We start from the raw sequence: 209,923 nt of genomic DNA on the forward strand, positions 1-209,923 counted from the left end.
ATAATGTATTATGAAAATGAATTAGCGGCGCTGAAAAAATCTAAAAGATATAGAAGCAGAGAGGTCTATAAAGATAATATCTTAGATTTTGCCTCAAACGATTATCTTGGACTTGCTCACAATAAAGAGCTACATGAGGCTACATGTAAAACTCTTTCCGCCATGCCGCTTCACAGTTCAAAAGCCTCTCTTTTAGTAAACGGATATCATCAGATTCATAAAGATTTTGAAGAGGCTTTATGTGAAGCAAACGGCTTTGAAGAGGGAATTATTTTAGGAAGCGGATTTAATGCAAATATCGCTTTGATAGAATCACTTGTTAGAAGAGGCGATGAGCTTTTTATGGATGAAAAATATCATGCATCAGGTGTTTTGGCAGCAAGATTAAATAATATGAAGGTTGAGTTTTTTTCTCACAACAATATGGCTGAGTTGGAAGATTTGTTAAAATCTTCAGATGCAAAACGTAAAATTGTTGCAGTTGAAGGTATCTACTCAATGGACGGTGATTTGGTAGATGGTGCCGTTTTTGAAATCTGCGATAGATATGATGCTATTTTAATAGTTGATGAGGCGCACAGCAGCGGAGTCATCGGCAATAAGCTGATGGGTGTATTTGATTATTACAACATTGATATAAAACCAAACTACATTAAAATGGGAACTCTTGGGAAGGCTTATGGTAGTTTTGGAGCATTTATACTCTCATCTTCACATATTGCAGAGTATTTGATTAATCGTGCTAAGCCTATTATTTATGCAACCTCACTCTCTCTTTACGATACTCTTTTGGCACACAATTCGCTAAAATACATACTTAAAAACAGGGAAGTTTTAAAAAGAGAGATAGAGTTAAGACAGCAGATAGTTTATGAAGAGCTAGGCATTAAGATTGAGGGTTTAATAGCGCCTATTGTAATTGGCGATAACGTAAAAGTTATAGAGATTCGCGATGAGCTGAAAAATCTCGGGTATGCAGTAGGCGGAATAAGAGAGCCTACTGTCGATAAAGCGATTATACGTTTGATAGCTAGACTTGCTCAGAGTTGCGATAAGTTAAGAGAGTTGTGCATAAATTTAGCTAGAATAAAAAAATGAATGTATCAAAACTGCATATAACAATCGGTAATAGAAGTTTGGTTGATATTGCATTTGCTATCTCATCTTCTTTGGCACTTGTAGGGCAAAGCGGAAGCGGAAAGAGTTTAACTATAAAAGCTTTGCTTGGAATGTTGCCTGATGAGATGGAATTGGAGCTAGAGCATGATAGCAGTTTTAGGCTTATAGCGGGAGAGAGTCTCGCTTTTGTTCCTCAAAACCCTTTTACTGCTCTCTCACCGCTAACAAAGATAAAGAAGCAGTTTTTTATTTCGCAGTCAAAGGTACAAAAACTTTTTGCTCAAGTAGGGCTTGATGATGGGCTGATGGAGAGGTTTCCTCCTGAACTCTCCGGCGGACAACTTCAAAGAGTAGTAATTGCAATGGCACTAAGTAATGAGCCTAAGCTTATTTTGCTTGATGAACCGACAACCGCGCTTGACCCAGAAACTAGGGTTATGATTTTAAATCTTTTAAAATCTCTTCAAGATGAGTTTGGTTTTAAAATGTTATTCGTGACACATGATATGAATTCTGCTAAAATTTTATGCGAAGATATATGTGTTATAAAAGATGGTAGAGTTGTAGAGAGCGGAAAAATGGAAGATATACTGAAAAAACCATCAGCTCAATATACGAAAATATTAATTGATGCAAATTTTGCAAATAGGAAATTTAGAATATGAAAATAGTAAAAAATATTTTTTTTACTCTTGTTTTGTTTGGTTTTTTAACCCCGTTTTTAATATTGGGCTACTTTTTACTCGGACAAAGTTATGATATTGAGGAATTAATTGAGTATAACCCTCAAGTTACAACAAGAATTTATGATAAAAACGGTGAAAAAATTGCAAATATTTTTGAAGAAGAGCATAGATACTATGCCACGTTTAATGAAATTCCACCTAGAGCCATTGAAGCACTTTTAGCGATAGAGGATACTACATTTTTTGAGCACCCTGGAATAAATATGGATGCTATTTTTAGAGCGATAGTAAAAGATATTCAAGCAGGAAAGTTGGTTGAGGGGGCTAGTACCATCACTCAGCAACTTGTAAAAAACAGACTCTTAAGCAGAGAAAAAAAGCTATCAAGAAAAGTTAAAGAGCTTATATATTCGCTTAAAGTCGAGAGGTATTTAACAAAAGAGCAGATACTTGAGCGCTACTTAAACGAGATTTATCTAGGGCATGGATATTATGGAATTAAAACGGCGGCTGATGGATATTTTCATAAACAACTATCAGAGCTAACTCTAAAAGAGATTGCTATACTCGTAGGTTTGCCAAAGGCTCCTAGTACTTACGCTCCGACAAAAAACTATGAGATATCAATGGGCAGAGCAAACCGTGTAATCTCAAGAATGTATGCTCTTGGCTGGATTGACGAGCAGACTCACAACAGCTCTTTGCTAGAAAAACCAAAAGTCTTTGATGATACTCTAACACAAAACAACGCCCCTTTTATAGTAGATGAAGTTGCAAGAAGAGTCGCCGATTTGGGTATAAGCGATATGAAGAGCGGCGGATATGAGATATATACTACTATAGATATGAGACTGCAAGAAGCGGCAAAAGATTCGCTTAAAAAAGCTTATGACATGTCGGTTGAGAGAGCTGCCAATTATAGAGATGCTAATACGACTCTTTTAAACGGGGCTCTTGTATCTTTGGATTCAAAAACAGGAGATATTTTAGCACTTGTCGGCAGTGTTGACTATAAAAAGAGTTCATACAACAGAGCTACTCAAGGTCGCCGTCAGCCGGGTTCTGCGTTTAAGCCTTTTATATATCAAGTTGCAATAGATTTAGGCTATTCCGGAGCAACCGAACTAGTAGATATGGCTAGAACATATACATACGAAAAAGACGGTGAAGAGCAAAAGTGGCAACCAAAAAACTATGAAGAGGATTATGAGGGATTAATGACTCTTAGAGAGGCGCTTGTTCACTCTAGAAATTTAGCTACTATAAATCTAGTCAGTGATATCGGACTAACACAGATTTTAAAAGAGTTTAAAAAATTCGGTATAGAGAATTTGCCGCCCAATCTCTCTCTTGCACTTGGGACAATCTCTCTCTCACCGCTTCAGTTAGCAAAATACTATACCTCTTTTGCAAACTCCGGAGTTCAAGTCGAGCCTAATCTTATAAGGTATATAGATAAAAAAGCGACTACGGTTTATGAGAAAAAAGAGCAGACGCGCTATATTACAAAAGATACGCAAGCCTATATTATGACAGCTATACTCAAAGACGTAGTAGAGAGAGGAACAGGAAAACAAGCAAAAGTAAAAGGGATAGAATTAGCCGGAAAAACCGGAACGACAAATAATAATATCGACGGCTGGTTTGCAGGATATTCACCTACTATAGAGACTGTTGTATGGTTTGGAAACGATGATAACTCCCCGATGCATAAATTAGAGACAGGCGGAAGAGTCGCGGCACCTGCTTTTTCAATGTATTATGAGAATGTATTAAGACTTTATCCACAGATTCAAAGAACATTTGAAGCTCCTGCAGGCATTATGGAGGTTGTTATAAACGGTAAAAAAGAGTATTTTAGCGATATTTCAAAACCGCCTCGCGCGGAGACGGAAATTAACGCTCAGGAGAAGCTTCTCTTCTAGCTCTTAATATTTGTCACGCACGATATTATGGCAACGAAAACATGCATGTTCTATGTATGTATAGGCTCTTTGAGACTCTTCTCTACGAACAATACCAGATTGGTTATGCTTGTTTTCAATAGCGTCTAAAATAATACCTACGTTGTAGCTTATAATCTGTGCACTCATAACAGCCTCATTTGCTTTATGCTGTTTATCTTTTGGCAGCATTGCCGAGAACTTCTCTTTTGTGCCTAGCAAATCTTGTGCATGTTCTGCAAAACGTTTTATAGACGTTCTCACACCCTCTTGGTCACTAGCTATAAATGCTCTTTGAACTTCGCTAAGTTCTGCATTAAGAAGAAGCATATTAGACTTTAAGTCGTATGCATTTAGAGACGTAAACAGTAGCGTTACTAAACCAGTTGCTATAATTTTTCTTGACATAATCAAATCCTTAATTTTATTATGATTTATTGTAGCATAATGTTTTTTGATTTTATTAGATATTGCTCAATTATCGGTTTATTTATACCAAAGAAAATAGATAGTAGAATAGATTGTATTCTAGGGAGATTATTTATGAGACAGATGGTTTTAACGGCATTTATATTTGCTACATGTTTAATTGCTGATGAAGCATATGACATTATAAAAAGGCTTGATGAAAATTTTAGAGGTAAAGATATCTACATGTTAATAAACATGAAGATAGTCTCTATGGGTCATGAAAGAGTTATGAAGATGCAGAGTTATTCCAAAGGGAGCAATAAAAGTTTCGTAAAAATAACTTACCCTCCAAAAGATGAGGGGATAACTTTTTTGAGTCTTGATAGGGAGATGTGGCAGTATGTTCCTAAAATTGAGAGAATCATTAAAATACCGCCCTCTATGATGCTTCAAAAATGGATGGGAAGCGATATAACCAATGATGACATGGTCAAGCAAAGTTCGATTGTGGAAGACTATACTCCAAAAATACTAAATAGAGACGGTAGTATAGTTACTATTGAACTAACGCCAAAAGAGAACGCTCCGGTAGTGTGGGGGAAAATCGTCACAAATATAGATACTGATACTTATACTTCAAACAAGGACGTTTTTTATGATGAAGAAGGAAAGGAGATTAGGTTTTTTATATACGATAAAGTGATGAAAATCGGCGATTATTATATACCTACATACTGGAGGGTTCAATCGTCAAATAAAAAAGATGAGTTTAGCGAGATTGTTTTGCAAGAGGTTAAGTACGATACGAAAATTTCTGATGAGTATTTTAGTAAAAGTGCATTAACAAGATTTTCAAGATAGCGAAAAATGTTTTCTCTTGCTCTTAAAAATATCCTCTTTTATAAAAACCGCTCTATAGCGACAATCGTACTTACTTTCATATCCGCTATGTTATTTGTAGCTTATGTCTCTTTGATGGACGGTTCTCATAAATCAATGCTTGAAAATTCACTCAAAATCTATACGGGTGCTATTGAAATATATAAAAAAGGGTACCGAGACATAGGCGGTAATGAGTATCTTATAGACGATGTAGAAGAAATTTCAAAAAAACTTTTAAAAATAGATGGCATAGAGATTTTTAGCGCAAGATATGAGACTTACGGACTGCTTTCAAACAAGGAGCAGTCTGCGGCTTCTATGGTTGGAGGAGTTGAACCTGATAAGGAGAGAGTTTTAAGTTCTCTTAGTTTGGCTCTAATAGAGGGAGAATTTTTAAAAGAAAATTCAAAAAACAGTATCTATATGGGTGTAGAACTTGCAAAGAAATTAAAACTACATGTAGGCGATGAGGTTGCGTTTATAGGCAGTGCAAGTGACAACTCGTTTGCGGCAGATATTTTTAAGGTTTGCGGAATATTTAAAACAGGTTTATTTGAGTTTGACTCTACTGCTTCTTTTGTCTCAAAAAACTATTTTGATAAGCTTATGAACTCTAAAAACAGAGCCTCTTATATAACTATAAAGGTAAAAAATTTAGATGATGTACAAAAGGTAAATAGTGAAATAATTAAGGTTTTAAATAGAGATGACTTGGAGTCTCTTACATGGAAAACTCTTATGGATACTATGGTTGAAGCTATGGAAGTAGATAGCATCTTTGGATATATCTCTTTATCTCTGTTTTTGGTAGTAATATTTTTTGTCGTAATGATTTACGGATTTGTCAATGTAAGTTCACGAATAAAAGAGTTTGGTATTTTAAGGTGTATCGGCTTGTCAAAATCAAAGATATTTTTGCTTCTTTTTTATGAAATATCTATGTTATCGACACTAGCAATTATAATAGTTGCTCCAATTGCTAGTTATATTTGCTACCATTACTCTATAAACCCGATTATAATAGATGGAATTGCCGACATGTATAAAGATTATGGAATCGTCTCAGATGAGATACCTTTTGATTTTAACATGTTTACAATACTTAGAAATCTAGCAGTAATATATCTACTTAATTTTTTAAGTATTTTTTATCCCTACATGTATATCAACTCGTTTAAACCGATAGAGGCATCAAAGCATGTTTAGCGTTATCTTTAAACTTGCATGGAAAAACTCTTTTTTAAGGGCTTCTCGCACACTTCTTGTCATAGTTATGATAGCCGTTAGTATGAGTATGATGCTTGGCATAAGCGGTATATATGATGGAATGATAGAGAATATGGCGGATAAAAATCAAAGAAGTGATAGCGGAGACATAAGCATCTATGCAAAAGAGTACAGAAGCCAAAAAGATATAAAATATAGAATAAATAGAGCCAAAGAGATAAGAGAAGAGATAAAAAATATAGACGGTGTCGAATCGACGGTATTAAGAGTAAAAGCTGAGGGTCTGCTCTCAACCGCTGAGAAATCATCTTTTGCTTCGATAATCGGCATAGATTTAAAAGATGAGCAGATATTTGGAAAATTTAGCGAATTTTTAAAAGACGGAGAGATTGATTTTAAAAACAGAGGTGCGCTTATAGGCATAGAGAGTGCAAAAAAGTTAAAAGTACGCATAGGCTCAAAAGTAGTATTTTCAACCCAAGATGTTAACAAGGAGATAAATTCTATTGCTCTTCGCATAAGAGGTATAATTCAAACAACAAATATAAATCTTGATAAAGGTGCAATTTTTGTTAATATTCAAGATGCTTCTAAATTTTTATCTCTTTTTGAAGGAGAAGCTATGCAAATCGCAGTTATGACAGAGGATAATGCAGTTTTTGAGAAGATAAAAAACAGATATCCCTACCTTGATGTAAAAAGTTTTTTAGAGCTAAATCCTATGATAAAACAGATGCAGGACATGACGCTTATTTTCAACTCTATAACTTTTTTTATAGTAATGGGGGTTGTTTTTGTCGGAATATTCGGTGTCATGTATGTGTCTATTCTTGATAGGATTCGCGAGTTCGGGATAGTGTTAGCGTTGGGTATGAACTATAAATATATAAGAGCGCAGATAATTTTAGAGTCTCTTGTAGTCGGTTTTTTAGGCTATCTTTTAGGTGCCGTTTTTGGGGCGGTAATATTGATTTACCTAAGAGATTACGGAGTTGATTTTAGCTCTTTTTCAGATGCGCTTGAGATGTGGGGGTATGAGGCAATAATATATGCAACTATAAAAGTTTCATATTTTACTGCTACTTTTATCGCAATAATAACTGCATCGCTTTTAAGCGTATTAATTCCTCTAAAAAAGATAAAAAAACTCCATCCAATAGATGTTATAAAGGCTGATGTATGATAAAACTCCAACATGTAAATAAATATTTTTATAAAAATGAAGCAAGAGAGATTCATGCGCTTTGCGATATTAATCTAACTATAGAAGATGGCGAATTTACGCTATTTAGCGGAGCTTCAGGGTGTGGCAAAACAACGCTTTTAAATGTTATAGGTGCACTTGACACCATAGATAGCGGTAAAATATTTTTTGATGAAAAGGAGATAAGTTTACTCAGTGAAGATGCACGAACAACTTTAAGGCTTAATGAGATTGGTTTTGTATTCCAAGCATATAACTTGATTCCAGTTCTTAGTGTTGAAGAGAATATCGGTTTTGTCATGAAGCTTCGCGGATTTAGCGATAAAGAGATAAAAAAAAGAGTTTTAGAAATCTCCGCTATGCTTGAGATAGATGATAAACTAAAATCTCTTCCAAACGCACTAAGCGGAGGACAACAGCAAAGAGTTGCAGTCGCACGTGCAGTTGCCGCAAAGCCGAAAATCATTTTAGCGGATGAGCCTACCGCAAATCTTGACTCTAAAAACTCGCAAAAACTCATGAATATGATGAGAGAGCTTAACGAAAAAGAGGGTGTAAGCATACTATTTGCTTCACATGATGAACTGATTTTAAACAGTGTAAGGCGTGTTGTAAAACTAAACGACGGAGTGATAGTAGATGATTAAAAAGCTACTACTATTTTTATTTCTGTTCTTACATGTAGTTTATGCTGATTTTGAGTATAAAGTTAATAATACGAATATAACTGTTGCACAAGAATCATACATGTATAACTATAACAGATTAAGACTCTATGGTAATTATAACGAGGGCGGTTACTTCGGTACTATAATAGCAGACGGTATTAACTATTTTGGAGATAATTATATAGGCTCAGATGAATTTAACTCTTTAAAATTGATACACTCAGATACTGCATTTAAAACACAAAGCAGTTTTGAAAACTATGCAAACGGCTCTATAAATGCAAAGATATATAGACTTTACGGAGGTTATGGGGATGCTAAAAATAGAGTCATAATCGGTCTGCAAAATATAAATATGGGAGTAGGACATATATGGTCGCCTGTGAATCTTTTTAACCCTAAAAATAGTTTTGCACTAGAGAGTGATGAGGTTTTTGGCGTTGCGGCTCTCTCATATACCAGATATCTGGATGCAACTTCAAGCATAACGGTTGTAGCTGCACAAAAAGAAGATGAGACTATAAAGTGCGGTGCAAGATATAAACTCCTTACAAGATTTGGAGATATTGCCTTAGATGTTATTGCCTCGGATAATATTAACATGTTAGGGTATGAGATGGAGTCAAATTTGGCAGATACCGGAGTCGTACTTAGAAGTGAGATTGCCTATATAAAAAATAGCATTAAAACTCAACTCGGCACTGATGATATAGAGTATTTTCAGGCAATTTTCGGAGGAGAGTACGGTTTTGAAAACGGTTTAAATATAACGATAGAAGCTCTTTACAGTTCTGAGAAATTTCTATATAAAGATATACTGTTAAATTTTAAAAGAGACATCTTATCAAGTATGACCTATTCTAACAAATATTTAGGAACTATGCTAAGTTACAGTTTTAATATTTTTTTAGACGCTTCGCTCTTGTATGTAGAGAGCTTCAATGGAAAAGATTCACGCTTTATAGCACCTGCAATTACATATACGTTAAATGATTATAACTCTTTTATACTTGGTGCACAGATACAAAGCAAAGATAATGAGAACGAGTTTGGAATGAGTGGAGATAGATACTACGTAAAGTGGAGTTTGTCGTTTTGATTTTATAGAGCCAAAGGGTATTTACTTCCTTTGGCGGATAAATTAATGAAATGCTCTGTTTAATGCGCAAAAAAGCGCTTTAACCGAGGCGGTTGCTATGTCGTTATCTGCACCTACTCCAAAGCAAGAGAGTGTCTCTTTGGTCTGAATTTCAATATAAGCTATAGCTTTTGCAGAACTTTGATGACCGCAAGAGTGTTCATAGTATGAGTTGATTGTAAAATCATTTTTATAATCTTTCATTAAAGCATTTTTACATGCATCAACAGGACCATTACCTTCTCCTTCTGCAATAACATTTTTGCCGTTACAGTTGTATGTCAAAGTACATTTTGATATGCCTTTTACGGAAGTTACGGTAAAGTCGCTTAAAGATATATGCTCCTTTATATCAAGATAATTATCTTTAAAAATTTCTAGTATTTCATTTGCACTTAGCTCTTCGCCTTTTTTATCGCTTACTTCCTGAACAAGTTTTCCGACTTCAGGATGCATTGCTTTTGGAAGCTGATAACCGAAATTTTTCTCCAATATATAAGCAACTCCGCCTTTGCCTGATTGTGAATTTATACGTATGATACTCTCATAACTTCTGCCGACATCCTCTGGGTCTATCGGCAAGTACGGAACTTCCCAAAATGTATCCCCGCTTGATTTTCTATAAGCAAGACCTTTGTTTATAGCGTCTTGATGAGAACCTGAAAATGCCGTATAAACCAATTCTCCTACGTAAGGGTGTCTTACATGTGTCTCTATTTCGGTACATTTTTCTACAATATCCAAAACTTCATTCACATTGCTAAAATCAAGTTTAGAATCAATCCCCTGAGTCGTCATATTAAGAGCAAGAGTTATAATGTCAACATTTCCTGTTCTCTCACCGTTACACAAAAGTGTTCCTTCAACTCTATCAGCACCTGCTAAAAGCGCCAACTCAGTTGCAGCTACGCTTGTTCCTCTATCGTTATGAGTATGCGTAGATATTATTACGTTTTCTCTGTTATGCAAATGTTCGCTCATCCACTCAATCTGGTCTGCATATACGTTAGGAGTAGCTACTTCTACCGTCGCAGGCAAGTTAATGATAACTTTTCTATCACTGCTTATTCCCCATCGAGCAGTTACGGCGTTACATATACGAGCCGCAAACTCTAACTCTGTTCCTGTAAAACTCTCAGGAGAGTACTCTAAGAAAATTTTACCATCAAAATCTTTTTCATATTTTTTGACTAAGTCAATACCTTCTTCGGCAAGTTGTATAATCTCTTCTTGAGTTTTGCCAAAAACAATTTTACGTTGTGCAACGGAAGTAGAATTGTAAAGATGTACGGTTGCTTTTTTTACGCCTTGTAATGCTTCAAAAGTTTTAGCAATTAAGTGCTCCCTTGCTTGAACTAACACTTGTATAGTTACATCATCTGGAATAAGTTTATCGTTAACCAAACGGCGTAAAAAATCAAATTCTACTTTTGATGCGGAAGGGAAACCAACCTCTATTTCTTTAAATCCGAGTTTTAATAAGAGTGCAAAAAGTTCAAGTTTTTTATTCATATCCATCGGGTTTATAAGTGCTTGATTACCGTCACGTAAATCAACACTGCACCACGCAGGAGACGATGTAATAGTTTTAGCAGGCCATTTTCTATTTGGCAAATCTATTTGCGGATATGGGCGATATTTGCCCTCTTGGATTTTGTTCATCAAAATACCTTTTAACTTGAATTTTAATAACGCACTCTTATATACGGTTATTATTTTGAAATTATAGCAAATTTGTGATTAGTTGATTGTTTGAAAAGTTGGATAATCCCGCAAAAAAGCGGGATTTAATTTTTTAGCAAGAGTAAGTTGTTTTAAACTCGTAAGCAGTCGGACGACTCTCATCCGGCCAGATTTGTCTCTCAAACATATAATGTTGGTAATCATCAATAAATGTTTTTGTAAATACCGGGCTTAAAAATGAGTGATTAGCTATAAGAGCTTCAGTTGCTTCACGTAAAGTATGAGGCATTTGAGGAATGCCTTTTTCACGAATCTCATCAAGGCTTAATTCAAATAAATCTTCATCCATAGGTCCAACAGGAACAGTTTTATTTTTAATACCGTCAAGCCCAGCCATCATCATTGCTGAAAATGCTAAGTATGGGCAAGAAGTTGAATCCGGGAATCTCATCTCGATACGAGTAGCTTTTTCGCCTGCACCGTATGGGATACGACAAGATGCTGAACGATTTTGCATAGAATAAGTTAATATACTTGGAGCTTCAAATCCAGGAATAAGTCTTTTGTATGAGTTAGTCGAAGGATTAGTAAGTGCCGCAACCGCTTTAGCATGTTTAAATATACCGCCGGCATAGTGAAGAGCCATTTCAGAAAGATTAGCATAATTTCCCTCTTCATAGAAAAGGTTTTTACCGTTTTTCCATAGTGATTGGTGAACGTGCATACCGTTTCCGTTATCTCCAAAAAGAGGTTTTGGCATAAATGTTGCAGTTTTACCGTTTAAGTGAGCAACCATTTTGATTACATATTTTAGTTTTTGAACATTGTCTGCTGCACCTACGATATCAGAGAAAACTATACCGATTTCACCTTGACCTTGAGCAACTTCATGGTGACCAAGAACTACTTCTAAGCCGACTTGCTCTAAAACTTGCATCATTTCAGCTCTTAAATCAACTTGCGTATCAATCGGCGATACTGGGAAATAACCACCTTTAACACCACCGCGGTGACCTGTATTATAACCGTCTGCATAGTGAGTATTTGAGTTCCACTCACCCTCTTCAGTATCGATTCTATAACCTGCTTCATTCATATTATCGATGATTCTTACGTCGTCAAAAATAAAAAATTCATTTTCAGGTCCAAAGTATGCTGCGTCTGCTATACCTACAGATTCTGCATGTTTAAGTGTTGCTTTGGCAATAGAACGAGGACATTTTTCGTACATTTGACCTTTATAAATATCATATACATCACAAAAAATAATTATAGTAGGGTCTGCAGTAAATGGATCTAAAAACGCTGTAGGAATGTCTGCTTTTAAAAGCATATCAGACTTGTTAATTGGCTGCCATTTCTCAATAGATGAACCGTCAAACGGGAAACCGTTTGTTAAATTTCCTTCATTTACAGCACTTGCTCTATATGTAACGTGGTGCCATGTACCTTTTAAATCAGTAAATCTTAAATCAACAAACTGAACATCGTTCTCTTCGCAAAAAGCAAAATATTCTTCTATGTTGTTTACAAATTTTCCCATAATCATATCTCCTGTATTTTATTAATACGTAGTATACCTTATTAATTTATGAAACAAAAATCTTAAGTGATTAAATTTTAATCAGTTTTAATATTTGTGTAAAAAAAAGTTTTTTAATAAAAATATTAATTAAAAAGCCTAATCTCTCCGCCTTGTCTAGCATACATCATAAGGTTCGCAATATTTACGCTTCTATCACACGATCTCTCAAGTTTTCTTAAACTTGCCAACACCCGCACATATTCTATTGACAGCTCTTTTTCGTCTATTATTTTGTTTAATATCTCTTTTTCAAGGATAGAAAATAAATCGTCATTCATACTCTCTTCGACAAGCACTTTTCTATAATTATCCTCATAATTGCAATCATCACTTTGTTTAAAGCACTCTAAAATATATTTTAGAGCATTGATACTACTTTTATGCAAAAGAACAATGCTCGGTTTTAAAGCGTTAAGATCACAATCGCTAGTAACATGTTCACGCATACTGCGAGCATATTTTTTGACACCCTCTCCAATGCGTATAAGCTCATTAGTCATTTTCAGATATGCAACTAAAAAACGAAGCTCCTTAGCTTCGGGTCCATAAAGAGCAAAAGTTTTGATTATTTCATTGTCAATATCATCGCCCTTCATGCCGATATGCTCAAGAATAGTTCCAACCTCTTTGAATTTAGCTAAATCCGCACTTTGGTACGCTTCTAAGCACAACTCATTTGCAGCTGTAATATTTTCTAAAAGAGTAGATATTTTCTCTTTGATATTATCGATTTTTATATCATATTTTGTTAGCATTTTAATCCTTTGTTATCAACCGAATTTTCCGGTAATGTACTCTTCGGTTAGTCTCTCTTTTGGTGTTACAAATAACTCTTCGGTTCGACCTAGCTCTACGAGCTCTCCTAGATACATAAACCCCGTATAATCGCTAACACGCGCCGCTTGTTGCATATTGTGCGTAACTATAATAATAGAAACTCTCTCTCTAAGCTCCACAATTAACTCTTCAATCCCTGCCGTAGAAATCGGGTCAAGCGCGGAAGTAGGCTCATCAAAAAGCAGAACTTCAGGCTCAACTGCTACTGCTCTTGCAATACATAATCTCTGCTGTTGACCGCCGGAGAGTCCGCTTGCATCATGTTTTAGTCTATCTTTAACCTCATTCCATATTGCAGCATCTTTAAGTGCTTTTTCTACTCTGCCACTAAGTTCTGTTTTGTTTTTTATCCCCTGAAGTCTCATACCGTAAGCAACATTGTCAAAAATACTCATAGGGAAAGCCGTAGGTTTTTGAAAAATCATTCCTATTTGGATTCTTAGTTTTATTAAATCCTCTTTAGGGATTAAAATATTTCTATCTTTAAAGAGAATCTCTCCGTTGTATTTATTACCGGGATATAAGTCGTGCATACGGTTAAAACTTCTTAAAAGTGTTGTTTTGCCGCACCCTGATGGTCCAATTAAAGCGGTAATATTATGCCTTGCTATAGGCATTGTCAGTTTTTTTATGCTAGGTGCATCTGCACCTGCATATGTAAATTCAAAATTTTTAACTTCAAGTGCTTTTTGCTCATTTATTTCAACAATAGTTGCCATTATTTGCCTTTTTTCTTTAATAAAAATAGTCGTCCTAATATGTTTAGAGTTAAAATAAACATACTAAGTATAAACGCTGCAGCCCATCCGAGTTTTTGCCAATCTTCATAAGGGCTAGTTGCATAATTGTAAATTGTAACAGTGAGTGAAGCCATGGGTTCACTCATATTAGTATTTAAAAAGTTATTATTAAAAGACGTAAAAAGAAGCGGTGCGGTCTCTCCTGCAACACGTGCTACGCCTAGTAAAATACCTGTTAATATTCCCGCTTTTGCACCTCTGTAAACGACTTGTATAATAACTTTATATTTTGGAGCGCCAAGTGCAAACGCTGCTTCACGCAGAGTTGAAGGTACAAGCTGTAACATATCATCAGTCGTCCTTAAAATTATAGGAATCATAATAATAGTAAGAGCAATTGAACCTGCCCAGCCGCTAAAATGACCCATAGGTGCAACAACAATCGCATAGACAAATGCCCCTATAACTATACTAGGGGCACTCATCATTATGTCTGATATATCTCGAATTATTTCCGCAAGTTTAGATTTTTGTCCATATTCGCTAAGATAAGTACCTGCTAAAATACCAAATGGAACACCAAAGAGTGTTGCATAAGAGACAATTATCAGCTGACCTATAAGAGCATGTTTTAAACCACCGTTAATATTGCCGGGAGGAGCACCCTCTTGCATAAATATCGTTGCACTAATGGCATCAAGCCCATTTGCCACTAAAACGCTAAGTATCCACAGCAGAAAACATATCCCTATTATTGCTGATAGAGTAGATAAGACCATAACAATATTATTAATTAAAATTCTTTTTTGAGTGTGAGTCATTATGCAATCCTTTTTCTTCTAAGGAAGTAGAATTTTGCGATAGAGATAATAGAAAAGCTAATAACAAGCAGTAAAAGAGATAGTTCAAACAAAGATGAATAGTAAAGCGTGCTATCGGCTTCTGCAAACTCATTTGCAAGAGTTACGGGAATAGAAGTTGCGGGCTGTGTTAAATCTGCTGAAATTTTATGCACATTACCCATTACAAAAGTGACCGCCATTGTCTCGCCGATAGCGCGACCTAGTGCTAAAATGAATGAGCCGATGATTCCGGCTTTTGCGTAAGGGATAATAATATCTTTAACGACATCCCATTTAGTTCCACCAAGGGCATAAGCTGACTCTTTTAAGATGTCAGGCGTCGTGTTCATAGCATCACGGGTAACTGCCGCCATAAAAGGAAGTATCATGATTGATAGAACGATTCCCGCCGTAAGCATACTGATACCGATGCCGCCGAATATATCGCGGATAATAGGAACAAAGTAAAAAAGTCCCCACATACCGTAAATAACAGAAGGAATAGCAGCCAAAAGTTCTATTGATATGCCTGCGGGTGTTTTTAGTTTTACATGTGCTATTTCACTTAAAAAAATAGCAATACCTATGGAGACGGGAACAGCCATAATCATAGCTAGGAAAGTTGAAATGACTGAACCGTATATAGCCGGAAATGCACCGAATTTCTCTAAATTCGGTGCCCATTTTGTATCTACTATAAAACTAAAGCCGAATGCTTTTATTGATTCAAGCGAGTGCTCAAAAAGTACAACAAATATCCAAGCGACAAGCAAAAGCACCACAAGGGCAATAATTTTTGTTGAGTGGGCAAAAACTTTATCAATAAAATTGTTCAACTTAATATACCTTTTTAGAAAGTTGGGAATTTTATATTCTTTTGGTTACATGATGGTTACAGATATTCTGTATTGAAGATTTTATGAAGAAATATACATATATACTTATATACTTAGCTTATTTGGAGTGGTATTATGGAAGAAAAAAGAAGAGAAAAAGAAGATAGAAGAAAAGAGGACAAGGACAGAAGAAAGAAGGATAAAGAGGGGAAGGTAAGAGTTTGGATAAAAGAGGAAACTATTGCTTATGAAGAGGAGCTTAAAAAATTGCAAGTTGAGCTTTTAAAGTTTCAAAATCACGTTAAAGAGGCAGGTCTTAAAGTTTTGATAATCTTTGAAGGACGTGATGCCGCCGGTAAAGGTGGAACCATTAAGAGAATAACCGAACATCTAAATCCAAGGGGGGCAAGGATTGTTGCGCTTGCAAAGCCTAGTAATCAAGAGTTAACGCAATGGTATTTTCAAAGATATGTACAGCATCTTCCAGCAGCAGGGGAGATAGTGCTTTTTGACAGAAGCTGGTATAACAGAGCAATGGTTGAGCCGGTCATGGGATTTTGCACACAGAGACAGCACCATAAGTTTTTAAAAGATGCTCCAGCTTTTGAAAAAATGATAGCAGAAGAAGATATAAAGATTTTTAAATTTTATTTTTCCGTATCTAAAAAAGAGCAGGCAAAAAGATTTCAAGAGAGAGAAAATGACCCTCTAAAACAGTATAAGCTATCTCCCGTAGATAAAGAGTCGCAGAGACTATGGGATGAATATACATTGGCCAAGTTTATGATGCTTAGTGCTACACATGCAGAGGTGGCACCATGGACGATTGTCAAAAGTGATGACAAGAAAAAAGCTAGATTAAATGCAATAAAACATATTTTAAATTTTGTGGATTATCCGGATAAAATCAAAGACAGCGAGATAATCGTCGATAAAAATATTATCGTATATGGAAGAGATGAAGCAATAGCGATGGAAAAACAATTTAAATTTTCCATAAAGTAAAATCTTTTTGTAATCGCAGCGTAACATTACAGTTTTATACTTTCGTATCTCAAACACAAAAAGGTACGAAAATGTTAAAAAAATTAGCTTTAGCTGCACTTGTTACGGCAGCTTCAATAAGTACGTCATTTGCATCTGACAAAATAAACGGTGCGGGTGCAACTTTCCCTGCCCCGTTATATTATGATTGGGCTTTTAGCTACAAAAAAGATACAAAAAATCTTGTGAACTATCAGTCAATCGGCTCAGGCGGTGGAATCAAGCAAATTGCTAAAAGAACCGTGGATTTCGGTGCATCTGATGAAGCTCTTGATACAAAAAATCTTGCTAAAGATAATCTATATCAATTCCCTGCTGTAATCGGTTCTATCGTGGTTGCATTTAACGTAGAGGGCATAGCTGATGAGACGCTAAAACTTAAAAATGAAGTAGTTGCGGATATATTTGCAGGAAAAATTACAATGTGGAATGACCCTGCTATCGTTGCAGACAACCAAGGTCTTAAACTTCCAAACCAAAAAATCACTGTAGTTCACCGTTCAGACGGAAGCGGAACAACGTTTAACTTTACATACTACCTAGCGCATGTTTCTAAAAACTGGAAAGAGAATTTTGGAACGGGCAAGGCGGTTGACTGGGCTGTAGGTATCGGCGGAAAAGGTAATGAAGGTGTGACAAGTATGATTAAGCAGACCCCTTTCTCAATAGGTTATATCGAAAACGCATATAAAGAGAAAAACAACCTAAGTGCGGCTGTTTTAACTACTGCAAACGGAAAATGGGTAAAAGCAATAGAAGAGAATTTTAAAGCTGCTGCAAAATACGCTACATGGACAAAAGATAAACATTTCCACTCTGTTTTGGCACTTCAAGAGGGTGATACATCTTATCCTATAGTAGCTGCTACATTCATTCTTCTTCCTAGAGAAGGCGGCGAAATGAACAAAAAAGTAATAGATTTTTTTGATTATGCGTTTAAAAACGGTGATGAGTCTGCTAAAAAGTTAGGCTATATTCCTCTTCCCGAAGAGACTAAAAACATGATTAGAGAATATTGGGCAACTAATATTAAATAGTCACTGCATCTCATTTATTTATCTCCTAAAGGCTCTTGTTACTACTATTGCAAGAGCCTCTCCTATTAAAAAATATTCATAGAAAACAGATTCATTACAAGCAAACTTTATATCTTACATGTAGAGATTAAAAATAAAAAAAAAAGCATTTTAAAAAGTAAATGAATGGATAACTTTGTAATCTTTATGTAACCTAAGCATTTTATAATTCTCCTACAAAAAAACAAGGGAATAAAAATGAAAAAAATCGTTTTATCGACTATAGCTGCTTTAGCGGTTAGCGCGACTAGCTTGAGTGCTGCACAGCAGTTTTACGTAGATGACAAAGGTCAAGTATTTACTACATCTGCTGCAGATCGTATTGCTATAAAAAGTGATGAGACTTCAGTTTTCTCAAAAAGCTCAAAGTTAGAGTTTAGCGGTACTCACTATTTAGGTTTTGTTAATAAAGATATGAAAAGCGGAGATACGACTAATAATTTTGAAATGCGCAGAAACTATGTTCAAGTAAAAGCATATGTTATGGATGACCCTAAAAGTTATCTACGTGTAACGTTAGACGCAACATACTCAAATTCAACGGCTAACGGTGAAGGGCATGCTAATGCTTATGTGAAATACGCTTATTTATACTTAAACAACATTTTACCTTATACGGGTGTTGAATTCGGTATGGCTCACCGTCCTTGGATTGATTATGAGGAGCATCAAGGTTGGTGGATGCGTTCTATCTCTAAAGTATTCGTAGAAGCAGATGAAGCGGCACACCTTACTAACTCGGCAGACTTGGGTGTTAACTTTAAAACAAAAACTCCTTATTTTACATCAGAAGTAGGTATCTTTAACGGTGAAGGTTACCACGGTACTAACGATAGTAGCGGTGCAAATGATGAAGAGTTAGGAGACGGTGTATCTGCTGAGTGGAGATTTACTGCTGCTTTACTTGGAAATGGCGATAAAAAGAGAAAACCATTAAAAGATACATATTTTGATGCATCATTCTTTGGTCAATACAATATGGACAACTCTCATAATGCTTCCTCATTAGGCAAATCTGAGGATTATAAATTTTATGGTCTGCATACTGTTTATAACATGCCTTCTTTCTTAATTGCTGCTCAGTATGTGACTTCTGATAACGATTTGGCAAATGATAGCAACTGGAATGGACAAGGTTATTCGGTAAACGGTACATATCGTTTTGGCGAAAAGAAAGAGTTTTCTGCTTTTGCTCGTTATGATGAGTGGGAAAATGAAAACACAACGACAGGTGTAATTTCTTCAACTGAAAAAAATGCTATCTATGGTGTTGCATGGCAACAAAATAAAAACTTTAAATGGTTGCTCTCAGGTCAATCGTATAACATTCAAGAAAGCAATTCTAAAGATTGGGATTCTGTAATGCTTACTGCAGAGGTTCATTGGTAGGATTTAAATCTTCACAACTATTTTTCTCTTTTCTCTCCTTCATGGATATAAAGTCATTACGGCTTTATATCTCTATTTTTACATGTAAATAGCTCTTTTACCTCATTTATAAAGTGGTACTTACTTAGAATTAATACAATATAAACATCATTTTAGATAAAATATCAAAATTTTATGCATTACTTAATCGGAGCAATTTATGAACAGTGCCAAATATATTTGGATGAATGGGGAGTTTAAAGCGTGGAATGATGCTCAAACTCATGTTTTATCTCACACGCTACACTATGGAAACGGTGTTATAGAAGGAACTAAAGCGTATAAAACAGCTAAAGGTTACGCTATTTTTCGACTAAACGACCATACAAAAAGATTGAAAGAGTCTGCAAAAATGACTCTTATGGATATTCCTTACAGCGTCGAAGAGATGAATCAAGCTCAAATAGAACTCTTAAGAAGAAATGAGTTCCAAGGCGACAATGTCTATATTCGCCCGTTTGCTTTTTTAGGATACGGTGTTATGGGTGTTTACCATAAAAATGCTCCGGTAGAGACCGTAATGGCAGCATGGGAGTGGGGTGCTTATCTTGGAGAAGAGGGTATGCAAAAAGGTATAAAATTAAAAATTGTATCTATGACAAGACCTGCAAACACGTCAAACATGGGTAAAGCAAAAGCTACTGCAAACTACTTGAATTCTCAAATGGCAAAATATGAAGCGATTGATTGCGGATATGAAGAAGCTCTTTTACTTGACGATCAGGGTTATGTAGCAGAAGCAAGTGGAGCTAGTTTCTTCATGGTAAAAAACGGTGTTCTTATAACTCCTCCAAATGATAACTCTTTAGAGTCTATTACTCAAAAAACAGTAATAGAAGTAGCTCAAAATATGGGTATAAAAGTTGAACGTCGCCGTATTTCAAGAGAAGATGTTTATGTGGCAGACGAAGCATTTTTAACAGGAACTGCTGCAGAAATTACGCCTGTACGTATAATAGATGCTAGAGAGATAGGGTGTGGAGCTCGTGGCGAGATGACAGAGAAGTTACAAAGTACATATTTTGATATAGTATTTGGACGTAACAAAGAGTATGAGCACTATTTAACATATATATAAACAAGGAATAAAAAAATGAATGACAGGATTACAATGGCATCTGATATGAACGATTATTTTAACAAAAAAAAGAGTGAAGAGAGCAGTTTTACAAAAAAATCTTCCGGCGGTGGCGGCGGTGGAAACACTCCTCAAATGCCAAAGATAGATTTTAATTTTGGTGGAGGAAAAGCAGGATTCGTCTATTTTTTAGTAGCAGTGATAGTTCTTTTAATTTTAGCAAAACCTTTTACGATTATTGAAGAGGGAGAGCGAGGAATTTTAAGCACAAATGGTAAATATCAAGATCAAGCTCTTCTTCCCGGACTTCATTTTATTTTGCCTGTAATTCAAAAAGTTTATGTTGTTGACACAAAGGTGCGTATTATTAACTATGCATCCAGTATTGAAGCAGGAACTGGTAGTATAACATCAGGCATTGGGGTAAAACCTGCTATTACTGTTCTTGATAAGCGTGGTTTACCGGTTTCGATAGAACTAACTGTTCAGTATAGACTAAATGCACAGTATGCTGCACAAACTATTTCAAACTGGGGTTTTAGCTGGGAAGATAAAATTATAAATCCTGTTGTAAGGGATGTTGTTCGTAACGTTGTCGGTAAATATGATGCAGAGTCGCTTCCACAACAAAGAAATGTTATAGCTGATGAGATTGATAAAGGTGTGAGAGATAGTGTAACAAGTCTTCAAAATTCTCCTGCAGACCTTCAATCTGTTCAACTTCGTGAGATAGGTTTGCCTCTAAAAGTAAAAGAGCAGATAGAGCGTGTTCAAGTTGCAAAACAAGAGGTTCAAAAAGCTGAACAAGATGTACAACGTGCAAAACAAGAAGCTCTTAAGCGTGCAGCTGAAGCAGAAGGTGTTGCTCAAAAAGCTAGAATTGAGGCACAGGGTATTGCTGATGCCATTACGATTGATGCAGATGCAAAATCAAAAGCAAACTATTTGATTTCAAAATCATTAACTACTCAATTGCTTCAGCTAGAACAGATTCAAGTTCAAGGAAAGTTTAACGATGCTCTTCGCGAAAACAAAGATGCTAAAATTTTCTTAACGCCTGGCGGTTCAACCCCAAATATCTGGGTTGATATGAAGGATGCTAAACAGAGAACTTCAACGACCGAATAAGTATAGATATGCAAGAAATAATTAATAAAATAGACTGGCAAAAAATAGATCTTTTGCCGGTTATTGTTCAAGATATTCAAAATAACGAAATTTTAATGATGGCTTACATGGATAAGCAGGCTTTAGAACTATCACTCTCCACTAAAATTGCTCACTATTTCTCAAGAAGCAAGCAACGTATATGGAAAAAGGGAGAGAGCAGCGGACATATTCAAAAGATAGACTCTTTTTATATTGACTGCGATAACGATACCCTTCTTATCAAGGTAGTGCAAGAAGGAGTAGCTTGTCATACCGGTCGCCGCTCTTGCTTTTTCACTGAACTTCAAAGCGGTAAAATTAACTTTGAAGTTGAAATAAGCACTCAAGCACATTATGGTGTAATAGATACTCTTTATCATACTATCCAAGATAGAAAAACAGCAGACCCTCAAACTTCATGGACGGCAAAGCTTTTAAGCAAAGGTGATAATACGATTTTAAAAAAGGTCGTAGAAGAAGCAGGAGAATTTAGTTTTGCATATAAAGATAATGATGAGAAAGAGATAGTATATGAAGCTGCAGATTTAACATACCATGTATTAGTAGCACTTGCCGCAAAGAATATATCTCCAGATAGAGTCAAGCAAGAGCTGGCTCGCAGATTTAATATAAGCGGGATTGCAGAAAAAAACTCAAGAGACGGCTAAAACAATTATGGAAATAGTAACCGAATTTATAAAAGAACTTATAATTTACGACTACATGTTATTTGGCGGTGTGTTGGTTGTTTTTCTTCTGTTTATGATTTTAGGAATAGTTTTTAGGCATAAAACAGTATTAGCACTCTCTCTTATACTTTTTTCATTTATATTTTTAATTGTCGGTTCAATATTTGGATATATTGAGATGCATAAATTTTTGTTTAAAAATACAACTGCAATTACCAGCCAAAAAAAATTAACTTTTACCAAAGCAGTTGTTATTGAAGGAACTATAAAAAATATATCCAAAAGAGATTTCCAAAGTTGTAAAATAACTGCTAAAGTTTATAAGTTAACTCCTAATGAATTTAAAAATTATGTATTAAAACTTAAACCTATTAATAAAATGTCGATTATTGAGAGTGATATTCTTAAAGATGAAGAACGAGAGATAAAGATAATAGTAGAACCCTTTGTCTATGTGGGAGATTATAATATAACTTTGGGAGCTGATTGCAGATGATTACCTTGTTTAATTACTGGCACTATATAGTTTTATCTATTTTATTAGTTGGATTAGCGGGTGGTTTGCTGGTTGCATTTAAGCAAGAGGATAAAAAACTTAAATCACAAATGATAGTAGTTTTTTTAATAATATTTTTGCTTATGAGTGTTTTTAGCATGTTTATGGTTGATAAATATACCAAAGAGGTAAAACTTTATAAACTAGAAAACAGAAGAATGCTAGATTTAGAGAAGATTATGTACAGCGGTGTAGTGAAAAATGAGGGAAATCATGAAATAGGCGAGGTTACCTTTGAAATTAAGTTAGTTAATAAGAATCTTGGTACCGCTGATATGAAAGCAGGCTCATTTTTCTCTCCGAGTGGCATTTTAAATTTTTTCACAGGCGGTTTTGGATTTGACAGACTGAGTAAGCCACAACAAATAACATATGAGTTTGTAGTAGCAAAAAATCTAAAACCCGGGCAGTCACAGGATTTTAGAGTATATTTCGACTATCCTCCCTACTTTAGAAGTGTTTCAGACTTCGCGAAAGTATATGCTCATTAATATTTAAGACCTAAAGGTTTTAACGCACTATTGATTTTTTTTATTTGACTGTTTTTATCTTTACACCACTGAGGAGATAATAGTGAATTGTCGTCAATTCCTGCCGTAACTCTTTGAACCGATACGTTTGAGGGCTTCATTTTTATAGACTCTATTAACACATCAAGATATTCGCTCTCAGATATCGGTATAAAAATTCCCTTAGTAAAATCATTTGCCAGAGCAGTTTTCTTTACTACATACAGCGGATGGTATTTTACAGAGTCAATCCCCCAACTATAAGCTACTTTAGCAGTATGGAGCATCATATCTCTGTTTTCATCGGGCAGACCGAATATTAAATGTCCACAAACATTTAAACCTTTTGCTTTGGCTTTTAAAATCCACTCTTTTACGTTTTTGCTGTCATGTCCGCGGTTAATTTTTTGAAGAGTTTCGTCATATATTGATTGAATTCCAAACTCTATCCATATCTCTTTTTCTTTGTTTAGCGTCGCAAGATATTCAAGTGTCTCTTCCGTTATACTATCCGAGCGTGTTCCTATGCTAAGCCCTATTACGTTTTCAAATGAGAGTGCTTTATCATAAAGAGCCTTAAGTGTAGAAAACGGCGCATAAGTATTTGTAAAGGATTGAAAATAAACCAAAAATTTTTGTGCGCCGTATTCTACATGTTGTCTTTTGCTAATAGCTTCAAACTGCATCTCGAGCTGTTTTAGTTGTTTGTCGAGGTAAGGGTTTTCTTGGGAAGTTAGATTTAAATGAAACCCTTTTAGTTCTTTTGTTTCGCCGGTGCTTGCACTAAAAGAGTCATTTTCACAAAAAGTACATCCACCTTTGGCAATTGTCCCATCAATATTTGGACATGTAAATCCAGAGATATTAATGCCGACTTTATAAACTTTGCAACCAAACTTATCTTTTAAGTAGTTGCCAAAGGTGTAGATTTGTTTCATTAAACTATATATTTTCCTGTAAAGCAAGCAGTACAGTAGTTTTCTTCTTTTGTATTTACGCTTCTAAGAAGAGATGCTTCATCCAGATAAGCTAACGAGTCTGCTTCAATAAATTTGCATATATCGTCTTGAGACATATTAGCAGCAATAAGTTTATCTTTGTTAGGCGTATCAACACCGTAAAAACATGGATCTGTAGTAGGAGGGCTTGAGACTCTCATGTGAACTTCGCTAGCTCCGGCTTCTTTTAGCATTCTAACTATTCTTTTTGAAGTCGTACCGCGAACAATTGAGTCATCCACTACAATTACTCTTTTGCCTTTTATTATATCAATCATCGGCGAGAGTTTCATCTTAACTTTTAAATCTCTCATCTCTTGGGTAGGTTCAATGAAGGTTCGTCCTATATAGTGATTTCTCATAATTCCCATCTCATAAGGAATCCCACTCTCTTGAGCATATCCTATAGCAGCAGGAACACCGCCATCAGGAACCGGAATTACCATGTCTGCTTCAACAGGTTTTATACGTGCTAGTTCTATACCCATATTTTTTCTAGTTTGATAAACCGACTGACCAAATACTTTTGAATCAGGTCTGGCAAAGTAAACATACTCAAATATACAGTGTTTTGGAGTCGGCTCAAAAACTTTTATACTCTCAGGTTCTTTGTTCTCATCAAAAATCAAAAGTTCACCGGGCTCAACATCTCTTATAAACTCTGCTCCGACAAGATCAAACGCACATGTTTCACTTGCAACTATATAACCTCCGTTTGGCAGTTTTCCTAAACTTAAAGGGCGAAAACCGTGGCGGTCTCGCATTGCAAACATCTTTGTTCTGCTTAAAAAGACAAGTGAAAAAGCACCCTCAATTCTCTGTACAGCATCTATAATTCTATCAAGCAGTTTTCTCTGTTCACTTTTTGCAATAAGATGGATAAGATTTTCGGTATCCATAAAAGTTTGAAATATGGCACCTTTATCAATAAGCTTGTTACGAATCTCTTCTGCATTTGTAAGATTTCCGTTGTGAACAATAGCCATCTCGCCCAAATCATACCTTGCAAATACAGGCTGAGCATCTAAAATAGAATCATCCCCCGCAGTTGAGTAGCGAGTATGACCTATTGCACTTGAACCACTTAGAGTTTCAAGTTTTTTCTCATCAAAAACACGCATAACCAAACCGCGCTTTTTAATAGTATGGAGTTTTTTCCCATCAGAAGAACTTATTCCGGCAGCTTCCTGACCGCGATGTTGAAGTGCATGCAGTGAAAAATAAGCCAGTTTAGAAGCCTCTTTATTACCGTAGATTCCTACAACCGCACATTTTTCATTAACATCTTCTAACACATTTTTCTCCTCGAGCGTACTGACATAAAATAATTATGGAATTATACTAAAACCAAAGTAAATTATAGTTGATTTAAATCTCTAAGCAATCACTAATAGAGTATAGTCCGGCTTCTTTGTCTGCTAACCACGATGCAGCTCTTATTGCACCTTTACTAAAAGTATTTCTAGAAGTTGCCGTATGATTTAACTCAATAAACTCTCCGTCGTTATAAAAACCTACCGTATGACGACCAACAATGTCTCCGCCGCGAAGCGCCATTACCGCAATTTCATCTTTGGTTCTCTCTCCGATATTGCCGTCTCTTCCGCTTATGCGAACCTTATCAAGGCTAAGTCCTCGACCATGAGCTGCCGATTCCCCAAGAGTAAGAGCCGTCCCACTAGGAGCATCTTTTTTATGTTTGTGATGCATCTCTACAATCTCTATATCAAACCCTTCAAGAGCTGCTGATGCTTGATATACAATCTTGTTCAATAGAGCTACTCCCAAAGACATGTTTGTGGCATAAAGAATCGGCATATTTTCACTTGCCTGTTTAAGAAGATTTAGCTGATGAGTATTTAGCCCTGTTGTGCCAATTACCAGTGGTTTTGGAGTTTTTATTGCCGCTTCAAGTAGTAATTCGCAAGCCTCAGGAAGTGAAAAATCTATAACTATATCACAAGCATTTAAAAATGATTTCATACTAGTGCTTACTAAAACTGAAGGGTCTATTGAGAAATTAAGAGAGTCTCTGACAAATACCGAACTAAGGCTTATGTTATCAGTCTCTTTTAAATCATCAATAATAAGTTTTCCAACTCTTCCGTTTGCACCAAATACACCAACTTTAACCATCTAACTATCCTTTAAGAGTTTAATTTTTCATCTACGTATGTTATTGCTTCAAGAGCGGCAACTGCACCGTCACCTGCTGCACTTACTACCTGCTTTGGAGCTGATAAACGCATATCGCCTGCCGCATAAAGCCCTTTTAAAGAGGTTTTCATTTTTATATCAACTATAACCTCTCCATTCTTATTGACATCACATAAAAAGCTTCCGTCTTCTTGAATAAGAGTTTGATTGTTTACATCGTTTCCGACAAAAACAAAAACACCAAGTACTTTTATATCGCGAATCTCTCCGTTGCCGGTTTTTACATGTAAACCTGTTACACCCATATTATCGCCATAAACTTCTTCTGGAGTAGAATTTAAAACAAGCTCAATATTTTGGGTGTTTTTGATTCTTTTTACAGTATTTGGAGCTGAGCGAAAAGTATCTCTTCTATGTACTAAATATACTTTTGAACATATTTTAGCTAAGTACAGAGCTTCTTCTAAAGCAGTATCTCCGCCTCCAATGACGGCAACTTCTTTTCCTTTATAGAAAAAACCGTCACATGTAGCACATGTGCTTACACCTTTTCCAAATAATTCGTCTTCTCCGGCAAATCCTGCTCGTCTGGGTGATGAGCCGGTACAAATTATGACGCTGTGAGCCTGTGAAACTGAACCGTCTTCTTTATGAATTTTAAAAATATTACCATCTTTGCTTACGCGTTTTACTTCTACCATCTCATGTTTTAAGCCAAATTTTTGGCATTGAGCAGGCCATGGCATCATCAAATCCATACCGGAAATTTCTCCGCTGACACCCGGATAATTTTCTATTTCACTACTCAAAGTTATCTGACCGCCTGGCATACCTTTTTCAAACATAACCACATTTTCCAAACCGCCTCGAGTTGTATATAAACCTGCAGTCAGCCCGGCAGGTCCACCGCCTATAATTGCGCAATCTAAAATCATAAGATACCTTTTATTGCAAATCTTTTATTTTATTTGATAACTCATTTAAATTATCTAGTTTTCGTATCATACTATCTTGTTTATAAATCTGCTCTTTTGTTTTCTTTATAAAAAAAATAGATGGGATTTCATAGATGTTGAATCTTTGAATAAAACCTAACGATGTTTTTGTGCCGGATCTTAAAAAGGTTGTGTATTTACTATTTTCATGCACTTCATTATAGTAATCTATTGCAAGGATTGGATAATTGAGGTTTGTCTCAGCAATAAGCTTGGCGCTTTTTTTATCTTTAGAACTATAAAATATTACTATGTATTTGTCTTCAAATGGAGTAAAAATATCTTTTTTCTCATAAAAGATAAACTCTTTAAAATCAATAAACTTATACTCTGAAAACTTGTAGTTGAAGTAGGCAAAGGCAGCAGCTATCATAGCTGCACCAAAGAATGATGCTAGCAATGTAGATAAAGAAAAGAGGCTTCTGCCTCTCCCAGACACTACACTACTCTTTAAATTATTACGCTAAAAGAGCGTTTATTTTCTCTGCTAAAGCAGCTTTGGATTGCGCTCCAACAACTTGATCAACCATTTTACCGTCTTTAAAAAACATGATTGTTGGGATAGAACGAATACCGAATTTAACAGCAATATCTTGCTCTTCATCAGTATTCACTTTACAGATTTTAGCTTTGCCTTCGTAATCATCAGCCAACTCTTCGATTACTGGAGCAATCATACGACAAGGTCCACACCAAGGTGCCCAAAAATCTACTAACGATACACCTTCTTTTAAAGTTGCTTCAAAATCTGAACTAGTTAATTCTATATATTTGCCCATTATTATTTCCTTATTTATTTTAAGTTGAAACATTATACAAGTCTAACTCTTTAAAATTGCTTTATGATCTATTTATTAAAATTTTATAAACTCTCTTTTCCTTTTACGGTAAAAAACACATTCGTTATATCCTGCATCTTTTGCCATTTTAACTGCTTCGTCGTTAAAGATTCCTACTTGCTCCGGTTTATGTGCATCAGATGCAAAAGTTATAGGAATATCAAGTTTTTTTGCCTCTTTTAAAAGCGATAAAGATGGATAAGCTTCTCCTATCGGCTTTCTAAATCCTGCAACGTTTATCTCAATTGACATGTCGGCTTTTTTTATTGCCACAAGAGCATTTTTTGCTATTTGATTGATGTCTGATTTTGGCATAAACTTAAAAATTTTGATTAAGTCTAAGTGTCCTACGATATCGAATAATTCTGTTTTTGCCATCTCTTCAATTGCACTGAAATATTTCTGCCAAATCACATCTATGTTCTCATTTTCATATCTGCCGATAAATTCAGGATTGTCAAATCCCCACTCATTAATAAAGTGAACAGAACCTATTAGATAGTCCACATCTGCATTTAAAACTCTATTATCCATGTGGTTTTTTAGATAATCTACTTCATAGCCTAAAAGTATTTCTATCTTATTTTTATATCTTTCTTTAGCTATCAAAACAGCGTCTTCATAGTTTTTCATCTGTTCAAAATCAATACGATATTTTTTATCGAAATTCATTGGCGCATGTTCTGAAAAACCAAAATATTTTGTACCGCACTCTATGGCTTTTTCAACGTATTCAAAGATTTCGCCTTCTGCATGATTACAAAGTTTTGTGTGATTATGTAAGTCTATTATCATCTTTTTGATTCTCATATTTATATATTTTTATGATATTATAGTGCTAATAATTAAATTTAGCTAATTTTGCAAGTATGGAGAATTGTTTATGACTCAAGAAGAACTTGATGCCTTAATGAGTGGAGATATTGAAGACCTAGAATCTTTAAGTGATGATATCAGTCATGATTCAAAGGATGATGCTGATATTGAAGAAGAGTTTGAAGAAGAACCCAAAGAGTTAAAAAATAGTTCTGATAAACCCGCTGGTTACTCAAAAGAGACTGCGCATCACTGGCCTCTTCCTGCAACAAATGAAAATAAGATGGTTCATCAGCTTGATGACGTTACAAAAGAGAGTGAAGAAAAAGCAAGTGAAATATTTGATTTAATAGAAAATGTTTCAAATGAATTAATGGAAAAAGAAGAAAATCTAAACAGTGTTATAGAAGTATTAGAGAGCAATATTAAACTATTTACTACATTGAGTGAAAAATTTCCTGATGTTGAAGCTTTCTCAACTCAATTGGAAAAAAATACAGCTGCATTAGATGAGGCTACTCAATCATTAGAAACATTGCAATCAAGCGGTGAATCGATAATGAGCGTTATGGATATAATGCAGTATCAAGATATCCATCGTCAAAAAATAGAGAGAGTTATAAACGTTATGCGCGCACTTTCTAACTATATGAATTCTCTTTTCGAGGGTAGAATAGATGATGATAAAAGGGTCTCTTCCGCTCAGCATATCCTAGGGGATACCCATAACGACACGGCGTCAAATGAAGATATAGAAGCTCTTTTGGCGCAGTTTGGAAACTGATGCAAAAAGTTGAATTATTATCTCCAGCGGGAACATTGGAGAAACTAAAAATTGCGATTGATTTTGGTGCTGACGCAGTTTATGGCGGAGTAAGTCACTTCTCTCTTCGTATTCGCTCAGGCAAAGAGTTTAGTTTTGAAGAGTTTGAAGAGGGAATCGCGTACGCACATGCAAGAGGTAAAAAGGTTTATGCGACGATAAACGGGTTTCCTTTTAACTCGCAACTTAGCCTTTTAAAAAAGCATATTATAAAAATGGCGGAATTAAAACCGGATGCTTTTATTGTTGCGACTCCAGGTGTTTTAAAGCTTTGCCATGAGCTTGTTCCTAATATGCCGCTTCATCTCTCAACACAAGCCAATGTAATGAATGTTCTTGATGCAAAAGTCTATTATGATATGGGAGCTACTCGAATAATCACGGCTAGAGAGATATCTCTTCGTGATTTGGTAGAGATAAAAAAAGAGCTTCCTGATTTGGAGTTAGAGGTTTTTGTTCACGGTTCTATGTGTTTTGCATATAGTGGGCGATGTCTTATCTCTACTCTTCAAAGCGGACGTGTACCAAACCGCGGAAGCTGTGCTAACGACTGCAGATTTCCTTATGAAATGTATGCGGCAAATCCTGAAACGGGAACACTTTTTAAGCTTGAGGAAGATGAGGGTGTCGGTACCTACATTATGAACTCAAAAGATTTGAATCTTGCTTCACATGTAAAAGAGATTTTAGATAGCGGTGCCGTGGATTCTATTAAAGTAGAAGGTCGTACAAAAACTGCTTATTATGCGGCTGTTACCGCAAAAGCATACAGAATGGCAATTGATGATTACTATAACGGAATAAACGATGTAGAAAAATATCAATATGAGCTTAACTCTCTTCAAAATCGCGGTTATACGGATGCCTATTTAATCTCAAGACCGTTTGAAAAACATGACACACAAAGCCTTGACTTTACAATGCAACTTGGTACTCATCAAGTTAGCGGAGTAGTAAATGAAGAGGGAACACACTTTTTATGTAAATATAAAACCTTGCCTTATGATGAGCTTGAAATTGTAGCTCCTCTTGATTCGAAGATAGATACAGTTGATAATGAGATAGGTACTACTTATGAGAGAGATGGAAAAGTTTATATGAAGTTAAAACAGCTCTTGGCTGAGAATAAAAAAGTATGGGATGAAGTTCACAGTGGAAATACAAACCCTATAACACTTCCTGTAAAATTTCCTCCATATACATTTTTGAGAATTCCATCGCATGAAGATATGGGGACATATCCAAAAGTTTAACTTATTTAAAAACAGCTATGATATAATCTGTCATCAAAAATAAGGAAAGTAGCTAAATGAAATTTGTTTCAATTGTAATAGGAAGTAAAAGCGATTATGAGATTATGAAGTCTTGTTCAGATACGCTTGAGGCTTTCGGTGTTAAGTATGAGATGATTATATCTTCTGCTCACCGTTCACCGGAGAGAACTAAAGATTATATAATCAAAGCAGAAAAAAAAGGCGCCAAGGTTTTCATTGCAGCTGCAGGAATGGCAGCGCATTTAGCCGGTGTGCTATCTTCAAAGACAATTAAACCGATTATCGGTGTTCCTATGAGCGCATCTGCTCTTAGCGGCATTGACGCACTTTTATCTACTGTTCAAATGCCTGCCGGAATGCCTGTTGCTACTGTAGCCATAGGTAAAGCAGGAGCAATAAATTCTGCTTATTTGGCTATGCAAATTTTAGCACTTGATAATGAAGAACTTGAGATAAAACTAAAAGAAGACCGCATAGCAAAAGCTAAAAAAGTAGAGATGGATTCTATGGAGATCGAAACTATTATATCTTAAATAGTTTATAGCAAAAAGGGGCTTTAAATGAAGTGGATGAGTGACGAAGAGTATATGGAACTTACGGGGCTAGATATATCGGCTATTGATGATTTGGCACATAGAGGCAAACTTACAATAAAAGTAGAAGGCGGAGTCAGATATATAGACCCTTCTAAAGGCTCCGGAGAAGTTGTTCCCGTTCAGCTTAGAGAACTCTCAGCTAGAAATACAAAAGAGATGTTGGTACAGCCTCAATTTGTTGAAAAAACAATAGGCACTATAATAAATCTTCATGAAAAAGTCCTTGATGCAAAAGATGAGACTCTTGCCGCAGTCAGAGTTGAAAATGAGTTTTTAAGAGAAGCTCTGGCTTCATTGCAAGAACTTTACGATGAAGATAGAAAAACAATACACACCCTTCAAGAGCAGTTAAAACTTTCACAACAAGAGGTTGAGTTTATGAGAAGAAAATATAAACTTATGTGGAACAAAGCTATTGAAGAGCATACTACATGATAGCCTATAATGAGCAAAGCTCATTATAACGGTAGGGACTAAAGTCCCTACAACCCCCTAAAGCTACAAAAACAAGTTTTTGAGAAATAAAAGGTTTATAAAGTATGACTATTGATGAGGCTTGTGTAGGCTGTATAATAAATCAAAGTGCTAAAGTGGCAAATGCCATACATGCATCAGAGTCGCTTTCAAATGAGCTTATATCTACCGTCACGGATATGAGTAAATTTTTCTCTTTTAATGATGCTCCTCCTGAAATTGCCTCTTATGTTTATGAAAAAATGGCACAAATTGCAGGTAAAGTTGACCTTTACGATGAGGTTAAAGAACATTCTACAAAAAAAGCCCTCTCCTTTATACCTCTGTTAAAAGAAAAACTATCATCTTCAAATAATAAACTCTTAAGCGCAGTTAAAATAGCAGTTGCCGGAAATGTAATAGATTTGGCGGCCGAAGTTGAATTTGATTTGCAAGAGGAACTTGAAAAAATATTTGACACCGATTTTGCATATAATGATTTTGATTTGCTTGAAAAACAGCTAAACAATGCTAAATCAGTTTTGATTATGGGCGATAACGTCGGAGAGCATATATTTGACTACATGTTAATTGAATATTTAAAAGAGTTGTATCCACATGTCAAATATTCGTACATGGTTAGAGGAAATCCAATCATAAATGATGTGACTATCAAAGAAGCAAAAGAAGCAGGGTTTGATAAAATTTGCGAAATAGTTGACAGCGGCGTAAATACTCCGGGTTTTGTTTATGGCAGAGCAAATTCTTACTCAAGAGAACTTTTTGACAGCACAGACTTGGTTATAAGCAAGGGTATGGGAAATTACGAATGTATGAGTCCTTCTCATAGGAAAAATATCTGCTTTTTACTAAAGGTAAAGTGCAATGTTGTGGCAAACTCACTTGGCAAAGAGGTCGGGGACATAGTGTGCAAAATGGCATAATCTTTTAATAAATCTAACTTTTAACTCAGCTTGGTATAATTACGCAATAATAAAATTAAGGTACATTAATGATAACTTTTAGCGAAATGCTACTTAAATTACAGGAATTTTGGATGAAGCAGGGTTGTAATATCGTTCAGCCTTATGATATTCCTGCAGGTGCGGGAACTTTTCATCCTGCTACATTTCTTCGCTCACTTGATTCTACTCCGTGGTCTGTTGCCTATGTCGCACCTTCACGCCGTCCGACAGACGGAAGATACGGAGAAAATCCAAACAGACTTGGAAGTTACTATCAGTTTCAGGCACTTATAAAACCATCACCTGACAATATTCAAGAGCTTTACTTAAAATCTCTAGAGTATCTCGGTCTTGATGTTTCACAACATGATATTCGTTTTGTTGAAGACAATTGGGAATCCCCGACACTAGGTGCTTGGGGACTTGGTTGGGAAGTTTGGCTTAACGGTATGGAAGTTACGCAGTTTACTTACTTTCAACAAGTAGGCGGTATAGAGTGCAGTCCCGTTGCAGTTGAGATAACTTACGGAACAGAGAGACTTGCTATGTATTTGCAAGGTGTTGATACGGTTTTTGACATTATCTGGGGCGAAAACGAGCATGGAAAAACCTACTATCGCGATGTTCATAAAGAGGGCGAAATAGAGTTTAGCAAATACAACTTTGAGGTTGCAGACACTGACATGTTATTTGCTGATTTTAACGCAAAAAGCAGTGAATGTCTTCGTACTCTTGAAGCTGGACTTCCTCTTCCTGCGTATGATTTGTGTATGGCGGCTGCAAATACTTTTAATGTGCTCGATGCCAGAAAAGCGATTTCACAAACAGAGAGACAAAACTACATATTAAAAATTCGTGAACTATCAAAAGGATGCGCAGAGCTTTATAAAGCGCAAGAAGAAGATAGAAATAATAGGGTAAAGGCGTAAAATATGGCAATTTGTCATACTTTTAAATAGAATTTATTTTTCAAGTTACTATTTTTCAAATTTTATTTGGAGAGTAACATGAAAATACCAAATTTATTCACATATAACTACAAAGATGATTCAAATATGAATATGCAAATTTCGCAATTATCACAGATTAAGACCATCGAACTCTTCGCAGGGGTAGGTGGATTTAGACTTGGTTTAGAAAAAGCTAATTCAAAAAATAAGTTTTACTCGATAGTATGGAGTAATCAATGGGAACCATCTACAAAAACTCAGCATGCATCAGATGTTTACTGTGCTAGATTTGGATATGAAAATCACTCTAATGAAGATATATCAACAGTAAAAGTCTCTGATATTCCTAATCATGATTTATTGGTCGGTGGATTTCCCTGTCAAGACTATTCAGTGGCTAGCACTCTTAAAAATTCCCATGGAATCGTCGGAAAAAAAGGGGTTCTTTGGTGGGAAATTTATAGAATATTGGAAGAAAAAAAAGAGAATGCCCCAAAATATTTAATGCTAGAAAATGTTGATAGACTTTTAAAATCACCCGCTTCTCAAAGAGGTAGAGATTTTGCGATTATTTTATCTTCACTCAATGCACTTGGCTATGGTGTTGAGTGGAGAGTCATCAATGCGAGTGAATATGGAATGCCGCAAAGAAGAAGAAGAATTTTTATACTTGCATACAAAAATAGCACAAATTTTTTTAATACCCTCAAATCAGATACACCCTCAAATATATTAAATAAATCAGGGCTCTTTTCCAAAGCATTTCCAATACAAGAGGTAGAAAATAAAATTTTTTCATCTAAACTGAGTGATGATTTAGTTGATATTACAAACAATTTTAACAAAAAAACTCCAAAGCAAAATGCTTTTTTTGAAGCAGGCTACATGATAAATGGAGTCTATTATACATCAAAATATGAGCCGAACTACAGTGGAAAAACTTCAGTATTAGGTCATTTTTTAGAAGATGAAAAAGATGTGCCAAAAGAGTTTTATATTAGTGATGAAGAACTTGAAAAATGGAAATACCATAAAGGTTCAAAATCAATTGAAAGAGTAAATAAAGCGACAGGTCACAAATATAATTACAGTGAGGGAAGTATGGGCTTTCCCGATTGTTTAAGCAAGCCTTCACGAACAATTATTACAGGAGAAGGTGGAGCGAGTGCTTCAAGATTTAAACATGTAGTACATGTAAATGGAAAACATAGAAGATTAACCCCTATAGAACTTGAGCGGTTAAATATGTTTCCGGATAATCATACGGCAGGAGTAAGTGATAGCAAAAGAGCTTTTTTAATGGGAAATGCTTTAGTAGTTGGAATTGTTGAGAGACTAGGGAAAATATTAATAAAAGAAATTGGAGAATAAATTGAAATATAAAATAAGATCTTATAGATATGGTGAATTAATTTTAGTAAATGAACCAAAATATAAAGATAAATGGGAAGAATTATTACTTGCAATTTCGTCAATTAAAGATAGTGAAATAATAGAGGCGCATGAATCAAATAAAAGAGTACCAAAAGGTTTGTCTATAGCTTTAAATAAAGTTTTAAAAGAAAAACTAACTTCAATAGGATGGATAGCAGAATCTAAAATATTTAATGATAATGAATATTCTAATAAATCATGGAGATTAGATTTTGCAAATGAAAGTATGTCTATAGAAGTTGCTTTTAATCATGGCGAGGCAATTGCATGGAACCTTGTTAAACCTACAATAGCAAGTGAATTAAATCATGTTGTAAAAGAAATACAAACTGATATCGCGATTGTAATTTGTGCTACAAAAGATTTAAAAACTAAAGGTGGATTTGATGGAGCTACTGGGGAGTTTGAAAAATTTGAAAGATATTTAGATCCATTAAGAGGATTATTAACAATTCCAATGGTAATTATAGGATTAGAAGCACCTGAAACATTTATAATAGAACATGAAACTGAAGGTAAAAATAAAAGAGGTATTGTCAAAAGAATATGACTGAAACCATTATAGGACAAATCGACAAAATACTCTTTGAGGACGAGGCATTTTTTATAGCCGTACTAAAAACAGGTGAGAAGGTTAGCGGTTTATATCACGAGAGCGAAGTAAAGCATATAAAAGGCTCTGCCGTAACGCTTAAAGGTGTTTGGGAAGAGCATAAAAAGTACGGTAAAACTTTCAAATTTGACTCCATCAAAGTAAATCAAAATCAACTATTTTTCTTTTTAAACAAAATTGTAAAAGGTTTTACAAAACAGCTATCGGCAGAGCTTATTGAGCATTTTGGCAGTGAAAAACTCATTGATATTTTAGACAACGACATTGAGAGACTTTTGGAGTTTAACGGTATAAAAGAAAAACGCTTAAAAAAGATTCAAGCTTCTTGGAAGAGGTTTCGTTCCATGAGAAAACTCGGCGAATTTTTAGCTCCTTATGATGTTTCTCAAGCACTTCTTACGACAATCGCAACTGCCATGAAAGATGTGGATGAGCCTTGTGCAAAAATAAATAACAATCCATATATCCTTACTTCCATAAACAGCATTGGGTTTAAAAGAGCAGATGAACTTGCGCTTAAAATGGGTGTTGCGAAAGAGGATGACAACCGTATAAGTTCTGCTATGGATTATGTTCTGCTTAACTACTGCGAAGCGCAGGGAAACAGCTGTGTAGCAAAAGAGATACTCTTTGCAGGGTTAAATGAACTTCTTGGATTTAGTGACAAATATTACCTTTATGAAGCCGCTCTTATAGAGAGGGTGGGCGAGGGAAGTATAGTTGTCATGAAAAATGAAAGGGTGTCTCCATCTCGTCTTTATGATTCTGAAAAGTTCTTATATGATGATTTTAAAGTAAGAGCAAAAAAAGATAGCGGGGGATTTGTTAAAAACTTAGATGAGTTTTTAGACTCCCATGAACTCAAACTTGGAGAGCAGCAAAAAGAGGCGGTTGCAAAGATAAATGACGGTGCTTCTTTGCTTTTTTTAGTCGGTTATGCGGGAACAGGAAAAAGTACGACTTCAAAAGCAATTCTTGATTTATTAAATACGAAGTACGACAAAAAAGAGATTATTACATGTGCTCTCAGTGGTATAGCATCACAGCGCATTGCAGATACGACAGGTTATGAGAGCGGAACTATTCAGTCTCTTTTGGTTAAGTTTGAAGATAGAGATGAGTTTCCATACTCCGTTGTACTCATAGATGAAGCTTCCATGATAAACTCATCTTTGTTTGCAAGGCTTATTAGAAAAGTAGGTAAAAATGCAATAGTCGTAGTCGCAGGAGACGATGCACAACTCCCGCCAATCGGTGCAGGAAACGTGTTAAGCGATGCTCTTGCTTTAGAATTGGCTCCTATCGTAAAACTAACAAAAATTTACAGACAGAGCGAAGATAAAGCCATAACCATCATAGCAAACGATATAAGAACGGGCATCGTGCCTGATTATAAAAGAGAGTATGATGATTTTGAGTTTATAGATGTAAGCATGACAAACTACTATGCGCTGAAAAATCAGCTCTCCCAAAGCCAACTACATGATATGCGTGAAGAAAATTCAAATCATATTATCAGCGAAATTGTGCATAAAGTTATAGAGTCGATTGAAAAAGCAAGGTACAGGCTAAACAACAAGCAGATAAAAGAGTATCTCAACTATTTTCAAGTTATTACACCAATGAAAGGCGGGACTCTAGGCTCAAACAATCTAAATAGTGTTTTGCAGGAGTATTTCAATCCAAATCCCAAAAAGTGCGTAAAAAAAGGTGGGGCCGAGTTTAGACTTATGGATAAAGTCGTTCATACAAAAAACGAAAATATGACTTCATGGAGCGGCGAAGGTTTTAAAACGAGCGAAGACTCTTCTCAAAGACGAATTTTTAACGGAATGAGCGGACTATTATTTAAGATTGAAGAGGATGATGAGCAGGTATTTGTTTTTTATCCAAACGAAGATGTCGTGGTAGTTTACGATTATGAAGAGGTAAAGTCTTATCTTATGTTATCTTATGCTTTGACAATACACAAAGTTCAAGGTATGGAGTATGATATAGTGGTGATTCCTATGACATTTTCACACTACATTATGCACAATACAAAGCTTATCTATACAGCCGTTACAAGAGCAAAACATAAATGCATTATCATAGGCGAGAGCGGGGCATTTGAGAGTGCATGTAAAAAGCTTGAAATAACGCGCAGGGATACGGTATTATTGGAGTTATAATACAATATAAAATTGTTAAAGATTATTAAAGCAATCAGTAGATAGTATTGATAAATATTATTTTTATCAAAGCTCAATAAAAGGCTGTTCTATGTCGAAAAATAGAAGATGGAGAAAGGATGACTTAGATACGATAGATGTTGCAATGGCTATTTTAAGCCCGATAGGTTCAATACTTTTGTTTAACAAAGAGTTTGAAAAAACTTTTAATAGTGTTCCGGATATAAGTGAGAAAAACTGGTTTGATTTATCATTGTTGTCTGATAAAAAAGAGAGTACAGTAAATTTGTTTAAGCGCGCCATGTCGGCAGAGGCTAGCGCGATAGAAGATCTTCAAAAAATGCGTATAACCCAAAAGTATGCAGAAAATTTTGTGACTTGGGAAATTTTCGTACTTCAAAATAGTGAAAATATCGTAGAAGGTGCTTTATGCGTAGGCATAAACAGTACAAAGCAGATAGAGACTCAAAATAGTTTAAAATCTGAAAGTGAAGAACAACGTGCGCTCAACTCCATTTTACATGTAAGCTTAGAAAACATCTCCCTAAAAGAGCAGTTGGAGAGAGCACTCGATATACTTCTTTCTTTGTCATGGCTTACTATAAGAAGCACCGGCGGTGTATTTTTGGTTGATAAAAAAAGTGATACGCTTTTATTAACCGTAGAACACGGACTTAATCCTGCACTTTTGACTTTATGTGCCAAAGTGCCGTTTGGTCGCTGTTTATGTGGACGTGCTGCCGAAACAAAAGAGATTCAGTATGCCGCATGTCTGGATAAGCGCCATGAGATTAGATATGATGGTATTCAACCGCATGGACACTACAACATACCTATAGTCTCACAAAACAAGGTATTGGGAGTTATAGTTTTATATTTAACTCACGGACATGAAAAAGATGAGAGAGAAATTATGTTTCTTGGCAGTGTCGCAAGCACGTTTGCTCTTTTAATAGAACGAAAACAATTGGAAGAGACTCTTTTGCTATCTGCAGCAGTTTTTGAAAATACTACCGAAGGCGTCATAATTACCGATACCGATGAAAAAATCATTTCTACAAACAAAGCGGTTTTCGATATTACCGGTTATAAAAATGATGAAATTATTCAAAAACCTATTTCGATTCTTAAATCAGAGCGACATGATGAGGATTTTTACCTTGAGATACAAAAAACAGTTGCCAAAACAGGCAGTTGGCAGGGCGAGGTTTGGAACAGACGAAAAAACAAAGAGATATATCCTCAGTGGCTAAATATAAGTGTCGTAAAAGATGCAAAAGGAGATGTATCTAACTATGCTTGGGTGTTTTCGGATATAAGTGCTATTAAAGAGTCTCAGCAAAAACTTGACCATCTTGCCCATCATGATCCTCTTACGGGTCTGCCGAATCGATTACTATTGGATGCTCGTATGACCCAGTCACTCTCAAGAGCACGCCGCAATAAAAATAAGATAGCCGTTATGTTTTTAGACCTTGACCATTTTAAAAACGTAAATGATACATTAGGACATCCAGTAGGAGATTTGCTTCTTCAGGAGGTATCAAGCCGTTTACTAAGCTGTGTCAGAGAAGAGGACACGGTATGTCGTCAGGGCGGAGATGAATTTATAGTTATACTTGAAGAGTTGCATGATTCACACTTTGCAAGTGACGTTGCACAAAAGATAATTCTCTCCTTAGCAGAAAAATATTATCTTCAAGGACATGAGGTTTTTGTTACATGTAGTATAGGAATAAGCCTTTTTCCTGATGATAGTGAAGATATGACTACGCTCTTTAAGAATGCCGACAGTGCACTTTACCGTGCTAAAGAACAAGGGCGCAATACATATCAGTACTATACCGATGAGCTGACTAATAATGCAATGCAGAGAATGCATATGGAAAATGGACTAAGAAATGCGATAGGGCGAAATGAGTTGATTTTATATTATCAACCTCAAGTCGATCTCTACAGCGGTAAAATTGTCGGTGTTGAAGCACTTGTTCGTTGGCAGCATCCAAAAGAGGGTTTGCTTCAGGCAGATGAGTTTATCCCTCTTGCTGAAGAGACAGGACTTATTGTCCGTATAGGAGAATGGGTTCTTCGCACTGCATGTAAATGTCTTAAATCATGGATTGATAAGGGACTCCCTAAATTAAAGATGTCCGTAAATATATCGGCAGTTGAGTTTAATCAAAAAAACTTTTCAGAAACGGTAGCAAAAATACTCACTGAAATCGGGTTGCTAGGAGAGTATTTAGAGCTTGAGCTGACAGAGAGAATAGTTATGAGAGATGCACAAAGTTCTATAAATATAATGAGAGAACTTAAAAAAATCGGTGTATCATTTTCTATAGATGATTTTGGAACAGGCTACTCATCTCTTAGTTATCTTAAACGCTTTCCTATAGATAAAATAAAAATTGACAAATCTTTTATCAGTAATATAACTACCGACTCGGAAGATGCCGCTATTTCGCAAGCCGTTATTTCAATGTCTCATAGTATGCACCTAAAAACCGTTGCAGAAGGGGTAGAAACCCTTGAGCAGCAGGAGTTTCTACGCTCACGACAATGTGACGAGATTCAAGGGTACTATTTTAGTTATCCTCTGCCGGATAGTAAAATGCAGGAGCTTTTAGATAACGGAAGCAAGATAGATATAGGTAAGTTGCAAAAAAAAGAGAAAGTTCTTTTAATAGTCGAGGATAATAAAAATATAAGTAATAAACTTGAACATATATTGCAAGTTGACGGATACAAGATGCTTCACGCATCAGGCTCACGCGAAGCTCTTGATATAATGGCAACAAGCAATGTTCACATTATTATAGTAGATCAAGATTTGTCGGAAGTGGAAGGGGTTGAGCTTTTAAGAAAAGTTAGAAAGCTCTATACAAATACTATACGCATACTGCTGACTTCGTATGATAATCCTAAAATTATCGCAAGAGCCGTTAATGAGAGTGCCGTACATAAAATTATCTCTAAATCATTGTCAAATGATGAGCAGATGTTAAAAGATATCAGGGCAGCTTTTATTTATGCTAATGGTTTAGCATAGTAATTTAAATATTTAAAAAAGGAGTTTAACATGTCGATAGGAAACAGACTTAAAGTTGTTATCTGCGGTAAAAGCGGATTGGTCGGTTCTAAATTAGAGGATTTTTTTAAATCAAATCATAATGATATCATAGGCTTAAAAGTGCGGCATGACACAGATATAGAAGATATCGCAAAAGAGCTGGAGAAGTGTGACATCTTAATAAACTTAAGCGGTACGACAATCTTGGCTAGGTGGAGCAGTGAGTACAAAAAAAATTTATATACAAGCCGTATAGATACGACAAAAAAACTAATAGATGCGATTTCTTTATGTAAAGATAAGCCAAAATTGCTTTTAAGTGCCTCAGCCGTGGGTATTTATGACTCAGTTCATTCTCATGATGATAAATCTCAAAATTATGCGGATGATTTTTTATCTCATCTTTGCAGAGATTGGGAAGAAGAGGCAAAAAAAGCAGAGAACTTTAAAGTCAGATCGGTTCAGATGAGGTTTGGTGTAATATATGCCAAAGAGGGCGGAGCTATGGATAAAATTTTGCCCCCTTTTAAAATGGGAGTAGGCGGGAAGTTAGGAAGTGGAAAACAGATAGTTTCATGGATACATATAGACGATTTGGTAAGGGCAATAGAGTTTATTGTAAAAAATCCTGAAATTACAGGTTCAGTAAACTTTACATCCCCAAATCCTCTCTCAAATGAGAATCAGACAAAAATTTTAGGTAAAATTCTAAATCGTCCTACATTTTTTAGTGTTCCTGTTTTTGTATTGAAACTAATATTTGGAGAAGGCTCTGTTGTCATGCTTGATTCAAAAGAGGTCTATCCTACAAAACTGCTTGAGCATGGATTTGTATTTAATTATGAAAAATTCGAGGATGCCATAAAAGATATAGTTGGAAAATGATGTTTAAAAAGTATATGTTCAAACAAGAAAATATTGACGCCATAGATATTGCTTTTGCAATCTTAGACAATTTTGGAAAAGTACGGCTTTTAAATAAGCAGTGCAGAGATGTTATGAATGATAAGAGCGATGTGTTAATAGGTAGAGATTGGTTTGAACTTTTCTCTTTTAATGAAAAACTAGAAGATGTTAAAAGGTTATTCAATCGTTTTTTATCAGGCGATTTGGATGCCCTTTTGCTATTGCAAGATATTGAGACAAAATCTTTAAAAAATAATTTGATAAGTTGGAAATTCTCTTTAATAAGAGATGAAAACAATACTATAGAGTATCTTCTTTGCCTTGGGATAGACATCACGACACAAAAACATATACAAGAGAGTCTGTATCTTGAGAGTGAAGAGCAAAGCGCACTAAACTCCATTTTAACCTTAAGCCTCGAAGATATCTCTTTAGATAAGCAGCTAGAGAATGTGCTAAAGATACTGCTTGGTTTGTCATGGCTTCCTATTGCTTCAAAAGGCGGCATATTTTTATCTGATAACAAAGCCAAAACATTGCTTCTTAAAGCACAGGTAGGGTTAGATGAAGAGATACAGAGTGCTTGTGCAGAAATTCCTTTTGGTTACTGTTTATGCGGTCGTGCGGCTCTTAGCGGCGAAGTTCAGTATGCATGCTGTTTAGATAAACGACATGATGTTAGATTTGAAGGGATGGAGGCTCATGGGCATTATAATATACCGATTCTATCCAAAAATGGTGTTTTAGGAGTTATAGTAATATATTTAAAACACGGTCATGTTCAAAAAGACAAAGAGATAAGGTTTTTAAAGAGTGTGGCAAATACTTTATCAGGACTTATCGAACATCATAGAATTAAAGAGGAGTTATATAACAGTCGTGAAAAACTTTCAGATGTGCAGAAGCTTGCAAATCTCGGCGGAATAGAGTGGGATATAGAAAGTAATGAGATATTGTTCTCTAATGAGGCAAAGTTGATTTTAGGCATAAGCAGTGAAGCTAAAAATCCGACTTTTGAAGATTTTTTAAATAATATACATGTAAATGATAAAAATAGAGTTAAAGATGAGGTAGAAAAGGCTCTTAAAAATAAAAAACCATTTAATGTAGATTACACTATTTTAAAGCCAAACGGATTTAAACAAGTGATTCGCAGTTATGCAAAACCGATAATTGATGATATCGGAAAAGTTATCCGATTAAGCGGAACAATTCAAGACATAACAGAGAGTAAACATATGCAAGACATGCTATCTCAGTCTGCAACTATATTTGAAAATACGAGCGAAGCCGTTATTATTACCGACGCTAGCGGAGAGATTATTTCAATAAACAGAGCATTTACGGATATAACAGGTTACGCTTTGGATGAGTTAATCGGTAAAAAAGTGTCAATATTAAAATCCAAAAAAAATGGTGCAAAGTTATATGAAGAGATACTCAATAAGATAGATACAGTAGGAAATTGGCACGGCGAAATATGGAGTAAGCGAAAAAACAAAGATGAGTATCAGGAGTGGTTAAACGTAAGTATCGTAAAAAATGCGGATGGAGAGATTCTCAATTATGTAGGAATTTTCTCAGATATCACTGCTGCTAAGGAATCACAAGAAAAGCTAGATTATATCGCCCATTATGATTCTCTGACAGGTTTGCCGAACAGACTTCTTTTAAATGCGAGAGTTGAACAATCACTTGCAAAGGCGCGCAGAAACAATACTCTTCGCGCACTGCTCTTTTTTGATTTGGACTACTTTAAAAACGTAAATAATACCTTTGGACATCCAACAGGTGATTTACTCCTTATTGAAGTCTCCAACAGGCTAAAGAGCTGTGTGCGGGAAGAGGATACCGTAAGTCGTCTTGGAGGCGATGAATTTGTTATTTTGATAGAAGATATGGAAAATCTAGATATCGCGGGAAATATTGCGCATAAAGTTATTAAAAAACTCTCCGAAAAATATGTTATAGAAGGGCATGAGATTTTTATTACATGTAGTGTTGGAATAAGTATATTTCCAAACGACGGCAATGACGTAAATACACTATTTAAAAATGCAGATATTGCTCTTTATCGTGCAAAAACAAGAGGGCGAAATACTTACGAATACTACAAAAAAGAGCTCTCGATTCGTGTAATTGAGCGTATGATAATGGAGAACAACCTCAGATATGCTCTTGAGCGAAATGAGCTTAGTCTATATTATCAACCGCAAGTTGATTCATATAGTGGGCAGATTATAGGTATGGAAGCTCTGCTTCGTTGGTTTCATCCCAAAATCGGATTTATACAGCCTGATGTTTTTATTCCTCTTGCCGAAGAGACGGGACTTATTATACCTATCGGGGACTGGGTATTAAAAACGGCATGCTCGACTCTCAAATCATGGATAGATAAAGGGTTACCGGCAATAAGAGTGGCAGTAAATCTATCGTCACGTCAGTTTAACCAGCCAAATCTTGTGCAAATTATTACGGATATACTTAGAGAAACAGCCCTTGATTCTCGATTTTTAGAGATTGAACTAACAGAGAGAATAGTTATGGAAGATGTAAAAAAATCTATAAAGATGATATCGGAGCTTAAAAAACTTAATCTTGAATTTTCAATAGATGATTTTGGAACAGGCTACTCATCTCTTAGCTATCTTAAGAAATTTCCTATTAACCGCATAAAAATCGATAAATCGTTTGTTGATAATATAGTAAATAACTCAGAAGATGCCGCAATTTCTCAAGCAATAATATCAATGTCGCATAGTATGAATTTAAAAACTATCGCCGAAGGGGTAGAAACTGCCGAACAATTTGAGTTTTTGCGTTTAAGAGAGTGCGATGAGATACAAGGATACTATTTTAGCCGTCCGCTGCCTGAGGCGGATATGCAAAAGTTGTTAGAAGGTGGTACAAAAGTGTATAGCCATCTTATCGCAGACAAAGTGGATAATCAGCTTTTAATTATCAGTAACGATGAGAATGCAGTGGAATTAATTATAAATACTTTAGATAGTGATGATTATAATATTTTTGTCGCTTCAACTTATGAAAAAGCTATGAATTTATTGGCGCTTAAACATATTGAGGTAGTGATTTGCGATCAAAAAATGTATAAAAATGAAGGCATAGAACTTTTTGCTAAAGTATATAAGTCCTACCCGAATATTATGCGCATTTTGCTTATTGATACTCATGATGAAAATGCTATGATTAAAGCAGTTAACAAAAGTTCTGTTTATAAAATTATCTCTAAAGAGTTTATCGAGAGAAAGCTCAATGAGTATGTTAAAAGTGCATTTTTATCTAAAAGAAACGACATGTTAAAGAGCAAATAAAGTTCAAAGTTGTAAAATATTTTAGCTAAAAAAAGGAGTTGTTTGTAATGTTGGACTCTATTTTACTTAGAATTGCAAAAAGTGCAATAGTCGAGAAGTTTGATGCATCGTATTTGTTTGATAAAAAAAGGTTGATTGAAGAGTATCCGTTTTTAAAACAACAAGGTGCGGCTTTTGTAACTTTAAAGTATGATAATAATTTACGTGGATGTATAGGTTCTATAGTCGCTCATCAAACGCTCTACGATGATATTTTTCACAATGCCGTCTCTGCTGCATTTCATGACCCTAGGTTTAGGCCGCTACATGTAGAAGAACTCTCTCATCTTAATCTTGAAGTTTCTGTTTTAAGCGAGCCTGAAATTTTAGAGTATGGGGATTTTGATGATTTATGCAATAAAGTACGTCCAAAAATAGACGGACTTATTTTAAAATATGGCTCTTATCAAGGAACTTTTTTGCCGCAGGTTTGGGAGCAGTTGCAAACACCGAAACTCTTTTTGGAGCATTTGAGTATAAAAGCAGGAGCAAATCCATCTATATATGAAGAGCATCCGAGCATTTACAGATATAGAGTTGATGCCATTGAAGAAAACTTTGACGAAATAGAGCCGATATAACTATTAAAGATAATTAAGGAGTCGCATTATGACAAGGAAGATGAGTGTAGCGGGTACTTTTTACCCTGCAAGAGCTGTTGAACTTGAGAGATATTTTGAACATTTTAACGCTGCTTATGATGAAGATAGAGAAATTCCGGCGATAAAAAGCAGACTTGTGATTGTTCCTCATGCAGGGTATATTTACTCAGGATATACGGCAAATATTGCATATAGAGTTTTACAAAACAGCGGGGTTAAAACTTTTGTAGTTATCGGTCCTTCTCACAGAGTAGCATATACGGGAGTTAGTCTTTGCGATTTTAGTGCCTATGATACACCTTTTGGGGAGATAAAACCTGCAAGCGAACTTGTTGAAAAACTAAAAAGCAAGTTTTCGTTTGTAAGTCTAACTCAAGCACATGCAGAACACAGTACGGAAGTTCAGTTCCCTTTTTTAAAACATTACATAGAGGGTGTAAGTTTGGTCGAACTTATTTACAGTTATGCAGATGCAAAATATATATCTAAAATTATAAATTACCTTTTAGAACAAGATGATATAGGCGTTATTATAAGCAGCGATTTGAGTCACTTTCACACTCTTGAAGAAGCAAACAGAATCGATAATATCTGTGTAAAAGCAATAGAGAAACTTGATATTGATATACTTTACGGCGGATGTGAAGCTTGCGGCAATATAGGCATAGAAGCGGCAATTTTAAGTGCAAAAAAATTAGGTCTTTCTTCACATGTACTTGATTATAGAACAAGTGCGGATGCGAGCAACGACACAACCAGGGTAGTAGGTTACGTAAGCGCATGTTTTTATGAGTAGCAATATATTTCAAAATATTCCAAAGCACTTAGAAGAGGAGTTTTTTGAAGAGCTAATCTCAAAAAACGGCGTAAAAATAGAGAGAATTGTCTCTTTTGGACACACTACAAAAGAGTTTGAGTGGTACGACCAAAGCAGTGATGAGTGGGTAATACTCCTTAGAGGAGAAGCTATTTTATCTTTTGAAGATGAAGTTGACGTAAGACTCTTTAGCGGAGATTATATCAATATTCCCGCGCATAAAAAACATAGAGTATCGTGGACAAAAGAGGATAGCGAGACTATTTGGTTGGCTGTACACTATAAATAGTGTACAATTCCGAATCAATTTTAAAAAGGTCTGTTTTATTGAAATATTTTAAATTCTCTTTTATTTTTACGTTCATAGCTTTGCTTATTGCAGGATGGTGGGGCTATAAAACGGGAGGTTATGTAAATGCTTTAAATCTAATATTTATAGCTATTATTCTTGGGCTTATGGAAGTCTCCCTCTCTTTTGATAATGCCGTTGTAAACGCTTCTATTTTAAAAACATGGGATGAGTATTGGAAAAGGCTTTTTTTGACGGTGGGAATTATTGTCGCCGTTTTTGGAATGAGGCTTCTTTTTCCTCTTGTAATAGTTGCTCAAACGGCTGATTTAGGACTTTTGGAAGTTTGGAACTTAGCACTTGACAATCCTGCCGAATATTCAAGCAACCTCGTTGCTCATCATGCTGAAATATCTGCTTTTGGCGGTATGTTTTTACTGCTTGTTTTTCTTAACTTTATGCTTGATGAAAATAAAGATATCCATTGGTTTGAAGTCGTTGAGCAGAAGCTTGGGTTATTAGGAAAAATTGAGTCTATCTCCATTTTTATCTCTCTTATTACTTTAATGATATTTGTCTCTTTTATAGAACAAGATAGTAAATTAGTCGTACTTACGGCAGGACTTTGGGGAATTATTATATATGTAGGCGTCGATATAATAGGCGTTATATTGGAAAAAGAGGAGAGCGACCCTGTGGTTGCTGATACGATTAAAAAAGGAAGTATAGGCGGGTTTTTATATCTAGAAGTTTTGGATGCTTCTTTCTCTTTTGACGGTGTAATCGGTGCTTTTGCAATAACTAAAGATATCGTAGTTATTATGATTGGGCTTGGAATCGGAGCTATGTTTGTCAGGTCTTTGACTATATATCTGGTTGAAAAAGGCACTCTTGATGAGTATATTTATTTAGAACACGGCGCTCACTACGCAATAGGAATTTTGGCTTTAATTATGCTTTTAGGTATGAAGTTTCATATACCTGAGATTTTTACGGGACTTATAGGAATAGCTTTTATAGCGCTGTCGATATGGTCATCTGTAAAAAAAAGAGTAGAGTTATCTTAAACGAAACTCTATTTTTTAAGCTTGAAACCAAGCCGTATCCTAAAATATGATATAATTGCGCTCGAAAAAAATAAAGGAAATTTTAATGACCCAAAGCGACCCGGCCTCGCGTAGTTTTACCCCTGTTCCAGTAGGAATCTTTCTATGACTCTACTGATTATTTATCTCTCAGTCGCTATCTTAATATCGTTTCTTTGCTCCATTTTAGAAGCAGTTTTGCTCTCAAGTACCAACTCCTACATAGAGAGTTTGTCTAAAAATCACAATGAAAACTTAGTTAATAAACTAAAAGATTTAAAATTAAATATCGATAAACCGATATCTTCTATCCTCACGGTTAATACATTTGCACATACTATGGGAGCTGCGGGTGTCGGTGCGCAAGCTCAAATTCTTTTTGGGCAAGAGTGGCAAGCTCTTGTTGCTTTTGTTGTAACACTTGTAATTTTATATCTTTCAGAGATTATTCCTAAAACTATCGGTGCACTTTATTGGAAAAAGCTATTAGTTCCATCGGCATACGTAATTTCGTTCTTAGTAACAATAAGCACCCCTTTTACATGGGTATCATCTTTTTTAACTAACTATATTTCAAGAAACAAAAAGCATCAAAGTAATTTTTCGCGTGATGAGATTATGGCTGTTGTAGCAATGGGCGAAAAAGAGGGAGCTATTCTTAGCAAAGAGAGTGACCTTATAGAAAATCTTCTAAAACTAAAAAATATCAAAGCAAAAGATATTATGACGCCAAGAAGCGTAGTTTTTGCTCTTCCGGCATCTACAACCGTAGAAGAAGCTATAGAAGACGACCGTATGTATATATATTCACGAATTCCTATCTTTAGAGATACGCTTGACGATATCGTCGGTATGGTTTTTAATCAAAAAATTCTTGAAGAGAGCAATGAAGATCATGATAGTCTAAAACTAGAAAATATTTCGCATGAAGTTCATATGGTTTCTGAAAATCTTCCCGTTCCGACATTGATAGACCAGTTTGTAAAACGTAAAACACATCTTTTTATAGTTTATGACAGTTACGGACAAACAGTCGGCGTAGTTACTCTTGAAGATGCGATTGAGACACTTTTAGGGGTTGAGATTGTGGATGAGATGGATGAAATCGAAGATATGCAGCTTTTTGCAAAAGACAGAAGCAAACAGTTTCAAGACCGCATGAAAATAGAGAGAAAAAAACTTGAAAAAGCTAAAATACAGTAGTATAAAATCTGTAAAAAATTGAGGTAAGTATGGTTAAAGTCGGTGCAATTCAGATGAGTATGAGCGAGGATAAACTTTCAAATATAAATAAAGCCGAAGAGTTGGTTAGAGAAGCTTCAAAAAACGGCGCTCAAATCATACTTTTACCTGAGTTGTTTGAGGGTCTGTATTTTTGCAAAGATATGAATGAAAAATATTTTTCATGGGCATCACCAAGAGAAGGAAACCCTCTTATAGAACGTTTTGCAGCTTTGGCAAAAGAGTTACATGTAGTAATGCTTATAAGTTATTTTGAAAAGAGCGACGAGGGTTATTTTAACTCTTTGGTAGTTGCAGACGCAGATGGTCGAATAATGGATAATTATCGTAAAACGCATATCCCCGACGGTCCGGGATATGAAGAGAAATTCTATTTTAAGCCCGGAAATAGCGGTTTTAAAGTTTATGATACCGCTTATGCAAAAATAGGTGTGGGTATATGCTGGGATCAGTGGTTTTGTGAAACGGCAAGAGCTTTGACTCTTATGGGTGCAGAGATTATTTTTTACCCGACCGCAATCGGAAGTGAGCCTGAAATTCATCTCGACTCAAAAGAGCACTGGCAAAGAGTTCAAATGGGACATGCCGCTACAAACACAGTTCCCGTCGTAGTTGCAAACCGTATCGGAGAAGAAAAAGGCGATATATGTACTCTTAATTTTTACGGTTCATCTTTTATAACGGACTACACTGGAGCAAAAATCGCCGAAGCATCCAGAGATAAAGAGGAGATAATTTACGCCTCTTTTGATATAGAAGATAACCAAAAACAGCGTCACTACTGGGGACTTATAAGAGATAGACAACCTAAAGCATACTCAAAAATATGCGAGTTGTTTTAATTTACTCTAAATAATTATGTTTTTAGATTGCCGCGCTTCTAACGAAGCTCGTAATGACTGCCATTGTGAGAAGTTTGCGACGAAGCAATCCATGCTTAATCATAACACTCAATTAGGTTGGAACTATTTTTGCTTTAATTTGCAAAATAATCCAATAAAGGTCAGAGTAGATGGAGATTGTACTACGCAATAATCTTATTCTTATTACAACCGACTTTGATACGTTAAATACGCAGTGGATGCGGAGTTTTTTAAATAATCATTCAAGAGGTATGCTGTTTCTTTCAAAAGCAGTATTGGTTTTTAGAAATGAGACTCTAAAAGAAGCCAGAGAAGAGTTCATAAAAGAGTTAAGTCAATATCATGCGGCTAGACACGATTTTTCCCATGAATTTTTCTTACGTTCTATGTTGAAATTTGGAAATCAGCCAATTAGAGTAGAGTTGAATAAATCGGAAGAACCTCAGGTTGTAGAAGTAAATTTATATGCCTACGACAGCGATACAGTGCTAATAACGCTTGATTATCCTAACTCATGGGTTATGAGTTATCTTCGCTCACAATTGGAAGTATATGTTGAAAAAGGTACGGATATTTCACTTGTAATCGATGTTTCAGACTATAAGGCGAAAGAGAGATTGGAAAAGGCTTTAAACAAACGACATGTTTTGCATTACCAAATCAACTACAACTACAATAACCGTTTCATAAGCAAACTCTATAGTGATTTTGCAAATTTTAGTTTTGGAAATTTATGCAAAGATGAAGAGGATGAGCAAAAAAATCATTTTTACGCCATCTTGCAGTGTCCTATAGGAGCGAGTCAAGACGTGCTAAGAAACAGTTATAAGAGACTTGCAAAAGCTTATCATCCGGATAAGATTTTAAAAGAAGCTCCTCATATGATAAAACACTACACACAAAAATTTCAGCTCTTGCAAGAGGCTTACTCGGCACTTCGCGTTATTTAAAAAGATTTTCTATAAGCTCGTCTCTTTTTGTATTTTTTACAAGTGAACTAAAATCATCGCAAGAGTAAAGCGCTAGCCTTTTACCTTGATTTTCTTCTAACTCTTTAGAAAACCCCCTTTTTGAAAACAGAACTGCTTGAGTTGGTTCAATATCTAGTTTTTTGCACTTATCCAAAAGCTTGTGCCATTCGCTTTTATTTACTTTGTGGTTTGTCCATTTGCACTCTGCGGCATATACTTTTTCATTTTGTGTGATAGTTAATATGTCTATCTCGACGTTTGCATCCCAATAACTGCCCGAACTTAAAATTTGTGCATCTCTAAGATTATAATTTAACAAAACTTCCGATAGCTCTTCAAAAACCAAGCTGGTGTAACTATTTCGCCTAGTTTCAAAATCCTTTAAAAAGTTTTCATACTTTTGCTGTTCTATCTCTTTTGCGTGAGGTGCTATAAAGTAGAACCAAAATCTTATAAACGGATGTGTAAAAAGAACTTTGTGAGATATTCGATGTCTTGCTACTTCTCTTTTTAGTTTGCCTGAAGGATTAAGAGAGCGAGCCGGTTCTTCACGTGAGAACTCTATCTGGATTAGACCTTTTTCCTGTAAGAAATTCAAGGCACTGCCGCCGTTTGCGTTATTAAGTCCTGCTCTGTTAAAGGCGGAAAATATTTTCCTGTCGCCTATCGCCAAAGCGCGCAGAAGTCGCAAACATCCTTTGTCGGCGAGAGTTAAATCTTCTATTTTTTTTCTAAGTTTTGCATAATCGTTAAGCACTAACTCTTTTATTAAAATAGTTATATCTTTGCTAGTATCTATCTCCCAACCCAGACCGCCAAAAATTGAGAAATACTCAATCTGCTTTTCCATATCATCGGGAAAATTTCTTAAATAAAAGGAACGAAATTGTTCTAAGAGTCTGTTTTTTAACATGTACTTATTCTATCATAATTCACTTCCCCATTTCAACATATCTATGCCGTATTTTTCTCTAATACTTTGTGAATGTTGTGTCAGTTTGTGCATTTTTTGCTCTTCGGCAAATCCTATAAGCGACAACTCTTTTTTTGACTCTCTGGTAAAACTTGAACAGTTTATGCTAATTCTTATTACATGTAGTCTTTTGTACGTGTCGGCTTCATTAAAGAGCGACAGACATAATGAGTCAAACTTCTTCTCCGTGAATATTTCGCAAAGGCTTATATTTTTATGAGATTTTTGATTCATTTCATAAGCGATTCCTAGATGAAAAACTGTAGGAATTACCTGAAGTTTCATTATGGCAAAACTTAGATGTCGTGCTAGAACATGTACTCTTCTTCTTAATTCGCTGCGTTCATATAGCGGGTCAAATGTTCGTGAAATGCCGATAGATTTTCTTACATGTTTTGTTTGTATCTCATCATCACTCTCTGCGCTTACCCTTGCATACAGCTCTTTCGCATAAGGCCCCCAAGACTCAACCGTGCCACGTCTATTTTTTAAATCTCCGAGCGTGTGGATTTGAGCAAGGCGGAGTTTTTCTTTCATGCTTTTGCCGATTCCCGCAAACTCTCCTACGGGAATATTATCTATGAAACTATCCGTCTCATGAGCATAAACTACTTTACAGCCAAACGGTTTTGCATAAGTGGTTGCAAGTTTTGCAATGTAGCGAGTTTTTGCCGCGCCTATTGAGACGGGAAGCAATATGCTCTTTTTTATCTCATGACGCAAATCATCTATGAAACGAGGCACGTCTTCGTCTTCTATCCAACCCTCTAAATCTCCGTAAAATTCATCAATGCTTGCCTGTTCTATAAGAGGAATTTTAGTTTGTAAAAACTCATGAAGTTCATGCGAGAGCTTTTGGTAAAGCGACATGTTGGGTGCTTTTACAATCAGGTTTGGGCATAAACCAAGAGCCTCTTTTATGCTCATGGCAGTTTTTACGCCGTAACGCCTTGCCTCATAAGAAGAAGTTGTCAGTATGCCTCGCACTCGCCCGTCTTCGTCTCTAAAAGCATCTATATCATCTTTTTCTTCATACGCTTTGTAAAAAGTAGGAACGAACGAACCGGAGTTTTCAAAGTTTACCGTCTGCTTTTTATCTTCTTTTGAAAAAATCTTTGTATCGCTCCGTCCGCCTATGGCAACAGGTTTTCCTTCTAAAAAAGGCTCTTTAATCCTAGCGGCACTTACAAAAAAGCAGTCTATATCTATGTGTATTTTCATAAGTGCAATTGTAGGTAAATTTATACATGTAGGTTTAAAATATGGCAGATTGCAAAGAAATATGGCAAATTATTTGCTTTTTATTTTTGAAAATTTTTTGTGTTACAACTCAAAATAGACAATGTTATAAAGTATGCTCAAAAAGGTAATTTTGTCGTATATGATTTGTATGTTTTTAAAATAAACTGGCATTTTTTAAAAAAATAAGTAGTACAATTTGCGTCCAATTTTTAAGAATGGATACAATATTAACATTTTTCACTTATCACAAAAATAAAAAAAGAGATTTATGAAACTAACTTGGATTGATAGGTTACAACTATTTCATACTGTAATTTTTTGGAGTATTATAGTAGTTGGAATGCTGAAAATTAGTCATGTACTCATCTTAGAATGGGGAACATTGGTACAACTTTGGATTTTAAATATATTTGTTTATATATTTTTATCAATAGCGAATTATTTAAGACTTAATATAGTTTTCATATATGTGTACCTATTTTATATGAGTTTGTATGTTGTGATGATATATTATTCATTCCAAAAACAGTGTTAGCGTTTGATTTTTATTTATATAAGACTTCTTGCATAACCCATTATAGTAACCATAAAGCCCTCTCAGAGTTTATAAACGCACAGATGCTTTATCTTTGTTAGCCATTTTATCCTCAAGGCATCTCTTTTAGGCATATTCTAAATAAAACTAAAAATGTCAACCAATTATAAAATATATGCTATAATCTCTTCAATCAATTGAAAAGAGGATGACATGTCAACTACTCTATCACTAGAAAAACTCTATGAATTTTCAAACCTTTATTTCTCGCTTCCAACACCTGCTTTTAAAAGATACCTTTATAACCAAATAGATTTTTCATCAAAAATGATAGGGATTTTGGGACAAAGGGGAGTCGGAAAAACTACACTTATAAGACAACTGGCTCAGAGTTATGATTTGCCCTCTTCTAAGATTCTTTATATCAGTGCCGACAATATAGTAGATAGTTTAACCGACATAGCAAAAGAGTTCAGTGTTTACGGTGGAAAATTACTTATCATCGATGAGATACACAAAGCTGATAATTTTGCTCATGAACTTAAAACCATCTATGATTTTTTGGATATAAAAGTGATATTTTCAGGCTCATCGGCACTTGAGATAGAAAATTCCAAAGTAGATTTAAGCAGAAGAGTTCTTTTTTATGAGTTGCACTCTTTGTCTTTTAGAGAGTTTTTAGCTATCAAGTTTGGTATAGAACTGCCGACATTCTCGCTTGCCGATATATTGCAAAGTCATCAAGATATAGCTGTTAAAATTACAAAAGAGTTTAAGCCGCTTGAATATTTTGCTCTTTACAAAGAGTTTGGTACTTATCCGTTTTTTACAGAGGGTGAAAAGGGGTATAAACTAAGACTTAATGAGATAATCAACATAATTCTCGATAGCGAAGTAGCCGCTATTTACAATGTGGACAGCGATAAGATAAACACCATCAGAAAACTTTTGCATCTCCTTTGCAGCAGTGTTCCAATCGAACTTAATATTCAAAATATAGCACAAAGTGCAGGAGTAAGCAGAAATACTCTTTACTCTTATTTGTACTATTTGCAAAAAGCAAATCTTATTGAAATCATAGGCGGAAATTTTGCAAACAAAAAACTTCTCAATAAACCGGATAAGATATATCTTGAAAATATAAATCTTTATAATATTTTGTGTTCAAACCAAAATATCGGAAGCTTAAGAGAGAGTTTTTTTGTGTCACAACTCAAAATAAATCATGCTATAAAATATGCCCAAAAAGGCGATTTTATCGTAGATGATTTGTATGTTTTTGAGATAGGCGGTAAAAACAAAAGCTTCGAGCAAATCAAAGATATTACAAATAGTTTTGTAGTAGCTGATGATATCGAGATAGGATTTAAAAATAAAATCCCGCTTTGGCTGTTTGGGTTTGTTTATTAGCAGATTTGTAATTTTATGTCGGTACAATTCTATTATGAAATATATATTATTGACGGCTCTTCTTTTTTTTAGTGCATGCAGCGTTAAAAACTATGAGCAGACGCAAACAAAAATCATCACTATAAAATCTCCTAAGATTAAATATTCGGATGCGGGATATCTTAGAAACAGCGGCAAAATATTGGAACTAGAACTATTTATTGCAGGAAAAAGCATAGAAAAAATCACAGTAAATCATCTGATTTGTACCAGTGAGGGATGCATGAGCAAAAGTGGTTTTAACAAAGATTATCTACATGTATCGTATCCTGATGATACTATGCAAAATATGCTTCTCTCACATGTTATTTATGACGGAAAAAATCTTACCAAAACGGCAGACGGATTTGAACAACATGTAAAAAATGAAGACGTAGATATAGTTTATAAAGTAGATGCACGCTCGGTCTATTTTAAAGATAGAAAAAACGGCATTATTTTTAAGATAAAGGACACGGATGAGTAAATTTGTAGGAGCACATGTAAGCGCAAGCGGCGGCGTTTTCAATGCGGTAGAAAATGCACAAAAGATAGGCGCAAAAGCATTTGCTCTTTTTACCAAAAACCAAAGACAGTGGAATGCAAAAGAGTTGGACGGCGAAACGATAGATAAGTTTAAAAAGGCTTTGCAAGAGAGCGGTATCTTGCCTCGACATGTACTTCCGCATGACTCATATCTCATAAACCTCGGACATCCTGAAGATGAGGGCAGAGAAAAGTCACTTAACGCCTTCATTGACGAAGTGCAAAGATGTGAGCTTTTGGGACTTGACAGACTTAACTTTCATCCGGGAAGCCATCTAAAGAAGATTAGCGAAGATGAGTGTTTGGCTAAAATATCCGAGTCTATGAATATAACGCTTGAAAAGACAAAAGGCGTGAGCTTGGTTATTGAAAACACGGCAGGGCAAGGGAGCAATCTTGGCTGGAGATTTGAACACTTAGCTCAAATCATAGATAAAGTTGAAGACAAAAGCCGTGTCGGAGTCTGTATAGATACATGTCATATGTTTAGCGCAGGGTATGATATAAGAACAAAAGAGGCTTACGATAGGTCGTGGAGCGAGTTTGAAAAAGTAGTCGGTTTTAAATATCTGATGGGAATGCATATCAACGACTCAAAGGCAAAATTCGGCTCACATGTGGACAGACACAACTCTTTGGGCAAGGGCGAAATCGGTCTTGATGCGTTTAAGTTTATTATGAACGATGAGAGAATGAATGATATTCCGCTAATTCTTGAGACAATTGATGAGAGTATCTGGGCAGAAGAGATAGCACTTTTATACTCTTTTGCAAATTAAGCAAGTTTTGTATAAAATCAACGCCTAACTAAAAAAGGTGTTGGCAGTATAGTTTAAATTTTAAGGAATTATTTGGAAACGTTAATAGATTTTTTAGAGGCAAAAGATGTAGAGAAATCTCTGATTTTTGCTCAACTAAAATGCAGTAAAACGGAAGCGTTGTTGTTACAGGCTTTGGCAAAAAGATATATGAAGGGCGAAGACGATGTTTTGATACTCGACCTTTTGCAAGAGATTTACGGCGATGAAAAGTATGAGTGGATAAAGCATTTAAAAGAGGTAAAACTTCTTTTAGAGCTTGGATGGCTTCATCAGCAGAGTTTTACTCCTATGAAAATTTCCGAAGTCACACCCTTAGAGCTTCTAAACAGCGCTATTGGTTTATCTCCTTCACTTTTAAAAATACTTCAAGACGGTGCTATTGAGAGTGAACTGCCCGATATCAAGCCATATTCAGACCATTTAGAGTATCTGCAAGACCAGTTTCTTCGTATTGATCTTTATCAAAAGATGAGTGCTATCCGTCAAAACGTTCATGAACACTCACTCGGAATTGACAGAACACAAAGTAAGCTCAAGCTCTTGGAAAAAAGGATAGAAGACAGAGTAGAGCAGACTTCAGGAAAACTTGTTCTTGATAAATTTTTTAAGCAAAAAAAGATGGATTCAAAGGAGCAGGTAATTTTTCTAGCACTTCTTCGTGAAGAGTATAGCGCTACCGATGCATCACTGCGTGAGATGAACACTTTGATAGAGCTGATATCTCTTGATGAGTATGAACGCATAAAAAACCGTTCGCTTTTAGAAGACGGCTCTCATCTTATAAATGACGGAATAATAGATTATGAAGAGATGTTAAATCCTTTCGGCGGTATTTCAAGAGCTTTTTATATTGTGGATGAGGTTCTTCAAAGCATAATTCATCCGCAAAAAAATAAAAAAGTCCGTCGCATAAAACTAAATACTCTAATTGACGAGCAGGATATTTTTGAGCTAATCGACCCTGAGACATCGCTTGAAGACGTAGTTTTGGCAAACGAGACGCAAGAGACTCTGAAAAATCTTATGAGACAGCTTGATAAAGAGGTTATAAGCAGACTTGTAGAGTGGGGCATAAAAGACAAAAAAAGCGGTATTGACGCAAGAATCATCTTTTACGGTGCGGCAGGAACCGGTAAAACCATGACTGCATACTCTCTTGCAAAATCATTAAAACGTCAGGTTTTAGCGTTTGACTGTTCAAAGATATTATCCATGTATGTAGGCGAGAGCGAGAAAAATGTTCGTAAAATCTTTGATACTTTTTATGAATTGTGCGAAAAAACAAAAACTGAGCCTATTCTTTTGCTAAATGAAGCAGACCAGTTTTTGGGAGCGCGCTCAAGCGGAGCAAACAGCGGGGCGGATCAGATGCATAACCAGATGCAAAATATCTTTTTAGAGCAGATTGAGAAGTTCAAGGGTGTTTTAATAGCTACGACAAATCTGCTTGAAAACATCGACAAAGCATTTTCAAGACGATTTAACTACAAAATAGAGTTTAAAAAACCAAATAAAGAACAGAGACTCTCTTTATGGAAAAAGATGCTTCCGCTAGATGCTCCTTATGCTAAAAAATTTGACGTAAATCTTTTAGCAGATTATAGTTTAACGGGCGGACAGATAAATCTAATCATAAAAAATACTGCTTACAAAGTCGCGGTGAGGGAAGAACCGCTCTTTTCTTTGGAAGATTTTGAACAGGAAATCAAAAAAGAGAAAGATGCAAGTTTTGATAGCGAAAAATCTATGGGGTTTTTAAATAAATAATTTTTTGTAATAAAACCGTAACCTCGTAGTAACATCTTTGTAACATATATCGTGCAAAATTTCGGCATAAAATATGTTACAAGGAAACAGAGTTATGTCAGTTAGCGTAGAGAAATATTTCACCCACAACTATCCTACTTTTGAAAAATTGCCTAGTCTTGCCCGCCTTGGGATAATCTCTCTTTTTAAAAAACTTTTTCACGAAGATGAGGTAAATGATGTTTTGGCAAAAAACAGACACCTTGACGCATTTGACTTTATAGAATTTGTTCTTGAGTATTTTAATATTGATATAACTATATGCAAAAATCAGCTCTCAAGGATTCCATCATACGGCAGAGTTGTAATAATAGCAAACCATCCTCTTGGAGCATTAGACTCTCTCGCACTTTTACATGTAATAAAAGATGTCAGAAAAGATATAAAAATAGTTGCGTCAAATTTTTTGAGTGAGTTTAAAAATTTGGACGAGATACTTATACCTATTGAAAATATCAAAGGCAAAATGCAAAGAAACTCTATAGAGAGTATATACAAAGCACTGGAAAATGAACAGGTAGTTATCATATTTCCATCCGGCGAAGTAAGCCGTGCAAGACCAAACGGTATAAAAGATACGAAATGGAAAAAAGGGTTTTTAAAAATAGCCCAAAATACAAAATCGCCGATACTGCCTATCTATATTGACGCTAAAAACTCAAAAACATTTTATCTGCTTTCGATGATAAACAAATCTTTGGCAACCGCAACTATTCCGCATGAGATGTTTAAATACTATAATAAAAACATAGCATTTACAATAGGTAAATGTATCCCTTTTGAGAGTTATCATATTACGGGTATAGCAATTTCTGACAGAGTGAAGCTATTTCGTAAACATTTTTATAAAATTGCCAAAAAGGAAAAAGGTATTTTTAAAACCGATAACGGGATTGCATTGGCAGAAAATAGACAGGAGCTAAAAAAAGAGCTACAAAATGCAAAATCTATAGGTGAAACGATAGACGGCAAAAAGATATATCTATATGCAAACGCACAAGAGAATGTTCTTATAAAAGAGATAGGAAGACTTAGAGAGATTAGTTTTCGTCAAGTAAAAGAGGGTAGTCAAAAGAGTAGAGATATAGATGATTTTGACTTCTGTTATGAGCATATTATTCTTTGGGACGATAAAGATTTGGAGATAGTCGGCTCTTATCGTATAGTAAAAGCCAGTGAGATGGTAGATGCATTCGGTGTTGAGGGGTTATATACGTCAACTCTTTTTGAGTACAAAGAGGAGTTTAATAAATATCTATCTAACTCTATTGAACTAGGACGCAGTTTTATCCAACCCAAATATTGGAATTCAAGAGCACTTGATTATCTATGGCAGGGAATAGGAGCTTATCTCAAATCAAATTATGATATTAGATACTTGTTCGGTTGTGTCAGTATCTCGAACTCATACAGTGATGATGCTATTGCCTTGCTCGTGTTTTTTTACATGAACTATTTCGGCGCAAAAGTAAAAAGTGTAGAGCACCGTGAAAGCTATGTTTTATCCGAGCCAAACAAGAAAAAGTGTAATGAATTATTTTTTAAAGACAGTTATGAAAAAGATATTTTGATTTTAAAACATGAACTTAAACTTATGGGTTATTCTATTCCAACACTTTATAAACTCTATAGCGAGCTTTGTGATGAGGGCGGAGTCGAATTTATGGATTTTGGAAGAGATAGAGATTTTGAAAACTGTATTGATGGTTTTTTAGTAATCGACGCGGATAAATTAAAGCCTCTAAAAAGAAAACGCTATTTATAAAAATTGTGTTACATATTAGAATAATAAGATTCTAATATACTAAAATATGTTTCTATAATACACACTAACTTTGATACATAAAAAAAATGTGTAGTATTTAGTAACAATTGCTCCCCTAAATATTGCCTTAATCTTTTATTTAATACTCTTTTTGATACAATCCTCACAACTGTTTTTTCTAAAAAGGTATAAAAACATTTAAACGTTATGGTTTATGTTTTTATGCGTTTGAGAACAACAATAATTAAAAAGGTAGGTTATATGGAGCATATAGTGACTTCAAATCCGTATTTTGGGGTATTTGTACTTTTTCTTATAACGTTTGGTGCGTTTACGATTACGACTATTGTCGCTCGTTTGGCAAGTCGTGCGTTAGCAGCTAAAAACAGTGAAAAAATAAAATTGTCAGTTTATGAGTGTGGACCTGAGGTTACGAAACAGCCAAACAGAATCTCTCCTCAGTTTTATCTATTTGCACTGCTTTTTTTACTTTTTGACGTAGAGATAGTTTTTATGTTCCCTTGGGCAGTTGATTTTAAACTACTTGGATGGTTTGGTTTTGCCGAGATGTTAATGTTTATACTTCTCTTAACAATCGGTTTTGTATATGCATGGAAAAAAGGAGCGCTTGAATGGCACAACATAAAATAAATTATACGCAAAACGGCGGTTTGCCGGTTGCACTTACAAGTATTGATAAAATCGTAAACTGGGGTCGTTCAAACTCGCTTTGGGCGCTTACTTACGGACTTGCATGCTGTGGTATCGAGATGATGGCATCGGGTGCTTCAAGATACGATTTTGACCGTTTCGGGACAATCTTTAGAGCTTCTCCTCGTCAGGCTGATGTTATGATAGTTGCGGGAACTTTGACTAAAAAACATGCTGAGTTTATCAAAAGACTTTATGATCAAATGACAGAGCCTAAATGGGTTATCTCTATGGGTTCATGTGCAAATACGGGCGGTATGTTCAATACTTACGCAACTGTTCAGGGAGTTGATAGAATTATTCCTGTTGATTTATATCTTCCGGGTTGTGCTCCTCGTCCTGAAACTCTTCAATACGGTGTAATGCTATTACAAAAGAAGATTCGCGCAAATCAGGCTTCAAGAGCGCAAAAAGCTAAAAGGTTGATGTAATGAGAGCTTATAAACCTAAAGACAATGTACAAGCAAAGCCGTACTATACGGATAGATTTTATGTATCTCCGCAAGTACCTAAATATGAAGTCTCAAGCGATGAAGTTTTTGCTCATGATTTAGAAGCTATTAAAGCGAAATTTGAAGTGCTTGATGCATATATTCAAGTCGGGCAGATGGTTGTTTTTATAAATCCAAAAGACAATTATAAAGTATTGGAACTTTTAAGAGATGAGTGCGAATATACACAGCTCTCAGAGATGAGTGCTATTGACTGGCTGGCGGGTAGAGGCGGTTTTGAAGTATTTTATCAGATGCTTAGTATGAACAAACGCAAACGTCTTCGCATAAAAATGTTCATCAAGAAAGGCGAAGCCGTAAACTCCGTAGAAAAGCTATTCCGTAGTGCAGACTGGTCAGAGCGTGAGATGTTTGATATGTTTGGAATAGAAGCAAACGGACATCCGTTTATGAAAAGAATCCTTATGCCGTACGATTGGCAAGGACATCCTCTTTTAAAAACTTACCCGCTTCAAGGTGATGAGTTTGCCGCATGGTATGAGGTTGATAAAATTTACGGAAAAGAAGCACGTGATATTATCGGACCTGAACTTCGCGATACTGCTAAAGTTGACAGATATGACAGTGAGAGATTTGTGCGTTTAGGGCATGAAGTGCCTAAAGGTACTAAGATTACCGGTAACGAGCCTAAAAATGAGCAAAACTATCAAGAAGAGGGCGGTGTTTTCATGATTAAAAAATTCGATAAAAAAGATTCGGTCGTTATTGACGATCCTCAAAGATAGGTGGAAATAATAATATGCAAGTAAAAAATAGATTAAACCCGTTTTTTGAGAATATCACTTTTGACAGAGAAGACAATGAGATGATTCTAAACTTCGGTCCTCAGCACCCTTCTGCTCACGGACAGTTGCGTTTAATGCTTCATCTTCAACAAGAGATGATAGTAAAAGCTCATCCTGATATCGGATATCTTCACCGCGGTATGGAGAAGATGGCTGAAAACATGATTTATAATGAGTTTATGCCTACAACCGACCGTATGGACTATATTGCATCATCTGCAAACAATTACGGATTTGCATTGGCGGTTGAAAAACTTATCGGTCTTGAAGTGCCTCGCCGTGCAAAAGTAATCCGTATGATGCTTTTAGAAATTAATCGTATCATGTCGCATCTTTTTTGGTTGGCTACAACGGCGCTTGATATCGGTGCGATGACTGTTTTTCTTTTCGCATTTCGCGAGAGAGAGTATCTTATGGATATTATTGAAGGGTATTGCGGAGCTAGACTTACACATGCAGCAATACGTATAGGCGGTGTTCCGTTGGATATTCAAGATAGTTTTATAACTCAATTAAGAGTATTTTTGGACAAACTTCCTCAAAATATTAAAGATTACGAAGACCTTCTTGATACAAACCGTATCTGGCTTATGAGAATGGAAGAGGTCGGAACTATTTCAAAAGAGATGGCACTTTCATGGGGTTGTTCAGGACCGATGCTTAGAGCTAGCGGTGTTGCTTGGGATATCCGCAAAGAAGAGCCGTACGAGCTTTACGATGAAGTAGAGTTTAAAGTACCTTACTCTGACAAGGGCGATAACTTTGCAAGATACCGTATGTACATGGAGGAGATGAGAGAGTCTGCTAAGATTCTTCGTCAAGTTATAAAGATGTATCAGCAGTGTGTAAAAGACGGACAAACCGAGTTAATGGCTCATGCACCGAAATATGTATCAGCTCCAAAGCTTGATATCATGACTCAAAACTACTCTTTGATGCAGCACTTCGTTCTGGTTACTCAAGGTATGAGACCGCCTGTAGGCGAGGTTTACGTAGCAACCGAATCACCTAAAGGAGAACTTGGTTTTTATATCAACTCTCAAGGCGGGCCATACCCTTACAGACTAAAACTTCGTGCACCGTCGTTTTGGCATACGGGAATTTTAACAGACCTTTTACCGGGACACTATATTCCGGATGTTGTTTCTATAATCGGTACTACTAACATTGTATTTGGAGAGGTTGACCGCTAATGAAAAGATATGATTTAAGACATTTAAAAGATGGTTTTGAACCTAGAATGAAAGAGATTCTTGGAACTCACAAAAAAGGTGAAGTTGCAATCTTTTTATTTGAAATTGGGGATTTTACGCCTATTCAAAAATCGGCAGATTTAGTAAAAGAGTGTGGGTACGAGTTACTTAACTCCTTAAAGTTTAACGAAGTCGATTGGACTATCGTGACAAAAAAATAGGTAGGATTTGAATTTTGAGTAAAGTATATTTTTCTACTTGGAACGGCGAGTTTGTTAACAATGTCAACACGCCGCAAGAGGAGTGGAAAGAATCGGCTTATAATCTACCTGCACAGTATGACAGCCACCGAGAATCAAAAGCTTTTATAGGTTGGGACGGTGTCGCACTTTTTGATAAGGACGTGGATGTTATCCGTTTAGCGATGGAGTATGCAGCGCAATATCAGGAGTACTCTGAAGCATGTGGAAGATGTGCACCTGGAAGATGGGGCGGACGGATTTTATATGATCAGTTGGACAAGATTGCACGCGGTGAAGGCAGTATGGCTGATTTGAATCATTTAAGGGAAATTGGCAAAAGTATGCAAATCACTTCAAAATGTGAGATTGGAAAAACAGTTCCAAATCCTATTATTGACTTGATGACGCACTTTGAAGATGTTTTTATGGAGTGCATAAATGAACAAAAACCATCTAAACATTACCATGAACAAATCGGATATATCGCAAAAATAACTTCACCGTGCAGCGACGCTTGTCCTTCACATGTAGATATTCCCGGTTATATCGAAGGCGTAAGAGACCTTAGAATGGATGACTCTCTTATGGCTACGCGTCAAACTATGCCTTTAGCTCATGTTTGCGGTCGTGTTTGTCCACATCCTTGCGAAGAGGCTTGCAGAAGAACAAATCTTGACGAGCCGATTTCTATTATGTCACTTAAACGTCTTGGTGCTGATTGGGAGAGCGATCATGGTTACGACTTTTTTCATCCGATGGAGAAAAAACCTTCTAACGGTAAAAAAGTAGCAATCATAGGGGCAGGTCCTGCAGGGCTAACTACTGCTTATTATTTGGCTGCTGAGGGCATTGCTTGTGATGTTTACGAAGAACTTCCTGTTCTTGGCGGAGAGGTTGCCGTGGGTGTGCCTGAATACAGAATGCCTATCGGTAAGTACAACAAAGATATAGAGTGTGTCAGAGATATGGGTGTTAATTTTATAGTTAACCGAAAAATTAATGCAGACGATATGCGTCGTTTTGAGAACGAGTATGATGCTACTATGGTTGCAACTGGTACAAGAATCTCTAAAAAAGTCTATTGTGAGAATGAGAGAGCCGATATTAAAGGTTACTGGAGTGCGATAGATTTTCTTGATAAAGTAAATCTTTACGAAAAGTACGGATATAAAATCTCAAAAGAGGATCAGGAGAAAAATCTTTTAACTACTGATTTTGTTGATTTGACCGGTAAAACGGTTGTTTGCGTAGGCGGGGGATTTACATCTATGGACGTCGTGCGTTGTGCGATTCGTGCAAATGCTAAAAAAGTTTACATGATATACCGAAGGGATGAAAAAACAATTATCAAAAACACGACTTATGAAGAGTATCATGAAGCCGTTGAGGAAGGTGTCGAGTTTTTATTCCACTCTGCAGTGGCCGAGATGAGAGATGAAGACAATATTTTAAAATCGCTTCTTGTAGATAAATTTGAGCTTGTTCCAGATCCAAACGGCGGTCGTGCAGAACTTGTCAAAGTTGAGGGTGCTTCATACGAAATTGAAGCTGATTATCTTATTCCTGCAGTTTCGCAATCGGCTGATTTGAAACTTTTGCCTTCTGAATGGGAGATAGCAATGACGTCATGGGGTACGATTAAAACAAACGGCAAAGATTACATGACGTCTCGCAAAGGTATTTTTGCATCAGGGGATTGTGAATACGGTCCTATGACAATTGTTAATGCAGTAGGTCAAGCAAAACGTGCCTCTTCGGTAATGAGCAGATATGTTCATTCTGGCGAGATTACATTGAGTGATGATGAGATTATGGAAGACCATCTTAAAAAACTTCGTGTTTATGATAAAAAAGGCAAAGTTACTGGATGGCTATCTGGCGTGCCTCGTCAACACTCCACGGTACTTGATGTTGAAGATAGAAAATACAACAACAAAGAGGTCAATCTAGGTTTTACTCAAGAAGAGGCTATAAGTGAAGCAGAGCGTTGTATGCGTTGTTACTATATCGCAATGGTTCAGGCGTAGAGGATGAGAGATATGAATAAATTGACTAATTTTAAAATTAACGGTATCTCGGTAACTGCACAAAAGGGCGAAACAATTTTAACTGTTGCCCGCAAGAATGGAATCTATATTCCTACTATGTGTTATATATCTAAAACTTCTCCATGTGCATCATGTCGTATGTGTGTTGTTGAAGCAAGCGGAATGGATGGTTTTATTCTTAGCTGTAATACGCCTCCTGTTGAGGGTGTAGAGATTACGACAAACACACCTGCGCTTGAAAATGAGCGAACAAATATTATGAAGCTTTATGATGTAAATCATCCTCTTGAGTGTGGTGTTTGTGACAAATCAGGAGAGTGTGACCTGCAAAATAAAACTTTGGAGTTTAACGTTAGTCGTCAAAACTTCTCGGCTCGCGATCAGCACCGTCCTATCAAACATTGGGGACTTGTAGATTATGAGCCTTCATTATGTATTATGTGCGAAAAGTGTGTACATGTATGTAATGAAGTTATCGGAGATGATGCTATTGAGGTAAAATTCGGCGGATACAGCTCGACGATTATCCCAAAAAATTCAGACACGCTTGATTGTACTTTTTGCGGAGAGTGTATAGCCGTTTGTCCGGTAGGCGCACTTACAAGCAGCGGTTTTAAATACAGAGCAAATGCATGGGAGCTTGAGCGTGTTCCTGCTACATGTGCACACTGTTCGGCAGGCTGTGCGCTTGAGTATGAAACAAGACACAGTGCTATTAACGGAGCTGATGAGATATATAGAGTTAAGAACAACTTTGAGTTTACTTCACTTTGTGGAGCTGGACGATTCGGATTTGATTTTGATAATAGAACTTCAATGGATGAAAGTTCGTTTCATAAAGCTATTGATGCGCTAAAAAATGCAAAAGCTATTAGATTTTCTTCGATAATTACCAATGAAGAGGCTCATATATTAGAGCTTTTAAAAAATAAACTTGGAATAAAACTATTCAATGAAGATGCAAGAAAATTCGCTGAATTTATGAACTCTTACAGTTCTGTGAGTGGAAAATTACACCATAGTGGCTCACTTGATGCTATCAAGCAATCAGATGCGGTAATAGTAATCGGAAGCAGAATAGCAACGGATAATCCAGCTGTTAGATATGCACTTACAACGGCTTCAAAGCATAACGGTGCAAAAGTAGTTTATGCACATCCTCTAGAAGATGTTTTAGTACAAAATGTAGTTACGCAAATGATGAAATATGAAGTGGGAACTGAAGAGGGTGTTATGGCTCTTTTGGCTCACACTATATTAAGTCAAGCAGATTTAAGCGAGAATGAGAGAGCATTTTTTGATGAGCTTGACCTTGGATACTTATGCGCAGAGACAAACATAGGCGAAGAGGAGTTTGATTTTATGATGAAATCTTTCTCAAGAGCAAAAAAAAGAGTTCTTATAATAGGTAATGATTTAATTGCACATGAACGCTCAGGCAACATCGCAAAATTGGCAGCTTTGATAGAAAAATATAGTGATTTTTCTTTGGTTGTTGTTCCACGCGAAGTAAATACGCTTGGCGTATCTCTAATCAACACGCTTGATAAGGATGAAGATATCATTGATGTGGTCGGTTATAATGCAAAAGGCAATTTTGTAATATCTTCGTTAGAATTTGCTAATTTGCCAGTAGCATCATTTAATGAACAAGAGGGAACTGTTGTAAACATAGACAACAGAGTACTTCCTACAAATGTCGCACTTAGTTTTGAGGGATACACACTAAATGATATAGCAGCGGCATTTGGCATAGATAAAGAAAATACGGTTGATTATACAAGAGAATTAACTAAAAAAGCAGGATTTAAAGGTATAAATTTTGACGATTTAGAGAATTTTCTATCGCCTTTGGGAGAAGATAACCGCGGTTATATTCTTGACGAAGTTACATGTAGTGCAGATGGCGAGCTTGAAGAACTTGATGATATGCCTGAATTTAACGGCACTATTATTTATAATTCTGATCCTGTTCTTCAGTTTAACAGCTATACGGCAAAAGCCGCGCAGCTTCCTAAAGATAACTTCCTAAGAGGTTCTGCACAATTTGGCGTAGCTGCTAGAATTAGTGATGGAGATATTGTCGATGTCAGCTTTAAAGACAAGAAAATAAGAAGAGAGTTTAAGTTAGATAGTGAGCTAAAAGGAACTATAGCACTGAATCCTACATTTGACATAGGTGTTGATGGCAGCAGATATAGATTTGAAAAATCCAAAATAGAGAGAGTAGTAAATGAGTAAAATTACTATAAATATTGATGGAAAAGAGATACAAACGCAAGAGGGCGAGTACATACTTAACGCCGCTCGTGCAAACGATATCTTTATACCCGCAATTTGTTATTTGACAAGATGTAGTCCGACACTTGCTTGTCGTTTATGTCTTGTTGAGGCAGACGGTAAGCAGGTTTATGCATGTAATGCCAAAGCGAAAGAGGGTATGAGTATTGCGACCTCAAGTGAAAATATTGCTAAAGAACGCCGTGCTATTATGGAGGTTTACGATGTAAATCATCCTCTTCAATGCGGTGTTTGCGATCAATCAGGCGAATGTGAACTGCAAAACTATACTTTAGAGATGGGTGTCGATTCTCAAAGCTATTCTGTTAAAGACGTAAACAGAAAAGATAAAGATTGGGGACATATTCACTACAACCCGGGTCTTTGTATAGTTTGTGAGAGATGTGTAACTACATGTAAAGATATGATAGGCGATAACGCTCTAAAAACTGTAGCACGCGGCGCAGATGCACTTGAAGCAGAGTTTAAAGAGAGTATGCCAAAAGATGCTTATGCTATGTGGAACAAGTTAAATAAATCTCTTATAGGACTTAGTAGCGGCGAAGAGATGCTTGATTGTACTTCATGCGGCGAGTGTGCGGCAGTTTGCCCTGTAGGTGCGCTTGTTGACACTCATTTTATCTATACTTCAAATGCTTGGGAGCTTAAACAGATTCCTGCAACATGTGGACACTGTAGTGCTGGGTGTCAAATATCTTATGACGTAAAACATACAAATATAGACAATACCGATGAGAAAATTTACCGCGTTATGAATGAGTGGAACTATGTTTCTCTTTGTGGTGCGGGAAGATACGGATTTGACTATCAAAACGAAGTCAAAACAAAAGACGAGAGAGCATTTAAAAATGCAATAGAAGCATTTAAAAAAGCCGATACAATAGAATTCACTTCTACGATTACAAACGAAGAGGCATTTGTGCTTCAGTCGCTTAAAGAAAAACATGGATACAAGCTTGTAAACAAAGAAGCAAAAGCATTCCAAACTTTCTTAAATAACTACAGTGAAATAAGCGGAACTAAACTTTATGGTTATGACCTTGAAGCAACACACAATGCGAACTTTGTTGTCTCGGTCGGAGCGGCATTAAAGAGCGATAATCCTAATGCAAGATATGCACTTAATAACTCTATGACGGTAAATAAGGGAGCAGGACTTTATTTTCATCCTCTAAAAGACCCCGTTATTGAAGGACTAGGGAAAAGTATTATGACCGTGTATCATGCACCGCTTCAAGAAGAGGCCGCTTTATATCTGATTCTTGATTTGTTTGCAGATAAAGAGAAGCTGCCTAGCGATATCGTAAACTATTTAGCTTCTTTTCATTCTACAAAAACTATAACGGTTGAAGAGATAATCAAAGAAGAGATTACCGAAATAGTTAAAGTTATGAAGAAAAACGAAGAGAGCGGCGAAGAGGAAGAAGTAGAAGAAGAGAAGAAAAAAATGGTTCCTAAAAAAATCTCAAAAGAAGTTGAAGTTGATGACAACCGCCTTTTAGAGATACTCGGAGCTGATGATAAGTTTATGGAAAATTTAGAGAAAAATCTTGCTAAAAAAGACAGTTTTGCACTCATAGCAGGAGCTGATTTATATACTCATCCAAGCTCAAAAAATCTTGCTCGTCTTTTAGCTCTAATTGAAAAATACAGCGCATTTGAAATTACGATGATACCTACACTTACAAACTCACTAGGTGTGGCACTTATTTGTGAACTTGATGAGATATGCGGAGAGTACACTATCGGATATAACACTAAAGGTGATTTCACTCTATCGGCTTTAGGCAACGGTGATTTGGATATGCCTGCTATTAATCAGCAAGAGGGAACATTGACAAGCATAAACAAAAGAGTCAATCCTACAAATGCTGCAATCGGTTATAAAGGCTACGAGCTGAACGATATAGCAAACGAACTTGGAATGAAAGCCGAACATGTAATAGAGTACACCTCTAAATTGCCTCTTGACAAAGGATTTAAGGCTAAAAATTTTGATGATTTGCCAAATCATTACGATAACGACGGCACTGAACATCGTGGTTATCTTCTTGATAATGTTTCCGTTAAAACTAACGGCGATGAGAGCGTAGAGACGTTTGGCGATAAAAAATTAGAGGGAACTATTATATACATGGCAAATCCGGTAAGACAGTTTACTCCTTTTACAAACAAAGCTACCAATCTTGATGAGGTAAGCGGTGTTTATATGAGTGAAGAATTTTTGAGTAAATCTGATTTAAAAGAGGGGGAGAGCGTGAGAGTTAAAAGCGATAACGGCGAACTAATTGCAAATATCGTAAGCGATAATAAAATTAGCGGAGATATTATAGTTCTGCCGACATTTGATTCTAAAATAAATTCAGAGGCACTGTTTAGCTCATACCGCTTTGCAACAGCTTCGATTGAAAGGGTGTAGTATATGGAGATGGCATATTTAATTGAGACGGTTATAAAAATCGTTGTAGTTTTACTTATATTCTCAGCACTTGCTGGAATCGGAACATATTTTGAGAGAAAAGTTCTTGCTTTTATGCAGCGACGTCTTGGACCTGTAAACGTTGGTCCTTTTGGGTTACTGCAAGTTGCGGCTGACGGTATCAAACTCTTTACAAAAGAGGATATTGTTCCAACAAACGTAGTAGGAGCAGTATTTAAGATAGCTCCGGTAATTACTGCTGCTACTGCATTTATGGCGGCGGCTGCTATTCCGTTTTTACCGTCGTTTACGCTCTTTGGATACGAAGTACATCCGATAGTTGCCGACATAAATATCGGTATTTTATATATACTTGGAATCATGGGAGTTGGACTTTACGGTCCTCTTCTTGGCGGTATGGCTTCTGCAAACAAATTTTCATTGATTTCTGCTGCAAGGGGTGCGGCTGTATTTATCTCATACGAGGTTATTACGGGACTATCAATTTTAGCACCTATTATGATGGTAGGTTCACTTTCGCTTATAGACTTTAACGAGTATCAAGCAGGTGGATTTAGTGATTGGATAGTATGGTCTCAGCCTGTTGCGTTTATACTTTTTTGGATAGCTGCTTTTGCTGAGACTGGGCGTACGCCGTTTCACCTTATAGCAAATGACCATGAGATTATTGATGGATTTGGAACAGAGTATTCAGGTATGAGATGGGGACTCTTCTTTATCGGCGAATATGCAAACATGTTCTTTATCTCTTTTGTAATATCTTTGATTTTCCTAGGCGGATACGGAGACGGAAGTCTGTTAGGCGCACTTGGACTTCTTGGTAAAGTTGCATTTTTCTTCTTCTTCTTTTTGTGGACAAGAGCGGCTTGGCCCGATGTTAGACCTGACCAATTAATGTGGTTATGTTGGAAAGTTTTAATGCCGATAGCAGTTTTAAATATTTTAATTACTGCTATAGTAATGATGTAAGGGGTGAGTATGCATAATGAACATATTGACAAACATTTTAACGACAGAAATGTAACCGAGATGAGTAGTGACTACTATTTAGTCGGTATTGAAGATTATCCGAGTGATAATTGGGGCAGATTTAAGAGAATTCTAAAAAGAAGTTTTAGAGGCGAGCTTTTTGTAGGTCTTTGGGTTGTTCTTCGCGAGATGATAAGATTTGACATTCATACCGTCAGATATCCTGAAGAGAAGATGCCTATAGGTCCTCGTTACCGAGCGATTCATCAAATGAAAAGACTTTGGGAGTCTGATACGGAGAGATGTATCGGATGTGGTCTTTGCGAGAAGATTTGTATCTCTAATTGTATTAGAATCGATACGAAACTTGATGAGAACTCTCGTAAAGAGGTATCTGAGTATAGCATTAATTTAGGTCGCTGTATCTTTTGCGGTTACTGTGCAGAAGTTTGTCCGGAACTTGCGATTACGCATGGCGGAGAGTATGAGAATGCAAGTGATCAAAGGGAACATTTTACGATGTATCAAGATATGTTGACACCGCTTGATAAAATGAGAGCCGGAACTCAAGTTGAGTTTGAAGGTTTTGGTTCTATTACACCACATGAAGATGAGCGTGTTAAAAAAACACCTCTAGCATATTAAGGAGTTTGATTATGTTTGAAGCGATTGCTTTTTATCTGTTTGCTTTTTTGACGATAGCAATGTTTTACATAGCCGTAACAACGTCACAAGCGTTGTATGCGCTAAGTTCGTTAGCGGCAGGAATGATTTTTATATCAGCATTTTTCTTTATACTCGGTGCTGACTTTTTAGGTGCGATTCAAATCGTTGTCTATTCCGGTGCCGTAATGGCTCTTTATGCTTTTGGTATGATGTTTTTTGATACGACAAGAGATGTAAAAGAGAAGCAAGGCAACAAAGCGATAATAATCGGTTTAAGCGTTATAAGTGCCGCTTTAGTTGTTTTGATTGTTGCTGCGCCGATAGTTGGAAACAATATAGAAGCTCTATACCCTATAACTGAAGGTGCAGGAAATACTCAAGAGGTGGGTATGGTTCTCTTTACTAAGTATCTTGTTCCTTTTGAAGTTGCGGCAGTTATGCTTCTTGTGGCTATGATTGCAGGAATTGTACTAGCTGGAAAGAAGATGGATTTATCGCTTACTCTTATGAATGAGGCAGAAATTATGCTTATGAAAGAAGAAGATAAAAAGGTGCTCTCATGATGGAAATCGGATTAAATCACTACCTCGTACTCTCAACAATTCTTTTTGCTATAGGATTAGTAGGTGTAATGAGAAGAAAAAATCTTCTTATGCTGTTTTTTGCAACTGAGATACTATTAAATGCTGTAAATATTTCGTTTGCCGCTATTTCACACTATTATGGTGACTTAACCGGACAGATGTTTGTATTTTTCGTAATTGCTATTGCTGCATCTGAAGTTGCGGTAGGACTTGGTTTATTGATTGTTTGGCATAAAAAACATAACAATATCGACCTTGATAACATGTCAACGATGAGAGGATAAAAGATGGAACTGTTTTTATATACCGCACTTTTCTCACCGCTTGTGGGTTCTTTATTTGCAGCACTGTTTGGTGCATCTCCAAAGACAAAAATAGCAGGTGTAGTTCCTAGTATAATGCTAGGAGTTTCACTTTTGAGCAGTACTATACTTCTTGTACTTGTTTTAACTACCGGGCATACTATACATGTAGAGATGATGACATGGATGGCAACCGGAAATTTATATATACCGTTTGGGTTTGTGGTTGATCAGGTAAGTGTTACTATGATGATGGTAGTAACTTTGGTTTCAACTGTTGTACATGTATATGCAATCGGCTATATGGACCATGACAAAGGGTTTAACAGATTTTTCTCTTACCTTTCCGCTTTCGTTTTTTCGATGATGATTCTTGTTATGAGCGATAACTTTGCAGGTCTTTTTATCGGTTGGGAAGGCGTAGGACTATGTTCATGGCTTCTAATCGGATTTTGGTATCATAAAGAGAGCGCTAGCTGGGCGGCTAACGAAGCATTTATAATGAATCGTATTGCTGACCTTGGAATGTTAATCGGTATCTTTTTAATCTATTGGAATACGGGAACGCTTCAGTATGACGGCGCATTCGCTGCAATGGCGAATTTAGATGCATCTACTCTTACATGGATAGGTATCTTCTTGTTTGTAGGCGCTATGGGTAAATCGGCACAATTTCCGCTTCACACGTGGCTTGCAGACGCTATGGAAGGTCCTACACCGGTTTCTGCTCTTATCCATGCTGCAACGATGGTAACGGCAGGTGTTTATCTTGTAGTTCGCGCAAATGAGTTATATGCTTTAATTCCTCATATTGGTCTATTTATAGCATCACTCGGTGCATTCGTTGCGATATTTGCGGCATCAATGGCACTTGTTAATCGTGATATAAAACGTGTAATCGCTTACTCGACTCTTTCACAGCTAGGCTACATGTTTGTTGCGGCAGGACTTGGTGCTTACTGGGTTGCACTTTTTCACCTTATGGCACATGCGTTTTTTAAAGCACTTCTTTTCTTGGGCGCAGGAAACGTTATGCATGCTATGGATAGTGAACTTGACCCGTTTAAAATGGGAGGTCTTGGTAAGAAGATGAAAGGCACTATGATTATGATGACGCTTGCATCGGTAGCATTAGCGGGTATCTATCCGTTTGCCGGATTCTTCTCAAAAGATTTGATTTTAGAGGTCGGGTTTGTTGAACATCACTATATTATCTATACTGTATTGCTATTTACTGCAGGTTTAACGGCATTCTATTCATTTAGAATCGTGGCGCTTATATTTCACGGCGAAGAGAGATATAAACTCTTTGGTTTTCACCCTCATGAGGCATATAAATTTATGCTTGTTGCAATGAGTCCTCTTTTGGTTTTAGCAATTATTGCAGGGTCGTTTAAAATGACATATTTTGATATGGTAACGTACGTATTGCCTGCTACAGAATATCATGTTCACAACCATTTGGTTTACTGGATTATGACTATCGGGACACAGCTTTTTGTAATTCTTTCAATTTTTTATGCATATAAAAAATATACGAGCAGAGATGTAAAAGTACCTGATGGAACGTCTGCAATGGAGAATAGTTTTAAGTATAAACTTTTAATAAACCAATATTATATTCCATATTTTTATGAAGAGTATCTGGTAAAACCGTATAGAGAGCTCTCAGAAATATTTTGGACAAAAATTGACCAAAAAATTGTCGATGCAACTGTTGATGGAATTGCAAATGTATTTTATCAAACGGGAGAGAAAACAAGAGTTATGCAAAGCGGTAATCTATCGACTATGCTTAAATGGATGGTAGCAGGAACTGTTGCCTTGTTATCGTTAGCCGTAGTTTTCGGACTTGCAGCTAGACATTCTGGAGAAATTAAAATATTTCTTTCAGGTTTAGGAGTTTAATAGATGCTAGATCATATCTTATCGATTTTAATTTTCTTCCCGGCATTGGCTGCAATGCTTGGATTTGTAGTTCACAAAGATAGTATGCGCGCTTACGGTACTGCAGTAGCTACAATAGAGTTCGCACTCTCTTTATGGCTTTGGTTCGTATTTGATGCGAATGTGTCGGGAATGCAGTTTATGGAGCAAATCGCTCTTGTTCCGACGTTTGGAATTAACTACATAGTAGGGGTTGACGGTATTTCACTCTTTATTATCATTTTGGCGGCATTTTTTACTATGATAGGTATTGCATCATTAGGTGAAACAAAAGATGTAAAAAATATGATTATCACGCTTCTGTTTTTACAGATGACGATGGTAGGCGTATTTGCTGCACTTGATGCTATGGTGTTTTATCTGTTTTGGGAACTCTCTCTTGTTCCTATGCTATATATTATCGGTGCATGGGGTGGGCCGCTTAGAATTTATGCTTCTGTCAAGTTCTTCCTATACACGTTTGCAGGTTCGCTTGTAATGCTTGTAGGTATGCTTTTTATGGCATATTTTTACTATCAGGCAACAGGAGAGTGGAGTTTTGCCATACTTGATTGGTATCGTTTGATTCTTCCGGAGTCATTCCAAATATGGCTGTTTGTGGCATTTTTCTTTGGTTTTGCCATCAAAGTTCCTATGTTTCCGTTTCATACATGGTTGCCGTATGCCCATGGACAAGCACCGACTATCGGTTCTGTAATACTAGCGGCAATTTTACTAAAAATGGGTACGTATGCGTTTATCCGTTTTTCGCTTCCGTTATTTCCGGATGCATCGGTTTACTTTATGTATCCGATTGCTATTTTAGCGATTATTATGATTATCTATACTGCAATGGTAGCGTATGCGCAAAAAGATATTAAGCAGGTTGTTGCATACTCATCAGTGTCACATATGGGTGTAATTATTCTTGGTACGTTTGCACTTAATGTTGAAGGAATTTCAGGTTCAATCTTTTTAATGATAGCTCACGGTGTAGTTTCAGGTGCTCTGTTCTTGCTTGTAGGCGTAATATATGACAGAAGACATACTAAATATATGAGCGAATTCGGCGGTTTGGCTTCTGTTATGCCTAGATATGCGACAATTTTCGGGTTAATGCTAATGGCTTCGGTAGGACTTCCTCTTACTATTAACTTCGTAGGGGAGTTTTTAAGTCTATTAGGTTTTTATAAACAATCACACATCTTGACTCTTTTGGCAGGAACAGCAATTATAGTAGGTGCTATTTACATGTTAGCAGCTTATAAAAAGATGTTTTTTGGAGTGGTTACAAAAGAGGAGAACAAAAATCTTCCTGATGTAAACAAAAGAGAGCTTATAGCACTTATACCATTGGCAATTATAACAGTCTGGCTCGGAATATATCCAAAACCTGTTTTAGGACCTATCAATACTAGTGTTGAGTCTGTTGTAGGACTTATGCATGAAAAAGCTATAACAAAAGAGGCAAAATCTAGAATTCCTAGCATTGGTAAAGATATAAAAATAAGTAGAAATTCAGTAGAGGAGGCACACTAATGTTATCAGCTGTAAATGTTTCAATTGAGTCGTTAAACTTAATGACTCTAGTGCCAATGTTAATTCCAATTGTCGGTGCATTATTAATAATAGTAATAGAACTAATTAAAAGCTCTCAAGATAAATCTTTATATGTAATGCTAAGTCTGCTTATCTTGGGGATAGATTTCGCCTTTTTATTAGAGTCTGCAGGTATATTTGAGAAAAACGGAACCGTAATGGGTGTCTTTGACGTTATGTTAATTGACGGCTTAGCAATATTGTCACAATTTATAATTGTCGGTGCATCAATGCTTTTCATTCCTCTTGCTCTTACTCATAAAAGATTTCATGAGTTCTCATACCCTGAGTTCTTTGCTCTATTTTTATTTATGATATCAGGGTTTCAGTTTATGGTGGCAACGGACAACCTGATATTGGTATTCGTGGGACTAGAGACGGCATCTCTTGCGCTATATACGCTTATTGCTATGCACAACCGTGACAAATCATTTGAAGCTGCGGTAAAATACTTTACTATGGGGGCATTAGCGGCAGGATTTTTCAGTTTCGGTTCAATGATATTTTATGCGCTTACGGGTTCTGTAGAGATAAACCAGATTGCTGAAGTTCTCTCTGCAAACGGATATGCAGATATCGGCTTTGTACTTATAGGAGTTACGTTTTTACTTGCCTCTTTTGGTTTTAAACTCTCGATGGTTCCTTTTCATACATGGACTCCTGACGTTTACGAAGGCTCATCAGCTGCGTTAGCAGGTTACATGTCAATTGTTCCAAAAATTGCAGCATTTATCGTGGCTATGAGATTCTTTGAGTTTTTGATTCACAGCGGCGTTGTTTGGCTTGAGGTTATTTTATATATCGGCGTAGTTGTTACTATGACGATGGCAAACGTCTGGGCGCTTGTTCAAACCGATGTTAAAAGAATGCTTGCATATAGTTCAATCTCTCATGCAGGTTTTGTAATGGCTGCTATTTTAATAGGTACTACACAGTCAAACAGTGCTTTGTTTTTATACTGGATTTTGTTTAGTTTTACAAACTTAGGTTCATTCTCTATGCTTTGGATAAGCAGACAAAAAAATCTTCCTGCGCATCAGCAGTCTGACCATAGTTACGATAAGTTTGCGGGAATGGTAAAAACTTCTCCGGTGGCGGCGTCTATTATGGCTCTGTTTATGTTAAGTCTAGCAGGTCTTCCTCCTTTTGCTCTCTTTTGGGGTAAGATGTATATGATAAGTTCTGCAATAACAGGCGGATATACAGTTCTGGCACTTATCATGGCTCTTAACTCTGCTATTGCCGGATACTACTACTTAAAACTTATAGTATATATGTTTATGAAAGAGCCTGTTGTTGAAAACAACGGACATGTGTATGTAGCAAATGCTACACTTCCTTTAAAAACTATTATCGGTATCGCCGCAATAGGAACTATATTTGCTTTTGTAGCAGTAAATGGGTTACTAGAGTTAATTACGGCATTTGTATATAACAGCGGATATTGATATTTTATATTAAGGAGCAGAGAATTTGTTAAAAACGATACTCTTAGCTCTTCTTGCAATAAATATTTTTGCCCTTGAAATCTCTTTTCAAGGCGCAAAAGAGAACCATCAACCATACTCTACACTTCATATAAAAGATGATAACAAGTTTTTATGTCAAGAGATAAAAAATGATTTTGACGTAACAGTTAAAATTGTTTGCGCATTTTCACATTCTCCTTCACAAAAGATATCAAAATTGCAAAATAGCTTTTTTGAAGTAGATACCGAAATAAAGAATAAAACATTTTTTTTAGTAATAAAACCGTATCAAAAAATGAAACTATTTCCGATGGTATTTGATTTAACAAAAGAGGACACTGTTTTTGATTCAAATGTTGAATTATCAAATCACTGGATGATTATAGGTTACATAGAAGATATTCCATATATTGAAAAAAGTGTTGACTCAGGAGTGGCGATTAATTTTCCATACACATCAAAAATGGAAAAATTGCCGTATGTCGGAAGTTTAGATATAAGTGGAAATCCGGTACATGTAAAAAGAGTAGGAGATGTAACAGAATATATAAAAATCAAAAAGTACTACGAAGAAAAAAATTATGAATTTTGCTTAGAATTAATTAATGATGTTATGAAAGAGTATCCAGATTCGCTCTTTAGAGCAGAGCTGCTTTTTTATAAAATCAGAGTCTATTCTAAGATGCAAGAGAATGAGAAAGTTATTGAAGTTTCTAAAGACTACCTAAAAGATTACTCTTCGGATGAAAATGTTCCGGAAGTTCTCTCTTTAATTGCAAAAGCGTACAATAAAGCAGGTTTCAACAGTGATGCAGATTACTTTTTTGACAGGCTCTTTAGTGAGCATCCTGATTCAGTGTATGCAAAATGGGGATATATCTACATGGCTGAAGCACTTGAATCATCAGGGAACTTAAGTAAGGCAAAATCTTTGTACGAAAAAGCAATACAAGAGACCGACAACGTTGATGTAGCCATTGAAGCCGGATTTAGGCTAGCGCAAATTTACATGTCAAATGCAAATGTTAAGGCAGCAGCAGAATATATAGAAAAAGTCGTAAAAGCAAAACCTGCTTATTTTTCAGAGGAAAATTTAGAAAAATCCATGGATTTAATGTATGAATTTATAGATGCTTCAGATTATCTCTCAGGTGTTGCGATAGCAAAAGCTATTTTTGAAAAAATGGATCCAAATGATGACAGATATGAGAGATTTACTAAAGATATAGGTATTTGGTTAAGTAAAACAAATGAAAAAAAAGATGCACTTACAGCTTTAAACAAATATCTTGAGCTTTTCAATGACGGCACATATTCGCAAGAGGTACAAGTTGCAAAAGATGCTCTTTTCTTTGATGTTAACGATGAAAACGCAACTTCTAAATTAGTATCTTACGATAAGCTGATTGGAGAGTATAAAGAGGATAGTATAGGGAAAAAAGCTACATATGAAAAAGCTAAACTCTTAATAGAACAAGGTAAATTTACCGAGGCTCTTGATATGGAAGCAAAGCTTCTTAGTCTTGACAAAGAGGAGTACAAGGATATACCTAAATTGATTAGTGATGCTGCAATCGGGAAAATGAAACAGGCACTAGAGGCAAAAGAGTGCAACAGCGTACTTGTAATTTCTTCACAATATAAAATAGAGCTCTCAAGCGAATGGGATGACGGAGTTTATACATGTGCTATGAAAGGTGCAGATTTTGTATTGGCTAAGAAAATGGCTGATAGAAATCTAAAATCTAAAGATATAAATGAGAGAAAGAAGTGGCTTAACAGATACATAAAAGTTGATTTTGCCACAGGAAATTACAGTAATGTAATAGAAGCATCAAAAGAGCTTATATCGTTGATAGAAAATGATAAAGATTCAGAGTATAAGGATGTTTATAGATATCTTTTTGATACTTATCGCAGGTTGGAAGATACTAATAAGATGATTGAGTCAATAGCAGTTATACAAAAAGTATATGAAGAAAACTATGCGGATATAGATAGATATGTCGCGGTTATGGCAGTAGGTAGTGATAAAAAAGATAACAATCTGGTGATTGAGTACGGACAGAAGGTAATGGACATACAGATAGCTTCCAATTCGCATGCTCAAAGCCCTTTTGTCGAATTTGCACTCTATCAGGCATACAGCGATAAAGAGAATTATAACAGAGCATTTGAGGTTATAAAATCTCTGGACAAGTTAGAGTTAAATAAAAACGACGGGGCAAGACAAAAGTATCTATTAGGAACAGTTCTTGATAAACTTTGGCGAAACGATGATGCTAAAAAAGCGTATCAAGAAGCTATAGATATTGATAAAGATTCTGCTTGGGCCGGCTTGGCAAAGAGTGCAAAAGGATTGTAAAAGAAAACAAAATATTCTATTAAATATATTTTAAAAGTATATGTTGTAAGTTCTGATTTAAAGATTGCTTCGCTTCGCTCGCAATGACTGCTAAAGATGTTATTGCGATGCGTGGAGTGACGATGCAATCTAGGTTATGCAAGAAGTATAATATCCTCCAGTTCTTCAAGAGGTGCGCTGATTACTTCTTCAAACTGTGTGCGGTTAAATGTCTGCTGTCTTTTAGCCAGTTGTGCAGTGTGAGTAGAGATATTTTCAAGCATCTCATCTTTTGAGACTTTAGCGTCAAGATACTCTAAAACTTCAACTATACCGATAGAGTTCATTGAATGAGGAAGTCTGGTATATTTTCTCTCTAAGTCACACACTTCATCTATAAGTCCACTCTCAAACATTTTTGCAGTTCTTGTTTTAATTCTCTGTCTTAAGATATTTCTATCAACTTCAATATTATAAATGGCAAGATTTTCAATAACAGGTTTTGGCGGATTTGCTTTGAACCACTCACTTGGCGTAATTTTTGAAGCTTCATAAATAAGAAGTGCTTTTTCGATTCTGTATCTGTCGTTTGGCGAGATATGTTGCATATACTCTTTGTCTATATCGCATAAGAGCTCATAACAACTTTGCAGATTTTTTAATTTTTTTTCTACATGTAAAGATATCTCTTTTGTTATTCTTGGAATTTCTGAGAGACCTTGCAGAAGTGATTTAAGATAAAAAGAGGTTCCGCCGACTATGATGAGGTTTTTTTTATCTCTTTTACATGTAGATACGAGTTCTTTATAAAGATTTATAAAAATATCTACACTGAAGTACTCATCAGGGTTTAGAAGGTCTATCCCGAAATGTTTTACTTCACTAAGTTCCTCTTTGGACGGTTTTGCAGATACGATGTCAATCTCTTTATATATGCTAAGTGAATCTATTGATAGTATATAGGCATCAATTTTTTTTGCAACTTTTATCGCCAAATCACTTTTTCCTGATGCAGTAGGACCGATAATCGCTAGTTGTTTCATCTTTTTTTTCGCCTTTATTAAAGTCAAATTATAACCTATCGTTAATAAAGCGTTAATATAAAATTTAAATAGCGTTAATAAGAGGATTTTATAATTTTAAAATAAAATACAAAGGAGTTCATTATGAACAAGAGAATTATATTAAGTTTAGGTTTAGCGGCGCTATTGTCATCATCTGTGTTTGCAGATAATATGAGTTGTGATAAAGGTAATAAAGAGTTTGGGAAATGCGGTAAAGGAGTGATGAAACACAATAATCATGAGGGCGATCGTTTTATGCCTCTTGTTATGAAACTTAACTTAAGTGACGAGCAGAGAAAAAAGATAGACGAAATCATGCAAGAAAATATGAAAAATATGTCCAATATGCCTAATATGTCAGATGCTTTTAGTGACAAAGACTTTGATAAAAAGCTTTTTGTAAAACTTCAAAAAGAGAAAAATGAGAAAAAAACAGAGCGCAAAGCACAAATGATAGAGAGCATTTATGCTATTTTAACACCTACTCAAAAACAGGAGTTTAAAAAGATAGTTGATGAAAAAGCAGCCGCAAAAAAAGAGTTCTTTAAAGGCTCTAAAAATCAATAAGGAAGTTAATATAAATAGTGATAAAATTAAGGCTTATATATAGTCTTTTGGAATATGTTAATGATAAAAATTGCAATGATTGAAGATGATACTGAGTTAGCGGATGTTCTGACTCAGTATCTTGCAAAATACAACATAGAGATTACTAACTATGAAGATCCGTATTTAGCACTTAGTGCCATATCTTTAAATAGTTACGATTTGATTATTTTAGATTTGACTCTTCCTGGAATGGACGGGTTGGAAGTCTGTAAAAAACTACTTTTAAAACATAATATACCCATAATTATCTCAAGTGCAAGAAGCGATATAACTGATAAAGTGATAGCTTTGGAACTAGGAGCCGATGATTATCTTCCAAAACCTTATGACCCAAGAGAGCTTGAAGTTCGCATCAAAACAATTCTTCGCAGATGCTCAAAAGAGCTTGAACTTTTAAAACCGGAAATAAAAAAAGAGATTTTTTCCTTAGATGAGAAAAAACAAGAAATCATGCAAGACGGCAAATCCATAAGGCTTACCGCAGCAGAGTATGAGATACTCTCTTTGATGATAAAACGAAGAGGTTTTGTAGTATCAAGATATGATATTTTGCAAAATTGCACTTTTTTGAATGATAATGAAGAGAGCGGCTCTTTGGCGGTTATCATAAACAGAATTAGAGCAAAGATAGAACAAAATCCTAAAAATCCTAAATATCTTTTAACGATAAGAGGTTTGGGTTATAAGTTGGCAGAGTGAAAAAGTACTCAATCATCTTTACAATAAATATAATCTTTCTAATCTCTTTTCTTCTTATAAGTGCGAGTTTTGCCGCATTTTATAATTTTAATAACCAAAAAGATAGACATTTTAACTATAAAAGAGATATAGAAATTTCAAAGATTTTTATGCATCAGTATAGAGCCGGCGGCATTAGCGATGAGCTTGTAGAATATATTAAAAGTTTAGATTTTTCTATTATTTTAGATAAAAATGAGATTACAAATATAGCCGATAGCAAAAGTGCAAAAATCAAAGAGTTAAAATCAAGAGGGATGTTTAGACTTTGGCACATAGAACTGAATGATAAATTGTACATGTTGATACAAACTCCAAATGAGAGAGTGATACTAAGAACCGATAATATCTCAAATAATAAGAGTACCATCCTTATTGTTTATATCGTAACGCTTCTGATTTTTCTTTTTTTATATCTCTCTATTATAAATAAACTAAAGCCGCTAAGTGTTTTAAAAGAGAGTGTTAAGAATTTCGGCAATGAAGATTTTGATTTAGACTGTTTTACCTCAAACAATGACGAAATTTCAGAGCTTGCAAATGAATTTCATGAATCTGCAAAAAAATTAAAAAAAGTAAAAGAGTCAAGAAATATTTTTATCAGAAATATTATGCATGAGTTAAAAACGCCTATTGCAAAGGGGAAGTTTTTAATGCAGCTTCCACAGACAAGTCAAAATGTTGAGATTATGCAAAAAGTTTTTTATAGATTGGAGTCTTTGATAAACGAGTTTGCAGCTATAGAGGAGCTGATTTCGACTAAAAAAGAGTTACATGTAAAAGAGTATTTTTTAGAAGATATTATAGATAATGCAATTGATATTTTAATGTGCAGTGATGATGAGGTTATAAAGGATATTGATAATATTAAAATAGAGGCAGATTTTAATCTTTTTTCAATAGCTGTTAAAAACTTGCTAGATAATGGTATAAAATACGCTAAAAATAAAAAAGTAATAGTTAAAACAGATGTCAATAAACTTATATTTGAAAATTCAGGTTCCAAACTTATCTATCCGTTAGAGAGCTATTTTGAGCCTTTTTTTAGAGGTGAAGACACAAAACAAAATCAAAGTTTTGGGCTTGGGCTCTACATTGTAAAACATATATTGGATGCGCATAATATGAGCCTGAAATATGAGCATGAAAACGGTATAAACAGATTTATAATTGCCTCTTGAAAAATTTCATTATATTTTTATTACGGAATTTTAAATCAACTTTGGGTAGAATTAAACAAAAAGTATTTAAGGTCAAATTTGAAACGATATATAGACAAGATTAGAGATTTTAATGAGTTGGTTATGTTTGAACACTCTATCTTTTCGCTACCTTTTATTTTTATCGCAATGATTGTCGCGGCAGATGGCTGGTTTGGTTTTGTTCTGCTTATATTTGGAGTATTAGCCGCAATCAGTGCAAGAAATTTTGCAATGGGGCTAAACAGATTTGCGGATAGAGATATAGATGCGTTAAATCCCAGAACTGCGTCAAGACCGAATGTTGATGGAAGATTGGACGCTTTTAGCATCTTGATTTTTACGTTAGTCAATGCATTCGTATTTATAGCCGTTGCATATATGATAAATCCGCTTGCATTTAAGCTTAGTTTTCCTATACTGCTTGTTCTTGGAAGCTACTCCTATTTTAAAAGATTTTCCTCTTTAGCACATGTTGTTTTGGGTATATCGTTAGGACTAGCGCCTATTGCCGGAGTTGTTGCCGTAAGCGGCGAGATTACTCCTTGGTCAGTTTTACTTAGTTTAGGCGTTATTTTTTGGGTTGCAGGTTTTGACTTGCTTTATTCTTTGCAGGATATGGCTTTTGACAAAGAGAGAGGTCTGCACTCTATTCCCTCAAAATACGGCTCAGATGCAACCCTTGCTATTTCTGCTTTTTTTCACATGTTAACTATACTTTTTTGGGTTATGTTCGTTTGGGTTGCAGGTCTTGGAGAGTTTGCTTATATGGCCGTACTCTTAGGCGCCTTTATGCTTGGTTACGAGCATTATATTGTTAGAAAAGATTTCACGAAAATAGACCGCGCTTTTTTTACGGTAAACGGCTATCTAGGTATTATTTTTTTTATTTTAATTATATTGGATAAGGTAATGGCATGAGTGTAAGATTGGTAAATGCACCTATAAATATAGTTTTTAGTAGAGTCGATACCGATGAAGAGGCCTATTTAAGAGAGTACCAGCAGTTAAGCGAGAGTGATGACGATCCGATAAACCAATGGTTAAAACTAGCTCGTGCAAAGGGCGAAACAACAGATACCGACCCCGTTTTGCTAAACCTTATCGTAGAGCTGCATAAAAAAATAGATTCGCTTGAGATGTTTTTAAAAAATGAGAAGCCAAAGAGACTCTCTTTGACTAATGAAGTTGCTATAGAATCAATAGGATTTGAGCACTTTAAATTGGCAGATGATATTTTAGAAGATGGCGCAGAGTACTACGGAAGAGTCGAGATGCCTGTTCATCCAAAGAGAGATGTAGCGATATTTTTTATTGCGCTTGATAAGTCTTTGGCTAAAATCACTAAGATGCATGAGCGTGACGAGCGGGAGTGGGGAGCTTATCTGACCGCAAGAGAGAGAGTTCTTATCCGCGAAGCAAAAGAGAGTAAAAAATGAATCTCGAAACCATAAGCGTAGAGTATTTAGTAGTTGCAATGGCGGCAATGCTGCTTTACTTAATATACTATGTTTTTACAAGAGATTCGCAATACACCAGAAACATACACTCCGTAGCTACGGTTGCAGAGGAGTTAAACAGAGAGATTTTTTATCTAAAGAAAAAACTTGAAGATACTCAAGTAAATATCAAAAAAAATAGTTCACGAATGAGTGATGATGAAATTTACCAAGAGGTCGAGAGAACGGTATATGACATGGTTAAACCGATTTCGATAGGGTTAAAGAGATTAGAAGAGAGCATCCAAAACATAGACGAACATATGGAAGCAAGGATGGCTTCATTAGAGAGCGGCGTAAAGCAGATATCTATTCCGACATCGATTCACGGAAACGACGATGAAAAAATAATTTCGCTCTATAAACAGGGAATTACATTAGAGACTATCTCAAGAGAGCTCCATATATCAAAAGCAGAAGTTGAGTTTGTGTTGAAAATCAACAAGATAAAGTAGCCCATAATATGACAGACAGAACACTCTTTACACTTGTATCGGTACTTATCGGAATAGGTATTTTTTTAAGCTATACCCTCTCTGTATATGCTACTTTACTCTTTGGAGTAAACGAGTTTCATTTTGCAATCAGACAAGTAATTTTTGGATTTTTAAGCATATTTATTATTTGGTTGTTGGCTCAGGGAGATCCTGATAAACATTTAACTCCAATAGGGTTTACACTATTTATAGGTTCTACTATTTTAATGGTAGCTATGCCGTTTTTGCCGGAGTTTTTGGTTTCGGCTGTAGGCGGAGCAAAAAGATGGATAAAGATTTTTGGTTTTTCTATCGCTCCTGTTGAGTTTTTTAAAATAGGATTTGTATATTTTTTGGCTTGGAGTTTTTCTAGGAGATTGGGGCATCATGACGGAATGGGAGTAAAAGATGAGTATATCAGATTTGCCCCTTACGGTATAGTTTTTGTGGGAGCAATGTTTATTATAGCATTTGTTCAAAATGACTTAGGGCAAGTCGTAGTTTTGGGGCTTACTTTGCTTTTTATGCTTATGTTTGCCGGAAGCAGTTTTAGATTTTTCTTGACTTTGTTAGTTGGAACATTTATGTTTTTTATATTTTTTATTTTTACTGCAGAACATAGAATAATACGTATAAAATCATGGTGGGCATTGGCGCAGAACAGTGTTTTAGAGATATTTCCTGAGTCTATTGCCTCGCAGCTTAGAGTTCCGACAGAGGTTGAACCATATCAGATTGGACATTCACTAAATGCCATTCATAACGGCGGCTTACTCGGTACAGGACTTGCTAACGGAACTTTCAAGCTAGGTTTTTTAAGCGAGGTTCATACAGACTTTGTTTTAGCAGGACTTGCCGAGGAGTTTGGATTTGTAGGAGTTTTGGTTGTTGTCGTAATATTTATGTGGATGCTTCAGAGGATTTTTAAAGTCGCAAATCGTTCCGAAGATTCAAGTATATATCTCTTTAGTATCGGAATAGGACTTTTACTTGCTTTTGCCTTTTTGGTAAATGCTTACGGAATAAGCGGTATTACACCTATTAAAGGAATCTCGGTTCCGTTTTTAAGTTATGGCGGATCTGCAGTTTTAGCCGCTTCAATAGGAATCGGCATGGTTTTAATGGGGTCTAAAAAGGCGAAGATGCGTGAAGATGATATATGGAGAGACGCGTGAAACTTTGCATAACTGGTGGCGGAACAGGCGGACATCTAATGATTGCAGAATCTTTAGTTGAAGCGGCTGTTAATGATGGGCACGAAGTTATTTTTATAGGTTCGCAAAGCGGGCAAGACAGAAAATATTTTGAGTTTCATAGTTTTTTTAGTCATGTATATTTTTTAGATACCACAGGAGTCGTAAATCAAAAAGGCTTTGGCAAAGTAAAAGCACTTTGGCGGATAATAAAAGCATTTTTTATATCAAGAACGATATTAAAACAGCACAACATTCAAGCAACTTACAGCGTTGGCGGCTTTTCGGCAGCTCCTGCTTCTTTTGCCTCTTTAAGTAGATTTGTACCACTTTTTATACATGAACAAAATGCAATCGAGGGAAGATTAAACTCGCTTTTAAAGCCCTTTGCTTCAAGATTTATATCGGCTTATGATAAAAATTCGCCTATAAAAGGTTATCCGGTTAGAGATGAGTTTTTTAAAAACGCAAGAGTGAGAGACAAAATTAAAACAGTTATCTTTTTAGGCGGTTCTCAAGGAGCAAAAGCTATAAACGATTTGGCACTTAGTGTAGCAAAAGAGCTTAAAGAGTTAGGTATAAAAATAGTTCATCAAGCAGGCGAGAGAGATTTTCTTAGAGTAAAAAAGGAGTATGAGAACTTACATGTAGAGGCGGAAGTTTACGGTTTTACAAAAGATATATCGACTCTAATGGCAAGTGCAGATTTGGCAGTTAGTCGCTCGGGTGCAAGTACTTTGTGGGAATTATGTGCAAACGGCTTGCCTGCGCTGTTTATACCGTTTCCGTATGCAGCTTCAGACCATCAATACTATAATGCTAGATTTATTGTAGATAATAATTTAGGATGGTGTGAACGTGAAGAAGCTGATTTGAAATCAATACTAATTTCGATTTTAAATCAAAATCTTGAGGTAAAAAGCAGAGCGCTTTTAGAGTATGCAGGTAAAGATGTGGCAAAAGAGATGATTCAAGATGTGGTAAAAACGCTAAATGCTTAGAGAGTTTGCTACGTCGTTAGTTGATTTAATTTTTGATTGGGGTTATATCGGCATCTTTTTACTAATGAGTATCGAGAGCTCTTTTATACCGTTTCCTAGTGAAATAGTACTTATTCCGGCGGGTTATCTTGCTCATAAAGGCGAGATGAGTATAGGCATGATAATGTTAAGCGGAGTCGGCGGCTCAATGGCAGGAGCATATATAAACTACTATTTGGCATTGATGCTTGGGAGAAAAATTCTTCGCAAGTATGGAAGATATTTTTTTATAAACGAAAATGCAATAGATAAAATGGATAATTACTTTGCCAAACATGGGCATATTTCAACATTTATAGGAAGGTTGGTGCCGGGGATTCGCCAACTTATCTCTATTCCTGCCGGACTTAGCCGCATGAATTTAGTGCTTTTTTCCACCTATACTGCGCTTGGAGCTTCTATATGGGCATTTATATTAGTTATGTTAGGTTATTTTATAGGCGAAAATCAAGAGTTGATTGATGCTTACTTAAAGCAAATAACTATATTTATCTTAGCTGCTTTAGTTTTACTGGCTATATGTTATGCTTACTTTCAAAAAAGAAAAGGCTAAGAAATTGAATAGTAATTTCGGATATATGTTTGAAACAGGTTTTTTTGGCACACGTGCTCCTTTTTTTATGGATTTGGTAACTCTTATTGTTTCACTTTTACCTTTTTTGGTGGCAGTCGCAATCTATTTTGCAAAAGATAAAAGATATAAAATACATGCGTATCTTCAGATAGCTATATTTGCTTTTTCTGTCATCGTACTTTTTTACTTTGAGTATGGAGTAAGAGTTATCGGAGGTTTTGATACGTTTATGCAAAACAGCGGAGTTTCTCATAACTATGCTTTTATAGTTTTAATTTTTCACATAGTTATTTCCGTTATTACACTTATAATATGGTCAACTGCTATATTTGCGGCAAAAAAGCTTATAATGCTAAAAAGACACAAAAATATGGGTCTAATAACATTTACGGGAGTCTCGCTTACCTCTTTAACGGGTATTTGGGTTTATTTTTTGATGTTTATTTTTTAAATATATTGGAGTTTTAGATGAAATATACACTTGGTTTTAGAATTTGGCATTGGCTTAGTGCTATAGTTATTTTGGGTCTGCTTGGAACCGTGTTTTTGAGAAAAACATTTCTTAGTTATAGAACAAACTCTGAAATTATAATGACAAAGCTTACCGATATGGGCGCAGATATATTTAAAGAAGATGCCGTAATAATTGCAAAAGCAATTCGTAATATTATGTGGGAGTGGCATCTGATACTTGGTTACGCACTTGCATTTTTGGTTCTTTATAGAGTCGTACTCTTTTTTATAGATAGAAGTAAAAGAGATGCATTTAGCTCGCTAACACTTCATAAAAAGGGCGTAAAAATATCTTATTATATAGTATATGCAACGATTTTTTTTATAACAATAAGCGGATTTGTCGTATATCTTCATGAATATTTAGAGCTTTCTCAAGAGACAACTAAACAGATAAAAAGTTTGCATGAACTTTCATATAATGTTTTTTTAGTTTTTGTTCCTCTTCATATATTAGGGGTATTTATCGCAGATGCAAAAGATGAACACGGAATAGTTTCAACAATGATTAACGGAAAAACAAAAGATAATTTTTAAAATCAAGGAATATACATGTTAAAAATAGATAACAAAGCACCGGAATTTTGTCTTCCAAATCAGGATGATGTAGAGATATGCATGAGAGACTTAAAGGGCAAATGGATAGTTTTATACTTTTACCCAAAAGACAATACTCCGGGATGTACTACTGAGGCATGTGATTTTAGTGATGCACTGCCTGAGTTTAATGATTTAAATGCGATTGTTCTGGGAGTTAGTGCCGACAGTACTGAAAAACACCGTAATTTTATAGAAAAAAAAGATTTATCTATAACACTGCTTAGCGATGAAGAGAAGTCAATGCTTCAAGATTATGGAGTGTGGCAGTTAAAGAAAAATTATGGCAAAGAGTATATGGGGATAGTCCGCACTACTTTTGTTATAAACCCTGAAGGAACTATAAAAGCTATATGGGGAAAAGTAAAAGTTAAAGACCATGCAAAAGAAGTCAAAGAGAAATTAGAAGAGCTTCAAGCTTAAATTAAATGTTTTTTAGGTAAAATTCGCCGATTTTCTTTGCCTAAATGTCAAAGAAATATTAACAGGTATGTGTCAAAAAATCAGTGCAACCTCTTTTTTAAGGGATAATTGTTCGACATTGCCAAAGCTAACTGATAAAATTCCGGCTAATAACAGCCCTTAAGGATACCCTATGGTAACTATGAAAGACCTATTAGAGTGCGGTGTACACTTCGGACACCAAACACGTCGTTGGAACCCGAAAATGAAAAAATATATCTTCGGTGTTCGTAAAAATATCTATATTATAGATTTGCAAAAAACTCTTCGCTATTTCCGTAACACTTACCAAATAGTTGTTGATGCGGCAGCTGAAGGTAAAACAGTTCTTTTTATTGGAACTAAAAAACAGGCTCGTTCTTCTGTAAGAGATGCGGCAATCGCATGTGGAATGCCTTACGTTGACAACAGATGGTTAGGCGGTATGCTTACAAACTTCCCTACTATTCAAAAATCTATTCGTAAACTTGACGTAATTACTGAAATGCAAGAAAACGGTCAAATTGATCTTTTAACTAAAAAAGAAGCTTTAATGCTTACTCGTCAAAAAGAGAAACTTGAAGTTTATTTCGGCGGTATCCGTGATATGAAAAAACTTCCTGACATGCTTTTCATAGTAGATGCTGTTAAAGAGCACATTGCTGTTTTAGAAGCTCGTTGTTTAGGTATTCCGGTTGTTGCTCCACTTGACACTAACTGTGACCCTGACCTTATCACTTATCCGATTCCGGGGAATGATGATGCTATTCGTTCTATTCAACTTTTCTGCCGTGAAATGACGGAAGCTATTAATGAAGGTAAAGCATTAAGAAGCGGCGGTCGTGATGAAGTTGCAAAAGAAGATACGGCACAAGAGCCTGCTTCTAATGATATGGAAGCTTTCGAAGTAGAAGATTTCGAAACAGAGGAAGTATAATTATGTCAGTTACAGCAGCAATGGTAAAAGATTTGCGTGCGGCGACTGACGCACCGATGATGGATTGTAAAAAAGCTCTTGTAGAGAGTAACGGAGATATGGAAAAAGCTGCGGCTTGGCTAAAAGAGAGAGGCATCGCACAATCAGCTAAAAAAGCTGACCGTATCGCGGCTGAAGGTCTTGTAGGCTTTAAAATTGCAGATGATTTCTCTAAAGCTACGGTAGTTGAGATTAACTCTGAAACTGACTTTGTTGCTCAAAATGAAGGTTTTAAAAATTTAGTTTTAAAAACTACGGAAGAGATTTATGCTACTTCTCCGGCTGATGTTGATAGCTTAAAAGCAACGTCGTTTGGCTCATATTTTGCAGAATCTGTTGCAAAAATCGGTGAAAAAATTGATATTCGCCGCTTTGCTACATTAGATGCTAGCGATGAGACTGTTGCGTTAAACGGTTATATTCACTCTAACAACCGTATAGCTGTAATTATTTTAGCAAAATGCGATAGTAAGAAAACTGCCGAGGGCATGGTACCTATGCTTAAAAATGTTGCTATGCATGCATCTGCTATGAAACCGACAACACTATCTTTTAAAGATTTTGATTCTGAATTTGTACAGGCTGAGACAATCGGTAGAATAGAGACTATTAAAAAAGACAACGAAGAGCTTGCTCGTCTTAAAAAACCTCTTAAAAATGTACCTCTATATATCTCTATGAGTCAATTAACTGATTCTGTTTTAGCTAAAGCTGAAGCTGATATCAAAGAAGCATTAAAAGCTCAAGGTAAACCGGAACAAATTTGGGATAAAATTATTCCTGGTTCTTTAGCTCGTTTTATTGATGATAATACTACTTTAGATAAAGAGCTTGCATTATTAGACCAAACTTACGTTTTGGATGATAAATTGACTGTTGCGCAGGCTGTTGAAGCTGCTGCAAAAGAGCTTGGCGGAACTGCTGAGATTGTAGATTTTGTTCGTCTTGAAGTAGGTGAAGGAATCGAGAAAAAAGCTGACGACTTCGCTGCAGAAGTTGCTGCACAAATGGGCTAAGGATTTTTCCTTACCCTATTTAAAAAAACTCCTCATTAAAAAAATCAAATAATTTACAATACTTAACTTAATAAAAATAAAATGCTATAATTTTTCAAAATAAAGCAAAGGTCGGTTTTGAAAAAAAATAAGATTATTGTTATTGGCGGTGGTTATGCAGGTTTACGCAGTGTCGAGAGATTGTCAAAAAACCCTCAAAACGAAATTCTACTTTTTGATAAAAATCCATACCATTTTATGCAGACCGATGTTTACGATCTTATAGCAAATGAGGAAGATTTTGCACAGGTAAGTGTTGATCTTTTTACATTTTGCAGCGGTTTTGATAATAACGTAACTTTTTTAAAACAAAAAGTTAGCAACGTTGATTTTACACACAAGAAAGTAATTACTACGGTTCAAAGATATAGTTATGATTATTTAATAATAGCTGTCGGTGCACGTACAAAATTAATTGCTGACGTTAAGGGGTTAAGTACATATGCTCACGGCATTAAATCACTTAGTCATGCCATGTATTTTAAACAAAAATTTGAGATGTCTCTATTTAATAGAGTTCAAGAGAGCGGAGCTAGTTGTTCAGCTTTAAATATAGTTATTGCCGGTGCGGGGCTTAGCGGAGTAGAAATTGCGGCACAAATGGCATCATATTCACGTGAGTTTTACAATAATAATAATTTTATATGCAGAAAGTTAAATATAGTACTTATAAATTCTGGCAAACATGTTTTGGAGGGGCTTGATAAAGTACTTGTCGATAAAACAGATAAAAGATTACGAGAGCTTGGAATAGTTATAAAGAGCCAAAGAAAAGTAGTAGAAGTAACTGCAAATAGCGTTAAATTAAGTTGCGGCGAGATAATGGATATGGATTTTATGATATATGCAGGCGGAATAGAGCCTAGTTCATTGATAAATAATCTCTTGATGGAAAAAAATCAAAAGGGTTATATAGTTTCAAATGAATATCTACAGGTAAAAGGCTATGATGAAGTATTTGCAATAGGTGATTGCACTACTATATATAATAAAGATAAAGTAGTCGCTCCCACAGCGGATACTGCAGAACAGATGGCGGAGATTTGTTCAAAAAATATAAGAAATCTAATTAACAACCAACCTTTAATCAAACATAAAATAAAGTCACGTGGCATTTTGATAGCACTAGGAAGAGGGTATGCAGTCTCTAAGATTTTCGGTATATATTTAGACGGTTATTTTGCATATATTATGAAAAAACTTGTTGAGAGAGTTTATGCAAGAAAGTTAGATATTCGCTCTCGCAAAGGGTGTAAAAAGATATTTTGCAATTAAATTAGCTATAATCCTTTTATGAATTTATTATCTGCAAAAAATTTATCACATCGTTTTGATTATGAGCTATTTTCCGATATATCGCTGGATTTAGAAGAGGGAGAGTCAATCTCTATTATCGGTATAAGCGGGAGCGGAAAATCTACTCTGCTTAATATCCTATCAACCCTTTTAAAGCCTGATGAGGGAAGTGTAAGCATATTCGGCGAAGATGTAGCCGATATGAGTAAAAAAAGATTGTCTCAAATAAAAAGAGACGAGCTTGGCCTTGTTTTTCAGTCTCACTATCTTTTTAAAGGTTTTAGCGGAATTGAAAATCTTGAGGTGGCTGCAATTCTTTCAAATCAGAACATAGACAAAGAACTCCTAAAGAGATTAAAAATTGATGAAGCAATAAATCAAAAAGTAACGGAACTCTCGGGAGGACAGCAGCAAAGGGTTTCGATTGCAAGAGTTTTAACAAAAAAACCTCGCATACTTTTTGTGGATGAGCCAACAGGCAATTTAGATAAATTTACAGCAAATGAGGTTATGGACATCTTTTTTGAGTATATACAAAAAAATAGTGCAGGTATGATATTAGTAACTCATGATGAGGAGCTAGCACACAAATGCAACAAAGTTTATAAACTTGTAAATAAAGAATTAAAGATAATCAAGTGATATTTTTTATTACATGTAAAACTTTTCTGCCTAGCAAGATGTAGCAATGGGTTGGCCTCAGGTTTTTAGTGATGCTTATGTAGTAGGTTTTATCCTTTTGTTTTTTAGATTCGGCGCACTTTTTATGGCTGTGCCTATATTTTCACATAACAGCATACCCATATCATTAAAAGCCTCTATGGCATTTTTTTTCTCAATAGTATTTTACTCCTCAATGCCCCCTTTGCAGATACCGATCACGATGCCAAGCATAGTTCTCGCAATTTTAAGTGAACTTCTTTTTGGCTTAGCAATAGGAACAATTCTTCAAATCGCTTTTAATGTCATAACATTCGCAGGCGGGCAGATATCATTTATGATGGGTTTTTCTATGGCAAGTGCGATTGATCCTCAATCAGGGATTTCGATGCCCATAATCTCTCAGTTTTTATCTCTCATGGCACTTATGATTCTCTTCTCAATTGATATGCATCACTGGATGTTGCTTTTTATAGACGGCTCTTTGCAGAAGATACCGCTTGGCGGGTTTATTATGAGTGAAAATCTATTTAACTATATTATAAAAGCTACGTCAAATATGTTTATGGTCGGCTTTATGATAGCTTTTCCTATAACCGCACTATCATGGCTAGCAGACGTTATTTTTGGAATGTTAATGAAAACGATGCCTCAATTCAATCTTCTTGTTATCGGTTTTCCTATTAAAATAGCAGTTTCGTTTGTTGTGTTAATTGCGACATTTAGTGCAACAATGTTAATACTTAAGGGACAAATGCAAGAAGCATTCAACTTTTTAGAGATGTTTTTTTAGGTTTTTTTGATACAATAATGCCAAAAGAGCCTCCAAAGGGAAAGTCCAGAATGAAAATATTGCTTTTAAACAATAATCCGGTTGTTAACAAGTTAGTAACCCTAAGTGCGCAGAAGACATCAAACGATTTAACTGCAGTAGAAAGTCTTGATGCAGTGGAGTCCAAAAATTATGATCTTTTAATTATTGATGATGCTCTATATGACGAAGGGGTTATGCAAGAGCTAAAGGATAAAACAGGATTTAATAAATCTCTGTATATATGTTCAAAAGATGCTAAGGTTGTTGATAGTTTCACTAAAATTATAAAAAAACCTTTTTTGCCTACGGACTTGGTTGAGTTGTTTATATCTTTTGGAAAAGGGGCCAATATAAATTCAAGCAATATTGATAAAATAGATGTATTTAATGATGAGAATGATGAAGATGATAATTTTGTGAATATTGATGATTTTAGCGAACTTGACAACATAATAGATGATGCACTTGAGTCCGAAGATAAAGCAGAGCTAAATGATATAGATTTAAATGAGATGCATGATAAAGATATGGATTTAGAAGATATTGACGAGCTTGATGAGTTAGATGAACTTGATGAAGATTTATTGTTAGATGAAGATAAAGATGACGGTGTTCTTGATAAGGATGAACTCAATGAAGTAAAAAATCTTTTAGATGAAACTGATGCCGACGATGAAATATTGGAAGATGAGACCCTAGAGGATGATGATAGTTTAGAATTTGATGATTTAGAACTTGAAACTGCTGATAGAGATAGCAAATTTGATGAGTTAGATGAAGATTTAGGCTTGGAAGATGATTTAGAGCTAGAAGATGAATCAAGTGAAAAACAACATGTAGAAGCAGAACAAAAAGATGAGAAAATAGCCGATGATTTTGATGATTTAGAACTTGACTTAAGTGAAGAGGATGATGAAAAGCTTGATGAAAAGAGTGACACCCTAGATGAAGATTTGGGATTTGAAGATGATGAAGATGATTTAGAATTAGAAGATAAATCAGATGAGAAAACAGCCGATGATTTTGATGATTTAGAATTTGACTTAAATGAAGAGGATGATGAAAAGCTTGATGAAAAGAGTGACACCCTAGATGAAGATTTGGGATTTGAAGATGATGAAGATGATTTAGAACTAGAAGATAAATCAGATGAGAAAACAGTCGATGATTTTGATGATTTTGAACTAGATTCTGATAAAGCTGATAATGAGCTTGAGGATTTGGAATCTCAGATTCAAAGTGCAGTAGAAGAGTTAAGTGATGAAGATTTACAAAGTGAAATAGATGGGGATATACTATTGGATATTGGTTCTTTAACAAGCAGGGATTTAAAACTGGCAATTGGTGAAAAAGTCAATGAGAAAGAAGTTGATGAAGTACAAAAAAATGAAGATGATTTTGGCTTAGAGGAAGATTTTGAAGAAGCAAGTAGTACATTAAATTTTGAAGAAGAAAAGAGTGCATTAAACAGTAGTGAGAACAAAGGGGTTGAAGCTCTGAAAAAACTCTTAAAAGCTCTTGCAAATGAAGATGTTGCTGCTTCATTAAAAGGTATGAAAATAAATATCAATATAACTTTAGGTGATGAGTAGTGAATAACAAATCAGGTGCGATATTGGTTCTTTCTGGCCCTAGCGGAGCAGGAAAAAGCTCTTTGCTTAAGGAGATAATTAATGACATAGGAGAGTGTTATTTTTCTATTTCAACCACAACTCGTCCGATACGAGATGGTGAGTTGGACGGCGTTGACTATCATTTTGTAAACGAAGAAGTATTTAAAAAAGATATTGAAGAAGATAATTTTTTAGAGTACGCATTTGTACACGGAAACTATTACGGAACATCAATAAAGCCTGTAAAAGAGGCACTGCATGCAGGTAAGCTAGTTCTCTTTGATATAGATGTGCAGGGAAATACATATGTAACCAGCAGACTTGGAGATATCACTACATCGGTATTTATATCTCCACCGACACTTTCAGAACTTAAAAAACGTCTAGAAGCTCGCTCAACGGATTCAAAAGAGGTAATTGAGCGTCGTATTCATATGGCAAAAAGAGAGATACAAAGAATTAGTGAATATGATTTTCTTATCGTTAATGATAATCTACAAGAAGCAGCAGACACATTAAAGGTTATAGCAAATGCGGCTAGAGTTAAAATTCCTAGTAACGAGATAAATGATTTTGTTCAAAGATGGGAAGATATAGAAGATATATAAAATAGCTCTATTAAATATAGGATATGATAAGAGAAGTTACAGCAAACTTGGCTATAATTTCTGACTTAATTTACATAAGGAGTAGATATGGGAATGCCAAGTGGACAAGAATTATTAGTAATATTAGCAATAGTGGTTTTATTATTTGGAGCTAAAAAGATACCTGAATTAGCGAAAGGCATCGGCAAGGGAATCAAAAATTTTAAAGCTGAGATGAAAAACGAAGATAATGATGAAGATATAAAAACTGCTCAGAGTGATACTACAAAAAAAGTAGAATCTAGCGAAACTACGGCATCGTCAGAAACTCCAAAAACTACAACACAAGCGTAACTTTTGAAACAACGAGTATCGGCGCTTTTGCGCGAAAAGTTTGGTCGTGAAGTTGTTTTAGAAAAGCCTCGTGACCGCTCATTCGGTCACTTTGCTACACCGATAGCCTTTTCATTGGCAAAGGAGCTTAGAGAGTCTCCTATGAAAATTGCCGAGGAATTGGCATCCTCATTTAACGAATCCGAAATATTTAGCAGTGTTGAGTCGCTAAAAGGTTATCTCAATTTTCGTTTAAGTGAAAATTTTTTAAATGAGTATGCAACTTGGGCACTTGAAAATCAAAATGATTTTGCAAAACAAGAAAAAAAAGAGAAAATTCTTTTAGAGTTTGTTAGCGCAAATCCGACAGGTCCTCTTCATATAGGTCATGCCAGAGGCGCAGTTTACGGTGATACTCTTTACAGACTTGCACTTCATTTAGGTTATGATATAACAGCAGAGTATTATGTTAACGATGCGGGAAATCAGATAGATTTACTGGGTCTTTCTATTCAACTATACGGACGTGAAAATATACTTAAAGAGAGTGTTGAATATCCGCAGAGCTATTATCGCGGTGACTATTTAGAGCCGCTTGCGAATGAAGCTGTTTTAAAGTTCGGCAAAGAGATACTAAGTGATGAATCTCGTCAAAAAGAGCTTGCTATCTGGGCTAAAGACGGTGTTATGGAGATTATCAAAAAAGATTTAGGCGATACGAATATTTTTTTTGATACTTTTGTTTATGAGTCCTCTTTATACGATGACTGGGATAGAGTTATGCTAAAAATGGGCGATGGTATCTATAAAAAAGAAGAGAAGTTATTCATTGCTTCATTACTCAAAGGCGATGATGCGGACAGAGTAGTAGTCCGTGAAGATGGGCGCCCTACATATCTTGCCGGAGATATCGTTTATCATAACCAAAAATTTGAACGAGGCTATGACCACTATATAAATATCTGGGGAGCCGACCATCACGGATATATCGCAAGAGTAAAAGCTGCCGTAGAATTTTTGGGTTATGATAGTTCTAAACTTGAAGTTCTTCTTTCTCAGATGGTAAGCCTTTTAAAAGACGGCGAACCGTACAAAATGAGTAAACGAGCAGGTAACGTAATACTTATGAGCGACATAGTAGATGAAATCGGTTCAGATGCACTTAGATTTATTTTTGCTTCAAAAAAAAGTGACACGGCGCTAGAATTTGATTTAGCAGAGTTTAAAAAGCAAGATAGTTCAAATCCTATTTTTTATATTCAATATGCGCATGCGAGAATTAAAACTATTATCTCAAAAAGTGATTTAAGCGAAGATGAGATTATGTCGGCTAACTTAAAAAATTTGGATGAAAATGCCGACATGTTAATGTTTGACGCGTTGCTTCTGCCTGAAATTATTGATGATGCTTTTAGCTCAAGACAGGTTCAAAAGCTTCCGGAGTATCTAAAATCACTTGCCGCATCACTTCATAAATTCTATTATGATTGTAGAATAATCGGAACCGAGGATGAAGCAAAACTTCTTAAACTCTTGATGTTAGTAGGCTTATCTCTTAGAGTAGGTCTCTCTTTAATGGGAATACGCGCAAAAGATTATATGAGCAAAGAAGAGGATTAAAATTTAAGATTTGGGTATAACTTAGATATTTGATTGAGTTGCGATTTCGTAACTTGTATCAAAATCGGGTTTTTACTCTTATCCAGCCATGATACTATTTTTCTAATCTCCTCTAATTTCATTGAAGTGCATCCTGCCGTCGGCGCATCTACGGATTTTTCTACATGTATAAATATGCAAGAACCTCTGCCCTTTAGTTGCTCTTTATTATGTCCTACAACTATACCAAGTTCATATTGAACATCATCTCTTCTCATCTCTTCAAAACTTTTTGGTAAAACTTTTGGTTTTTTTATAATTTGATTGTAAAACACAGAGTCTGAATCGTCCACGCAGATTAGCTCTTTGTCTGCATGTAAATAGGGCATATTAGTGTTCATCTCTTTTTCATAACCAAATATCGCATCAAGAGTGAATATGCCTATGGGTGCTTTTTTATCACCTTCATATTTTAAAGGCTTTGCAGATGAACTTTGAAGAGCTATATGCCCGAGTCCAAAACCAAAACCACCTTCGCCGACATTAACTTCAATTGAGTCAAAAACTCTTTTGTTATCTTCAAAACAATTAAGAATTGCTTTTTTAGAACTGAAATCTTTACCGACAACTACAACTATCTGCTCACTTGCAAAAACAAAGATTTGACAAATTATAAGAATTAAGAAACTTTTTACCATAAAGTATGTTACTATTACCAAAATATGAAACAGATTAATTTTTTAAAAATGGAAAAAGGTTTATGAGTATTAATATAAGAAAAGCTACTAGTGACGATGCCTCTTTTTTAGCCCAGATGATATTACAAAGCACTAGAGCGGATAAAAAAATAGGTGTTTACGATTTAATTTTTAAAACTACGAATGATGAGCAGATTTTAGATAATTTAAAAAAATTAACAAACACTACGGCAAAGAATAGTTGCCATTACACTAATTTTTTAATTGCAGAAATTGACGGAAAAAGTGTAGGTTCTCTTTGTAGTTATGAGCCTAGGATTGTAACAAGAGAGGTATTTTTAGCGTCTTTAAATGAGATTGGTATTGATGACGAGCAGAGTGAGTATCTCGGTCTTATGGATATTTGCGGATTTAGCCTCAATACAAGAACACTTATTTTTGACTACATGGAAGAGCTAGAGGGCTTTATGGATGTGGGAATTTTAAAAGCGCTTATGCATAAAAGTCTCTTAAATGCTAGATTAAAAGGTTATCGTATAGCGCAGACAGTTGTTGAAATCGGTTCTTTAGAGACTCTTTTGTACTATAAAAAACTTGGATTTAAAGAGGTTAGACAAAAAGAGTGTGAGGCGTATAAAGAGATTTTTGGTAGAGCCGGTTTAGTTTTATTATCTATTGAATTTTGATTTGGCTAATATAGAAATTTCTGCACTCTCTCTTCTTCCTTCGCTCTTTGCTATTTTTTTAGCGTTATACACAAGAAATGTAATGCTATCGCTTTTTAGCGGCATCGTTCTGGGTGCTTTTGTATTGAACGACTTCTCTATTTTACTTTCACTAAAAGCAGTTTTTACACTTTTTGCATCTCTGTTATCAGAGGGTTGGATAGTAAAAACACTTATTTTTGCAGTGTTGGTAGGAAGTATTATGGAGCTTATTGAGAAATCAGGCGGAATTGATGGCTTTGTAGATTTTATGCAACATAAAACAGGGGTCGTGAAATCTCCGCGTTCTGCTTTGATGTTAAGCTATGTTATAGGTATTTTCATCTTTATAGAATCAACTATTACCTCACTAATTGCAGGTGCGGTCGGAAAGCCGTTTTGTTATAAATATAAAATTCCAAGTGCAAAACTGGCTTTTGTCTGTGACTCTACTGCCGCACCTGTTAGCTCCCTTATCATCTTAAATGGATGGGGCGCTCTTCTTTTAGGTCTGATAACAACGCAAATTTCTCTAAATAGCATAAATTTTGATGCTTTGGATATATTGCTAAAATCGGTTTTATACAACTTTTATGCAATGGCGGCACTTTTGGTTACATTTGTAGCAATATGGTTTAATATTGACATAGGAGCTATGAAAAATGCAAAACATAAGCCTAAAAACGAAGAGGTAATAAGTAAGAAATCGCAGAGTATGTTTTATATGCTTTTGCCTATTTTTTTAATGATACTCTTCGTTTTTATCTTTTTATATATAACGGGTAATGGCGATATTTTAAAAGGGAGCGGTTCCAGTTCTATTTTTTATACTATGTTAACTACGCTTATTTTTACACTTTTTTATTTTGTAGGTAAAAAAAACATGACACTCTCAGTATGGAGCAAAACTGCTTTTTTGGGCGGTTTTAAGTTAGTGCCCATAGCGTTTATACTACTTTTTGCTTTTGGCATAGGAGAGATTACGACTCAGCTAAAGACTGGTCATTTTTTGGCTTCACTAGTAAGTCAAAACTTAAACGTCATTTTTTTAGCCGCAGTTATTTTTATAATTGCTTCTCTTATCTCTCTCTCAACCGGAACAAGTTGGGGAACATTTAGTATTATGATTCCGATTGCTATGCCAATGGCTGCTTCAATGGATGCGAACATTGCTCTTTGTGTAGGCGCGGCAATCTCAGGAGGTGTCTTTGGAGACCACTCCTCGCCAATATCCGACACTACCATTATTGCCGCAATGGCTAGTGATTGTGACCTTGTTGAACATACAAATACACAACTCCCATATGCGTTTATTAGCTGGGGAATTGCTTTAGTACTATTTATAGTTTTTAGTTTTATCTCTTAAACATTTAAATATTTTTCTATGTTACTAAATAATTACCTTATTGGCACTATTCTTTTGTTTGGGTAAGAAATTTTTTTCTTATTACATTTGAAAAAGGAGCATACCATGACAGTTAATTCTAACTATAGTGCGTATTCGTCTTACGGTTCTTCAAGTGTTAACGCCTCTATGCAAAGAGGAAAACCAAACTTTGAAGAGATGGCAAACGAGTTGCTAAGCTCGATGGACAGTGACAGTAACGGTTCTATCGACAAGGCAGAGTTTAGCGCAGCGGCTAAGAATACGGCATCGCAGAGTGACGACACTTCATTGGATGATATATTCAGCTTATTAGATACAGACGGCAGCGGAAGTATGAGCAGTGAGGAGTTGATGAGTGCACTTAAAAATATGAAGCCTGAAGGAGCACCGCCTCCTCCTCCCCCGCCTCCACAAAGTAGTGAGAGTGAGTCTTCAAAAGATTCGGCAAGCAGTGAAATTTTTGCCGCATTAGATACAAATGAAGACGGTGTTGTAAGTGCCGATGAATTAGAGGCACTTTTTGCAGATAACTCTTCAAATAAATCAAGCGGCTCTTCTGAAACAGCCAATGATAAGTTTGAAAATATGAAAAAGAATATCTTTGATAGGGTATTGTCATATTATTCAAACAGTATCTCTACGACAAACAGCGACTCTCTACTGAGCGTTAGCGCTTAAGATACAGACATGTCCTTCTGGACATGTTACTTTTTATTTACTTATTGACAGATATAATCAACCGATGATAAGCGTTTTAATGATTGAAGATGATGTTGAACTGGCGCAATTGTTAAAATCATGCCTATATAAAAGCGGTATTGACGTAACTGTTGCTCCTACTCCGCTAGATGGTCTCAAACTGTTTCAAGCTCAGATTTTTGACATGTTGATACTTGACTTGTCTCTTCCTCAAATGGACGGAATGGAGATTTGCCGTCTTATTCGTCAAGAGAGCGATATTCCCATAATTATCTCCTCCGCACGTTCAGATATAAAAGATAAAAAGATGGGATTCTCACGTGGAGCGGATGATTATCTTCCAAAACCTTATGACCCGCAGGAGCTTATTTTTCGTATTGACGCTATTATGCGACGTATAAATCCCGCAATCGCTAAAAAAATTTCAGCTTACGAAGTTGACGAAAACAGACATGAAATTACAAAAAACGGTGTTTTATTAAATTTGACGCAAGCGGAGTACGATATCGTCTCTTACATGATAAAAAAGGATAGATTTGTTATCTCGCGTGAAGAGATGCTTATGAATATCGGTTCTATAAAATATGAAAGTTCTCTAAAAAGTATTGATGTTATCATTGGGCGAATAAGGCAAAAGATAGGCGACGATACTAAAAATCCGCGTTATATAGTTTCTGTTCGCGGGGTAGGATACAAGTTTGTCAATGAATAACCACTCTATTATAAGGATTGTTACTTTTTTCTTTTTCTTTATTTTTATTATTATAAATATTTTGTTTTGGATTGCAAGACAACATTTCTTAGAAGAACAAATGTCTGATAGAATACACCGCTTTGAACTGGCACAAAGATTAATCCATCATCCAAGCGGAAATTTTGAAGAAGAGTTAAAACAGTTATTTATTACTACATCAAAGTTGTCTTCAACGTTTATTAAAAATAGTGCAAAAGAGTTGGCAGAGTTTCCCTTTGGAAAGATTGTAGAGTATAAACAAAGAGTATATTTTATAAAATTGCCGCCACCGCCGCCACCTCCGTTTATGGCAAGTTTTTTACCGCCGCCTCCACCGAATCATCATTTTGATGATTTAGTTTTTGAAGATTTAAAAGAGGAGTCTTTATGGCTTCTTTGGGTTACTTTTATATCTATTGATTTGTTGGTTTTGCTCTTTTTCGGATATATTGTTAAGAAACTTCTTCCTTTGCATAATCTTAAAAATGCCATTGTCAATTTCAGTGACCAAGATGCTTTTTTAAATCTTCCTATTAGCGGCAAAGATGAGATTTCTCAAATTACCAAAGAGTTTAATATTGTTTTAGACAAAATTGCTTCAATGCGTCAAGCACGCTCTTTGTTTTTGCGAAATATTTTACATGAGCTTAAAACCCCTATCATGAAAGGTCTGCTTACGACCGAGTGTTTAGAGAGTTCTGAACATCAGGAGAGGTTGAAACAGATATTTGAAAGAATGAATTATCTTTTAGGAGAATTTTCCAAAATGGAGAGATTTAACAGCGGCGAGTGGCAGTTAAATCTTATGGAGTACCGCTTTGTAGATTTGTTAGATCATACATGTGATTTGCTTTTGTGTGACAAAGATAGTTTTATAATCCAAGCAGAGGAGAAGTCGCTTATAGTAAATGTTGATTTTGAACTCTTCACGATAGCGCTTAAAAATCTTCTCGATAACGCTTTTAAATACTCACATGATAAGCCAATTATAACTCTTAATACGGATAGTATAAAGATATGCAGTACAGGTTATATGTTGTCTGATGAAAACAGAGTGTTTACAAAGCCATTTAACCGTACTTATGAAAATTCAAACGGCGGTTTGGGTTTGGGGTTGTACATTACGGATGCAATCCTGAAAAAACATAACTATAAACTTTATTATAGCCATGTTTTGGGAGTCAACTGTTTTGAGATAATTTTAAATGCCTAAAACAGTGTTGATTGAGTATCGCATATCACTATCGAGATTTTCCATACCGCTTAGCATCCATCTAAGATAAGCCGCATCGATTGCCGCTACCTCTTGAAGGGTTTTACCTTTGTACTTTCCAAAGTTGAATGATTTTACCAAAATAGGCGTTGCAGTTAAATCAGCCATTTTATCGACGGGATTTTGGCTTGGAAACTGTTTCATAACAGCCTCTTTTAATCTGCTAAGAAGAAGTTTTAAAACAAGCACGTCACCGATAGCATCATGCGCTTTTATAGTTATTCCCAAAGCATCCGCTTCTTTTTGCTCTTCTTTATATATGCCCATTTTATAGCGGAAATATTGAAGTCTGTGAGCCTCTTCATCGGGTAAAATATGTTTTGCGACCCTAAGAGTATCTATGACTTTCATCTGCGTTTTAAAGCCCTCTTTTTCAAGCATACCTATATCAAAGGGAGCATTGTGAATGATGAGGTAGTTATCGTTAGTATTAAGCTCTTGCAGTCTTTTGTATGATTTGCTCTCTTTACATGTACTCTTTCCTTCTAGCATATCGGGAGTGATGCCGTGAACTTCCATCGCTCCAAAGCTAATAGGAACATCACAGCTGAAAAACTCATTTTGAACCTCTACCTCTTTTGCGCCTAAAACCATATATCCTAATTGAATTATTCTGTCTAAGTCGCCCGTACCCGTTGTTTCCGTGTCTAAAATAATATATCTTGCCATTAAGTGCAACCCTGTAAAAAGTTTTTAAGATATAATTTTATCTAAAAAGGTTTACATGTACCAGTTTATAGTTTTTTGTTTTTTTATTCCGCTTTCTCTTTTTGCACTTAAAATTGAGCAAACACCGATAGAGTTTTCCCATACAAGAGTGGAGCTTACAAAAGAGTACATAAAAGAGCATTACGGCTTACATGTAAAAGATATAAAAATCACTCCAAAAATAATCGTCATTCATCACACTGCAATAGATGATTACGGTAAATCGTTGGCTAGATTTGTATCACAAACACTTCCAACCGATAGACCTGAGATACAAAACGCAGGAGCGGTTAATGTATCTGCTCATTTTATGGTTGAGCGCGATGGGACTGTGCATCAGCTTATGCCGCTTGACACAATGGCACGACATGTAATCGGGCTGAACTACAACTCTATCGGTATAGAAAACGTCGGCGGAGAAAACTCTGCGGACAATCTAACACAAGAGCAGTTGAAGGCAAATGTGGAGCTTGTAAATTATCTCAAAGAGAAGTTTAAAACCATAGAGTATGTTATAGGGCATTATGAGTATAGATGTTTTGAAAAAACTCCTTTATGGCTCGAAAAGGACAAGGGTTATAGGACAGAAAAGGACGATCCGTCTGTAAGGTTTATGAATGAACTGCGAAAAGAGATAAAATATTTTAAATCAGCACCTTGTCCTCAAGAGTCTAAATGATTAGTTCGCCGTTTTTTTATCTCTTTACACTTGCTCTTTTGGCGGCAGCCATAAGTTTAGTCGAGCAAAAAAGCGGATGGAAGTTTTTTAAGTTTGTTCCATCGGTCGTGCTGATATATCTCTTTAGTATGTTTTTGGCATCTATGGGGATGTTTGAGCATAATGAGATGATAGACGCTATATATGCTAACACGAAAAAAAATCTGCTTCCTGCAATGCTATTTTTGATGCTTTTGCAAGTTGACATAAGGGACTTTTTTAAACTAGGAAAATCTCTCCTTATCTCTTATGTTTTGGCGGTTTTTTCGCTCTCTTTTGCTTTTATACTTATATCATTTGCATTTAATTTTGACAAAAGTATGGCATCTGCTTTTGGAGCGCTAAGCGGGAGCTGGATGGGCGGCGTGGCAAATATGATAGCAGTCGGCTCGGCACTGAATGTCTCACAAGAAGCCTTTGGATACGCGCTTATAGTCGATAGCGTAAACTATACTATTTGGATAATGTTTTTGCTTTTTTTGACACCGTTTGCGCACTACTTCAACAGCTTCACATCTTCACATGAACAGATGGCAAAGCTGAGTGCTATCGGGTGTGCATGTACGATAGGGACAAAGAGATACTGGCTTTTGATACTGCTTTCTGTCGTTGTCGCATTTGCTGTAAATTTTATAGCTGCGAGCGGATTTATACTCTTAAATTATACGACTACAACGGTTATAATCGCTACGCTTCTTGGCGTTTTAGGCTCGTTTACAAAGCTTAAAAACATAAACGGAAGTAGTGAAGTTGCAACGACAATGCTCTACATGTTAATCGCACTTATCGGCTCAAAAGCGCTCTTTGAAAACTTTAGCGGTGTGGGCATCTATGTCTTTGCAGGGTTTTGTATCTTACTTATTCATGCACTCATAATGGTTGTAGGTGCTAAAATATTCAGGCTTGATTTGTTCAGTATCGCCATTGCTTCGCTCTCAAACATCGGCGGCGTGGCTTCGGCGTCAATTCTTGCGGCAACTTACAATAAAGCACTTGTTGGAGTTGGCGTTTTAATGGCGATAATGGGGTATTTGGTAGGAACTTTCGGTGGTCTTGCGGTCGGGAAAATTTTGATATGGATGGCGGGGTAGAGCTTATTGAATTATACATATTTTATGTTATACTTAAACCAATATGAATAAAGGATTTTTACAATGACTAAAATTGAAATTATCACATATCTAAAAAATAAAAAAGACGAATTTTACAAAAAGTACGGCATCACTGCACTTGGACTATATGGCAGTTACGCAAGAGATGAAGCCACAAGTAACAGTGATGTAGATATTTTTTATGAAAGAGATAAAAACTTTGAACTTCAAAGTGGGTTGGATTTTTTAAATATCGGTGAAAAACTAGCCGATGAACTGAAAGTCTCAAAAGTTGATTTTGTCTCACTTGATTATATGAATCCCATCGTAAAACATTATGCAAAAAAAGATTTTATCTATGTATGATGAAAAAAATCTAATCCATATCTTTACCATCTTGGAGTGTTGTGAAAAAGCTTGGATATATACAAAAGATTTTAACAACCCTATCGAATTTATCTGGGCAAATGAGCAAAAAGAATTAAATGCTGTCATATCACTTTTTATCGCTATTGGTGAAGAGTCTAAAAAAATAGATAAAAAGCTAAAAGATGCCGTAGCCTTTGAACTTTCATGGAGTGATATAGCAGGACTTAGAGATAAAATATCCCATGATTATAGAGGTGTGGACGGCGATATACTCTGGGTAGTTATTTATAAAGATTTGAAAAAATTAAAAACTGCACTAATTAATATGGTAAGTCTTATCAATCCCTCAAAAGAGCTTTTAAAAGAATTTTTAAATACTCCTTATTATAAACATATAGGGTATTTGATTTGATTATGAGACGGGGAAAGCTCATAAGCAGATGAAAAGAAAAGTGAAATTCTAACTTTCCAACCTTTTTTAAAGTAGGATGTACACTGTTGTATGTAAAGTTATAATATCTTTTTTACTATAATCTAATTTATAAAAATTAAAGGTAGTGTATGAAAATAACAAATTCAATGTTACTTGACAAAAATAAACTTACTCTAGAATTATACTATGACATTTTTTTAGAAATTGAACATAATATTCCTGAAAACGGAAATTACATCATTAATATAGATTTTGATAATTCAGAAGAAATTTTCTTTATTCATCCATTATTTTTAGTATATCTACTTAACCTATATGAAAAATTACAAATTAATGAAAAATATTTTTCTAGAGATATTAGAATTATTTTAAATATTGAGAAGTTAAATAAAAAAGTACAATCCTATATACAAACATACTTAACACAATATATAGATTGCGGTATTGTTTTGATAGTAGATAATACATTTAGAGATAGAAACAAACCGCCTACTACTTTAACTGATAAAAAAATACTTTTATATACTACAGAAAAAGAAAATAATCTAACGCTTTTAAGAAAACAAAAATATAATTTCCTACCAATTATAAAAATAGCCAATAATACATTCAATGAAGTCTTTGAAGATAAAGATTATTGGACTACAAATAAAGCAACTGGCAAATCAGAAAAGATTGCTAGTTTTGGCAATAGAAAAGTATTTTATAAGTCATTACAACTTGAAACCATTGAAAAAGGTGCATATAAAAACAAAAGTGAAAAAGTATGGACTGATATATTTGAGATATATTTAGAACTTACTCAAAATGGTGCATACATCACAGAGAAATTTAAAGAAATTTTTAGAGAAATTGTAGAAAATATTCAAAAACATACAAAAATAGATGATATTCCAGCTAACGGATATATTTCATTTTATATTAATAGATCTCAAAACTTATATGAATTGATTGTATCTGATGATTATCAAAAAGGTTTTTTATCTAAATATTTGGAAACAATTATTCAAGAAAAAGAAGATGAACCAAATGAACTAATCAAGAAAGAGTATCAAAAAATAATTGATGATTTAGATAATAAAAATTATGAAAAAGTACTAAATAATATTTTTGATTTAAATTATGTTTTATCTACACAAAAAGAAAGGATGACTAAACATTTTGGATTGCCTCTACTTTTAAAAATAGTAAATCAACTTGAAAAACTTTCTAATGAGAAAAATAAAAATGATACATATGTAAATCTAAAAATTTATCTCAATAAAGATGAACAATCTTTTTTAGTAACATACAAAAATGCTAAAGCTACTGTAGCACGCTTAAAAGACTATGTAGTTCATGGAACTTACTTTCATTTATCTTTTCCTCAAAATCTTCATTTAGATAATCCAGCAATAATCACACAACAACCTCTGAAATTAACTTCTAAATACTATAGAGAACTTTTAGAAGATAAAGAAAAACCATTAGAAAAACATCTTGAAAATTTTAAATACTATTTTGATTTAAAAGATAGAAGTGGATTGTCTGATAAGATAAATGCTGTTATCGTTGATTATGCAAAGATAGAAGAGACTAGTAACTTTTTAAGAGATTTGTATTCATTTGCTTTTTTAAACTCCGTCCAAGATATACTTGTAGTAAATTATCCTATAGAAGAGAATATAGAATATCTGAAAATTTTAAGTGAAACAACTGATGTATCAAAAATATGTAATATTGCTTTTTTAAATAAAGAGTATCCTCAGGTTCTTTTTCTTGGTGGTGCTAATCATCAAGAGATGTGCGGTATAAATACTATGTTATCTCAAACTTACAATTACAATAAAAGAAATTTTTTAGAAACTTGTCAAGGGCAAAATGGCGTGAATTTAACATCTAATCTTTTTTATACAAATCATCAAAATAAACAAATGTTTTTCCCATTTGAACTTTTTTTGCCAAATCCACGAAATCAAAATGAATTACTTTACACTCTAATGTTAGATAATTTTTTAGAAATTAAAGAAAATTATGAAGATATTCATCTTGACTTACAAGATGATTTCCATATAAAAAAATTTTATTATTTAAAATATGTTTTTGAAAATTCTCAATGGGTCAAATTGATGAGTTTTGATTTGGCAAAGAAAATTAAAAATAAGTCTAAAAATTTTGAAAATATTATATTTGTAGGAATTGAAAAGTATTCTTCTTCATTTATAGCAGAATTAGAGTATCTTTTAGATGTAGAATTACAAAGTTATATTATAAGTGATTTAAATAGTAAACAAATTTTAGAACAGTTTAATAAATTTAAAAAGCTACATAATAATAAAAGATTTGTATTTATTCGTCCTAGTGTATTCGAAAGTGATATTGATAAAAACCTTGCTAAAGATTTAAAAAACTATGAAAAATACACTCTTATACAACTTACCAAAGATGGTACTGACTCACACAATTGGATTGCCTCTTATAGTAAAAACTTAAATGATGTTTTACAATCGGCTTCCAAGTGTTCATGGTGTTTTGATGAAAATAAACCTTTATATGAGATAGACAAGGATAAATACAATATCAAAGATTTATATCATACCCATGATACATATAAAAAAAATGATAACATTTTTCAAGTTTCATGGAAAGATACTATTTATTTTCCCCATATTGAAAGAAATACAAATCATTATCTTTACTATATACGCACAACACAGTTTTTTAAAAATAACAAAGATGATATAAAAGAATATTTTAAAAATATAGAGTTTAAAAGAGATGAAAAAGTTCCTGTTATTTTAACATCAGCACACAATACAAATGCAGAATTTGTAGCTCTTATCAATGAAATAGTTTTTGAAAATGATGCCATTATTCATAGTCTTAGTCTAAACAATAAAGAGCAAGGGTATTTTTCTATTAATAATCTTACATCTACATATAAAAATAAAGAAGACTATTATAGTTTTTATTTTGTAGATGATGCAATCTCTAGTGGGGAAGCTTTTAAATATATCTATAGTGTTTTGAGTAGTTTTTTTGCAGATAAATTTCAAGCAGTATTTACTTTGATAGATAGAACAAATGAGAAAGATTTTAGCTTGATGGATAATTTTTATAAAGATAAACATTTTTATAGGTATCTAAAGATTAACATACATCCTATTAAAACAGGTTTTGAGGATTGTTACTTATGTGAGAGAAAAAAAATATTTGAAAAGATTGCCATAAGTTCTTCTTTAGTAACTATCAAGCATACATTTCAAAAAAAAGCAAAAGATTTAGCAATGAAAAGTGCTTGTTCAATAGAATACGAGTTGCTTGAATCAATAGCAGATTTAAAAAATTATCTAAGGATGTCATCAACGGAATATATTTATCAGTATATAGATGAATTTGAAAGATTAGAAAATATTGAAAAAAAACTAGATAATTATTATGACGATATAGTTAAAAATTATTTTGAAAAAAATTATCTTAATGGTAAATCACTTACTTATGAAATTGATAAATTTTTAAAGGTTGAGTCAAAAATAGCATTTTTAAAAAGTTTAGCATTTCCAAAAGTTTATTTTTTTAAAACATTAAGAAAAAATATTCATAAATATATCTATGAAGAGATAAGAAAATTTACAAATTTAAGTAAAGATAATATTAAAGTACATTCTCTTTTAACTGATTTGGATTATGTGGAGCTTGATAAATGTAATAGTATAAAAGAGATAGTATTGCATTATAAAGACAAAAATAGAACAAATTTGGATTATTTTAGTTTTTTACTTTCGCTTGGTAGTTTTTTAGGAGTAAATCATATACTTTCGTATGAAGTAATAATGTACTATTATAAGATAACAGATGCAATTAAAAGCCCTGAAAAATATGAAAAATATAAACGATTATTAAATATGTATCCAATAGCAGTTAAGCAATTAACTACATATAGCGAAGAAAAATCAAAATATTTTGAACGAGAACTAGAGAAGTTTTACGGGGATATTCCTTTTAAATATACAAGAACATTTTCAAGAATTTTTGGTCTTTTTGTGGAGAATACTACGCATTTAAATATAGATAAAAATATATTTCAAACTATTGTTAAAGAACGACCAATAGATGAAAAAATACAAAATTTTAAAGCTATACTGGAAAAAATTATATCAAAAGAAGTAAAAAGTATTTGTATAGATTTAAATGAAAATATTGACAACTGTTTGTTAATAGATGTCTTAAATAAATATAAAGAATTAGATAAGGGAGGCAATGAAGAAGTTTTATATAGAAGTGCTTTTGTAAAAAAAGAAATAGATGATAATGAAATTACAATAGAATATAGAAAAGAAAATGATGATAACAAAAAATATAATATTTGGTGTAATTTTTATCAAGACTTTAGAACTTATATCCGTATAACTAATAATGATAAGCTTATTCCTATAGGGGTAATTGTCATTGAACATACAAAAATGGATGAGGATAAATCCCCTAAACTAAATGAGCATTTATTAATTTCAAGATGGATTTTAGCGTATCAAAATATTATATGCAAATTATTCCAAGACTATAACATGATTAGTGCCATGCGAAGTAAGTATGAAGAGTTGATTGAACTAAAGCGTATAGCAAAAGAAAAAGAACTTATTGAGAAAATAATTAGCAATATTAATCATTCTACATTTAAACAAATTAGAATTTATACTCGTTTAGACAATTTAATTCAAGAATATAATAGAGGATATTTAGAACAAACTACTTTGATGAAAAAAATTAATGAAATTAAAGACTTTTCAATCATTATAGAATATGTAGCCTCTTTAGGGAAATATTATGATAAAAATTTAAAAGTAGAACAAGAACAAGCTTATTGTATAGAAAATGTTTTTTTTAATAATTCTGAAAAAAATGATTTTTATCAAAAATTGATTAGCTTCCTTAATATAACAGACATGAATCCATTAATTAAAAGTAATGATATAAAATTGAATGTAAACAACAATATATATAATTTCCCTAACATTACAATTAAACGAGATATTATGAATCTTGTATTTTTTGAGTTTATTTTAAATGCATTAAAATATGGAAAATCAAATTCACATATTAATATTTATAGTGAAAACAGAATCATTATTATAGAAAATGAGAAAAATACTGAAAATGAAGATACATCTGAAAGTTATGGTGTCGGGCATACAGCAATTAAAAATATATTAGAAACTAATCAAATTACTATGGACATAGTTAATGATGATCCTATGTATTACAAAATTCACATAAGTAAGGAAAATATATAAATGGCAAATTTGAATGAAGCAAGAGTATTTATTATCGAAAATGAGTCTGAAATATGTAAAGCAATGAGTTTCGCTCTAGTAGATAGTGGATTGGAGCAATCAAGAATTTTTCCTAACCTTGAATCTATTGATGATTTTTATATAGAGTTTTATGAAAATATTACAAATAGAGATAGCTTTTTAAGTTTTATAGCTAATTATATTTGTGAACATAAAATAAATTACTTAATTATAGATTTACATTTGAAAGAAAATGATAGTAAAAGTGATTACTTAGATACTATGGGTTTCAAATTAATTGAAGATTTAGTTTCAAATACTACACCTACTCAAATTAAAAATGATGACAATTATTTATATTTTGCTGTTCCAAAACTCATTATTTCAAGCCACCCAAACTTGAGTGTATTAAAACAAGAACATGGGTATTTTGTAACTGATATTTTTTCTAAACATACTAATATAGATGCTAAAAATTTTAAAGAATTTTTAGATAAAAATAATATTATCGCAAATATAAAGTTTAATATAGAATATTTTAATAGTATTCAATCTTTTAGTAAAAATAAAAAGTTATATGAGTTGATAAAGAGTATGGATGATAAACTAGAAAAAATAACTCTACAAATAGATGATATAGCTGATAAAATTATTGGTGAGTTACATATTGTAGAAAAAAGTATATTGCAAAAAGATATAGAAGAAAAAATAGTAAATTTTAAATTACCTTTTTTATTAGGAGAAGTAAATTTAAATGCTTTATATAAAAAAATTGATGAAAAACTTATGCAACTGGGAATGACTATTCAAAATAGGAATTTAAATTAAATGAAAACCATCTACATCATCTCAGGAGCAAATGAAAGTGCTAAAACCACCTTTGTTAAATTATTTGTTACGATAAATAAGCATTATAGTTAATTAGATGTTATTAAATTGATAATTATAGAATAGAAAATAATTTTAAGGCTTGCGATATGACATCAGAAAAACAATTTAAAATAACAAAAATCACGACAGAAGTAAAACACATAGAGCTTAAAACTCCTTTTAAAACGGCACTTAGAGAGACTTCACATGTAGAGTTTGTGAGAGTACATGTAGAAGATGAAAACGGACATGTAGGCATCGGTGAAGCGCCTGCGACAAAGGCGATTACGGGCGAAGATATAGAGATAATATTAGAGTCCATAGAGAGTGTAGAAAAGCAGTTTTTAAACCTTACATGTAAAGAAGCTTTAGAGATTTTGCACTCGGCGTGTTGCATTGGCTCAAGTGCAAAAGCAGCGCTTGATATGGCGTTTATATCTCTACATGTAAAAGAGATAAACCAAACTTTGTGTGAGTATTTTGAGATAAAAGATTTTACCCCCATTAAAACAGATGTTACCATAAGTCTAAACTCTGCGGATGTTATGCTTGAAGATGCAAAAAAAGCGTATGAAAACGCAATGACAATCCTAAAAGTAAAAGTAGGAAGCGATGTTTTACATGCAGTGGATATTATAAGAAAAATAGCTAAAGAGCTTGTACATGTACAAATACTGGTCGATGCAAATCAGGCATGGAGTTTTGAAGATTCGCAGTTTTTTATAAACAATATGTTTGATATCAAGATAGAATTGATAGAACAGCCCGTCATCGCTTCCGACCTAGAGAGCCTCAAAAAGATAACGCATTTTTCACATATTCCCATACTTGCTGATGAAGCGGTGTTTAGCCTTGAGGATGCAAAAAAGGTCGTGGAGTCTCAGAGTGCAGACATGATAAATATCAAGCTTATGAAGTGCGGCGGAGTTACAAAGGCGATAGAGATTTTAGAGTATGCAAGAGAAAAAAAGATTACATGTATGTTAGGTTCTATGCTTGAAGGTCCATACTCCATAAACATAGCGCTTTATCTCGCGTTTGCCTATCGTGATGTCGTTGGGTATGTGGATTTAGACAGCCCTTTGCTTTACAAAGAGCCGTCAAATGAGTTAGATTTTAAGTTTAGCGGATGCGAGATTTCATTAAAAATCTCTGCCTCTAAAGAGGCAAGCTTTAGTGCCTAAGCGGCTAGCGTAGCAAATTGGGGCTTTGCTCCAATTGCGTATATATTAAAATGAAAAGCTCTGTTTTTTAAAGACATGAAACTCTTTTGCAACTTTTTCATTCTCAAGTCCTAGCGACTCTAGGGCTTTTGGATTTACCAAGAACCAGCCTAACACTACATTTACCTTGTCGCCTTTTTCAAGCCTAAAATCACGCTTTACTTCTCTCTTCTCATTGGCTTGTATCATGGAGTTTTTTAGCGTAGTATCCGCTGCCCACGGCATTGCAGGTTTGCCGTCTTTGCCTATTACTCTTACAAAAACCTCTTTTTCAAGCTCTATCTTTTCTTTTCCTCTTTGCACGTTTATTTTTAAAACAGCCATACGCATAGGATGAAGCAGAAGTGCATGTGAGCTTTGGTTATCGACATTTACTATAAAATTGTCTATATTTCTTAAAACCGAGATATTTACATATTTGCTTAACATGTCAGAGTTATAGTGCGCTCCTGCAAAACCGTGAAATGCATGTTGTTTTGTCTCTATTATAGAGGAGAAGCTTCCCTCTACTTTTGGCATGTGACAGCTTACGCAGTTTGCGCCGCTCATTTGGTCGTTTACGTTTGTAGAGCATAGATTTAAGCCTGACTTGTTTACATTGTGTGAGTGACAGCCTATACAGACGTTACCGTTTGCAAAGTGCTCATTCTCTTTTGTGATAATCTTATGGTAAGGAGACTCAAGTGAGCTTCTAGTTGAGCCGTAGTAGCTTTTTTTATCTTTGCTTATGATGTTTGTATTGCTTTGCTCATGTTTTTCAATGCTCTCTATACGATGACAGTACGCACAACTGACCGCTTCTTGATGAGTTTCGTTTTTTACATCAGGCAGAGCTTTCTCGCCTTTGGTTAGCATCTTGTCTAAGTCGTTAGCCGCTGGAGAGTGGCATTTACCGCAAGAATACTGCTCAAGTTTTGTGTTGTGAGGGTGTTTGTCCCACACTGCTTTATGGATAACATCTTTATCAGGTGTTGAGTTTGCATGCATTGAGCCGTAATACTCTTCATAAATTTTTGGGTGACATGACGCACACTCTTTGCTCGGAGCAAATTCATGTACGGCGTTGTTGGCAAAAAGAGCCAGAGACAGAGCTAAAAACAGAGAGACTTTTTTCATAATATGCCTTTTAAATAAAATTTTGTCAGGGTTTACATGCAGTAAATTAGGTTTACATTATAACATGTATTTTATTTTATTATACAAAAACTTACTCTGCTTGATTGCTCGGTTTTATAATATATTTGAGCAATATATAGCCTATAACTCCTGCAAACAAAGAGGCTGTTAGGATACCTATTTTTGCTTGAAAGATTAAATCTTCATTTCCTAAAAATGCTAAGTCGGCAACAAATATAGACATGGTAAAGCCGATTCCACCCAAAAATGCGACACCGAAAATCTGACTCATGGTAGTATCTTGTGGAAGTGTTGCGATTTTCATTTTTATAGCAAGCCACGCTACACCTGCTATCCCTATCACTTTTCCTACAATTAACCCCATGATTATTCCGATTGAAACAGGTTGTGCGACAGTATCTTTTATAGATGAAAAATCTATTGATATTCCTGCATTTGCAAGGGCAAAAAGAGGTATCACGAGTAAACTGATAGGAAGATGAAGCGTATGTTCGAGTCTTGAGGCTGGAGCGCCGATAGAGTCTATTTTGTCTTTTATGTTTTGAACAATCGCTTTTTGCTTTTCATGCATCATATGGTCTGTTGCAACCGGATAGTTATCAAACTCATCAAGAAGGTTTTTAGTATGTGTCGTAAAATTAGCAGGAGCGTATTTTGGTTTTGAAGGTATCGCCATAGCGGCAATTACACCTGCAATTGTTGCATGAACACCGGATTCAAGCATAAAAAACCACATACCAAGACCAACTAAAAAGTAGGGTAAAACTGCATGGATTCCAAAACGGTTAAAAGACACCAAAACCAAAAAAGAGGCAAAAGCAAAAAAGAGGGATATCATATTTATATCACTTGTATAAAACAGAGCGATAACAATAACTGCTCCTAAATCATCCACGATAGCAAGTGCGACTAAAAACGTAACAAGCGATGCAGAGACTCTGTTGCCAAGCAAAACTAGAGCGCTGATGGCAAATGCTATATCTGTTGCCATAGGAATACCCCAGCCGTTTGCACCTTCACCATTGCCGTTAAAACCGATATATATAAGTGCCGGTAAAGCCATCCCTCCTATAGCGGATAGAATCGGCAATATGGCAACTTTGATATTTGAAAGCTCTCCTACTAGAATCTCTCTTTTAATTTCTAGTCCGATAATAAAGAAAAATATAGCCATAAGACCGTCATTTATCCAGTGATGAATTGAGTGAGAGATACCAAAAGAGCCAAATCCGAAACTAATTTCTGTATGAAAAAAGTGTTTGTAAGCCTCTGCAAATTGTGAATTAGCGGCGATTAAAGCCACAATTGTCATAAACATCAAAATTAAACCTGTGGTAGTTTGAGCATGTAAAAAATTTTCAAAAGGAGTAGATACTTTTTTAAAAGCCTTCTCCCAAGGTGCATAAAGCTTCATATAGTGTTCCTAACATGTATTTTGATTAAAATAGTGCTAAAGTATAACAAAGAAGAGAAAACTAAATAAAAATATGTATAATTTGCCTTATGAATTTAAAAAAATTACAAGATAAATCTATTTTGCTTTTTGGTAAAAGCCGTGCTTTTAGCATGGATGAATTTGGCTCCCAGCTTAAGTCTCATAATATAAGAGTCGTTAATGAATTTTGCGAAGATGTTATGGTTGTTGTTGAGGGCAAAATGATGACGCCTTATGAGCAAAAGGATAGTGAGAAACTATATGAAAGATACTCAAAAGAGCTTGAATTCATTTCGATAGACAGTTTTGAAAAAGAACTTGCAAAATATATAGACACCGATACTCTTTTAATGAGCTTGAAACTCTCTCATGACAAAGATAGACTAAAGAGTTTCTTGCAAAACTCAACTATAAGCGATGAACTTTTTTTTAAACTGCTGAAGATGTATTCGTGGAGCAAAGAAGATTTCTTTGAAAATGACGATAACCGCGATGTAAGTGCTGCACTTATTTTGCGCTTTTACCAAAATATTGAGAGAAACCACAACGTTCAGTATGCGACTTCGGGTTTAATGCATCTTATAGTGCAGACTAATCGTGAGGAGCTTATAGAAGCTATATCAGAGCTTGAGCCTCTGCAAAAAAGTTTTGATAGCGACAAAAAAAGTGCAAATTACAATATTTTATCTTCCATCGCAATACATGTAAATGCTCCAAAAAACGTACTTAAGTCATTTATAAAAAAATCAGATTCATATATAAAAACTCTTATAGCAATGCGTCAAAATTGTGATGAAGATATGCAAAATATACTGTATGACGATATGCATGAGGATGTTCACGAAGCGCTCTCGTATAATTTTAATTTGTCAAAAAGCGTAATAGATAAGTTTTTAGAAGCAGATAGATCTGTAAAAAATATTGCAAAACATGTAAAACTAAACAATGAGCTTTTTGAACTACTTATTAAAAAACAGCACTCTGCACTGGCTTTAAATGAATCACTGACATTTGAGATGCAAACAAGACTACACTCTTTAAATAAACAAGAAGTTATGCTTCATTTGGCAATAAATAGTAATTTAGACGAAAGGCTGGTAGGCAAGCTTTTGTCTGAAGACTCGGATGATATAAGATTTGCCGTTTACGAAAATCCGGCTACGCCAAAAGAGAATCTTGAAGAGGCATATAAAGATGAAAAAAATCATCTCTATTTGGCAAATAATGAAAATACGCCTTCTCATATTTTAAAAGCATTGTCAAAGAGTTTGGATATAGAAGTTTTAAAAGCACTGGCAAAAAATAAAAGTACTCCGATAGAGATTTTATACCAGTTTCAATTAGACTCAAGACTAGCTAGAGAGGTAAAAGAAAATCCCTCTTTTGGCAAACATATACAACAAGAAAATATAGGGTGGGAAGTTTGAGAGCCACAAATCTGATAACTGTAATAAACTCTTTAATCGAACAGAGAGTTCCCACTTTTTTATGGGGCGCGCCCGGAATCGGAAAGTCGTCAATAGTCAAGCAGATAGCCGATGAGAGAAATATAGGTTTTATTGACTTAAGACTCGCACTTATGGATCCGACCGACTTAAAAGGAATCCCTTTTTACGACAAAGATTCTCATACCGCTCTTTGGGCGCCTCCTGCTTTTTTGCCCCGCACGGGAGAGGGAATTTTATTTTTAGATGAGCTAAACTCTGCCGCTCCTAGCGTTCAAGCTTCTGCCTATCAGCTTATACTCGATAGAAAAGTAGGAGAGTATGAACTTCCTGATGGTTGGGCGATAGTCGCGGCAGGAAACCGTGAGGGCGACAGAGGCGTGACATACCGTATGCCAAGCCCTTTGGCAAACAGATTTGTTCATTTTGAGATGGATGTACATGTAGAGGATTGGAGACTTTGGGCTTATAAAAAAGAGATTGACGAGAAAGTAATTTCATACATCTCATACAGAAGCGAACATTTGTTCACCTTTGATGCAAAGAGTGATGTAAAAAGCTTTGCAACGCCTAGAAGCTGGGAATATGTCAACAAAATACTCAAAAGCCGAGTTTCAAACGAGCTGCTTTTAGATACCATAAGCGGAGCAGTCGGGCGCGAAGTTGCCGTCTCTTTTTTAGCATTTGCAAAGGTTATGCATAAACTGCCTGATATAAACACTATATTAGACAACGGAAGCGGCGAGTACAGCGATGAGGTAGATGTTCTTTATGCTCTAAGTACGGGACTTGTAAGCGCATACCTAAAAGAAGGCAGTGATGAGAGACTCGATAATCTGCTCTCTTATACAATGGAGCTAAAGAGCGAGTTTGCCGTTATGATAGTCCAAGACTTGCAAAGAAACGGTGTGAGAATGGAACACTCGGCAGTTTTTAAAGAGTGGGTTAAAAAGTTTGCTTATCTTTTGGCATAATTTAAATAAAAAGTGAGCAAACATGATAGACCCGAAAATAGAAGATAGTTGGAAAAAAATACTTTTTGACGAGTTTCAAAAGCCTTATTTTATTTCGCTAAAAAGCTTTTTGGTAGATGAGAAAAAAAATCATACGGTGTATCCAAAAGGTGCGAATATTTTTGCGGCATTCGACAACACTCCGTTTGAAAATGTAAAAGTAGTGATACTGGGGCAAGACCCTTATCATGGTGCAAATCAGGCTCACGGACTTGCATTTTCGGTAAACGACGGCATCCCTCATCCGCCTTCGCTTAAAAATATTTTTAAAGAGTTGCAAGACGATATGGGCTGTGATATTCCCAAAAGCGGAAATCTTACACAGTGGGCAAAAGAGGGTGTTTTTTTGATAAATACCGTTTTGAGTGTTCGTGCGAATGAGGCAAACTCCCATAAAAATATGGGTTGGGAGATATTTACCGATGCGGTTATAAGAATATTGAGTTATCAAAAAGAAAATCTGGTTTTCATTCTCTGGGGAAGCCCTGCCGCCGCAAAAGCATCACTGATAGATGCTTCAAAACATCTTATCCTAAAAGCTCCCCATCCATCACCACTCTCTTCATACAGAGGCTTTTTTGGCTCAAAACCGTTTTCAAAGACGAACGAGTATCTAATCGGACACGGCATAAAACCGATAAAATGGTGTATTTAGTCTTTTATCAAATATGCAATACGATAATGTCCATAAAGTAAAATTATAACTTCATTATTTGTATCATCTTGCGCTATATAATCGTGAATATCTTTAAGCCAAAAACTTGCTTCATCAGTCCAGTTAATATTTACCATTGTTTGATTCTATGTTCCATCTCTTTGCTTGAAATAGTTTTACCATTTTTAGAATCTTCTAAACCTTTTTTTATCATTCTATCAAATGCAAGTTCTTTAATGATTTCATCATATGAACTATCTGTTGGAAGTGAATTTATGATTTTTTTTGCCCGTTATTTAAAATATACACCATTTTAGCAAAATGGTGTATATTTTATCATTAAATAAAACTATGCAACAGTTTCAAGTGTGAGTAATAAAAAAGTATGTCTCTCAACTTTTTTATTATCAAACCAAACACAAGTCGCAGAACAATCGTCAATTTCTTGACTACTATGTTTTGTTGTATCTTTTAGTTAGTTGGCTTGTTTTGGTTAAAGACCCTTAAGACTTCTATAGTATTTTTTTGAAAACTGACTTTATAAACTATTGTGTAGCTTTTATATGTCATATCTCTTACATTTTCATTTTGAAAATAAATAGATGATTTGTATTTTAATGGATTCTCAGGGATTAAAAAAATTAGTTTTTCAAGTTTATTTGCAAACTTAATGCTTGCAAATGTGCAAATGAGTGTCAGGCACCATTTTTCCATTTTTCTCTATTCTAAATAGCTTTTAATACAAATTATAAATAAAATGATATATAGTTTTTTCTTTTACATGTATTTTATGTTTAGAAATAAGAATATTATAATTATTCATTTCTTTTTTTTCGAAACTATTTGAAATATATCCCATGTCATTAGATTTTAAATTTTCAATATATTCATCATCAATAGTTTTTTTATTTTTATTCACCATAAATATAAAACCCACATCTTCAAAATCTGTTAGATATTCATAAATTTGTTTAACTACATTTTTATAATCATTGCTACCCCAAATTTTAAATTCAAAAGTTTTTGTTCCAAATTTTTTACTTTCAAGTTGTAAGTCAGTTCTTCCTACACGGCTTAATGCTTCAGCTGATATTGTTATATCAAGACTTAATCCAAAATTATAATAAACAATATTTCTAAAATCTGCCTCTAACAATTGAGTTGTTTTCTTTAATTTATATTCTTTTACAAATGTTGGTTCATTTTTTTGCATTAATTCTATAGTTTTAAGTGTTAAATTACACAACAATAAATTTATATCTTCTTTGCTATTTAATGAATATAAAAATGAGGTCTCATTTTTAATATCAAATGATAAGTCTATTAATTTTTTTAATTTTATTTCATATTCGTTTTTTATATTATCTTTTAATATAGAGTTTTGAGAGTCATTTATATAATTTTCTATTAACTTTATTAGCTGAAAACTTTTATGGATAAATTCTGATGTAGTTAAGTTTAAACGATTAAATTCTTGTAGTTTATTTTTTCGTATATCTAATTCATCAATTTGTACATTATCTTCTAGTAATAGAATAAAAGCATTTAATAGATAAAAATAGTTTTCTATAACTTCTTTATACTCTTTAAAAAATTCTTCTACTTCAATCGTCTTTATATATTTAAATAATGTTTTAATATCATCAAGCTTTTTTATAGTTGTATATTCTTTTAGTATTATACAAATCTTATTTAAGAACTGTGCAAGCTGTATAGCTTTGCCTTCTCTATTTTTCTGTTCAATTTGTAGAAAATATTTTTGAGCCTGAATATAATTAGTATTATTTAGTTCAAATATGCCTTGATTCATGAACTCATATATTTCTGCTAGTTCATACCAGTCTAATGAAATGGTTTTATGTTTAAAATCATAAATATGAGTTAATAAATTTTCATCTCCACTTAATCCAACTACTGCAAGTAAATTATTAAATATAATAGATTTATTTCTATCATTTAAATCCATTCCACCATTTGATATTTCAAAAATGTTTTCTATATATGAAAAAGCTTTATTGAAATCCTTATCACCATAGACACAAACATTTAGTAATTGGTTGTAAACAAAAAAATCTTTATATCCTAACTTTAAACATTTTTCTAATTCTATCTTTGCTTCGGTGTACTTTTTATTTCTCATTAATGCATAAGAATAATTAACAAGTATTCTTGGATCTTTTGAATTAATATCTAGCATTTTTTGACAATAAGATAATTCCTTGATAACATCATTTTGATAATGTGCACAATGCGCTAGAGTAGAAAGAAAAGACAAGTAAATATCATTATCTATTTCATGAAAGTTAATAATTGATAAGGCATATTTTTCGGCATCATTATAATACCCTAGTTGAAAAGATTTTTCTGTCGCACTAGCCAACCCTCTAAATATTAATTCTCTAAATTTATTTAGTTCAGATTTACCTAAATTTATAGTAATTAATTTTTTAGTTGTAATCAAATATGTTATTTCACCTAAAAGTTTTATTCCATAATAATTTTCTAAAAAATCTTTTTTATTGTCATAATTTTCATATGCGCAATGCGAAAATTCTATTAATTCATCAAATTCTAACTTTGATAAATCATTTTCAAATAAATTATATTTTCCATCAATTAACAACTGTTTTAATTTAATATATTTTTCTTCGTTCATTTATTAACTTTCATATTTAATCATATAACGGCAGTGCTGAGCGAAACTCAGAGATAAGTATAAGAAAGCGTAGCTTTCGTTAGACTTATTGAGAGAGGGAAGAGAGTGTTCGCTCCAGCGACTTGTTATATTTTTTTACAACCCATTAATAGTGCATAGTTTTTTACAGAATCAAGTTCTTTGTAATATTTAGAAGCATCACTCCAATCAACTGCATATGCATTTTTTAATAAATTTTCAAAAGAATCTTCACAGTTGTTTTGCCACCATTTTTTAATATTTTTTTTCCATGTTGTTTCAAGCCATATATCTGATAATGCAATGATATATTGATTTTTTATATCTTTAATATTATATTCTTTAATGAAAGATTTATCGTCATTTATCAATCGATTTATATCTCTTGCAAGAGATTGTTTTTTAGACTGATGAGAAAAACGCTTAGCTTCAATATAAAAAATTGTTTTATGCTTTGGTGAATATACCATTGCATCTATATGCTGCTTTTTGTCAACCCATGGAAATTCTAACCATTCTATTATGAAATCATCGTTTAACTCTTTTACTAATGAATTTACATATATATGAACTTGATTAGATTCAGTAAATCCTGTTGAACCACGAGCTGGATAAAAGTCTTTTAGCATTAAATTGTATTTTTTACACATTGTATAAAATGAAGTTTCTAGTACTTTGTTCATTTACTGTTCCCTAATAACATTTGAATATAGTCCAATAAATTGCCGTTAAGTAATTTATTGGCTACTATGTTTTGTTAGCAAGCTCGCTTAATATTGGATTTGTAAGTGTCTCTGAATGCCAATGTGCTCGCAAACATTCAAATGCAAATTTAACTAATTCTTGACATTCATCTTTTGTGATTTGTTCAGATGGAAGCAAAAATTCTTTATTTTTAGCATCTACATATGTAGCTAAGTTCTTTTTTTCAAAAGAACTGCCAACTGAAATGTTAGCTTTTTTTAACCATTTCACATCACTGTTGCTTTGTAGGTCAGTTTCCAAACCAAACATATAATAATGATAGTTTTGAGATGTGATTTTTTTTGTATGATTATAGAAGCGTTTTTTTAATTTCTTCCAATCAACAGTTTCGCCTAATTCAATTTTTGCAATAACCCCAACTATAATTGGGATTTTTCCTAGTTCTTCAAAACAAAAATAAGCAAGAAGATAAGCTCTACTAAACATTTCATTGTCTAGTAGTAACTTAGCTTCTTTTTGTAAATTTTCTGCATTATCAAATATTGCGATACGAAGTGAATGCAATTCTTTAATTGTTAAATTTTCCATAAATATCCTGCCGTTATCCGGTCACGCAGTGAGCGTATAACTATATATTCAAACACATTATATACACAGTAACTTAAAAAAACAAAAATAACTTACATGTTAAATGTGTGTTGATTGTTGAAAAAAGTACAAAGACAAATGAGAATTTGATTATTAGAAGTGTTTAAGATTTTATTATTGTAAGATATTCTTACTTTGATATAATAGCCTTAAAAAACGGATATCTTTACATGTCAAGCATCGAGCAAAAAATCTCACAAGCCAAAGCCAGACTTTTAGTGGATTATCCACTCTTTGGCACAATAGCCTCAAAGGTGGAGCTGGTTAAAAACGACGATATACAAAGCTTTAAAAGCAACGGCATCAGACTTGAGTACAACGGTGATTTTTTAAACTCTTTGGAAATTGCCGAGATGGAGTTTGTTTTTGCAAACGCTGCAATGCACGCTTCACTCTCTCATGAAGCTAGAAAAAGCGGCAGAAGCGGTTGGCTTTGGCAGCTCTCAACTGACTATGCCATAAATGACATGTTGGTTGAAAACGGCTTAGAGCGACCTCATGAAGCGCATTATTCTGAGCGTTTTAGCGGCATGTACGCAGAAGAGATTTATGTCCTGTTAAAAGAGGATATTTTGCGAGATGAGTTGGAGTATGAAGCTGATGAGTCGGATGATGTTCAAAATGAGACCGACAAGCAAAACAGCTCTGCAAATTTGCAATTAAGCCAAGATGAACAACTGTTTGAAGAGTTTGCAAAAGCCACAGTCGATACCGAGGTGAAAAACGGCGAAGTTCCAAGCTCGCTAGAGAGATTTTTTACTCTTACATGTAACGGAAAAATCGACTGGAGAAATGAGTTAAAAGCGGCGCTTGAGAGGTTTTACAAAGATGATTTTACTTTGATACCGCCAAATAAAAAGTTCTTACATGTAGGCATCTATCTGCCTTCATCTACTAGCCAAAGATTTCAGCTTGTCGTTGCAGTTGACAGTTCAGGTTCGGTTGATGAAAAGCTTTTAGGTGAATTTTTGAGTGAGCTTAATTTTCTTATGAATACGATTTCAAATTTTCAGATAGATTTGCTTGTATGTGACGATAAGATTAGAACACATAAAACTTTTTACGGCGGCGATATCTTAGAAGCGGAAGTAAAAGGCGGCGGAGCAACTGACTTTAGACCTGTTTTTGAGTTTATAGAAAAGGAACTCGCAGATACAAAACTGCTTCTGTATTTTACTGACTTAGACGGAGTTTTTCCAAAAGAGGAGCCGAACTTTAGCGTAAAATGGATATCTCCAAAAGAGAGTGAAGTTCCATTCGGAGAGGTTATAGTTTTAGAACCTTAGTTGTGAACAACCTGATTTTTGCCGCCTAGTTTTGCGTTGTATAATAACATGTCGGCTTGATTTACGGTCTCTTCAAGCGTATCTTCATTCTTTAAAGAAGCTCCGATAGAAACCGTAAATCTTATCTCTTGCGCTTTATCCGAAATAGTAACCGAATTTTGTACTTTTTCTCTTAATCTCTCAAAAATGCTTAGTGCGCTAGCCGGAGTTGTGTTTTTAACCAATACGCAAAAATCTTCGCCGCCAAATCTTGCTACTATGTCGTTTTGATTTGTATTTGCTCTTAAAATATCAGCTACGCCGTTTATTACCTTTTCACTCCCCTCATGTCCGTAATTGTCTCTTATTTTTTTAAAATTGTCTATATTTATCATAGCAATTGCAAAACTTTCCGAATTATAAACAGCTTCGTCAAAGTATTTAGCGGCATTTTCAAAAAAGTATCTTCTGTTGTAAAGTCCGGTTAAAAAGTCACGGTTTGCATGGTTTGTTATGGCATGTATGTTTTCAAGCGCTTCTATCGAGTTGTTGATTCTGCAAGAGAACTCCTCTTTTGAGAAAGGTTTTTTTATGTAGTCGTTTGCACCGTTTTTCAAAAATAATGCGGTAGTCTCTTCGTCGTTATCGCCTGACATTACAATAACTGCCAAATCATTTTTAGTGTATGTTTTTCTTATCTCTTGCGTCAGTTCAAGACCGTCAATTACCGGCATATGATAGTCCGTCAAGACCAAGCTGATATCAGGTATCGTACTAAGAATACCAAGTGCCTCTTCGCCGTGAGCGACCGTAATTACTTTAAAAAACATATTCTCGAGCATAGCTTGCATCTGTTTTCTAAAAACAACAGAGTCTTCTACAAGTAAAATTTTATGATTTTTATTCTTATGTAGTCTTCTGATAGTTTGAATAATATAGTTTATATCGTTCATGCCGCTTTTGTTTACATAGTCTATGATGTTTTTTTTGAGCATTTTAGCCCTAAAATCTTTGTCAATATTTGCACTTAGTATCAAGACATGATTATCTTTTTCTAAAATATAGTCAACAATTTCACCCTCTGGCGCATCAGGAAGATTTAAATCCGTCAAGGTTAAAAAATATTTATACATTTTTAAAAATAGTTTGGCTTCAGACATTTTATAAGCGACGTCAACTTCAAAGTTTAGCTCAGAACTTATCTTTTTTGCCATCAACTTTGCTAATGTTTTATTGTCTTCTATTATTAATATTCTCTCCATAGTTCCTCATAAATTCTCATAAACTTTTTTATATTATAGTATAATTTTTTATGGATAATTTGAAAAATATTATAGAGAAATTAAAAATCAAAAGAAATGTTTTTTTAACCGGTGGAGCAGGTGTCGGTAAAACTACGATTACTAAAAATATTATAAAACATTATGAAGAAGAGGCAAAAAAAGTTGCAAAACTGGCTTCAACGGGAATGGCTGCTACTCTTATCGGCGGACAGACACTGCATAGTTTTTTGGATTTGGGAATCGCAAGTGATTTAAGCGAGCTTGAAAGCAGCGGCAAACTAGAGATAAGTAAAAAGGTTAAAAAACTTATTTCCGGTATGGATTTGATAGTAATAGATGAAATCTCTATGGTAAGCCAAACTCTATTAGAAATGATAACTCTTAGATTAACACAGGCAGGTTTTAGAGGCTCTCTTTTGGTCGTGGGAGATTTTTTGCAGCTTCCGCCTGTTGTGAGAAGGTATAAAGAGGTTAGATTTGCTTTTGAGTCCTCTGCATGGCGTGAATTTGAGTTTGATACAATAGAATTGACGCATATATATAGAACTAACGATAAAGATTTTATAGAGCTTTTAGCAAATATAAGAGATGGTTTTGTTGATGAGAGGATACACAATAATTTAAATGAGTTTATAAAACCGTTGCCTGAAAACTTAAGTGAATTTACATTTTTATTCGGAAAAAACGACTCTGCGTCAAGACATAATAAAAATCAATTAGCACATGTAGAAAAAGAGCTACATGTAAAAGAGGCACAAATAATTAAACATGTAAAAAGTGCTAAAGATATTGAGATAGAGCGTTTTATGGAAGATGCCAGAGTAGAAAAAGAGCTAGAGTTAAAGGTAGGAGCAAGAGTTCTTTTTACCAGAAATTCATGGAACTATTTTAACGGAGAACGCGGAGTTGTCCTAAATATCGACAACAGTTTTGTACATGTTCAAAAGAGTGACGGTTTAATAGTAAAACTTGAACCACTAGCGCAAAGCAAAAACGCATGGAAGGAAAAAAGCGTCGATGGCAAAAAAGAGATGGTTGAAGAGGCTCTCTTTAGCGTTTATCAATACCCTATTAAACTCTCTTATGCCATAACTATTCATAAATCTCAAGGAATGAGCATAGAGGATTTGATTATAGAGACTAATGAGATTTTTGCACCCTCGCAATTTTACGTGGCAATTTCAAGAAGTTTAAATCCTAAAAGGTTAACTCTTATTGCTCCTAGATGTCAGTGGAGAGAGATAGTTTTTGTGAATCAAAAAGCTTTGGAATTTACAAAAAGTAGAAGTAACTCTCACATAAAGTGAGAGTTAAAAATAATTACAGTTTTTCGCTGTTTTTCGCTAAATACTCTGCAACGCCTTCAGTTGAAGCTTTCATACCTTCATCGCCTTTTACCCAACCTGCAGCACAAACTTCGCCGTGCTCATCGGTAAACTGCATAGCGTCAACCATACGAATCATCTCGTCAATATTTCTTCCAAGAGGTAAATCATTTATTACTGCGTGGCGAATGATACCTTTGCCGTCAATCAAGAATGAGCCGCGAAGAGCAACCGACTCACCAAAAAGTACATCATAATCTTTAGATATTTTTTTGCTTAAATCGGCAACAAGCGGAAACTTAACTCTGCCGATACCGCCTTTATTTACAGGAGTCTCTCTCCATGCAAAGTGTGAAAATTGGCTATCAACTGAGACACCTATTACATTCACGCCACGGCTTTTAAACTCATCAACTCTATGTGAGAAAGCAATAATTTCAGATGGACATACAAAAGTAAAGTCTAGCGGGTAGAAAAATAAAACCGTACCCTTTTCGCCGAAATTTTCAGATAATTTAAAATTTTCTACTATTGAACCGTCCGCTAAAACTGTTGTAGCTGTAAAATCTGGAGCTGGATTTGTTACTAACATATAAATGTCCTTTTAATTTTTTAATTTAGAAAATTTTAACTAAATAAAAGTAATAAAACTCTGATTAAATATAGTAATAAAATTATTTAAGGATAATTTTTATCTTTTGATAAGAGATATCAATTAATAATCTAGCTTAAAAATAGATATTAAGCATTATAAGATATAATTTTGCTGATTTACGGGGCTTGACTCTGTATTTCAATAAGGAAAATCGATGACGAAAGAGTATATATTTACTTCAGAGTCTGTAACAGAAGGGCATCCTGATAAGATGGCTGATCAAATCAGTGATGCGATTTTGGATTATATTATTGAACATGACCCAAGTGCACATGTAGCGTGTGAAACACTGGTGTCAAATGGTTTTTGTGTAATTGCAGGCGAACTGAAAACAACGGCTTATGCCCCTATGCAAGAGATTGTGAGAAAGGTTGTCCAAGAGATTGGCTATACGGATGCAACTTATGGATTTGATTATCGCTCTGCTGCGGTGTTAAACGGTATAGGAGAACAATCTCCCGATATCAACCAAGGTGTTACTCAAGCAGACGGAGAGATTGGTGCAGGCGACCAAGGTCTGATGTTTGGTTACGCTTGTCGTGAAACAGATGTTTTAATGCCTCTGCCTATATATTTAGCTCACCGTTTAACACAAAGGCTTGCCGAAGTTCGTAAAGAGGGAATTATCCCGTATCTTCGCCCTGATGGAAAAGCACAGATTAGTGTTAAATATATTGATGATAAACCAGTTAGTGTTGAAACTGTAGTCGTATCTACACAACACTCTCCTGATGTTTCTCAAGAAAAGATACATGAAGATGTAATCAATGAAGTTATTAGACATGTAATTCCTAAAGAGATGATGCATACAAATACCGTTTTTCATATCAATCCAACAGGTAAGTTTGTAATCGGAGGTCCTCAAGGGGACGCAGGTCTTACGGGCAGAAAGATTATAGTTGATACATACGGCGGGAGTTGTCCTCATGGAGGCGGAGCATTTAGCGGAAAAGATCCGACAAAAGTTGATAGAAGTGCCGCTTACGCTGCGCGTCATGTCGCTAAAAATCTAGTCGCTGCGGATGTATGCGATAAAGTCACTTTGCAGATTGCTTATGCAATAGGTGTAGTACAACCTGTCTCTATAATGGTAGATACACATGGTACGGGCAAGATAGAAGAGGAAAAAATAGAGAAGTGTGTTAAAGAGCTTTTTGATCTTTCTCCAAAAGGAATTATTAAATCTTTAAATCTTCTTCGCCCTATTTACAGAAGAACTGCCGCTTATGGTCACTTTGGTAGAGAAGAAGATGGTTTTACATGGGAAGAGACAAATAGAGTAGAGGAAATCAAAAACTACTTAGGAGTTAAATAAGAATGATTATCAAATCTCTGTTTTTAGGGGATTTTTTATACTTTTTGAGTAACAATTCAATATTATTATAGTTTTATGAAAGATTTTTTAGCTATCTTTAAAAATCTTTTGTTAAACTTATCTCGAAATTAAAACTAGGAGAATCCTAATGGCAGTAATTATTAATGATACATGTATTAGCTGTGGCGCTTGTATAGATGAGTGTCCGGTAGAAGCAATTGTAGATGAGGACGATAACCCGACGGGTGAGGAAATTTATTACGTTTATGGAAATAAATGTGTAGAGTGTGTTAGCTATCATGATGAGCCTGCATGTGCTACAGCATGTCCTACTGAAGGGTGTATTACATGGGATGAGGTTGGTGAAAGCCCAGCTCACCGTGAGAATATTACTCAAGATCAACGTTCAAGCAAAGAGCCTGTAATAGGATAATCTTTTATAGTTTTGCAAAGTGTTTAGCACTTTGCAACCTACCTCTTTTTATACAATCACAGATAATTTTTCCATTTTAACTTAAAACAAACTCTTTTTAGATACAATTCCATCTTAATTTTATATATTCAATAGGAGATTTGATGGAACGCACACTATCAATAATAAAACCGGATGCCGTTGCTAAAGGTGTTATAGGTAAAATTTTAGATCGTTTTGAGAGCAATGGTCTTAAAATAGCAGCAACTAGAAAAATTCAACTTTCACGCGCTGATGCTGAAGCTTTTTATGCAGTTCACTCTGAGAGACCTTTCTTCGGCGATTTAGTTGATTTTATGATTAGCGGGCCTGTGGTTGTTTCAGTATTAGAGGGCGAAAATGCACTAAGCAAAAACCGTCAACTAATGGGTGCAACTAATCCTAAAGAGGCAGAAGCAGGAACAATTCGTGCTGATTTTGCTGAAAATATAGATGCAAACGCTGTACACGGAAGCGATTCTTTAGAAAATGCAGCTATTGAAATCGCATTCTTTTTCTCTGAGAGAGAAATTTCTTAAGTATATATTTTGAAGATTACTCTTAGAAAAGTAACCTCCACCCCACTGGAGTTTGAAGTTAAATCTGATGAAATAACTTTTAAAGGTTATTTACAGTATGATGCCGACAAATTAATTTTGCTTCGAGCAGAGTTAAGTGGGAAAATTGATGTAGATTGTGATATCTGCGCAGATAAGTTCAAACTGGATGTAGATGAAGATATAGAATTTTTTATCTCAGACGGTGTTTATGAAAAAAAAGAGGATTCTTTGTTGGATGTTGTAGAAGTATTAGATTCTATAGCAGATATGCAAGAGCTTAAAAATTCAGAAATAGAGCTTATAAAAAGCGATTATATAGTCTGCGAAAATTGTAAAAAAAATGGTTATTCTGAAGAAAAATCGTTTTAAGCAGGGTTGCAGTATTGACTTTGTTCATACTGCATATTAAACAAATGAAAGGAAAATATTATGGCAGTACCAAAACGAAGAGTATCTCATTCACGTTCAGCGAAAAGAAGAACTCACTATAAAATCACTTTAGCTAAACCGGTTAAAGATAAAGACGGAACTTATAAACTTCCACACCATATCAACCCAACTACCGGTGAGTATAAATAGTCAATGGTAAAGATTGCTATTGATGCGATGGGAGGGGACTTCGGTCCCAAACCAATAGTTGAAGGTTGTATTCAGGCTTTAAAACAAAAACTTTTTATTCCTATCTTAGTAGGTAAAAAATCAGAAATTTTACCTCTGTTACCCAAGCGTTATAGAGATAAGATTTCTATAGTCGAAGCTGATGATATTGTCTCTATGGATGATGCTGCTACGGATGCTATAAAGAGAAAAGAGAGTTCAATCTATAAAGCAGTAGAGCTAGTGAAAAACGGCGAAGCTCAAGGAGTTGTTTCAGCTGGACACAGTGGTGCGACAATGACTCTTGCAACACTAAGACTTGGACGATTAAAAGGTGTATTAAGACCTGCGCTTGTTGCACTTATGCCTACAAAAAACTCTCGCAAGTCGATTATACTTGATGTCGGTGCTAATGTTGACTCTAAATCTGAGCATTTAGCGCAATTTGCCGTAATGGGCGGATGCTATGCTGAGAGAATGTTTCGCATATCTCCAACAATTGGACTTCTTGCAAACGGCGAAGAAAAAAGCAAGGGAAATGAAGTAACCAAAGCTGCTTTTAAATTGCTAGATGGATATAAAGGTTTTAAAGGCAATGTTGAGGGAAGCGATATATTTAACGGCAGTTGTGACGTTATAGTTTGTGACGGCTTTGTAGGAAACTTGGTTTTAAAGGCTTCTGAAGGAGTTGCTTCAACAATAAGCGGACTCATAAAAGAGTATATCAGAAAGTCTCCTATAGCGATTACCGGAGCACTTTTGATGAGAAAAGTGTTTAAACTTCTCAAAAAACAGATGGATTATGAAGAAATAGGCGGTGCTCCGCTTATAGGAATTCAAGGCTGTGTAATTGTAAGTCATGGAAAAAGTACTCCAAAGGCTATAAAAAATGCTATTTTTCAAGCTATTAATTATGTGGACAATCATGTTAACGAACAAATTGTTGATAGACTTGAAGTGCTAAAAAACAAGGAAATATAATGGCGTATGCTGCATTTCGCTCTATCGGGGCTTATGTTCCTTCTAAAATTCTCTCAAATGAAGATTTGTCAAAAATGGTTGACACTACAGATGATTGGATAACTAAAAGAACCGGCATAAAAGAGCGACATATTGCAGCAGAGAATGAGTTTACAAGCGATATGGGAGTTAAGGCGGCACAAAAAGCAATTGAGAGAAGCGGTATAGATAAGAGTCAAATCGATATGGTCGTTTGTGCTACAATCAGCCCTGATTACTTCTGTATGCCATCTACAGCTACGGTTATTTCTACAAAACTCGGACTTAAAAATATTACTGCATTTGACATATCTGCCGCATGTACCGGTTTTGTATATATACTCTCTATCGCAAAGGCATTTATAGAAGCGGGAATGAAAAAAAATGTTCTTATCATCGGTGCAGAAAAACTATCTGCTATAACTGATTATAGCGACAGGGGGACATGTATCCTTTTTGGTGACGGTGCAGGTGCGGCTATTATTAGTGTGACTGATAATAAAGACGAAGCTATTATAGATATTCATACTGGAGCCGATGGAGAGTTTGCTGACTTATTGATGACGCCAAATGGCGGAAGCGGCTCTGCGCATGACTCGCTAGAGCAAGAAGCAGGAAGCTGTTTTATGCAGATGAAAGGAAACGAGACCTTTAAAGTTGCGGTTAAAACATTGACAAAAGATGTTGTAGAGATATTACAAGATAACAATATACAAAGTTCTGAAGTTAAACATTTTGTACCGCATCAAGCAAATCTTAGAATCATAAAAGCAGTCGGCGATGCATTAAAGCTTCAAGATGAGCAGGTTGTTCTTACTGTTGAAAAATATGGAAATACCTCAGGTGCTTCTATACCTATGGCTATTAACGATATATATGAGAGTGGAAAGCTAAAAGCTGGAGAACTTATGCTTCTTGATGCTTTTGGAGGGGGATTAACCTGGGGTTCAGCCCTTGTCCCTTTTAGCCCGTTAAAATAACACTTTTACTTGATTTCTGCCTTGAACTAAAGCAAAATTGAGAATTTTAACAATCTAAAAATAGTTACTATTTTTCCTATGAATTTTGTAAAGCGTAAAATACTCTTTTAAAAAACTCCTCTTCATCAGGTAAATCTAGCTCTGCATCTCTTAGTTTTTCTCCCCACATCGGGTTTGGAAAATAAGAGTCTTCTTCAAATCTAGCCATTACATGTAGATGAACACGAGGAAGCATATTCGCAAATGATGCCATATTTATTTTTTTGGGTTTGTAGTATTTTTTCATCTCATCTTCTACAATATCATAAACTTCCCAAAGTTTTATACGCAACTCTTTTGGAATGTCTCCCAACTCTTTGTAAGGTTCTTTTGTAAAGATTTTTAGCCACGGAATTTCGCTTGGCTCTTTTTCGATGTAGAGTTCACTGTTTTCATAAATAATCATAAAATCTCTTTTTTTGATTAAATTATATCGTTTTAATGAAGTTATTTGCTTTGATATTTTTGTAAAATTGAGAGTAACCCGAAAGAAATTTCGGGTTATTTAGCAGATTTTTAGTCTCTTGTTCTGTTGCGGTTTCTATCACCGCCGCCTGAACGATTTCTATCGCCGCTGCTAGTTGAACTAGAATTTGTTCCACGGTAACCACCGCCGCCAGAACGTTCAGTACGGCTTCTATCACCGCTTCCTGTACGATTTCTATCACCACTTCCGCCTGAACGGCTTCTGTTTCCACGGAAACCGCCACGACTTCCGCTTTTTCCTCTAGTGTCTCTTCTTTTATCGGCTCTTTCTAAAATAGCAGCTAATTTATCAGCAGGAATACCGATAGCATTTGGACCTTGGATAGTTTGTTTGTCAAGAATCATAGATACAAGCTTAAACATAATTGTCGCTTCATCTATATCTTCTTTTAACATGTCAAGAATTTGGTGTGCTTCGTCATAAATGTGTTGATCTTCTATTTTTGTAACAATAGATTTTAAGTTATTAGCTCTTAAATCATTTTTGCTTGGAACAAATGCGTGAGTCATTGTTGTTCCTACTTTTGTTTTAATACGTTGTAGTTCTTTAAACTCTAGCGGAGTTAAAAGAGTTATTGCTTTACCTTTAGTTCCGGCGCGGCCTGTTCTTCCGATTCTGTGAACATAAGATTCAGGGTCAAATGGAATATGGTAGTTAAATACATGTGAAATATTATCTACATGTATTCCGCGAGCCGCAACGTCGGTTGCAACTAAAACTTTTACGCCGTTGTTTTTAAAACCTTTTATTACTGTTTCACGTTGACGCTGTTCCATATCTCCGTGCAGACCATTTGCAAGATATCCTGCGTTTGAGAGAACATTTGAGAGTCTGTCAACTTCACTTTTTGTTCTACAAAATACTACTGATTTTTTAGACTCTTGAGCATCCATTAAGCGTATAATTGCGTCATCTCTCTCAGATTCTTCGATTACATAGTACTCTTGGTCGATATCTGTATTTGTAGTTTCACCTTTTGTAATACTTATAAATTCAGGATTGTCCAAAATTCTCTCAGCAAGAAGTTTAATAGGTTTTGGCATAGTAGCTGAGAAAAGAAGTGTTTGGCGGTTTGATGGAAGATATGAAAAGATTTCATTGATATCATCCAAAAATCCCATGTCAAGCATCTCATCTGCTTCATCAAGAACAACGATACTAGGAGCAAAATCTTTAATAAGATTCTTTTTTAGTATGTCTAAAAGTCTGCCAGGAGTTGCAACAACTACACTCGCTCCTCTTTGAATAAGGTCGATTTGTCTGTTGTAAGAGCTTCCACCGTAAACTGTTACTGTTCTTGCACCTATATTTCTTCCGTATTTAAATAGCTCATCGCTAACTTGAGTTGCAAGCTCACGAGTAGGAGTAATAACTAAAATACTAACTCCGTCGTTTACGTCTATGTTGTTTAGTGCCGGAAGACCAAACGCTGCAGTTTTACCTGTTCCCGTATGTGCTTGACCTACTATGTCGCGACCTGCTAAAATAAACGGTATCGCTGCCGCTTGTATAGGACTAGGTACTGTGAATCCTGCCTCTTTGATACTTCTAAGTATCTCTTTTTTTAATCCTAAATCATCAAATGTGATCAACTTCTCTTCTGTGTTAGTTTGTGCATTTTCTTGCATCATAATCCTTTAAATAGGAGATGATACAAGCATGTCGCTTCCAACAAGGCACCTTCCCCTAAACTGTTTGGCGAATTATACCCAAATATATTGGGTTTTTGATTTAAATAAATTATATTTGAAATTATTTAAGTTTATACTGTGTAAATAAATCAATAAATGGAATTGATGTAAATGGTAAATAATGAATTTTTTATTTTTTGGATATTATTATGATAATACTAAAATAAGCTAAGTGAGAAAAATAACTATGAATATACAGACACAGTACAACTATGAAACAACTTGGACAGTGACAAATGAGGCAGATCTTTTACGAATTATTGAAGAGGAGATTGGCAACGCCGATCCAAATGGTACGTTAAAGTATATTAAAGAGGCGATAAAAACCGGTAAAACTATAACTGTAGGCAGTTGCAGATTTAAAGAAGAGATAAAAAATGACAAATGATATTGCAAGACTTCTACTAAGAGTTACTGTTGGAGTTATGATACTTTTTCATGGTTTTGATAAGGTTATTAACGGAATAGGCGGAGTAAAATATTTTGTAGCTTCAACGGGAGTGCCTGAATTTTTGGCTTACGGTGTTTATATCGGAGAAATTGTGATGCCGATTTTAATTCTTCTTGGAGCGTATGCTAGAGTTGCATCTTTGATTTTAGCATTTAATATGGCTGCTGCAATATTTTTAGCTTACGGTAATGCACTTTTTACTTTGGGAAAACATGGCGCGCCATCTTTTGAACTTCCACTTTTGTATCTTGTAATGTCAATTCTTATATTCATGCTAGGCAGCGGAAAATATGCGCTAAATGGCAAATAAAAATAAATTTAGAGGTGAGGAACTCTTATTTTTGAGTTTAGACTCCACCCGATAATTATCATGAGTACTACTACCCCAAAAACCGGTAATATTGTATATGTATAAGCTAGATAAACAAGCCAAAGCAAAATTGCCCCAAGAGGTGTAGGTACGCCGGTAAAATATTTTTTAACTTCTCCTACATCTGAATTTATATTAAACTGTATAAGTCTTCTAAGCCCAGATATAACGTAATATATACTTATAATCGCCGCTAGTAGAAGTGTTGAACCTGAGAGATTTTGGTCATATACGGCTTGAAATACTAAAAAAACGGGAACAAGAACAAAACTTAAAAAATCTGCAAAACTGTCAAGTTGAACGCCGAATTCGTTTGAGAGCTTGTATTTTCTGGCGATTTTACCGTCAAATATATCAAAAGCTCCTCCTATCCATGCCAAAATAATAGCTGCAAAAAAGTTGTTTTGCGTAATAAAATAAGTAGCCGTAAGCCCCGCAGTGATATTTACAAAAGTAAACATATTTGCTAAATTGAAGTGAGATTGGTTTGTAAATAGAAATTTCATAATAATCTTTTTATTGAAATTATAACCTAAAAATAAAATTTTATTTTACTATAAAATCAGTGATTAGAAGAAATGATAAGAATTATCAATATTAAGTTATATATAAGTTGATACTGATTATCATTTCAAAAGTAAGTTTAAATAAAGGGTTAAAAGTTATGAAAAAAATAGTTTTTAGTGCATCTCTTGCTGTTTTAATGTTAAACGGCAATGCAAGTGCAGCGGAGGAAGCATCTCAAAAAGTCAAAGATAGAGAACACTCGGTCAGAGACGTAATTGATGAGGTTGCAAAACCTAAGGAAAAAGAGGTGTCAACTGCTGAAAATATAAAGCATGTATTTAAAGATGGTACAGTTTCTGGTCAAGTAAGAGTGTTGTATTCAGGTTATAACAATAATGCAACAGAGAATCAACATGCAACGGCAATCGGCGGTCAGTTAAAATATGAACTTGCAGAGTTTAAAGGGTTTAATGCTGCCGTAGAGCTTACTACGTCACACGATATCGGTTTTGCAACAGGTGATGATACGAAACAAAATAGTGAAATATCTTCAGAAAAAGGGAGCTATACAGAACTCTCTCAAGCTTATATAAACTATAAAAACGGTGGGTTGAATCTTCGCGCAGGGCGTCAATTAATAGACACTCCACTAGCTGATAGTGATGATATTAGAATTATTTTAAATACATTTGAAGCATATACGGTAACTTATGAAAATGACGGTTTGATGCTTATGGGAGGTTTGCTTACAAAGTGGCAAGGAACAGACGCCGGTTTGTCTGTTGATAATCCTTGGTCTAAAACAGGCGAAGACGGAACCTACTTCACAGGAGTATCATACTCTACAGATTTTATAGATACATCTCTTTGGTATTATGATATCTCAAAAGATACCAATCCAAACAGTGCAACGGGAAATGTAGCAAACAAATCTGCATATGCGGATATATCACTGCATATGGCACTCTCAAAAGATTATGCACTTCATACTAGTGCACAATATATAAATCAGCGTGAATCCGACAACAGTGGAATTGACTCTTCTATATACGGTGCAATGGCGGAACTTGTTATGTTTGAAGATTTTTCTCTATCTGCTGCGTACAACAACTCTAAAAAACAAGCAGGCAAAGGAAGCTTTTCCGGTTTTGGCGGAGGAACTTTATATACAAATATGGACTCTATGATTATCGATGCTATTACGACAGACAGAGATGTAAATGCGATTGTCGCAGGTATCACTTATACAGTCGGCGATTTTGGTTTTATGTATGCATATGGAGATTTTAAAGGAGATGAGGACTCTTTAGGCGCAAAAGAGCATATTGTAGAACAAAATGTGGGCTTTGAATATACACCGAATGAAAACCTAACAATTGCGGCTATATATGTTAAAGACGATGACAAACAAAACAGCGGTAGCAACGGCGGAGATTGGGAAAATATAAGAGCTTTAGTCTCGTACAGCTTTTAAAGTTTAAAGGAATTATTAATGAACAACAGGATAAAAAAGATTACGAAAATATCAATAGTTGCATCTATGCTTATCTCTTCACTAGCTTTTGCAAAACCTTTTGAAGATACGAAAGCGGAAGTTTTAGACAAAAGATTTAACACGGCGGGGGCAATGCTTGCTTATACAGAGTTTGAACTCTCGGGAGAGCCTTTGGCTGAATCATTAGGTCTTGATCTTGATACCCTCGACCCAAATGCTATAAATATGCCTACCGAGTTTGACTATACCGCGGGAATAGAGAGTTACGAATACTCCGAAGAGGCGATGTATGCCCTAAACTACCAGTCAAAAATGGGGCCGCACTTGGTTAACGGGCTTTTGAATGCACAAAGAGGCGGTAATATGGAGTCTTTGGCAAAACGTTTTATCCATTTTGCTAAAGTTACTGGGAATGACCCGGAAATCATACCTTTAAATATGCATCCGACCGCACTGCCTTATACATCCGGCGTGCCTGAATTTTCGGCTAAAGTAGATACTACCGTGGTAAATAATGATGAGGTTGTAGTCTTTAGCCACGGCAAAGAGAAAAAAGTGAAAACTGCAGTGCCTGCGTATCTGAGAGATTATAAAACTCTTGCTTGGGTAGAGGAGGGAATGGATAAGTCATTTACCCCTGCCGCTTTTGGAGGGGCATTACTTAAAGACATTATGTGGGCGCAGGATTTTTTAGGCGGAATGCATACGGTTGAAGGAGATGAAGAGACTGAAGCAACTAGTTCAGATATGGACAAAAGCGGTAAATATGCACTCGGTGTTTCTTCGGCTGACGGTGTAAACGGAGCGATTTTAACCGAGTTGGCACATGAGGGAGTCTTATATCTTCAAGAAAAACTTGGGTTTGACGGTAAAAATTTAGGAGCATCGATTAGTCCTGATTATGACGCTTCAAAAAATCCTATCTGGTTTGCGCATAAAGTGGCTGTAACAGAAGGAAATAAGAACTCTACAAAATCAGTTGATACTCTAAAAGTTGTAGAGGGAGATTCAGAGTTAAGAGATGTTTGGCAGCTTTTATGGCCAATAAGCGAGTTTTTTGCATATAGCGACCAAAGAGGAAGCAATAAAAATCAAAATCCGGCATTTTTAAGTGTTTTTGACGGAGACCCTTTTAAATCTGCTCCAAAAAAGAATACAGACGGTAATGAAAAAAATGATGTAAAAACCGATGATGCGTTCTCGGTTGTTAGCAACTTGCTAAATCTTCTTTTTGAAAATTTATCCACGATTCACTATAACCAAAAAGCAGGTACGTTCGTAGATAAGTTTAACGGTGAAAAAGGTTTAGAAGTAACTACATACGACGCCGCATATGCTATGGAAGCTCTTAGAATCTTTCAACGTGCCGTTGATGCTCTTCCTGTCGGGTACGGCTCAGGAGAGGGTGCTGAGTCGCTAGAGAGTAAAAGAGGCAAAGAAGCTCTATCGTTGATAAGCTCTCAAGCAGATTTTTTAATCAAGAATCTAAAAGATTCTAAAACAGGTTTGTACAGTGACTCTTTTATTATCAATAAAGGTGCATCATCTGTAAAATCGCTTGGCACTCAGTTTGCGGTAGTTCGCGGTCTTAGCGCAGCTTATTTGGCAACCCATAATAAAAAGTACAGAGACGAAGCAAGGTCTTTGATGATAGCTATAGAAAAAAACATGTATGATTCAAACCTAGGTACATATGTAGATTCTACTAAAGAATATACCCCTTATGCTATAGCTGCCGTAAGCGGAGGTTTAAGAGACGCTATAAAGCATCTTAAAAATACGGGAGTAGAAAAAGAACCTGCTCTTGAACTTAAAAATCTGACAGACAGGTTTACAAGATGGTTTCAAATCGTAATTAACGGAAACTCTACTTCACAAGGTGCTCAACTTGCCGAGTGGCTTTTAGACACGGGAGAGTTTATGGCTGCCGATAATCTAAAAGATACAAACAGTGATAAAGACAATGTGTCTTCTATTACCGCAGCAGGCGGCAAACACGGTACTGCTATGACAATGGCTGCAAAAGTCAAGCTTTCAAAATAACTATCATTCGCAATGACATTTTTTGCTGTCATTGCGAGGAGTAAAATGACGAAGCAATCTAGGAACTGTAAGAAGTTTATTAATAATCATTTTCATTATTAAGTAGTATTTCAAGAAAAACTCTATATAATTGATAATAATTATTATTATACTGCAAAACAGGAAAGACATTTTGAAAGTTATCTATATTACGACTGCTATAGTTTTTTTATTTATTACAGGTATTTTACAGTGGAATTTACTTGAGATAGAGTGGAAATATTTTACTTTTTTTCAAGCACTACATGTAATAAGCGCTCTTTTTATCTCTTTTTTCTTGATTATTCCATTTGTAAATATACATGTATATAAGTATAAAAAAAATATTAACTTAAAAAAGAGAAAAAATCTTGGTGCTATTTTCCTAGGCTTAATACTTCTGCTTATAACACTATCAGGTATCTATCTTTTTCTTTTTGGAAACAGAGGCGGAGATACAATCGGAATGTCATCGTTTTATATCCATTTGTACGGCTCTTTTGTTTTGATTCCTCTTTTATGGCATCATATAAAGTATTCGGCTGCAAAAATCGAGAGAAAAAAAGCAGATATCTATATGAAAGGGTTCAGGTACTCTATTGCGGCGAGTCTCTTCTTTATGGTTTTCTTCCCTACATTTGCACACTCAAGTACGAGTAGTTGTGCTTTATATCTTACAAAAGATGCAAACTATATCTACAGTGCAAACTTAGACGGAGGAAGCATTACGAAGATAGACGCACAAAGTGGTAAAAAAATCTTTGAAAAAGTACTCGGCGAAGATATAAGAAGGATAGCTTTTAAAAGTGATGAATCACTTTACGGCGTTACCGATTATATGGGAAACAGGGTAATCTTTTTAGATGCAGACAATAGAGTCGTAAAAGAGATAAAAACAAAAAACAGACCTCATGCGATAATACATGATAAAAAGAACTCATCTTTTTTCGTATCCGTTTTTGAGGACGGCGAACTTTTGGTTATAGATGATAAAACTTTGGAGATTAAAAAAACGATAAAGAGTTTAAAAACTCCAAGAGGATTGGCGCTTAGCGATGATGGAAGATTGCTTGTTTCTCACTCTATGATAGGCGTTGTTTCTATATATGACAGTAAATCTTTAAAACTTCTAAAGACTATAAAGCTTCACTCAACCCAAGACAAAGACGAGTTTGTCTCTCAAGGAGTTCCCAGACTGCTTGACGATATCGAGATAAAACCAGACGGAAGCGAAGCATGGCTGCCTCATGTGTTGTGGAACTTTGATCATCCGTTTCAGTTTCAATCAACCGTATTTCCTGCTGTTTCGGTGATATCTTTAGAAAAAGGGCAAGAGAAGGAACTTGAGCTAAATAGAAAGCATCTCTTTAAATCAATAAATATTTTGGACAATATCAATAAAACCATGATAGTTTCAAACCCCCTTGATTTGGCATTTTCCGGCGACGGGGCAAAAGCGTTCGTGACACTTTCGGGAAGCGAAGATATCATGGTGTTTGGCATAGAGAGAAGTTCCGGTTTTTCTAAAAAAAGCAGACACAGAAAAAAGTCTAAAGTAAGCGGAAGCGGTGCAAAAGCAGTGCATATTTTTAGAGCTTATCCAAACAATACAAACCCAAGAGCAATTTTGTTAAACCCAAACAATAACAATATTTATGTTCAAAATGCTTCAAGACTTGATATGACACTTCTTGATAACGGCGGTTCGCACCCTTTTGCAAGAGTTACTATGTTAAAAGACTCTTTTGCAAAGCTTGTAGAAAACGATCCTCTCTCAAAAGAGATGAGAGAAGGAAAGACTCTTTTTAACAACGCAAATACAAACACAAATAAAACTACTCCGATGAGCGGAGATTTTTGGATGAGCTGTAACTCGTGTCACTTTGAGGGTTTTAACTTTACAAACGGATTTTTATTTGAAGATAGCGTATATGATAAGAGTAAAAGAGCAAATATCGGGCATGACAATATAAAAAACTTTTTGGCAAAAGAGCCTCTTAAAAACTATGTGATAATAGCAAGAGATACCCAAGGTGGAATGGGTGCGGATAAAAAGGCGAATTTACAGCTTGTCAATCCCGATAATATGCCCAAAGAGCTAGAGCAAAAGATGCAAAGTCTCCACTCATATATCACGTCAAAAGAGAATCTTCCTTATCTCTCTACCTGGATAAAGACAGATAGAGGTAATGAGAGTTATCATCCAGAGGATTGGACTAATTCTGCTAAGTGTAAATCTTGCCATAGTGATATATTTGAGCAGTGGGCGGATTCAAACCATAAAAATTTAGTCGGCACAAATCCATACTATTTGGTTTTGGAAAATTTGGCAGCAAAGACAGAGGGCGAAGAGTTTAGAAAATGGTGTATGGGGTGTCATAATCCTTCTGCGCTCACGAGCGGAGTCGCTAAAACTACGGACACTATGAATAAATTTTTTGACAAGGGTGCAAAAAGCTTGGTAGAATCACTTGATATACACGGCAATAAAGAGCTTGAAGAGGGAGTTTCCTGCATTACATGTCATAGAATCGTAAAAGTAGAAGATACCGGAGGAAATGCAGGATACACGGTAGATATAGACAACAGAGAAAAATATAGATTTGAAGACAGTGATTCAAAACTAGGGCAGTGGCTCTCTCATAGACTTATAAACTCAAAACCAAAAATACATGCGCAAAGCTATATGAAACCGGTATATAAAGAGCCGGTGTATTGTGCTTCATGTCATGACGAGTTTTCTCCTGCCCTCGGCTCGAAGATAGTCTCTACATTTAAAGAGTGGCAGGAGTCTCCTTTTAATAACCCAGATGATTCGTCTAAACATAAAACATGTATAGATTGTCATATGACTTATATGAAAGATGGAAAATTTGCTCCTCAAATAGGACACTCGACTGATGGCGGAAAACTTAAAAAAGATGTAAAGGTTCACTATTTTGCAGGTTCTAACCATTTTCTATCGGGCTTGAAAAACAAAGAACATGAAGATCAGACATTGCAGCTTTTAAAAACCTCGGCAAAACTTGACGTCAGCGTGGAGGGCGATGAGATAAGAGTAGGCGTTACAAATGTCGGAGCAGGACATCATCTGCCTACGGGAGTTGCGGATTTTAGAGAGTTATGGCTTGAAGTGAGCGTAAAAGATGCGAAAGGAAAAACTCTTTTTGAGAGCGGAAAATTAAAAGCAGACGGAAACTTAGGCGAGGATGCAAGAGTGTTTATGAAAGTATTCGGTGATGACGAGGGTAAAAAAGTTGATCTTCTTTTTTGGAAATATACAAAGATGCTAAGCGATACCAGAATACCCGCAGGCAAAAGACGAGAAGAGGTCTATAAAACGGATGTTTTAAGTAAAGCAGAGTATCCGCTACATGTAGGCGTAAAGCTGAATTTCAGAGTATATCCTCAGTGGGTTACCGATGCCGTAAAAAAAAGTTATCCTCAGCTTCCAAATCCGCAGGTAATAGAGATTGGCAGAGTAGAAAAAAAATTTAACGGAGACAATAAATAATGTTAGCAAGTTTTTTAATCACGTTCAGAGAAGGGTTGGAAGCTTTCTTGATTGTAGGAATAATTTTGTCTTATTTGGGCAAGATGGACGTTACAAAGTACAATAAATTTGTATATGCAGGTGTGTTTTTAGGCATAGCAGTCTCATTTGTTATAGCTTATATCTTTCAAGTCGTTATTTATGATATAGAGGATGAGGGTTATCAACATTATCTTATGATAACTATTTTGCTTTTTGCCACGGCGGTGCTATCTTATATGGTAATATGGATGGCAAATCAATCCAGAGAGATAAAGGGCGAAATGGAGCATCATTTAGACAGGCTGATAACGACTGAGAATATCGCAGGAATGGTTTTTTTAGCCTTTTTAGCAGTACTTAGAGAAGGCGTGGAGACTGTTTTGTTTTTCTCTTCTCTTACCATAGGCGAGAACATGACTATACAAGAGGGGATAATCGGCGCAGTATCAGGACTTTTGCTCTCTTTGGCACTCGTTTACGCTTTGATGAGAGGAGTTAAAAATATTCCTATAAAAGAGTTTTTCAAGTACAGCGCTCTTTTGATACTTATCATCGCAGGAGGTCTTTTTGGAAGCGCCGTCTCTATGATGCAGGCAACAAATATACTGCCTACTTTTGTTCCGGTTATTTATGATATATCTTATATTTTGGACGATAGAAGCACTTTTGGAATCTTTTTAAGAGCACTGTTTGGTTACAACTCCTCGCCCTCGCTTCTTCATTTTGCTTCTTGGCTCTCTTACATGAGTATAGCTATTTTTTTATGGACAAAGACATATGCAAAAAAGTGATGTTGTAATTATAGGTGCAGGAGTAAGCGGACTTATAGCAGGTATAAAACTGCTTCAAGGCGGCAAAAGCGTCAATATAATAGAAAAAGAGAGCGAAGTCGGCGGTCAATGCAGAAGCGAACGCTTTAGTGTTAAAGATGACGAGTATAGATTTGACTACGGCGGACATAGATTTATAACAAACAATAAAGAACTGCTTGATTTTGTAGAGGAGATACTAGGCGACAACCTTTTGGTATCGCAGAGAAGTTCGGTTATCTTGCATAAAAACAGGGTTTACGATTATCCTCTCAATCTGGCAAATCTTCTAAAAAAAGCCCCTTTTTGGCTGCTTTTTGGAGCATTTATAGATACGCTTAAAATCTTTTTGAAATTCACGAAACCTGACGATAAAAGTTTTGAGAGTTGGATAAAATCAAGATTCGGCAAGACCCTTTACGACAACTTTTTCGCTCCATATACGCATAAGCTCTGGGGTATAAAACCATCTAAGTTAAGCGCAGATTGGGCAGGACAGAGGATATCTCTGCTGGATTTAAAGGATGTTTTTAAAAGGCTTCTTTTTAAAAACAAAAACAGCGTAAGAACATACGCCAAAAGTTACAGATATCCAAAGTACGGATTTGGGCAGTTGCCTCTGAATATGGCTAAAAAATTTGAAGAGTTAGGCGGTAAAATATTTGTAGATACAGATGTTTCGGCATTTGAGTATGATGAAAATAGAATCAAGTCCGTAGTTACAAAAGATGAGGTGTTTGAGGCAAAAGATATTATCTCGACAATGCCGCTAAATGAGATGAGTTCAAAGTTGGGTTACGAGAGCGGACTGAAGTTTAGAAGTTTGAGATTTTTGTGTCTTGCACTCGATATGGAAGATTTTTCTCCTTATACATGGCAGTATGTAAGTGATTTTGAACTCTTGCCTACTAGAATACAAGAGCCAAAAAGAAGGTCTTCTTACATGTCGCCTGTATCAAAAAGCTCTATCATGCTTGAAATACCGTGTGACAAGGGTGACGATATCTGGAATATGGATAAAGAAGAGTTGCTTAAAATCGTAAAAGCCGACCTTAAAGAGCTTAATTTTGATATTGAAGATAAAATAGCGGACTCGTTTGTGTTTGAGACAGAACATGCTTATACCTTGATGGATATAAAATATAAAGACAACAGGGATAGAGCTATATCTCATCTAAATAGATTTGAAAACCTAGTAATCGCAGGAAGACAGGGAACTTTTAGATATATTTTCTTAGATACGGCAATGGAGACGGGACTTATGGCGGCAAAGATGATTTTGGGCGATAGTGAGATTACAAAAGATAAAATCTTTAATCACAGAAACGAAAAAGAGGTTATTGAAACCAAAAGCGTAGCTTAAATTTAACAAAGGATTGATATGAAGTTTATACATGTAGTGTTTTTAAATATGTTTTTTGTCTTTTTAGGAGTATTTGAACTTAGCGCATATTCGTATGCGGCAGCCGGAAAAGAGCCGACAATCGATGCAAAAGAGAGGATTGTCGGAGCGATAAATAGAGACGATTTTTCGGATGCAAAGAAGATATTTGCGGAGTACGAACAAAACTACCGATATCTAAACGATGATTTTGTAAAGGGTCTATATGACGGTCTGAAAAACTCTATAGAACAAAAAGACAAAGCCAAGAGCGTAAAATATCTCGAACTCTCTTTGGCTGCCGAAATTCAAAGACGAATAGAGGGCGGATTTAAAAACATCGACAATTATAATGTAGCAAAAGTGATGCTTGCAAAAGCGAACAAATTTTACAAACTGCTCTCTATTTCACTGGATAAAAGCGTCGATGAAAAATTGAAAAATTCCATCAAAAGCTGCAATGAAGCTATAGGCAACCCGGGACTTTTCGGTGTTGGAAGCAAGAGTGCGGATAAAGAAGCGTATGCAAAATATCAAAAAATCATCGTCGATATCGTTCAGTCACTTATATCTTTATAGGATATCTGTACTCGTACTGAGCGTTTTACATGTAGCATATATATTTTCTTACGAGCCGTCTTTTTATAATGACGACTCTCTTTTTTTATCAAGGGGAATTTTAGATTTTAGTGTTATAGATTTTTCCCCACATTTTCCAGGATACCCGACTCTTATCATCTTGGCTAAGGGTATAAACTTTTTTGTAGAAGACAGCAAATACTCTCTTTTTGTTTTAACCTCTCTTTGCGGCTCTTTTTTGCCTATGATAATATTTTTATATATCAGAGAGCTTAGTAATGAAAAAACGGCTTTTATAACTTTTTTACTGATTATCAGTTCGCCTTATCTGATAAATATATCTTTAAGTATGTTAAGCGAGAGCGTAGGGCTTTTTTTCTTCTTTTTATCTCTTTACATGTTGGAGATAAAAAGGTACAAACTAACCGGTTTTATACTTAGCGTGTCGCTGTTTGCAAGACCTTCGTATTTGGTTTTGTTTTTAGTTTTAATCTTGTATCTAAGGGTATTTAAAAAAGAGTCGTTCAAAGAGGTTATGCTTTTTTTTGTTTTAGTAACGGCTCTTTTTTTACTTTACCTTCTTGCAATGGACGGCTTTTTATACTTTTATGAAGCAAAAAGGTTCTTAAGTGGACACTTTAACGTATGGGGAGTAGGACAAAACAGCGATAGTAACTGGTTTAATCAAATATTTGCAACTCCCAACCTGCCTTTTATCTTTTTATTATTTATATTGTTTAGATATAACAAGAACTTTCTGCCTCTTTACATGTTGTTTTTTTCATACCTTTTATGGATGCTAATAGCCCAAAATCCCGACAATTTAAGACATCTTGTTCCTTTGGTTTTTATAGGATATCTGTTTTTAGCAGATATTTTGCAAAAACAAAAGATACTCTTGCTTCTTATCTTGGGGTTCAATCTCTTTTTCGTATTTAAATATGATGCGAAACTCTCTCCGATGGATCAGATAATAGTACATGTAAAAGATAGTGACGAAGTTATCTTTAGCAACAGATCAGTAGAAATACTGCGAGAGTCTGGTTTTAGAGTTTTTGACAACTACTACACAAACAGCTCGGACTATTACATGCAAAACACTAAGAGTTGTATTATAACCGCGACGAAACCTCAAAAAAGCGACTATAAAGTCTTTGGCGGAAGGTTTGTCGGCGAGAGAGATTTGTATTTAACTTGCCGTTAGTTATAATTGCACAAAAAAATAGAAAGTTAATTATGTCTATTAAAAAATTAAGCGAATGTAAAAAAGCTTGTATTGTAAAAGTTGTCAAGTTAAATGCCGATTCTGAACTAAAACAGAGACTTATATCTTTTGGAATTATGAAAGATACGGTAGTAGAAGTTTTAGAACATGCTCCCGCTAAAAGTACAATAGAGATTAAAGTGGGCAAAATGAGAATCGCACTGCGTGCTAAAGAAGCGGAACTCGTAGAGGTAGAAAAAGTATGATTAAAAATACAAAAACCTGTCCGATAACCGCAAAACATATTAAAGTAGCACTTGTCGGTCAGCCAAACGTAGGCAAAAGTATGCTTATCAACTCTATATCAAATGCACATCTACATGTAGGAAATTTTACGGGAGTAACAGTCGAGAAGAGCGAAGTACTTTTTGACTATAAAGATTATCACTTTACGGTAGTCGATTTGCCCGGAACTTATGCGCTAAACGACTATACGATAGAAGAGAGAGTAACAAGTGAGTATCTATCAAGCGGTTATTATGATTTGATTATAAATGTTGTTGACTCCACAAATCTTCAAAAAAACCTTCAGCTAACCTCTGAGCTTATGAGTGTCGGCAAAAAAATGATGGTTGCACTAAATATGAGCGATGAGGCAAAAAAAGAGGGTATCGAAATAGACAATAAGTACATGTCGGAACTTTTGGGATTTGCTTGTGTTAAAGTCTCTGCCGCTACAAAAGAGGGCATAGCTGAGCTTATAGAGGCTATGATACAAGAATATGAAAATGAGGCTATGGAGTATAAGCTTATTTTTAGCGAGGCAGTTGAAGAGGAGATTTTAATAATAGCAGATTATCTGGCAAAACATAAATATGAAGATGAAAACTCATATAGAAATATAGCGATAAATCTTCTTAAAAACAATAGGAAAACTTATGCAAAGCTCCATGACGACCCTATTTGGACAGAGTTACAGCCGATTCTCATAGAAGCGTCAAAGCATATAGAACTTCACCATGACAGCAATGATATAAAAGAGGCTTTTGCTTCTGAGTATGCTTCGTTTAACAGAGGAGTAGCGGCAGAGGTATTAAAGCAGGAGAAAGAGGATGAGAAAAAAACAATTACCGATAAAATAGATTCTATACTTATACACCAAACATTGGGTATTCCGATATTTCTTTTTTTGATGTGGGCTCTTTTTCAACTTACTTTTGAGATAGGCTCAATTCCTATGGATTGGATTGATGCATTTTTTGGTTGGCTTGGAGATACGATAGGTGCGACAATATCAAATGACGATGTTCGTTCTCTTGTTGTTGATGGAATCATTTCAGGTGTGGGAGCGGTTGTATTGTTTGTTCCAAATATTGTAATTCTCTTTATCGGAATTGCACTTTTAGAGAGTACCGGCTACATGTCAAGAGTTGCATTTTTACTTGATGGATTTTTTCATAAATTTGGTCTTCACGGGCAATCGTTCATACCGCTTGTGACTGGATTTGGATGTTCTATTCCAGCTTACATGTCGGCTCGAATCTTAAAAAACGACCGTGACAGACTACTTACTCTTTTTATAATCGGTTTTATGAGCTGCGGAGCAAGACTTCCCGTTTACGTGCTTTTTGCAGGAGCATTTTTTTCCGAATCAATGGCGGGAAATGTTCTTTTTGCTATCTATATAATGGGAGCGATGTTGGGACTTATTGCGGCAAAGATACTAAAACTGACTGCATTTAAGGGCATAGACGAGCCTTTTGTTATGGAGATGCCAAAATATAGACTTCCGTCTTTAAAACTTATTTGGCATACGGTTGTTACAAAAACATTAATGTATCTGAAAAAAGCAGGTACTTTTATTGCCACGGCTTCTATGCTTGTATGGTTTGCGAGTAACTATCCGCATAACTTAGAGCTAAAAGAGCAGTATGACGTAAAAATAGAAAATGCACAGAGCAAAGAGAATAAACAGGAGTTGCAGAATAAGTTTTTAGAGGCTAATTTAGAACAGAGTTATTTAGGTCAAATAGGTAAATTTACGGAGCCTCTGTTTGCGCCGCTTGGGTTTGACTGGAAAATGAGCGTAGCCCTTCAAACAGGACTTGCGGCAAAAGAAGTCGTTGTTTCAACACTTGGTGTTTTATACTCTTTAGGTAATGAGGTTGATGAGCAAAACAGCTCGTTAAAAGAGATAATATCAAAAAATATTTCGTTTGCTTCTGCCGTTGCTTTTATAGTAGTTGTTATGATATATCTTCCTTGTTTAGCAGCTTCAGTTGTCTTTACGCGTGAGGCAGGCGGTATAAAATACTTTTTTTATCTCTTGATATTTACTTCTATAGCGGCATATTCATTGGCATTTATAGCTTATAACTTTACAAAACTTCTTATATAAGGAGAAGTTTCTCTTTTATTTAAGAAAAAAATAATTAGTTGATAATTATTTTATTTTAAGATGCAGACTACTATACTCTCTTAAGCGTAATATTTTTTTAAAGGATTTAAGATGGCTAAGTACGGGAATTCAATTATTAAAGGTTTGGAGATAAGTGACATAATAACTGCTCTAAATAAGGCTTATGCAGATGAGTGGCTTGCATATTACCAATATTTTATTGAAGCAAAAGTCGTAAAAGGAATAATGAAAGATGCGGCAATTGTCGAACTTACGCAACATGCGGCAGATGAGCTTAGACATGCAACTTTGGTTGCAGACAGAATAATACAGCTTGGAGGTACGCCGTTACTTAATCCAAAAGATTGGTTTACAAATACTAGTTGCGGATATGAAGAGCCAAAAGAGTTTGACGTTGTAAAAATTCTTCAAGACTCTATAAAAGGTGAGCAGTGTGCTATATCTATCTACTCTCATCTTGTCGATATGACAAGAGATAAAGATATCGTTACTTATGATATAGTATCTCAAATTTTGGCTGATGAGGTTGAACATGAAGAGGATTTGCAAGCACTGCATGATGATATTACAGAGTTTATTGAAGATTTAAAAAAGTCAATGAAATAATGAAAATCATAATTTCTTTGTCGTTAACTACTTATTAGTTGATATCTGTTAAGATGCATTTATGAAAAAAATATTAATGATTGAAGATGACTTGGAACTAGCAGAGATATTAACGGAATATCTTGGGCAGTTTGGGTTTGAGGTCGTCACAGAAGATGACCCTTTTAAGGCCGTAAGTATATTGAAGTTGGAACCGTTTGATTTGGTTATTTTGGATTTGACTCTTCCGGGTATGGATGGTTTGGAAGTTTGTGAAGCTATCCGCGAGAGACAGGATATTCCTATTATTATCTCATCTGCTAGAAGCGATGTCACGGATAAAGTAAAAGCACTTGAACTTGGCGCTGATGATTATATCCCAAAACCTTACGACCCTAGAGAGCTTGAAGCTAGAATCCACTCGGTGTTAAGACGCTATGAGGCAAAATCGCAACAAAAAGAGGAATCAAAAAGCGATTTTAAATGCGATATTTCTTCTATGATGATAACTTATAAGGGCAGAAATATCGACCTTACTAATGCCGAATTTGGAATTTTGTCATATATGATTGCAAAACAGGGTCTGGTTGTTTCAAGAGAAGATTTAATTCACAATGTCAATGCGATAAATGAGGATTCATCAAATAAAAGTATTGATGTAATGGTTGGGCGAATAAGAAACAAACTTGGAGATAAATCTCTTATAGAGTCAGTTAGAGGTGTCGGGTACAAACTTCTTAAATGAAAAAACATGCTGTTTTAATTACTGTTTTATTTGCTCTAATTGTTACGTTAGTGAGTGTAAGCGTAGTATTTTGGGAGTTTTTTAAACAAAACAAACAGCACTACATAAGCCATATATTTGCAAAACATGCGATTATAACCCAAATATACCGTCAGCATCAACAAAAACAAAATCCCCAAATTATGCTTGAAGCAAATTTGGCGGTATATAATTTTGTACTTGAAAAAGATCAAAAAGTGATAGATATCATTCTTAAAAACGCAAAGGTTTTAAAGAAAAAAGATTTTCAAAGTGTTGATGCTTCCGTAATGTTATCAAGGGAGGGTTTATATACTAAAAAAGTCGTAACTGATTTAACTGCGAATATGCTTCAATTTAATAAAAAAATATATTTTTATATAGAAGCCCCGGCGTCTTCGGTACTGATTCTTGATGAAGAGCTAAAACCATACAGATATTGGAGTGTTGCTTACTCCTACTTAGCAATTATTTTTATAATCTCTTTTTCTTTTATTTTAATTTTACGAAAACTAAGACCTCTAATTAGGCTTAGAAAAAAGATTGCACTTTACGGTGATGGGAATATGAATATATCCTTTAAAGCAAAAGGGTGTGATGAGATAGCATTAATTTCAAATGAGCTTGAAGCTACAAGAGAAAAGATTAACGTAATTTTAGAATCGCGAACTCTTTTTTTAAGAAATATTATGCATGAGTTAAAAACTCCAATAGCAAAAGGGACAATTGCAACTCAAATGCTTGAATCTAAAAAACAAAGAGACAGATTCAGCTCGATTTTTGGTCGCCTTGAATCATTGGTAAATGAATTTGCTCTCATAGAAGAGGTTACAAGTCTTGGAGACAAGACGGATTTTAAAGAGTATCGTTTGGTAGATATTATTGACGGTGCTATAGATATGGCGATGATAGAGAGAACTTCTATAACGGTTTATGTAGATGCCGGATATAAAATAAATGCAAATTATAGACTTTATACTACGGCAATTAAAAATATGATAGACAACGGTATAAAGTATTCAACCGATTCACATGTAAAAATTTTGATAAAAAATTCTGAGCTATCTTTTGAAAGCAAAGGAGAGTGCATTGCTCATCCTCTTCAGTACTATATAGAACCCTTTACAAAAGACAATCCTTCAAAAAATAGTTTTGGACTTGGTTTATATCTTGTGGATTCCATTTTAAAAGTGCATAATCAAGTTTTAGCACATGAATATGAAAACGGTATAAATCGTTTTATATTCGCATAAGTTTTTAATTGTAAACTAATGAACATGGATAGATATTTTAGAATCACGGTATTTCTATTTTTTGCTATATCTTTTTTTACTTTCGGATGGCTTAGCCATACTGCATATACTCCTATTCACAAAATAAAAGCGCCGTCTATACTAGATAATATAAAGGCAAATAAATATCTAAATGTAGTATTATTAAACTCCCCTTCTACTTATTATATAGGCTCGGATGAACCAAAAGGTTTTGAGTACGATCTTCTTAAAGCTTATGCAAAATACTTGGGCGTTGACTTAAATATAACAAGTGCAAATACTACTAAAGAGGCGATAGAGTTAAGTAAAAATCCCGATATTCATATAACTTCCGCATCTTTAGCAAAAACACCTTTACGAGAAAAAAATTTTAATTTTGGACCATCATATTTTGAGGTTCAAGAACAGGTTGTTTGCTATAGAGGAATGTTATGGAACGGTGTTTTTCCAAGAAATATAGAAGATTTGGCAGGACTGAAAATTGTTGTAGGGGAAGAGACAAGTTATAATGAAACTATAGAATTACTCAAATCTGACGGTTTTGACATCAATGCAACATATACTTCCGAATACTCAACAGAAGAGCTTTTGGCAAAAGTTGCTTCAAATGAGATAGATTGCACGATAGCAGATTCAAATATATACGCACTAAATCAACGCTATTTTCCAAAAATAGCTCTTGCCTTTTCAATAAGCAATAGAGAGCAGTTAGCATGGGTTTTAGCACCGAATTCAAAAGAGCTTGAAGCCGACATGTACTCATGGCTTAATGGGTTTAATCAAAGCGGTGAGATGGCACGACTAAAAGACCATTACTACAGCTTTGCATTCTTTTTTGATTATTACGACACTAAAATGTTTTATGAAAGAATAAAAACAAGACTTCCGGAGTATAAAAATTATTTTCAAGAATACGGAGATAAATATAATATCTCTTGGTCTATTTTAGCCGCTCAATCATATCAAGAGTCACACTGGAATCCAAAAGCAAAAAGTTATACGGGAGTAAGAGGACTTATGATGCTAACTCAAACAACCGCGGCTCATATTGGAGTAAAAGATTTACTTGACCCAAAACAGAGTATAGAGGGCGGAGCTAAACATCTCAATGAGATGATAAAACTTGTTTCACCTGAGGTTGAAGGAGAAGATCGTCTAAAATTCGCTTTAGCGGCGTACAATATCGGGATGGGACATATTTTTGATGCACAGATATTGACCCAGAATATGGGTCTAAATAAAAATGTTTGGAATGATTTGAAAAAAGCTCTGCCTTTGCTTGAACAGAAAAAATATTACAAAACATTAAAACATGGCTATGCAAGGGGCAGCGAGCCTGTAAAATATGTGGACTCTATATATGATTATAGAGATATCTTACAAAAAAGCAACGATGAACTTCTTTTAAATAAGCAAGAGGTAAAAAAATAAAATATTTTTTATTTATAGAATCGAACCCTCTTTACCGTCCGCCAAAGAACTTAAAAAACTCTCCATATCATACTTAACTCTATATTCAGGTGTCATAATATGAATAAGAATATCGCCTAGGTCAACAACAATCCACTCCGGACTCTCATCAATATTGTTGAATTTCTCCGCCGGCTTTAGCTCTTTTTTTAGATGATCAAGCAGAGCTGCCGTATGTCTTGAACCCAGAGATGACGCAATAATAGCGTAATCTACAAAGTAGTTTTTTTCTCTAAGGTCAAAAACCTCTATATTTTCTGCTTTATTTTTATCTAAAACTTGTGTTATTTTCTCTATTGTGTTTTGCAATGGTTTTCCTTGTAAAAATTATATATCTCTTTTGCGCATTTTTTCGGTAATTTCGATATCTCTACTTTTTCTCTAAGATTTGTTGATGAAATATTCTCATCTACATTTAATCTTAAAAACCCTTTTGGAATCTCAATAGCATCTCTTGGTGCTATAATAAAAGTTACTAACTCTTTAAGTTCTTCATACCTATTCCACATGTGGAGCGACGCAAGATTGTCGGCACCGATTACCAGATATATTTTTTTATAACTTTTTAAAAGGTGTTTAACTGTTTCTATTGTCGCAACCTGCTTCTCTTGAAGGGCTTCATAGTTTGATACTTCAACATTATTATATTCGCTAAAAATCTCTTTTAACCATTTCATCCTAAGAGATGAAGGAGCATAAAAATTAGACTTGAACGGATTTAGAAATGTCGGCATTACTATTATTTTGTCAATATCTTTGAATTTTCTCAAAGCCCCAACTATAGCCTCATGACCGATGTGCGGCGGGTCAAACGAGCCGCCAAAAAGTGCGATTGTATCCATATTTAAAGCGAATTATAACTAAGTTTAGGTAAAATTGCCCAATTTTTATTTTAATTAGGAAATATAATGGCATTAAAAATAGCAATTAACGGATTTGGTAGAATCGGTCGCTGTGTAGCTCGTATAGCTGCAAGTAGAAATGACGTAGAAATTGTAGCTATAAATGACATGGCAAGCATGGATATGATGCTGTATCTTCTTAAAAATGATTCTGTTCACGGGACATTTAACAGTGATGTAGTTCAACTAGATGATGAAAATATCAGTATTGACGGTAAAAAAATCAGAGTTTTTAGCGATAGAGACCCTAAAAATTTAAAGTTTGCCGATTGCGGTGCAGATATGGTTTTAGAGTGTACGGGAGTGTTTTTGACTCAAGAATCTGCTCAGATACATATAGACAACGGTGTAGAAAAAGTTCTATTTTCGGCTCCTTCAAAAGATAAAGATACCGCAACGTTCGTTATGGGCGTAAATGAGCATCTGTACGAGGGACAAAAAATCGTCTCAAATGCTTCATGTACTACAAACTGCCTTGGACCAGTGGCAAAAGTGCTTGATGATGCCTTTGGAATTGAAAAAGGACTTATGACGACTATTCACTCATACACGAATGACCAAAATATCTTAGATGTAAAGCACTCAAAAGATAAACGTCGCGCTCGTGCAGGTGCAATCAATATGATACCTACAACAACAGGAGCGGCAAAGGCTATCGGTCTTGTTCTTCCTCAACTTGTCGGAAAGCTTCACGGGCAAAGTGTTCGTGTTCCGACACCGGATGTTTCTATGGTTGATTTGAATGTAGTTGTTAAAAAGAAAACTACAAAAGATGAAGTAACGCGTGTGTTTAACGAAATGGCAGATACAAGCTTAAAAGGGCTTCTTTTAATGGATAAAGAGATGAGAGTCTCTCAAGATTTTGTGGGTAGTACATACAGCTCGATTGTTGCCGAAGATTTAACGCAGGTAATTGATGGAGATATGGTTAAGATAATGGCTTGGTATGATAATGAGTGGGGTTACTCTTCAAGACTTATAGATATGGCTCTTCATATTAGTAAATAGGACAAAAATTGGAATTATTAAATATAAAAAATTTAAAATTAGCAAGTAAAAAAGTTTTTATTAGATGTGATTTTAATGTACCGATGGATGAGTTTGGAAATATATCTGATGATAGACGTATTCGTTCAGCTCTCTCAACAATTAACTACTGCCTTGATCAAAACTGTGCAGTTGTTTTGGCATCACATTTAGGTCGCCCAGAGGGTCAAGTTGTAGCAAAATACTCTTTAATTCCAATAGCTAGAAGAATACAACATCTTCTAAAAAGAGAAGTAATAATTGCAAAGGATGTTATAGGCGAAGATGCCCTCTCAAAAGCTGCTGCACTTAAAGATGGTGAAGTGTTAATGCTAGAAAATCTTCGCTATGAAGATGGAGAGACTAAAAATGATAAAGAGTTGTCTCAAAAATTAGCTTCGATGGCAGATTTTTATGTAAATGATGCATTTGGCGTAAGTCATCGCGCTCACTCTTCTGTTGAAGGAATCACTCATTTTTTTGACGATAAACATAAAGCTGCAGGCTTTTTACTACAAAAAGAGATAGAGTTTTTAGGAAAAATCATACAAAAACCTGTGCGACCTTTCGCTGCTATTATAGGCGGAAGTAAAGTTTCAGGAAAACTAGAAGCGCTTATAAATCTGCTTCCTCGCGTTGACAAAGTTTTGATTGGCGGCGGAATGGCATTTACATTTTTGAAAAAGCTCGGATACGACATCGGTGCTTCCCTTGTTGAAGATGATTTGCTAGAGGAGGCAGGACGTATTATGGATGAGGCAAAAAGATTAGGTGTTAAATTCTATCTGCCTGTTGATCTTGTAGCGGCTGAGAAGTTTTCAGAAGATTCAATCAGCAGACTTGTCTCCGCTCAGGAGATTCCATCAGGATGGATGGGACTTGATATCGGGCCTGCAACCGTAAGACTTTACAGAGAGGTTTTAAGTGATGTCCAAACTGTGCTTTGGAATGGACCAATGGGTGTTTATGAGATGGATAAGTTTGCGCGCGGTTCAAATAAGATTGCTCATTTTGTGGCTGATAGTTATGCTACTACTATTGTAGGTGGTGGCGATACTGCTGATCTTGTTCAAAGAATAGGCGTTGATGATGAGATGACGTTTATCTCAACGGGAGGCGGTGCTTCACTGGAACTTTTGGAGGGTAAAATTTTACCCGGAGTGGCATCTTTAATAATTAAAGAGGATTAAAATAATGATAATTGCAGCAAACTTAAAAACAAATCTTACTCGAGAAAAAACTTCTAAGTATATAAAAGAGGTAGAGAGTTTTTTGGCTAAAAATAACATCTCGCAAGAAGTTTTGGTTTTTCCTGCAATTTCTAGTTTAAATTTACATGTAGGAGCCTTAACCGTAGGTACTCAAAATGCATACCCCGCGATTAACGGTGCATTTACGGGTGAAATAGGGTATGAACAGTTAGAAGAGTTTGGTATAAAAACTATTTTAATCGGACATAGTGAAAGACGTCATGTAATAGGCGAAACGCAAGAAGAGCTAATTGAAAAATTTAATTTCTATAAAGAGCTTGGTTTTAAAATACTTTATTGCGTTGGAGAGCCTTTAGAAGTCAGAGAAGCAGGATTTGATAAGATGATGGAGTATATCTCAAATCAATATGAGGGTATTGATACTTCATATGAAAATTTAGTTATAGCTTATGAACCGGTTTGGGCAATCGGAACAGGACTAACTCCAACTCTTGAAGATATTGTAGCTATACACAAAGAGTTAAAAAAGATTTCAAGCGCACCGCTTCTCTACGGAGGAAGCGTCAAAGTTACAAATGCCGAAGAAGTTTTAGCACTAGATGGCGTTGATGGTGTATTAGTCGGTAGTGCGGCACTTTATGCTGAACACTTTTGTACAATGTGTGAATATGCACAAAATATAGATAAATAAATTAAAAATTGTAGGAGAAAAACATATGTTAATGAAGGGCAAAAAAGGCTTAATAGTAGGATTGGCAAATAATAAATCGATTGCATACGGTATAGCAAAATCTTGTGCAGATCAAGGCGCTGAGATGGCGTTTACTTATTTAAACGATGCACTTAAAAAGAGGGTTGAGCCAATTGCCGCTGAACTAGGTAGCGATAAAGTATATGAACTTGATGTATCTAACGAAGAGCACATGTCAAACATTGCTTCACTTATAGAAAAAGATTTCGGCAAGATTGATTTTTTAGTTCACTCAGTAGCATTTGCTCCAAAAGAAGCATTAAGTGAGCCATTCATGAAGACTACAAAAAATGCATTTCAGATTGCTATGGATATTTCTGTATATTCTCTAATTGATTTGACAAATCGTTTGGAGCCTGTTTTATCAGATGATGCTTCAATTATTACTCTCTCATATTTAGGAGGACCTAAATATATAGTTAATTATAATGTTATGGGTGTTGCAAAAGCAGCACTAGAGTCAACTGTTAGATATATGGCGGTCGAACTCGGAAAAAAAGGTCAACGTGTTAATGCAATCTCAGCAGGTCCTATTAGAACTCTTGCAGCGGCTGGAATAGGCGACTTTAAACAGATACTAAACTGGAATGAGATTAATGCGCCTTTGAAGAAAAACGTAACTATAGAGCAAGTCGGTAATTCTGCTATGTACCTTTTAAGTGATTTGGCATCAGGCGTAACCGGAGAAATTCATTATGTGGATGCAGGATATAATATTATGGGAATGGCAGCTGCAGAGGTGACAGAGGAAGGAAAAACAGTTCTTTCTTGGGATGCTTCTAAGTAATCTTAAAATTGATTAAAATTTAGTCAATTTATTGTATAACTTCTAAATTTGGTATGGTAAAATTTTCCTATCAGCAAAAAGGATATAAAATGAAATTGATTAAAATTAGTTTGGCGGCAGCTTTAGCAGTAAGTGTTTTATTTGGTGCAGAAGAGACATCTGATGTAAGTATTAGTGCAAATATGGCTCTTACAAGTAATTATGTATGGAGAGGTATGACACAAAGCGATAACTCTCCTGCAGTTCAAGGTGGAATCGACTTAGGCTATAAAGGTTTATATGCAGGTGTATGGGGTTCAAATGTAGAGTTTGGTGCCGGAAATACGGCTTCTATGGAACTAGATATATTCGGCGGTTATGCAGGTGAGTTATACGGAATCGGCTATGATGTAGGTGCAATTCAGTACTCATATCCAAATCAATCTAAAGCACTTAATTTTGCAGAGGCATATTTTGGGTTAATTAAAGATTTTGAAGTTGTGAGCATAGGTGCAAAATACTATAGCGGTATAAAAACAGATGATTTTGATCCAACGGATGCATGGGAAGTGACTCTATCTGCACCACTACCTATGGAGTTAACATTCAGTGCTCTTTACGGCGATTATGACAAAGTAGGAAACTATTACAATGTTGGACTTACTAAAGCGTTAGGTAAATTCGAAGTAGGTGTCTCTTATACAGGCATTGATATGGATAGCGGTTCAAATCAAGACAACTTAATAGCTACAATAAGCACAAGTTTCTAGTCCATAGATTTTTTTAAATTAAAAAACTCATTTTCCCTTTCCTGTTTTTTGGGAAGATGAGTTTTGTAGCGAACTTTTTTGCTATAATCTCTTCATGATAGAATTACTAAAAAAACTCTTATATATTTTGTTTATGTTGTTCTTAATCTCCATAATCTCTTTTTTGGCAATTCATGCAGCACCAAATAGCTTTTTTTCGGCAGGTGAATTAAATCCAAATATGACACAAGAAGCACTAGCTGTTCTAAAAGCTGTTTATGGGCTGGATAAACCTTTGTTTACTCAATATATGGATTGGATTATAAATATTTTTTCTCTAAATTTCGGTATCTCATTTGTTTCGGGGCAGGATGTCAGTGTAGAGATATTAAAACGTCTTCCTGTAACTTTGAGTATGAATATTACGGCTCTTATAGCGGTATTTGTGATATCGTTGTATTTAGGAATAAAAGCCGCACTTAATTATGAGAAAAAAACAGACCATTTTATTCGTCAAATATCCTTAATTTCATTCTCTATGCCGTCGTTTTATCTGGCATTGCTTTTTATAATATTTTTCTCTTTAATATTAAATATATTTCCAATAGCCGGATTGCACTCCATAGAGCCAAAAATCGGTTTTTCTTACTATCTTGATATGGCATGGCACTTAGTTTTGCCTATCGGGGTTATGATATTTGTAGGTTTGGGAAGTATGGTTATTTATATTCGTTCATTAACGATTGAGATACTAAAGAGTGATTACTACTACTTTGCACTCTCACGGGGATTAGATAAAAAGATATTGCTTAGGTATTACATACTTCCGAATCTTTTTCCGCCTATCGTAACTCTTTTAGGTCTCTCTTTGCCCGGATTAATCGGAGGAAGTGTTATTTTAGAGTCAATTTTCGGCATAGATGGAATGGGACAGCTCTTTTTTATGAGTGCACTTAGTCGTGATTATCCTATTATCATGGGTACGCTTATGATAACAGCGTTTTTAACGTTGCTAGGAAATATAATAGCGGATTTAACTCTACTGAAATTAAATCCGTATATGAAAAGAAGTTAAAGGAAAATTTTATTAGTTAAAGAGTGCTTTTAGTGCGTCAACACCATCTTTTTGTTCTTGTTCAAGTTCTGTTTTTTTGCCGGTTTTACCGTCATTTTCAACAAGTTCTATATTTAATCCGCTAAGCATTGAAGCAAGACGAATATTTATACCGTTTTTACCGATAGCTTTTGATTTTTGATCTGATGGAAGAGTAATAATAGCTTTTTCGGCTTCGCCTCTATCATTTTTTATAATTTCAACGTTAGATATTATAGCAGGACTCATGATTCTAGAGATAAAAAGTTCAGGTATAGACGTATATTCAATACAATCTATATTTTCTCCTATTAACTCTTGGCTTACTGCATTGATACGAACGCCTTTTACACCTACCGTAGCACCTACTGCGTCAACCTGCGGATGAGTGCTAATTAGTGCTATTTTAGCTCTCTCTCCCGGAATACGCGCACTTTTTTCTATAATTACCGTTCCGTCTGAAATTTCAGGGACTTCAAGTGCTAATAGCTCTTCTAAAAATTTCGGAGAGGTACGTGATAGTTCAATTTGAATACCGTTTTCTTTATCAAGATTTACACGTCTAACAACTGCTTTTAAGTGATCTCCGACCTTAAAATGCTCCCCTTTAATACGGCTTTTCATAGGTAATACTGCACGAACTTCGTCAACTTCTATATAAGTAGAGTTTTGTTGATCAACTCTTGTAACTCTACCCGTAATTAATGTGCCGATTTTGGATTTATATTTATTAAAAATTTCATCTTCAACCAATCTTTGGACATGATACTCTATCTCTCGGTGAAGTGTTGAAGCAGCAGTTCTACCGTACTCTTCCAAATCGTGCGGAATTTGAAGTTGGTCGTCAAGTTCTACTTGGTCGTCATACTCTCTAGCTTCAGATATAGAGATATATGCAGGAGCTATGTTCTCATCATTGAGTTTTTCATCATTATCTGATACAACTGTGATTATTTGAATCACATCAATAGTTTTTGTTTGGTTGTTTATAAGCGCTTCAAAAGCAAATTTTGAGTTAATTACTCTTTTTGCAGTTTGAACAAATGCAGTTTTTAAAGCTTCTGTTACCTTTTCTGGTTTAAGACCTTTTTCGTGAGCAATCGCTTCGACTATATCTAAAATTTTTTCCATTATTATATCCTAGTAAAAGATGGTCTCATAAAAAACAGTGTTAAAATATATTGTGGATTTCTTATGAAGTTTTGACATTATACCAAAAATGTATAAAATCATCTTTAATACGATTTTTAGTAGAGTTTTACTATAATGCAATAAAATTACAGCACTCAAAACTAAGGATAAATTATGGATTTAAAGTTTGCAAGAACAGATATTAATGCAAAGCCAAAAAAAGTAGAATTGGCAAAAATAGAAGCAACTCTTGAGAAAGAGGAGAGTGTGATATTTTATTTTGATAGAGAAAACTCACATAAAGATTTGCTTGAGCTTCAAGACTATTTTGAAGCAAAAGGTAAAAGTTTTTATATGAGCGAAGTTAAATACGGTCTCTCAGACAGCGAGTACATGTATCAAGTTCATATTATAAACTGAGATTTCAAAAATGACAAAAAAACTGTTTATTGAAACATTAGGCTGTGCTATGAACTCTCGCGACAGTGAGCATATAATTGCGCAGCTGAGTGAAAAAGAGGGGTATGTCACTACGGATGATTTAAATAGTGCCGACCTTATTTTGATAAATACATGTTCGGTCAGAGAAAAACCAGTAGCCAAACTTTTTTCAGAACTCGGTGTTTTTAACAAGAAAAAAAAAGAGGGTGCAAAGATAGGCGTGTGCGGATGTACAGCTTCTCATTTAGGAGACGAGATAATTAAGCGTGCTCCTTATGTCAGTTTTGTTCTAGGGGCTAGAAACGTCTCTAGGATAACTGAGGTTTTGCATAAAGATAAAGCGGTAGAGGTAGATATAAATTATGACGAGAGTGAATTTGCGTTTAATGATTTTAGAACATCGCCGTATAAAGCTTATATCAACGTATCTATAGGGTGCGATAAATCATGTACGTACTGTATTGTTCCTAAAACTCGCGGAGATGAGATATCGATTCCTGATTCGCTTATTATCAGAGAAGTTTCAAGAGCGGTAAATGGCGGTGCGAAAGAGGTTTTTCTGCTAGGACAAAACGTAAATAATTACGGGCGTCGTTTTTCGGGAGAACACGAGAAGGTAAACTTTGCAGAGCTTCTTCGCAGACTTAGCGCTATCGAAGGCTTAGAGAGAATCCGTTTTACATCTCCGCACCCTTTTCATATGGATGATGAGTTTATCGAAGAGTTTGCCTCAAATCCTAAAATCTGCAAATCTATGCATATGCCTCTTCAAAGCGGTTCTACAAAAGTTTTAAAAGATATGAAACGCGGATACTCAAAAGAGTGGTTTTTAGACAGAGTAGAAAAACTAAGAAGCGTTTGTCCCGATGTCAGTATTTCTACGGATATTATAGTTGCATTTCCGGGTGAGAGCGATGAGGATTTTGAAGATACGTTAGATGTTGTCAGACGCGTAAAGTTTGATCAGATATTTTCATTTAAATACTCCCCAAGACCCGAAACTGAAGCTGAACATTTTACAAACGTAGTAGATGATGACATAGCTTCTTTTAGACTTACTACGCTTCAAAATCTTCATACAGACATACTAGATGAAAAAAACAAAGAGCATTTAGGAAAAACATATAGAGTCTATTTTGAGGATTTAAACAAAGACTACTTTGTAAGCGGTAGAAGCGATAACAATATAGTAATAAAAGTTAAAGGTTCCGATGAGCTTTTAGGCGAGTTTAGAGATGTTAAGATAACCGAGATAGGAAGAACAATTTTAACCGGAGAAGTAGTTGGCTAAAAAGATGCTTCGTGCGTTAGCACTAATTATCGTCCCCTTTTTAGCCTCAATACTAATTAGAATTATCTATCTGACAAATAAAAAAAACTTTTATTCCCCCGATGATATAGGAAGTGAGCCTACAATCTTTGCATGCTGGCATGGAGAGCTTTTGATGTTACCGTTTGTTTATTTAAGATATAGAAAAACTTTACATGTAAAAGCTTTAATATCAAGCCATTTTGACGGAATGTTAATATCAAAAACGATAAACTATTTTGGTATAGATACGATAAGCGGTTCAACAAACAGAAATGCAACAAGAGTTTTAATGCAGGGAATTAAGGCATTAAAAGAGGGTTATGATATAGGAATTACTCCCGATGGTCCAAAAGGTCCAAGACATGAAGTCGCAGACGGTATAATTGCAATGGCTCAAAAAGCAAAAGTTAAAATAGTGTTAGTTGAGATAAAACCTACGAAATTTTGGCAGTTTAATAGTTGGGATAAATTTATCATTCCAAAGCCTTTCGGTACGTTAAATTTCTATTCTACATTGCCTATAGATGTTAGTTCAATGGATATGATAGAAGCAAAAAATCTTGTCAAGGAAGGGTTAAAAAAGCATGAAATCTAAGTTGCTTATACCTTTTGTAGCTCTATTTATGCTTTTTATAATGGGAATTTATTTTTTAATAAATCCCTCTTATGAAAAGTCTCTTAAGGCAAAATATTATTATGAAATGGGAGATTACAAAGAGGCATACACTCTTGCAAAAGATGCATTTGCTATAGATAAATACAACCGGATGGCTTCAACCGTAATGACGCAGTCTCAAACATCACTTAAATATGTTAATTATATAGAAGATGCAAAAATATATATGAAAAGTATTGATGAAATTGCTTTACATGTAAGTATATCCGATATAGACAAAGCAAAAATCAAAATGATATGCAATATCATGCTTAGTGCTTATGTTAAACTTGCTCCTAGCGTAATTACGGATAAAGAGCTAATTTTAGAGGCAGAGCAGTATTACAAAAAATTTGAGAAGTTACTTGAAAAAGTTAATAGAAGTTAAGCAAAAGGAGTTCTTGAAATATCTTGAGGATATAAGAGGATACTCTGATTTGACTATTAAAAGTTATGATGAATCTTTAAAAGAAGCACTCTTATATGTAGAGATGGTTAAAGAGAATGAGCATACTCTTTTTAACCTAATGCCTTATCGTATAAAAATATCTTCGCTTAACTCAAAAACAATCAGTAAAAAGCTTAGTGCGATACGTTCTTTTGTAAGTTATTTAAACGATAACGGCGTATCTGCCATACTAAAAGCAGATGAAAGTATTAAAGTTGCAAAGACGCTTCCAAAACCGATTTCACATGAACATATAATGAAAGCACTCTCTCATGCACAATCTCTTGAGAAACTTGTTGTAACGCTTCTTTATACTCTTGGATTGAGAATTTCGGAGTTAACGTCGTTAGAAGTAGGCAATATTTCCAAAGAGTGGGTAAGAGTTATCGGAAAAGGAAATAAGCAAAGAGATGTTCCGCTGTTGATTCACACAAAAGAGTTGCTCGATGAATATTTGAGTATATCACATCAAAAAAAATTTCTTTTTGAAAAAAATGGCGAAAAATTAAGCGAAAACAGTCTAAGATATATAGTCGTAAAACTCTTTAGAAGGGTCGGGTTAAAAGTCACTCCCCATCAACTTCGTCACTCTTACGCGTCGCAGTTATTAAATGCTAAAGCGCCTATTGCGGATGTTAGTGAGTTATTGGGACATTCGTCTATGGCAACAACGCAAATATATACAAAATTAGGCAGTGCATTGAAACAACAAAATTATAATACCGCCCATCCTCTTTGCGGAGTGGATAAGATATGATAAGCAGATTTTTAGAAGCTTTATATACAAAAGTTTTTATAAATATTGTTGTTGGAAATTCACGAACAGTAGTCTATATTGAAGCTTGTTCCAAAGATAAGGTACTAAAAATTACAAATAAAGTTTTTGATACAGTCTCTATGAATTCAAAGATGTATGAATTTATAAAGTTAAACGCAAAAGAGTCCCCATTTTATTATATTTCGGTTTTGGATAGATCTTCACAACAAGGTGCGGTTCCTACATGTAGCAACAGTGAAATAAGTAAATATTGTGATACTGCATCAATAAAATATAAGTGTTATTCCAAAAGCTGGGCATACTATACTTCGGAGTATGATTTAGAAGCTACAAAGCACGAATACAGAAGTACAGGAGTAGATTTCATTTTCTCCCCTTTTGTTTTAATGGCAAATTTTTTTAAAGATAAAATAAATACTACATTAGCAATGTTTGTTTTGCTTGAAGAGAACTATATATCGTTTAGCGTATTTGACAACTCAAAACTTCTCTACGCAGAATATTTAGATATGCAGCATAAAGATGAGGAAGATGCTCTTATGATAGACTCTTCTTTGGATGATGACGAAGATGAGATGTTGCTAGGACTTGATAATACCGGAGGAATTGATTTAGAAGAGATAGAGATAGATGATGACAACTCTATAGATTTTAATGATTTTGGCGATATTGAGGATTTGGACAGCGGAGATACGATAGATGAGTTTTCTGAAGAGCATGATATTGAAGAGATAATTAACAAGGAGAAAGATAGTGATATCTCATCTTCCGGATTTAATGAGGATTACCAAAGATTTTCGTTAATACAAAGTTCACTAAATACTTTTTACAGAGATTCAAAATATGATAGCAAATTTGTGGAAACCATTTATATTGCAGATGGAGTGGGTATAAGCAGCGACCTTAAAAACTACTTGGAAGAGGAGATGTTTTTAAGCGTATATATAAGAAAAATAGATATTGCTCTGGCGTTATGCGACATCGCAAAGGCAGAAGTAAATGCAATATAGTTATATAAAACCCAGATCAAAGACAATTTTTACCAAAGACATGCAACTGCTTTTTACCTTTTTTGGGGTTACTATTTTTATGCTTTTTAGTACATATTCTTTTTTAATTTTTCGTGATTATAGATTTAAACAGGACTTAGCCGATATTAGCGTACAAAAAGAGCAGCTTAGTTCAAGTATTTTGAAAATGAATCAGCAAATTGCAACGATAGAGAAGCAAAATCTAATGTCTGAGAAAATTTTTACAAAAAACAGCGTTTTAAAAGACAGCATTAACAACCTATTTGATTTAATTCCTAGCAGAGTAACGCTCTCGGAAGCAAAAATTATGGAAGACGGTTTGATTCTATACGGTATAACACCAAATAAAGATGTTTATAACTTTATGCTCCAAGCTCCTCTTCGTTCAATTTTCCACAGAACTTACAGCAGTTTTTATCCTGTCGAAAATGGATGGCTTAGATTTGTATCTACAAATTACATAGATGAGGAGGAGTTAAAAGATGAAAATTAATTTCTCTAAACAAAATATCTATCTATTGATACTTTGTATATTTTTACTCATATTTGTTTTAGTTTTTTCTTTCGCGGTATTGATTCCCGAAGGCAAAGAGTATAGACTAAAAAGAACAGAGCTAAATAAAGAGAGTCTTGAATTAAGACAGCTAAGTGATTTCTCCATTGAAAAAGAGGTGATTCTTCAAAAGCTAAGAAGTGATAATATAAATGTTATAAGAGCTTTTGATGCCGAGTTTAATTCTCAGAGATTTGAAAAACTGCACAGAAATTTTTTTACTTCTTTAAAGATATCTAAAAGAGCAAAGCTTGAGGACGAAGAGGGTTTTAGCGTATATGAAGTAAATACCACTTCTCAGATAAGTTCGCCGAAGAGTTTTTATGATTTTTTAGATGCTCTAAACAAAAGCAGTTGGATTATATCAGTTAACTTTCCTATAAATTTTAAGAGAGAGGGCGAAATGATTAGCTCATCTTTTACTATGAGAGTTTATAACAATAATAAAGATTTAAATACTACTAAGTAGCTTTTGTATTTTTATGTAAGCTTCATTGTCTTTGTACAGATATTGGCGTAGTTTAGGCTCTATTTTTAAGACTCTGCATTTCTCTTTGAATTCATGAGACATTTTTGAATTTTTTGCTTCATAAGGAGCGATAAATATAAAATCTCTGTCTTTGTTTACAATAAATTTTCTACCTACAACCAAAGTGTTCGTGTTCTTTAAAAGCTCTCTTTCTGAGGCGCTTAACATGTAAAGTTTTGATTTTAGATATTTGTCTATCGCAAAAATATCCGCTCTTTTATTTTTAGAACTTTTAAAGTACGCAAACTCATTTATGCTTTTAACTTCTATTTCTGTTATTAGCACAGCTTTGTCCTCATCGATATACTCAAAACTTTTTTTTATTCCGCCTACATATTTTTCTAAAAGCGGAAGAGAGTAGTTATGTCTAAAGGAGTTTCTTTTTATATCTTCATCAAGATTGCTTTCATCTTCAAAATATAACTTTTTCTCTGCATTAAGATATGCCAATAGTTCTTGTTTATCAAGATGAAGCAATGGACGTATCAGAGTGTAAAATCCTCTGTGTTGTTCTATCTGCATACCTGCTATCTCTGCACATCCGGCACCCTTGCAAAACTGCATAAGCATCCATTCAAATCTGTCTCCGAGATGATGAGCTGTAAGTAGGTTTTCATATTTGTATTTTTCAATTAACTCTTCAAAAAAACCGTATCTGATTTCTCTCGCTTTTGCTTCAAAATTTTGCTTAATTTTTGGAGCATTATAAACATAACATGTAAGGCTATTAGAACTAGATATCTCTTTTGCATAAGATACTTCTTCTTTGCTCTGTTTTCTAATACCGTAGTCAACTATTGCAATGTCAAATTTTATGTTGTGTTTTAAGAGAAGAAAAAACAAAGCGGTAGAATCCGCTCCGCCCGAGAAAGCTAAAAGATTTTTTTTGCCTTTTAACTTTAGAAGAGTTTTGTTTTCAAGCATTGTCAACTGTTGCCGTCAAAATATCGCCGAGAATATCTGTAATTTGGGCTTTGTATATTTTGCCAAACTCAAGCTCTTCATCGCCGGTTCTGTCATTTACATATATCTCGCCGTCAATTTCAGGCGCCCAGATAAGTTTTTTTGCACTTAAAAGATACTCATGCTCGTCGCTCTCGCCGTCTATTACTATTTCAATCTCTTTGCCAATCTCTTTTTTTAGAGATTCTTGTGTACATGTAGATGCAATTTTTCCTAAAATCTCGGCTCTTTTGTTGATAACTTTAGCGGGTATTTTTTCGCTCATCTCATGTGCGCTTGTCGTCTCTTCATCTGAATATGAAAAAACATTGATACGGTCAAATCCAAAACTAGAAGCAAACTCGCACATCTCGTCAAACATCTCTTGTGACTCTTGCGGATGACCGACTATAAAACTTGTTCTGATAAATGAGTTTGGAAGGGACTTCATAAAATCCAGCAGTTCAAGAGTCTGTTTTTTACCGAAACCTCTTTTCATTATACGCAACATGTCGTCGTTTATATGTTGAATCGGCATATCGAAATAGTTGTGGAATATCTTGCTTTTTGCTATATTTTTAAGTAGAGAAATTGTCGTAGTCGATGGATAAAGATAGAGTATTCTTGCACTCTTTACACCTTCAATCAGCTCAATTCTCTGTATTAGCAGACTAAGCCCGTCTTTTACGTTTTGGTCTCTTAAATACGAGCTTGAGTCTTGCGAAACAAATGAAAAATCCCAATACCCTTTTTTCACAAGTCCTTCTACTTCTTTGGCAATAGACTCTAGGCTTCTTGAGTTTAGTTTGCCTTTAAAAGATGGGATGGCGCAGAAACTACATGTCTGGTTGCACCCTTCGGAAAGTTTTATATAAGCGTGGTATGTTGAGCCTGTAACTACGCGCTCAGCTCCGTCGATAAGATAAACGGCTTCTGAAAATCTGCTCTTTTTCTCAACCAAAAGCTCATCGATTTTATCATAATCGCCTACACCGGTAAATATATCGACTTCGGGCATATCTTTGGCTAGTTCTTCTTTGTATCTTTCGCTAAGACACCCTGCCATAACCAAAACTGAGTCCTCTTTTCTGGCATCATGTAGATTAAGTACAGTGTTTATCGACTCCTGTTTTGCGGCATCTATAAAGCCGCATGTATTTACTATGATAACGTCTGCTTCTTCTTGGTCATCAGTTAGTGTAAAATTTTGAAGTTTGCCCATCATAACTTCCGTGTCAACTAAGTTTTTTGTGCATCCTAAAGATACTATGTGAAGTTTATTGCCCATTTATGCTACTTTTAAATATTTTTTGTATTATATCTAAAGGGAGCGTAAAGTATAATTTCATCATGAAGATATATGATGTTTTAATACTCGGAGCTGGTGCTAGCGGACTTGTGTGTGCGGCTAAATTGGATAAAAAATTAAGTGTTGCAATTCTTGACGTAAACCCTAAAGTTGCGCAAAAACTAAAGATTTCAGGCGGTGGAAAGTGCAACATAACAAATGTACATGTAAGCGAATATAACTATGACGGAGATAGTGAGTTTATATCTGCGTCTTTAAATAATTTTTCAAAAGACGATTTGCTAAATTATCTACATGTAAACGGCGTAGAGCTTGAGTTACGTAAAAACCGTTACTACTTTTGTAAAACCTCTTCAGATGAAATCATAAATATTTTAAAAAAAGATACAGATTATGCCGAGTTGCTTTTAAACAGAGATATCTTACATGTAAGTAAAAAAGATGCTGTTTTTGAAGTAAAAACTTTAAAAGATATCTACAAAGCTAAAATAGTCGTAGTGGCAACGGGCGGAAAAAGTTACAGCGCTCTGGGTGCAAGTGATATAGGGCTTAAAATAGCCAAAGATTTCGGCATAAAAGTAAAAGAGTTTGCTCCCGCACTTGTCGGACTAACCGTTCAAAAAGAGCAGTTTTGGATGAAAGAGTTAAGCGGTCTTAGCTGTTATGTTCATATAAAAGTAGGCAACAAAACACTCAAAGAGGAGCTTCTTTTTGCACATAAAGGTATTAGCGGACCTGCAGTTTTATCCGCATCTCTTTATTGGCAGCGTGGAAATATAGCGATAGATTTTTTGCCAAATGATAATATTTTGGAACTTATCAAAGATAGCAAAAAGCTGATAAGTTCAGTTATTCCTCTGCCAAAACGGCTCTCAAAAGCTCTGCTTGAGGCTCTACATGTAGAAGATATTGAGTGTAAAAAAATAACAGCCGACATAAAACAAAAGTTAGAGAAGATACATAACTATGAATTTGCACCTGCAGGAAATTTCGGTTTTAGCAAGGCTGAAGTTTGCCGCGGCGGAGTTATAACGGATGAACTAAATTCTTATACGCTAGAGTCTTTAGATGTAAAAGATTTATACTTTATAGGTGAAATTGTAGATGTAACAGGAGAGCTTGGCGGATATAATTTTCAGTGGGCTTTTAGCAGCGGCGTTACATGTGCAAGAGGGATAAATAGCGGACAATATTAGTTTTTTTTGTTTAATATTTGAATTTAAAGATAAATATTTACATACATGATAATATAATAATTAAAAAGGCTTTTGTAAAGGTGTGCAGTGAATATGCAGAATAAGTTAAACTTGAATCAACTGCTTTTTAATTATCATAAAAATACAGTCTTAATACCTACGTTTGTAGTCGCGGTTATATTGTTTAGTGCCTATTTCTTTGTAAATACATATGTTTATACCTTGATAAAAAATTCTTCAATGAAAGAGGCAAAGACACATGGACAAGAGATTCTTTTAGCGGAATCAAAATATATCGGAAATGTGCTAGGTGAAGTCTCAAGGCTTAGTAATATACTTCAAAAAGAGCATGAATACTTTTTTTCAAATCCTAATTTAATCTATTTTCCAAACGCTAAACCCCAATTTGAAGTTGCTCCTAATGGAGTCTATTATAAAACTACTAAAAACGGTTCAAGTCTCTACTACTCTTCAGATACGAAAATTACTCATAAAGAGATGCAAAAGGCTCTTCGCAGCGAGGTTATGGATGTAAGTTTTAAAAGTATAGTAGATTCAAACAAAAATATTGTTGCAGCCTATTTTAACAGCTGGGATAATATGAATAGACTTTATCCTTATATAGATGAGGTGTATAATCAATATGGATCGACTTTAAAAATGAGTGATTACAACTTTTACTATCTTGCAGATGAGAAACATGACACTAAAAGGGAACCCGTATGGACGGATGCTTATTTAGATCCTGCCGGAAACGGTTGGATGATTTCATGTGTTGTACCTATATATAACAAAGATTTTTTAGAAGGTGTAACAGGGATTGATATACCGTTAAAAAGTTTAATAAGTAATTTATTAGAGCGTAAGTTACCGTGGAGTTCTTCGCTTTTTATGCTTGATAAAGAGGGTGCTATTTTAGCAATGCCTCAAAAAATTGAAAAAATTTTAAATATGAGCGAACTCACGACACATACATATATTCAAAATATTAAAACAACGATAAAAAAGCCGTTGGAATATAATTTAATAAAAAATGAAAATTCACCTTTTGGCAATAAATTTGTAGAACATTATAAGAATAAAACCGATTTTTTTGAACTCAGCATAAATTCTCAAGAGTATATATTAATGCAAACTATTATTGAAGAGACTGGTTGGCGCTTAATGCTTATGATTGAAAAGAACAATATTTTTTACTCAATATATAAGCTAAAATCATATGGCAATTTAGTTGGGTACAGCGCAATTGTATTTGCGATAGTTTTTTATCTTGGATTTGTGTTATATACCCTAAAGAGATCAAGGTTGTTTGCTCTTGAGATAACAAATCCTATTGAAGAACTCTCAAAGCAAACTACTTTTGTAGGCAGTGATAAAATAAATCTGCCTTTAAAAGAGAGTAATATTGAAGAGATTGATCAGTTAAACTTTAATTTTAGCCAAATGGTTGCCGAGCTTAAACTAGGCAAGATTAATCTTATTCAGACTGAACGCATAAAAAAAGAGTATAAACAAAAGGCTAACGAATATCATGAAAAATCACTTATAGACCCATTAAGCGGCTTATATAATCGTTTAAAATGTGAAGAAGTGATAAACAAAGAGATTGAAGCGGCACTCTTATACGAAAAACCGCTCTCTTTGATAATGCTGGATATTGATAATTTTAAAAATATAAATGATACGCTTGGACATTTAGTCGGCGATGAGGTTATTAAAGAGTTTTCAAAAATAATAAAAAACAACTCTAGAAAGAGTGATGTAGTTATCAGAAACGGAGGGGATGAATTTGTGATAATTTGTACAAATACGGAGCTTAAATCTGCCAAAATATTTGCACAGAACTTAAAAGAGTTAATACAAAAAGGAGACTACCCTCAGGATTATAAAGTTACATCAAGTATCGGCGTAACATCTTATAAAGATGGAGATAAAGAAGAAGATATTATCGACAGGGTCGATAGAGCGCTTTATATTGCAAAGGAAAAAGGCAGAAACCGCGTTGAATCTTTATAGATGAGAGTATATTGGTGATATATGAAAGATAATTTGCAAAAAAAATTATACAAATGGTGCTCACAACTGGACTCGAACCAGTGACTTTTACCTTGTCGAGGTAACACTCTACCAACTGAGTTATGCGAGCAAGAGCGTAATTCTAGCAAAAAATTCTTAAAGTAATTTTTCTTTGTACATGTTTAAAAAAAGTTACTAAAAAATCCAATTCATATGGGATATTTACTTTTAATTTAGGTTTATTAAGTGTATAATTTCGCCATAATTAAAAAGTATCACAAGGCAAGTTATGAGCGTAACTGAGTTAGAAGAGATAGGTCTAAAGAATGTCGGTAAAGTTTATCATAATCTTAGTTATGATAAGTTGATTGAACATGAACTAGAAAAAAAAGAGTGTGCTCTTACAAAAAAGGGAGCAACGGCCGTAGATACGGGTATATTTACAGGCAGAAGCCCAAAAGATAAATATTTTGTAGATCGTGATCCGTCAAACAGATATATTGCGTGGGGTGATGTAAATCAAAAAATCAGTGAAGACATTTTTAATGAACTTTTAGAGGTTTCAAGAGAGCAGTTATCAGGCAAAGACCTTTATGTAACTGATGTTTTTAGCGGAGCTAGTGATACGTCTAAAAGATCAATTCGCTTTATCACTGAAATAGCATGGCAGGCTCATTTTGTAAAAAATATGTTTATCCGCCCTACAGATTCAGAACTGGAAGTTTTCAAACCTAATTTTACAGTTTTAAATGCTTGTAAAGCTGTTAATGACAAATGGAAAGAGCATGGACTTAACTCCGAAGTCTTTGTTTTGTTTGATATTGAAAATAACTTGTCTATTATCGGTGGTACATGGTACGGTGGTGAGTTGAAAAAAGGGATTTTTTCAATGATGAACTACTGGTTGCCTCTTGAAGATAAGCTCTCTATGCACTGCTCGGCAAACGTAGGAGAAAAGGGCGATACCGCACTTTTCTTTGGACTTAGCGGAACAGGAAAAACAACTCTTTCAACAGATCCTCGCAGAAGATTAATCGGCGACGATGAACATGGCTGGGACAATGAGGGGGTATTTAACTTTGAAGGCGGATGTTACGCCAAGGTTATCAACCTTGATGATAACAGTGAACCTGAGATTTATAACGCCATTAGAACTGGTGCGCTTCTTGAGAACGTAGTAATGTACGGAGAAGGCGAGGTAGATTACAAAGACAGCTCGAAGACCGAGAATACTCGCGTCTCTTACCCCATAGAACATATAGAAAATCATGAAACTTCTCTTAGTGCCGGACATCCTGAAAATATAATCTTTTTAACTGCGGACGCCTTTGGTGTTCTTCCTCCCGTTTCAAAACTTACTCGTGAACAAGCAATGTACTACTTCTTAAGCGGATATACTGCAAAAGTTGCAGGAACTGAGCGCGGTATTACAAAACCTGTTGCAACTTTTAGCGCGTGTTTTGGCGAGGCATTTTTGCCGCTTCATCCTACTGTTTATGCGAAATTATTAGGCGAAAAAATTGATAAACATAACGTCAGTGTTTATCTTGTCAACACCGGTTGGACAGGCGGAGCTTACGGAGTAGGGCATAGAATGAGTATAAAAGATACTCGTGCTTGTATAAATGCTATACTTGATGGCAGTATTAAAGAGAGCGAGTTTGACGTGACAAAAACGTTTAAACTACATGTTCCAAAAACTCTGGGAAATATCAATCCGGAGATATTAAATCCTCGTAACGCATGGTCAGATAAAGATGAGTTTGATAGAACAAGAGATACTCTAGCTGAAATGTTTATAGAGAACTTTAAAAAGTATCAGACTGCAAACAGCGAGTTTGATTACTCTGCAGCAGGTCCAAAGCAGGATAACTAAAAGGTTATCTAGCTTTTTTCTTTGTGGCTTGAGTCATATAAAGCCATAAAGCTCCACCTACGACTACCAATATAATAGGTGCTATCCAAGGTTTATCGCCAATCGTCTCAGCTACTTTAATCAGAAAACTTCCCGAATAGTAACTTCCAAAACCAAATATTAAAGCCCATGCACCAGAGCTTAATATATTTAAAACCGCGAATCTTTTAAAGTCATATTTTGTAAGTCCTATTGCAATGGGAATAAGTGTTTTGATGCCATAGACAAACTTTTGGATTAAGATTATCCACGAACCGTTTTTTTTCATCATAATATGAGCAAGAGCAAGTTTTCGTCTATGTTTACGCAGTCCTTCCATCATCATACTTTTTTGATATCTCGCCATATAAAAGAGCATAAAATCTCCTAGGGCATTGGCAATAAAAGCTATAGAGATAGATAGAGTTAAATCCATTTTACCCATAAATGATAAAACTCCGGCTCCTATAAGTGCTACAAACCCGCCGCCTAGCGAGTATAGAAAAAGTCCTATATACCCGTAAGTAGCTAAGTTGCTAAAAGTATCTTCCATATTATAGTAAACTCCCTAAAGTTTTTTAATTTTTGTTATCTCGTCACGAAGTCTTGCAGCCTCTTCAAAGTTTAACTCATTAGCGGCAGCCTTCATTTTAAGAGATAGCTCTTTTATCATGGCTTTTCTCTCCGATGGCGGTATTTTATCCATTTTTTTATTCTTTTGGTAAATACCGCCGTAATCTTCCACTTTTAGATTTTCATCAAGTTTGCGGATAGTAGTTGTCGGCGTAATGTTGTTTTTCTCGTTAAATGTTTTTTGTCTCTCTCTTCTTGCGTTTGTAACATCGATTGCTCTTTGCATTGAACCTGTAATTTTATTTGCATATAAAATTACTCTGCCATTAGAGTTTCTAGCCCCTCGACCGATTGTCTGAATAAGAGCAGTCTCACTTCTTAAAAATCCCTCTTTATCTGCGTCTAAAATTGCTACAAGACTGACTTCGGGCAAATCAAGCCCTTCACGAAGAAGATTTATTCCGATAAGAACATCAAACTCTCCAAGGCGCAGAGAACGGATTATCTGATTTCTCTCTATAGTGTCTATATCCGAGTGCATATATTGTACTTTTATGCCCAAATCTGCCAGATATTTCGTGAGTGCTTCCGCCATTTTTTTTGTAAGAACCGTTATAAGAACTCGTTCATTTTTTACGATAATTTTTTTTATCTCATCATGTATATCTTCTACCTGATTATCGGAGCTTTTTATCTCTAAAATCGGGTCTAAAAGCCCAGTTGGACGGATAATCTGCTTTGCACAAACGTTGGAGAGTTCAAGTTCATATTTTGAAGGTGTAGCGGAAACAAATAGATAGTGCGGAGCTTTATTGATGTACTCATCTATCATCAATGGTCTGTTATCGAGCGCACTAGGCAGACGAAAGCCGTACTCTACCAAAACCTCTTTTCTGGCTCTATCCCCCGCATACATTCCGCGGTACTGAGGAAGTGATACATGTGATTCATCTACGATTACTAGATACTCTTTGTGATGAAGCTCAAAATAGTCCAAAAGCGTATATGGAGCTTCTCCTGGTTTTTTGTTTGTCAGAAGTCTTGAATAGTTCTCTATTCCTTTGCACATTCCCGTAGTTTGAAGCATTTCCAAATCAAACTCAACTCTTTGTTTAAGACGCTGATACTCTACAAGCTTACCTTCTTTTTGAAAGTATGCAAGCCTATCATCAAGCTCCTCTTCTATGCGTTTAATTGCTACCGACATCTTCTCTTGTGTTACGCTAAACTGCGAGGTTGCATAAATTGTAAATTTTTTATGCTCTTCAAGGCGTTTATTGTCTATGATATCAAAGGTATAAATAGCCTCAATCTCATCGCCGAAAAACTCTATTCGGATAGCTTCTTGCTCAAAATAGGGCGGATAGATATCCAAACTCTCCCCGTTTACGCGGATATGACCACTGTCAAAGTAGGTGTCATTACGACTATAGCCCATCTCAACTAGTCTGTGAAGAAGTTTTTTTTGTGAAATCTCATCGCCTGTCTCTACAACCTGAACCATCTTTTCGTACTCTTGCGGATCTCCTAAACCGTAGTTTGCAGAAACGGAAGCCACGACTATAACATCATCGTAACTTAGCAGATTAGCGGTTGAGGAGAGTCTTAGACGTTCAAGTTCGTCATTGATTGAGCTGTCTTTTTCTATAAATAAATCTTGACGGGGTATATAAGCTTCAGGCTGGTAGTAGTCGTAATAGCTTACAAAGTACTCTACATGATTATTTGGAAAAAATTGACGAAATTCACTGTATAACTGAGCAGCCAAAGTTTTGTTGTGCGTCATAATGATTGTTGGCATCTGCACTTTTTCTATAACGCTTGCCATAGTGTAAGTTTTGCCGCTTCCAGTAACTCCTTCGAGAGCTTGATAACGGTTGCCTTTTAATATGGAATCACTTAAGGTTTTTATGGCTGTAGGCTGATCGCCGGCTGGAGAATAGGGTGAATGAACTTTAAATTTTGACATGCGCAATTATAGCTAATCTATCTTTTAATCTAAACATGTAATAAAAACTAAACCTTTAAGTAGATACAATAAGAGACGTTAAACTCTCATTACCTTAAAATAATATTTAATCAAAACTGAAAAATAAGGGAAAATTTATGAAAAGAATTGTGATAAAAGTCGGTACTGCCGTTCTAACGCAAAATAATAATATAGCAAAAGAGCGTATGTTAAATCTTGTAACACTTATTGCCATGCTTAAAAAAAAGTATGATGTTGTGTTGGTTACTTCCGGTGCAGTAGCCGCTGGATATTCAACACTAAAGCTTGACAAAAGAAAACAGATTGGCAAAAAAGCACTAGCTGCTGCCGGACAACCTATTTTAATGACTGCATATAAAAAGAAATTTGATATTTATAATATCCATACTGCGCAAATATTGTTGACGGAAGATGATTTTGATTCAAGGAAACGCACCAAAATGTTTCAAGAGATTATAAATGCCCACTTAGAAAACGGTATTTTGCCTATTGTTAATGAAAATGACATAACTTCAACACCTGAACAGCTATTTGGCGATAATGACCAGTTATCGGCTAACGTGGCATATTCCATAGATGCTGATTTATTGGTTATATTGAGCGATATTGACGGTTATTACGATAAAAATCCTCAAGAATTTAAAGATGCAAACATTTATAAAACTGTAAATGAACTACCGGCAAGTACATTGATAGACACCTCGACACCAAATAATGAGTTTGCGACAGGCGGTATAGTTACAAAACTAAAAGCTGCTGATTATTTGATTAAACGAGGCAAAAGAATGTTTTTATGTAATGGTTTTGACTTAAGTGCGGCAGAGTCTTTTCTTCTCAAAGACAAACATGTACTAGGAACTATTTTTGAGCCAAAAGCCAACAACATGTAAACAGTGTTGTTGACGTTAAGTTCATGAGTTGATTTGACTATATAAAGAGTATCTATCTCCGAGTACCTTTATATCAGTTATTTTTCCATCTTTTATAGTAAAAAAAGATGCGCCGGAATAGTTTATTCTATTGTTTGTAGGTTCATACTCAAAAAGTTTTCCTTTGTGAGTACCGCTGTAGGTAACATAAACAGCGACAAGAGAATCCTCAGCAACCACAATTTCCACAGCATGATATAGATTTGGAAATGCACCAAGTATAGTGTTTGCATAACCTTTAAATTGCTCAATACCGACTGTTTCTATTCCAATAGAGCCGTGAAAGTGAATATCATCACTGAAGATAATATTAGCAACATCAAATTTTTGCGAGTTCCACATCTCATAATATTTAGCTACAAGAGCCTTATTTGTCATTAATCGTAATCCTCTGAAAACTTATTTCTATGTGGAAATTTTTCTACATGTCCATAGTCATCATCATCCCAAGAATCATCTGATTCATTTTCAAGTATTCTTTCATACCCTAATTTACCAAGCTCATCATCAATCAACTCTTTTTCTATACCGTTTTTTTTAGCAAAATCCAATATATATTCGATATCTTTTTTCATAACTCCGCTCAATTCTAACAAGAACTCTAAATCTTTAAAAGTCATATTTGCCCTCTTAACAAATATACCCACATTTACGTGGATTAACTATGTTTTTACAAAACAATTTATTGGCACAAAAGCAACTATTACCCGAATCTAAATTTTTATTTAAACAAAATTATACTCATAAATAAAAAAAAATTTGCTAAAAATAATCTTAATATTATTTATATTTATTTAAAAAATTTTACTAATTTTATATGTTATAATTTATATAAAATATTGGATTTGTATTATGCTAAAAAAGAAAATAATTGGGTGTACGGAGGTTATATCAATCCCTGATTTACAGCTATATGATCTTGATGCAAAAGTAGATACCGGTGCAGATTCTAATGCTATTCATTGTGATGATATACATGTAGATAAAGAGGGTATCGTTCACTTTAAATTACTTGATGAAGTGCATACTGCATATCATGGAAAAAAAGTTAGCGTTCCTCTTTATCAGATGAAAAGAGTTAAAAGTTCAAACGGAAAAGTGCAGTTAAGACCTTCAATAAAAGTAAAAGTTAATTTTTTCGGTAAAGATTACATGACTGTAATATCTCTAACTGACCGCTCAGATATGAAGTACCCGATGCTCATAGGAAGAAAGTTTTTGGCAAATAAATTTTTAGTCGATGTTTCACAAGAATATCTTACAAAACAACTATAAAAAAGAGGCAAGAATGAGAGTTTATGTACTATCTAGAAATAAAGATTTATATTCGACAAAAAGATTAGTAGAATCTGCCGAAAAAAGAGGGTGGGAAGTAAGAGTTATTGATTATTTAAAATGCAGTATCGAGATTATGAAAGATGAGCTTAAAGTAAACTATCTCGGAAAAGAACTACCAACTCCTGATGCTATAATACCTAGAATAGGGGCAAGTAGAACCTTTTACGGCACAGCGATGGTAAGACACTTTGAGATGATGGACGTATTTAGTGCTACCGGTTCGTTGGCGATTAAAAGAAGCAGAGACAAATTAAGAAGCCTTCAAATATTATCTAAAAACGGGGTTGATATGCCAAAAACTGTTTTTGCATCAAACAAGTCTAGTGCAAAAGATGTTATAGCTCTTAGCGGAGGTGCTCCTTTGGTTCTTAAAATATTAGAAGGAACTCAAGGTGTCGGTGTAGTTTTGGTTGATAGCGAAAAAGCGGCAAAGTCGGTACTTGATGCATTTTACGGAATGGATGTTAACTTGCTTGTTCAAGAGTATATAGAAGAAGCAGGCGGAGCAGATATCAGAGTTTTTATAGTCGGCGGAGAGATTATCGGAGCTATGAAACGTCAAGGTGCGGAGGGTGATTTTAGATCAAACCTGCATCAAGGCGGAAGTGCAACGGCGCATAAGCTTACAAGAAGAGAAAAAGCGACAGCTCTCGCAGCTGCAAAAGCCATGGGTCTTGGAATCTGCGGAGTTGACATGATACCATCATCCAGAGGACCGCTTGTAATGGAAGTAAACTCTTCACCCGGATTAGAGGGAATTGAAAAATCAACAAAAATTGATATAGCCGGAAAAATAATGGACTATATTGCAAAAAATGTAAGCCCGAAATGTGAAATAAATCCTAAAAAAAGAAAACTAAAAAAAGACAGCATCGGAGCGTGAAAAAAAGAGTTAAAACATTACCGATTATTGTTTTTATAGATGAGCTTGAAGTTTTAGATAATAAAATTGAATATTTTAATGAAAATGTAGTCGAGATAAGTGAACTTTTTGAACTAATTTGTGAGGAGATAATAGAGTGAATATGGAACTCTTTTACGATATATTAAAACAACTTATCCGCATTCCCAGCGTAGTCGGTGCCGAGCACCCTTTTTTTATGTTTATAAAAAGAGAACTAGAAGAACTTGGTGTGACTGTTGAGTATTATGACGGTGTACTTGTAGCAAAAGGAAGCGAACCTCAAAGCGGATATATTTCTGCTCATACCGACAGACATGGGCTTATATGTACAGGACATAATGAGTTTCAATACGCCGCTTTTATCGCAAAAAATAAAGCCGACTTAACAGGCGATTCAAACTCAGAACAACTTTTACACAACTTTACCGCAAGATTTGTTGATGAAAAAGTTCAAGCCTATCAACCGTGGTCAGGAACCTATCTTGGTCTAGGCTCGATTAAAGACGCTTATCTCTGCCAAAGAAGAAATAATATTATCTTTAAAATAGATGGTTTTGACTACCTTTTACCTGGAACTCCCATAGCATTTACCGATAAACTAGAAATTAAAGATGATTTAATCTCTGCACAATTAGACAATGTAATAAGCATAGCAATTATTATCTACATGTACAGTATCGGTTATCAAGGAACGGCTTTTTTTACGGCATCTGAAGAAGCGGGAAGAAGTTGGAGGTTTTTACTGGAGTGGTTTAGAAGATTTGACATAAAAACTAATGAACTTCTTGTCCTTGATACAAGTCCCTATCCGACTTTAGACGAGATTAAAAATATAGATATAGTACTAAGACATAGAGATTCAAATGCCGTATTTAGATCCCCTCTTAAAAATAAAATAAAAAAAATAGCCGTAAAAGAAGGGATAAAATATAGTTTTAAAGATACCTATTTAAAAGATAAAATGCTTAAAAACGGCAATAAAGTATCTTTGGGTACAACCGAGCTTGGAAGGCTTATACATGCATCAAAAGGTGAAATTCAAGGAACAACCTTGCAAATACCGACAATCGGTTACCACACTGTGCATGAGACGACAACAAAAAATGCAGTTGAGAGTATGATTACTATTTTAAAAAAGGTGTATGTGAAGTAGAGAATAACTTGATGAATGTCACTAAAACAGGTCAAATTCACCTGTTTTAGAAGGAGAAATAAAATTTACAGATATTTAATTAATAAATTTCTGTGTTTGGGTGATTTGGCTTGCTAATTGGAGTCTTAGTCTCTTTAGTATCGTAATGTACTATGTCGTCAGCTTGGAGAGCACCTAATGTCAATGTGATTGCTAAAATGATTTTTTTCATTTTGTTTCCTTTGGTAAGAACGCATTACGCTCTAAATTTTTAAATCGGAGTAATTTTATCTGATTTAACTTTTACTTTTCTTACTGCTTTATAATTATTTATTTGATTTAAGTTTTTATTAATATATCTCTTATAGCGTAGTGTAAAATAATTTTGAGCAAAATAGATGTATACTACTGAAAAACTAAGGTCACTTTTTGAAAAAAATTATTTATCTGCTTCTCTTTTTAGGCTTTGGCTATGCAAACGAACTTCCTCTTAGTGAAGAAAAAATTGAGCTTTTAAAATTAAAGCGACAAAAAATTTCACAAGATATCGATTTTCAAAAAAACAGCTGGATTTCTCCATTGATACTGCAAGCTTCACTAAATAACTCTAAAGATACACTCGGCAACGATAGCCGAACAAGCAGTGCGGGTATAAGCTGGAGTCAAGATGTTTTTAGAAGCGGAGGGATACTTTATAGTATAGAAAATGCCGAGGCTTTAGGCAGAACAAATCTGTTTGGTATAGATATTGAAGAAGCAAATTATTTAAAGCAGTTTTACACACTTTTATCTAAGATAAAAAGAGATACTCTAAAACTGCAACAGAGTGAACTTGTACTTAAAAACCGTGATATTGATCTTCTTATTATAAAAGAAAAATACAAAGTAGGAAGTGCAGATATAACAGAGTTAAATCGCGCAGGAATTGATAAAAAGCACTCTTTGAGCGATCTTATCGCCGCAAAAAATCTTCTTCAAAATGAGATGCACGAGATTAAACAACTTGTAAGCAATGATAAAGATATAGACCAAATTATATTGCCCGATATTGACCTTATCTCAAAATCGCAGTACCTAAATCATCATCTTGAACTTTTAAAATATGAAGCAAAAGGGGAAAGTGACAATGCCGCATTAAAAACTACCCGCTCTTCTTATTTACCAAAACTTACACTAAACGCCTCTTATAGTTACAATGACAACACAAGCGACACATATGATTATAACGGCGATAATTATCGCTACGGCGCTATGTTAAGTATGCCGCTAGATATTAACTACAAAAGTGCTGTAGAGTCTGATTATTTGCAGATGCTACAAACCAAAACAACATATTTAGACCGCAAAGTTGAATTAGAGCAAGAGTATGAGATGCGAATTGATACAATTGCAAGTTATGAGGAAAAAATTGAAGTAACGAATGACATGTTAAAACTATATAACGAGCTTTACGGTTTTACAAAGAGTCAGGTAGATGCAGGGTATAAGTCTTCATTTGAGCTGGAGTCTTTAAAAAACTCCGTTGATATCGAAGAGTTAGAAAAAGAGATGCAGCATTACAATATATTAATAGAAAAAATTTCACTCTATTTTGACGTGAAACACTAGGAGAATAGATGCAAGAGATGCAAAAAATTACGGCTTATAAAAGCACTACATGGAAACTAAAAATTGTTTTTATACTATTAGTACTTAGTGTCGGTATTGGAGCATATCTGTTTTTTATGCAAAAAGAAAAAGAGAGCGACTACAAATATATTACCCAGCCTCTAGCTAAAGATACTCTTATCCTCACGGTTTTTGCAACCGGTTATTTAGAGCCGCTAGAGCGTATAGATGTAGGAACGGAAGTCTCCGGAACTATTAAAGAGGTTTATGTTGATTATAATGATTTGGTTAAAAAAGGTCAGATTATTGCAAGACTGGATAAAACAAAATATCAAAGTCTCGTTGATAAAGCAAGTGCCTCTCTAAGTGCGGCGGAAGCATCTTTGCAAAATGCAAAAGCACAACTAAGTAAAGAAGAAGCAACTATTGAGCGTAATAAAAGTTTAAGAAATTCTACAAAAGGCGTTTTGCCTTCCCAAAAAGATTGGGAGAGCGATTTGGCAAATTACTTAGCGGCAAAAGCTCAAGTCTCAAATGCATCAGCTCAGGTAAACCAGTCAAAACAATCACTAGTTTCTGCAAATTACGACCTTGAGAGAACTACTATCTATTCGCCTGTTGAAGGTATCGTTTTGGTACGTAAAGTAGATCCGGGACAAACGGTAGCAGCCTCTTTTCAAACACCGGTACTATTTACTATTGCTAAAGATTTGACGAAAATGGAGCTTCAAGTAAGTATTGACGAAGCAGATATTGCAAAGATAAAAGAGGGGCAAATAGCGACATTTAGCGTAGATGCCTATCCTGAGAAAACCTTTAATGCAGTTATAAAAAAGATACGCGTTAATTCTGAAATTCAAGACGGAGTAGTAACTTACAAAACTATTATGGACGTTGAGAATAACGACATGTTGTTAAAACCGGGAATGAGCGTCGATGCAGATATCACTACAAAAACAATCAAAGATAACTTTGTTATATCAAGAGCGGCGCTAGTTTATACTCCAATTGAACCAAAAACAAAAAAGAGTTTATCGCTATTTGGAAGTACTAAAAACAGTAGTAAAGTTGACCAAAAACCTCATATCTGGATTTTAGAAAATGATGAGGCAAAAAAAGTTTATGTCAAGATTTTAGGAAGTAGCGGTTCTAAGGTTGCAATTGCTTCAAATGAGCTAAAAATAGACGATTTTATTATTCTTGCTCAGGAAAAAAAGAAGTGATTAAACTTACAAATATTTCCAAAATATACGGCGACGGCGAAGCTGCAACCGAGGTTTTAAAGGGGATAAATCTTGAAATAAAAGATGGCGAATTTGTAGCTATAATGGGACCAAGCGGAAGCGGCAAATCAACGCTATTAAATATATTAGGCGCACTTGACGTCTCAAGCAGCGGAAGTTACGAATTTTTCGGCACAGATATGACAAATTTGTCAAAAGAGCAGCGTGCACTATTTAGACGTAATGTTTTGGGCTTTGTTTTTCAAGGATTTAATCTCTCAAAAAAAACATCTGCATTAGAAAATGTAGAGATGCCTCTTATATATAAGGGAGTAAATGCGAGTGAGCGCAAAGCAAGAGCAACTAAAGCGCTTCGTAGCGTAGGTCTTGAATCACATATAAACCATGAACCAAGCCAACTCTCAGGCGGTCAGCAACAACGCGTTGCGATTGCTAGAGCAATCGTTACAGAGCCTAAAATTTTGATAGTGGATGAGCCAACAGGAAATCTTGATACAAAACGCGGACATGAGATAATGGAGCTTATCGGTGATTTTAATAAAAAGGGTATTACTGTAATTATGGTTACGCATGAAGAGGATATTGCAGCTTATGCTTCAAGAACAATCTATCTTCGTGACGGCATAATCGAGAAGGATTTTTTACATGTTGCTTAGTGCTTTTTTACAAGCCTTACGTGAAATTCGTAGAAACATGATGCGCTCGATTCTTACGGCAATAGGCATTGTCATAGGAATAGCATCCGTTATTGCTATGGTAAATATAGGCAAAGGTGCAAGTGAGTCTATCACTAAAAGTGTCAGCCGCTTAGGAAGCAATACTCTTCATATAATGCAGGGACAAAGCTATAAGCCCGGAGAAGCACATGTATCTATACCTTTTAATATAAGAGATATCGAAGTTCTTAAGTCTTCTATTTTTACTCTTGAAGCTATTAGCCCGATTTCAACCTCGACTATGGGTGTTTTATACAAAGACAAAAATTATCAAACAAGCATTACAGGGGTCAATAACGACTATTTTAAGGTGCAAAATTGGAACCTTAAAGAGGGAAGCTATTTTGAAAAAGATGAGATAAGAACAGGCAAAAATGTCTGCATTTTGGGAAATACGATAGTTGAAAATCTCTTTAGCGACAAAACGTCCATTCTTGGAGAAAAGATACGTATAAAGAACTTTACATGTGAGATAATAGGCGTTCTTGAACCAAAAGGAGCAAATGCGTTTGGAAGAGATCAAGACGATGTCGTAATTTTGCCTATAAAAACTTTTGGGCGTCGCATTGCCGGAAATAAGAACGTCTCGATGATTACGGCTTCAGTAAAAGAGAATTTTCCGCTAGAACAGGCAAAATCACAAATAAGATATATTTTAAGAGAGCAACGAAATCTAAAAGAGAGCGATGATGATAACTTTAGGATACATAGCATGACATCTCTTATAGATACAATCAGTGAGATAACATCCATGCTTACCGTAATGTTAGGAGCGGTAGCTGCTATCTCTCTTGTAGTGGGCGGAATCGGCATTATGAACATTATGCTTGTCTCTGTAACCGAGAGAACAAGGGAGATAGGTATTAGAATGGCGATAGGGGCAATGCCAAAAGATATACTTGTGCAGTTTATCATAGAAGCAATAGTGCTCTCCGGTATAGGCGGAGTTATAGGAGTAATTACGGGTATTGCAATTACGATAGGAGTAGCAAAAAGTATCGATATAATAATGATTATTGACCCTTTAATAACGGTAGTCGCACTTATATTCTCTATGCTTATCGGCATTATTTTTGGAATTATTCCGGCAAAAAAAGCGGCAAATATGAACCCGATAGATGCGCTAAGGTATGAATAGTGCATTTTAACCGTGTCAATATTGAGATAACAAATATCTGTGGCCTTGCATGTAGTTTTTGTCCGCCGAAAGTAAATGCTTCTAAGACTATGCCGCTTGATTTGTTTGAAAAAATTTTAATTCAGCTTCGCCATTACACAAAAGTTCTTGCTTTTCACGTCATGGGAGACCCGCTAACTCTTTCAAATTTACAAGATTATCTTGATATCGCAGATAGATACGGATTTGAAGTAGAACTTACCACAAGCGGATATTATCTAGGCAGAATAAAAGTAAAAACGCTTTTTCATAAAGCGGTGCGTCAGCTCAATATCTCTTTAAACAGTTACAATAAAAACAGTCTAAATATGCCTTTTAGCGAATATATAAAAAATGTGTTAGATACATGTTTACACAAAATAAAAGATTATCCCAAACCTTTTATAAATCTGCGTCTTTGGAATCTTGATGATAAACAAAGCGAAGCAGAGTATAACGAGCTTTTGTTTGAGAGATTAAACTCTTTTTTTAACACCGAGCTTGAAACTAAAGAGATATATAAAGATAAAATAAAATCAATTCGTCTTGCCCCAAAAGTGTTGCTGAATTTTGATAGCTATTTTGAGTGGCCGTCTCTAAACTCATCACATGAAAGCGATGCTACATGTTATGGACTAAAATCGCACATTGGCATACTTGCAAATGCAACAGTCGTACCTTGTTGTCTTGATGGAGACGGAGTTATAGCATTGGGAAATCTAAATGATGAAACGCTAGAAGATATACTAAACTCAAAAAGAGCACAAGAGATGATAGAGGGGTTTAGGAATTCAAAAGCGGTTGAAGAGCTTTGCAAAAAGTGCAGTTACAAAGATAAGTTTAAAAAGACTTATCAGGTATTAAGCCCGTAAAACTCTGCACTTTTGGGTTTTCCGTATTCATAACCTTGAACAAAGTCAATACCAAGTTCTTTTACATGTTTTGCTATCTCTTTAGAGCTGACAAACTCGGCTATCGTTTGTATATTTGTCTCTTTTGCAAAATTTATTAAAGATTTAGCCATAATTTCTACATTCTTATCTATGCTTAAATGTTCTATTATAGTTCCGTCAAGTTTTAAAAAGTCGGTATGTAGTTTTATAATATTTGTAAAGTTTGAGTATCCGCTGCCAAAATCGTCAATTGCAATCTTACATCCGTAACCTTTTACAAAAAGAATAAACTCTCCAAGAAGATCATAATCCTCTATATCTTCAGATTCTACTATTTCAAAAGTTATCCTCTCTCCGCCGTATAAATCAAGACGATTTGTAATATACGCAACAAGAGTAGGAGAACTTATATTTTCATAGGTTAAGTTTATGGCAATATCTACGGAGTTTTTAGAATAGATATCAAATACTTTGCCTAGCATTTGCCTAGTGAAATATTCCCAAGTTTTATCTTCTTTTGCAGCTTCTAAAAACATATATGGAGATAATACATTACCATCTTCGTCAATCAATCTTGCAAGTGCTTCATATTTGACAATTTTTTCTGTTTTTATATCTACAATAGGTTGGAAATATGGAACAATTCTATCGTTCTCCAATGCTTCTTTATAAATATTTAACTTCTCTAATGTACTTTGCTTCATCTCTTTTATATTTGATTCAGTTTTGTATATATAAAACCCTTTTGTGGTTTTAGCAGCTTTTTGAAGAGCCAAATTTGCCATATTTAAAACTTTTTCTCTTCCGTAAGCTATTCCGATTGTGTAATTGACGGCTATTTTGCATTTTGTATCTTTGTAATATACATCACAAACCGTATTTTGCAAAATTGCATACTCCATTAATGAGAGATACTTCTCAAATTGACTCTCCTTAGTTATCAAAAATGCAAATTCATTAATGTTTAGCCTAAATAAAAACGTATCCTGATCTAAAATAACTCTTCTTAAGTCTTTAGATTTTTCTATTAATAGTTCATCTAATAACTCCGCTTCATATTGCTCTTTTAAGTAACTAAAATCATTTATAGACACTATCATAAGCATTGAGTCGTTTTTTACTCTTTTTATCGCTTTATACAGCTCTATTCTATCGGGCAACTTAGTCAGTTTATCAATATTGCAGTACTCATTTTTATCTATCTTATTTTTATAAAAAATAACTCTGTTCCTACCCTCTCTTTTAGCATCATATAAATTCCGTTCAACTATATTATAAATTTCATCTGTACTTAAAGATTGCGTAGAATCTGTAAAATTAATAACTCCAAATGATGCAGTAATAAAATCTGAAACTTTGTTTCTTGCATGAGTTATTTTTAAGCTTTCAATACTCTTTCTTATACTATCGACATATAAAAAAACATCGTCATCACTCATGTGTGAAGTAATAATTGCAAACTCTTCCCCACCTATTCTAAAAACAAAATCATTTCCTCTTCCTGCCGATAACATTAACTGCTTTGCAACTATTTTTAAAATATCATCTCCCGCTTGATGACCGTAAAAATCATTATACTGCTTAAAATAGTCTATATCAGCCATAATAAGACAAAAATTGACTCCCTTTCTTTTTGCGCGTTCCATCTCTCTTGATAAAATATCAGAAAAATGTCGTCTGTTATATAGTCCGGTAAGCATATCCGTAATAGACAACTCTTCAACTTTTTTTCTATCGGTAATGTCCTCTTTAACAGCACTGTAACCTATTTTAACACCATTTTCATCGTAAAGGGGCTCTATTACCGCTTTTACCCAAAAAAGTGTCCCGTCTTTCTTGAGATTTTGAAACTCTCCTCTCCAAGGTATATCTTTTGAAATGTTTTCCCATAAATCTTTTATTAAATTTTTATCACTGCTTACATGTTTTAATACTCTGTGATTTTTACCAAGCAATTCATCTTCTTTATAACCTGTAATATTTAAATATGCTTTGGTTATACGTGTTATATTCCCTTTTAAATCAGAGTATGAGAGAAGTACATGTTTATCGATTATTTGATCTATTCTTTTAAACTCATAAAGTTGTTTTTTTGTTTTCTCATCATTACATGTAGGCTCAACACTATCTTTTTTTGTCGATATCGTTAAATCTTTTAAGCTTTTCATTCCTAAACCTTCTTATGAAAAATAGAACAATGGGTGGGGATTATAACCACTTTTTTTTATAAAATAAATTATTATTTAATATTAAGTTTAACCTACCGGTATAAGTTTATCAAGAGGTCATTATAAGCATATGTTAAAAGTGCTAAAAAAAGCAATAGCTAAATATCCTGCATTAAATTATGATAGAATTATGTTTACATAATATAAATAGGATTGTTTATGCATAATCAAACAACTTTGGCAAAATTGAATGATAAAGTATCAAGTATCGTTGAGCAGTATAGTGTTTTTAGGGAAGAAAATGAGGCTCTTCGTATAGAGTTGATTAAGTTAAAAGCAGAGAGTGAAATAAAAAATCAAGAGATGGAAAAACTGATAGAACAAAATGCTATTAAAGATTCTGAAATAGAAGCTATAGTTGAAAAATTAGAAAGTATAATGGTTTAATTGATGAGTAAGAGGCTTGGTTTAAATATAGGCGGTCGTCGTTTTGATGTTGATGTTGATGATGCATTTGCCTCTTTTCTTGAAAAACAGATGAGAAAAGATTTTAATATGGACGGCAATAACGATTTGAAGTTGTTGCTTCAAGCATATGTGCGTAAAAATCATGATTTGTTTTTGCAAGAACAAAAGATAGAAGAAATTACAAAAAAATTAGAAATTTAATAATAGATTTTATTATTGTATAAGTTAAGAGTGATATAATTTCATTCTCTTTAATAGAGATGGTGTGCGCTCGTAGCTCAGCTGGATAGAGCACTGGTTTGCGGTACCAGCGGTCACATGTTCGAATCATGTCGGGCGCACCATACAACTTCAAGATTATTTCCCACACAAATATATTCTGAATACTTTTTCTTGTATCAAGCAAATATGTAATTTGTTATACCCAATTTGATCTATCTAAAGTAATTTATTTCATAAAGTTTAAGAGAATACCCTACAAACAGCACCTGCAATTGTGGTGATGTTTGTTACTACACAATATCAGGTTTAAAATCAATCAATAATAGTAATACAGTCTTCGCCTTTTGGTATTAAACATAAAAAACTGTATGCCTCGTCTCCTACAGTTTTATAACTATGAGAAACACCCGCAGGAATCAACAAAATATCACCTGCCTTAGCTTCAATAATTTCATCTCCTATTTGAACACTCGCATATCCCGATAAAACATATTGTTCATGCTCAACACTGTTTGTATGCAACGGCATATGTCCTCCTGCATCGATTATAAAATTACGCATTGCAAAATTTGGAGATTCTTCCATAGAGAGAAGCATTTTCATAGAGACACCTTTACCTGCTTTTTGAGGTGCGGCTTCTATTGAATTGATTTGTTTATGTAGATACATTATAGCCTCTTATAATATTTTTTTTGGTAGGATATCATAAAATTGTTTGATTTATTTGGAGAATATTTATGAAAATTGCAAAAAATATAACAGAGCTAATAGGAAATACGCCATTAATTAGGCTAAATACGGCATCTGAAATAACTGGTACGAATATAATCGCAAAATGCGAGTTTATGAATCCTACAAGTTCTGTTAAAGATAGAATAGGTTTCAATATGATTAGACGAGCGATGGAAGCTGGTAAAATAACTCAAACAACGACTATAATAGAGCCTACAAGCGGAAATACAGGAGTGGCATTGGCAGCCAACTGTGCTGCACTTGGTTTAAATCTGGTTTTAACTATGCCGGAATCTATGAGTATGGAGAGAAGAAAACTGCTAAAAGCATTTGGAGCAGAACTTGTTCTAACTCCTGCTATAGAGGGTATGCGTGGTGCAATAAAAAAAGCGGATGAATTAAATATTGAAATAGAAGACTCTATAGTTTTGCAGCAGTTTAAAAACAAATCAAATCCGGAAATTCACATGTTAACGACAGCTAGGGAAATTTTAAGAGATACGGATAAAAAAGTAGATGCATTTATCGCCGCGGTTGGAACAGGCGGAACTCTTAGCGGAACGGCAAAAGTGCTAAAAGAGGAGATATCAAATATTGCTATATTTGCCGTTGAACCTGAATCATCCGCCGTTCTCTCAGGGGGACCGGCAGGTCCGCATGCTATTCAGGGGATAGGTGCGGGATTTATACCTGATATTTTAGATACGACAATTTACGGCGAAGTAATAAAAGTAAGCAATGAAAATGCTATAAAAACTGCAAGAATGTTAGCTAAAAAAGAGGGTCTTCTTGTAGGCATATCTGCAGGAGCAAACGTATATGCAACAATGATGGTAGCCTCAAGAGAAGAGTTTAAAGGTAAAACACTTCTGACTATTCTTTGTGATACAGGTGAGAGATATTTAAGTACAGACCTCTTTAGTGTGTAAGATTTTTTTAGAAACCATTAGAGCTGAAGATGGAGAGGTTTTTCATATCTCTTATCATCAAAAGAGGTATGAGAGCGTCTTAAAAAAGTTTGGAGTAAAAGAGGTTCAAAATTTAAGCCTATATTTAAACCCTCCGAAAAACGGTATGTATAGATGTCGTTTAACTTATGATTTATCCAAAGAACCTCACCAAATAGATGTAACCTACTATAAGTATATAAAAAGAGATATAGCTTCACTGAAATTGCTTTATGATGATAATATAGAGTATTCGTTAAAATCTACATGTAGAGAGGAGCTTGATAAACTATTTGCAAAAAGAGGTGAATGTGATGATGTCCTTATAATTAAAAACTCTTTTATAACAGACACAAGCATAGCAAATATCGCTTTTTATGATTTACAAAGATGGATTACTCCCGCTTTGCCTCTTTTAAAGGGAACAACAAGACAGAGACTTTTGGAAGAGGGTAAAATATTTGAAAAAAAGATACATGTAGATGAGTTGAAAAATTTTTCTAACGTTGCTCTTATGAATGCGATGATAGATTTTGATATAATTACAAAAAATATAAAGGATTTTTTTTGCTAGATTATGTAATAGAAGATAAAGATTTTGCGAGAATTATGCAAAAAAATATACAAAATTTAATAATTCATTTATTTGAAAAAGATCAAAGTTTCGGTATTTTATGTAAAATTGAGCATATTACTTTTGAACCGTCTCTTCCGGAGATTATAAGATCAGAGTTTAGACCGATGACACTTTTTTTTCTAGCGGGTTATACATTTGATACGGCAAGTATCATAGGAGAAAATCTTGTTTTTGAAGCGGGTTTTGGAACTGATAATTTCGGCAGTATAGTTACTGTTCCGCTTTTAAGCATTATGCAGGTTATTGTTGATGAGACGCCTCTGCTTATAAATTTAGCTAATTACAAAAAAGATATTAAAAGTATCAAGAAAGTAGATGATGGAGGTGTTGAAAATTCAATGGCATCATTTTTATCAAACCCTGAAAATTCAAAATTTTTAAAAAAATAAAGTATAAATTATTTAATTTATACTTTATTTAAAGATAGTAGATAGTTAACTACATTATCTACAAAAGCATCATGCTTTCTCTCTTTTGAGTAGGCTATATAGAAACTTCTCTCTATTTTATAATTTTTTAGTCTTGCTTCAAAAAGTCTGCCATCAGCTAGTTCAGCTGCAATTACATGTCTTGACATTACAGAAACTACAGGTCTCTCGCTGTTAGCATCAGCATGTAAAATAGACTCTTTTATAGCAGTTGGACTGCCAAGAATTCCAAGAACATGAAAGTTATTGCATTGAACACCCATCTCGTCAAAAACTTCACTTGTCAATTTTCTAGTATGTGAGTGCTCATCTCTGCATATCCAGTTAAATCCCATTAAATCTTCTGCCGTTAAATGTTTTTTTAGAGGTTGGTTTGAAAATACTACAAGCTCATCTAAAACCCACTCTCTGTATATAATACCATCTCTAAATACAGGAGACTCTATAAGTGCAACATCAATTTTTTTATCTTCTAATTGGTCAATGATTTCACTGGATTGCCCGACATTCATGTAAACATTATTATTAATTCTTTTTTTGATTTCACCAAGATAATTAGGTAAAATATAGTTTCCTATAGCATTTGACGAACCCATAATAAACGTAAAATCTTTGTTTATAATTTTTAAAAGCTCTTTTTCGCTGTTTGTTATTGCCTTTTCAAGTCTAAGAGCGATTCTAAAAAGGTCTTCACCCTCTTTTGTTAGTAGTATTCCGTTCTTTTTTCTCTCAACTATTCTTGTATCAAGGTAATCTTCGATAAACTTAATCTGCTGAGTAACTGCCGGCTGAGATATGCCAAGTTTTGCTGATGCCTTTGAAAAACTTTTCTCTTTAATAACCATCAGAAAAGTTTGTAGTTTTGCAAAATCTTTTAACATAATAATTCCTATAAGTTTAAATAATAAGCAAAAGTATAACTCAATATTATAATTAATGCAATAGTTCTGTAATAATTTATAACTTTTTGGCTATAATAATTTAAACCAATGTGAGTAATGGCAGAGATTATGGAAAAAATATTTAGTAAATTAAACAATTCGCAAGCCGATGCCGTAAGGCAGACGGAAGGTCCCGTTCTTATATTGGCGGGTGCCGGAAGCGGAAAAACAACGACAATCGTCTCTAGGCTTGCCTATCTTATAGAAGGGGTAGGTATTCCTGCTTCAAATACTCTGACACTAACTTTTACGAATAAGGCTGCCAAAGAGATGAGAGACCGTGCATCTTTGATGATGCAAAACCCTGCTTATCCTCCGCTTCTTTGTACTTTTCATAAGTTTGGATTGCTTTTTTTAAAATTTAATATACACCTTTTAAATAGAGAAAATAATTTTGTTGTAATAGATACCGATGATAAAAAACGTATTATTAAAAAAATAAACAGTGAAATACCTACGCAGCTAATTGCCAGTGAAATATCAAGGTATAAAAGCTCACTATTAAGTCCTGATGATGCATATAAACAAGCAGAAATTTTTAATTATCAGCAGATAGCAAAAGTTTATGAAGAGTATGAAACTTATCTTTTAGAAAATAATCTTGTTGACTTTGACGATTTAATAGCGCTTACATACAAACTTTTGGATGAAAATCCACAACTAGCTTATGCTACATCCCAAAAGTATCGATATGTAATGGTGGATGAATATCAAGATACAAACGAGTTGCAGTTAAAACTATTGCAAAAGCTCTGTACGACACATAATAATATATGTGTCGTAGGAGATGATGACCAGAGCATATACGGCTGGCGTGGTGCGCATATTAGAAATATTATGGAGTTTGATCAGGATTTTAAAGATACGGCTGTCTTTAAACTTGAGGAAAACTACCGTTCTCGCGACCCCATTCTTAAAGTCGCAAACTCGCTAATAGAACACAATCGCTCACGACTTGGGAAAAAGCTTATCTCTACGCGCGGAGGTGGTGAAGATATAACTATTTTAAACTCCTCTGATGAGAATGAAGAAGCTAGAAAAATTGCTTCAAAAATTACAAAACTTTTAGATTCAGGAGTAAAAGCTGAAAATATAGCGGTACTTTATCGCGTAAATGTTTTAAGCCGCTCCATCGAAGAAGGACTTAACCGCGCTGGCATAGCGTACAAACTTGTCGGAGGACTACGATTTTACGACAGAGCAGAGATAAAAGACCTCATTAGCTACATCAGGGTTATTACAAATTTTAACGATGATTTTTCGTTTAAACGCATAATAAATAAGCCAAAAAGAGGTTTAGGCAAAGCAAGTGTAGATAAAATAGAACTTGCAGCCCATGCAAACGAGAGTTCAATATTTGAGTATATTAAAAAGACTCCTTTAGCTGATTTGGAGTCTTTAGTTAAAAACAAAAATGCAAAGACGCTTAAAAAGTTTATAAAAGATATTCAGAGTGTAGCAAAAGTAGTAACAGAATCTACGTACAATTTTATAGATGTTTTAGAAGAGACTTTTCGTCTAAAAGATATCTATACGGGCATGCCTGATGAGGCAGATAGAGTTTTAAATATGGATGAGTTTTACGGTCTTTTTCGTGATTTTGTAAAAAATTCTCCGGAGTCCTCTTTAGATGAGTTTTTAAATGAGCTTACTCTGCAGAGTGAGCAAGACCAAGTTGAAGGCGAGAGTATCTACATGATGAGTATTCATGCCTCAAAAGGTTTAGAGTTTGACCATATCTTTATTATCGGTTTAGAAGAGGGATTTTTGCCACTTGTGGGTGATGGGAGTGACCTTGAAGAGGAGAGACGTTTAGGGTACGTCTCTTTTACAAGAGCAAAAGAGACTTTGACTCTTTCACATGTAGAGAGCAGATTTTATAAAGGGCGAAGAAGCGATTTGCAAAAAAGCAGATTCTTCAATGAAGCAGGGCTTTGCGAAGGTTCGCTTATAGTCGAGAAAAATACGGCTTTTAAAAAAGGCGATTTGGTTAGACATAAAATTTTCGGTACCGGAAGAGTAAACGGGGTAAGCAAATCCGGAAGAGAATTTAAGCTAAGCATCAACTTTGCAGGTACAAAAAGAGATATATTGGCATCATTCGTTGAGAGACTATGAATAGACTTTTTGTTGCATATAAACCTACAGGTGTAAGTTCAAATTTTTTTCTAACTTCTCTTAAACGAAAATATAAGACAAAAAAAGCAGGTTTTTCCGGAACTCTTGACCCGTTTGCAAAGGGTGTGCTTATCATAGGAACGGGAAGTCATACAAAGCTGTTTCGCTTTTTAAATAAAACTCCAAAAAAGTATAGAGCGACTCTGTGGCTGGGTGCAAAATCAGATAGTTTAGACACTGAGCTGATTGAACATGTAGAAATTTTAAAAGAGTTTGATAAAGCTGATGTTTTAAATGCACTTAAATCACTAGAAGGAGAGCTTGAGTATGAGCCGCCGATTTTTAGTGCAAAGCAAATTAATGGACAAAGAGCCTATGATTTGGCTCGTGCAGGCAAAGAGTTTACTTTAAACAAGATAAATTCAACCATTTATGATATCTCGTTTATTAGTTACTGTCATCCGTTTGTAACATTTGAAGCTACTGTTTCCGAAGGAACTTATATTCGCTCTTTGGGGCTTATGATTGCAAAGAAGCTTGGAGTTACATTTGGAAGCCTTAGTTCTTTGGAGAGATTAAATGAAGGGCAGTTTGTATATAATGATGAAAAAGCATTGGATATCAAAAAATCTTTAAATATTGCACAAAATTTTTATCATGGGCAGACTGATAATTTAAAATATGGAAGAGTTCTTGCTTTAGATGAGTTAGAGATTAAAAAAAATGGGTATTATTGGCTTGATAGCGGCAGTTTTATCTCGATTATAAATATAGAAGACGCAGAAGTAAATTATGAATTAGGCAGGATTGAATGTTAGTACTATCTAGAAAAATAGATGAATCTATAGTTATCGGGGATAATATTACGATAAAAATTATCTCAATTGAAAAAGGGATTGTTAAAGTCGGAATTGATGCACCTAGAGATATCTCTATTGTTAGAAAAGAGTTGCTTGAAGATGTCAAATCTTCTAATATTGCAGCTTCTAAAGAGACAAAACCGGAAGATTTAACTCTGCTTAGCGCTATTATCAAAAAATAAGAGATAAACAAATGAAGCTTTATAAAGCTTATGCGAAAGTAAATGTTTTTTTAAAAATAACAGGCAAAAGAGATAATTACCATGAGATTGTCTCAAGGTTTGTAAAAGTGGACTCTTTGTATGATGAACTTTCGTTTGTTACAAAAGAAGATGAAACAGACGAGCTTAAAATTATCGGCGAGTTCTCTTGCTCGACAAAGCAAAATACTATTTATAAGGCATATATGGCTCTTTTGGATGCTTTGGATAATACTCGCACTAATTCTCTTAAAAATTTGATGAGAAAATATGCAGTACATGTAAATAAAAATATCCCGGCTTTTGCAGGTCTTGGCGGCGGAAGCAGCGATGCGGCAACATTTTTAAAGATGTGCAACGAAGTTTTGCATCTTGGACTTAGTAAAAATGAGCTCTCGCTTGTCGGATTAAAAGTCGGAGCCGATGTTGCATTTTTTATTTACGGCTACGACAGTGCTAATGTAAGCGGAATAGGCGAAATAGTTGAAGAGTTTAAAGAGGAGCATCTTGATTTTGAAGTTTTTACTCCAAAGCTAGAGATTAGCACACCGAAGGTTTATGCAGCATATAGAGAAAATTTCTATAATCCAATAGACGGTTTTGAGGCTAATAAGCTTAAAAAAACATCATCACTGGATATACTTAAAACCATGAAGCCTGATGAGGCAAACGACCTCTTTAAACCTGCACTTCAAGAGTATAAAGAGCTGAAAAATTATTATAAACACGGATACTATTTTAGCGGAAGCGGAAGCAGTTTTTTTAGAGTAAAAAATAAGGAAAATGAGTAATGGGCGAAACGATAGCAAAAAATAAAAAAGCCTATTTTGATTACTTTTTAGAAGAGAAGTTTGAGGCGGGTTTAGTTCTTAAAGGTAGCGAGATAAAAGCCATAAGAGCAGGGAGAGTAAACTTAAAAGATAGTTTTATCCGCTTTGTGCAGGGTGAAGCATTTTTGTTTAATGCCCACATAGGAAGGCTAGAGACGACTCATCACTTTTACGCACATGAAGAGCGAGGAAGCAGAAAACTTCTTTTACATAAAAAGCAGATAGTAAAAATGATAAAAGCAGTTGAAAAAGATGGTTACACGGTTGTCCCGCTTCAGCTCTATTTTAACGATAGAAACATTGTAAAAATCCAGATTGCCATAGCAAAAGGTAAACAGCTCCATGACAAAAGAAACGATTTAAAAGAAAAAGATATGAAGCGTGATATAGAGCGTTCAATGAAGGATTATTGATGAGGTTGTTTTCTCTTCTTATGCTCTTTACATGTACGCTTTTTTCTTTTAACGTTGACATCTCAGACTCAACTATTTCAAACGGAAAAACGGCGTTGTTCGAGTTTGAAAAAGAGAAAAATATAGATTATGAAAAGATTGTTAGCGAAAATAAAACATATAAGATTTTTAAAAATCCTATAGATGATAAAAAATATTATGCACTCCTTCCCATAAGTTATTATGAAAAACCGAGTAAAAAAGAGGTTGGAATTTTTTACAAAGAAGCAGCGACACAAAAGAGTAAATCTTTTTTTGTACATGTAGAAGATGGAAAGTATGAAAAAGAGACGTTAAAAGTAGATGGCTCAAAAGTGACTCTAAACGAAAAAGATAAAAAAAGAGCTTCTATAGAGTATGAAGAGGCTATGAAAATATATAACATGTCAACCCCCAAAAGTTATATAACATCAAGTTTTATCGTTCCGCTAAAAAGTAAAATCACAAGTGATTTCGGCAAGGCAAGAGTTTATAACGGAAGCTTAAAAGGTTACCACAGCGGAACCGATTTTAGAGCAGATATTGGCACGCCTTTATTAGCATGTAATGATGGGAAAATTGTTCTGGCTAAAGATAGATTTTACTCAGGCGGTTCGGTCTTGATAGATCACGGACACGGCGTCTATTCGTGCTATTTTCATATGAGTAAATTCAATGTAAAAAATGGAAGTATTGTAAAAAAAGGCGAAGTTATCGGATTATCAGGTAAGAGTGGCAGAGTAACAGGCCCTCATCTTCATTTTAGTTTTAGAGTAGGCGGTGAGCAAGTTGACCCACTTCAATTTATAGAACTAATGAATAAAAAATTATTAAAAGGCATATAATGACACTATTTCAAGTAATAATGCTAGGTATCTCCGCATTTTTTGCATTTAAAGTTTATGAGCATATTCAAACACTGCAAGATCCACAGCCAAAAAAAGATAACCATACTCCATCTTCTTTTGACCCTGAGTCATTGGTTCAAAGAGCTGATGAAGCGTTTGATGAAGGTGATATGCAAAAAGCTTTGGCTTTATACAGTGAAGCAAACACAAAAGTATCGCAAGATGCGGACATTTTGTTTAAGATAGGCTATATTTTACAGCAATCAGGCGATAACAGTGAAGCCATAAGGTACTTTAAAGAAGCACTTGAGAAGGATAACAAAAATGAGTATATTCATAATTCTATAGCTTCTGTTTATAGAGCAGAGGGAGAGTTTGTGTCTGCTAGGATGCATCTAAGCGCATCTTTAAATATCAATCCAGATAATGCTGTTACATATTATAACTATGGTAATCTTTTAGTTGACATGAAGCATTTTGACGAAGCAAAAGAGATGTATAAAAAAGCTATTGAGATAAATCCTGATTTTAGCGAAGCAAAAGAAGAATTAGCAAAACTTGCTTAGGAGAAGAGAATGAAAATATCCCAGATATATGAATTTTTAAATAACCTCTCGCCGTTTGAACTTCAAGAGCCTTGGGATAATTCAGGTTTGCTGCTTGGAGATTTTAATCAAGATATACAAAAAATAGTTCTAAGCATAGATGTTGACGAGATGCTTATAGAGTCAATGGAAGAAAACACTCTTTTAATAACACATCATCCGTTGATTTTCGGCGGTCTAAAACAGTTGGAATTTAGTAAATATCCGGCAAATTTGATTCATAAAATGATACAAAAAAATATCTCAAATATTTCAATGCATACGAATTTTGACCAAACACATCTAAACGAGTATGTTGCAACGGAGATTTTAGGTTATAAGATTGCTCAAAAAGAGGGGTTTGTTGCATATTTGGACGTAGATGAAGATTTTGATGTTTTTGCTAAAAAAGTAGCATCTGCATTTTCACTCCCTCACGCAAAATGTGTAAAAAGTTCAGGGAGGGTAAAAAGAGCAGCTCTTACAACAGGTTCAGGATGCTCTTTAATAAAATCGATAAAGGCTGACTGTTTTTTAACCGGGGATGTAAAATATCACGATGCTATGGAAGCAAAAAGTATAAATTTATCCTTAATTGACATCGGACATTTTGAGAGTGAACGCTTTTTTGCAGATATTTTGTTAAAACATTTGAAAAATTTAGGTTTAGAAGCTATAATTTCATCATCAAAAAACCCTTTTACTTATATCTAAGAAATCGGTACAACTATTTAATCCAAAAGGAGATTAATGAACTTACACCTAAAACAGCTAATTGACCTATCACATGTTGACAAAGCGATAGATGCTTTTGAGCCTCAAATTGAGGAAGCTAATTATAAATATGAAGCTGCTTTAGCTAAAAAACAGAGTATCGATTCTGATATTGAGAGCTTAAGCAAAGAGATAAGAGATGAAGAGATTAAAAAGAAGAAGAACGAGCTTCATCTTGGGGAGCTTTCTCAAAAATTAGAAGAAAATTCTAAAAAAAGTCATGAAATCAAAACTGAACGTGAAATGAAATCACTTCAGCTTGAAGAGGAGATTGCAAAAGAGCAGGTAACTTTTGCAAATGAAGAGATTGAAAGACTTGAGAGAATTATTGATTTAAAAACAGAACAGGTAGAAGCCGCAAAAACATCTCTTGAAGAGATAGAAGCAAATTTGGCATCTATAAAAGCTGAAGTTGACCAAAAACTTGAAGTTATCAACAATTCACGTCAAGAGGTATTTATTCAAAAAGAGAAATTAATTTCTGAAATGAATCAAAAAGGGCTTGCATTTTATCAAAAAATCCGCAGATGGGCTAAAAATTCTACCGTTGTTCCGGTTGAAGAGCAGGCTTGTATGGGTTGTCATATGGTTATAAATGATAAAATTTATGCAGATGTAATAAAAGCTGAGGAGATTACAACTTGTCCACACTGCGGACGTATTCTCTATATGGAAGCTCACGAAGAATAGGCTTGAAGCCTTTTACTCTTTTATACTTTATCATAAGCGTAGTGCTTTACTTAGTTGCACTGCCGCTTTTGGTATATCTCTCTTTTAAACAAAAATATAAAGAATCAATCCCTGCTCGTTTTTTTCTTTTTAACAATCCAAGATTTAAAGGTAGCGGCGGAATTTGGTTTCATGTATGCTCGCTAGGCGAAGCAAGGGCATTAAAACCGATTTTGGAGCTTTTAAAGGGTTGCGATATAAAAATAACAACAATAACTCATACGGGGCAAGCCGAGGCTAGGAGATATGATGCCGAGGTTAGATATCTGCCCTATGAGATGCTTGTGCCGTTTTGGGCTAAAAGAGAAGAGTTTTTGATAGTTTTAGAGGCGGAATTTTGGTATATGCTTTTTACTGTTTTAAGAGCAAAAGGAGCAAGAATTATACTTTTAAATGCTCGAATCTCTGAGAGAAGTGTAAAAAAATATCTTCAATTTGCATGGTTTTATAAAAAAATACTTTCACATGTAGAGATTGTTTATGCTCAAAGCGATGCTGATAAAAATCGATTTTTAGCACTTGGGGCAAAAAATATTGAAGTTATCGGAAATATAAAATTAGCGGGAAAAATTACACAAACAAAAGAGTATAAAAAACCAAATGTAGAGTTGATAGTTGCAGGAAGTACTCATGAAGGTGAAGAAGAGAGCGTCTTAAAATCTTTTGTCGAGTATAGAAAGCAAAGTGACGCAAAGCTCGCCGTAGTTCCTAGACATCCTGAGAGATTTGAAGCGGTATTTTTGCTTATGAAAAGCTATGCAGATAAAAATCTTTTTACGTTAAGCAGATTTTCTCAAGACAAAGAATTTAAAGCTGATATGATTTTAGTCGATGCGATGGGTGAGTTGAATAATATTTACGCAATCAGTGATATAGCAATACTAGGAGGTGCTTTTAGAGAGGATGTCGGTGGACACAATCCTCTTGAACCTGCACATTTTGGATGTAAAATAATTACTGGGAAACACTTTTTTCATCAAAAAGAGCTTTTCAAATATGTTCATCATGTTCAATATGTCGAGAGTGATGAGATACATAAAGCACTTATGACATGTAGAGATTTGCCGCCGAGTGTAGTTGAAGAAAAAATCAACCTAGAACCTGTGATTGAGAGAATAAAAAATCCAAATCTACCCCTTTAGGGGTTAGCTTCAGTGCCCGAGCGGCTAGCGAAGCCAAAGGGACGAGTTCCTTTGGCAGACAAATAAATGGAGGGTTTCCTTCATTTTTTATAAAAAAACTAAGGAAATAATATAAAATGGCACTAGAAAAAGCGTATAAACTTTTAGCAGCACAAGAGGGAATCTCTAATTCAGAAGCAAAATCAATGATAGACCGCGGTTTGGTATATGCAAGCAATAAGAAGGTAATGATTGCTCGTGGAGACATTGACACAAAAACAGTGTTTAAAGTTGAAAAAGTAGAAAAAATAAAACCTATTTTTGAAAACAACGATTTGATTGTAGTAGATAAGCCGGCACATGTAAATTCTGATGAGATAGAAAGACAGTTTAAACCGGCAGTACTTTTGCACAGACTTGACCGCGAAACAAGCGGTGTTTTAATGCTTGTGAAAAATGAAGAGTTTAGAGAAAAGGCGATAATGGAGTTTAAAAAAGATAGAGTTTATAAAGAGTATATCGCATGGGTTGAAGGAATTATTTCCGAGCCTGTTGATATTGATAAACCGATATTAACTACTAAGAAAAACAATCGTGCAACATCAAATGTATCAAGTAAAGGAAAACCTGCTAGAACAGAGGTTTTTCCTGATTTGGTAAGTGGAAATAAAACTAAAATTAAGTGTATTATCCATCATGGAAGAACTCATCAGATAAGAACACATTTAAGATATATAGAACATCCGATAGTCGGCGATGAGCAGTACGGTGGAAGACGTGCAAAACGCGTTATGCTTCACGCTTATAAAGTAAGACTTCTGGATATGGAGTTTGTAGCACCTGAACCAAAGACTTTTGTTCACTTTGAATAGTACAAAAAGCTTGTGGTATCTCTACATGTTAAAGTGTAGTGATGAGAGTTTATACACAGGAATCACTACCGATTTAAATAGAAGGCTAGATGAGCATAATAACTCGCCAAAAGCCGCAAAATATACGCGTGCAAGAAGACCGCTAGAATTGATTTACTTTGAAGAACATAAAGATAAAAGTAGTGCTTCTAAGCGAGAATATGAGATAAAAAAACTCTCAAGAGTAGAAAAAATGAAGTTGATAAAATAGTGCGTTTGTTTATTGATGGCGATGCATTTCCTAACCTGCTAAAACCAATTATTTTCCGCCAAATCCAGAGATTAAATATAGAAACAATTGTTGTCTCAAATAAACCTATAACAATCGGTAAATTAAAACTTATTACTTACGTAATTGTTGAACAAGGCGCAGACGAAGCCGACAATTACATTGCCGAAATGCTTAAAGATGGAGATTTGGTTATAACGGCAGATATCCCCTTGGCAGATAGAGTTATAAGTAAATCAGCACATGCAATTGATCACCGCGGAGAACTATATAGTGTGGATAATATAAAACAGTATCTAGCTATGAGAAATTTAATGGAAAAGATAAGAGAGAGTGGAGAGATTACAAAAGGTCCAAAGCCGTTTGAACAAAAAGATGCACATCTGTTTGCAAACCAGCTTAATAAGTTTTTAACAAAGCATTGTAGATAGGTTTTACTTTAAATTTATAATAAAAGAATTCTTAAAGTAAGTTTCAGCTACAATTCGCCACTTTTTACACCTGAGATAATTTAAAAGAGGAGGGTTTATGTTTGATATATTAACAGATTCGTTTACAAATGCTATTAAAAAAATTCGTTTTCATGATGATGAAAAAGCCCTTACTAAAGCTCTTGATGAACTTAAAAAATCTCTTTTAAAAGCGGATGTAAATCATAAAGTCGTTAGAGATTTAATACTTAAAGTTCAAACAGAAACTAGAAAAAACGGAATCGGTAAAGATCAGTTTTTAGATGCTCTAAGAGCTACGTTATACGAGCTTTTAGAAATCGGCGGAAATAGAGGTTTTATATTTTCATCAAAACCTCCGACCGTTATTCTTATGACCGGACTTCAAGGTTCAGGAAAAACAACTACAACCGGAAAACTTGCTTATTATTTAAAAGCTAAACAAAAAAAAGTACTTGTTGTAGCAGCTGACCTTCAGCGTTTAGCGGCAGTTGAACAGCTTCGTCAAATTACGGCAAAAATCGGGGTTGAGCTATATGAGAATGAGAGTACAAAAAATCCAGTAGAAGTTGTTACTGCGGCACTTAAGAAAGCAAACAGCGGGATTTACGATGTTGTGCTTATAGATACTGCAGGGCGTTTAGCGATAGATAACGAACTTATGGATGAACTTGAGGCTGTTAAAAAAGTAGCTAATCCTAGTGAAATATTTTATGTTGCAGACTCTTTAACAGGTCAGGACGCTATTAAAACAGCAACGGCATTTAAAGAGAAAATCGGAATAGACGGTGTAATTCTAAGCAAATATGACGGTGATTCAAAAGGTGGTGTCGCTCTTGGTTTATCATCACAAGTTCAAGTTCCTCTTCGTTTTATCGGTAGCGGCGAGAAAATGGAAGACTTGGAAGTTTTTTTACCGGATAGAGTTGTCAACAGACTTATGGGTTTTGGAGACATTGAAGGTCTAGCTGAAAAAACTGCATCAGCGATTGATGAAAAACAGGCAAAAAGACTTACTTCTAAAATCAAAAAAGGCGAATTTAACTTCAACGACTTTTTAGAGCAGATGGAAAGTATGAAGAAGATGGGTAGCATGAAGTCACTTCTTGGTATGATTCCTGGCATGGGTAACATGTCAAAAGCACTTAAAGATTTTGATCTTGAAAATTCAGGTGAGCTTAAAAATATTAAAGCCATGGTCTCTTCAATGACAGCCAAAGAGAGAGAAAATCCTGATTTACTAAACAACTCTAGAAAAGCTAGAATTGCAAAAGGCTGCGGCTTAGAGATTGTTGAGATAAATCGTATGATTAAGCAGTTTAAAAATGCAGGTAAAATGGCAAAGAAATTTTCAGGTAAAAAAGGGATGCAAGACCTTCAGGCTATGATGGGTCAAATGGGCGGTGCCGGGGCACTAAGACGCTAACTACATGTAGAGAGTAAATCTATAAACTTTTAGAAGTTTATAGATTTGCATTCAAAATGCAAAATTTAACATATACAGCAAGTTGAAATATGACTTGTGCAGAGAAGGACAAAAAATGGCAACAGTAATTCGCCTAACTAGAATGGGAAGAAAAAAACAACCTTTTTACCGTATTGCGGTAACAGATTCACGTAAACGTAGAGATGGCGGTTGGATTGAGTTAATAGGACACTACAATCCAATGGTAGCAGAAAAAACTACAGTTGTTGATAGTGAAAGATTAGATTACTGGTTAAGCGTTGGTGCTAAAATGAGTGATCGTGTTAAAAAGATAACAGGTCGTTAATTATGATAGCAGATTTTGTCGCACAATTTGCAAGACTTATAGCATCCTATCCCGATGATGTAAGAGTTGAGGTAAAAGAGGGCGATGAAACAACAGAAATCTTACTTTATGCCAATCAAGCCGACATAGGCAAGTTGATTGGTAAAGAGGGTAAAATGATAGGTGCTATTAAGACTGTTATATCTGGCTGTAAAGCTAAAGACGGCGTAAGTTATCGTATAAATGTCGAAGCAATCAAGTAAACTGCTTCATATTGCTACAATCGGCAAATCTGTCGGTTTAAAAGGCGATATGAAATTTCATATTAAAAGTGATTTTCCTGAACAGTTCGTAAAGGGTGTGTCTTTTTTAATCAATGAAAATGAGAGTATAACTCTAAGTGAAGTAAATCATGAAAGAGAATTAATAAAAGTAGTCGGTTATAACTCTCCGGAAGAAGCAAAAAAACTTACAAACAAAAAATTATATACAACAATCGAGAGAACAAGAAAAGAGTGCCATTTAGAAGACGGTGAATATTTTTGGTTTGATATTGAAGATTGTAGCGTGGTTGAAAATGGCGAAGTTCTAGGAGTTGTTGAAGAGGTAGAAAGAATAGGTATAACTAACTATCTTAACATTAAAACTGATGAAGCTTTGATAAAAAAAGGTTTTGCAAAAAGTTTTTTAATTCCTTTTATAAAGCCATTTACTCTAAATACTGATATAGAAAGAAAAGTAATAATAGTTAGCGGTGCTATGGATATCTTAGAAGCGTCATAATGAAGTTTACTTTTGTAACTCTTTTTCAAAATATAGTTGAAGGATATTTTGGAGACTCCATTTTAAAAAGAGCAATTCAAAAAGATATTTTAAAAATAGAGTATGTAAATCCAAGAGATTTCAGCAACTCAAAACATAATAAAGTTGATGACACAGCCGTTGGAGGTGGAGCCGGAATGGTTATGAATCCACAGCCTTTGTACGATACTTTAAATGAATTAAAATCTAAAGACGCTGATGTACATCTTATTTTTTTAACTCCTGTCGCAAAACCTTTTAGACAAAATGATGCTAAAAGATTGGCAAAAAAATCTCATATAGCTTTTGTGAGTGGAAGATATGAGGGGATTGACGAGAGAGTTATAGAAAAATACGCAGATGAGGTTTTTAGTATAGGTGATTATATTTTGACCGGCGGAGAGCTTGCTTCTTTAGTTATATGTGATGCTATTTCAAGAAATATTGATGGTGTTCTTGGAAATAGCGACTCTTTAACTGTAGAAAGTTTTGAAAATAGACTTTTAGAAGCACCATCGTTTTCAAAACCGGAAAATTATGACAACAATAGTGTTCCATCAGAATACTTAAAGGGAAATCATAGTAAAATTCGCTCACTAAAATTAGCTCTGTCTGAATATAAGACTAAGTTCTTCAGACCAGAGCAGCTTTTAAAGCATAGAACAAGGAAATCTTATGAGAAATAAGTACATAGAAAACTTTGAAAAAGCACAAGTATCTGAGAAAAATATTCCAGATTTTCGTGCTGGTGATACTGTACGTTTAGCGGTAACAATTAAAGAAGGTGACAAAACTCGTGTACAAAATTACGAGGGTGTTTGTATTGCAAAAAGAGGTCAAGGTACTGGTCAGACTATTACAGTTCGTAAAATTGGTGCTAACTCTATCGGTATTGAGAGAATCTTTCCAATTTATTCTGACTCAATTAACGAGATAGCAGTTATTCGTCGCGGTCGAGTTCGTCGTGCAAAACTGTTTTATTTACGTGATCTTGCAGGTAAAAAAGCTCGTATCAAAGAACTTAGAAGAAAATAATCTTCTAAGTCTTACTATAACTCCTCTTCTTAAATAATTAATACTTCACAATCAAATAATAAAAAATACAGATTTTATCTTCTCAGTATAAATAGTTAGATATATCATATTTTTTTACTGCATGATAAGCAATATATAGTTAATTTTATATCCATAACATCTTTTAATATTACTCTTATTTATAAAGTTTTTATTGTGCTATAGACTATTAAGACATTGACAAATAATTCATTTATACCAAGTTTCTAAATTCTTTTCAAAACTTCCACACTTTAAGAAACATCTAAGCTATTACTCCCTATAATTCCCATCCACAAACACAGAGACCTAAAGTTTAGGGCT

The 209,923-nt window shown here is 34.8% G+C and carries 212 protein-coding genes and 2 tRNA genes (1 of these 214 only partly in view); 169 read left to right on the top strand and 45 right to left on the bottom strand.

Translation table 11 applies throughout. The features are described 5' to 3' along the window. The 4 genes in view from A2530_RS06535 to A2530_RS06550 are tightly spaced (each overlapping or abutting the next) and all read left to right on the top strand, a layout consistent with a single transcriptional unit that may run on beyond the window. Positions 1-4 carry the end of a GGDEF domain-containing protein gene (locus A2530_RS06535; RefSeq protein ID WP_294884965.1) on the top strand. It extends 1,598 nt beyond the left edge of the window, so 4 of the gene's 1,602 nt are visible here — the last part of the coding sequence; its start codon lies off the left edge, out of view; it ends in the stop codon at positions 2-4. Beyond that, positions 4-1,098: a pyridoxal phosphate-dependent aminotransferase family protein gene (locus A2530_RS06540; protein WP_294884964.1), complete on the top strand. Its 1,095-nt coding sequence runs from the start codon at positions 4-6 to the stop codon at positions 1,096-1,098. The genes A2530_RS06535 and A2530_RS06540 overlap by 1 nt, the downstream gene beginning before the upstream one ends. Next, positions 1,095-1,784 (top strand): ATP-binding cassette domain-containing protein, encoded by a 690-nt coding sequence (locus A2530_RS06545; protein WP_294884963.1) that lies wholly within the window; start codon positions 1,095-1,097, stop codon positions 1,782-1,784. The genes A2530_RS06540 and A2530_RS06545 overlap by 4 nt, the downstream gene beginning before the upstream one ends. Then, positions 1,781-3,730: a penicillin-binding protein 1A gene (locus A2530_RS06550; protein ID WP_294884962.1), complete on the top strand. Its 1,950-nt coding sequence runs from the start codon at positions 1,781-1,783 to the stop codon at positions 3,728-3,730. The genes A2530_RS06545 and A2530_RS06550 overlap by 4 nt, the downstream gene beginning before the upstream one ends. A 3-nt stretch (positions 3,731-3,733) precedes the next feature. Here the strand turns inward: A2530_RS06550 and A2530_RS06555 are convergent, their stop codons facing one another. Continuing rightward, positions 3,734-4,156, bottom strand: coding sequence for a hypothetical protein (locus tag A2530_RS06555; protein ID WP_294884961.1), 423 nt, complete (start codon positions 4,154-4,156; stop codon positions 3,734-3,736). Positions 4,157-4,291: 135 nt separating this feature from the next. On the opposite strand from A2530_RS06555, the gene A2530_RS06560 reads away from it, so the two are divergent. The 5 genes from A2530_RS06560 to A2530_RS06580 are packed head-to-tail and all read left to right on the top strand — an operon-like array spanning position 4,292 to position 9,239. Continuing rightward, positions 4,292-5,020 (top strand): outer membrane lipoprotein-sorting protein, encoded by a 729-nt coding sequence (locus tag A2530_RS06560; protein WP_294884960.1) that lies wholly within the window; start codon positions 4,292-4,294, stop codon positions 5,018-5,020. 6 nt (positions 5,021-5,026) lie between these two features. Beyond that, positions 5,027-6,247 (top strand): ABC transporter permease, encoded by a 1,221-nt coding sequence (locus A2530_RS06565; RefSeq protein WP_294884959.1) that lies wholly within the window; start codon positions 5,027-5,029, stop codon positions 6,245-6,247. Beyond that, positions 6,240-7,451, top strand: a complete 1,212-nt coding sequence (locus A2530_RS06570) for an FtsX-like permease family protein (protein ID WP_294884958.1) — start codon at positions 6,240-6,242, stop codon at positions 7,449-7,451. Before A2530_RS06565 ends, A2530_RS06570 begins: the two co-directional genes overlap by 8 nt. Further along, positions 7,448-8,119, top strand: a complete 672-nt coding sequence (locus tag A2530_RS06575) for an ABC transporter ATP-binding protein (RefSeq protein WP_294884957.1) — start codon at positions 7,448-7,450, stop codon at positions 8,117-8,119. The genes A2530_RS06570 and A2530_RS06575 overlap by 4 nt, the downstream gene beginning before the upstream one ends. Further along, positions 8,112-9,239: a hypothetical protein gene (locus A2530_RS06580; RefSeq protein ID WP_294884955.1), complete on the top strand. Its 1,128-nt coding sequence runs from the start codon at positions 8,112-8,114 to the stop codon at positions 9,237-9,239. Before A2530_RS06575 ends, A2530_RS06580 begins: the two co-directional genes overlap by 8 nt. A gap of 42 nt (positions 9,240-9,281) precedes the next feature. On the opposite strand, the gene leuA is transcribed toward A2530_RS06580, so the two are convergent. The 6 genes from leuA to pstC all read right to left on the bottom strand — a co-directional run bounded on the left by leuA (position 9,282) and on the right by pstC (position 15,801). Beyond that, the gene (leuA, locus tag A2530_RS06585; RefSeq protein WP_294884953.1) at positions 9,282-10,940 is read right to left on the bottom strand and encodes a 2-isopropylmalate synthase; all 1,659 of its coding nucleotides are present in this window, start codon (positions 10,938-10,940) and stop codon (positions 9,282-9,284) included. A 133-nt stretch (positions 10,941-11,073) separates the two neighbouring features. Beyond that, on the bottom strand, positions 11,074-12,504 hold the full coding sequence (gene glnA / locus A2530_RS06590) for a type I glutamate--ammonia ligase (protein ID WP_294884951.1): 1,431 nt from the start codon (positions 12,502-12,504) through the stop codon (positions 11,074-11,076). A 125-nt stretch (positions 12,505-12,629) separates the two neighbouring features. Beyond that, positions 12,630-13,301 (bottom strand): phosphate uptake regulator PhoU, encoded by a 672-nt coding sequence (locus tag A2530_RS06595; protein WP_294884950.1) that lies wholly within the window; start codon positions 13,299-13,301, stop codon positions 12,630-12,632. Positions 13,302-13,316: 15 nt separating this feature from the next. Beyond that, positions 13,317-14,102, bottom strand: a complete 786-nt coding sequence (pstB, locus tag A2530_RS06600; protein WP_294884948.1) for a phosphate ABC transporter ATP-binding protein PstB — start codon at positions 14,100-14,102, stop codon at positions 13,317-13,319. Continuing rightward, positions 14,102-14,944, bottom strand: a complete 843-nt coding sequence (gene pstA / locus A2530_RS06605; protein WP_294884947.1) for a phosphate ABC transporter permease PstA — start codon at positions 14,942-14,944, stop codon at positions 14,102-14,104. The genes pstB and pstA overlap by 1 nt, the downstream gene beginning before the upstream one ends. Further along, a complete protein-coding gene (gene pstC, locus A2530_RS06610; protein WP_294884946.1) occupies positions 14,944-15,801 on the bottom strand; it encodes a phosphate ABC transporter permease subunit PstC in 858 nt (285 codons plus the stop codon). The genes pstA and pstC overlap by 1 nt, the downstream gene beginning before the upstream one ends. Before the next feature lie 135 nt (positions 15,802-15,936). Here pstC and ppk2 point away from each other — a divergent pair, with 135 nt between their 5' ends. From ppk2 to A2530_RS06650, 8 genes are all read left to right on the top strand, one after another. Next, positions 15,937-16,806 carry a polyphosphate kinase 2 gene (gene ppk2 / locus A2530_RS06615; protein ID WP_294884944.1) on the top strand — a complete coding sequence of 290 codons (870 nt, stop codon included), beginning with the start codon at positions 15,937-15,939 and terminating at the stop codon, positions 16,804-16,806. Positions 16,807-16,877: 71 nt separating this feature from the next. After that, positions 16,878-17,882 (top strand): phosphate ABC transporter substrate-binding protein PstS, encoded by a 1,005-nt coding sequence (gene pstS, locus A2530_RS06620; protein WP_294884942.1) that lies wholly within the window; start codon positions 16,878-16,880, stop codon positions 17,880-17,882. A 237-nt stretch (positions 17,883-18,119) separates the two neighbouring features. Continuing rightward, positions 18,120-19,310 (top strand): hypothetical protein, encoded by a 1,191-nt coding sequence (locus A2530_RS06625; RefSeq protein WP_294884940.1) that lies wholly within the window; start codon positions 18,120-18,122, stop codon positions 19,308-19,310. Positions 19,311-19,509: 199 nt separating this feature from the next. Then, positions 19,510-20,427 (top strand): branched-chain amino acid transaminase, encoded by a 918-nt coding sequence (locus tag A2530_RS06630; RefSeq protein WP_294884938.1) that lies wholly within the window; start codon positions 19,510-19,512, stop codon positions 20,425-20,427. Positions 20,428-20,460: 33 nt separating this feature from the next. After that, on the top strand, positions 20,461-21,555 hold the full coding sequence (locus A2530_RS06635) for a prohibitin family protein (RefSeq protein ID WP_294885153.1): 1,095 nt from the start codon (positions 20,461-20,463) through the stop codon (positions 21,553-21,555). Positions 21,556-21,563: 8 nt separating this feature from the next. Continuing rightward, a complete protein-coding gene (gene hisIE / locus A2530_RS06640) occupies positions 21,564-22,244 on the top strand; it encodes a bifunctional phosphoribosyl-AMP cyclohydrolase/phosphoribosyl-ATP diphosphatase HisIE (RefSeq protein ID WP_294884935.1) in 681 nt (226 codons plus the stop codon). A gap of 7 nt (positions 22,245-22,251) precedes the next feature. Further along, a complete protein-coding gene (locus tag A2530_RS06645; RefSeq protein WP_294884933.1) occupies positions 22,252-22,761 on the top strand; it encodes a DUF2393 domain-containing protein in 510 nt (169 codons plus the stop codon). Further along, positions 22,758-23,312 (top strand): DUF2393 family protein, encoded by a 555-nt coding sequence (locus A2530_RS06650; protein ID WP_294885152.1) that lies wholly within the window; start codon positions 22,758-22,760, stop codon positions 23,310-23,312. The genes A2530_RS06645 and A2530_RS06650 overlap by 4 nt, the downstream gene beginning before the upstream one ends. Here A2530_RS06650 and A2530_RS06655 read toward each other — a convergent pair. The 7 genes from A2530_RS06655 to A2530_RS06685 form a co-directional block, all read right to left on the bottom strand. Further along, a complete protein-coding gene (locus A2530_RS06655) occupies positions 23,309-24,268 on the bottom strand; it encodes a TIGR01212 family radical SAM protein (protein ID WP_294884931.1) in 960 nt (319 codons plus the stop codon). The genes A2530_RS06650 and A2530_RS06655 overlap by 4 nt on opposite strands. Then, a complete protein-coding gene (purF, locus tag A2530_RS06660) occupies positions 24,268-25,623 on the bottom strand; it encodes an amidophosphoribosyltransferase (RefSeq protein WP_294884929.1) in 1,356 nt (451 codons plus the stop codon). Before purF ends, A2530_RS06655 begins: the two co-directional genes overlap by 1 nt. Before the next feature lie 73 nt (positions 25,624-25,696). Continuing rightward, complete coding sequence (gene dapB / locus A2530_RS06665; protein WP_294884927.1) at positions 25,697-26,464, bottom strand: 4-hydroxy-tetrahydrodipicolinate reductase; 768 nt, start codon at positions 26,462-26,464, stop codon at positions 25,697-25,699. A gap of 11 nt (positions 26,465-26,475) precedes the next feature. Then, positions 26,476-27,417, bottom strand: coding sequence for a thioredoxin-disulfide reductase (gene trxB, locus A2530_RS06670; RefSeq protein ID WP_294885151.1), 942 nt, complete (start codon positions 27,415-27,417; stop codon positions 26,476-26,478). 13 nt (positions 27,418-27,430) lie between these two features. Further along, entirely contained in the window at positions 27,431-27,919 is a 489-nt protein-coding gene (locus A2530_RS06675; RefSeq protein WP_294884925.1) for a hypothetical protein, read from the bottom strand. A 19-nt stretch (positions 27,920-27,938) separates the two neighbouring features. Beyond that, on the bottom strand, positions 27,939-28,259 hold the full coding sequence (trxA, locus tag A2530_RS06680; RefSeq protein WP_294884924.1) for a thioredoxin: 321 nt from the start codon (positions 28,257-28,259) through the stop codon (positions 27,939-27,941). A gap of 75 nt (positions 28,260-28,334) precedes the next feature. Next, positions 28,335-29,114 (bottom strand): histidinol-phosphatase, encoded by a 780-nt coding sequence (locus tag A2530_RS06685; protein ID WP_294884923.1) that lies wholly within the window; start codon positions 29,112-29,114, stop codon positions 28,335-28,337. An 88-nt stretch (positions 29,115-29,202) separates the two neighbouring features. On the opposite strand from A2530_RS06685, the gene A2530_RS06690 reads away from it, so the two are divergent. From A2530_RS06690 to A2530_RS06780, 19 genes are all read left to right on the top strand, one after another. Next, positions 29,203-29,919: a chemotaxis protein gene (locus A2530_RS06690; RefSeq protein ID WP_294884921.1), complete on the top strand. Its 717-nt coding sequence runs from the start codon at positions 29,203-29,205 to the stop codon at positions 29,917-29,919. Further along, positions 29,919-31,211 carry a peptidase U32 family protein gene (locus A2530_RS06695; protein ID WP_294884919.1) on the top strand — a complete coding sequence of 431 codons (1,293 nt, stop codon included), beginning with the start codon at positions 29,919-29,921 and terminating at the stop codon, positions 31,209-31,211. The genes A2530_RS06690 and A2530_RS06695 overlap by 1 nt, the downstream gene beginning before the upstream one ends. A gap of 56 nt (positions 31,212-31,267) precedes the next feature. Then, positions 31,268-31,765, top strand: coding sequence for a 5-(carboxyamino)imidazole ribonucleotide mutase (gene purE, locus A2530_RS06700; RefSeq protein WP_294884918.1), 498 nt, complete (start codon positions 31,268-31,270; stop codon positions 31,763-31,765). 27 nt (positions 31,766-31,792) lie between these two features. Next, on the top strand, positions 31,793-32,263 hold the full coding sequence (locus tag A2530_RS06705) for a DUF3972 domain-containing protein (RefSeq protein ID WP_294884916.1): 471 nt from the start codon (positions 31,793-31,795) through the stop codon (positions 32,261-32,263). Between the two features lie 104 nt (positions 32,264-32,367). After that, complete coding sequence (locus A2530_RS06710; protein WP_294884914.1) at positions 32,368-33,225, top strand: DUF89 domain-containing protein; 858 nt, start codon at positions 32,368-32,370, stop codon at positions 33,223-33,225. A gap of 68 nt (positions 33,226-33,293) precedes the next feature. Then, positions 33,294-34,175 carry a glycine--tRNA ligase subunit alpha gene (gene glyQ, locus A2530_RS06715; protein WP_294884912.1) on the top strand — a complete coding sequence of 294 codons (882 nt, stop codon included), beginning with the start codon at positions 33,294-33,296 and terminating at the stop codon, positions 34,173-34,175. Positions 34,176-34,253: 78 nt separating this feature from the next. Continuing rightward, entirely contained in the window at positions 34,254-35,567 is a 1,314-nt protein-coding gene (gene dcm, locus A2530_RS06720; protein WP_294884910.1) for a DNA (cytosine-5-)-methyltransferase, read from the top strand. A gap of 1 nt (position 35,568) precedes the next feature. Then, positions 35,569-36,180, top strand: coding sequence for a BglII/BstYI family type II restriction endonuclease (locus A2530_RS06725; protein ID WP_294884908.1), 612 nt, complete (start codon positions 35,569-35,571; stop codon positions 36,178-36,180). Continuing rightward, a complete protein-coding gene (locus A2530_RS06730; protein ID WP_294884906.1) occupies positions 36,177-38,414 on the top strand; it encodes an AAA family ATPase in 2,238 nt (745 codons plus the stop codon). The genes A2530_RS06725 and A2530_RS06730 overlap by 4 nt, the downstream gene beginning before the upstream one ends. Before the next feature lie 91 nt (positions 38,415-38,505). After that, positions 38,506-41,463 carry an EAL domain-containing protein gene (locus tag A2530_RS06735; RefSeq protein WP_294884904.1) on the top strand — a complete coding sequence of 986 codons (2,958 nt, stop codon included), beginning with the start codon at positions 38,506-38,508 and terminating at the stop codon, positions 41,461-41,463. A 30-nt stretch (positions 41,464-41,493) separates the two neighbouring features. Then, positions 41,494-42,369 carry a TIGR01777 family oxidoreductase gene (locus tag A2530_RS06740; RefSeq protein WP_294884902.1) on the top strand — a complete coding sequence of 292 codons (876 nt, stop codon included), beginning with the start codon at positions 41,494-41,496 and terminating at the stop codon, positions 42,367-42,369. Continuing rightward, a complete protein-coding gene (locus tag A2530_RS06745) occupies positions 42,369-45,722 on the top strand; it encodes an EAL domain-containing protein (protein WP_294884900.1) in 3,354 nt (1,117 codons plus the stop codon). Before A2530_RS06740 ends, A2530_RS06745 begins: the two co-directional genes overlap by 1 nt. Positions 45,723-45,769: 47 nt before the next feature. Beyond that, a complete protein-coding gene (gene amrA / locus A2530_RS06750) occupies positions 45,770-46,342 on the top strand; it encodes an AmmeMemoRadiSam system protein A (protein ID WP_294884898.1) in 573 nt (190 codons plus the stop codon). Between the two features lie 28 nt (positions 46,343-46,370). Then, entirely contained in the window at positions 46,371-47,159 is a 789-nt protein-coding gene (gene amrB / locus A2530_RS06755; protein ID WP_294884897.1) for an AmmeMemoRadiSam system protein B, read from the top strand. Beyond that, positions 47,152-47,469, top strand: coding sequence for a cupin domain-containing protein (locus A2530_RS06760; protein ID WP_294884895.1), 318 nt, complete (start codon positions 47,152-47,154; stop codon positions 47,467-47,469). The genes amrB and A2530_RS06760 overlap by 8 nt, the downstream gene beginning before the upstream one ends. 38 nt (positions 47,470-47,507) lie before the next feature. Then, positions 47,508-48,536 (top strand): DUF475 domain-containing protein, encoded by a 1,029-nt coding sequence (locus tag A2530_RS06765; RefSeq protein ID WP_294884894.1) that lies wholly within the window; start codon positions 47,508-47,510, stop codon positions 48,534-48,536. Between the two features lie 144 nt (positions 48,537-48,680). Further along, on the top strand, positions 48,681-49,757 hold the full coding sequence (locus A2530_RS06770; RefSeq protein WP_294884892.1) for a CNNM domain-containing protein: 1,077 nt from the start codon (positions 48,681-48,683) through the stop codon (positions 49,755-49,757). 29 nt (positions 49,758-49,786) lie between these two features. Further along, positions 49,787-50,638 (top strand): N-carbamoylputrescine amidase, encoded by an 852-nt coding sequence (aguB, locus tag A2530_RS06775; RefSeq protein WP_294884890.1) that lies wholly within the window; start codon positions 49,787-49,789, stop codon positions 50,636-50,638. Positions 50,639-50,808: 170 nt separating this feature from the next. After that, complete coding sequence (locus tag A2530_RS06780) at positions 50,809-51,609, top strand: J domain-containing protein (protein ID WP_294884888.1); 801 nt, start codon at positions 50,809-50,811, stop codon at positions 51,607-51,609. Here A2530_RS06780 and A2530_RS06785 read toward each other — a convergent pair. Together A2530_RS06785 and A2530_RS06790 are read right to left on the bottom strand one after the other, a co-directional pair. Next, positions 51,602-52,543 (bottom strand): DUF234 domain-containing protein, encoded by a 942-nt coding sequence (locus tag A2530_RS06785; RefSeq protein ID WP_294884887.1) that lies wholly within the window; start codon positions 52,541-52,543, stop codon positions 51,602-51,604. The two genes, A2530_RS06780 and A2530_RS06785, sit on opposite strands and share 8 nt — an antisense overlap. 12 nt (positions 52,544-52,555) lie before the next feature. Further along, positions 52,556-53,824, bottom strand: a complete 1,269-nt coding sequence (locus tag A2530_RS06790; RefSeq protein ID WP_294884885.1) for a DNA polymerase IV — start codon at positions 53,822-53,824, stop codon at positions 52,556-52,558. Between the two features lie 769 nt (positions 53,825-54,593). Here A2530_RS06790 and A2530_RS06795 point away from each other — a divergent pair. From A2530_RS06795 to A2530_RS06895, 21 genes are all read left to right on the top strand, one after another. Beyond that, a complete protein-coding gene (locus tag A2530_RS06795; protein WP_294884883.1) occupies positions 54,594-55,790 on the top strand; it encodes an AAA family ATPase in 1,197 nt (398 codons plus the stop codon). Positions 55,791-55,824: 34 nt separating this feature from the next. Beyond that, the gene (locus A2530_RS06800; protein WP_294884882.1) at positions 55,825-56,295 is read left to right on the top strand and encodes a hypothetical protein; all 471 of its coding nucleotides are present in this window, start codon (positions 55,825-55,827) and stop codon (positions 56,293-56,295) included. Then, positions 56,288-57,133, top strand: a complete 846-nt coding sequence (gene nfo / locus A2530_RS06805; protein ID WP_294884880.1) for a deoxyribonuclease IV — start codon at positions 56,288-56,290, stop codon at positions 57,131-57,133. Before A2530_RS06800 ends, nfo begins: the two co-directional genes overlap by 8 nt. 72 nt (positions 57,134-57,205) lie before the next feature. Continuing rightward, positions 57,206-58,942, top strand: a complete 1,737-nt coding sequence (locus tag A2530_RS06810) for an ATP-binding protein (RefSeq protein WP_294884878.1) — start codon at positions 57,206-57,208, stop codon at positions 58,940-58,942. Positions 58,943-59,036: 94 nt separating this feature from the next. Then, positions 59,037-60,746: a lysophospholipid acyltransferase family protein gene (locus tag A2530_RS06815; RefSeq protein ID WP_294884877.1), complete on the top strand. Its 1,710-nt coding sequence runs from the start codon at positions 59,037-59,039 to the stop codon at positions 60,744-60,746. Positions 60,747-61,007: 261 nt separating this feature from the next. Further along, a complete protein-coding gene (locus A2530_RS06820; protein ID WP_294884875.1) occupies positions 61,008-61,397 on the top strand; it encodes an NAD(P)H-quinone oxidoreductase subunit 3 in 390 nt (129 codons plus the stop codon). Then, positions 61,379-61,888 (top strand): NADH-quinone oxidoreductase subunit B family protein, encoded by a 510-nt coding sequence (locus tag A2530_RS06825; protein ID WP_294884873.1) that lies wholly within the window; start codon positions 61,379-61,381, stop codon positions 61,886-61,888. The genes A2530_RS06820 and A2530_RS06825 overlap by 19 nt, the downstream gene beginning before the upstream one ends. Beyond that, a complete protein-coding gene (locus A2530_RS06830) occupies positions 61,888-62,694 on the top strand; it encodes an NADH-quinone oxidoreductase subunit C (protein ID WP_294884871.1) in 807 nt (268 codons plus the stop codon). Before A2530_RS06825 ends, A2530_RS06830 begins: the two co-directional genes overlap by 1 nt. Before the next feature lie 14 nt (positions 62,695-62,708). Beyond that, positions 62,709-63,947, top strand: a complete 1,239-nt coding sequence (gene nuoD, locus A2530_RS06835; protein WP_294884869.1) for an NADH dehydrogenase (quinone) subunit D — start codon at positions 62,709-62,711, stop codon at positions 63,945-63,947. Further along, positions 63,947-64,168, top strand: a complete 222-nt coding sequence (locus A2530_RS06840; RefSeq protein ID WP_294884868.1) for an NADH-ubiquinone oxidoreductase subunit E family protein — start codon at positions 63,947-63,949, stop codon at positions 64,166-64,168. Before nuoD ends, A2530_RS06840 begins: the two co-directional genes overlap by 1 nt. Before the next feature lie 14 nt (positions 64,169-64,182). Beyond that, a complete protein-coding gene (locus A2530_RS06845; RefSeq protein ID WP_294884867.1) occupies positions 64,183-66,216 on the top strand; it encodes an FAD-dependent oxidoreductase in 2,034 nt (677 codons plus the stop codon). A 12-nt stretch (positions 66,217-66,228) separates the two neighbouring features. Next, on the top strand, positions 66,229-68,478 hold the full coding sequence (locus tag A2530_RS06850; protein WP_294884866.1) for an NADH-quinone oxidoreductase subunit G: 2,250 nt from the start codon (positions 66,229-66,231) through the stop codon (positions 68,476-68,478). Further along, positions 68,471-70,957, top strand: coding sequence for an NADH-quinone oxidoreductase subunit G (locus tag A2530_RS06855; RefSeq protein WP_294884865.1), 2,487 nt, complete (start codon positions 68,471-68,473; stop codon positions 70,955-70,957). The genes A2530_RS06850 and A2530_RS06855 overlap by 8 nt, the downstream gene beginning before the upstream one ends. Positions 70,958-70,960: 3 nt before the next feature. Then, a complete protein-coding gene (gene nuoH / locus A2530_RS06860; RefSeq protein WP_294884863.1) occupies positions 70,961-71,947 on the top strand; it encodes an NADH-quinone oxidoreductase subunit NuoH in 987 nt (328 codons plus the stop codon). Positions 71,948-71,956: 9 nt separating this feature from the next. Then, the gene (nuoI, locus tag A2530_RS06865; protein ID WP_294884862.1) at positions 71,957-72,592 is read left to right on the top strand and encodes an NADH-quinone oxidoreductase subunit NuoI; all 636 of its coding nucleotides are present in this window, start codon (positions 71,957-71,959) and stop codon (positions 72,590-72,592) included. 11 nt (positions 72,593-72,603) lie between these two features. Next, positions 72,604-73,176 (top strand): NADH-quinone oxidoreductase subunit J, encoded by a 573-nt coding sequence (locus A2530_RS06870; protein ID WP_294884860.1) that lies wholly within the window; start codon positions 72,604-72,606, stop codon positions 73,174-73,176. Beyond that, positions 73,173-73,481 (top strand): NADH-quinone oxidoreductase subunit NuoK, encoded by a 309-nt coding sequence (gene nuoK / locus A2530_RS06875; protein ID WP_294884858.1) that lies wholly within the window; start codon positions 73,173-73,175, stop codon positions 73,479-73,481. The genes A2530_RS06870 and nuoK overlap by 4 nt, the downstream gene beginning before the upstream one ends. Positions 73,482-73,484: 3 nt before the next feature. Then, positions 73,485-75,407, top strand: coding sequence for an NADH-quinone oxidoreductase subunit L (gene nuoL / locus A2530_RS06880; RefSeq protein ID WP_294884856.1), 1,923 nt, complete (start codon positions 73,485-73,487; stop codon positions 75,405-75,407). Positions 75,408-75,410: 3 nt separating this feature from the next. Beyond that, positions 75,411-76,964 carry an NADH-quinone oxidoreductase subunit M gene (locus A2530_RS06885; protein WP_294884854.1) on the top strand — a complete coding sequence of 518 codons (1,554 nt, stop codon included), beginning with the start codon at positions 75,411-75,413 and terminating at the stop codon, positions 76,962-76,964. Continuing rightward, entirely contained in the window at positions 76,964-78,472 is a 1,509-nt protein-coding gene (nuoN, locus tag A2530_RS06890; RefSeq protein WP_294884853.1) for an NADH-quinone oxidoreductase subunit NuoN, read from the top strand. Before A2530_RS06885 ends, nuoN begins: the two co-directional genes overlap by 1 nt. A gap of 25 nt (positions 78,473-78,497) precedes the next feature. Next, a complete protein-coding gene (locus tag A2530_RS06895) occupies positions 78,498-80,858 on the top strand; it encodes a lipopolysaccharide assembly protein LapB (protein ID WP_294884851.1) in 2,361 nt (786 codons plus the stop codon). Positions 80,859-80,992: 134 nt separating this feature from the next. On the opposite strand, the gene miaA is transcribed toward A2530_RS06895, so the two are convergent. Beyond that, positions 80,993-81,880: a tRNA (adenosine(37)-N6)-dimethylallyltransferase MiaA gene (miaA, locus tag A2530_RS06900; RefSeq protein ID WP_294884849.1), complete on the bottom strand. Its 888-nt coding sequence runs from the start codon at positions 81,878-81,880 to the stop codon at positions 80,993-80,995. 123 nt (positions 81,881-82,003) lie between these two features. On the opposite strand from miaA, the gene A2530_RS06905 reads away from it, so the two are divergent. From A2530_RS06905 to argS, 21 genes are all read left to right on the top strand, one after another. Then, positions 82,004-82,468, top strand: a complete 465-nt coding sequence (locus A2530_RS06905; RefSeq protein ID WP_294884847.1) for a Spy/CpxP family protein refolding chaperone — start codon at positions 82,004-82,006, stop codon at positions 82,466-82,468. A gap of 60 nt (positions 82,469-82,528) precedes the next feature. Next, positions 82,529-83,209: a response regulator transcription factor gene (locus A2530_RS06910; RefSeq protein WP_294884846.1), complete on the top strand. Its 681-nt coding sequence runs from the start codon at positions 82,529-82,531 to the stop codon at positions 83,207-83,209. Continuing rightward, complete coding sequence (locus tag A2530_RS06915) at positions 83,206-84,429, top strand: ArsS family sensor histidine kinase (RefSeq protein ID WP_294884844.1); 1,224 nt, start codon at positions 83,206-83,208, stop codon at positions 84,427-84,429. Before A2530_RS06910 ends, A2530_RS06915 begins: the two co-directional genes overlap by 4 nt. A 78-nt stretch (positions 84,430-84,507) precedes the next feature. Beyond that, on the top strand, positions 84,508-85,368 hold the full coding sequence (mqnP, locus tag A2530_RS06920) for a menaquinone biosynthesis prenyltransferase MqnP (RefSeq protein ID WP_294884842.1): 861 nt from the start codon (positions 84,508-84,510) through the stop codon (positions 85,366-85,368). Further along, positions 85,365-85,886 carry a hypothetical protein gene (locus tag A2530_RS06925; RefSeq protein WP_294884840.1) on the top strand — a complete coding sequence of 174 codons (522 nt, stop codon included), beginning with the start codon at positions 85,365-85,367 and terminating at the stop codon, positions 85,884-85,886. The genes mqnP and A2530_RS06925 overlap by 4 nt, the downstream gene beginning before the upstream one ends. After that, the gene (locus tag A2530_RS06930) at positions 85,883-86,401 is read left to right on the top strand and encodes a hypothetical protein (protein ID WP_294884838.1); all 519 of its coding nucleotides are present in this window, start codon (positions 85,883-85,885) and stop codon (positions 86,399-86,401) included. The genes A2530_RS06925 and A2530_RS06930 overlap by 4 nt, the downstream gene beginning before the upstream one ends. An 8-nt stretch (positions 86,402-86,409) precedes the next feature. Next, on the top strand, positions 86,410-87,597 hold the full coding sequence (locus A2530_RS06935) for an FtsW/RodA/SpoVE family cell cycle protein (RefSeq protein WP_294884836.1): 1,188 nt from the start codon (positions 86,410-86,412) through the stop codon (positions 87,595-87,597). After that, entirely contained in the window at positions 87,594-88,616 is a 1,023-nt protein-coding gene (murG, locus tag A2530_RS06940) for an undecaprenyldiphospho-muramoylpentapeptide beta-N-acetylglucosaminyltransferase (protein WP_294884834.1), read from the top strand. The genes A2530_RS06935 and murG overlap by 4 nt, the downstream gene beginning before the upstream one ends. Continuing rightward, on the top strand, positions 88,609-89,208 hold the full coding sequence (locus A2530_RS06945; protein WP_294884832.1) for a DedA family protein: 600 nt from the start codon (positions 88,609-88,611) through the stop codon (positions 89,206-89,208). The genes murG and A2530_RS06945 overlap by 8 nt, the downstream gene beginning before the upstream one ends. 4 nt (positions 89,209-89,212) lie before the next feature. Then, positions 89,213-89,680, top strand: a complete 468-nt coding sequence (locus A2530_RS06950) for a DUF420 domain-containing protein (RefSeq protein ID WP_294884831.1) — start codon at positions 89,213-89,215, stop codon at positions 89,678-89,680. 17 nt (positions 89,681-89,697) lie between these two features. After that, on the top strand, positions 89,698-90,279 hold the full coding sequence (locus A2530_RS06955; protein WP_294884829.1) for a cytochrome b/b6 domain-containing protein: 582 nt from the start codon (positions 89,698-89,700) through the stop codon (positions 90,277-90,279). A 15-nt stretch (positions 90,280-90,294) separates the two neighbouring features. Beyond that, positions 90,295-90,762: a thioredoxin-dependent thiol peroxidase gene (gene bcp, locus A2530_RS06960; protein WP_294884827.1), complete on the top strand. Its 468-nt coding sequence runs from the start codon at positions 90,295-90,297 to the stop codon at positions 90,760-90,762. 172 nt (positions 90,763-90,934) lie between these two features. Further along, positions 90,935-91,717, top strand: a complete 783-nt coding sequence (gene rpsB / locus A2530_RS06965; protein ID WP_294884826.1) for a 30S ribosomal protein S2 — start codon at positions 90,935-90,937, stop codon at positions 91,715-91,717. Next, positions 91,717-92,772 carry a translation elongation factor Ts gene (gene tsf / locus A2530_RS06970; RefSeq protein WP_294885150.1) on the top strand — a complete coding sequence of 352 codons (1,056 nt, stop codon included), beginning with the start codon at positions 91,717-91,719 and terminating at the stop codon, positions 92,770-92,772. The genes rpsB and tsf overlap by 1 nt, the downstream gene beginning before the upstream one ends. 117 nt (positions 92,773-92,889) lie before the next feature. Then, on the top strand, positions 92,890-94,086 hold the full coding sequence (locus A2530_RS06975; RefSeq protein ID WP_294884825.1) for an NAD(P)/FAD-dependent oxidoreductase: 1,197 nt from the start codon (positions 92,890-92,892) through the stop codon (positions 94,084-94,086). Positions 94,087-94,104: 18 nt separating this feature from the next. After that, entirely contained in the window at positions 94,105-94,749 is a 645-nt protein-coding gene (locus A2530_RS06980) for an ABC transporter ATP-binding protein (protein WP_294884824.1), read from the top strand. A gap of 46 nt (positions 94,750-94,795) precedes the next feature. After that, a complete protein-coding gene (gene fliR, locus A2530_RS06985; RefSeq protein WP_294884822.1) occupies positions 94,796-95,560 on the top strand; it encodes a flagellar biosynthetic protein FliR in 765 nt (254 codons plus the stop codon). A gap of 50 nt (positions 95,561-95,610) precedes the next feature. After that, on the top strand, positions 95,611-97,173 hold the full coding sequence (locus tag A2530_RS06990; RefSeq protein ID WP_294891494.1) for a DNA topoisomerase IV: 1,563 nt from the start codon (positions 95,611-95,613) through the stop codon (positions 97,171-97,173). Continuing rightward, positions 97,173-97,802, top strand: coding sequence for a guanylate kinase (gmk, locus tag A2530_RS06995; protein WP_294884819.1), 630 nt, complete (start codon positions 97,173-97,175; stop codon positions 97,800-97,802). The genes A2530_RS06990 and gmk overlap by 1 nt, the downstream gene beginning before the upstream one ends. An 87-nt stretch (positions 97,803-97,889) precedes the next feature. After that, positions 97,890-98,135, top strand: coding sequence for a twin-arginine translocase TatA/TatE family subunit (locus A2530_RS07000; protein WP_294884817.1), 246 nt, complete (start codon positions 97,890-97,892; stop codon positions 98,133-98,135). Between the two features lie 3 nt (positions 98,136-98,138). Next, entirely contained in the window at positions 98,139-99,734 is a 1,596-nt protein-coding gene (gene argS, locus A2530_RS07005; RefSeq protein ID WP_294884815.1) for an arginine--tRNA ligase, read from the top strand. On the opposite strand, the gene A2530_RS07010 is transcribed toward argS, so the two are convergent. Further along, a complete protein-coding gene (locus tag A2530_RS07010) occupies positions 99,731-100,411 on the bottom strand; it encodes a L,D-transpeptidase family protein (protein ID WP_294884814.1) in 681 nt (226 codons plus the stop codon). The two genes, argS and A2530_RS07010, sit on opposite strands and share 4 nt — an antisense overlap. A 62-nt stretch (positions 100,412-100,473) precedes the next feature. Between A2530_RS07010 and A2530_RS07015 the strand changes: the two genes are divergently transcribed. The 5 genes from A2530_RS07015 (at position 100,474) to A2530_RS07035 (ending at position 105,147) form a co-directional block, all read left to right on the top strand. Then, positions 100,474-101,097, top strand: a complete 624-nt coding sequence (locus tag A2530_RS07015) for an acyl-CoA acyltransferase (RefSeq protein ID WP_294884813.1) — start codon at positions 100,474-100,476, stop codon at positions 101,095-101,097. A 1-nt stretch (position 101,098) separates the two neighbouring features. Further along, entirely contained in the window at positions 101,099-102,481 is a 1,383-nt protein-coding gene (locus A2530_RS07020; RefSeq protein ID WP_294884811.1) for a Na+/H+ antiporter NhaC family protein, read from the top strand. Positions 102,482-102,586: 105 nt separating this feature from the next. Beyond that, a complete protein-coding gene (locus tag A2530_RS07025) occupies positions 102,587-103,180 on the top strand; it encodes an EF-hand domain-containing protein (RefSeq protein ID WP_294884810.1) in 594 nt (197 codons plus the stop codon). 64 nt (positions 103,181-103,244) lie between these two features. Then, complete coding sequence (locus tag A2530_RS07030; protein WP_294884808.1) at positions 103,245-103,913, top strand: response regulator transcription factor; 669 nt, start codon at positions 103,245-103,247, stop codon at positions 103,911-103,913. Then, positions 103,906-105,147, top strand: coding sequence for an ArsS family sensor histidine kinase (locus A2530_RS07035; RefSeq protein WP_294885149.1), 1,242 nt, complete (start codon positions 103,906-103,908; stop codon positions 105,145-105,147). The genes A2530_RS07030 and A2530_RS07035 overlap by 8 nt, the downstream gene beginning before the upstream one ends. On the opposite strand, the gene A2530_RS07040 is transcribed toward A2530_RS07035, so the two are convergent. Next, a complete protein-coding gene (locus A2530_RS07040; protein WP_294884807.1) occupies positions 105,136-105,876 on the bottom strand; it encodes a 3'-5' exonuclease in 741 nt (246 codons plus the stop codon). The genes A2530_RS07035 and A2530_RS07040 overlap by 12 nt on opposite strands. A 55-nt stretch (positions 105,877-105,931) precedes the next feature. Between A2530_RS07040 and A2530_RS07045 the strand changes: the two genes are divergently transcribed. From A2530_RS07045 to A2530_RS07075, 7 genes are all read left to right on the top strand, one after another. Continuing rightward, positions 105,932-106,594 carry an N-acetylmuramoyl-L-alanine amidase gene (locus A2530_RS07045; RefSeq protein WP_294884805.1) on the top strand — a complete coding sequence of 221 codons (663 nt, stop codon included), beginning with the start codon at positions 105,932-105,934 and terminating at the stop codon, positions 106,592-106,594. After that, positions 106,591-107,724, top strand: a complete 1,134-nt coding sequence (locus tag A2530_RS07050; RefSeq protein WP_294884803.1) for a DUF819 family protein — start codon at positions 106,591-106,593, stop codon at positions 107,722-107,724. Before A2530_RS07045 ends, A2530_RS07050 begins: the two co-directional genes overlap by 4 nt. A 63-nt stretch (positions 107,725-107,787) precedes the next feature. Further along, on the top strand, positions 107,788-108,090 hold the full coding sequence (locus tag A2530_RS07055; protein ID WP_294884801.1) for a nucleotidyltransferase domain-containing protein: 303 nt from the start codon (positions 107,788-107,790) through the stop codon (positions 108,088-108,090). Next, entirely contained in the window at positions 108,083-108,505 is a 423-nt protein-coding gene (locus A2530_RS07060) for a HepT-like ribonuclease domain-containing protein (RefSeq protein WP_294884799.1), read from the top strand. Before A2530_RS07055 ends, A2530_RS07060 begins: the two co-directional genes overlap by 8 nt. A gap of 149 nt (positions 108,506-108,654) precedes the next feature. After that, the gene (locus A2530_RS07065) at positions 108,655-113,796 is read left to right on the top strand and encodes a hypothetical protein (RefSeq protein ID WP_294884797.1); all 5,142 of its coding nucleotides are present in this window, start codon (positions 108,655-108,657) and stop codon (positions 113,794-113,796) included. Then, positions 113,797-114,624 (top strand): hypothetical protein, encoded by an 828-nt coding sequence (locus A2530_RS07070; protein ID WP_294884795.1) that lies wholly within the window; start codon positions 113,797-113,799, stop codon positions 114,622-114,624. It begins immediately after the preceding gene. Between the two features lie 149 nt (positions 114,625-114,773). After that, positions 114,774-115,850 (top strand): dipeptide epimerase, encoded by a 1,077-nt coding sequence (locus A2530_RS07075; RefSeq protein WP_294884793.1) that lies wholly within the window; start codon positions 114,774-114,776, stop codon positions 115,848-115,850. A 45-nt stretch (positions 115,851-115,895) separates the two neighbouring features. On the opposite strand, the gene A2530_RS07080 is transcribed toward A2530_RS07075, so the two are convergent. Both A2530_RS07080 and nhaA read right to left on the bottom strand, forming a co-directional pair. Then, a complete protein-coding gene (locus A2530_RS07080; protein ID WP_294884791.1) occupies positions 115,896-117,005 on the bottom strand; it encodes a multiheme c-type cytochrome in 1,110 nt (369 codons plus the stop codon). Between the two features lie 91 nt (positions 117,006-117,096). Then, positions 117,097-118,440, bottom strand: a complete 1,344-nt coding sequence (gene nhaA / locus A2530_RS07085; RefSeq protein ID WP_294884789.1) for a Na+/H+ antiporter NhaA — start codon at positions 118,438-118,440, stop codon at positions 117,097-117,099. An 89-nt stretch (positions 118,441-118,529) separates the two neighbouring features. Here nhaA and A2530_RS07090 point away from each other — a divergent pair, with 89 nt between their 5' ends. From A2530_RS07090 to A2530_RS07100, 3 genes are read left to right on the top strand one after another with little or no spacing between them, the layout of a single operon-like run. Further along, positions 118,530-119,888: a hypothetical protein gene (locus tag A2530_RS07090; protein ID WP_294884787.1), complete on the top strand. Its 1,359-nt coding sequence runs from the start codon at positions 118,530-118,532 to the stop codon at positions 119,886-119,888. Then, positions 119,885-120,880 (top strand): MoxR family ATPase, encoded by a 996-nt coding sequence (locus tag A2530_RS07095; protein ID WP_294884785.1) that lies wholly within the window; start codon positions 119,885-119,887, stop codon positions 120,878-120,880. The genes A2530_RS07090 and A2530_RS07095 overlap by 4 nt, the downstream gene beginning before the upstream one ends. 22 nt (positions 120,881-120,902) lie before the next feature. After that, the gene (locus tag A2530_RS07100; RefSeq protein ID WP_294884783.1) at positions 120,903-121,574 is read left to right on the top strand and encodes a uracil-DNA glycosylase; all 672 of its coding nucleotides are present in this window, start codon (positions 120,903-120,905) and stop codon (positions 121,572-121,574) included. Here the strand turns inward: A2530_RS07100 and A2530_RS07105 are convergent. From A2530_RS07105 to A2530_RS07120, 5 genes are all read right to left on the bottom strand, one after another. After that, on the bottom strand, positions 121,571-121,711 hold the full coding sequence (locus tag A2530_RS07105) for a hypothetical protein (protein ID WP_294884781.1): 141 nt from the start codon (positions 121,709-121,711) through the stop codon (positions 121,571-121,573). The two genes, A2530_RS07100 and A2530_RS07105, sit on opposite strands and share 4 nt — an antisense overlap. A 334-nt stretch (positions 121,712-122,045) precedes the next feature. Beyond that, positions 122,046-122,288, bottom strand: a complete 243-nt coding sequence (locus A2530_RS11920; RefSeq protein ID WP_363113990.1) for a type II toxin-antitoxin system RelE/ParE family toxin — start codon at positions 122,286-122,288, stop codon at positions 122,046-122,048. Positions 122,289-122,310: 22 nt separating this feature from the next. Beyond that, positions 122,311-124,230, bottom strand: coding sequence for a hypothetical protein (locus A2530_RS07110; protein WP_294884780.1), 1,920 nt, complete (start codon positions 124,228-124,230; stop codon positions 122,311-122,313). 125 nt (positions 124,231-124,355) lie between these two features. After that, positions 124,356-124,931, bottom strand: coding sequence for a hypothetical protein (locus A2530_RS07115; protein ID WP_294884779.1), 576 nt, complete (start codon positions 124,929-124,931; stop codon positions 124,356-124,358). 64 nt (positions 124,932-124,995) lie between these two features. Then, entirely contained in the window at positions 124,996-125,541 is a 546-nt protein-coding gene (locus A2530_RS07120) for an AbiV family abortive infection protein (RefSeq protein WP_294884777.1), read from the bottom strand. A 230-nt stretch (positions 125,542-125,771) separates the two neighbouring features. On the opposite strand from A2530_RS07120, the gene A2530_RS07125 reads away from it, so the two are divergent. Beyond that, positions 125,772-126,887: a VWA-like domain-containing protein gene (locus A2530_RS07125; protein WP_294884775.1), complete on the top strand. Its 1,116-nt coding sequence runs from the start codon at positions 125,772-125,774 to the stop codon at positions 126,885-126,887. Here the strand turns inward: A2530_RS07125 and A2530_RS07130 are convergent. Further along, the gene (locus tag A2530_RS07130) at positions 126,884-128,128 is read right to left on the bottom strand and encodes a response regulator (protein ID WP_294884773.1); all 1,245 of its coding nucleotides are present in this window, start codon (positions 128,126-128,128) and stop codon (positions 126,884-126,886) included. The two genes, A2530_RS07125 and A2530_RS07130, sit on opposite strands and share 4 nt — an antisense overlap. Positions 128,129-128,178: 50 nt before the next feature. Here A2530_RS07130 and A2530_RS07135 point away from each other — a divergent pair, with 50 nt between their 5' ends. After that, on the top strand, positions 128,179-129,456 hold the full coding sequence (locus A2530_RS07135; protein WP_294884771.1) for an ATP-dependent RecD-like DNA helicase: 1,278 nt from the start codon (positions 128,179-128,181) through the stop codon (positions 129,454-129,456). 13 nt (positions 129,457-129,469) lie between these two features. Here the strand turns inward: A2530_RS07135 and A2530_RS07140 are convergent, their stop codons facing one another. Continuing rightward, the gene (locus A2530_RS07140) at positions 129,470-130,066 is read right to left on the bottom strand and encodes a peroxiredoxin (RefSeq protein WP_294884769.1); all 597 of its coding nucleotides are present in this window, start codon (positions 130,064-130,066) and stop codon (positions 129,470-129,472) included. 217 nt (positions 130,067-130,283) lie between these two features. On the opposite strand from A2530_RS07140, the gene metK reads away from it, so the two are divergent. From metK to A2530_RS07175, 7 genes are all read left to right on the top strand, one after another. Next, the gene (metK, locus tag A2530_RS07145) at positions 130,284-131,444 is read left to right on the top strand and encodes a methionine adenosyltransferase (protein ID WP_294884767.1); all 1,161 of its coding nucleotides are present in this window, start codon (positions 130,284-130,286) and stop codon (positions 131,442-131,444) included. 148 nt (positions 131,445-131,592) lie between these two features. Further along, complete coding sequence (locus tag A2530_RS07150) at positions 131,593-131,877, top strand: DUF362 domain-containing protein (protein ID WP_294884766.1); 285 nt, start codon at positions 131,593-131,595, stop codon at positions 131,875-131,877. 143 nt (positions 131,878-132,020) lie between these two features. Further along, positions 132,021-132,434, top strand: a complete 414-nt coding sequence (gene ndk / locus A2530_RS07155) for a nucleoside-diphosphate kinase (protein WP_294884764.1) — start codon at positions 132,021-132,023, stop codon at positions 132,432-132,434. A gap of 9 nt (positions 132,435-132,443) precedes the next feature. After that, positions 132,444-132,824, top strand: a complete 381-nt coding sequence (locus A2530_RS07160; RefSeq protein ID WP_294884762.1) for a hypothetical protein — start codon at positions 132,444-132,446, stop codon at positions 132,822-132,824. A 60-nt stretch (positions 132,825-132,884) separates the two neighbouring features. Further along, positions 132,885-133,034, top strand: a complete 150-nt coding sequence (gene rpmF / locus A2530_RS07165; RefSeq protein ID WP_008335740.1) for a 50S ribosomal protein L32 — start codon at positions 132,885-132,887, stop codon at positions 133,032-133,034. 3 nt (positions 133,035-133,037) lie between these two features. Continuing rightward, positions 133,038-134,033 carry a phosphate acyltransferase PlsX gene (gene plsX / locus A2530_RS07170; RefSeq protein ID WP_294884759.1) on the top strand — a complete coding sequence of 332 codons (996 nt, stop codon included), beginning with the start codon at positions 133,038-133,040 and terminating at the stop codon, positions 134,031-134,033. Further along, the gene (locus A2530_RS07175) at positions 134,033-135,031 is read left to right on the top strand and encodes a beta-ketoacyl-ACP synthase III (RefSeq protein WP_294884757.1); all 999 of its coding nucleotides are present in this window, start codon (positions 134,033-134,035) and stop codon (positions 135,029-135,031) included. Before plsX ends, A2530_RS07175 begins: the two co-directional genes overlap by 1 nt. A gap of 76 nt (positions 135,032-135,107) precedes the next feature. Here the strand turns inward: A2530_RS07175 and A2530_RS07180 are convergent, their stop codons facing one another. Together A2530_RS07180 and A2530_RS07185 are read right to left on the bottom strand one after the other, a co-directional pair. Then, a complete protein-coding gene (locus A2530_RS07180) occupies positions 135,108-135,476 on the bottom strand; it encodes an HIT family protein (RefSeq protein ID WP_294884756.1) in 369 nt (122 codons plus the stop codon). Positions 135,477-135,586: 110 nt separating this feature from the next. Further along, a complete protein-coding gene (locus A2530_RS07185) occupies positions 135,587-137,185 on the bottom strand; it encodes a DEAD/DEAH box helicase (RefSeq protein ID WP_294884754.1) in 1,599 nt (532 codons plus the stop codon). A gap of 250 nt (positions 137,186-137,435) precedes the next feature. Here A2530_RS07185 and A2530_RS07190 point away from each other — a divergent pair, with 250 nt between their 5' ends. Together A2530_RS07190 and A2530_RS07195 are read left to right on the top strand one after the other, a co-directional pair. After that, positions 137,436-137,636, top strand: coding sequence for a hypothetical protein (locus A2530_RS07190; protein ID WP_294884752.1), 201 nt, complete (start codon positions 137,436-137,438; stop codon positions 137,634-137,636). Further along, positions 137,626-138,009: a DoxX family protein gene (locus A2530_RS07195; RefSeq protein ID WP_294884750.1), complete on the top strand. Its 384-nt coding sequence runs from the start codon at positions 137,626-137,628 to the stop codon at positions 138,007-138,009. Before A2530_RS07190 ends, A2530_RS07195 begins: the two co-directional genes overlap by 11 nt. A gap of 8 nt (positions 138,010-138,017) precedes the next feature. Here A2530_RS07195 and A2530_RS07200 read toward each other — a convergent pair whose 3' ends face one another. Next, complete coding sequence (locus A2530_RS07200) at positions 138,018-138,575, bottom strand: CDP-alcohol phosphatidyltransferase family protein (RefSeq protein WP_294884749.1); 558 nt, start codon at positions 138,573-138,575, stop codon at positions 138,018-138,020. 158 nt (positions 138,576-138,733) lie between these two features. On the opposite strand from A2530_RS07200, the gene A2530_RS07205 reads away from it, so the two are divergent. The 13 genes from A2530_RS07205 (at position 138,734) to mltF (ending at position 156,112) form a co-directional block, all read left to right on the top strand. Next, positions 138,734-140,050 carry a hypothetical protein gene (locus A2530_RS07205; protein WP_294884748.1) on the top strand — a complete coding sequence of 439 codons (1,317 nt, stop codon included), beginning with the start codon at positions 138,734-138,736 and terminating at the stop codon, positions 140,048-140,050. An 18-nt stretch (positions 140,051-140,068) separates the two neighbouring features. Next, complete coding sequence (locus A2530_RS07210; protein ID WP_294884747.1) at positions 140,069-142,114, top strand: hypothetical protein; 2,046 nt, start codon at positions 140,069-140,071, stop codon at positions 142,112-142,114. A gap of 172 nt (positions 142,115-142,286) precedes the next feature. Continuing rightward, complete coding sequence (locus tag A2530_RS07215) at positions 142,287-145,646, top strand: multiheme c-type cytochrome (RefSeq protein WP_294884745.1); 3,360 nt, start codon at positions 142,287-142,289, stop codon at positions 145,644-145,646. Next, positions 145,646-146,458, top strand: coding sequence for an FTR1 family protein (locus A2530_RS07220; protein WP_294884743.1), 813 nt, complete (start codon positions 145,646-145,648; stop codon positions 146,456-146,458). The genes A2530_RS07215 and A2530_RS07220 overlap by 1 nt, the downstream gene beginning before the upstream one ends. Next, on the top strand, positions 146,445-147,839 hold the full coding sequence (locus tag A2530_RS07225; RefSeq protein ID WP_294884741.1) for an FAD-dependent oxidoreductase: 1,395 nt from the start codon (positions 146,445-146,447) through the stop codon (positions 147,837-147,839). The genes A2530_RS07220 and A2530_RS07225 overlap by 14 nt, the downstream gene beginning before the upstream one ends. An 18-nt stretch (positions 147,840-147,857) precedes the next feature. Next, complete coding sequence (locus A2530_RS07230; protein ID WP_294884740.1) at positions 147,858-148,436, top strand: hypothetical protein; 579 nt, start codon at positions 147,858-147,860, stop codon at positions 148,434-148,436. After that, positions 148,381-149,640 carry a hypothetical protein gene (locus tag A2530_RS07235; protein WP_294884738.1) on the top strand — a complete coding sequence of 420 codons (1,260 nt, stop codon included), beginning with the start codon at positions 148,381-148,383 and terminating at the stop codon, positions 149,638-149,640. The genes A2530_RS07230 and A2530_RS07235 overlap by 56 nt, the downstream gene beginning before the upstream one ends. A gap of 32 nt (positions 149,641-149,672) precedes the next feature. Further along, on the top strand, positions 149,673-149,906 hold the full coding sequence (locus A2530_RS07240) for a FeoA family protein (protein WP_363113984.1): 234 nt from the start codon (positions 149,673-149,675) through the stop codon (positions 149,904-149,906). Further along, positions 149,903-152,038: a ferrous iron transport protein B gene (feoB, locus tag A2530_RS07245; protein ID WP_294884737.1), complete on the top strand. Its 2,136-nt coding sequence runs from the start codon at positions 149,903-149,905 to the stop codon at positions 152,036-152,038. The genes A2530_RS07240 and feoB overlap by 4 nt, the downstream gene beginning before the upstream one ends. Before the next feature lie 111 nt (positions 152,039-152,149). Next, positions 152,150-152,665, top strand: a complete 516-nt coding sequence (locus A2530_RS07250) for a ferritin-like domain-containing protein (RefSeq protein ID WP_294884735.1) — start codon at positions 152,150-152,152, stop codon at positions 152,663-152,665. Positions 152,666-152,726: 61 nt separating this feature from the next. Beyond that, positions 152,727-153,389, top strand: coding sequence for a response regulator transcription factor (locus A2530_RS07255; protein WP_294884734.1), 663 nt, complete (start codon positions 152,727-152,729; stop codon positions 153,387-153,389). Further along, positions 153,386-154,660, top strand: coding sequence for an ArsS family sensor histidine kinase (locus tag A2530_RS07260; protein ID WP_294884733.1), 1,275 nt, complete (start codon positions 153,386-153,388; stop codon positions 154,658-154,660). Before A2530_RS07255 ends, A2530_RS07260 begins: the two co-directional genes overlap by 4 nt. An 18-nt stretch (positions 154,661-154,678) precedes the next feature. After that, the gene (gene mltF / locus A2530_RS07265; protein ID WP_294884731.1) at positions 154,679-156,112 is read left to right on the top strand and encodes a membrane-bound lytic murein transglycosylase MltF; all 1,434 of its coding nucleotides are present in this window, start codon (positions 154,679-154,681) and stop codon (positions 156,110-156,112) included. A gap of 12 nt (positions 156,113-156,124) precedes the next feature. On the opposite strand, the gene rsfS is transcribed toward mltF, so the two are convergent. Then, positions 156,125-156,460, bottom strand: coding sequence for a ribosome silencing factor (gene rsfS, locus A2530_RS07270; protein WP_294884729.1), 336 nt, complete (start codon positions 156,458-156,460; stop codon positions 156,125-156,127). Then, on the bottom strand, positions 156,445-156,993 hold the full coding sequence (gene nadD, locus A2530_RS07275) for a nicotinate (nicotinamide) nucleotide adenylyltransferase (RefSeq protein WP_294884727.1): 549 nt from the start codon (positions 156,991-156,993) through the stop codon (positions 156,445-156,447). The genes rsfS and nadD overlap by 16 nt, the downstream gene beginning before the upstream one ends. A gap of 66 nt (positions 156,994-157,059) precedes the next feature. Here nadD and gap point away from each other — a divergent pair, with 66 nt between their 5' ends. From gap to A2530_RS07305, 6 genes are all read left to right on the top strand, one after another. Continuing rightward, entirely contained in the window at positions 157,060-158,061 is a 1,002-nt protein-coding gene (gap, locus tag A2530_RS07280) for a type I glyceraldehyde-3-phosphate dehydrogenase (protein WP_294884725.1), read from the top strand. 8 nt (positions 158,062-158,069) lie between these two features. Then, on the top strand, positions 158,070-159,269 hold the full coding sequence (gene pgk / locus A2530_RS07285; protein WP_294884723.1) for a phosphoglycerate kinase: 1,200 nt from the start codon (positions 158,070-158,072) through the stop codon (positions 159,267-159,269). A gap of 4 nt (positions 159,270-159,273) precedes the next feature. Next, complete coding sequence (locus tag A2530_RS07290) at positions 159,274-159,981, top strand: triose-phosphate isomerase (protein WP_294884721.1); 708 nt, start codon at positions 159,274-159,276, stop codon at positions 159,979-159,981. A gap of 25 nt (positions 159,982-160,006) precedes the next feature. Beyond that, on the top strand, positions 160,007-160,828 hold the full coding sequence (fabI, locus tag A2530_RS07295) for an enoyl-ACP reductase FabI (RefSeq protein ID WP_294884720.1): 822 nt from the start codon (positions 160,007-160,009) through the stop codon (positions 160,826-160,828). 89 nt (positions 160,829-160,917) lie between these two features. After that, positions 160,918-161,577, top strand: a complete 660-nt coding sequence (locus tag A2530_RS07300) for a TorF family putative porin (protein ID WP_294884718.1) — start codon at positions 160,918-160,920, stop codon at positions 161,575-161,577. A gap of 94 nt (positions 161,578-161,671) precedes the next feature. After that, complete coding sequence (locus A2530_RS07305) at positions 161,672-162,631, top strand: ABC transporter permease (RefSeq protein ID WP_294884716.1); 960 nt, start codon at positions 161,672-161,674, stop codon at positions 162,629-162,631. Positions 162,632-162,643: 12 nt separating this feature from the next. Here the strand turns inward: A2530_RS07305 and nusA are convergent, their stop codons facing one another. Next, entirely contained in the window at positions 162,644-163,780 is a 1,137-nt protein-coding gene (gene nusA, locus A2530_RS07310) for a transcription termination factor NusA (RefSeq protein WP_294884715.1), read from the bottom strand. A 174-nt stretch (positions 163,781-163,954) separates the two neighbouring features. On the opposite strand from nusA, the gene A2530_RS07315 reads away from it, so the two are divergent. The 8 genes from A2530_RS07315 to A2530_RS07350 are packed head-to-tail and all read left to right on the top strand — an operon-like array spanning position 163,955 to position 169,467. After that, on the top strand, positions 163,955-164,200 hold the full coding sequence (locus tag A2530_RS07315; protein WP_294884713.1) for an HP0268 family nuclease: 246 nt from the start codon (positions 163,955-163,957) through the stop codon (positions 164,198-164,200). Positions 164,201-164,210: 10 nt separating this feature from the next. Next, positions 164,211-165,512, top strand: a complete 1,302-nt coding sequence (miaB, locus tag A2530_RS07320; protein ID WP_294884711.1) for a tRNA (N6-isopentenyl adenosine(37)-C2)-methylthiotransferase MiaB — start codon at positions 164,211-164,213, stop codon at positions 165,510-165,512. After that, on the top strand, positions 165,505-166,128 hold the full coding sequence (locus tag A2530_RS07325; protein WP_294884709.1) for a lysophospholipid acyltransferase family protein: 624 nt from the start codon (positions 165,505-165,507) through the stop codon (positions 166,126-166,128). The genes miaB and A2530_RS07325 overlap by 8 nt, the downstream gene beginning before the upstream one ends. Continuing rightward, the gene (locus tag A2530_RS07330; RefSeq protein ID WP_294884707.1) at positions 166,118-166,576 is read left to right on the top strand and encodes a hypothetical protein; all 459 of its coding nucleotides are present in this window, start codon (positions 166,118-166,120) and stop codon (positions 166,574-166,576) included. The genes A2530_RS07325 and A2530_RS07330 overlap by 11 nt, the downstream gene beginning before the upstream one ends. Then, on the top strand, positions 166,554-167,393 hold the full coding sequence (locus A2530_RS07335) for a tyrosine-type recombinase/integrase (protein WP_294884706.1): 840 nt from the start codon (positions 166,554-166,556) through the stop codon (positions 167,391-167,393). Before A2530_RS07330 ends, A2530_RS07335 begins: the two co-directional genes overlap by 23 nt. Beyond that, positions 167,390-168,424: a hypothetical protein gene (locus A2530_RS07340; RefSeq protein WP_294884704.1), complete on the top strand. Its 1,035-nt coding sequence runs from the start codon at positions 167,390-167,392 to the stop codon at positions 168,422-168,424. The genes A2530_RS07335 and A2530_RS07340 overlap by 4 nt, the downstream gene beginning before the upstream one ends. Then, the gene (locus A2530_RS07345; protein WP_294884703.1) at positions 168,414-168,938 is read left to right on the top strand and encodes a hypothetical protein; all 525 of its coding nucleotides are present in this window, start codon (positions 168,414-168,416) and stop codon (positions 168,936-168,938) included. Before A2530_RS07340 ends, A2530_RS07345 begins: the two co-directional genes overlap by 11 nt. Then, the gene (locus A2530_RS07350) at positions 168,928-169,467 is read left to right on the top strand and encodes a hypothetical protein (RefSeq protein ID WP_294884702.1); all 540 of its coding nucleotides are present in this window, start codon (positions 168,928-168,930) and stop codon (positions 169,465-169,467) included. Before A2530_RS07345 ends, A2530_RS07350 begins: the two co-directional genes overlap by 11 nt. On the opposite strand, the gene tilS is transcribed toward A2530_RS07350, so the two are convergent. Next, entirely contained in the window at positions 169,450-170,451 is a 1,002-nt protein-coding gene (gene tilS, locus A2530_RS07355; protein ID WP_294884701.1) for a tRNA lysidine(34) synthetase TilS, read from the bottom strand. The genes A2530_RS07350 and tilS overlap by 18 nt on opposite strands. Then, entirely contained in the window at positions 170,444-171,757 is a 1,314-nt protein-coding gene (gene rimO / locus A2530_RS07360) for a 30S ribosomal protein S12 methylthiotransferase RimO (RefSeq protein ID WP_294884700.1), read from the bottom strand. Before rimO ends, tilS begins: the two co-directional genes overlap by 8 nt. A 62-nt stretch (positions 171,758-171,819) precedes the next feature. Here rimO and A2530_RS07365 point away from each other — a divergent pair, with 62 nt between their 5' ends. Then, complete coding sequence (locus tag A2530_RS07365) at positions 171,820-172,974, top strand: aminoacetone oxidase family FAD-binding enzyme (protein ID WP_294884699.1); 1,155 nt, start codon at positions 171,820-171,822, stop codon at positions 172,972-172,974. Between the two features lie 93 nt (positions 172,975-173,067). Next, the gene (locus A2530_RS07370) at positions 173,068-174,990 is read left to right on the top strand and encodes a diguanylate cyclase (RefSeq protein WP_294884697.1); all 1,923 of its coding nucleotides are present in this window, start codon (positions 173,068-173,070) and stop codon (positions 174,988-174,990) included. Between the two features lie 54 nt (positions 174,991-175,044). Here the strand turns inward: A2530_RS07370 and A2530_RS07375 are convergent. After that, positions 175,045-175,120: transfer RNA gene (locus tag A2530_RS07375), tRNA-Val, on the bottom strand. 159 nt (positions 175,121-175,279) lie between these two features. On the opposite strand from A2530_RS07375, the gene pckA reads away from it, so the two are divergent. Then, a complete protein-coding gene (gene pckA, locus A2530_RS07380) occupies positions 175,280-176,866 on the top strand; it encodes a phosphoenolpyruvate carboxykinase (ATP) (RefSeq protein ID WP_294884695.1) in 1,587 nt (528 codons plus the stop codon). 4 nt (positions 176,867-176,870) lie between these two features. On the opposite strand, the gene A2530_RS07385 is transcribed toward pckA, so the two are convergent. After that, complete coding sequence (locus A2530_RS07385) at positions 176,871-177,437, bottom strand: DedA family protein (protein ID WP_294884694.1); 567 nt, start codon at positions 177,435-177,437, stop codon at positions 176,871-176,873. A 15-nt stretch (positions 177,438-177,452) separates the two neighbouring features. Continuing rightward, on the bottom strand, positions 177,453-179,426 hold the full coding sequence (gene uvrB, locus A2530_RS07390; protein WP_294884692.1) for an excinuclease ABC subunit UvrB: 1,974 nt from the start codon (positions 179,424-179,426) through the stop codon (positions 177,453-177,455). A gap of 137 nt (positions 179,427-179,563) precedes the next feature. Here uvrB and proB point away from each other — a divergent pair, with 137 nt between their 5' ends. Next, the gene (gene proB, locus A2530_RS07395; RefSeq protein ID WP_294884691.1) at positions 179,564-180,337 is read left to right on the top strand and encodes a glutamate 5-kinase; all 774 of its coding nucleotides are present in this window, start codon (positions 179,564-179,566) and stop codon (positions 180,335-180,337) included. A 21-nt stretch (positions 180,338-180,358) separates the two neighbouring features. Here proB and A2530_RS07400 read toward each other — a convergent pair whose 3' ends face one another. After that, positions 180,359-180,754, bottom strand: a complete 396-nt coding sequence (locus A2530_RS07400; RefSeq protein WP_294884689.1) for an ester cyclase — start codon at positions 180,752-180,754, stop codon at positions 180,359-180,361. Further along, positions 180,754-180,996: a hypothetical protein gene (locus A2530_RS07405; protein WP_294884688.1), complete on the bottom strand. Its 243-nt coding sequence runs from the start codon at positions 180,994-180,996 to the stop codon at positions 180,754-180,756. The genes A2530_RS07400 and A2530_RS07405 overlap by 1 nt, the downstream gene beginning before the upstream one ends. Positions 180,997-181,228: 232 nt before the next feature. On the opposite strand from A2530_RS07405, the gene A2530_RS07410 reads away from it, so the two are divergent. From A2530_RS07410 to A2530_RS07425, 4 genes are read left to right on the top strand one after another with little or no spacing between them, the layout of a single operon-like run. After that, complete coding sequence (locus tag A2530_RS07410) at positions 181,229-181,651, top strand: RimK/LysX family protein (protein ID WP_294884686.1); 423 nt, start codon at positions 181,229-181,231, stop codon at positions 181,649-181,651. A 13-nt stretch (positions 181,652-181,664) separates the two neighbouring features. After that, positions 181,665-182,597 (top strand): 30S ribosomal protein S6--L-glutamate ligase, encoded by a 933-nt coding sequence (gene rimK / locus A2530_RS07415; RefSeq protein WP_294884684.1) that lies wholly within the window; start codon positions 181,665-181,667, stop codon positions 182,595-182,597. After that, positions 182,594-182,737: a hypothetical protein gene (locus A2530_RS07420; protein ID WP_294884683.1), complete on the top strand. Its 144-nt coding sequence runs from the start codon at positions 182,594-182,596 to the stop codon at positions 182,735-182,737. Before rimK ends, A2530_RS07420 begins: the two co-directional genes overlap by 4 nt. Before the next feature lie 2 nt (positions 182,738-182,739). Then, positions 182,740-183,771, top strand: coding sequence for a peptidase M42 (locus tag A2530_RS07425; protein WP_294885147.1), 1,032 nt, complete (start codon positions 182,740-182,742; stop codon positions 183,769-183,771). Positions 183,772-183,850: 79 nt separating this feature from the next. Here A2530_RS07425 and A2530_RS07430 read toward each other — a convergent pair whose 3' ends face one another. Continuing rightward, positions 183,851-183,982, bottom strand: coding sequence for a hypothetical protein (locus A2530_RS07430; protein WP_294884681.1), 132 nt, complete (start codon positions 183,980-183,982; stop codon positions 183,851-183,853). 197 nt (positions 183,983-184,179) lie between these two features. Between A2530_RS07430 and A2530_RS07435 the strand changes: the two genes are divergently transcribed. The 5 genes from A2530_RS07435 to A2530_RS07455 are packed head-to-tail and all read left to right on the top strand — an operon-like array spanning position 184,180 to position 189,346. After that, positions 184,180-185,358, top strand: coding sequence for a TolC family protein (locus tag A2530_RS07435; RefSeq protein ID WP_294884679.1), 1,179 nt, complete (start codon positions 184,180-184,182; stop codon positions 185,356-185,358). A gap of 8 nt (positions 185,359-185,366) precedes the next feature. Further along, positions 185,367-186,581, top strand: coding sequence for an efflux RND transporter periplasmic adaptor subunit (locus tag A2530_RS07440; RefSeq protein WP_294884677.1), 1,215 nt, complete (start codon positions 185,367-185,369; stop codon positions 186,579-186,581). Next, positions 186,578-187,258 (top strand): ABC transporter ATP-binding protein, encoded by a 681-nt coding sequence (locus A2530_RS07445; RefSeq protein ID WP_294884675.1) that lies wholly within the window; start codon positions 186,578-186,580, stop codon positions 187,256-187,258. The genes A2530_RS07440 and A2530_RS07445 overlap by 4 nt, the downstream gene beginning before the upstream one ends. Then, a complete protein-coding gene (locus A2530_RS07450; RefSeq protein WP_294884673.1) occupies positions 187,248-188,456 on the top strand; it encodes an ABC transporter permease in 1,209 nt (402 codons plus the stop codon). The genes A2530_RS07445 and A2530_RS07450 overlap by 11 nt, the downstream gene beginning before the upstream one ends. Continuing rightward, the gene (locus A2530_RS07455) at positions 188,456-189,346 is read left to right on the top strand and encodes a radical SAM/SPASM domain-containing protein (RefSeq protein ID WP_294884672.1); all 891 of its coding nucleotides are present in this window, start codon (positions 188,456-188,458) and stop codon (positions 189,344-189,346) included. Before A2530_RS07450 ends, A2530_RS07455 begins: the two co-directional genes overlap by 1 nt. Here A2530_RS07455 and A2530_RS07460 read toward each other — a convergent pair. After that, on the bottom strand, positions 189,328-191,535 hold the full coding sequence (locus tag A2530_RS07460) for an EAL domain-containing protein (protein ID WP_294884670.1): 2,208 nt from the start codon (positions 191,533-191,535) through the stop codon (positions 189,328-189,330). The two genes, A2530_RS07455 and A2530_RS07460, sit on opposite strands and share 19 nt — an antisense overlap. Positions 191,536-191,754: 219 nt before the next feature. On the opposite strand from A2530_RS07460, the gene A2530_RS07465 reads away from it, so the two are divergent. The 3 genes from A2530_RS07465 to A2530_RS07475 all read left to right on the top strand — a co-directional run bounded on the left by A2530_RS07465 (position 191,755) and on the right by A2530_RS07475 (position 192,347). After that, positions 191,755-191,982 (top strand): hypothetical protein, encoded by a 228-nt coding sequence (locus tag A2530_RS07465; RefSeq protein WP_294884668.1) that lies wholly within the window; start codon positions 191,755-191,757, stop codon positions 191,980-191,982. Positions 191,983-191,985: 3 nt separating this feature from the next. Next, positions 191,986-192,204, top strand: coding sequence for a hypothetical protein (locus tag A2530_RS07470; RefSeq protein ID WP_294884667.1), 219 nt, complete (start codon positions 191,986-191,988; stop codon positions 192,202-192,204). A 66-nt stretch (positions 192,205-192,270) separates the two neighbouring features. Next, positions 192,271-192,347: transfer RNA gene (locus tag A2530_RS07475), tRNA-Arg, on the top strand. Positions 192,348-192,537: 190 nt separating this feature from the next. Here A2530_RS07475 and A2530_RS07480 read toward each other — a convergent pair. Continuing rightward, entirely contained in the window at positions 192,538-192,894 is a 357-nt protein-coding gene (locus tag A2530_RS07480) for a cupin domain-containing protein (RefSeq protein WP_294884665.1), read from the bottom strand. 68 nt (positions 192,895-192,962) lie between these two features. On the opposite strand from A2530_RS07480, the gene cysK reads away from it, so the two are divergent. From cysK to A2530_RS07495, 3 genes are read left to right on the top strand one after another with little or no spacing between them, the layout of a single operon-like run. Continuing rightward, complete coding sequence (gene cysK / locus A2530_RS07485) at positions 192,963-193,886, top strand: cysteine synthase A (RefSeq protein WP_294884664.1); 924 nt, start codon at positions 192,963-192,965, stop codon at positions 193,884-193,886. Continuing rightward, positions 193,879-194,478 carry an aminotransferase class IV family protein gene (locus tag A2530_RS07490; RefSeq protein WP_294884663.1) on the top strand — a complete coding sequence of 200 codons (600 nt, stop codon included), beginning with the start codon at positions 193,879-193,881 and terminating at the stop codon, positions 194,476-194,478. The genes cysK and A2530_RS07490 overlap by 8 nt, the downstream gene beginning before the upstream one ends. Further along, entirely contained in the window at positions 194,472-194,930 is a 459-nt protein-coding gene (locus A2530_RS07495; protein ID WP_294884662.1) for a hypothetical protein, read from the top strand. Before A2530_RS07490 ends, A2530_RS07495 begins: the two co-directional genes overlap by 7 nt. Positions 194,931-194,947: 17 nt before the next feature. Here A2530_RS07495 and A2530_RS07500 read toward each other — a convergent pair whose 3' ends face one another. Further along, the gene (locus A2530_RS07500; protein WP_294884661.1) at positions 194,948-195,850 is read right to left on the bottom strand and encodes a LysR family transcriptional regulator; all 903 of its coding nucleotides are present in this window, start codon (positions 195,848-195,850) and stop codon (positions 194,948-194,950) included. Positions 195,851-195,979: 129 nt separating this feature from the next. Between A2530_RS07500 and A2530_RS07505 the strand changes: the two genes are divergently transcribed. The 19 genes from A2530_RS07505 (at position 195,980) to rplS (ending at position 209,581) form a co-directional block, all read left to right on the top strand. Next, positions 195,980-198,028 (top strand): ATP-dependent helicase, encoded by a 2,049-nt coding sequence (locus A2530_RS07505; protein ID WP_294884660.1) that lies wholly within the window; start codon positions 195,980-195,982, stop codon positions 198,026-198,028. After that, the gene (gene truB / locus A2530_RS07510; protein WP_294884658.1) at positions 198,025-198,846 is read left to right on the top strand and encodes a tRNA pseudouridine(55) synthase TruB; all 822 of its coding nucleotides are present in this window, start codon (positions 198,025-198,027) and stop codon (positions 198,844-198,846) included. Before A2530_RS07505 ends, truB begins: the two co-directional genes overlap by 4 nt. Beyond that, positions 198,840-199,070: a carbon storage regulator CsrA gene (gene csrA, locus A2530_RS07515; protein WP_294884656.1), complete on the top strand. Its 231-nt coding sequence runs from the start codon at positions 198,840-198,842 to the stop codon at positions 199,068-199,070. Before truB ends, csrA begins: the two co-directional genes overlap by 7 nt. 11 nt (positions 199,071-199,081) lie before the next feature. Continuing rightward, positions 199,082-199,879 (top strand): 4-(cytidine 5'-diphospho)-2-C-methyl-D-erythritol kinase, encoded by a 798-nt coding sequence (locus A2530_RS07520; RefSeq protein ID WP_294884654.1) that lies wholly within the window; start codon positions 199,082-199,084, stop codon positions 199,877-199,879. Next, a complete protein-coding gene (smpB, locus tag A2530_RS07525) occupies positions 199,879-200,331 on the top strand; it encodes an SsrA-binding protein SmpB (RefSeq protein ID WP_294884652.1) in 453 nt (150 codons plus the stop codon). Before A2530_RS07520 ends, smpB begins: the two co-directional genes overlap by 1 nt. After that, positions 200,331-201,194 carry a M23 family metallopeptidase gene (locus A2530_RS07530; protein WP_294884650.1) on the top strand — a complete coding sequence of 288 codons (864 nt, stop codon included), beginning with the start codon at positions 200,331-200,333 and terminating at the stop codon, positions 201,192-201,194. Before smpB ends, A2530_RS07530 begins: the two co-directional genes overlap by 1 nt. Further along, positions 201,194-201,763, top strand: a complete 570-nt coding sequence (locus A2530_RS07535) for a tetratricopeptide repeat protein (RefSeq protein WP_294884648.1) — start codon at positions 201,194-201,196, stop codon at positions 201,761-201,763. The genes A2530_RS07530 and A2530_RS07535 overlap by 1 nt, the downstream gene beginning before the upstream one ends. 9 nt (positions 201,764-201,772) lie before the next feature. Continuing rightward, positions 201,773-202,495, top strand: coding sequence for a Nif3-like dinuclear metal center hexameric protein (locus A2530_RS07540; RefSeq protein ID WP_294884646.1), 723 nt, complete (start codon positions 201,773-201,775; stop codon positions 202,493-202,495). A gap of 36 nt (positions 202,496-202,531) precedes the next feature. After that, positions 202,532-203,245, top strand: coding sequence for a C4-type zinc ribbon domain-containing protein (locus tag A2530_RS07545; RefSeq protein WP_294884644.1), 714 nt, complete (start codon positions 202,532-202,534; stop codon positions 203,243-203,245). Positions 203,246-203,247: 2 nt separating this feature from the next. Next, on the top strand, positions 203,248-204,426 hold the full coding sequence (gene waaA / locus A2530_RS07550) for a lipid IV(A) 3-deoxy-D-manno-octulosonic acid transferase (RefSeq protein WP_294884642.1): 1,179 nt from the start codon (positions 203,248-203,250) through the stop codon (positions 204,424-204,426). A gap of 116 nt (positions 204,427-204,542) precedes the next feature. Beyond that, positions 204,543-205,277, top strand: coding sequence for an RNA pseudouridine synthase (locus A2530_RS07555; RefSeq protein ID WP_294884640.1), 735 nt, complete (start codon positions 204,543-204,545; stop codon positions 205,275-205,277). Positions 205,278-205,302: 25 nt separating this feature from the next. Next, positions 205,303-205,527 (top strand): GIY-YIG nuclease family protein, encoded by a 225-nt coding sequence (locus tag A2530_RS07560; protein ID WP_294884638.1) that lies wholly within the window; start codon positions 205,303-205,305, stop codon positions 205,525-205,527. Next, positions 205,527-205,976 (top strand): YaiI/YqxD family protein, encoded by a 450-nt coding sequence (locus A2530_RS07565; protein WP_294884637.1) that lies wholly within the window; start codon positions 205,527-205,529, stop codon positions 205,974-205,976. Before A2530_RS07560 ends, A2530_RS07565 begins: the two co-directional genes overlap by 1 nt. Before the next feature lie 97 nt (positions 205,977-206,073). Next, entirely contained in the window at positions 206,074-207,420 is a 1,347-nt protein-coding gene (ffh, locus tag A2530_RS07570; RefSeq protein WP_294884635.1) for a signal recognition particle protein, read from the top strand. 115 nt (positions 207,421-207,535) lie between these two features. Next, complete coding sequence (gene rpsP, locus A2530_RS07575) at positions 207,536-207,766, top strand: 30S ribosomal protein S16 (protein WP_294885146.1); 231 nt, start codon at positions 207,536-207,538, stop codon at positions 207,764-207,766. A 2-nt stretch (positions 207,767-207,768) separates the two neighbouring features. Continuing rightward, positions 207,769-208,008 (top strand): KH domain-containing protein, encoded by a 240-nt coding sequence (locus tag A2530_RS07580; protein ID WP_294884634.1) that lies wholly within the window; start codon positions 207,769-207,771, stop codon positions 208,006-208,008. Continuing rightward, positions 207,989-208,528, top strand: a complete 540-nt coding sequence (gene rimM / locus A2530_RS07585; RefSeq protein WP_294884632.1) for a ribosome maturation factor RimM — start codon at positions 207,989-207,991, stop codon at positions 208,526-208,528. Before A2530_RS07580 ends, rimM begins: the two co-directional genes overlap by 20 nt. Continuing rightward, positions 208,528-209,232, top strand: a complete 705-nt coding sequence (gene trmD, locus A2530_RS07590; protein ID WP_294884631.1) for a tRNA (guanosine(37)-N1)-methyltransferase TrmD — start codon at positions 208,528-208,530, stop codon at positions 209,230-209,232. Before rimM ends, trmD begins: the two co-directional genes overlap by 1 nt. Next, entirely contained in the window at positions 209,222-209,581 is a 360-nt protein-coding gene (gene rplS / locus A2530_RS07595; protein ID WP_294884629.1) for a 50S ribosomal protein L19, read from the top strand. The genes trmD and rplS overlap by 11 nt, the downstream gene beginning before the upstream one ends. The last annotated feature ends 342 nt before the right edge of the window (positions 209,582-209,923 follow it).

Source organism: Sulfurimonas sp. RIFOXYD2_FULL_34_21, assembly GCF_001830805.1.
Taxonomy (GTDB): domain Bacteria; phylum Campylobacterota; class Campylobacteria; order Campylobacterales; family Sulfurimonadaceae; genus Sulfurimonas.

Excerpts from the sequence above, each read along its gene's own strand:
- csrA (WP_294884656.1), top strand. The coding sequence starts at position 198,840 with ATGTTAGTACTATCTAGAAAAATAGATGAATCTATAGTTATCGGGGAT.
- A2530_RS06785 (WP_294884887.1), bottom strand. The coding sequence starts at position 52,543 with ATGTTAAAAAACAGACTCTTAGAACAATTTCGTTCCTTTTATTTAAGA.
- rpsB (WP_294884826.1), top strand. The coding sequence starts at position 90,935 with ATGGTAACTATGAAAGACCTATTAGAGTGCGGTGTACACTTCGGACAC.
- A2530_RS07010 (WP_294884814.1), bottom strand. The coding sequence starts at position 100,411 with ATGGTAAAAAGTTTCTTAATTCTTATAATTTGTCAAATCTTTGTTTTT.
- dapB (WP_294884927.1), bottom strand. The coding sequence starts at position 26,464 with ATGGTTAAAGTTGGTGTATTTGGTGCAAACGGAAGAGTTGGAAAACTT.
- A2530_RS06645 (WP_294884933.1), top strand. The coding sequence starts at position 22,252 with ATGGAAATAGTAACCGAATTTATAAAAGAACTTATAATTTACGACTAC.
- A2530_RS07120 (WP_294884777.1), bottom strand. The coding sequence starts at position 125,541 with ATGGAAAATTTAACAATTAAAGAATTGCATTCACTTCGTATCGCAATA.
- ndk (WP_294884764.1), top strand. The coding sequence starts at position 132,021 with ATGGAACGCACACTATCAATAATAAAACCGGATGCCGTTGCTAAAGGT.
- tilS (WP_294884701.1), bottom strand. The coding sequence starts at position 170,451 with ATGCTTGAAAACAAAACTCTTCTAAAGTTAAAAGGCAAAAAAAATCTT.
- A2530_RS06980 (WP_294884824.1), top strand. The coding sequence starts at position 94,105 with ATGAATTTATTATCTGCAAAAAATTTATCACATCGTTTTGATTATGAG.
- A2530_RS07430 (WP_294884681.1), bottom strand. The coding sequence starts at position 183,982 with ATGAAAAAAATCATTTTAGCAATCACATTGACATTAGGTGCTCTCCAA.
- A2530_RS06650 (WP_294885152.1), top strand. The coding sequence starts at position 22,758 with ATGATTACCTTGTTTAATTACTGGCACTATATAGTTTTATCTATTTTA.
- fliR (WP_294884822.1), top strand. The coding sequence starts at position 94,796 with ATGGGTTGGCCTCAGGTTTTTAGTGATGCTTATGTAGTAGGTTTTATC.
- nuoI (WP_294884862.1), top strand. The coding sequence starts at position 71,957 with ATGCATAATGAACATATTGACAAACATTTTAACGACAGAAATGTAACC.
- A2530_RS07340 (WP_294884704.1), top strand. The coding sequence starts at position 167,390 with ATGATAAGCAGATTTTTAGAAGCTTTATATACAAAAGTTTTTATAAAT.
- rplS (WP_294884629.1), top strand. The coding sequence starts at position 209,222 with ATGAGAAATAAGTACATAGAAAACTTTGAAAAAGCACAAGTATCTGAG.
- A2530_RS07350 (WP_294884702.1), top strand. The coding sequence starts at position 168,928 with ATGAAAATTAATTTCTCTAAACAAAATATCTATCTATTGATACTTTGT.
- A2530_RS06925 (WP_294884840.1), top strand. The coding sequence starts at position 85,365 with ATGAGTGTAAGATTGGTAAATGCACCTATAAATATAGTTTTTAGTAGA.
- A2530_RS07225 (WP_294884741.1), top strand. The coding sequence starts at position 146,445 with ATGCAAAAAAGTGATGTTGTAATTATAGGTGCAGGAGTAAGCGGACTT.
- A2530_RS07180 (WP_294884756.1), bottom strand. The coding sequence starts at position 135,476 with ATGATTATTTATGAAAACAGTGAACTCTACATCGAAAAAGAGCCAAGC.
- A2530_RS07110 (WP_294884780.1), bottom strand. The coding sequence starts at position 124,230 with ATGAACGAAGAAAAATATATTAAATTAAAACAGTTGTTAATTGATGGA.
- A2530_RS07425 (WP_294885147.1), top strand. The coding sequence starts at position 182,740 with ATGGAACTCTTTTACGATATATTAAAACAACTTATCCGCATTCCCAGC.
- A2530_RS06840 (WP_294884868.1), top strand. The coding sequence starts at position 63,947 with ATGAAAAGATATGATTTAAGACATTTAAAAGATGGTTTTGAACCTAGA.
- A2530_RS06885 (WP_294884854.1), top strand. The coding sequence starts at position 75,411 with ATGCTAGATCATATCTTATCGATTTTAATTTTCTTCCCGGCATTGGCT.
- A2530_RS07070 (WP_294884795.1), top strand. The coding sequence starts at position 113,797 with ATGGCAAATTTGAATGAAGCAAGAGTATTTATTATCGAAAATGAGTCT.
- nadD (WP_294884727.1), bottom strand. The coding sequence starts at position 156,993 with ATGGATACAATCGCACTTTTTGGCGGCTCGTTTGACCCGCCGCACATC.
- A2530_RS06850 (WP_294884866.1), top strand. The coding sequence starts at position 66,229 with ATGAATAAATTGACTAATTTTAAAATTAACGGTATCTCGGTAACTGCA.
- A2530_RS06630 (WP_294884938.1), top strand. The coding sequence starts at position 19,510 with ATGAACAGTGCCAAATATATTTGGATGAATGGGGAGTTTAAAGCGTGG.
- A2530_RS06770 (WP_294884892.1), top strand. The coding sequence starts at position 48,681 with ATGACTCTACTGATTATTTATCTCTCAGTCGCTATCTTAATATCGTTT.
- A2530_RS07080 (WP_294884791.1), bottom strand. The coding sequence starts at position 117,005 with ATGAAAAAAGTCTCTCTGTTTTTAGCTCTGTCTCTGGCTCTTTTTGCC.
- trxA (WP_294884924.1), bottom strand. The coding sequence starts at position 28,259 with ATGGGCAAATATATAGAATTAACTAGTTCAGATTTTGAAGCAACTTTA.
- trmD (WP_294884631.1), top strand. The coding sequence starts at position 208,528 with ATGAAGTTTACTTTTGTAACTCTTTTTCAAAATATAGTTGAAGGATAT.
- plsX (WP_294884759.1), top strand. The coding sequence starts at position 133,038 with ATGGTAAAGATTGCTATTGATGCGATGGGAGGGGACTTCGGTCCCAAA.
- A2530_RS07260 (WP_294884733.1), top strand. The coding sequence starts at position 153,386 with ATGAAAAAACATGCTGTTTTAATTACTGTTTTATTTGCTCTAATTGTT.
- A2530_RS06855 (WP_294884865.1), top strand. The coding sequence starts at position 68,471 with ATGAGTAAAATTACTATAAATATTGATGGAAAAGAGATACAAACGCAA.
- A2530_RS07015 (WP_294884813.1), top strand. The coding sequence starts at position 100,474 with ATGAGTATTAATATAAGAAAAGCTACTAGTGACGATGCCTCTTTTTTA.
- A2530_RS06730 (WP_294884906.1), top strand. The coding sequence starts at position 36,177 with ATGACTGAAACCATTATAGGACAAATCGACAAAATACTCTTTGAGGAC.
- A2530_RS07000 (WP_294884817.1), top strand. The coding sequence starts at position 97,890 with ATGGGAATGCCAAGTGGACAAGAATTATTAGTAATATTAGCAATAGTG.
- A2530_RS07200 (WP_294884749.1), bottom strand. The coding sequence starts at position 138,575 with ATGAAATTTCTATTTACAAACCAATCTCACTTCAATTTAGCAAATATG.
- A2530_RS07500 (WP_294884661.1), bottom strand. The coding sequence starts at position 195,850 with ATGTTAAAAGATTTTGCAAAACTACAAACTTTTCTGATGGTTATTAAA.
- A2530_RS06870 (WP_294884860.1), top strand. The coding sequence starts at position 72,604 with ATGTTTGAAGCGATTGCTTTTTATCTGTTTGCTTTTTTGACGATAGCA.
- rimO (WP_294884700.1), bottom strand. The coding sequence starts at position 171,757 with ATGGGCAATAAACTTCACATAGTATCTTTAGGATGCACAAAAAACTTA.
- A2530_RS07330 (WP_294884707.1), top strand. The coding sequence starts at position 166,118 with ATGAAATCTAAGTTGCTTATACCTTTTGTAGCTCTATTTATGCTTTTT.
- A2530_RS06800 (WP_294884882.1), top strand. The coding sequence starts at position 55,825 with ATGAAATATATATTATTGACGGCTCTTCTTTTTTTTAGTGCATGCAGC.
- nuoK (WP_294884858.1), top strand. The coding sequence starts at position 73,173 with ATGATGGAAATCGGATTAAATCACTACCTCGTACTCTCAACAATTCTT.
- A2530_RS06625 (WP_294884940.1), top strand. The coding sequence starts at position 18,120 with ATGAAAAAAATCGTTTTATCGACTATAGCTGCTTTAGCGGTTAGCGCG.
- A2530_RS06790 (WP_294884885.1), bottom strand. The coding sequence starts at position 53,824 with ATGAAAATACACATAGATATAGACTGCTTTTTTGTAAGTGCCGCTAGG.
- A2530_RS06760 (WP_294884895.1), top strand. The coding sequence starts at position 47,152 with ATGAGTAGCAATATATTTCAAAATATTCCAAAGCACTTAGAAGAGGAG.
- leuA (WP_294884953.1), bottom strand. The coding sequence starts at position 10,940 with ATGAACAAAATCCAAGAGGGCAAATATCGCCCATATCCGCAAATAGAT.
- A2530_RS06570 (WP_294884958.1), top strand. The coding sequence starts at position 6,240 with ATGTTTAGCGTTATCTTTAAACTTGCATGGAAAAACTCTTTTTTAAGG.
- A2530_RS06565 (WP_294884959.1), top strand. The coding sequence starts at position 5,027 with ATGTTTTCTCTTGCTCTTAAAAATATCCTCTTTTATAAAAACCGCTCT.
- A2530_RS06555 (WP_294884961.1), bottom strand. The coding sequence starts at position 4,156 with ATGTCAAGAAAAATTATAGCAACTGGTTTAGTAACGCTACTGTTTACG.
- A2530_RS07040 (WP_294884807.1), bottom strand. The coding sequence starts at position 105,876 with ATGGCAAGATATATTATTTTAGACACGGAAACAACGGGTACGGGCGAC.
- A2530_RS06825 (WP_294884873.1), top strand. The coding sequence starts at position 61,379 with ATGGCACAACATAAAATAAATTATACGCAAAACGGCGGTTTGCCGGTT.
- A2530_RS06935 (WP_294884836.1), top strand. The coding sequence starts at position 86,410 with ATGACAGACAGAACACTCTTTACACTTGTATCGGTACTTATCGGAATA.
- nuoD (WP_294884869.1), top strand. The coding sequence starts at position 62,709 with ATGCAAGTAAAAAATAGATTAAACCCGTTTTTTGAGAATATCACTTTT.
- uvrB (WP_294884692.1), bottom strand. The coding sequence starts at position 179,426 with ATGTCAAAATTTAAAGTTCATTCACCCTATTCTCCAGCCGGCGATCAG.
- A2530_RS07465 (WP_294884668.1), top strand. The coding sequence starts at position 191,755 with ATGCATAATCAAACAACTTTGGCAAAATTGAATGATAAAGTATCAAGT.
- A2530_RS06945 (WP_294884832.1), top strand. The coding sequence starts at position 88,609 with ATGCTTAGAGAGTTTGCTACGTCGTTAGTTGATTTAATTTTTGATTGG.
- purE (WP_294884918.1), top strand. The coding sequence starts at position 31,268 with ATGAAATTTGTTTCAATTGTAATAGGAAGTAAAAGCGATTATGAGATT.
- nhaA (WP_294884789.1), bottom strand. The coding sequence starts at position 118,440 with ATGAAGCTTTATGCACCTTGGGAGAAGGCTTTTAAAAAAGTATCTACT.
- A2530_RS07210 (WP_294884747.1), top strand. The coding sequence starts at position 140,069 with ATGAACAACAGGATAAAAAAGATTACGAAAATATCAATAGTTGCATCT.
- A2530_RS06690 (WP_294884921.1), top strand. The coding sequence starts at position 29,203 with ATGACTCAAGAAGAACTTGATGCCTTAATGAGTGGAGATATTGAAGAC.
- aguB (WP_294884890.1), top strand. The coding sequence starts at position 49,787 with ATGGTTAAAGTCGGTGCAATTCAGATGAGTATGAGCGAGGATAAACTT.
- amrA (WP_294884898.1), top strand. The coding sequence starts at position 45,770 with ATGTTGGACTCTATTTTACTTAGAATTGCAAAAAGTGCAATAGTCGAG.
- A2530_RS07480 (WP_294884665.1), bottom strand. The coding sequence starts at position 192,894 with ATGTATCTACATAAACAAATCAATTCAATAGAAGCCGCACCTCAAAAA.
- miaA (WP_294884849.1), bottom strand. The coding sequence starts at position 81,880 with ATGAAACAACTAGCGATTATCGGTCCTACTGCATCAGGAAAAAGTGAT.
- A2530_RS07190 (WP_294884752.1), top strand. The coding sequence starts at position 137,436 with ATGAATATACAGACACAGTACAACTATGAAACAACTTGGACAGTGACA.
- feoB (WP_294884737.1), top strand. The coding sequence starts at position 149,903 with ATGATTAAAAATACAAAAACCTGTCCGATAACCGCAAAACATATTAAA.
- A2530_RS07255 (WP_294884734.1), top strand. The coding sequence starts at position 152,727 with ATGAAAAAAATATTAATGATTGAAGATGACTTGGAACTAGCAGAGATA.
- A2530_RS07305 (WP_294884716.1), top strand. The coding sequence starts at position 161,672 with ATGATAGAATTACTAAAAAAACTCTTATATATTTTGTTTATGTTGTTC.
- A2530_RS07130 (WP_294884773.1), bottom strand. The coding sequence starts at position 128,128 with ATGGAGAGAATATTAATAATAGAAGACAATAAAACATTAGCAAAGTTG.
- A2530_RS07560 (WP_294884638.1), top strand. The coding sequence starts at position 205,303 with ATGTTAAAGTGTAGTGATGAGAGTTTATACACAGGAATCACTACCGAT.
- fabI (WP_294884720.1), top strand. The coding sequence starts at position 160,007 with ATGTTAATGAAGGGCAAAAAAGGCTTAATAGTAGGATTGGCAAATAAT.
- A2530_RS07580 (WP_294884634.1), top strand. The coding sequence starts at position 207,769 with ATGATAGCAGATTTTGTCGCACAATTTGCAAGACTTATAGCATCCTAT.
- pstS (WP_294884942.1), top strand. The coding sequence starts at position 16,878 with ATGTTAAAAAAATTAGCTTTAGCTGCACTTGTTACGGCAGCTTCAATA.
- A2530_RS07240 (WP_363113984.1), top strand. The coding sequence starts at position 149,673 with ATGTCTATTAAAAAATTAAGCGAATGTAAAAAAGCTTGTATTGTAAAA.
- cysK (WP_294884664.1), top strand. The coding sequence starts at position 192,963 with ATGAAAATTGCAAAAAATATAACAGAGCTAATAGGAAATACGCCATTA.
- A2530_RS06710 (WP_294884914.1), top strand. The coding sequence starts at position 32,368 with ATGACTATTGATGAGGCTTGTGTAGGCTGTATAATAAATCAAAGTGCT.
- A2530_RS07345 (WP_294884703.1), top strand. The coding sequence starts at position 168,414 with ATGCAATATAGTTATATAAAACCCAGATCAAAGACAATTTTTACCAAA.
- A2530_RS06930 (WP_294884838.1), top strand. The coding sequence starts at position 85,883 with ATGAATCTCGAAACCATAAGCGTAGAGTATTTAGTAGTTGCAATGGCG.
- A2530_RS07050 (WP_294884803.1), top strand. The coding sequence starts at position 106,591 with ATGATTAGTTCGCCGTTTTTTTATCTCTTTACACTTGCTCTTTTGGCG.
- pstA (WP_294884947.1), bottom strand. The coding sequence starts at position 14,944 with ATGACTCACACTCAAAAAAGAATTTTAATTAATAATATTGTTATGGTC.
- mltF (WP_294884731.1), top strand. The coding sequence starts at position 154,679 with ATGAACATGGATAGATATTTTAGAATCACGGTATTTCTATTTTTTGCT.
- A2530_RS07460 (WP_294884670.1), bottom strand. The coding sequence starts at position 191,535 with ATGAAAAGCTTAAAAGATTTAACGATATCGACAAAAAAAGATAGTGTT.
- A2530_RS06560 (WP_294884960.1), top strand. The coding sequence starts at position 4,292 with ATGAGACAGATGGTTTTAACGGCATTTATATTTGCTACATGTTTAATT.
- A2530_RS07290 (WP_294884721.1), top strand. The coding sequence starts at position 159,274 with ATGATAATTGCAGCAAACTTAAAAACAAATCTTACTCGAGAAAAAACT.
- A2530_RS07400 (WP_294884689.1), bottom strand. The coding sequence starts at position 180,754 with ATGACAAATAAGGCTCTTGTAGCTAAATATTATGAGATGTGGAACTCG.
- A2530_RS07520 (WP_294884654.1), top strand. The coding sequence starts at position 199,082 with ATGAAGCTTTATAAAGCTTATGCGAAAGTAAATGTTTTTTTAAAAATA.
- A2530_RS07185 (WP_294884754.1), bottom strand. The coding sequence starts at position 137,185 with ATGCAAGAAAATGCACAAACTAACACAGAAGAGAAGTTGATCACATTT.
- A2530_RS07405 (WP_294884688.1), bottom strand. The coding sequence starts at position 180,996 with ATGACTTTTAAAGATTTAGAGTTCTTGTTAGAATTGAGCGGAGTTATG.
- A2530_RS07090 (WP_294884787.1), top strand. The coding sequence starts at position 118,530 with ATGAATTTAAAAAAATTACAAGATAAATCTATTTTGCTTTTTGGTAAA.
- A2530_RS07220 (WP_294884743.1), top strand. The coding sequence starts at position 145,646 with ATGTTAGCAAGTTTTTTAATCACGTTCAGAGAAGGGTTGGAAGCTTTC.
- A2530_RS06990 (WP_294891494.1), top strand. The coding sequence starts at position 95,611 with ATGAAAATATTGCTTTTAAACAATAATCCGGTTGTTAACAAGTTAGTA.
- A2530_RS06740 (WP_294884902.1), top strand. The coding sequence starts at position 41,494 with ATGTCGATAGGAAACAGACTTAAAGTTGTTATCTGCGGTAAAAGCGGA.
- A2530_RS06595 (WP_294884950.1), bottom strand. The coding sequence starts at position 13,301 with ATGCTAACAAAATATGATATAAAAATCGATAATATCAAAGAGAAAATA.
- A2530_RS07060 (WP_294884799.1), top strand. The coding sequence starts at position 108,083 with ATGTATGATGAAAAAAATCTAATCCATATCTTTACCATCTTGGAGTGT.
- A2530_RS07410 (WP_294884686.1), top strand. The coding sequence starts at position 181,229 with ATGCTAAAAAAGAAAATAATTGGGTGTACGGAGGTTATATCAATCCCT.
- rpsP (WP_294885146.1), top strand. The coding sequence starts at position 207,536 with ATGGCAACAGTAATTCGCCTAACTAGAATGGGAAGAAAAAAACAACCT.
- A2530_RS07440 (WP_294884677.1), top strand. The coding sequence starts at position 185,367 with ATGCAAGAGATGCAAAAAATTACGGCTTATAAAAGCACTACATGGAAA.
- A2530_RS06815 (WP_294884877.1), top strand. The coding sequence starts at position 59,037 with ATGTCAGTTAGCGTAGAGAAATATTTCACCCACAACTATCCTACTTTT.
- amrB (WP_294884897.1), top strand. The coding sequence starts at position 46,371 with ATGACAAGGAAGATGAGTGTAGCGGGTACTTTTTACCCTGCAAGAGCT.
- pckA (WP_294884695.1), top strand. The coding sequence starts at position 175,280 with ATGAGCGTAACTGAGTTAGAAGAGATAGGTCTAAAGAATGTCGGTAAA.
- A2530_RS11920 (WP_363113990.1), bottom strand. The coding sequence starts at position 122,288 with ATGGAAAAATGGTGCCTGACACTCATTTGCACATTTGCAAGCATTAAG.
- A2530_RS07055 (WP_294884801.1), top strand. The coding sequence starts at position 107,788 with ATGACTAAAATTGAAATTATCACATATCTAAAAAATAAAAAAGACGAA.
- bcp (WP_294884827.1), top strand. The coding sequence starts at position 90,295 with ATGTTAAAAATAGATAACAAAGCACCGGAATTTTGTCTTCCAAATCAG.
- A2530_RS06745 (WP_294884900.1), top strand. The coding sequence starts at position 42,369 with ATGTTTAAAAAGTATATGTTCAAACAAGAAAATATTGACGCCATAGAT.
- A2530_RS07450 (WP_294884673.1), top strand. The coding sequence starts at position 187,248 with ATGTTGCTTAGTGCTTTTTTACAAGCCTTACGTGAAATTCGTAGAAAC.
- hisIE (WP_294884935.1), top strand. The coding sequence starts at position 21,564 with ATGCAAGAAATAATTAATAAAATAGACTGGCAAAAAATAGATCTTTTG.
- A2530_RS07535 (WP_294884648.1), top strand. The coding sequence starts at position 201,194 with ATGACACTATTTCAAGTAATAATGCTAGGTATCTCCGCATTTTTTGCA.
- A2530_RS06820 (WP_294884875.1), top strand. The coding sequence starts at position 61,008 with ATGGAGCATATAGTGACTTCAAATCCGTATTTTGGGGTATTTGTACTT.
- A2530_RS07150 (WP_294884766.1), top strand. The coding sequence starts at position 131,593 with ATGGCAGTAATTATTAATGATACATGTATTAGCTGTGGCGCTTGTATA.
- A2530_RS07030 (WP_294884808.1), top strand. The coding sequence starts at position 103,245 with ATGATAAGCGTTTTAATGATTGAAGATGATGTTGAACTGGCGCAATTG.
- nusA (WP_294884715.1), bottom strand. The coding sequence starts at position 163,780 with ATGGAAAAAATTTTAGATATAGTCGAAGCGATTGCTCACGAAAAAGGT.
- A2530_RS07555 (WP_294884640.1), top strand. The coding sequence starts at position 204,543 with ATGGCACTAGAAAAAGCGTATAAACTTTTAGCAGCACAAGAGGGAATC.
- A2530_RS07125 (WP_294884775.1), top strand. The coding sequence starts at position 125,772 with ATGTCAAGCATCGAGCAAAAAATCTCACAAGCCAAAGCCAGACTTTTA.
- A2530_RS06575 (WP_294884957.1), top strand. The coding sequence starts at position 7,448 with ATGATAAAACTCCAACATGTAAATAAATATTTTTATAAAAATGAAGCA.
- A2530_RS07025 (WP_294884810.1), top strand. The coding sequence starts at position 102,587 with ATGACAGTTAATTCTAACTATAGTGCGTATTCGTCTTACGGTTCTTCA.
- A2530_RS07195 (WP_294884750.1), top strand. The coding sequence starts at position 137,626 with ATGACAAATGATATTGCAAGACTTCTACTAAGAGTTACTGTTGGAGTT.
- dcm (WP_294884910.1), top strand. The coding sequence starts at position 34,254 with ATGAAAATACCAAATTTATTCACATATAACTACAAAGATGATTCAAAT.
- A2530_RS07365 (WP_294884699.1), top strand. The coding sequence starts at position 171,820 with ATGAAGATATATGATGTTTTAATACTCGGAGCTGGTGCTAGCGGACTT.
- nuoH (WP_294884863.1), top strand. The coding sequence starts at position 70,961 with ATGGAGATGGCATATTTAATTGAGACGGTTATAAAAATCGTTGTAGTT.
- A2530_RS06705 (WP_294884916.1), top strand. The coding sequence starts at position 31,793 with ATGAAGTGGATGAGTGACGAAGAGTATATGGAACTTACGGGGCTAGAT.
- A2530_RS07105 (WP_294884781.1), bottom strand. The coding sequence starts at position 121,711 with ATGGTAAATATTAACTGGACTGATGAAGCAAGTTTTTGGCTTAAAGAT.
- A2530_RS06635 (WP_294885153.1), top strand. The coding sequence starts at position 20,461 with ATGGCATCTGATATGAACGATTATTTTAACAAAAAAAAGAGTGAAGAG.
- A2530_RS07100 (WP_294884783.1), top strand. The coding sequence starts at position 120,903 with ATGATAGACCCGAAAATAGAAGATAGTTGGAAAAAAATACTTTTTGAC.
- A2530_RS06580 (WP_294884955.1), top strand. The coding sequence starts at position 8,112 with ATGATTAAAAAGCTACTACTATTTTTATTTCTGTTCTTACATGTAGTT.
- A2530_RS06655 (WP_294884931.1), bottom strand. The coding sequence starts at position 24,268 with ATGAAACAAATCTACACCTTTGGCAACTACTTAAAAGATAAGTTTGGT.
- A2530_RS07540 (WP_294884646.1), top strand. The coding sequence starts at position 201,773 with ATGAAAATATCCCAGATATATGAATTTTTAAATAACCTCTCGCCGTTT.
- ppk2 (WP_294884944.1), top strand. The coding sequence starts at position 15,937 with ATGGAAGAAAAAAGAAGAGAAAAAGAAGATAGAAGAAAAGAGGACAAG.
- A2530_RS06830 (WP_294884871.1), top strand. The coding sequence starts at position 61,888 with ATGAGAGCTTATAAACCTAAAGACAATGTACAAGCAAAGCCGTACTAT.
- A2530_RS07065 (WP_294884797.1), top strand. The coding sequence starts at position 108,655 with ATGAAAATAACAAATTCAATGTTACTTGACAAAAATAAACTTACTCTA.
- proB (WP_294884691.1), top strand. The coding sequence starts at position 179,564 with ATGAAAAGAATTGTGATAAAAGTCGGTACTGCCGTTCTAACGCAAAAT.
- A2530_RS07370 (WP_294884697.1), top strand. The coding sequence starts at position 173,068 with ATGCAGAATAAGTTAAACTTGAATCAACTGCTTTTTAATTATCATAAA.
- rimK (WP_294884684.1), top strand. The coding sequence starts at position 181,665 with ATGAGAGTTTATGTACTATCTAGAAATAAAGATTTATATTCGACAAAA.
- rpmF (WP_008335740.1), top strand. The coding sequence starts at position 132,885 with ATGGCAGTACCAAAACGAAGAGTATCTCATTCACGTTCAGCGAAAAGA.
- A2530_RS07470 (WP_294884667.1), top strand. The coding sequence starts at position 191,986 with ATGAGTAAGAGGCTTGGTTTAAATATAGGCGGTCGTCGTTTTGATGTT.
- A2530_RS07115 (WP_294884779.1), bottom strand. The coding sequence starts at position 124,931 with ATGAACAAAGTACTAGAAACTTCATTTTATACAATGTGTAAAAAATAC.
- A2530_RS07545 (WP_294884644.1), top strand. The coding sequence starts at position 202,532 with ATGAACTTACACCTAAAACAGCTAATTGACCTATCACATGTTGACAAA.
- A2530_RS07135 (WP_294884771.1), top strand. The coding sequence starts at position 128,179 with ATGGATAATTTGAAAAATATTATAGAGAAATTAAAAATCAAAAGAAAT.
- A2530_RS06780 (WP_294884888.1), top strand. The coding sequence starts at position 50,809 with ATGGAGATTGTACTACGCAATAATCTTATTCTTATTACAACCGACTTT.
- truB (WP_294884658.1), top strand. The coding sequence starts at position 198,025 with ATGAATAGACTTTTTGTTGCATATAAACCTACAGGTGTAAGTTCAAAT.
- A2530_RS07230 (WP_294884740.1), top strand. The coding sequence starts at position 147,858 with ATGAAGTTTATACATGTAGTGTTTTTAAATATGTTTTTTGTCTTTTTA.
- metK (WP_294884767.1), top strand. The coding sequence starts at position 130,284 with ATGACGAAAGAGTATATATTTACTTCAGAGTCTGTAACAGAAGGGCAT.
- A2530_RS07205 (WP_294884748.1), top strand. The coding sequence starts at position 138,734 with ATGAAAAAAATAGTTTTTAGTGCATCTCTTGCTGTTTTAATGTTAAAC.
- A2530_RS07075 (WP_294884793.1), top strand. The coding sequence starts at position 114,774 with ATGACATCAGAAAAACAATTTAAAATAACAAAAATCACGACAGAAGTA.
- nuoL (WP_294884856.1), top strand. The coding sequence starts at position 73,485 with ATGGAACTGTTTTTATATACCGCACTTTTCTCACCGCTTGTGGGTTCT.
- miaB (WP_294884711.1), top strand. The coding sequence starts at position 164,211 with ATGACAAAAAAACTGTTTATTGAAACATTAGGCTGTGCTATGAACTCT.
- A2530_RS07315 (WP_294884713.1), top strand. The coding sequence starts at position 163,955 with ATGGATTTAAAGTTTGCAAGAACAGATATTAATGCAAAGCCAAAAAAA.
- A2530_RS07300 (WP_294884718.1), top strand. The coding sequence starts at position 160,918 with ATGAAATTGATTAAAATTAGTTTGGCGGCAGCTTTAGCAGTAAGTGTT.
- A2530_RS07235 (WP_294884738.1), top strand. The coding sequence starts at position 148,381 with ATGCAAAATATCAAAAAATCATCGTCGATATCGTTCAGTCACTTATAT.
- A2530_RS06685 (WP_294884923.1), bottom strand. The coding sequence starts at position 29,114 with ATGATAATAGACTTACATAATCACACAAAACTTTGTAATCATGCAGAA.
- A2530_RS07045 (WP_294884805.1), top strand. The coding sequence starts at position 105,932 with ATGTACCAGTTTATAGTTTTTTGTTTTTTTATTCCGCTTTCTCTTTTT.
- ffh (WP_294884635.1), top strand. The coding sequence starts at position 206,074 with ATGTTTGATATATTAACAGATTCGTTTACAAATGCTATTAAAAAAATT.
- pstB (WP_294884948.1), bottom strand. The coding sequence starts at position 14,102 with ATGGCAACTATTGTTGAAATAAATGAGCAAAAAGCACTTGAAGTTAAA.
- A2530_RS06540 (WP_294884964.1), top strand. The coding sequence starts at position 4 with ATGTATTATGAAAATGAATTAGCGGCGCTGAAAAAATCTAAAAGATAT.
- A2530_RS07250 (WP_294884735.1), top strand. The coding sequence starts at position 152,150 with ATGGCTAAGTACGGGAATTCAATTATTAAAGGTTTGGAGATAAGTGAC.
- A2530_RS07385 (WP_294884694.1), bottom strand. The coding sequence starts at position 177,437 with ATGGAAGATACTTTTAGCAACTTAGCTACTTACGGGTATATAGGACTT.
- A2530_RS06955 (WP_294884829.1), top strand. The coding sequence starts at position 89,698 with ATGAAATATACACTTGGTTTTAGAATTTGGCATTGGCTTAGTGCTATA.
- A2530_RS06550 (WP_294884962.1), top strand. The coding sequence starts at position 1,781 with ATGAAAATAGTAAAAAATATTTTTTTTACTCTTGTTTTGTTTGGTTTT.
- A2530_RS07505 (WP_294884660.1), top strand. The coding sequence starts at position 195,980 with ATGGAAAAAATATTTAGTAAATTAAACAATTCGCAAGCCGATGCCGTA.
- smpB (WP_294884652.1), top strand. The coding sequence starts at position 199,879 with ATGGGCGAAACGATAGCAAAAAATAAAAAAGCCTATTTTGATTACTTT.
- glnA (WP_294884951.1), bottom strand. The coding sequence starts at position 12,504 with ATGGGAAAATTTGTAAACAACATAGAAGAATATTTTGCTTTTTGCGAA.
- gap (WP_294884725.1), top strand. The coding sequence starts at position 157,060 with ATGGCATTAAAAATAGCAATTAACGGATTTGGTAGAATCGGTCGCTGT.
- A2530_RS06910 (WP_294884846.1), top strand. The coding sequence starts at position 82,529 with ATGATAAAAATTGCAATGATTGAAGATGATACTGAGTTAGCGGATGTT.
- glyQ (WP_294884912.1), top strand. The coding sequence starts at position 33,294 with ATGATAACTTTTAGCGAAATGCTACTTAAATTACAGGAATTTTGGATG.
- nfo (WP_294884880.1), top strand. The coding sequence starts at position 56,288 with ATGAGTAAATTTGTAGGAGCACATGTAAGCGCAAGCGGCGGCGTTTTC.
- A2530_RS06795 (WP_294884883.1), top strand. The coding sequence starts at position 54,594 with ATGTCAACTACTCTATCACTAGAAAAACTCTATGAATTTTCAAACCTT.
- A2530_RS07035 (WP_294885149.1), top strand. The coding sequence starts at position 103,906 with ATGAATAACCACTCTATTATAAGGATTGTTACTTTTTTCTTTTTCTTT.
- A2530_RS06695 (WP_294884919.1), top strand. The coding sequence starts at position 29,919 with ATGCAAAAAGTTGAATTATTATCTCCAGCGGGAACATTGGAGAAACTA.
- nuoN (WP_294884853.1), top strand. The coding sequence starts at position 76,964 with ATGTTATCAGCTGTAAATGTTTCAATTGAGTCGTTAAACTTAATGACT.
- A2530_RS07175 (WP_294884757.1), top strand. The coding sequence starts at position 134,033 with ATGGCGTATGCTGCATTTCGCTCTATCGGGGCTTATGTTCCTTCTAAA.
- A2530_RS07140 (WP_294884769.1), bottom strand. The coding sequence starts at position 130,066 with ATGTTAGTAACAAATCCAGCTCCAGATTTTACAGCTACAACAGTTTTA.
- A2530_RS06735 (WP_294884904.1), top strand. The coding sequence starts at position 38,506 with ATGTCGAAAAATAGAAGATGGAGAAAGGATGACTTAGATACGATAGAT.
- rimM (WP_294884632.1), top strand. The coding sequence starts at position 207,989 with ATGTCGAAGCAATCAAGTAAACTGCTTCATATTGCTACAATCGGCAAA.
- A2530_RS06905 (WP_294884847.1), top strand. The coding sequence starts at position 82,004 with ATGAACAAGAGAATTATATTAAGTTTAGGTTTAGCGGCGCTATTGTCA.
- A2530_RS06545 (WP_294884963.1), top strand. The coding sequence starts at position 1,095 with ATGAATGTATCAAAACTGCATATAACAATCGGTAATAGAAGTTTGGTT.
- A2530_RS07530 (WP_294884650.1), top strand. The coding sequence starts at position 200,331 with ATGAGGTTGTTTTCTCTTCTTATGCTCTTTACATGTACGCTTTTTTCT.